The sequence below is a fragment of the Ancylomarina sp. 16SWW S1-10-2 genome, assembly GCF_009669305.1.
GTDB lineage: Bacteria > Bacteroidota > Bacteroidia > Bacteroidales > Marinifilaceae > Ancylomarina.
Genome location: NZ_SADB01000002.1, coordinates 115,343 through 283,357, shown reverse-complemented (window position 1 = coordinate 283,357; position 168,015 = coordinate 115,343). Strand labels below are relative to the sequence as shown.

Genomic DNA, 168,015 nt, shown 5'->3' with positions numbered 1-168,015 from the left:
GTCCAAGTACCTTCTCCAACTGCTGCTGTATTGCCGCCCAAACTAGAACTGATTAATGTTCCGCATTGGTTTTGATCGCTTCCAACGATAGCTGTTGTAGGTGTCTCATAATAATTAACGGTCAGCTCTGCGTTTGTTGACGCACATGTCCCATTGGCAATGGTCCATCGATAAACGTAAGTTCCATAAGCACTTGCTGTAGCGGTAGAACTTCCAGAATTAACAGCACTAAATGTTGTTGTACCTGGTCCTGAAAATTGTGTCCAAGTACCTTCTCCTACCGTTGCTTCATTTCCGTTCAAACTAGAACTGATTAATGTTCCGCATTGGTCTTGATCGCTTCCAACGATAGCTGTTGTAGGTTGCAATGAAACTATGATCTCAAGTTTATCCGATTTTAGTGTACATATATCGGTACTTACAGATGCTCGGTAATCCATATCAACTAGTGGAGAAACGGAAAGCGTAGAGCTGGTCTCGCCACTAATAACGGTCCAAACATTGTCACCAGATATTGAGGATTCCCATGCAATCACTCCCGTGGAACCCGTTAATGTGATAAGTGATGAATTACCCAAGCAAATCGTCGGATCACTGGCACTGATTGAGCCAGCAACTACACCACAATTAACATTTAATAAACCAATATAGGAATCAGTACTACCAACGTGTGTATAAGTAATATCATTAAAAATGAGGTCATCATCCATTGTTCCTGCAACATAAATGTTCCCAGTCGAATTTGCATCTACAGCAACTGCAGATACATTATCACCACTACCTCCAAGTGTAGACCAAACATAATTGCTGCTTGTATCAAAAGAGGCAACAAAAATAGCTTCATGGTCTGACCAAGTTTCAGATCCTGAAGAAACAGGAACTGTTTCTTCGAAAGTAAGGGTTTTCTTAAATGTTCCTACAATAATCAAATTTTCTAGTGCATCGAATGATATTCCCTGTGCTAATTGATCTCCATCATTAGTGCAATCAAAGGTTTTCACCCAATTGGTTGTACCACCTGATATTTGAATAGATGATACAAAAGGATCCATTTTTTTTGTAGACCCATTTGTATAATGTCCAGGAAAGCTAGCTTCAGAATTAATACCGCCAGTAAGGTATATATTAGCATCGTCAACAACCATCCCAGTCACTAAATCATCTTCTTCACTTGATATTGATTCACTCCAATCATAAAATCCATAAGTTCCATTTGTATTAAAACTTGCAAGAAAAATATCTAGAGATCCATCATTTTCGTTTGTTAAATACGATTTAAAGTCTTTATATTTATCATAAATATAAAAATATTCACCTTTAAAGTTACCTGCAATAAAAAGTTTAGAATCTTTTTCGTAAATGGCTGTAGGTATATCAATTTCATCACTACCCCAATCCAAAAGCCATTGCTTCGTACCTAACTCGTCATATTTAACAATGAATATATCTTCATCTCCCTTTCCAAATGCGCTAGATTCCCCAGAAAAAGAAGTTTCGCCTTTAGTCGTTCCTGCAAAATAGATTCCATCAGTCCCCGCATGAACGACCATTCCTTTTGCATCTGTTAATCCCATAGAACTCTGCAGCCATACGAACTCACCATCAGAATTATACTTGACAATAAAAGCATTTGTACTTGTTGGATTATCAAATTGTTTATCAACTCCATTTTCACCTGTCCCCACAAAATAGGATGTACCTTCTCCTATGAATCCTGCGATATAAATATTACCATCAGAATCAATACTAATGGCATTGATTTCATCCTCAGAATCACCTCCTACTTTAAAAGCCCAATCGAGAGTATTATCTGAATTATATTTAGCAACAAAGCCATCATAATTACCTCGAGTATTTGTAAAGTTAGTACTAAACCCAGTTCCCGTGAAGATGCTTGAAAGATTGCCTTTCCATTTTCCAACAACGTAAAAATCACCATTAGAAGGATCTGAAACAATGTCCTTGACAATTTGTTTGTCGTTTGCTTTTATTGCTTCTACCCATTGCCAATCTGGGGTTTGACAATACACATTGACAGAAAAGAATAACAGGAAAATAATATAAACAATTCTTTTTGCCATAGGGATGATATATAAAAACTTATCGTGTTGAATATTTTTTTACAACGCTACCTCTAAAGTTAATATTATATATTAGGTTTCAAACAATTACCTATTAACATAATATGATTCTGCAAATATTTTTTCTATCTGCCTTATTCCCTTTTTCAATAAGACCTTTAAAACTTGCCTATAAACACCAATACTGACGAAGTATCAAAAAATTAGTTGCAACAGACTAAAAACACTGACTAACAACACATTAAAAATATGTATTAAAATCAATAAGATTTAATCTTATAGTTAGAACAATCAAATTAAAGCCTAACATTTCTCTTACCCAAAGCTTATTATTTAAAATGAATAAACGAAAATAAAACCTCTAAATAAGGGGTTTGCTATTGGTCATACGATCAAAATTAGATTTGTTTGGTGAAATTGTAAAAACAAAACCCGCTTAAACCAAAAGGTCTAAGCGGGTTTGCTGCTATTTCATGAACATTGAGTTCATTTGAGTGGAGCTGCAGGGGATCGAGAATAGCATTATAGTCACTTATTATCAACACATTACACACTGTTGGTATCCGCACAGGTATCCACAATTAAAAATAGAAAACTAATTAATTCGAAATCATTTCTAAGGAATTATTCAAATTCACTTTGCTAAATTAACCAAAAAGCCTTTTCAATTCAAACTGAAATAGATTGAAGATCGTATTTAATCAGCATCTGATATCAGTCTTATTTCTTTTTTATCCATAAATTACGAATCACTTATTGTAGATTATTTCTTAGGCACAAAAAAAGCAGTAAGACCACGCCTCACTGCTTCAATTTATTTTATCATATGAATCTCTACTTGTATGTCTAGGCTTTACTAAAAAGCCTGGCAAAGCCATTCTTTATCTTAGGCTGATCACCTTGTCCTCCATTGGAATCAAGACCAACAATATCAGCATATATTTCACCCCAATCAAAAAAGCCACCGTAATTTAGATCATCAATGTATAGGTCAGATTTAATTTTCTAGCTAATACTGTCGTTCCTAACGGAACTAAAAAAAATATAAAATAATCAAACCTACCATACTAATGCTCCTATGGAGCTTTAAGAAAATATAAAATAAATAAACTTAGGCACAAAAAAAGCAATAAGACCATGCCTCACTGCTTCAATTTATTTTATTATACAAATTATACAACGGTATGTCTAATCTTTACTAAAAAGCCTGGCAAAGCCATTCTTTCTCTTTATTTGACTGACTTGAACACCATTGGAATCAAGACCAACAATATCAGCATAAATTTCACCCCAATCGGGTAAACCACCATAGTTCATATCGTCAATGTACATGTCGGCTTTAATCTTGCGGCTGATACTTTCATCGAAGATTTCTTCGGGATAGTTTTTGTTGATGGCATAAAACTCCACCCCACGAGATTTACAAAATTCAACAGCTTCATCAAGCTTATCTCCCGCTCGGTATGTCCATAGGATTAGTCGATGTTGTTTTGCCTGTAACATCTTAAGTGTTTCAATGGCAAAAGGAATCTCCTTGCCCACTTTAGGATATTTTTGCTCAACTAAGGTTCCGTCGAAATCTACTGCTATAATCATATATTAAAGTCTTGAAAGGTCAAAAAAGTGAAAGAGTGAACAGATTGCCACGTCGTACCTCCTCGCAATGACAGCGTAGTATTTCATTGTCGCATGTCATGACCTTCGGAGATCTCGCAATCCCGATGGCTATCGGGACGGTACTGAGGGAAGCGAAGCGACGAAGGATCTCTTATAGAAAAGTCTTAAAAATCGAAAGTCAAAAAGGATAAAGTAAAAACGCCCCAAATCAATCGTAATTCATAATTCCTAATTCATAATTAACAAGCACCGTCAGGGTGAAAACCTCTGACGGGGTGAATTCCCTAATTTTTAAAAAAGCGCCCCATTAGCTTCTTTTTCCATCCTTTACTTCCATTGTCTTCTTCGTAGTAACCATTACCGTAGCCATAGCTACCATAATTACCCGTATTGCTTTGTTTGGCATCATTCAGAATCAAACCAATATGCTTGATACTTTCTTTCTCAGACAACTGATTAATGAATTTCACCTGATCTTTATGAGAATACCCTTGACGTAAGACAAACAGATTGGCATCAGCATACTTCGATGTCAGAATACCATCCGTTACAAGGGTAACAGGCGCATTATCGAGAATAATGTAATCGAATTCTTTTTTAGCTTCGTCAATAAAACGTTCAAACTCGCCATTTCCCAACAATTCAGCAGGATTAGGAGGAATAGGACCTGAATTCACGATACTCATATTTTGAACTTTAGTAGACGTCACAATTTCCTTTAGGCTGTGATTTTTTATCAGGAAGGTCGATAAACCTTTTGTATTACCAATACCAAAAATCTCATGCAAACGGGGTTTACGAAGGTCACAACCGACCAACAAAACCTTTTTATTATCCATGGCAATAATGGTACCCAAATTTAAAGCCGTAAAGGTTTTACCTTCTCCAGGTATCATAGAATGCACACACACAAGCTTGGAACCTTTTTCGGTGAATAAGTACTGCAAATTTGTTCGCAGCCCCCTAAAAGATTCGGCTATTCCCGAACGGGGATGCTCAAGTATAGGCATCTCTTTTTTGTAGGCGTTGTGAGCTATTTCACCAAATATCGGCAATTTACACTCCTTTTCAATATCCTCTTTCGATTTAATGGTATCGTCAAAATAATCGCCTATTACAATAACTAAAAAGGGCAGCGCCAAGCCTAAAATTAAACCAACCAATAAATTAATCGCTGTTTTAGGCCCTGTTTTTATGGCCGTATCTACACGAGCAGGATCCAACACTTGAGCATCAGACACATTGGAGGCGGTGGTAATGGCTGCCTCGGCACGTTTCTGCAACATAAAGGTGTACAGTTCGTTGTTCAGGTCGAAACTACGCTTAATGTTGATCAGCTTCTGTTCTGTTTTTGGCAGACCAGCCAATTCCAGGTTGATCTTATCCATACGGCTGGACAAACTTCTTAATTCAACTTCAGCATTACTGAGTAAATTTTTAAGATTTTCATCCAAAGAAGCCAGTGTATTGGTAATCTCATTGTTTACCATCAGCAGACTTGGGTTTTTCTCTTTGGCAATGAAAGAAAGCGATGATTTTCGAGAATACAATTCGGCCAGTTTAACGACCTGAGCATTTAAGCCTGCATCTATAATTCCGATTACCGAAGGAGAAACCATCAACTTCATTTGATCCGAATTGCCCATATAAGCTTTCAGATTACGGAAATATTCCAAGCGACGTTCTGCCAAGGCTTTTTCCGATTCTAATTTTTCTAATTTTTCTACAACAAGGCCAGATTCCTGACCTAAATCAATAATGCCATTTTTTGATCGAAAATCTGTGAAATTTTGACCAGCCAAACTCAAGGAATCCACAATTTGGCCCAACTGTATATCAATAAAGCGAACTGTATTTTCAGATGTTCTGTTCTTTTCCAACAAGCCATAATTCATGTACACACGAACCAATTCGTTCATATAATCTACCTCGCGAGCCGGATTGCTTCCCTCCAAACTTAAGGTAATTCCATCGGCCTTCTTACTTGCTAAGCTAACATCCAATCGTTCCAAATAAGATTGTGTCAAATCACTTAAACAATTGAATTCAAAATAGTATTCGGCATCTTCTGCAGCTTTAAAATCAGCTTTCTTACGAAGGGTAAAGGCAAAATATTCATTTTCAAAAGGCACATCATAATGTCCTTTCTGAGAAAAATCAAGATCCAATTCCACACCATCTTTTACCAATTCACCTTCCACCTGAATTTGATACGTATCACCCTTAAGTGGCGTAACATGCAAGGCGATACCTGTTAAATTACAATCCGGACTTTTCGCTTCTATAATATAAGGCGACTGCTTATACAAACTCGCATCCACAAAAACACCTTTTCGAAACCAGTTAACTTGACGATCAAGATTTTCCAATGCCTGACGATTCAAGGTATAAGACTTTAACATTAGAAGATGATTCTCGATATTGGTCTTTCCACCCAAATCTAAACCATCAAACATCTGATCTAAACCCATACTTTGTGATTCCTCATTCACAATAACAGTACTCGTCATCTTGTAGGTCGGTTGAGAAAACTTACTCATCAGGTAACCTCCCGAAAACCCAAAAATTCCAAAAAGGACAAACCAGTACCATTTCGAAAGCAAACGAAAGATGAACTCTTTTACGTTAGTTCCTTCTTCCATCTCGAAATAGTCCATCATTTCATTCATATTTTGCATGATCGTCGCGTCTTTTTTTTTGTCAGTTGCCTGACGATAATTTTATATTTCTAATTAGCCACAAACCCATTGAAGTTTGACTATTTTTTCTTGTTGTTTCCCCTCCAGATCTTAACCACCTCACCCTTCGGGCACTCCTCCTTAAAAAAAGAGGAGAAAGGGTGGATTATTTTTGAGGAACGAAAAAGATAAGACGGGGTGGTATTAATTACAAACAAACAAACCACCTCCCCCTTTCTCCCGATAAATCGGGACGGGTACTCCTCCTTAATCAAGGAGGAGAAATTAATTACTCTCTCGTCTGCATTAACACTTCGACTGCCGCAGGCTCTTTATAATATATTAAGAACAAGTATCAACGTCGATAACGTCGATAAAAACAAAGAATAAATCGGAGAATTCAGTTTAAAGTTTTTGTATTTATCAGGTTCAACATAAACCACATCGTTGGGCTGTAGAAAGAAGGCTTCTGATGATAAGAATTTTTTGTTACTCAAGTCTAAGCGATACGTTTTGCTGCCCGTGTCGGTTGGTCGAAGAACCAAAACCTTTTGAATGCGACCATAATCAGTCACACCACTTGCCATGCTGATGCCATCCAATACGGTCATGTTGCTGTTGTAATTATAATACACTCCAGCATTTTTCACTTCTCCCAATACAGTAATCTTAAAACTTAACAATTTCACTTTTACCGTTGCATCCTTTATATATTCGTCTGCTTTAAGCTGAATAGTTTCTTGGGCCTGCTTTAAACTTTGACCAGCAAGAGCCACTTTTCCTATAATGGGTAAGCTAACATTTCCAGAAAGATCAACCTGAAAGCCATTCAAATACTGAGAAGATGGCTGTCCATAGTTTTGAGAAGTTCCTCCTGTAGAATTCATTCCCTTAGTCGGATTAAACATGGCATTCACCTCAGGACTCATAGATTGAATATCAACATACAAATTGTCGTTGGTTTTTATAATATATTCTGATGTTTTAGCAGGAATGCCCTCTAAAATCTCATTATCGGCCGTATTATTAAGATATACCATATCCTTACTGGTTTTACAGGAAGTAAAAAAGACAGCTGTTAGGCAGACTATAATGAGTAGTAATTGTTTTTGCATTTGTGATACTATAATTTTAAAAAATAATGTGTGCAAAGATAGGGAAAAGAGACAATATAATTACGAATTATAAATTACGAATTAATAATTAAAAAATTAACACTTGCTACTCCTGGTAAGGGAAAGGATAAAGTGAATAAGGCTGAGTGAAACGAAGTCCGCCTTAGGCGTGAATAAAGTGAATAAGGCTGAGTGTAACATTTCCGATAGCTATCGGAACGCCTCAGGCGTGAATAAAGTGAAGACAGTCTTAACAGTCGAACAGTCGAATTTTAAAATTCCCCTCTCGAGAGGGGACTAAGGGGAGTGTTTTTTCAAATTGAATCATGATGTTGTTCAATCCAACTTATAATATCATTAATTATCACATCCTTATTTTGCTTTACTTCCAAAGCTTCAATTTTTTGAGACTCTATTTAAAAGACACCCCCTGTTTCCCCCCCTCAATGGGGGACTTAAAAAAAAGATGATATTTTAGACCTTTAGACTCTTTGATCTTGAATTTTACTGTCCATCTCCAGTTAGCATCACCTTAAAGGTTTTTATGAAAAGGATTAAATCGAGTTTTAATGACCAAGAATCGATATACTGCATATCCATTTTCATCCATTGATCGAAAGGAATATTGTTACGACCTGAGACTTGCCAAATGCAAGTAATACCAGGTTTCATGCTCAAACGGCGACGTTGCCAGCGTTCATATTCTTTCACCTCTTGAGGTACTGGCGGACGGGGACCTACAATAGACATTTCGCCACGAAGCACATTGAGGAATTGTGGCAATTCATCCAAAGATGTTTTTCTCAGAAAATTACCAATCTTAGTAACACGTGGATCCTTCTTTATTTTAAATACAGGTCCCTCCTGCTCGTTCTGATCCATTAGACTGGCTTTTAAGGCTTCAGCATTAATTACCATGGTTCTGAACTTTAAGCAGGGAAAACGTCTTCCATTTTGGCCTACTCGTTTCTGTGCAAAAAAGACAGGTCCCCCATCACCTAATTTTATCAGCAAAGCAATAATCAGCATTACGGGAGAAATGGCCAACAAAATGAGAGAGGCCGTCAAATAATCGATAAACGATTTGATTTTTAAAGCCAAATAATTGCCAGGCGTGTTCTGTACCGTAAGAAAAGGAATCTGATTAAAATACGAAAGCTTCGACCGCAAACTTAGCACAGACAAAAATGCCGATTGCATACGAAAAACCACGCCTACTTCGGCACAGGTATAAATCATTTTTTTGATTTCTTCTTGAATCAAAACCCCCTTGCAATACATCACTTCATCTAAGGATTTTCCATCTATAATATCTTCCATATCAGAGGATTCTGGAATCACCGTATATTTATGCCCATATTTGGACCTAATCTCGTCGCTATCCGACATGATAGCCCAAATTTTATAACCCCAATCTGCTGTTTCAATCAAGCGATCGATCAAATAGTAGGAATCCTTATCGGCAATAATCAAGACAGTACGCGTATTGTAACCTTTACCCCTGAACAATTTCATAATCCGGTAAACAACTAGTTTATATACGGCCAACACAATAAAGTTAACACCTGCAAAAAGGGCTAAATTTAGACGAGAAATGGAATTAAAATCAAGAGCCATAATACAGGCCATAAGTAAGGCAATACCGATACCCACCACGCTCATATACTCGAGCAATATGGCAGAATACATCTTAACACGAGCCAATCGGCCGAGACCAAAATAACCGAGCAAAATGAACCAAATAGGCACAATTAAAATAAAAACAACCTTGTATTCCTTTAGATTTGCATCAAGGGGTTTAATAAAATGATGAGTGAACTGCCAAGCCAAGATAAAACAAGCAAGGGTAATCATAACTTGTAAGAGTTCACTGCCTTTTTCAAGGGCACTCTCTCTTTGTTTAAGCATATTGTTAGGTTTGTAGGTTAGATGTAATAGATTGCGCTAATTCAAACGAATTTCACGAATAGGCGAGTAAAATTTTATTGTTTGCTGCTCTACTCAGAGCCGAACGAAATATATTTTAGTTGTCTGTTATCAAAAAAACAGTTGTCAGTTTTCCACATCCATCCCATGCCGATTAAAAAAGATAAAGAAATTAGACGCTGATGAAATATGATTTTTAAAATGATATAGGAAAAAACTGATAAAGACAATCCAATGCTGACATGACCTCCGGAGATCTCGCAAAAGCTCGGTAGCGAAAGAGCCTAAGCGACTGACGCAATCTGTTCACTCTTTCACTTTTGCAGACCTTTCGATCACGCCTAAGGTGTCCCGATTGAAAAATAATTAGACGCTGATTAAATATGATTTTTAAAATGATATAGAAAAAAACTAATCAAGACTCTTTGACTCTTTGACTTTTGCAGACTTTTCGACCTTTCGATCACGCCTAAGGTGTCCCGATTGAAAAATAATTAGACGCTGATTAAATATGATTTTTAAAATGATATAGAAAAAAACTAATCAAGACTCTTCGACTCTTTCACTTTTTAACTCTAATACCTTTCTTTATACTTTATCCTTTGACCTTTAAACTCTTAGACTTTTAAAACTTTTTCACTTTTGTACTTTTTTTAACCTTTTCCTTAAACACATCAATAAAAAAAACTGGCGTAGATAACAAGTACCTTCTCCACATGCGCTTGGGTTCTTTTAGCAGGCGGCCCAACCATTCCAGTTTTAGTTTGATCACCCAATTGGCAGGACGCTGGGTTGTGCCAGCGTAAAAATCGAAGACTGCACCAATGGAGCAAATCACTCCTGCATTTAAACGCTCTTTATTATCGTGTACCCATTTTTCCTGCTTAGGCGCAGTCATGCCTACAAACAAAACATCGGGTAGAAAATCATTGACCTGCTCACACATCATTTTATTTTCTTGCTCAGAAAATTGTGCCCGGTAAGGAGGCGAAAAAGAGCCAAAGGTTACATTCGGATAATCTTTTTGTAAGCGTTCACCAATCAATTGCAAAGTTTGCATGCTCGCACCCAAAAAGAAACAAGAACCATTTTCCTTGTTCAGCTTTACCAATAAATGCGTAAAAATATCGTAACCGGCGATCTTCTGAATTTTTTTACCACTCAATACCCGGGCTCCAAAAACCACTGACACCCCATCTGGCAACAAAACATCCGACTGGCGCAAAGCTTCCTGAAAATCAGGATCAGCTTTGGCAACATTGTAGGAATGACCATTTAAAGTATTGATGACCAAATGATTTCCCATTTCGATTTTGGACAGTTCAGATCCAAAGACCTGATAACCCAAGACTTCTGCCTTTGAGGTATTCATGAGTTAAATTGATTAGAATAATTGGTTTTTTTTCTTAGTTTGATAGTACCTGCCGATAAAGATCTTGCAGATTGTGAGAGTATTGTTTTGGGGTATAATTTGCTTGTAATTTTTGATAGACAGCTTCACTAAATCATTTATATATTGAAGATGAAAAGGCTATAAAAACTTTATATCTTTTCATGCAAATACAGAATCGTAAATTTCATTAAGCTTGATTACGTAATTTGAAACATCATAATGTTCGGCGACCGTTTTTGCAGCATTAAATGAAAGTGTCTCGCATAACTTTGGGGCTTGCAAAACAGATATTAATTTTTCATACAAATCATCTGAATTTTGCTTCTCAACATGTAATCCATTAGTTCCATGCTCAATGATATATTGCATTGATCCAACATTTGTTACAATCGGAACCACTCCTGCTGCCATTGTTTCAAGAAGCGCCATTGGCAAACCTTCAAAATAAGATGGTAATAGAAATATATTCGACTCTTTAATGATGTTAATTTTTGCCTCTCCTGAAACAATCCCCTTGTATTCAAAATCATGGCCTAGAAAAGAACTACATTCTCTTGTTACATGTTCTACTAATGGACCAGTTCCACATAAAACAAAACGAAAAACAAAAGCTTGTTTCAGTTTTTTTAAAGCCTCAATTAATTCATTAATCCCTTTATTTTTTTCAATGCGCCCTAAATATAAAAGATTTGGTTTGTCTTTTTTTTGTATTGATCGATCTGATTTATAAACTGAACTATCTATACTATTGGGAAGAACTGTTGCATTTAAATAAGAAAACTTTTCCTTTAACACCTCCCGTTCAATTTCACTCAAAACAATTACACAGCTAGCCTTTTGAAACAATGTTCGGGACAACTTTTGAAAAAAAGTACTTTTAGTTCCTTGCGTCATAAATACTCCACCATGTACATGCAAAACAACCGGAATATCTAACAAACGACACCAAAAATTGATAATTGATTCACGCAACACACCTTTAGGATCGAAAGGTAAGTTTTGATGTACCATATCAATCTTATTCAACTTAAGCAAAAAAGGAAAAAACACCAACTGTTTTACCAATTGCACTAGCCAAAAAACCTTATTCATTGCTTTATCTGGTCTCCCTAATAAATAATGGTAATAACAATGGTTTTTATTTTCTTGAATAATTGTCTTTACAACAGATGCAACACCACTTACGTTTAGAGAAGGATTTAAACTTGGTGCGGTTATTAATATGTTCATTTTAGTTAGATATAAACTCTTTGAATTGTTCTAAACACTGAAACCTTTATAGTCCAATTTTTACAAAATTGATTTATACAATTCTATATACTCCTCAGTCATCGCATTTAGAGAAAATTTGTTTTTAACAGTTACTATTGCTCCTTGCGATAATTTGTTTTGAAGAGAAACATCATTAATAATTTGCAATATTTTTAGAGTTAATTGCTTACTACTAAATGCATCAATAGTAAAGCCATTATATCCAGATTCAATTATCTCTGGAGTACCACCATCATTAGTCGCGACAACAGGAACTCCAAAAGCCATAGATTCTAAAATTGAATTAGATACACCTTCTTTATGTAATTTTGGATTCGTACATAAAACGGTCACATTAGTTATCCTTAAAATCTCTTCAATATCTGAACGGAAACCTAAAAAACGAATAAACTTACTCTCCTTTTCAGTTACCATCTTTTGCAATGACAATAAATTAGGTCCGTCCCCTACAACTAAAAACACTATGTTTCTCTTTTCAGTCAGAATTCTTTTCGCAGTTTGAATAAATGTATTATAATCTTTATCATTATCCAGCCTTGCAATCATAGAAACTATAAAATCATTATTAACCTTAAGTTCATTTTTAAATGCTTCTTTATTCTTACAACTATTTTTATATCGTTCTTCATTGAATCCATTATAGATAACCTTTGACTTTTGCTTAGGTATGCCATAAGCTTCAATACCAGCATTAGAATTCCCAATTATACAATCGGCCAATAAGGTATTTAAGAATACAACAAGTCTATTTATTGAAAAAAATGCAGGCTTGTTGCAATCAGCAACATAAGCTCCAATATATTTAAACCCAATAAAACAACGAATTATGTTCAGATGAAAAACTGATAAAAATCCCCATCCTTGAACAATATCTGGATTGAAATTTTTCAACAAACGGTAAATCGATAGATATGTTTGTAAGACATTCAAACCTTTATTTTTCCTATCAATAATATGAAGGCTTATATCAGCTTCATAAAGCTCTCTATAAGCGACATTATTATTAACAATAATGATCTGAATATCTTTATAACCCCTCCTATTTAAACCCTGTATAAGTTGAAGACATCTGCGCTCTTTACCCCCACCCCCAAATGTGTCTAGTACAAATGTAATTTTCATTGCTTAATTTTCAGGTTTTCCATAAAATCTTCAACCATAGAAAATTGAGGACTCACCACTACTGAATGCCACTTATAAGTCTTATCCCAAAAACCAGGAAATTGAGTTGACACAAAACAATAGCTTATTTCTATAATTTGATAGTTATTACCATTCTTAATAAAGTCAAAAGCGACAGATTGTAAATTGAGCTTTTGTGCTACCTCAAAAGCTATTTTTACACATTCAGTTCCGATTATACTTGGATCGAAAGACTTGAGTCCACTCCCTGACGCCTTAAAATCACCATCTCTACAATAGCGACGCATACCAAAACAACGTTCACCAACGACAACTAAGCGAATATCCGAGTCGTTATCAGGAATAAAATCCTGAAAATAGATGTACCCCTTTTCGTTATGAGAATATCTTTCAACCTCAGTAGGTATAAAAATGCGAGCGAGTCCTGTCAATACTTTTTTAAAAGCAGCAAAATCCTTATCTCGTTTCAGCTCCCAAACCCTATCTTTAAGGCGATTAAGTCGATTAATATGAGAAAAACCTTTACCAAAAGCTTTATTTATTAATTGTCTTCCTTTAGCTTTATTTTTAACAAGACTAACATTAACAGCACCTGCACCTCCTCTTAGCTTAAATACCTTTGGAAAAGTAACCTGATTCAACCATTTTAGCGCATCTAGCTTTGTATAAAAGACATGAGATTTTACTAAGGGTGCATTTACAGCCTCTAACAAATACTTCTGTCCCACTTTATCATCAAAATGCCAAGCCGTATTAACATCAGGAAATACTTTAACACCACTTTTCTCAAGTGAAAGTGTTAATTGACGCGCACATAAAGCAGCTCTATAATCGTTGTGATTCCAATGCCACAACAAACCTTCACAATCATTAAGCTGCGAAATAATATCAGAATCGTAACAATTAACAATTTTATATGAAATATGTTTGTTTTCACAATAGTCAACCCAATGGTCACTAAAACTGCCTTCTTCTTTATGTATAGCTAATCTCATTTATCACTAATTTTAGAAAAAAATTTAATTAAATTCTCTCCATGCCTATTGAAATCATAATTCTCTTTGGCAAAAACTTTACCATTACCCCCAACTTTATCTGCCAATACAGAATCGTTTAATATATATTCTAAATTGGAAGCAATGTCTTTTACTGAAAATGGGGTAAAGAAAACATTTTTTTTATGTGTCAACAATTCTCCAATAATACCAACTTTAGTTGTCAATACAGGCCTACCTGATATTAAATATTCACCCATTTTTGTGGGGTAATTATACCTATTTTGTCTATTTTGAGGTTTTGCCAAAACAAGAACTCTAGCATGAATTAACTCCTTTTCTAAATCTCTTTGAGATAAATAGCCAACAAAATCAATATTATCCCTAAGTTCATATAAATTAATAATTTTCTCAATTTCTTTATAATCTTTTGACGAACTAGGATTTCCAGTCAAAATTAGCCGAAAAGTTGGATGCTTTTTTATTAAAATATTAAATGCATGCAATATGCTTAAGATTCCATCCTTCCTCTCCAAATATGTTCCAGTATACATGATAGTATCATTTAATTTACCGGTAAACTCTTCATTAAATGGTTGAACCAAAATGGGTACAACTAAACAATCTTTCTTAAGTTTTAAATCATTCTTTATATAATCTTCTAAATATTTATTTATCACTATAAAGCCTGAAACCAAGTTATTAGTAAGCTTTATCAAAACTCTATCGAAAAATCCTAAATCATCTTTAACAAAACTATCTATTTCATTTTTTTCTCGAACTAGTTTACAATTAATTATCAAACAACAAATTTTTAAAAAAACTAGAAGAACAAAAGGAAAAGAACTAGTAATAATAATATCAGGAGGATTCTTCAATATAAGGAAACAAGAATTGACATACCCATAAAAATCGTCAATCCGCCTATTGACAAATTTTGTGCTTCTTAAGGTTTTCCTAGATGTATATAAAAAAGGAACACTATCAAATATACCCGAGGTTTGCACATTTTTAGTTTCCTTATTTTGTTCTGTTGGTTTAGGTATTATTATCTTGACTTCATGGCCATTATTAATTATACCCTTTGCATATAAATGAAACCTTTTTGTTAATGCATAACCATAAGGATAGGATCCATTATTAAATATAAATATCTTCATTGGTGATAATTCAAAATTAAAGATTATTTTTTGCTAAATCCGGGTTAATACTTTTCACTTATTACTTTACAAGGATTACCCAATACAACAACAACATGTATCTAATTTCTAGATAAACAATACCTTTCAACTTCTCAATAGTTTGTTTTAAAGACACATACTAGCATATGTATGTACAAAAATTGCATCTGCAACGAAACATTCATTATTCTCTATTTCAATCAGTAAGACTCCCAGTTAAAGTTTTTTTATAGAAATGAACACCCAGTAACAATGGATTTCTCATGTTTCTTTGGAGAACTAAAGACATATATTATTTCACTGTTTTCTTAAACAATTCTATTGGTGAAATAAAAAACAGCACGGCTTTTACAAAATTTTTAATCCTATTTTGTTTGGGAATAACGTAGCAAAATGCTTGCTTTCTATAGAGAATCACATTCATGTCATAAAAATCCCTGTAGTTAGATGTTTCCCATATATTTTTAGCATAATATATTGACAATAATAAAATATTAAATTTTTTATAATTGAATTGCTTTTTATCTTCCTTTAATACATCCGTAAGCTGAAATGAATTTAATGAATGATAAATTTGAATTAAATGTTCACAATTCCGAACCGATATATTTGACATGATAGAACCATTCTCTCTTAATAGATAATTATAGACAGGTGTTTTTAACATTACCAAGCTCTTTGCTAAATACAACATTCTAGGTCCAAATTCGGCATCCTCATGAAGTACTTTTGGCATAAACCTCAAGTTATGATTCATTATGAAATTCCTCCTAATAATAAATCTTTGAGATGCTCCAGACTCTCCTCCTTGAAAAAGATAGTCTTTCCCACTAATTACACCATCAAAAGTTTTAAAATTTTCAGATAATATATTCCCTGTATTTTCTTTAATTCGATTTAATAATGTTACTAATACATCAACCTTACTTCTCTTTATTTCTTCGAAAACAATTGCTAGGCTATTTTCAGTTAAAAAATCATCACTATCTACAAACCACAAGTAGTCTCCACTTGCATTTTCAATTCCCTTGTTACGTGCTCCGCTTAACCCTTCATTTGATTGATTTATAACTCTAATATTGTTATAACTCTTTTCAAATTGCGAAACAATAGACATACTACCATCAGGAGTTCCATCATTAACGATAATTACTTCAATTTCTTCTAAATTATTTTTTTGCTTTACAATGCTATCAAGGCATTTGTAAATATACTTTTCCACGTTATAAACCGGAATGATAATACTTAATAACATATTAATTTTTAGTATTTAGTCTATTTACTATCTTATCAAAAGTTCGAATAAGAAAGTATTCAACTGGTGGAGTGTTTCTTAATAAAAAGATATGTTTTTTTATTCTTTGCATAAAATCTTTTAGAAATTTAAGTCTAAAAGTCGTATTGCTTTTTTCATTCAATGGGTGCAAAAGTGTATCATCAGCAATAGAAGTGCTCAATAATTTTTCCCATTTTAAAACAATAACATCAAAAGAAAAATTTGATTTAATAAATTTATATACATCACTAAAATCATCTGATTGATGATTTAATAATTTTATAATATTTGAAGCTAACGAATCGACCCGTTTATATAAATACTTTTTGTTATAAACAGTATCTAAATATCCAGGACATTTTATCGTGGTAATATTACACCCCATTGATTGAATTTCAATCGCTGTAAACCCAAAAGTTTCTGATTTTCCAGAAGGATTAGGAACACCGACCTTACACTTTAAGAGCAAGTCATTCTTCTCTTCTCCCATAACCCCCATAAAATGAACTGATGATAGTATTTCACCCTCCTTAGTTAAATACTTCATGAATTTTGCTTCATAATTGGATTCTGCTATTCCCCATTTTCCAAGTTCTAAACCCCTATCATATAATTTCCCTGATCCGATAACATATAATTGGGCATCTGGCACTTTTTTCAATACCTTAGGCCAAGTTCTTGCTAATATATCGAATCCCTTTGAGGGTACTATACTACCAATGTACACTACATTATTATTGCGTTTTTTGAATGGATATAAAGAGATATCGTATTTGTCAATTGGGAATAATGATAGGCCATTATATATATAATCCAACTTATTAAAAATCTTGTGATCTCGGTATAAATCTCTTTGTTCCCGACCTACATTAACTATTCGAACCACATTTTTTGACTCTGAATAAAAATCAAAATCTTCTTCTTTAATAAAGTTATGTGCCCAGATAATAAATTTTAGATTTGGATTTTTAGTAATTAAAAGATGAGGCAATCTTTTATAATCAACAACCAGATATTCTATCTCGCATTTATTTGCACAAGAAATTGTTTCATCTATTGACTCGACAAACTTACAATTGATTTCTTTAGGTAAAACCCCCTTCTTTTCAGCAAATAAAGTAATATCTAGATTATTCTTTCTTTTTGCTAACAAATAAGCCATAGATATTATGGCATATTCTGAGCCACCAATACCAGGGTTACCATTTTCAATATTTAAACAATTAACATTCTCAATACCATTATTGTCTAAATGAAAGCCTATTTTTTTCATTCCTAATTTTATAAAATAAATATAACACAAATGCTTGTACAACCATACTATTGTGCTGATATACCTCTGGGTGAGTTAATGAGATGATAAGTAGAAAACAAAACCAAGCATTGATATAATGATACTTTCTTGGCAACTTCGTTTTTATACATTTCACCATATACCTGATAATAAAAAACACTAAAGGAATACCGCCTAACCAACTTAAACCAAGCAAACCCCAATCAACCCAATTAATTGCTCTTTGAGGTAACTCTGTACTTATATATTCTCCATAAGCACTATTTCCAGGCAGGCCTGAACCGAAAAAATATTCAACAAAACTATGGAAATGTTCTGTGGTATAATAAACAAATTGAATTGTGCGCGCATAATCATCATTATCGAGAGTTTGACCAGAACTTTGCCTGCTAATCATATTGGTTATCGCATCATTTACAACTGGTATCAGAAGAGAAACAAATACCAAACCTATTATCAATACAAAATACATTGCATATTTTGCACTAAATACTCTTTTTTTATATCGAAATATCAACCAACAACTTGAAATTATAGATGCTAGCAACATAATACGAAACCCTCGTATCAATAAACAACTAAAACATAAAATTATTAATAAAATATATTCTGTCTTCCGAGTTTCTAACAAACGATTTAACCCAAAAAACAAACCCAACGATATTAATGATTGACCATGTATTTGAATAAATCTATGTGGTGTTAAACTTTTATGAACCCATTCATATGATGCTCCTATAAAATAAACTGATGGGAAAGTTATTTGCTGAAATACATAACATGCACAAGCCCCAATAATAAGAACAACTATAATACGTTCCATCTTTCGTACGGAAAGATTATAATGAACCAAAAAATAATAAAAAAATAAATCTAGTATGACGAATGAAGCTTGTAATGACTGGAAATATGTCTGACCTCTATAATAATATGAAGAAACAGCACAGAATACTAATGAAATAATTATCATTAATAAGGTCGATCTAAATTTGCGTTCCTTACTAAATCCCAAGAAAGTACCCCAAAGTAGAATTGAAAGATGAAAAGTATTCAGTAACGGCAATCCTTTAAATCCAATATAACCAAAAAAATACGTTACTAATAAAAATAGTAATATGACTTTTGAAGATTTATTCATGACCAATTGAGAAGTATTTATAGTGCATTTATTAAATTATTGATAGATTTTACTCTAGCATTTTTAAGTAGCTTATTAACTTCTCTATAGTCGATTGCTTTTGAAAGTTGTATAGGGTCTTCAATATTAACTAATCTATCTTTTATATTTAATAAAGACAGCAAACTTTCGAATCTGGCACTCCCTCTTTCTTTATTATTAATGCAAATAAATTCCTTATTAAATAAAATTGAAAACACTACTCCATGAAATGAATCTGTTATTATCAAATCGGCATTATGTATTCCCTTTAACCATTCCCCAATAGAAGGTAATCTATATTTAGAGTGGAAAATGCCTTTCCATTTATTGAGTACATGAGGGTAAATATTTACTATTTTTAATTGCTTATTAAGCGATATATTATTAACAAAATCTTCCTTTTCTAAACTTGAGTCAAGAAAAAATTTACATAAATATGGTTTATGCTTTTGTTTTAATTTTGTGATTAACCCATATTCTTTTGCTTCAAGCAATAAAGTTGGATCTAAGTCTTGTTGTGCATTAACAGAAAACAACTCATTACAAATATTTACTCCTGAGTTTTCTCGTACAGAAACATATGAAAATAAACTCAATAGCTCTTTTACCCTTTTTATCTTCTCCTCAGAAACATCAAATTTATCTTTACCAAAGCTTGCCGCATAACTAATTTTTTTAGTTTTTTCACTAACCCAGTCTAAATAAAAGTAGTAACCCATTATATTTATACAATCACAATTCCATACTTGATCGCTACCTGCAAGAATTACATCATATCTCTCTTCTACTGCATCTAAATCTTCTTTGCAAGCTATATGTTTAGTTAAGTGTAAATATTTTAACCGAAATTTATTAAAGTAATTTGGGAACAATATTTTCTTAATTCGAGAAAAACGATATTTAGGAAAATCATAATTTCCATATTTCCGATTAATTATACTTACATCATGCCCTTGCTTTATAAGAACCTGTTGCAGTGCATAACACTGTAATACAGCTCCAAAATTTGCTGAAGCATAAAATGTCACAATTCCTATTTTCATTTTTCTCCTATAATTCTATTAATAACTCTTTCAATTTTCATTTCAACACGATCACGAAAAGTTGCTACTAATAAGTTGGATAATGGTTTATGACTCTTATTTATTTTTTTAAAAAATAATTTTCTATACTGCGGACTAGAAGGACTAGATATAATTGCTTTATTACCATTTAAAGCATGCTCCATACTTACTGAAATTTTCTTTATATTATCGTTATGGAATACTAATTCAGGTTTAATGTTGTTTAAAAAAATCAAACTTGTTCCTTTATCATCATCAAAATCGGGGTAATAATTTTCTACCCCCCAAAAATCAGCCATTGTAATATTGCTACCACTTGTAAATGATTTGAACTTACAATCATAACAAGCTGGACGTAAATATATATTTGACAAAAAACCTTTCATGAAAGTATTTTGTTTAAAATTGGAACAAATATGAATAACCTTGCCTTCACTGTTTGGCTGAAGGGTTAAGGAAAGACTATATTTTTTCCAGCCAGTTTGTTTAGATCTGAAATTAATGCGTTGTATTGTGCTTCTTATTCTATGTTTGGTTTGTGAAACTGTTTTTTGCTCTTTATTGCCTGCAATAACTTCATTCAAATATTTTCGCCAAACCTTTGGACTTGGTACTCCATGACAAATAAAGTCAATCGTCAATAAATTATCATAGTTCTTTTTAAGAGCGAATTTCAATCCGGCTATTTGGCATGGTGTTCCTGTAAATAAAACTTTTCTGCCCTGTTTTAAAAATATCTCAGCTTGTAAATAAGTTTCACATATTTTACTTTGTACATATTTGCTCCTTCTAAACTCATCTAATCCTTCTAAACAGTCGGTATAACTGTGAATAACATCCCAATTTTCATCAAACTTTGCACCAAAGACAATTCCATTATCTTTTATAGTTTTTTCAGCCATATAAGTAAAAAAGCCACCAGAAGAACTATTTAGACGTATTGATTCATTACTGTTCTTTATTGCAAAAATATTAGTGGGTTTTATTTTTTCTTTTGGTGATATCATAGGACATACATTGTTACAAATGGAACAATCTATACATTCTTCAATAGAAACGGATGGATAAAGAAACCCTTCCTCGTCTTCATTTAAAGTAATACATTGCATAGGGCATTTTGAGACACATGCACCACAACCACAACAATCAACCTTATCCTTAATGTCTATCATTTATTTTCTAAAGATTTGAATTACTTTTGTATCAATAAATTCTTTTTCACTTTTAGACAAACCAATAAAATAAATAGCAGTTCCTACCGAAAACACACAGCTAAAACCTACAATAATAAAAGAAAACAACTCATTAGGTAAGTTTAATACCAATATTATTGGCAAAATAATGCCAACAAGAGTTACTTCGGCACCTTTTAATACAACCTCTTTAAAATAATTATACAATGAAAATTCAATCATATTTTTAATTAATAATAACCTAGCAATTTGAGCTATTATTGAAATAATAATTTGTACTATAAATACATATTCAGGTATAGCAAATTGTTTTAAAACAAAATAAGAAATTGGCACTACCATTATATTTATTCCACCTACAATTAATTGAAAATTACGAATTTTACCATGAGCACCAGCTGCTGTTGAAATAGGATTAGCTAAAGCAGTTAACATTCCTATAATAATCATCAATTGTACAAATCTCACAGTATGATCTGGCACTTGTTTTAGCCATATAGACAGAATAAATTCAGTTTCTAGAAGAACTGGAAGTGATAAAAAAAACAAAAGATAAAATGAATACTTTGAACTAGAAAGAACTAATTGGTGCATGTACTTTATATCCCCAGAAGCGTAAGATATATTTATCTGAGGACTCATGGCTTGTTGAAAACTAGAAGAAAATTTTTGAATAGCCATTCGAATTTGTACAGCAATTCCCCTCGCAGCATTAACTGCAGGATTAAAGAAAAAATTTAAAAGAATATTTAGCCCCTCTTGTGTAAATAAATTTGCAATACTACCACTTAAACTCCAAAAGGCGTAAGTAGACATATCGACAAGGAGTTCTCTCTCTATTTTAAAACTAAACTTTATTTCAGTAAAAATTCTATTACAATAAATTTGATATATTACTCTAATTGTCAGATTGGTAACCAACATAAGAAAAGCATATAAAATAAGTTTATCACCCGAATACCGACCTAACATAAGGATTAAAACTAATTTCAAAACTGATTCTATAATTGATACATATGCATAAATATTCATTTTCTCATGAGCAATTATAAGTGCATTATACGGGACGCTTAAAACCATTATAATAGTTGAAACAACCGATAAATGAAAAACCCAACCTGCAGCTATAATTCTATCATTTGGTATTGTCATTTTATTATTTAAAAACCATAATCCTATAGTTTCTGCAAAAACAAATATAAATATCGCAATACAAAAATGAATCAAAATACTTGCACTAAAAACGACACTTAATTTAGATTTTTTTCCACCACCCAAATTAAAAGCCATAAACCTATTCGTAGCGCAACTCATTGCATAATTGACAAATGCAAACATTACTACAACGCCACCGATAACATTATATATACCATAATTAATCTCACCTAATTCTTCAAGTACTATACGAGAAGTATATAAACTAACACCCATTGTGAACAACATACGCAAATACAATAGACCTGTATTTTTTGCTATTTTCTTGTTGTTTTTGGATATTTGGTTTTCGGCTTGTTTTGCTTCTTGCATTATAAACTTATCGGATAAGTGATTCTATTATTGGTGTAAAAACAACTATCTACAGTGCATTACAAAAACTAAACTCTTTGTACCAACTTACAAATTCATCTACTCCTTCATTTAAAGTAGTACTGGGTTTATAATTCACTTTAGTTTCCAAAGCACTGGTATCAGCCCAAGTTCTTTTCACATCACCATCTTGCATTGGCAAAAATATCTTTTCTGCTTTCTCTCCCAATTGTTCCTCTAGACAAGCAATAAAATCCATAAGCTTTATTGGTTGTGAGTTTCCAATATTACAAACATCAGCTAGTGGCGTTTTTGTAGGTAAAACCTTAAGACATCTGTAAACCCCTTCCACAATATCATCTACATAGGTAAAATCCCGTTCCATATCGCCATTATTGAAAACCTTAATGGCTTCTCCTTTTGTAATGGCATTGGCAAAAAGCATTGGAGCCATATCGGGTCTTCCCCAAGGTCCGTAAACAGTAAAGAATCGCAAACCAGTTGTTGGCAAATTATAGAGATGGCTATAAGTGTAAGCCATCAACTCGTTACTCTTTTTGGTCGCAGCATACAAAGAAACAGGATAATCTACACGATCTTCTTCGGAGAAAGGTATTTTAGAATTCCCTCCATACACAGAAGAACTTGAAGCATATACCAAGTGCTCAATTTTGTTGTGTCGGCAACATTCTAAAATATTTACAAAACCAACGATATTCGATTGAACGTAAGCATGCGGGTTTTCTATGGAATAACGAACACCAGGCTGTGCAGCTAGGTTCATAACGTGAGTAAAATGCTCTTGTTGGAAAAGTTGTTCTAATTTTGGCAAATCGGTAAGATCAATTTTCGCAAAACGATAATTACTGTGCTTCTCGCTTGCAATAAGTTGTCCGTTATCTGTTATCAGTTCACGTTTAATCCCTGACTCTGCCAATCGTGCATATTTCAAATTCACATCGTAGTAATCGTTGATATTATCAATTCCAACGACTTCGTGTCCTTCTTTTGCCAAGCGTTCCGCCAAATGGAATCCTATAAATCCGGCAGTACCAGTTACTAATATTTTCATTTCAATGCGTTTTTACGCTAGTTATAATGCTATATGATGACTCGGATGCTTTCCAAAGACAATTATTTCTTTGTCCTTGTGAACTGGCTGCACTTCCCTCAGTACAGAGCTTTTGCGAGATCTCCGCAGGTCATGACAATTTGTAATTCTCATACACCTTTTCAATTCCTTCTTCAAGAGCGATAGTCTCTTTCCAGCCTAGTTCATTCAATTTACTTACATCAAGTAACTTTTTAAAAGTACCATCGGGTTTTGTATCATCCCAAACGAGTTCACCTTGAAAACCTATAATCTCTTTCACTTTTTCGGCAAGGGCTTTAATGGTGAGGTCTTTTCCTGTGCCTACGTTTAAAAAAGAAGTCCACGAATTTTCACAAATTGATTTTGCACCTACGGTGCTTGTTACGCCTGCGGCGTTTACTTTTGCGATTTCTTTAGCGGATATATTTTCGAGTAGGTAAGTGCAGGCATCGGCCATATCGTCGGCATGGAGAAATTCGCGAAAAGGTGAGCCTGTTCCCCAAAGAGTAACAGCTACGCTGTTTTCAGTTGTCGGTTGTTGGTTATCAGTTAAAGAAATGCCGTATTTATTTAGCTTGGCTAAAATTTCTTCTTCGGTAGCTTCGCCTGAAATTCCTTCTATGGGTAATTTATTAAGATCGCTGCGAAGAGCATCCCAATCATTATTTTGTAGGCATTTGCCTAGGTGCATTTTACGAATAAGAGCTGGTAAAACGTGAGATTTCTCCAAGTCGTAATTGTCATTTTCACCATACAAGTTGGTTGGCATCACCGCAATATAGTCGGTACCGTATTGTTGGTTGTAAGCCTCACACATCTTCAAGCCTGCAATTTTTGAGATGGCATAGGGTTCGTTGGTTGGCTCCAAAGCAGATGACAACAAACAATCTTCGGTCATTGGCTGTGGCGCATTCTTTGGGTAAATGCACGAGCTACCTAAAAACAAGAGTTTCTTCACCCCTTGCACATAGGCTTGGTGAATCACATTGTTTTGTATTTGCAGGTTCTCGTAAATAAACTGTCCTCGGTATATCGAGTTGGCAATAATACCACCCACTTTCGCTGCTGCAAGTACCACATAATCGGGATTTTCATCAGCAAAGAAATTGATTACTGCTTGTTGGTTGAGCAAATCGAGCTCAGCATGAGTTCGTGTAATAATATTGTTATAACCCTTGGCTTGTAGGTTGCGCATAATGGCAGAACCAACTAGTCCGCGGTGTCCCGCTATAAATATCTTAGAATCTTTCTTCATTTTATGTCATTGCGAGGACGAGGTACCAGGACGAAGCAATCTGTCCGCATACCTAATAATCCTCAATATTAATGGGTACAAAGACAAAACAATCTGCCCATATACCTTTATTCTATGTTAATAGCACTACTTGAATAATTAAAAGTCCACAAATAAATCTAGCCACTCAGGATTAAATGCATCAATTAATTTTTGTTTTTTCTGTCTTGAACCCGTCTTAAATTGGAAGTAATTCCCGTATACAAAACCGTATGGTTCTTATTGGTAAGAATGTATACTTGGTATGTGCGGTATTCTGTCATTGTCAATTTCTAAACAGATTACTTCGTCGTTCCTCCTCGTAATGACAGCCTTGTGGGGACATTTATTCATCACTCTTTTATTTTAATCTGCGAAAATCAATCTAATCAGCGGGCAGCCTATTCGTTTATTCGAATTCGTTAAGGACAGGAAAACCTGCCTTTTCTAGCACGATCTCTTTACGCATTAACTCTAAATCGGATGTAACCATGTCTTTTAAAAGGGCAGGCAAATAGTATTCTGGTGTCCAGCCCAATAGTTTGTTGCATTTTGTGGCATCACCAATCAATAGTTCGACTTCGGTAGGTCGGAAGTAACGAGCATCAACACCTAAAACTTCTTTGCCTATTTCAACTTGATATTTAGGATTGGTACAAGCTGTCACAGTCGCTTTTTCATCTTTACCTTCTCCAGTAAATGAAAGCTCTATGCCAACTTCAGCAAAAGCCATTTTTACAAAATCACGCACTGTTGTTGTAATACCTGTTGCAATCACAAAATCCTCTGGCTTTTCTTGTTGCAGAATCATCCACATGGCACGCACGTAGTCTTTGGCATGTCCCCAGTCGCGTTTCGAGTCCATATTCCCAAGGAATAATTTATCCTGTAAGCCCATGGCAATTTTAGCAACAGCACGGGTAATTTTTCGTGTCACAAATGTTTCACCTCTATTGGGTGATTCATGGTTAAAAAGGATACCATTACAAGCATACATATTGTAAGCCTCACGGTAATTTATGGTTATCCAGTAGGCATACATCTTAGCTACTGCATAGGGCGAGCGTGGATAAAATGGTGTGCTTTCTTTTTGAGGTATTTCCTGCACTTTTCCGAATAATTCGGAAGTAGATGCTTGATACACCTTCGTCTTTTCTGTTAATTTAAGAAAGCGTACAGCTTCTAATATTCTTAGTGTTCCCAATCCGTCAGCATTAGCGACATACTCAGGCGTTTCAAAACTCACTTGAACATGACTCATGGCCGCCAAATTGTAAATTTCGTCGGGCTGTACTTCTTGAATAATCCTTGTGATATTCATCGAGTCAGTCATGTCACCATAATGAAGTATAAAATTACGATTCTCAACCTGTGGGTCTTGATAAAGATGATCAATTCGGCTTGTGTTAAATGACGACGAACGACGCTTAATACCGTGAACGATATAGTCTTTCTTCAACAATAACTCAGCTAGATAAGCGCCATCCTGTCCCGTGATACCTGTAATTAATGCTACTTTTCTCATGTTTTATTTAATGTATGCCTTTAGTAAGCTAAGGGCATTGTTTGAATTTTATGTTTTTGTGTTTTTTTTTGATGCGTAAAGGCAGATTCTTATTTTTAGATTTCACTCTACTTCCGTCGCATAGAATCTATTCAGCTTTAAATAACATTTGCTCGTGCGACGATTTCCGAGACGCTTAATTATTAACCCAGGGTGACTTTACTAATTATTAATTCATAATTAGTAATTGATAATTAATTTGCCCTTCAGGCAAAATTTGACTTTTTTACTCCCAATCCCAGGGTGACATTCGCTTCGCTCATTTGCCCTAGACTATAATATGTTTGTCCTTCAGGCAAAAACAATTCGTAATTCATAATTCATAATTCATAATTATTTTAAAGATCTTTCGTATGCTCCACCTCGTCTGCTGAGATTTCGGCATGCACACAGCAGCCTAGACTTTCGAAACGGAGAACCAAGCGTTGTTGTCCACGAATTTGAATGAGTTCGCCAAGCACACCTTGTAAAGGCCCCGAAGTCACTTCGAGCTGATCGCCTTTTTTAAAATGGCGAGTAGTTACCTCTACTTCTCGTTCCTTATCGGCTAAGAAAGTCTTAAGTCCCTCAATTTGCGATTCAGGAATAATCACCGCTTTTCCACCAAAAGAGACGTAACGCACAGCCCATGTAGACTGAATAGCTTGATGGTACTCGAGCTCGCTTACACGAACAAACACATAAGAGGTAAAAAGAGGTGTTTCGACCCATTTTTTTCGATCGCTCCATACTCGAAGTTGTTTTTGCATGGGCAAATAACAGTCCACACCATTTTCTACGAGCTCCTCTAACAATTTCCTTTCCGAACGTGAACGGGTATATATGGCATGCCACTTATAATGGCGTTTAATTGTCTGCAATACTTTCGTTTTTTTTAACGTTTAATCTTCGGTAAAATTGTCTATTTTAGTGTCGACTAGATACAGCTTCGCCCCTTCAGTCCCATATAAGTTTTGAGATCCTACAATCATTTTCACTAAATACATAATTAACTATTTAAATAACACGCTGTATACCAGTCAATTAAATTACATTATTTATGTATTACAAATCTGTCATCAATAGACAATTACAGGTTTGCAAAAATAAGGGAATAAAAACGATTGGGACTTGTCAAACCTGTCAAGTTACAAACGTACAATTAAACTTGACTAAAACACAAAAGCTAATGATTAACACACCTAAATTAACGACTAATGACATTTCAAAAACAAGATATTGTCATCTTTTTGTCTGCTATTGTTTTTCTAAATTGAATCGCACATATCACAACATTGAAATTATCAACTCACCAATTCCTTTTATTAAGTAAAACGACCAGTAACTAACATCAGAACAAACAATTAAACATAAAACAGCAACGAAAAAACTTGATGGGAAAATGAAGAATTACTTAGAAACTTATGAAATTTGATATTTGGTTTGGGGAATAAAAAAATCCCCGCGACAAAGCACAGGGATTTTAAAATCATTATTTTAATCGGGTCTATGAGCAAGCCACAAATCATACTTTTTCACTCCCGAACCCTTTCGGGATTTACTTTTCAAACCTATCTCATCATAAATGTCAAGCCAAAGGCAGCACCACTTCCCAGTTCAGCATATACGGCCCAATTAGTCGCAATTCGGTAACGAGCCCCAACATGAGCAGCATATTCTAGCTTATAAAAGTCATCACGTTTTTCTTCAATATTCAAGCCACCAGCCAAGCAAACATAAGGCTCAAGTCGGCTCATCCTAATTAGACCCAATCCCCAAGGAAAATAACTCATTCTAAATCCGGTGAGAATTTGTGTGGTTTTGTTCCAATCAGCATCTTTAAAGGCCACGCCTCCATAAACACCAAGCGTAAATTTAGGATGTATGCGCACATCGTACATACCTTCGAATCCCAGCATACCACCCCATTGGCTTTCGCGATCGACACCCATCGAATAATGATGGCGAGAATCGATGGCATCCATCCATTTTTCGGGCACAACTAGATAAGAAGACTGAGATTTATTATTTTCATTCTGTTTTTTATCAGCAAAGCAATTTAAACTTATCACGACAAAAAAACATACAATTACATACTGTTTTTGTCTAGCGAATCCTTTCAACATTTTGATTGAAATTAGAGATTAACAAATCAAGAAAATTACAGAACAATTAGATAGCAAAACTGACTCCAATAGCATCACTACTCCCTACTTCAGCAAAAATAGCCCAATGTCTTTTAATGAAGTAACGAACACCTGCATAGCAATCGTAAACAACATTATAATCTTCAACCCAAGGATTAACATGCAAACCGCCAGTAAGACCAAGGTAGGGATCCCAATGCGTCGCATTTTCTTTTAGATGATTAAACAAATGAAAATTAAGTCGTCCTCCTAAAATGAGATCGATTTTATCGTCTATAACATTAGGATTAATGTCCAATTCTCCAATTCCCCCCAAAGACAAACACTCACAAATACGAACATCGTAAAACACCTCAAGTCCCATATCGGTACCATGGGGTCCTTCGCCGTAAGTGTTAACCCCTACCGAATAAATATGTCGTTTAAAGGTATCTTGTTGCGCCATCCCATTAAAGGAAATGAGCAACAAGAGCAGAAAAAGGTACTTCTTCATATTTTCTATTTTGAAATTTACAAGCGACTGTCTTTGTCGACTCATATATTTGTCAGTCATTTTTTTTGCAAAAACAAACCTGCTTGAACCAATAAGCTAAGCTGCGATTATGCCTTATCTATTTGTTCTATTTTTTTTATTGATGCCTCGATAAAAGTCTAAAATGAAACAGCTAAACCTAGTGCAGAATTTCTTGTTCCCACTTCGGCAAACACCATCCATTTTTCATCTAAGTCGTAGCGAGCGCCAACATGTACACCTACAAAGGCATCGTATAATTTCACATCTGCCGGGTGAGCTTTAGCTCCAACAGATACACCAAAATAAATATCCAATGGATTTTTTCTGAATTTTTCAAACTTCAGAATATGATAATTCGATCGCAAGGCAAGTGAATATTTATGCTCCCCATTCAAATCAGAATTCATGACATAGATATCCGCTTGACCTCCAACAGAAAATCGTTTCGATAATCGATAATCTAGAGCGACCATACCACCAAAAAGGTGTTTGTATTTATAACCTGTCGTTATGGCTCCAGATAGAACGTACCTATTCAAATCATATTGATTTAAAATATACTTGCTTGTGAGAACAGTTTGAGGAGTTTCAGTCTCTGTTTTGATGTCTTCAGCATGTAAGCTGACACTTGCAGTCATTAAAAAAGCTACAAGTAAAAATTTAAAAGATTTTAAATTCATAATGCGGATAAAAGGTTATTATTAATCTAATTTTAAATACGGATACTAATTATTTCTTGGTTTACATTTCAACGCATTCGGTAAGTGAACTGAAATTTTATTCATCGTTAAAAAAAAACAGAATGCAAGTTGAATAGACTTTAAATTGTTGCTTACGAGTTATTAATTCATTCACCTTTCCAAATAATGATTTCTAAAATTTATAACAGTAAGAATTATACCTTATTCTCTAATGAGAAATATCTCACGCCCAATAAAATTTATGATATAGATTCAGATCTCCAACTTCAGTCTCATTTATCTTCAATTCATTCCAAATACACACTCACAAGATTCTCCACTCAAAAGCTAAATTTGTGTGCTTATAAATGAGTCTTAATTGAACATGCAAAGATATCAGAACCAATACATAATTCATAAACGACCAAGAACTATTGATCAACGAGCATAAAATGATGACCAAAACACCTGGAAATTATGCAAACCCTCATTTATAAATGATCTAAAAATAGTGTTTCCATTACGTTTGAAACAAATAGAAGGTCTTCCATCATTCATAATTTCAGAATTAAATACAAGGCAATCTACGCCAAATAAATCAGAAAGAATAAGATGATAACGATAAGTGACTCTAAACAACAAAAGAAATTCACCTTTACATATTCATAAAATTCAACAATCAAAAAATGAAACATTTACCTTTCATACTATTTAATAGCACTTTAAAGGTTAGGAAATGAAAGAATTGAGTTATTTCCCCAAAAATGGAAAGTTATATGTCATTAGAAACGCTTGTCTTACTTAACAAGCTAGCTCCATCTACTTTTTGCGTTTACCAAAACCCCGTGGGGTCTATTCAACTTAGTCTATTAGCTTATAATGTGACAAATTTCACCTTCAATCCATCCAATGCGCAATTTGTTTGTCTAGCCTGCAACTCACTTAAATAATAAAACAAACCAATGTCACATTACGGTTTCTGACAGTAAAAATAAAAGGAATAGCCATATTGTTCGTCCTTTATTCTACATCTATAAACAGATTAAAAAACGGATATCAGCATTTATACAGGATGTTAAAGTAACATTGAATACTTAATTGGGATGCAAATAAAAAGTGAAAGACAAATGGCAGCACAACTATGCTTAGCATCAATAACTTTACTAGTAAGTATATTAGTTAATGACAATTTAGAAGTTGAAAAAAATAATTGTGCTTAAATGAACAAGTAGAGTTAAACAATTTGAAAAACGAAGCTCATTTTTAGTATTTCAAATTTTGATCATCTGCTCAATCATCCCGAAGAATGCCAAGAGGTTCATAAATAACCACATTGATAAAATCAGCAAACAAGTTTCTCCCTAATATATTACTTTTAAACACTTACAATACTCCCATCAAATTATCTTTGGCGTAGAATATTTATCTTAAAAAAAATATTTTTGCAGTATTTAATGAATATTATGGTTTAATAAATATTATTTTTATTATTTTACAATTATTAAATTGTACTAACTCTAGCTTCTATGAATTCTAAAAACATCATAATTTTATTGATTTTCATCCTATTTTCTTTTTTGGAGACAAGTGGGCAGAATGTACTATCAGTGAAAAAAAGTGATTTTGTAAATAATAGTACGGAATCAGTTGTTGCCTATTCCAAAATTAAAGAAGCACTTGCCTTATATCAAACAGTACCGAATTATGCTGATAAGTGTATTGCATTATTTATGGAGGCTTACAAGTATAACAATTCAAACCCAGAATTGAACTACAATATTGGGATTTGCCATCTTCAAAGCAATTCAAAGGGTAAAGCTTTGGATTATCTGAAAAAGGCAGGTCAATTAAATCCTGATGTAAGCAACGATCTTTATTATTTTATGGGACTAACACTCCAATATCGTTACGAATTTTTGAACGCAATTAAGATGTTTAATAAAAACATTGAATTGGCAATCAAAGAAAGAGTCGATCAAAATAAGACTTTAATTGAGCTGTGCGAGAAACATATTAACGAATGCAAAAGTGGACTGAAACTACAGAATTCACAAACCAACAAAGAAGTCAAGCTATTGGATCATATTATTAATTCAACATACAATGATTTGAACCCCATACTAAAAGATAAGACCTTCTATTTTAGTTCTCAACGGGTAACCACTACCAAAGGCAAACTGCTAGAAAAAGTGTATTCTGCATCGGTGGACAAAGAAAGCTTTAAGAATTTCAAAAAAGAGGATGTCTCTTTTAACAAAGATTTGAATGTGGCAATGGTCTCTTACAACGGAGATAATGAGCTTGCATTTTATTCTGGCATTGATGGCGGAGGTGACATTTTTCTTGCCAAACTAAAACAAGGCAAATGGATTTTAAATGAAAGTATCTATCTTATAAATACACCTTCATCAAGAGAAGCATCGGCTTGTATTGCAGGCAATGAACTTTACTTTGTAAGTGATAGAAGCGGAAGTTACGGAGAATGTGACATTTACTATAGCACCAAAAATAAAGGTGGGGAATGGTCGAATCCTAAAAATATTGGTCTGGATATAAACACCCATTATGATGAAGCTGATGTATTCGTTACCCCTGATGGAAAAGAATTGTACTTTACCTCAAATGGACATAACACAATGGGAGGTTATGATATTTTCAGATGTGATCGTTTGGAAAATGGAAAATGGGATACACCTGTGAATATGGGAACACCTATAAACAGCCCCTATAATGATATTCAGTTTTTTAAATCTGCCGACGGAAAGGAATTCTTTAGTTCGGATCGGAATGGCGGATTTGGCGGTTACGACATCTATAAAATAGAGACAGTTATTGAACCTGAACTGACTGCCATTGAAAAGCAAAAAGCTGAAAACCTTTCTGCAACCCAGGAAAACCCAACCATAAACAAGGAGCTTGAACAAAAATCTATAATAGAAGTGATTCCAGAATTGATTTATAGAGTTCAGATTCTTGCCTGTAAAAACGAAGCGAATAATAAGGAATTAAATAAAACATACCAGGGGCAAGAGCCTATTGCTCATCAATTTAGCGAAGGCTTTAATAAGTATGCAATTGGAACATTCAAAACCTACAGGGAAGCTGCAGCATTCAGAGATTCATGTCACATTAAAGGCGCTTTTATCGTTCTTTTTAAAAATGGTAAACCCTTAAAGATTAAGAGAGCAGCAATAGCTTTAGAGTCCTAAAAGAAAGACCTTGAATATTTCCTCTAAAATCAGACATTAAATTCTAATAATAAGAAACAGAAAGCCATGACAATTGAGTCGTGGCTTTCCGTTTATATAAACTATACAGTCCTGATTACTCATCACTCTCAACTCACTGTCCAGAAGCAAGCGTATCGCTCCTACGGAGCTTAAAATATAACAAACCTACCTTTCTACCATACTGACGTTCCTACGGAACTATTAAAGATACCGTAGCTCCTGCAGATATCTTATCTGCAGGTACAGAGTTGGGGATTTATAATCCCCTCGTTCATAAAACATCTTATTAATCAACGATTTTCAATTTTATAAACCCTTGCTCCTGCAGATATCTTATCTGCAGGTACAGAGTTGGGAATTTATAATTCCCTCGTTCATAAAGCATGTTTTTAATCAACGATTTTCAGCTTTATAAACCACAAGGATAAAACCGAAACGAAGTGAGCCCTTGCTCCTGCAGATATCTTATCTGCAGGTAAGGAGTTGGGGATTTATAATCCCCTCGTTCATGAATATGGTAGAAAATTAAAATACACACAAAATAAAGGCCCTTGCTCCTGCAGATATCTTATCTCCCAACTCACTTAAAATTCTTTTTGCTTTTGGTAGTAATATTATTTTGTTCCGCCCCATAACAACAAATAGTTTTTACGAATACACATCTTTTTGTCAAAACTAATTTACCTTAAAACAAGATAGTATTTAACCAGTTTGCTTCCTTCTTCCTGTTGTTATATCAGCTGGATATAATCCTATTTTTTAAGCATGAGCGCCAAATATGACGTTTTAGCATCATTTCCTGTTTGAAACTACTATCATTTGGAAAAGATATCTTATCATTTTACTACCTATAATCCATCATTTACAATAAAGGGAAAATCATTTACCTCTAAATAATAATCACGTAACAACCTAATTATCATAGTGTTTTTCTTACACGGCTATTTTCATTTTGAAGTTTTCATTTTTAGCTTACTCAAAAATCATCTAATCTTACAATGAACGTTTTGCAATACGAATCATGTAATAATTATCATTTAAAAATTAAGAATATGGCTGAAGTATTTATTCCAACAAAAGATGATTGGAGTGCATTTGAAAATCGCATTCTCAGAAAGATTGAAGACAAAATTGAACAAACTGGAAGAAGTGATGTTCGTATTTATACTGGTAAAGATCTTGAGCGACTTTTACAAAGTAGTCCAAATACGATTAAGAGGTTCAGAACAGAAGGTTTATCCTTTATTAGAATTAGTAGTGGTGAGTATAGATATGATGCTAAGGATCTCCTTAGCTTCTTAAACAAACACAAGTATAATCACTTAGCAGATCTAATTGACAATAATCTATCAAAGTGAAGTGTAACTGGCTATCAATAATAGGATATCGGTTTGGATCTACCTAAAAGAAGAAGGTAATATAAAGACATAAAAAAAAGGTGGAATTACCCTTCCACCTCATTTTCAATAATGCTAAAAAAAACATAATTACATGGACAAATTTAAAGAAAATTTCGTTTCAAACAAAATGGGAAACACCTCTCAAGAACAAGAGAATCAAAACCTCACTAAATTCAGTTTATTCAAAAGACCAATACTAAACACCATCCCCTTTTCAACCACTAATACATTAGACATTTATAATCTCATTAAAGGGTTAAAATATCAAGACATAACGCAAAGATTAAGATCCATAAGTGATAAAAATGAAGCTAGACAGTATAAAGCAGATCATTTTGATTACGCCTGCTTTTCAGGAGAATTTACTAAGAGATCCAACAAATCATTAATCAAACATTCAGAATTAATGGTATTAGATTTTGATCATCTAACAGACTTAGAGCATATTAAAACAAAATTAATTAATGATATTCATCTGGAGACTGAATTACTCTTTATTTCCCCATCAGGAGATGGTTTAAAATGGGTTGTTAAAATTGATTTAAGCAAGGCCAATCATCATGATTATTTCATTGGAATTAAAAATTACCTAAAGTTTACTTATGGAATTGATATAGATGATAGTGGAAAAGACGTAGCTAGAGCTTGTTTCTTACCTCACGATAAAGATGTATTTATTAATTCTAATGCATCTGAATCTCAGAAGGAATTTAATCCGCACATATGGCAAAATGAACAAAAAAACATAATGGCAAGCTTAAAATTTGATTGTTTAGAAGAAGATGTTGACAAATTGATTAATGTAATTGAAACTACAAGAATAGATATTACTCAAGGTTATGAAAATTGGATGAAGATTGGCTTCGCTATAATAGATTTATTTGGAGAAAGTGGTCGATCTAATTTTCATAGAATAAGCCAATTTTACAGTAAGTATGATAGTTATAACTGTAATGAGTTTTTTGATGGCTTATTGAAGTCAAATGGTTCTGGAATTACTATAAACTCATTGTTTTGGTTAGCGAAAGAACACGGTATTGTGATTAATAGTGTAATCGATAAACAAATTCAGTCAAAGATTAAAAAAGCTGTACCAGGTAAACTCAAATCAAAACCATTTCCTGTGGATGCATTTCCCAATACAATTGCTGAATTTGTAAGTAAATCAGCAGAAGCCATTAATTGTCCTGAAGAATTTATTGCAGTTCCTATGCTATCATGTTTTGCCATGGCAATGTCAAATAAGCGTGTTGTCGAGTTAAAAAAGGATTGGAGGGAGTTTGCTATTTTATATGCTGCTATTGTTTCAAGACCAGGAACAAAAAAATCTCCGGCATTAAATAAAGCAATCCTGCCTTTAAAGCAACTTCAGAATAAATTTTCAGCATCATACCTAAAAGATAAAGAGAAATATCAAAAGAAATGTGAAGCATTTGAAAGTGAGTTTCAGAGATGGAAATCATTAAGTAAATCAGAACGCTTAAATTCTGAAACACCTATAAAACCAGACACTCCAACCGTAAAACAGCTCATTACTTCTGATGCTACTATGGAAGCTATTACAGAGTTAATGATCAATAATAACTCTGGGGTATTGTGTTATATGGATGAATTGGCAGGTTGGATTAAAGGAATGAATCAGTACAAATCTGGTGGAGGAAATGAACTGGAAATGTGGTTGAAATTGTGGAGTGCAATATTCCAAATTATTAATAGAAAAGGCAAAGAACCTATTTTTTCAGATAATCCATTTGTAAATGTATTGGGTGGAATTCAACCAGAAGTATTGGATATTTTTTCAGGAAAAGACAATGGTTTAATTGATCGGATTCTTTTTGCTTATCCTGATGAAATTGCCCCCATGATCACAGATATAGAAGTATCTGAGATTTTAGATGAGAAATTAACATCTATTTTTAATAGGTTATTTAATGCCCATTTTAAAGAAGGAGTAAAATCTGATCAACCAGAGATAACAAGGTTTTCCTCTGAAGCTTACCAGAAATTTAAAGATTACGTTAATAATACGCTCTACAAAGAAATGGTATCCTATCAAATGCCCTATTATTTAAGAGGAGCATGGGCTAAGTTTCCTGGTTATATAGCTCGGTTTGCCCTAATTATTCAAGGAATGAATTATGGCGAAAATAAAAAAACACTTGAGAAAATAGATTTGGATAGTTTAAATAAGGCCATTGAAATAACTGAGTATTTCATGGAAAATGCAAAGAAAGTTTACGCACGACTTAATGCCAGCAAAGTTGATCGAAAAGTTGAGTTAGCGGAGAGATGGATTAACCGAAATGGTGGTAATGCAAGTTTAAGAGAGATCTATACTCATAAGGTTGCTGGATGTAAAAATACGAAACAAGCCAAATCTTTATTTGAAGAAATGGTTAATCGTGAACTTGGAATTATGAACGAGCATTACCCAGAAGGAGGTGGTAGAGCAACTTTTATTTTTGTACTAGATGATGCAGTCAGCAATCCAAGAGAATTGAACTATAATTTCGATTGAGTCAATTAGTTATAGCATTTTAAGCTTGTCTGCAAACGGGTCGGCAATCGCTCCATAAAAGTAAAAACATAAAAACGATTGCCGACTCGTTTGCAGAATACTAAATTCATTGGTAATGATCACACATTCAATCTGTAATGAGGACAATTATATCATTGCTGACTAATAATCCTATTAAATTAAAAAAAAATGATAAAAACAATATTGATAATAAACCCCAAAAGGTAGTAGAGCAACTTTTATTTTTATACTAGATGATGCAGTCAGCACCCCTTTACAATCTAGCTATAATTCAGACTGAATCAATTAGTTATAGCATTTTAAGCTTGTCTGCAAACGGGTCGGCAATCGCTCCATAAAAGTAAAAACATAAAAACGATTGCCGACTCGTTATCAGAATACTAAATTCATTGGTAACGATTTCATATTCAATCCGTAATGAGGACAATTATATCATTGCTGACTAATAATCCTATTAAAATTAAAAAAAATGATAAAAACAATATTGATAATAAACACCAAAAGGATCTAGAGCAACTTTTATTTTTATATTAAATAAATCAGTCAGCAACCCTATGGAACCCAATTATAACTTCGATTGAATCAATTAGTTATCGCGTTTAAAATTAGTCAGCAATCCAGTCAGCAAACAGCTTCATAAAATGAACGGGTAAGCACGTTTGCTGACTGGATTGCTGAGTATTAAAAAAGCCCATAACAAACACCTAATCAGTCCGTAATGATGATTATTTATTGATTGCTGACTAAAAATCTTTATAAACTAAAAAAAAAATGACAAAACAATATTGATAATAAACCCCAAAAGGTAGTAGAGCAATTTTTATTTTTATACTAGATGATGCAGTCAGCACCCCTTTACAATCTAGCTATAATTCAGACTGAGTCAATTAGTTATAGCATTTTAAGCTTGTCTGCAAACGGGTCGGCAATCGCTCCATAAAAGTAAAAACATAAAAACGATTGCCGACTCGTTTGCAGAATACTAAATTCATTGGTAACGATCACACATTCAATCTGTAATGAGGACAATTATATCATTGCTGACTAATAATCCTATTAAATTAAAAAAAAATGATAAAAACAATATTGATAATAAAACCCAAAAGGTAGTGTGGGAAAAACGACTACCGCATGCTCACTAGCATCAGCATTGAGCTTAAAAAGTAAAAGAATTTTACTTATTGATTTAGATCCTCAGTGCAATTTATCTCAATCATTAGGTGTTGGTGCTTGTGAGAATAACATTTATCAATGCTTAAAGGAGGAAAGTGAATTTTCTCCAATGCAGATCATGGTGAATTTGGATATTGTGCCTTCAACAATTGATTTGAATGCATTTGAGTTAGAAATGTCGGGTGAACCTGGCAGAGAATATCTCCTTAGAGAACTTCTATATCAAGTTAAAAATGATTACGACTATATTATTATAGACTGTTCACCATCATTAGGATTGGTTGCTTTAAATGCTCTTACAGCTTCCGATTCCTATTTAGTCCCCTTACTCCCCCATCATTTGAGTATTCAAGGTTTAAGTAAACTATTAGAAGTAACTCAAAAGATCAAAGCTAGAATAAATCCAAAGCTAGAGTTAGAAGGTGTACTCTTAACTCAGTTTAGTCATCGAAAGGTTATGCATAAAGATATCTCAGAGGTGATTAGAGGGCATTTTAATGGCAAGCTGTATGAGACTTGCATTCGGGAAAATATTGCTCTTGCGGAAGCTCCTTCAGCAGGCATAGACATTTTTAGATATGCTCCAAAGAGTAATGGTGCTGAAGATTATTTTAACCTCTGTGAAGAATTTTTAAGTAAACAACATTAGATTTTTTCTAATATACACCATAACAAACATAAGTAACTCTAAAACCATAAGGTATGGCAAAGAAAGATTTTAAAAAGGGAATCGATGGCTTATTGCAATCGAGTATTTCTGAAAAAAAAGAACCTAATAAAGAGACTAAAGCATTGGACTTAGGATCAATAAAGGCTACTTATTATCTCAATATTCAATTATTAAATCAGATAAAAGCAATTGCGTTTTATGAACGAAAAACAATTGGCTCTGTAATCAATGAAGCTCTCAAAAAATATGCGTCCAAATATAAAAACATGGATGAAGCTCTAAAGCTGTTTAAGTAGCTATCTAGGATATAAAAACCAGACTATCAATGCAGCCAAATTTATAGATTTTGTTTTCATTTTCCATATCACTTTTTAATGAAATATGGCAAAAGACAACTCTAAAAATAAGTAAAATTGATAATTGTCTATTTCTGAAAATGGCATACAATTATTGTACAGTTGGTGTAAGTTTAGTGCACATTTAGTGTACTAAACTGAAGATTTTATGCTAGGAGTGATACATAAACCATAAAAACAGGTCGAATTTCATAACTATTGGGATAAAAATGGTGCTTACTTAGTGCTTAGTTTGTGCTTAATCTGTGCTTAATTTGTGCTTAATCTGTGCTTAATCTGTGCTCAAAGTTAGTTTTCCGCCCTATATTAGTGTTTAAAGGGTCATTTACAAGAGCCAATTTATTACGAATATTGAAAAAGCAAGATGTGTTTTGTGGGTCTTAGAAACTCCGTTTCACCCACAAGCATTCGCAAGCTCATTAACTCTTGCTCTTCTTTACCAAGAAAAGAGATATCTACTCGCTTTTAGCTTGCAGATAGAATATTTATTAAAAAATTAGGAATACCTATTAATATAGAAAAAAAGTAAGGTGATAGTGAGCACAAGAATCTAGTGTTTTTGAGTAAAATAGAAATCAAAATAAACGCACCAAACTTCTAAATTTGGTGCGTTTATTTTTTTTAGATTAGTATGTTTTGTCTCTGATAAACACTCTTCCCTCCACCATAATAATTTGAATAGATATGCTGATATATACTCGTGCTTTTTGATTCGACTTCTTCATCGGAATAGCTAGTCATGGGTAAGTACAAAAGAGTATCGTGAATAATGTTTTTCACTTGCGCTTTAATCTCTCTTTTTTCTCTCCATTTGTCAATTTTCAGCTTTTCAGTTTGGAGTTTTTCCAATGTTTCGATAGCGATTTTTTTAACCGCTTTTAGTTCTTTAGGTTCTAACTTTTTACCTTCTTTTAATAAATCGAAAATGGCTAAAGCTTCTTGACCATTTAAATTTTCTCGAACTGCTCTTTGTTCTTCAATACTTAAATCTTGTATGAACTCATTTAGTTTATCGAATGCTTTAAGGGTATCTTCAAGGCTTTTTCCACGATTGTATTCTTCAATGATTTTTTTATATCGTTCGTAAAAATCTATCCTAAGAGGATTCTCTTTTAGCATTTGTTGCAACTTTTGATTAATTGCTTGTTTTAAATCGTAGACCACAGTATTCTTTCGAGCGATTTTGGAAAAGGCTGCTTTTAACTTGTCAAAATCTAAAGAGCCTAAGTCTATATAAACTTCTTCTTTTTCTGATGCTTCAATTTTTTTTAGGGAAACACTATCACTTACGATAGATTGTAATTCCATCATTATTTCGGTAACATCGGCAGTTTTAACTTTTTGATTAATTAAGCTGTAAATGGCCTCTATCGCATTATGTCGTTTTATGTAAGCTCTTACCTCTGCTTCTGGAAATAAGGCTTTATACTTTCTAAAAACATTACGAGCCATGATTTCAAAAGTAGCTCTGGTTTTGTCATTTAAACAAACACAATCTGCAGCATCTTTAAGCTTACCAATTTTAGCCATTGGTTTAGCTTCAATTAATTCGGTAAGATCAAATTTAAGTGATTTTAAATACTGCTTTGTTTCTTGTATCGCCTTTTTTAGCTCTAACTCCAGTTCAATTAGTTTCTCTACAGGTTTTCCTGGTTTCGTCTTTCCACCAGAACCACCATTCCCTCTACCACCTTCTCCATATACAGAATAAGCTTTTTCCAATTGTTTGTACACATTTCCATAATCAACGATAAGTCCATTTTCTTTTTCATCATCGTATACCCGATTTGCACGAGCAATGGTCTGCATTAAAGTATGACCTTTAATTGGCTTGTCAAGGTAAACCGTTGAAACACACTGAGCATCGAAACCTTCAGCCCCAAGACCAAACAATGGCCCAAGTACAACAGAAAAACCTTCGGGTGGCGGAAGAGGGAATAATTCTCCAAAACCAAGTGGTAAATAGTATCAGTTAAGATGAAAAATAGCATCCAAGCAACATGATTATTGTTTGTATGCTTTTTTTTGTCTAGTCACTCCCTTTTGTTGCAAAACGATTGCCGACACGATTGCAGATTCTAAATTTACCAGTTATTAAATTTACTATTAGTTGTTTAGGGTGTATTTGTAGTCGATTGCAGACTTTTTTTCTTATTGAAAAATAAAAAATCAATTGTTTTTGGAATTAAGCTAGAAAAACTGGTACGTATGGGATAGCAAGTAAGTATGGCTATTCTGGCATATATGGTAATGCTGGTATGTATGGCATCATAGAACCATTAAATATAAGAAATATCATCTTGTTGAATTGAGGGATTTATCTATCTTTATGATTAGAAAATATTAAAGAAAAATATTGCGTTACTGAAGTTTCTCTATAGATAAAACGACCAAATTTATAGAACTAGAGAAACGGACGAGTGAACGCACCTTAAATTGGTGTGTTCCCTTGCTTCGTTGTGCTAGTTCGGGGTGCTTGGTCGTACCTTTCTGTGGTATAATGGAGTAAGGGGCATGCCTCTTATTGTTTTGGAACTTTCGTGATCCTAAAACAAAATTCCATGGAACAACAATTACCTCCCATTTCAGAAAAACTAGCCCATCTATCATCTGAGCAAATCGAAGAACTTTGTCAGAAATATAATGATGGAGAAAAGATAAAAATTCTAATACGAGATTATAATATTGATATTCATGCAAGTGGCTTTTATAATTTACTACCACCTATCCTATCAGAGGATGAATTATGTCCCTATTGCAATGTGCAAATGTTGCAAAATAGACCAAGAAGAACAAGTTCTGTAAACAAAGCATATTGTCCCATTTGTGGACATGATAATTCAGATAGATGCTGTTGTTCATCATGTGAGTTGGAGAGGCAGAATCAACAAAGAATTATAATAGAAAAATCAGTGGAGATCTTAAACAACCATTATAATGTCGATACAAATAAACAAACTGTAGTCGTTCAGGATCTTCCTTTATACGATAAGCTTTACCTTTCTGCATTTTTACGATATGCAAATGAGGATGATTCAAAAACACTTGATTGTAGAAAGTTGAATCAGAAATTATCTCCTACTAAAAGTTTTGATCATGAAATAATCTCTTCACTTTTAAAGAAATCTTATATCAGAATTTGTGGTATAGATGTTCCAAAATCACAGTCCCAAAATGAAGAACAGTTTGCAGAATCTACTGAATTAAATAAATTGTGTTATCAGCTGAATTTGCAAATTGATGGACAAACTGACGATGAAATTTATAATCAGTTATTTTATCCTAATCTTAGTAATGCAGAAGAAGTAGAATTGAGAGATTTGTGGAAAAGGATAGCTACCGAAGAATGCGTTGAATACGTCAAATTTAATTTTAAAAGACTGAGGCTGAAATGGGATATTTTAGATATACACAAAAAACATATCGACAATATTCTGATGAATTTTTCAGTGGGGCAATTCTTCTTGTTCTTCCACAATAGTTTGAAAGGAGCTGTTTTGGAACTTCAGGTAGGGAAAATAACAAGAATTCAATGTATTCATTATTCTATAAAAGGTGCTGTATTTAGTGCCGAAAGAGTGAACGCTAGCAGGAGAACGATAAAACCTTTTCATCGCTTTGATTTAAAACAATCTATAATTAGTCACCTGTTTTATTCCGTATTTTTAGGAATAGATAAGAAAGGATTTTATGAATGTCCAAATACTTATCGTTTTATGAATACTGGAATTAGTTTGAAAATAGTCAATGAAAAAGGACTCTTAGTATTTGGATCAACCAAAAAATATACGAAATGGTTAGATGAAGAATGTATTCGCTTAGGCAATATTAAACCATCTGAATTATTAAATAATACAGAAGGATTAGAAGAAGTCTTTATAATGCTACTCAGACTTGACACAGGACTTTATTGTTGATTGATTATTGTTATGTTTTTGTTTTAAGTGATGCCAATATAATTGAATTACTGGATGCCGTTACAGAGGATTAAAATCATTCCGGGATTGATAGGAGAATCTTCTTACTAAAATTCAATTTATGTAAATTTCTTAAATGAGTTAGTTCTGAATTGTTTAATCTAACAAGATCACAATCCCCACTAAAAACTTTATGACAAAACACTTTAACAAGAACCTCTAATTGTTCGAATGGTATCTGAAATTCTAAGGAGCTATTTTTTAGGTGATAGAATAAACGATTTGCATTCTCGTCTGGTACAGCTTCTTCTATTGGTTTTATTTTAATACTTTCTTGGATAGTTTCAACTATGTCCTTATATAATTTCATAGCCTCTTCATTTCTGTCTGAAAAGAAATGTATCAGAGTTCTTTCTTTAAATTTAGTTCCTTTTTTTGAAGATATAAAAGTATCTAAGGCGAAACTCTCGAAGTTTTTTGGCGAAATTTTCTCTATGAGATTCTTTTCATTAAGAATATTATATAAGGCACCTAATGTTTTTGAATCTGCTGATATAGGCACTTTAAGAGCAATATCTTCTTTCTTTTTCGCTTTTGAAATCTTCTCTATTTCAGAACTTAAATGCATTCTATATTTGGTAAGTCTCTTTCGTACATCATCTTCAAAGAAACTGTGTAGCCTTACTAATGGGATGGAGAATATTAAGCTAACAAGACATCCTAAAAGCATAAGAAAACTAAAATAAAGGTATTCCTTCCCTATAAAATAAAGTGCTGTTGAAGCGACGAAAACTTTAAACCAAATAATTGATCTTCTCCTAAGTCTACTAAGCTTCTCAATTCGATCCATCTTTCGGTCGACAAAACTGATTCTGTTCTCGAGGATTTCTTGCTTTGTGCATGAATAGTAGACTTTCTCATTGAAACTGAAGATCTTATTTCCCTTTGATATTAATGAGGCTAAGCTTTGAGTGTAAAAGAATAAAAAATCATATAAGATGATGATATTCTGTTTTGGTGAAAAGGCGATTATCCCAATCCTGTTTAATGGTTTTGCTGATTCCATTGCAAGTTTATTTATTTAATTTTTCTTTAAGTTTATTCATCTCCTTAGATACTTTTTCTTCAACAACCTTAGCATAAATTTGAGTTGTTCGAATAGATTTATGACCTAGCATGGCAGAAACCGTTTCAATTGAAACATCATTACTCAAGGTTATAGTTGTAGCGAAAGTATGACGAGCTACATGTGTTGTTAAATTCTTGTCTATTTCGCACACGTCTGCTATTTCCTTGAGGTAAGCATTATATTTTACGTTAGAGGGTATTGGAAACAACTTTCCTCTCATTATTGAATCAGGATGATTCTTATATTTTTCAATTATTTCTTCAGCCTTAGCTAACAAGGGAACATTAGATTGAATATCATTTTTTGTTCTCGAAGTAATTATCCATTTACTCCCATCAAAATGAGTTTGAACATCCCTAGGAATTAATTTTTCGATCTCACTATATGGATAACCCGTATAGCACGAAAAAATAAAAAAATCTCTAATCTGCTCAAGTCTAGCAATTTTAAACACCTTACTCTCTACTCTTTCTAATTCTTCTCTAGATAGGTAAACTCTTTTCGTTTCTTCTAGTTTCACACTGAATTGGATAAAAGGATCCTTACCTAACCATTCTCGCTTAATGGCCAAGAAAATAACCTTCTTTAAGTTCTTAATGTATTTAACCGAAGTATTGTGATTGCATTTTCGAACCGTTTTAAAATAATGAGATAGATCTTCAATAAACTGATAATTTAGATCACTTAGATAAATGTCATCTTTGGCATACTTATATTTAATGAAATTCTTAACGTGATCCAGAGTTGTTTCATATCTACGATAAGTTGAAGAAGAATAATCAATTCCTACTCGTTCTTTGACTGTCTGATTATGAATTTTAAACACATCCAACAATGACCTACTAGGCTTTTGCATATCAAAAAAAACTTCTTTGATTTTTGCAGAAGTAACAGCATCATTCTCTAAAATCAGGTCTTGATAGATTTTATGAGCTTTACTTTTAAGTCTAAGTAAAAATTGATTTTTAACTTTAATCTCTTCCTTATTCCCCTTTATTTCGCCAGCATCACTATTCCATTTATCTGGATCAACATATTGCTTCGTTGAAATTTCAGCTCGTTTTCCATTAACAGTTACTCTTAAGAATATAGGAGCTTCCTTTTTCTTATTAAGTTTGTCTTTTCGGATATGTAATAAAATGCCAAGCGTATTTCTTGAATTCATATTCAAAGATTGATTATATTTCGGATACCTATTTTTAGAAAATCAAAAATGGTATCTGTTAGGTATCCACTTATTTGATTAAATCTGACAGAATCTGAATACGAAGGTAAAAAAAATCCGCTTAAACCAATAGGTTTGAGCGGATTTAATAAAATTTGATAATCATTTCGTGGAGCTGCAGGGGATCGAACCCTGGTCCAAACATGCGATTAATAAGCTTTCTACATGTTTATTCCTTCATTAATTTTCGAATCTAGCTAGAGAAAGGACACCCGATGCTAAACCTTATCTTTTTTATTTCGCCAACTCCCCAAAGCGTGAAGCCAACTAACCCTGAATTGATAGCATCCAATTACTTACCGGAACAAGGTGGAACCATAAGCTGGATGTCTCGTCTCTACTCCTAGAGTAGTGATGAAGCATTAATCTACTATAATTCGATTAAGCAGCAAGAGCGTAGTTATTTTCGCCAATTACAAAGTTTGAGACCTGATATTTACGAGCCAGATACACAATGCTCGACATGCTTACATACAAATTCTTCATGCTGTCAAAAGCCACGTCAGCCCCAGAATTGGTACAAAGTTAAAAAAATTCAACTGGAATAAGCTTATTCTCTCATCGAAAACTTATCAATCATCGCTAAACTGGTGATAATGAACGTAATTAATTACCAATAATTAATTTTATTAAGCTCAGATTAAGAAAAAATGCCCAATCTTTACAGACTGGGCATTTCAATATCATTGATAAATGTTGTTCTTACAACTTTTTTAGATCAGCAATTGTATTTGTTGGATTCTCTGCATTAAAAACAAAACTACCTGCAACAAGAGCATCTGCTCCTGCTTCTATTAGTTTTTTCCCTGTTTCAAGATTAACTCCTCCATCAATTTCTATAATCACATTGGCATTTTTATCAGTAATTAATGCTTTAAGTTTCTCAACCTTAGTATATGTGTTTTCAATAAAACTTTGTCCTCCAAAACCTGGATTAACACTCATTAAAAGAACTAAATCGATATCAGAAATTATATCTTCTAAAACTGAAACAGGCGTGTGAGGATTTAACGATACACCAGCTTTCATACCATGACTATGAATATTTTGAATGGTACGATGAAGATGAGTACAAGCTTCATAGTGAACTGTAAGGATATCTGCACCTACTTTTTTAAAAACTTCAATATAGCGATCTGGATCAATAATCATTAGATGAACATCCAATGGCTTTTTAGCAATTTTATTTATTTGTTCAACAACTGGAGGTCCATAAGATATATTTGGTACGAATACGCCATCCATAATGTCTAGGTGAAACCAATCGGCATCACTATTGTTTACCATATCAATATCGGCTTTTAAATTCATAAAATCTGCCGCAAGTAATGAAGGTGATATTAATGTTTGCATCTGTTTAAGGGGCTTTTATTTAAGTATTCGGCAAAGATAAAAGATTTCCACAACTTATCTTTCAAAATGAATTTTAAACCCGATGAATATTAAAACGAAAAAAGGTACACTTCAGATTTTACTGCAGTGTACCTTTATGTATTTTAGAACTTAAGCTCTTAACAAATCAACCTAAATATGTTTTTAGAATCTTAGACCTAAATGTAGATTTCATCTTTTTTATCGCTTTTTCCTTAATTTGACGCACTCTTTCTCTTGTTAAATCGAATTCAGTTCCTATTTCTTCTAAAGAACAAGGAGGGTTTCCTTTTAAACCAAAGTACATCCGAATTATGGTTGCTTCTCTATTCGATAAGGTTGATAAAGAACGCTCTATTTCAACAACTAAAGAATCACGTAATAATCTTTGATCAGGATTTATTTCATCTGAACTCAACAAAATATCGTACAAGGTATTGTCCTCTTCCGAATTGATTGGCGCATCCATAGAAACCTGACGCCCAGAAACTTTAATAGCTTCCTTTACATCCTTCGGACTTATATCAAGCACATTAGCAATTTCATCAGGCGATGGTTCGCGTTGATACTCCTGCTCCAACTGAGCTAATGTTTTACTGATTTTATTTATCGATCCAATTTTATTTAAAGGCAGCCTTACAATCCGCGATTGTTCTGCCAATGCTTGCAATAAAGATTGACGAATCCACCAAACGGCGTAAGAAATAAATTTAAATCCTCGAGTCTCATCAAAACGTTGTGCTGCTTTAATTAAACCTAAGTTACCTTCATTAATTAAATCTGAAAGGCTTAATCCCTGATTTTGGTATTGTTTCGATACAGAAACAACAAACCTCAAATTTGCCTTAATCAATCTATCCAATGCAGTTTGACTTCCTTTTTTTATTTGGCGAGCGAGTATTACCTCCTCTTCTGCAGTAACAAGATCGACCTTGCCAATTTCTTGCAAATAACGATCCAAAGATGGTGTTTCTCGGTTAGTAACTTGCTTTGTAATTTTTAATTGTCTCATATTAGGTTAGGGAATTTAGATCATCTTTAAAATTAGCTAATAATATTAACTAAACAACTTAAAGAAATAAATTTTATTGCGAATATCAAAATCATAAACCTATAATTTTCAACTTTTTACGCAATTTAGACTTAAATAAAAATAAATTTCGTCATAATTTCTTATGTAATGAACTACTTTTACAACGAACAACAATAAAAATCTAAACGACAAGTAAATACAACAACACTTTAAAGCCCAATGGTATAATTGGGCAAAATTACTAAAGCATAATCAATGTAGATTACTCAATAATAACATTATGAGCGACTTTTTTTTGTGTTTTAATAAGTTATTGTGTAATATTGCAATTGAATTCCAATGTATCTCCATTTGCTGAGATCAAATACTCAAATTCCTGAAAGATAATATTTCTATCAAATAATAAAATCCAAAATATTTAACAATTGTTTATGTACGACATTCTTGAATTAAACAAGAAGCTTGTGCCTGAATTGAAAGAGATTGCAAAAGAACTTAATATTAAAAAAATCGAGTCCTTTAAAAAGCAAGACTTAATCTACAAAATTCTTGACCAACAAGCTATTGTAGCTTCAGAAATAAAAAGTTCTGATAAAAAAGCTACACACAAACGCAGTAATAAAAAAGATGATGACCAGGCAACTAAAGAAGCGCCTAGAAAATCAATATTGCGTAAAAAAAGAAAACCAATAGAGAAAGTAGAACCTGAAAAAGTAGAAGAAACAGCCAAAGTTTCAGAAGCACCAGCGCCTACCGAAAAAAAAGAAGCTAGAGAAATTCGCAAACCAAATCCTCGCAGAAGGCGTGAAGACAATCGTCCTGCAGAGAAACCACTTGCAAAAAAAGAAGCTGTAGCAAAAGAGCAAATAAAATCGGAACCTGTTTCGGAGCGAACAAAAAAAGAAGTTGTTGCTCCTGTTAAAAATGAAACAGCAAAAGAGGCTACTGCTAAAGAAGTTACTATTGACGAAAATTCATCTCAAGAAAAAGCATCTCAAGAAAGAGCTCCTAGAGAAGAAAATAACGATAAACACCAAGACAGACCGACCCAAGGCAAAAAACGCTTTGAACGTCGTGAAAAAGAAAGACCATTTGAATTTGATGGAATAATCAGTAACTCTGGTGTTCTTGAAATCATGCAAGATGGTTATGGTTTTCTTCGTTCTTCAGATTTCAACTACTTAAATTCTCCTGACGATATTTATGTATCTCAATCTCAAATCAAATTATTTGGTTTAAAGACTGGTGATACAGTTCAAGGAACTATCCGTCCTCCAAAAGAAGGCGAAAAATATTTTCCTCTTATAAAGGTTGAAAAAATTAATGGTCGTTTACCAGAAGTCATTCGTGACCGTGTACCATTCGATCACTTGACTCCTTTATTTCCAGATGAAAAATTTAACCTAACCGGAAAAGGAAAAAGCAGTATCTCAACACGTATTGTTGATATGTTTGCTCCTATCGGAAAAGGTCAGCGTGGCTTAATTGTAGCACAACCAAAAACAGGTAAAACAGTATTATTAAAAGAAATAGCAAATGCTATTGCTGCAAATAATCCTGAAGCTTACATGATTATCTTATTAATCGATGAACGTCCTGAAGAAGTTACAGATATGGCACGATCAGTAAATGCAGAAGTTGTTTCTTCTACATTTGATGAGCCTGCAGAACGTCACGTTCGTGTAGCTAACATCGTTTTAGAAAAAGCGAAACGTATGGTTGAGTGTGGACACGATGTTGTAATCCTATTGGATTCTATTACACGTCTTGCTCGTGCTTACAATACAGTTTCACCTGCTTCAGGAAAAGTTCTTTCTGGTGGTGTTGATGCCAATGCTCTTCACAAACCTAAACGTTTCTTTGGTGCTGCTCGTAATATCGAGAATGGCGGATCGCTTACAATTTTAGCAACAGCATTAATTGATACGGGATCCAAAATGGATGAAGTTATCTTTGAAGAATTCAAAGGAACTGGTAATATGGAACTTCAATTGGATCGTAAATTATCTAATAAACGTATCTACCCTGCAGTCGATCTTACAGCTTCGAGTACACGTCGTGAAGATTTATTGCTTGACGAAGCTCAACTGAACCGTATTTGGGTACTAAGAAACTTCTTAACAGACATGAACTCTGTGGAGGCTATGCAGTTTATTAGTGACAGAATACGTAAAACTCGTTCTAATGAAGAATTCTTAGTTTCGATGAACGATGGCTAAATAAAAATCTATTTTCTTTAACTTTTAAAGAGGTTTCTGAAAATTAAAATAAGCTTTTACAGCTGTCAATGCTTAATAATGAGGCATTAGCTTATACATAAAAAAAGGAACAATGCTAACTAGCATTGTTCCTTTTTTATTTTTATCAAATATAAATTCCAATACAAAGTCAAAATTGCAATCTCAACATAGCAATTTAAAACTTTATTTTTTTAAGTTTGTGCAGCAAATTTAAGAAAGATGAACACGTTATTACAAACTCATTGTAGTTTACTCAAAAATAAAAAAAGTACAATTAAACGCGAACTCAGCAACAAGATTGACTGGAGCCAACGCTTAATTGCAATTAAAGGTTCGAGAGGCGTAGGTAAAACAACGTTCTTATTGGACTACGTTACCGAAAACGATCGCGAGGACGACAAGACTTGTTTGTATATTAACTTAAATAACTTATTTTTCACAGCACAAGGCTTAGTACCATTTGTAGATGAATTCTACAAAAAAGGTGGCAAAACCTTACTTTTAGATCAAATACATAAATACCCTAATTGGGCCGAAGATCTTCGTACATGTCACGATAGCTATCCTGATCTTCAAATTGTTTTTACAGCTTCATCTATACTTAGAGTAAAAACAAACGAACATATTAAAGAATGTGTTTCAACTTATTATTTAAACGGTCTTTCTTTTCGTGAATTTTTAAACCATGAAACGGGTTGTCATTTTAAGAGTTATACATTACAAGAAGTTATTGATAATCATGAGGAAATAGTTGAAAAAATACTTTCAAAAGTTCGTCCTCTTGCATTTTTCAATGATTACCTTCAATTTGGATACTATCCATGCTACTTAGAAGAAAGAAGTTTCATAGATAATATTCTTAAAATTATAAATTTAATGCTTGAGTTTGATATTACATATTTGAATCAAATTGAGTTGAAATATCTAACCAAACTAAAAAAATTACTCTATATAATCGCTTGCACAGTACCACTTCAACCCAATGTGAGCAAACTTGCTAACGATGTTGAAACATCAAGAGCAACTATTATGAATTATCTGAAATATTTAAAAAACGCTCAATTAATACACCTATTAAATAGCGATAAGGACAAAACAAAAAAAATTAAGAAACCAAACAAGATTTATCTGCATAACCCCAATTTACTTTATGCAATTTCTCCTGATAACGTTTCTAAAGAAAGCTTATACGAAACTTTTTTTTATAATCAAGTTAGCGTAGGAAGTTCATTAACTAGTACAGATAGAGGCCATTTTAAGGTTGATGACAAATTCAATTTTGAAATTCAAGGAAGCTCTATCGAGATAGAACCAAAATATAGAACAGAAGATTATTTTGTTGCTGCAGACATGATTGAACGTGGAAAAGGCAACACAATTCCACTGTGGTTATTTGGATTCTTATATTAAAAACCGACACGACAAAGTGTCCCAATAAATTGAGATTTATTAAAAAGAATATATAAAATCTAGCATAAATAAATTTTAATCGGAGAAGAAAAATGGCAAAAGAGAAAAAATTCATTACCTGCGATGGTAATGCTGCTGCTGCACATATTGCATATATGTTTAGCGAAGTATCGTGCATCTACCCTATCACACCATCTTCACCTATGGCTGAAAATGTTGACGAATGGGCTGCTCAAGGACGTAAAAATCTATTTGGCGAAACAGTACAGTTAGTAGAGCTTCAATCAGAAGCTGGTGCTGCTGGTGCTCTTCACGGAGCAATGCAAGCTGGTACTTTAGGTACAACTTACACTGCATCTCAGGGATTATTATTGATGATTCCTAACATGTATAAAATTGCAGGTGAATTATTACCTTGTGTTTTCCATGTAACTGCTCGTGCTCTTGCTGCTCAAGCATTAAATATCTTTGGAGATCACTCTGATATTTATTCAACTCGTATGACTGGATTTGCTATGTTAGCATCTGATTCAGTTCAAGAGGTTATGGATCTTTCTGCTGTATCTCACTTAACAGCAATTAAATCAAGAGTTCCTTTCATGAACTTCTTCGATGGTTTCCGTACTTCTCACGAAATTCAAAAGATTGAAGCTATGGATATGGAAGACCTAAGAGGTCTTGTTGACCAAGAAGCTCTTCAAGCATTCCGTAATCGTGCTTTGAATCCAGAAACTCCTGTAACTAGAGGTACTGCTCAAAACCCTGATATTTATTTCCAATCTCGCGAAGCTGCAAACCCATTTTACAATGCGGTTCCAGATATCGTTGCTGATTACATGAAAGAAATGACCAAAATTACAGGAAGAGACTACAAACCTTTCATGTATTATGGTTCTGAAGATGCTGAAAACATCATCATCGCAATGGGTTCTATTAACGAAACTATTAAAGAAACAATTGATTACAAAATAGCAAATGGCGAAAAAGTAGGACTTGTTTCTGTTCACTTGTATCGTCCATTCTCTGCTAAACACTTCAAAGCTGTAATTCCTACAACTGTTAAGCGTATTTGTGTTCTTGATCGTACAAAAGAACCAGGTGCTAACGGAGATCCATTGTATCTTGACGTAAGAGACATTTTCTACGGTGAAGAAAACGCGCCTATTATTGTTGGTGGTCGTTACGGTTTAGGTTCTAAAGATGTAACTCCATCTCAAATTGTTGCTGTTTACAATAACTTAGCAATGAATGAGCCTAAGAATCAATTCACAATGGGTATTGTTGATGATGTGACTTTTACTTCACTTCCTCTATTACCAGAAGTAAAAATGAATTCTAAGTCTCTTTACGAAGCTAAATTTTATGGTTTGGGTTCTGATGGTACTGTAGGTGCTAACAAAAACTCAATTAAAATTATTGGTGGTTCAACTGATAAATATTGTCAAGCTTATTTTGCTTACGATTCTAAAAAATCAGGTGGATTTACTGCTTCTCACCTACGTTTTGGTGACGAACCAATTCGTTCAACATATTTAGTAACTACTCCTGACTTCGTTGCATGTCACGTTCCTGCTTACGTTTATTTATATGACGTATTAAAAGGATTGAAAAAAGGTGGTTCTTTCTTATTGAACTCTATCTATGATGCTGAAGATACTGTCAAGAATCTTCCTGATCATATGAAAAAATATATGGCTGATAATGAGATTAAATTCTACATTATTAACGGTACTAAATTAGGTGAAGAACTTGGTCTTGGTAGTCGTACTAATGCAATTATGCAAGCTGCTTTCTTTAAAATCACTGGTGTAATTCCATTCGAACAAGCTGCTGAAGAAATGAAGAAAGCGATTGTTAAATCGTATGGTAAAAAAGGTGAGAAAGTTGTAAACATGAACTTCGCTGCTGTTGATGCTGGTGGAAAAAATGTTGTTGAAGTTAAAGTTTCTGCTGACTGGAAAAATCTTTCTGATGTTCAAGAACAAACTGCTGTTTCTAATGACCGTCCAGAATTTATTACTGACATATGTGATCCAATAAATGCTCAAAAAGGGGATGATCTTCCTGTTTCTACATTTAATGGTCGTGAAGATGGTACTTTCCAAAATGGAACGACTAAATTCGAAAAACGTGGTGTTGCTGTAAGTGTTCCTGAATGGAATGACGAAACTTGTATTCAGTGTAACCAATGTGCTTACGTTTGTCCTCACGCTGCAATTCGTCCTTTCTTATTAACTGACGAAGAATTAGCTGCTGCTCCTGAAGGAACTGCTGTTAAGCCTGCTACAGGTAAAGATCTTAAAGGTCTTAACTTCCGTATTCAAGTTGCTGTTGAAGATTGTACAGGTTGTGGTAACTGTGCTGATGTTTGTCCTGCTCCTAAAGCTAAAGCTTTAGTAATGAAACACCTTGAAACTCAAAGTGCTGAGAGAGAAAGATGGCATTATATGGACGAAAAAGTAGGTTACAAAGAATTGTTACCTAAAAACAATGTGAAAAATTCACAATTTGCTCAACCATTATTCGAGTTCTCTGGAGCTTGTGCAGGTTGTGGTGAAACGCCATATATCAAATTAATCACTCAATTATTTGGTGAGAGAATGATGGTTGCTAATGCAACTGGTTGTTCTTCTATCTATGGTGGATCAGCTCCATCAACTCCATATTGTAAAAACGATAAGAGCGGTAAAGGTCCAGCTTGGGCTAACTCATTATTCGAAGACAATGCTGAGTTTGGTTTTGGAATGAACGAAGGTGTACGTAAAATGCGTAACCGTATCGAACTTCGTATGACTGCTGCTATCGATGCTGTAAATGCTGAAACAAAAGCTGCATTTACTGAGTGGTTAGAGAATAAAAACAATGGTGAAGCTTCAGTTATTGCTTCTGCTAAAGTTGAAAAAGCTCTTGCTAACGAAACTCACGAAGTAGCCAAAGAGATTTTAGATATCAAACAATATCTAATCAAAAAATCTCAATGGATCTTTGGTGGTGACGGTTGGGCTTACGATATAGGATTCGGTGGCGTAGATCACGTATTGGCTTCTGGTGAAGATGTAAATATTTTAGTAATGGATACTGAGATTTACTCTAACACTGGTGGACAAGCTTCTAAAGCAACTCCAATTGGAGCTGTAGCTAAATTTGCTGCTACTGGTAAACGTATCAGAAAGAAAGACCTTGGAATGATTGCAATGTCTTACGGATATGTATATGTAGCTCAAGTAGCTATGGGCGCAAGTCAAGCTCAATACTTAAAAGCTGTTAAAGAAGCTGAAGCTTATCCAGGACCATCTTTGATTATCGCTTATGCTCCATGTATTTCTCACGGACTGAAAGCATCTATGGGAAAATCTCAAACTGAAGAGAAAAAAGCTGTTGAAGCTGGATACTGGCACTTGTATCGTAACAATCCTCAACTAGAAAACGAAGGAAAAAATCCATTTACACTTGATTCAAAAGATCCTAAGTGGGAAAATTTCCAAGATTTCTTAATGGGTGAAGTTCGTTACACTTCATTACAAAAATCATTCCCTGAGGAAGCTGCTGAATTATTTGTAGCTGCTGAAGAGAATGCAAAATGGAGATATAAAACTTACAAGCGTCAAGCTGCTTTAGATTATACTGAAGTTTAAGAATTAATCTTCTATATTATTACACTAAAGGGGTTCCAAATTGGAACCCTTTTTTTTATGCCCAATTATCTGCATTATGAAATTAAAAACATTTGAATTTCGTATTTTTTCTAAAGAAAATTGCTTTCTAAAATTAGTTTTACAAATACAATCTAGCTACTCAAATAGTTAACAATCGTGCTGACAGATTAAATAATAGTGGATATATTAATTTAACAGTTTTAAAAGATAAATAAGACACAAAAGTCCTTTATTCGTCAGCCATTGGGGATTTGTATTGATTTTCAGATATTTAAATTTTGTTTTTTGGTTGAATATATCAAGTTCATTTATTAAATTTAATGAGAAAAAGAAATTAAAACCAAAATAACATGGCAAATTTAAATGTAGAATTCATGGGGTTAAGTCTTAAAAATCCCATTGTAGTAGGAGCTTGTACCCTTTCGGCCACAGCAGAAGGAGCCAAAGAATTAGAACGCGCAGGTGCTGCGGCAATTGTTTATAAATCTCTATTCGAGGAACAAATTCAGATGGAACAAGCACAACTTACCGACGAACTTGACGAATATGCAGATCGAAATGCAGAAATGACTTCTATTTTCCCTACAATTAAACATGCCGGACCTAGGGCTCATCTTATGAGACTGTCTGAAGTGAAAAAAGCTGTTAATATTCCTGTAATTGCTAGTTTGAATTGCGTTTACGATGTAACCTGGTTCGATTACGCTAAGAAATTGGAAGAAGTTGGCGTTGATGCTTTGGAGTTAAATTTCTATCAAATGCCTGCAAGCGTAGATAAAACAGCGGAGCAAATGGAAGATGAAAAAGTGGAAATTGTAAAAACTCTTAAAGAGAGATTATCAATTCCTTTTTGCATTAAATTGAGTCCCTATTATACAAATACACTAAATTTTGTAAATCGTTTAGATCAAGCTGGTGCTTCTGCATTTGTTCTATTTAATCGATTATTTCAACCAACAATTGATATTAATACCGAAAGTCATGTGACTAAATTTAATCTAAGTCATCAAGGAGACTTTAATTTAGGATTACGCTATGTTGGTTTATTGCATAAGAAGATTAAAGCTAGTTTATGTGGATCAAATGGCATTTATACCTACGAAGATGTTTTACAAATGTTACTGAGTGGAGCCGATATAGTTCAAATGGTGAGTACATTATATAAAAACAAGCCTTCGTACATTGCTCAAGTTCTTTCTGAACTAGAAAAATGGATGGATGATAAAGGCTACAAAAACATTGATGAGTTCAAAGGTAAATTATCAGATAATGCTTTAAAAGCTTCTGATGTTTATTATAGAGCACAATATTTGGATTTTATTCTTCATCCTGAAGAAATAATCAACAAGTACCCAATGAGATAAATAATAGGAAAGTTGATAAAGTAGCCAATCAAAAGATTGGCTATTTTTATTGAATATCTTGCAGTTAAAATTTATGATAACGACACGCAAACGTTTGAAAAATAAAAGTCTAATTCATTTTAAAGAAGACAGTTAGATTGTGAGTTCTTTCCTTCCTTTTTAGAAAAAAGAACACTACTTTTGTGTACAATTTTCAGGGCGTATTTAAAGATTACACCTTGTAAATTTAAATTTTTGAAAGATTATAAGTTAATATATAATTGTTATTGAATGGCTAATTTTATAGCAACGAATAACATTTAAAACTAAAAAGCGATAATTATGAGTACTAAGTACGTTTATACTTTTGGTGACGGTAAAGCTGAAGGTAAAGCAGAGATGAAGAATTTGCTTGGAGGTAAGGGTGCTAACCTTGCTGAAATGAACCTAATTGGTGTTCCAGTTCCTGCTGGTTTCACTATCACCACTGACGTTTGTACTGATTACAACAAACTTGGTAGAGAGGCTGTTGTAGCAATGATCAAAGATCAAGTTGAAGCTGCTGTTAAAGATACAGAAGTTGCAATGGGCGCTAAATTTGATGCTAAAGATGGTTCTTTCCCATTATTAGTTTCAGTTCGTTCAGGAGCTCGTGCTTCTATGCCAGGTATGATGGACACAGTTCTTAACCTAGGTATGAATGATGAAACAGTAAAAGTTGTTGCTGAAAAATCAGGAAACGAAAAATTTGCTTACGATTCATATCGTCGTTTCATTCACATGTACGGTGATGTAGTTATGGGTGTTGAAGCTGAAGAAGGTCAACACAATCCATTCGAAGTTGTTCTTGATGAATTAAAAGCAGCTAAAGGTTACAAAGTTGATACTGAATTAACTGTAGCAGATCTTAAAGTTCTTGTTGAAGGTTATAAAGGAGTTATTCGTAAGCATGCTGGTGTTGATTTTCCAACAAATCCTTGGGATCAACTTTGGGGTTCTGTTTGTGCTGTATTCGATTCTTGGAATACTGAAAGAGCTATCCTTTACCGTCGTATGGAAAACATTCCAGGTGAATGGGGTACTGCTGTAAACATTCAAGCTATGGTTTATGGTAACATGGGTGATACTTCTGCTACAGGAGTTTGTTTCTCTCGTGATGCTGCTACTGGTGAAGACCAATTCAACGGTGAGTATTTGATTAATGCACAGGGTGAAGATGTTGTGTCTGGTGTTCGTACGCCTCTTGAAATTACTACTATTGGTTCACATCGTTGGGCTGAACGTAACGGTACTTCTGAAGAAGCTCGTAAAGCTGAATTCCTTTCTATGGAAGAAGCTATGCCAAAATTATATAATGAGTTGAATACAATTCAACAAAAACTAGAAGACCACTACTCAGATATGCAAGATATGGAGTTCACCGTTCAAGATGGTAAACTTTGGATGTTGCAAACTCGTGTTGGTAAACGTACTGGTGCAGCTATGGTAAAAATGGCTGTTGATATGTTGGCTCAAGGTATGATTGATGAAAAAACAGCAATCTTACGTCAAGAGCCTAACAAATTGGATGAATTACTTCACCCAGTATTTGAGCAATCTGCTATTGATGCTGCTAAAGAACTTTCAAAAGGTCTTCCAGCTTCTCCAGGTGCTGCCGCTGGTCAAATCGTATTTTCTGCTGATGCTGCTGAAGCATGGGCTGCTGAAGGTAAAAAAGTTGTTTTAGTACGTCGCGAAACTTCTCCAGAAGATTTGAAAGGTATGTACGCTGCTGAAGGTATTCTTACTGAGCGTGGTGGTATGACTTCTCACGCTGCTGTAGTTGCTCGTGGTATGGGTAAATGTTGTATTTCTTCTGCTGCTGGTGTTAGAGTAACAGGAAAATCAATGACTATCAACGGTGTTGATTTCAAAGAAGGTGATTTCATCTCATTGAACGGTACTACTGGTAAAGTATACGAAGGTACAGTTGCTACTATCACTCCTTCTTTGGATGGTGATTTTGGTAAATTGATGGACATTGCAGAGAAAAATACTCGCATGTACGTTCGTACCAATGCTGATACGCCAGCTGATGCTCAAACTGCTCGTGATTTTGGTGCTAAAGGTATTGGTCTATGTCGTACAGAACACATGTTCTTCGAAGGTGATAAAATCTGGAAGATGCGTGAAATGATTCTTGCTGAAGATGTTGAAGGTCGTAAAGCAGCTCTTGCTAAATTACTTCCTGTTCAAAGACAAGATTTCTCTGGAATTCTTGAAGCTATGGACGGTTTTGGTGTAACTATCCGTCTACTGGATCCACCATTGCACGAGTTTACTCCTAATGATGAAGCTTCTCAAATTGAAATGGCTGAAAAATTAGGTCTTGATGTATCTGTTGTTAAAGCTAAAGTTGATTCTCTTCACGAATTTAACCCAATGTTGGGTCACCGTGGTTGTCGTTTAGGAAATACATATCCTGAAATCACAGAAATGCAAGCTCGTGCTATTATCGAAGCTGCTTGTGATTTGAAAGCTAAAGGAAAAGATCCTAAACCAGAGATTATGGTTCCATTGATCGGAACTTTAAAAGAATTCCAACTTCAGGAAACTATCATCAGAGAAACTGCAGCTGCTGTTTTCGCTGAAAAAGGTGTTAAAGTTGATTTCTTAGTAGGTACAATGATCGAGATTCCTCGTGCTGCATTGACTGCTGATAAAATTGCTGAATATGCTGAATTCTTCTCATTCGGAACAAATGACTTGACTCAAATGGGATTCGGTTATTCTCGTGATGATGCTGGTAAATTCTTACCTATCTATATTGAAAAAGGTATCTTGAAAAACGATCCTTTCCAAGTATTAGATCAAGAAGGTATCGGACAATTAGTTCGTATGGGTTGTGAAAAAGGTAGATCAACACGTAAAGATATCAAATTAGGTATCTGTGGTGAGCACGGTGGTGAGCCATCTTCAGTTGAGTTCTGTAACTCAGTTGGTATGGATTACGTTTCATGTTCTCCTTTCCGTGTGCCTATTGCACGTTTAGCTGCTGCTCAAGCAAACTTGAAGCAAAACTAAGAGAATTTAACTTCTCAATATATAGAAAGGCTGTCCATATGGGCAGCCTTTCGTATTTTATATCAACTTAAGATATTGATTTTTGATCAATAAAGATTTGGTTTCAGATTTCAACACAATAGTAAACCATCTTCATTTAAAAGACAAAACAAGTTTATATAAACACTTGCCATAATTAGAAACAATAATATAAGCGAAACAATTATTCTAAAAAATTCATGTAATTTAATAGAATAATGTAATTTTATACCAAAGAGACGAATCAAACGTCCTTATCTAAAAAATAGCAATTAAATTTAAAATATACAGTTATGGCTAAGTCGCAAGATTCAAAAAAAAATGTAAAAAAAGAACCAACTAAAACAGCTAAAGAAAAAAAAGCTGAAAAAAGAGAAAAGAAAGCGAAAAAAGCTTAGAACTTTCCGAACAATAATTCAAAACTATTGTGCTAAATACTTTGTAATAAAGAAATAAAAAAACTGTCCTATAGACAGTTTTTTTTTATAATATGACTTACCTCCTCGTTTTTCTAAGTTTTTTTATCAAACTTGCCATTGATTAACAACTTATTCGCATAAAATGAAACTCAATCAACGCTTTAGAAATTGGCATAGAGATTTTTCTTATTTCTACGCAGGTTTGTTAATGGCTTTTGCAATATCAGGTATCGCTTTAAATCACCGTGCATCGTGGGATCCTCACGATTATGTGTACAATACAATTGAGCTAAAATTTGATATGCCAGAAAATAGAAATGCTATTACTGACAACTTCTTTAAACAAAGCCTTAAAGAAAAAAATATTGACTTAGAACTGAGAGGTTCTTCGTGGCGAAGAGGTGGCTATAATCTTTATTTTGACGGTGCCTATGCTTATATAAATCCTTCAACAGGGGAAGGAGAAATTGAACAGTTTATAACAAGACCTATTTTAGGTCAAATGATTGATTTACACAGATCAAACAAAAATATATGGCTATGGTATTCCGATATTTTTGCAATTAGCGTGCTACTCATATGCATTACAGGTTTACTAATAGCTAAAGGCAAATACGGATTTACAAAGAGAGGTTGGAAATTAGCTCTTGCTGGAATATTAATTCCGACGATTTTGTGGTTTTTCATATAAAAATCGGTTCTAAAATAAATACAACCTGCAATCAGGTTGCAAATGCAACTTTTTAATCATTTACAAGATGCCACCTAACTATAATATCTTTTTATAATCTGGAATTTCGGGAATAAAATGAAAACTATTGGTTTCATAATTGATTTCACAGCAATAATGTTTCAAACCATTAGTAACAACGAGATATGGAACTTGAAGTTTCATATTATAACGAGCAATTTGATTAAACGTATCTTGTGATATTTTCACACAAGAAGCTTTACACTCAACAATCATAACAGGAATAGCCTTGTTATTATACAAAACAATATCGCTACGCTGGGGCATTCTATTCACATCAACTTTCTTTTCTACAGCAATAAGACCTTTGGGATAATTCTTATTTTCAACCAAATAAGAAATAAAATTTTGTCTTACCCACTCTTCTGGTGTTAATACAACGTACTTCTTTCTTATACTGTCAAAAATTAGCTTCCTTTGCTCTTCTAATTTTATATTAAAATTATAGCTAGGTAGATTTAGCTTTTCCATATTTTAGTTATATTGATAAGGCAAAGATAAACAGATTTAATTAGCAGAACACTCTAGCTAAAAAGCAAATTAATTGACCCATGAAGACTAAAGACGAAATTGTAAAAAATTGGTTAACTAGATATACAGGAAGAGAACTAAAAGATTTTGATCAGTATATACTTCTGACCAACTTTAACAACTACCTTGAAATTTTTGCTGAAATAAATCACGTAAAAATTATTGGAGAAGATAGAGCAATGCCCAACGTATCTGCAGGTGGTATTACAATGATTAATTTTGGAATGGGAAGTCCTAATGCGGCTACAATTATGGATCTGCTTAGCGCTATAAAACCCAAAGGCGTTCTGTTTTTAGGAAAATGTGGCGGACTTAAAAAGAAAAATAAACTTGGTGACCTTATATTACCAATAGCTGCCATCCGAAGCGAAGGAACATCGAATGACTACTTACCACCAGAAGTTCCAGCCCTACCCGCTTTTGGTTTACAAAGAGCGGTTTCTCAAGTTATAGCAGACAAAGAAATAGAATACTGGACGGGAACTGTTTTTACAACCAATAAACGTGTTTGGGAATACGACGAACGTTTTAAAAAATACTTAGCTAAAACAAGAGCAATGGCCATTGATATGGAAACAGCAACTATTTTCACAGTCGGTTTCATAAACGAAATTCCTTCAGGCGCAGTTCTCTTAGTATCTGATCAACCTATGATTTCGACAGGTGTTAAAACAGATGATAGCGATGCTATTGTGACTACAAATTTTGTAACTCGTCATGTTCAAACAGGTATTGACGCCCTACATGAAGTAATGAACAATAAGGAATCAATAAAACACCTAAGATTCTAGAAGAACCTATTCAAAACATTCATATGACATTCGAAGAAATATATAGTAATATTAAGAAACAAAAATATGCTCCCATCTATTTTTTAATGGGAGAAGAAAGTTTCTATATCGACAAGATTACAGATTATATATTGGCAAATGCACTTCCCGAAGCAGAACGAGATTTTAATCAGACAATCTTTTATGGAAAAGATGCAAATATAGCTAACATTCTAGATACAGCTCGTCGTTTCCCAATGATGGCTACTAGGCAACTTGTTGTTGTAAAAGAGGCTCAACTATTAAAAGATATTGAGTTTCTAGATTCCTATATCAAAAACCCTTTAAAGTCGACTATTCTTGTTATTAATTACAAATATAAATCTCTGGACAAAAGAAAAGTATTTACTAAGAATATAGCTAAATATGGTATTTTATTTGAATCAAAAAAAATATATGAAAACCAATTACCTGATTGGATTGCCAAATACGCAAGCAATTTAAAACTCAAAATTGACACTAAAGCAGGTATCCTACTTTCAGAATTTCTAGGTAACGATTTAAGCAAAATTTCAAACGAACTTGATAAGTTAAGTATTAATATTCCTAAAGGGAGTACAATTACTGCTGAAGAAATCGAAAAGAATATTGGCATATCAAAAGACTTTAACAATTTTGAATTGCAAAATGCACTAGGTAAAAAAGACGTTGTTAAAGCAAATCAAATCATAAATTATTTCTCAACTAACGAAAAAAACAAGCCTATTTTCGTTACCATAGCTTTACTTTATTCATATTTTTCAAAAATTTTAAAATTCCATTTTTTGAAAAATAAAACGAATGATAAACTAATAGCCTCTGCTCTTGGCGTAAACCCATATTTCGTAAAAGACTACAAATCAGCCGCAAGACTATATAATCCTAGAAAGGTTGTATCAATAATTAAGCTTTTAAGAGAATACGATTTAAAATCAAAAGGCATTGGAAACGTTAGTTCGAAGAATGGTGATCTTCTAAAAGAGTTAATATTCAAAACCCTTCATTAGTAATTTCCCTACAAAACTATTATCTTTAAAATAATATTTTGTTTATTTTATGAAATGAAGTTGCTATCTGCAAAACATAACATTACGGTTTGGTGTATGAAAATCATTCACCCATCATCAAAGAACTTGTATTTAACTATGAAATCAATTTTTACTCTTTCTTTTATATTAGTTTTGTTACTTGGCCCAAATGTAAGTTTTGGTCAGGAAGATGTAGCTCCAGTTGCGAAGGATGATTACGTCACAATGAATAATATAACCGTAGCTGACGAGATTAATTCTATCGAAATTATTTTTCTAGAAAATGATGTCTATTCATCTTCCACACTAGATTTTTCTCAAACCAAAATGCTTAGCCAAAACGATCAAGTAGGTAAAGCATATCTTATCGAAGATAATTCAATAATAATTTACTACCCATACGAAGATAGTTTTGGTGTTGATACAATAGTCTATCAAATTTGTGATAATAAAAGTAGATGTAGCCAAGCTAAAATTCTAGTAGATGTTAAGAATCCTAACGAAGTAAATTTAACAATTCCAACCGCTTTTTCACCTAATGGAGATAATATAAACGATAAATTCTACATTAAGGGTATTGAAAACTACCCTGTTAATCAATTTATTGTATTCTCTAGATGGGGTTCTAAAGTGTATGACAAAAATAACTACACCAATAACGAAGATGATGTTTGGGACGGTAGTTATAGTAAAACGGGTGTTAAATTAGGACCTGGAGATAAATTACCTGCTGGGACATACTTCTTTAAACTCATAATTAAGGATAAAAAATACCTTAAAAGTGGCTATATCGTCATAAAAAAATAGATTATTCCGTTTCTTAGGAATGGTATTCTTTTATAAATGCAATAGCCCTAATCCCTCTAAAATCTTCTCAATAAATAATTTAAATAAAATTACTCTTGGATGAATAAACAACGACACACTATCATTTATTTTGTTTTAACAAGTATAATGTGTCTTTCCTTGACTTATTCAAAACTTTCTGCTCAAGAAAATATTCTATTTACCAATTACAACAACAATAAAGTTTTTATTAACCCTGCATTCTCAGGGAGCACGCCTTATATGGAGGTGGCTATGGGTTACCATAAACAATGGACAGGTGTTGATGGAGCTCCAAAGTCTGCAATACTATCAGCACACACCCCATTAAACAATAGACCTATAGGCATAGGTACTATGATTTACAGCAACGAGATTGGTATTTTAAACGAAACAGGTTTTTTTGCAAACTACGCCTACAAAATAAAAATGTCTAAAAGGAGAGTACTCTCTTTAGGTTTGCAAGCAGGAGTTGTTAGCAAAGAAGTCCGATGGTCTGAAGTTGTAACCTATGATCCAAATTTCACAGGAGATGATCCGAGCATTCCAAATATGGACATAAGTAACATTTCGCCAAACTTTGGTTTAGGAGCTTATTATACAACACCTAAATTTCATTTAGGCTTTTCAGCTCCTCGTTTATTACAAAATGCTTACCCAAATGAAAAAGATTTTAGTAAAAGTATCAATTTTGAATTCAAAGAAATCTATTTCTATATAAACTCTGGTGTTATCCTAAATATTAACTCAACAATACAAGCTACGCCTTCTATTCTTCTCTTTTCTTCGTTAAATTCAACAACCAACTATAATTTCAATATTAACTTTACTCACACAAAAGGTGTATCGGTTGGAACAAGTTTCCGTTCGGGGAAATATTGGTCAATAAATACTGGTTACGAATTTAATTCCAAACTAGGCATATCATACGCCTACGAAAACAGTTTTGATAAACTAAAACGTGGTGATCATACTAGCCATGAAATCTTTCTAAATTATAAGGTATCTTTAAAGAAAAGTAGCTATACATCACCTAGATTTTTCTAAAGTTATCTATCTTGTATATTTAAGGAACTTTTCACAATTAAGATTATAATTTAAACCGTCAATTATATTGACTAGATATTTAAACTATGTATAAAAAATTGCTAACAACAATTTTTGTTGCCTCCATATTCATATTAACACAAGCATCCGTTTTTGCACAGAATAAAGACCTCGAAAAAGGTCTCAAACACTTTGCCAAAAACGAATATAATCTTGCTATTCCTATACTTAAGGAATACACACTAAGCCATAAAGACAAAGAAGCCAAAAGAATTCTATTCAAATGTTATATTGAGACAAAACAGAATAAAGATGCTCTTGCTATTGGAAAAAGAATGGCTGAAAATACTGACGCAGATCCTATAGATATTCTCAACTATGCAGACTTGTTAAAAGGACTCCATAAATACGAGGAAGCCGAAAAATGGTATATTCAATATAGTAAGCTTAGACCATCTAACAAAATTGTATTTGAACATATTAAAGCCTGCAAGCTTATTAAAGAAATAAATAATGATAGTTTATATATCACTAAATCAATTAATATTAATACGCCTCAAACTGATTATGCAACGTCCTTATATAAAGATGGTATCATATTAGTTTCGGGACGTTCGAATAAATACTCGAAACAAATTAATCGAAAAACTAAAGATCATTATTTCAACCTCTATTTTTCAAAAAAAGCAGGGACTAAGTATACCATTCCACAACCCTTATCTAGTGATTTAAATTCTAAATACCACGAAGGTTCTGCGTCCTTTTCATCCAACGAAAAATTTATATATTTCTCTCGTAATAGAGGTATTGTAGATTTAAATGGTCAAGCTCAGTTGCAAATCTACATGTCAAGGCATAATAACAACGAATGGGATAAACCTGAACTATTCCAATATGCAAGCGATAAGTACTCCACTGGTCATCCTTCCATTTCGAAAGATGGGAAAACACTTTATTTTATTTCGAATATGCCAGGAGGTTATGGAGGAACTGATATTTATTATTGTAAAAAACGTGGTTTCTCTTGGGGACCACCGATTAACTTAGGTCCAAGTATTAACACTTTAGGAAACGAAATGTTTCCATATATCGACAAGAACAACACGCTATATTTTGCATCAAGTGGACATGTTGGTTTTGGCGGTTTAGATATTTTCAAATCAATATTTGTAAAAAACCATTGGTCGTATCCTGTAAACATAGGATACCCTTTCAATTCAGACAAGGATGACTTTGCATACCTATATAATGAAAAGAAAAAAATAGGTTATTTTTCATCAAATAGAGATCTGAGCGACGATATTTTTGAATTTCAAAGCAATCCAAAACAACAGGAAACTCTAAAAGGAAGAATCGCTAAACTTAGCCCCAATAAACCTATTGATAGCGTAGCGGTTTTTCTTGTTGACAACAATATTGTTTTAGATAAAACCTACACAAATTCTTCGGGTAATTTCAGTTTTAATATTTTTAAGAATAAGAAATATAGCTTAATTATTAAAAAGGAAGACTATAAGATGAAACGCATTTTATATTTTCCACAAAACTCAGAAAAAGAAATAAATATTAAGATTAGACTTGAAGATTTTCCTTGGGCCGAAGTTAAAGCCTTTGTTAAAAATCAATTCTCTTCTAACCCAATTGAAGGTGCTAAAATTGAAGTCGTAAATAAAACCTACAATCTTTCAAATTACTGTGAAACAGATATTAATGGTAATTTTTCTTTAGGTGTTGACAAGGGTAACTTTTATGATCTAATCATTTCTAAACCAGGTTATTTTACAACAGTTTTAACGAATTATACGTATGATGAGATTCAATCTATCGATATGATAGAGACAAAAGAAAATCAAACGGTTGAATTACAAACATCAACTTTTCCTAATCATGGTTGGCGTTTATCTGAGATCACCAAAGGTGAACTAAATAATGTTATTGAAATTTTGACTAATAATCCAGATATTCTAATCGAAGTTACAGCAAGCACAAACACAAATAAGGGAACAAAAGATAACGACGCTTTGTGCTTGAAAAGAGCTACAGAAGCAATGAACTACATGATTTCAAAAGGAATTTCTTCAAATCGTATCAAAATAGAATCTATAGGGTTCAATACGAAAAGGACTTCAATTGTAGTTAAATTAGTTGAAACATTCTAAGAATAAGACATTATACACATTAAAGAATATTATGACCACAATAATAATAGTCATCACAGTAATTATTTCGATGACTGCCTTCAACAAAACAGAGTTACTTTATCGCTATCAATTTAATGCTTACCAAATAATAAAACGTAATCAGTGGTACCGAATCATAACGCATGCCTTTCTTCATGCCAACTGGAACCACTTGATTGTAAACATGATTGTTCTATTTTTCTTTGGTGAAGCACTCGAGAATTATTTCCAACATTATTTGGGATCAAGTACATTTTATTTTATCGCACTTTACCTTTGTAGCATTGTTTTCTCAAGTCTTTACGATTTAAAGAAATATGCAAATGACTTCAATTATAATGCACTAGGTGCTTCGGGAGCAACTTCTGCTGTTGTATTTGCAACAATTTTTTTTAATCCATGGCAAATGCTGTATTTCTTCTTTGTTATTCCAATTCCAGGAATTGTTTTTGGTGTTCTATATCTGGCTTATTCTTACTATATGAACAAAAAACAAGCAGATAATATTGGACACAGCAGTCATTTTTATGGTGCCCTTTTTGGATTTCTATTTCCTATTCTTATAAAACCTGAATTATTCTCCATATTTTTGCAAAAGTTATTTTAAACTCTCAATATGCAAAAAGCAATTTTTCTTGATCGCGATGGTGTTATAAACTCCGATATAGGGCATTACTATATTTACAGAGTAGAAGATTTCATCATTAACAAGGGAATAATTCATTCACTTAAACGATTTCAAGAATCAGAATATAAACTTTTCATTATCAGCAATCAAGGAGGTGTGGCTAAGGGTGTTTATTCCTGCGAAGATGTTGATAAAGTTCACGCATATCTAGAAGCTAAATTGAAAGAGAACCATGTTTTTTTACAAGAGATATATTACTGCCCACACCACGATAGTGTGGCGGCTTGTAAATGTCGAAAGCCAAGCCCCTACATGATCAACCAAGCTGTTGAAAAATATGATATAGATATTCATAAATCGTATATGATTGGTGATAGTAAACGTGATATTGAAGCTGCTAATGCTGCTGGGATAAAAGGAATAAAAATTGAAGCAAACGAAGATATTTCTATCTATTGTGATCAAATTTTAAAAGGAGAAATTTAGTTATGAACTCACATCAACTTTTTTACAAGGGCGAATTTTACTCAGACGATACAGTTTTATTTTCTGCTAAAAATAGAGCTTTTCGTTATGGAGACTCATTATTCGAAACTATTCATACAAATGGAACTCAAATTCAATTCTTCCAAGAACATATTGAGCGCTTAACGATAGGAATGGAGAAATTGAAAATGGAAATACCAATTAACTTCCATAATACAATTGAGAAAAATATTAAGAAATTAATAACCAAGAATAAATCCTTTCTAGGAACAAGAATACGTTTGTCTGTATTCAGAAATTCAGGTGGCTTATATACCCCCACAGACAATAGTATTTCCTATTTAATTGAAAGTTCCAAGCTAGACGAACCAAAGTATTTCTTAAACAAAAAAGGAATAAAAATTGGCCTTTTCGATAGCTATAGGAAAAACGCAAATTCACTATCAGCTTTTAAAACAGGCAATTCATTACCTTTTATTTTGGCTGGTTTATACAAAGAGGAAATGAAGTGGGATGATTGTCTTCTTATAAACGAAAGGCAAAACCTTGTAGAAAGTGTTAGTTCGAATTTATTTGTAGTGAAAGATGGCATTTTATTTACCCCATCGGTAGAAAGTGGTGCTGTAAATGGCATAATGAGAGAACAAATAATTCAAATTGCACTAGACTTAGGGATGACAGTTTATGATGATTGCATTATGAAACCAGAGGAATTGAACGAAGCAGATGAAATTTTTTTGACTAATGCTATTGTTGGAATTCGCTGGGTAGTTGCCTACGGAGAAAGACGATATTTTAACAAAAAGGCTAAAATTCTAATGGAAGAATTAAACAAAAGGACTTTCCCTGAAAACTAATTCAGATTCTGATCTTTAGGGAAGTTAGCCCAATGTTTAAAATTTCCGCCAAGTTGAATTAAAGACTTTCCCCATATATCACCATTATCAACGGACATTAAATCATTGGAGTCAAGGGTGCTTACCAACCATGAGTTCTCCTTAATTTCTGCTTCAAGTTGTCCTGCGCTCCATCCTGAATAACCAGCAAAAAAACGGATTTGATCATTATTAATCTTCTTTAAGCGGATTAACTCTTTCAGTATTTCGAAATCACCTCCCCAAAAAAGATTATCTAAAATTTGAAATGAGTTTGGTATTAATTCAGGAACTGTATGCAAATAGTAAATTTGGTTATTTTGCACAGGTCCACCTATAAAGACCTTACTATTGAAAGTTTCCAAATCAGTTAAAACGTCGTTTAAATTTAAACGAGAAGGCTTATTTAAAACAAAACCGACTGCACCCTTATCCGAAAATTCAGTCAATAAAATAACTGATCGATTAAACTGTTGCCCTTCTAAAAATGGTTCAGCTATCAATACCCTACCCTTTTCAGGCTTTATATCATTCGCTTCAATGCGAAATATGTCATATGATTCGTCCACAACTATCAAGTTTTAAAGAATTAAAATAATCAAATTCATCAAGGAATCAAAAAAGATTTACAACCAAAAAATATAAAATTTCATGGGTCCTAAATTGTTGCTAATAATAATTCATATATTTAAAGCGCAAATATAAATCCTAAATTACCCTATGAATTCGATTCTTAAAAAAACTTTTCTTCCCCTCATCATTCTAATATTAAGTTTCAATTTGAATACTTATGCTGATGATACAGATCATTTCTCAGTTGAATATCCATCTATAATCGTCACAAATATAAACTCGTCTATAAAAATAAAACCAAGCCTTAGTTTACTCCAACAAATAAAAACGGATTCACTTAAGCTCTATATCAGCAATATTGAAACGAAGTACGAATTTGAGGATTCCTATTTAGCCTTTAAACATCAATTCAATAAAAAGGAAATAGTTGAAGTCCGAATAGGTAACAAAACTCAATCAGAATTAATCACTCCTATCCCATTATGGCTATCGATAATACCACCACTCGTTGCCATCATTATGGCATTACTTTTTAAAGAAGTATTTTCTGCTCTTTTTATCGGCATATTTACGGGAACATTTATCATCTACTCTTACAAAGGCACATCCATATTTATAGCCTTTTTTAAAGCTATATTTGCCATTGCAGATACTTATATTATCAATTCAGTTCACAGTACAGGACATATTTCCATTATTGTATTCTCCATGCTTATAGGTGGCATGGTTACGCTAATTTCCCGTAATGGTGGCATGCAAGGTATAGTGAATATTCTATCCAGATATGCCAATACGGCAAAATCGGGTCAATTTATTACTTGGCTATTGGGAGTTTTAATCTTCTTCGACGATTACGCCAATACACTTGTGGTTGGTAATACCATGCGTCCCGTTACTGATAGACTTAAAATTTCTCGTGAGAAATTAGCCTATATTGTCGATTCTACAGCTGCCCCCGTTGCTTCTGTTGCCATGATAACAACTTGGATTGGTATCGAATTGAGTTACATTCAATCGGCAACAGTTCAGATTGGTGTTACTGAAAATCCTTACAGCATTTTCCTAAACTCATTACCTAGCCGATTCTATCCTTTCTTTATGCTAATCTTTATGCTTTTCATTATCTATAAAGGTAAAGATTTTGGACCCATGTATAAAGCTGAAAAGGATGCGAGAAATCAACAGCAAGAACAAGATATTGAGCTTGACTCAGAAGATAAAGCAGAGAATGAACTAGAAATGGCAAAGCATATCAGTCCTAGATGGTATAACGCCGGAATTCCAATTTTCATTGTGATATTTGGCACAATGGCAGGTTTATTTTATACGGGTTGGGACAGCACTGTTTGGAATGATACGACAATAGCTTTCAGTAAAAAATTATCACATATTATAGGTGCTTCCGATTCTTACTTGGCACTACTTTGGTCGTCGCTAACAGCCGTACTTGTAGCTGCAGGGCTTACAATGAGTCAAAAAATTCTGACTATACACGAAGTGAGTGATAGCCTCCTTAAGGGATTTAAAACCATGCTTACGGCAATTCTTATTTTGATTCTTGCTTGGGCGTTGGCCGATATCACTAAAGACTTACACACGGCTGATTTTATTTCGAATATCTTGATTTCGGTGAATGTGGCACCACAACTCTTACCTGCATTAACTTTTATTCTATCGGCAATCATTGCTTTCTCAACCGGATCCTCTTGGGGAACAATGGCTATACTTTACCCACTTATTTTGCCAGCCTCGTGGTATTTAAGTCATAGTGTCGGATTAAGCGACCAAGAATCAATGGACATCTTCTATATTACTGTCTCAGCTATTCTTGCAGGCTCTGTTCTTGGCGATCATTGCTCACCCATATCAGACACAACGATTTTAAGCTCTCTAGCAAGCTCGTGTAATCACATAGAACATGTTCGTACTCAAATGCCTTATGCACTCTCTGTTGGTGCTGTATCCATTCTTGTTGGTCTTATTCCAGCGGCTTATGGTGTTTCAAATTGGATTATATTCCCAACAGGTATGATTAGTCTTTATTCCGTTGTTCATTTCTTTGGGAAAAAGGTTGAGGATTAGGTAATACATTATCCTGAGCAGAGCTACATATTGGCCTTATCGAAATATTAAATCAATATATTATTTTGAGCACTAATTATGGTCGATAGTTCCTCCGAAATATTATCCAAAAGCCTTCTTTCTTCGTTAAAGAAAGGCCCTTCATCTAGATTAGGACATTTTTCAGTATATATAACTTCTATGAAACCACACTTTTTATTATTCACAATAATATCGGACACTAATTTATGTTCGCATTCGTTTATGGGACCATCTGAGTAATTTACACCATTTACAGAAACTCTGGCTCTAGTTAACTCAGGGTATTGCCAAGCTGGAGGTATCAATTTAATAATGTCTTGGATAATATTCTCAAATGAAATCGATTTTTGCTTTGTAATATTTGACATCTTATACATTAGAGCAAGTTCTTTTACACGTTCTTGTAAAAGAGCCTGGGTGTATTGATTAGTCAATATAACACTAAGAGTTTGCGCAAAATCTTCAAACTGATTAGTTCCTAAATTTGAAAATAGTTTGGGATCCAAATTTTTAATTTGTATTAATCCAACTCTCTGAGAATTATAAATAAAGGGTATGATTAATAACGAATAATTACTTTGTTCCCCGTCCTCATTTTGAGATGCTGTTGTATCTAGTTGCACCTGATAAGGAATGGAAATATTGTTAAAATTGATTGTCCAAAAAGATCCATTCTCTGAAAAATAAGTTGATGAAGAGTCAAATTTATCTTCTAATATTGATTTCCATAAACTTGCACAGCCCTCATTTCCTAAATGCTGCGATAATTCAACTCCATTTATAATATTATAATCAAAAAGATTGGTTGTGCAATTTACTAACTCATATTGCGATTCTGACTTTGGAATTTTTTGTAATATTTTCAGCTCTGAAAATATCAATGTATCAATGAGTAAATTCGACACCTCTTTCAAAAAAACTGATCTAGGTAACTCACGATTAGCAATCTTTAAAATCTCGTAAGCTAGTTTTGGTAAGGTGTTTTTCATTTTTTCTTTATTAATCTATATTTAGTTATCACGCAAAGATATTAAAATGGACAGATACATTTGCTTAGTTTAATTTAAAATACACCTTGAAGTTGAGTGATTTTTTGTGTTTCTATTACGATTTATTTTACTGAACATGTATATATGTTGTTATGCCCCGTTATTATTCCAGTTTTGTTAATTCTGTAAGATACTTCTTAGTATACTTTACACCAAAATTGTAAATGGTGATGGCAAAAGCAAGGTGTAAAATTAAGGCTTTAAATATTCCAAAAAGAATTGAGTTGTATGATAATCTTGACAATATTACTGTCAGGACAACTATCAAAACACTATAAACGAGCAAGAAGAAGGAATTTAACTCCTTTTTGATATTTGCAGATTCATCTTCTTTAAATGCTTTTCTGCAGTTGTTTTGACAAGTTAAAATAATTGTTCTGAATATTTTTAAACTTTAAAACTTTCTCCGTCAATTAAAACGATTTTTGGTCTTATTCCAGCGGCCTATGGAGTTTTAAATTCTTAGATTATATTCCCAGTAGGCATTATCAGTCTTTATACCATTGTGCATTTTTTTGGAAGAAAAGTCGAGGATTAAATCCTATGTCCTATACCTAGTTAATAATTTATCGACTTAGGCTTCGCAAGTGGTTCGTGCCTTATGCTTTTAATCTGACTACTCGTTTAGAAGGTTTTGATATCCGACTTCTCATAAATTTAGGCACAAAACAGACCAAAAGCTGTGCACGTTTCCAACGGTAACATTTCAGGAAAAACACCATTGCCATAAACAGGAAAAGCGCAGCACCTCCAGCTACCTGAAGAGGATACAAAAGGACATTCTGTTGTGGAATAATCATTGGAACAAGGGCAATAGCACATGCTGGTGCAAAAGGTTCACCAACGACTTCGATAAACAGAAAAAGACAGGCAAAAAGTAACAACACCGTACTTAATTCCGAAAAGCCAAGCACCTCATGCAAAATACATTGACAGAATGCCCCAAGGATTGCAGAAACGACTAGTACAAAGAAAATCTGAACAGGACGATTACGAAAACCTGCCGACGAAGAACTGAATTCTACAAAAGTAACTACAAGTGGCGGTACAATAAAATACATATTACCTGTGTACACAGGAATTACCGCTATGAATAGGATGCCCACAAGCAATTTTATCCAATGCCCTAAACCATGCCGATAAGGACTTTTGTTTGAATTAATATTCACAAACTGACGCAATCCTTTTTTCTCAAAAACCCACTGTACACAAACCAATATAAGGCTCATTGAGAAAACAGAGAGAGGATAAACCCACGAATGTGTACTCAACAGTACCGGCAACATGGAAGCCGAGATGATCGGAATTAAGCTAGTACGGGTAACAAAGAGACAAAGAGAGGTAAAGATAAATGAAAGAGCAATGTTTGCTAGCATTGGGAAAGGTGAATAGCCCACAAGGAAAACACCAAAAAGAGCACTCACTGTCATCAATATCACAATCAGAGGTCTGCTTATGGTCCAAACTTTCTTATCGATAACCCACAAGCCAAGTATCAGTGCTGCAACTTCTGGAAATATAATTTCTTTCTCACCGAGCCATTCCGAAACGCCTACCATTAAGCCAATCAGGATTAAGCCAAATAGGTAACGGATTAATTTAGATTTGTTCATTTTTGGAACACCATATTTTTTTATTCGTCTGCAAAGATATTAAAATGGACAAATACATTTGCCTAGTTTATTTTAAAATACGCCTCGAAGTTGAGTGATTTTTTGATTTCCCATTACGATTTATTTTTATTAAACAAGTATCTATGTTGTTATGCCACGTTATTATTCCAGTTTTGTTAATTCTGTAAGATACTTCTTAGTATACCTTGCACCAAAATTGTCAATAGTGATGGCAAAAGCAAGGTGCAAAATTAAGGCTGTAAATATTCCAAAAAGAATTGAGTTGTATGATAATCTTGACAATATTACTGTCAGGACAACTATCAAAACACTATAAACGAGCATGAGCAAGAAGAAGGAATTTAGCTCCTTTTTGATATTTGCAGATTCGAGTTCCTCAAAATCATTTATGTTATTTTCATAGAATGAAATTTTAGAATCAATTTTATTCTGATAGTTATGATAGCTTGGAAACATAACCACCATTTCCAAAACACCAATAATTAACATGGTTAGCGCAAAACTCTTATGATTTGAAAACAGAAGAAAAAGCAAACCAACTACCATAGAAACGACACCGATAATTCCAGCAAATAGATACAATGATTTTTCACTCTTTAAAAATTCATTTAATATATTTTCCATATTACTTATAGTGCTACTTGTTGTTATAAAAAATATTCCTTTACTTGATTCACTATTTTTTTCCCATCAGGATCTGCCTGTGTTTTTAAATTGCACAAATTTTCAGCCCAATCTGAGGTCCGCACTCGCAAAGGAGGATTGTCGTTTTGTGCTACAGTAAGAATTACCTCTGCTACTTGTAGTCCGGTTTGGTGAAGTGGCACACGACTTTCATCTGTACGTTTTTGAATCTTGCTTAAGTATTTATTGAATATTGGAAGATATTCTCCTTTAGCTAATTGTCCATCAGTAATAGTTTTTTCAACTGCCGAATTCATAAATTCTGTGATAATACCACCAGGCTCTACATTCGAAATTTTTATATTGAAAGCATCACTTACATAAGTTGCCAGTGCTTCCATATAGCCTTCAACAGCAAATTTAGCGCCGCAATACAGTTCATTAAAAGGTTGGCCCACTAAACCACCCACAGAAGTAACGTTAATAATCTGACCGGATTTTTGCTTTCTCATAAATGGTAAAACCACTTGTGTACAATATACCACACCATGATAATTGACCTCGGTTACCCATTTAATCTCTTCTACTGTTGACTGCTCAGTTGTTTTTGCAAAACCAGCTCCTGCATTGTTTATCAATACATCTATCTTTCCATCTTTTTCAACGACCGAATTAACTGCTGCTTGAATGGATTTAATATCCGTTACATCAAGAGGAAGCAATTCAATGTTTAAATTTTCCTCTTCAATTCTCTTTTTCAGTTCATCGGCTTTATTTAAATTTCGCATCGTAGCATAAACCTTGTAACCATTTTGTGCAAATAGAACTGCACTTTCAAATCCTACACCTGTTGAAGTTCCGGTAATTAATACGTTTTTAGTCATAATTACAAATTAATAATGGAGCGAACGTTCATTCCATAATTGATGTAAATTTTTTATTCTTTAATTGCGTCCCAAACCATTTGCTTTTGATTATAAAGGGACTTCTTATTTACTTCTGTCTGATTAAAATACCATCTCAAATACGATAGTACTGCACCACCAATGAATAAGAGTAATTCGTCTATTTCAACCCCCTTAATGATTCTATCTTGTTGACCTTTCTCTAAAAGTTTTAACACTGAATCTACAGCCTTTAGTCCCTCCATTTTACTATCTTCCGTTATAATTGGAGAAGCTTGAAGTTGCTCCATAAAACTAAAAGACATTGGATTATTGATGTAGAAATCAATAATTTCAGTATAATAAACCTCAAACTGTGTTTTTATAGGTTGAGTAGAATCAAAGGCTTGAAATACAGATCTCTCATTTTCTTTTATATTTATATAAATCTCATTGATCAATATTTCTTTGTTAGGAAAATAGTTATAGATAGTCCCCATTCCTGTACCTGCAGCTTTTGCAATAGCAGACATAGGTGTATTATGTACTCCTTTTTCTGTAAGTAGTTTAAGGGCTGATAATAATATGGTGTCTTTTTTATTCACACTACAAATATATAAATAATGGAATGATTATTCCAAGTGTTATTAATTATTTTTACAAATATTCAGATTTCTAATGCGAAATAACGGTCTTGCTTTTCTATTTAAGAAACTATTGTTATGGATTATTGCTTTCTTGATGATACGAAACAAAATAATTAATAGCCGTGCCTGTTACTCATAATATACAAATTCCATAATGAGCGGGTACCGTTATCTTATCAGAACCTTGACCATGACTTCCAAGTATATAACTAACTGCAGAAGCTAAACGTGGGCGTTTGTAAATAAAAAAACATCACTAGCTTTCGCTTGAGATGCTTAGCACTAATTATATACCCTTATAACAAAAACATGATTTCCATTGGTAAATTGTTATTTCTGTGGTCTATGGTATTTTAACGCTCTAAAATTTGAATTAATCGTCATGGCTATCATTAAACACATCCAACAATATCAAAACTATAGTCCACATACATTATATCATTTTGATATCCATCTAAATTCAATATTAGGCTAATTTTATATTATTTTACTTAGGAAAAGTGATGATAAATTGGCTCCCTTTTCCTACTTCACTTTTAACTGAAATTTCCCCGCCATTTTTGTTAATAAATTCTTTACAAAGTATAAGTCCTAATCCTGTACCTTTTTCATTATTAGTTCCTCGGGTTGATATATTCTCATCTATCTTGAATAATTTCCCAATAACTTCTGAACTCATACCAACACCAGTGTCAATAATGTGCAGTTCAATATTATCTCCCTGTTCGCAATAGTTAATAGTAATAGTTCCCCCCTCAGGAGTAAACTTAATGGCATTATTTACCAGATTGCCAATAATTGTGATAGAGGTATTTTTATCAATCGAAATCATGGTTTCTGAAGAAATATGAATTGCTATTTTAATATCTTTTCCATAAGCATTAATCACATAGGGAGCAATACTAGTTTCAACCAGATCCTTTAAGTTAAGCAGTTCTTTATTAATTTCTATTCGGCCCCTTTGTGCTCGAGCCCATGTAAGCAAGTTAAGCAACAAATTATAAGCATGTTTGGATGATTTATTTAGTTCTCTTATCATATCTATTTTCTCTGCATCGTCAAACGAATCATATTCATTATTTAATAAGTCAGAAAAGCCCAAGATACTATTAAATGGACTTCTGAGATCGTGAGATATAATACTAAAAAACTTATCCTTAGTTGCATTTGTTTCTACAAGTTTATCATTCGTGACTTGTAGTTTCTCCTTTTGCTCTTGAATTTCTGTCTTTTGTTGTAATATATCAGCTGTTCGATCTTCTACAGTTTCTTTTAGTCGCCTATTAAGTCTTTTTAGTCGTGCTGAGTTTATTCGTATTATTAGCCATACAAAAACTATGGCTAAAATTCCATATAATGTATAAGCAAAACCTGTTCGCTGCCATGGCGGACGAATCGTAAATTGAAAAACATCCTCATCACTAATTCTTCCATAAATATTTTTAGAGCGAACATGAAATTTGTAATCTCCTTCTGTTAAATTTAAATAGTCAATTTTTGTATCCCTAGACCAAACTGACCACTCGTTTTCAAATCCTTCGAGCCAAGTTTGATATTGAGTCAAATCTTCGCTAAAGAAAAATGGTGATGCAAATTGAAATGAGATAAGATTTAGGTTATAATCAATAATTGGTTTGTTTTGTCTAAAATCACCATCTGTAAATGACTTCTCGCCAAAATAAATTACACTATCTTTCTTAAGTTGAACCTTTCTTATATAACAAGGATATGATTCCGGTCCTTGAGGAATTTCCCCCTTAAATTTGTACAATCCTTCAGGACTCCCAAACCAAACTGTACTATCTGGTTCAACATAAAGCAAGTTTACTGCGGCATCATTAATCCCAGCAAAAGGGACATTAACAACAGTATAGAAACCTTCAGTATTGGGTGTAGCAACACTTAAAAATGCGTTTCCATTTTCCTTCCCTCCTATCCACACACGGCTTACAGAATCGACTCCTAACGAGTTTATTGTTCTACTCCCGTTGCAATACGCTATTCCTAATAGTGAATCAGGGATAAACCGGTCTTGTTTTTCAGAAAAACGGTATAAACCTTTACTCGTTCCAAAAACTAATTGCCCATTTAAATCGAATGGAATGTTTTCTTTAAGGGATGGCAAATTATTATTCAATCCGAGATGTGTTATTTTATAAGGCTTCAGTAGATTTTTCGAAAGTTCTATTTTAAAGATCCCTTTTAATAGACTTCCCAACCAAATAACGCCATTATCATCCTCAAAAATGTTTCGAATGTCTGCATTAATCCCTGGAATTTTTCCAACTGAATGCCATTTCGAATCCTTAAATTCCAAGATGTGTAAGCCATCCTCTGCTCCAACATACACTAGAGAAGGTTTTCTTTTAGACTGCAGCATTTTCCATGCATTGATATGCAACAGATTAGTACTTTTATTTTTGTTAAGCTCAATAATACCCTCATCATATAAACTAATAAGATATTTAGGGCGAAGTATATTTTCGGGATTCTTAAACTTGAGAAAAGCCACACATTGATCAGTAACCAGTTCGGAATTAACAACTTGATTATTTCTCACATATTGCAAGCCACTTAAAGACGCAACAAATAAGGTTTTATTTATACGTAATACATCAGTTGGATAACTACTAACACCCTGTGATTTACCCCAATAATAAAGTTGCGAATTAATATCTATTTTACTAATTCCATTATCCGTACTAAGCCATAAAACATCTAGGCTATCTTGATAAATATTCCAAATAATCTCACTTAATAACCCAGATTTAGAATTTATATTTTGAATAAGTTTTCCACTTTCACTAAAGTGATAGAATCCCGAAAAGGTTGCAAAGCCGAATGACCCATCATTAAATATCGTAAAAGTATATACTTCTAAATTTTCCAGTTGCTTACTTATTTCAAAATGGGACTGATATATAAAATCTGACGCAGATGATACATTTTTAATAGAGAGATCGATTGTATAAAACTTATTTTTACTATCAAATCCAAGTATTTTATGGTCCTTCGTTTCTTTAAAACTCCAGATATCTTTATCCTTAAAAAAATCTCCAAATGGAATATCAACAAGAGAATCGTTCTGAATTTTTTTCAATCCCTCATGCCCAGAATGAACATACATTTGATGATTATATGAAAAACATCCCGCAAAAAAATCTACAGCCTTAATTATCTTAATATAATTATTTTCTAAAATAAATATATAATTATAAGAACTGAAATAAACATGATCATCAAGTACTTTAATATTCCAAATATTACTAAATATGCTGGGAGCTTTTGAAATCTTATCCAATAAGGAAACATAAGTCAATTCACCTTTATTATTTGCGGAAAGATAACCGAATTCATTGTTCCCTCCCACATAAATCCTTCCGCTACTGTCTTTTGCAAATGAACGTACAACCGACTTATTAGAGAGTTCTATAAGTCTCCAGGTAAATCCATCATATTCCAAAACACCATCACTATTGGCACAATATAAAATTCCATTATCACCTTCAATCGTAGCCCAGTTTTGTTCGTTTGCATGATAATCTTTATAACTGTAATTAACAACATGGATTGCACCTTGTTCTTGTGCTAGAGATAAAGAAATAGAACATATCAATGCAAGTGTAAAGCATAGTATATTTTTGAATTTTATGTGTTTAATTAAATAATGCATGTTTTTAATATATCAAGATTTAAAGTAGCCAAATACATACCACACAAGTTAGTATTGTGCACTTTTAAATATGGATTTCTTTTTATATATTTTACAGAAACCAGATTAATTGGAATACTGAATTTACCAATTCAAACTAAACATATAATATAAATCCTGCAAAATATTATTCGTAATTACTATAAATCGCTGTAATAAGTAGGCATCAGATATTTGTGAATAAAAAATACTCCCATTTTCACTTAAAACGCACAATTATAAGTCATCATTACAAAACATGATTATAATTAATTGGATTAATATTCCTTCGGACTACATTCCAACATATTGTGAGATATATCGGCTATTATTTGTATATATTGTTGTGTACTGGTCTTTATTTATTCAAAAAATAAATCAATATTTATAACCCAATTTCTGGAATATATTTTTTTAGTAGACTTATTAATTTCTCCTTAATTATTGGTTTCGAAATATAGTCATCACAACCAGATTCTTTTGCATCATTTTTATCGACCTCCATTGCATAAGCTGTTTGTGCAATAATAGGTAAATGGGGTCTTATTTGTTTTATTTGTCTAGTTGCGTCATAACCATCAAGAATTGGCATTTTAATATCCATCAGCACCATATCAATATCACTTCTCGACTTACATAGTTCAACGGCATCTTGTCCATTTTTAGCACGAAGAATATTCATATTATAGGCTTCTAATATTCTTTCCAAAAGAAAGGAACTGGATTCATTATCTTCTGCTATTAAAATGGTAATATCGGTTTTCTTAATATTTTTTTCAATCATACTCGGTTTATCCTTTACTTTAAGCTCGCCTTGTTTTTGAATTAAAGATGGTATTTTAAAATAAAAGCAGGAGCCTTTTCCTGGCTCAGACTCTAACCAAATTTCTCCATTCATTAACTCAACAATATTTTTCACAATCGATAAGCCTAAGCCTGTTCCTTGAGAAAATGCATCAAGCTTGGTAAATCTTTCGAAAATTTCATTTTGTTTATCAATTGGCACGCCTATTCCTGTGTCTCTAACAAAACATCGTATTTCAGAATTATCAACGACTTCATAACCAAAAGAAATATTCCCTTTACGAGTAAACTTAATGGCATTGGAAATAAGGTTGGAGAAGATTTGCCTTACTCGTAATTCATCAGATGAAACAATAAATGAATCAAAAGAACTTTTAGCAATTAACTCAACATCTTTGTGGCATTTTGTATTAAAAATTAAGGATAGCTCAATAATAATTTTATTTATATCGAAGAGCTTATTGTCGAAATCTAAAATACCTGCTTCAACTTTCGAAAAATCTATTAAATCGTCAATTAATTGTAAGAGTAAATCATTTTGATTGTGAATAGTATCTGATAAGTCTAATAATTTTAGATCCTCAGATTCCTCAGCAATAAGCGTAGAGAATCCAACAATTGCATTTAACGGCGTTCTTATTTCATGACTCATAGAAGCCAAGAATGCTGTTTTTAATCGGTCCGATTCTTGTGCTTTTTCCAATGCAATTTTTAAATCTTCAAGGGTTGTTTTCCTTTCAATAGCCAAACTAATTTGTGGTGCTATATATTCCAACACTTTTAAATCTTCATTATCAAGCATTTTTTCACCTTCATAATTTTGAATAACAATAGCTCCAATCACCTTACCTTTAATTAATAAAGGAACTCCTATCCATACTTGGCAAAGTGGGCCTACTAATTCGAAATGACCTTCTTTAATATGTTTTGAAAATTCATCTTCATTTATTAATAATGATTTTTTGGTTTGAATAACATAACCGGTAAGTGTCTTTTCAGCTGGGAAACTTATAATTTCTTCATCTAATTTATCTGCAATAAAAGGAGATGAAATCAACTGAGTCTCTTCATCGTACAAAGCAATAAAAAAGTTACTGGTGTCGATGATTTTTTTAAACTCCTTAAAAATGAATTGAGAAAAGGACTCAAAATTATCCGTTGTAAGTACAGCATTGGATATATTAACTAGAATATCTTTCGTGTTTTCTAGTTTTTTTCGCTCAGTAATATCAGTTTGTGATCCCCATAAATGCAATAAATAACTATTTTCGACATAGCCAATCACATTATTCGAAAACCATACTTTATTTCCATTTTTGTCAAGATCCGAAGATTCTCTTCCAGTAATGCGATACCCTGATTTAATCCATGATTTAAGAATTTTAATATCCTCTAATTCATTCTTACCTCTACGAAATTCGGCAAGTGTAATTCCCTTTATATCATCTGCCTTTAAATACCCAGACATTTTTGCTTGTGAATCGTTTGCTTCAACAATAAATCCTTCATAAATATGTTTAATTTGCTCTTCAACAGGCATGCTAACAGGTATTGGTTTTCTCATTTTAAGAAAGTAAACACCTTCTGAAGTCTGCTCCACAAAAGAGCTAAATTTCTCGTCGCTTTGAGCTAAAGATTGTTCCCTTTCCTTCAAATTAAGGCTCATCAAATTAAATGCATGAGCCAATTGGCCAATTTCGTCATTTGTTTTAATATCGATAATATCTTCAGGCGATCCCAAAGCTATTTTTTCGGCTGCTTTACTAAGTTGAAGAATGGGTACAGTTAACTTTCTTGATATGAAGTATATGATAACCATTAACAGCATTATCATTAGCAACATCATAATGAATCTATTTATTAATTCACTAATGAGACCTTCAAACGCTTTTGATTCGGGAATTCCTAAGTATACTTTCCAAGGCGCATTAGCGATAGGTACATAATAATACCAATAATTAGAATTGTAGTAGACATTTGTAGAATTAAATTTACCCGTTAAATTATTGGTGAAAACGCTATACAAATCTTCAATATTCTCAGAAGTATAGTTTTTCTTATAATACGTTGAATGAAAATGCTTCCCTGTTTGATCTTTATCATATGAATTATAAATATAGTAACCCGAAGTTGAAACGATATAATAATCAAAGTCGTTTGAGACAATCAAACCTATTTCTTTTGCCAAATCGCGTAAAAGGACATCTACAGTAATAACAGCCCATAATTCTTTGTCTTTGAATATAGGAACACAATAAGTACACATTAATGCATCTCCGGCACCATCATCGTAAAAAGGTTCAGTCCATACTGATTTTCGATCTGCTTGGGGTTTAGTAAACCATTCCTTTTCAGCATAATCATATGCATCTGCGACGTTTTTATGACACAAACCCGTATCTGTTTTATAAACATAGGGTGCAAAAAGGCGTCTATTCTCTTTGTATTTATATTGACCAAATGCAATCGCAGAACCATAAATGAGGTTATTTGAACGAACATTCTCTTCAAGTATCTCATAAAGTATTTTTTCATCAATATCGTTTTCATTGATAAGCCTCATTTTTAATTCATTGAGAACGCCTTCTACCTTAAACAGTTCTTGGTCAATTATATTGGCAGACTGGTAATTTAACATACTCAATTCCGCATCTGTTTTGGCAACTGTTATGTTTTTTAAATTCATCATATTAAAATATGATGCAGAAATAAAAATCAAGACTACTGGTATAATGATTGAAATAATCAATCGGGATTGAATTGAAGATGAAAAAAGATATTTGTTGATTTTATTAAACCAAAGCCAACTTAAAATTCCAAATCCTAATAACATAAATCCAATGGAAGTATGAATGGCCATTTCGTTACATTTAGACCAATCAAAAGAAGATGCTAAACCTAGAGAATAACTCGCGGTTGATATTAAGCCAATTATAAATATCAATAAACCCAGTGGAATTAGCAGCTTGTTAATATGATTTTTAAATAGACCTAATGAATAAACGATGTAGACTATGCCTGTAAGCAAAAAACAAAAAGCAGTGTTGGGAGCCATTTGTCCTTTATATGCAGCTCCTCTGGTAATATAATTGTCAATAAACACCTCATCAATTCCCAGATTTATTGGATATATATATTGTACCAGTGTTAATACGCCTAGTATTATTAAAATTGCAGCAAATAATATAGACCAATTCTTTTTATTCATCAGAATAAACAACAAGCCCATTCCACTGATTAAAAAGCCTATAGCTGTATTAAACACCATAGGAACAAAAGATTCATTTACCTGAATTAAGGTGAGTTCGTGAGTAAACCAGCCGAATATTACAGTTACCCCTAAAATTATTAGTAGTAAGCTTATTAAGTAGGTCAAATAAAGGCTGTAATTATACTTCAAAAACAACTTATTCATATTTCTAGATGTTTATTTAATCTTTCATCAATATTATCAAATACTTACTGTAATGATTTTCTCCAATTTATTGTAAAAGTAGCTAATTATTAGAATAGCAACAACCAAGCGCATTTACCATGGTCAAATTTAGATAAGATGCTTACATACATGTTATACTTTTAAAATAAGCACTTTTCTTCACAAAAAATGCTTCCAATTAAGACATTAAAGTTTATTGAATTAATTATCAACAGTTCTTTTATCGTTACAACATCATTATCAATGTAATTTTTTGTAATAACAACAGTTTTCTACTTTACAAGAACTTGATTATTAGGACTCCTAAATTTAATAATTCAGGCTAAATATTAGGTGTAAATACGGTAGAATGTTTTCCATAATAATTATAAATAGTTGCATAAAATAAGCATCGGTGTTTAGTTCTAAAACATCTCCATTCATTGAATTGTTTTGCCCTTAGATGAAGAGGGTCAGCTAAATGAAATTCATCGAATTAGCTTCCCCTATTCCGAGAGCTTTCGGAACCACTGAAGGGAACTTCGATATGACAAATCAAAAGTCGTTTAAGATTTCCAAAACTCTCGGAATGGAATAGGGAAAAAACCACCTCGTCTTCGTACCGCAGCCACTCCTCCTTAAAATCAAGGAGGAGAAAAATGAAAGCGCGTCATCAATTCAATAAAACAAAAAACGATCGAAGCAGAAGCTCCGATCGTTTTTAATTTAATAATTATTTTAATCCTAATCTTCTAAGAAGTTTGGATACATATAGTCTTGAGCGGGTATAAAAGTTTCCTTAATTGTACGTGGAGAAACCCAACGCAATAAGTTAATCATAGAACCTGCTTTATCGTTGGTTCCAGAACCTCTACCGCCACCAAATGGTTGCTGTCCAACTACTGCACCAGTTGGCTTATCGTTAATATAGAAGTTACCTGCTGTATGCGTTAAACGCTTAACTAATTTTTCTATAGCATAACGATCGTCAGCAAAAATAGCACCTGTTAAAGCATACATTGAACCTTTATCCAAAATATCAAGTGTCTCATCTACCTTATCGTCATCATATACAAAAATGGTCATAACAGGACCGAATAGCTCTTCTCTCATACTAACGTAATCAGACTTAAGAGCTCTAATAATAGTTGGAGCAATAAAGTAACCTACAGATTTGTCGTAAGTACCACCAGCTACAATCTCAGCATCTGGTGACGCTTTAGCCGCATCGATAGCAGCGGCTAACTTATCGAAAGAAGTTTCGTCGATTACTGCATTCACGAAATTGGTGAAATCTTCAGTTCCACCCATCTTAATTGTCTTCAAATCTTCCTTAACAAATGCCATTACCTCATCGTACTTACTTGCTGGAATAAAAGCACGAGAAGCAGCAGAACATTTTTGGCCTTGGTATTCGAAAGAGCCACGTGTAATTGCTGTAGCTACATCTTTAGTAGGAGCAGATGGGTGCATAAAGATATAATCCTTACCACCTGTTTCACCTACGATACGAGGATACGATTTGAATTTATGAATATTTTCACCAATATTTTTCCAAATGTTCTGGAAAACTGCAGTTGAACCTGTAAAGTGAATACCTGCAAAATCAGGAGAACTGAACAATACCTCAGCAGCATCAGGACCCGATACATATACCAAGTTAATAACACCATCAGGAACACCAGCTTTCTGGAATATTTCCATAAGAACTCGAGCTGAATAAACAGCTGTTTTAGATGGTTTCCAAACAACACAGTTACCCATCATAGCAGGCGCCGTAGGTAAATTACCAGCAATTGCAGTAAAGTTGAAAGGCGTTAATGCAAATACAAATCCTTCTAATGGACGTTGCTCAACACGATTCCAAATTCCTTTTGAAGATACAGGCTGTTGCTTGTAAATATCAGACATATATTGTACGTTGAAACGCAAGAAATCAGCAATCTCACAAGCAGAATCAATCTCAGCTTGGAATGCATTTTTCGACTGTCCCAACATAGTAGCAGCATTTAATTTCTGACGATATGGTCCTGAAATTAACTCAGCAGCTTTCAAGAAAATAGAAGCACGATGCTCCCAAGCCATAGCTTCCCAAGCAGGTTTAGCAGCCAAAGCAGCATCAATTGCCATTTGGATATGCTTTTTCTCACCTAGGTGATAATGCCCCAATACATGCTTATGATCGTGAGGAGGTGTCATTGTAAATAACTTACCTGTACGAACCTCTTTGCCGCCGATATACATAGGTACATCGATTTCTTCGGAACGCATTTTTTTGATCATTGTTTGTAATTCTGCTCTTTCTGGAGATCCTGGAGCATAGGATAAAATTGGCTCGTTAGTAACAGCCGGAACGTTGTATATACCTTTGGGCATAGTAATTTATTTTTAGGGTTATTTTGTGTTTTTTTTCTGTCTAAACAAATATAAAAAAATTGACCTTCGATTAATATGAGTTATGTCATGAAATATTTTTGTTCGATAAACCTAAGACCTAAAATATAACTTAGAGATCAAACCATAGATCTAATAATTTAAAAAAATAATAAGCCTTCTCGATTTCGCTCTTGAAGTTAATTTTTTTTCATGAAAGCAAGAAATATTTTTAAAGTGAAAAACCTCTAGCAAAACTTCATTTTATGATTACTTTACAATATCAACTTATAAATCGTTAAATTTGATACTTAAGTTACAATCATAATATTATTTTATCGAAATCTATACTTACATGATTTCCATCGAAAAACAGCTTCTTTCCATCGAAAGAATTTTATAATAAAAGGAGAATTCCCTTATTTTGAAAACAAATAAAGATGATCTCTGCAGATTTCAAAATCTATTTTCACTAAAACTAATTATCATGAAACCAATTAAGATATTCAAATTAAGCTGTCTGTTTCTTTTTGTACTGATCACAGCACAATCTTGTGTTGTGAGCTCATTACATCCTTTATATACCGATAGTGATAGAGTCCATTTGAATGAATTGGACGGCATGTGGATGGAAGATAACAAAACCAAATATGAGATTACCACTATTGTTGATTCATTAGAGGATGAAAAATTAGTGATTAACTCAAACGATAAATTTGGAGCAGATAAAATCGATTTAGAAGAAATTAAATATGCAATTAAGCATAACTCGAAATTAAAAGAAGAAGCTTTTTTTGAAGAAAACGATAAGAGTAGTAGTCAGGACAAGAAACAATTAAGCAAAGAAGAGCGTTACTTCTTTAATCCTCAATTAAAAAAACATTATCAGATTAAAATGATTACCGAGAGGGACACCTTCACTTTAGATGGGAGATTATCAAAACTGGAAGGTTGCTATTTTTTAGATGTAATTCCTAACGAGGAAGCACTAGAAAAACGTTTGAAAGTTTTTATGGGAGGATTAACTATTCGTGCCCATGGTTTTTTTAAGATAGATTTAAGTGGCGATGAATTAATAATTAACACTATCGAGTATGATGACTTTGATGATTTAATTAAAAATAAAAAAATTAGAATTGAACATATCGAAAGAGATGGTGAAATTATTATTACTGCTAAAACTAAAGATATTCAGAAATTTCTGATCAAATTTGCCAATGAAAAAATGTTTAATGATCCCAAAGAAGCATTAATTTTAAATCGAGTTAAGAAGTAAGATCGCAGTTTAATATTGCATTCTTAATGAAAAAGAAATAAATGATCGATAGAATTAAAAATATTCTAAATAAGTTAATCCAGAACAGAATATTACAACACCTTCTGTTTTGGATGGCTTCTTTTTATGTTTTAGTACAATTTTTTACTTTAGAAAATGAAATTTCGAAAATAGATGAGGTTTATACTTCGTTATTTCATTTGAGTCTGTTGTTTGGGGTATATATTAATACGCTAGTTTTAATTCCATTTTTTCTAAAAAAAGAGAAGTATCTGTTTTATTTATTGGGATTTGCGATTTTATGGTATGTTGTTGCTCTATTCAATCAATTTACCTTCGAGACGCTTAGCGATTTAATTGTTCCCGATTATTTGTTTATATCTGCTTATGATATCGAGGATTTATTGAAATTTAGTTTTGTATATCTCGCTATCACCACACTTTTAAAATTATCCAAGTCGTGGTTTACAGTTCTTGAAACTCAAAAAGAGTTAGAAATCGTAAAACGAGAGCAAGTGGAAAGCGAGTTGATTGCTTTAAAATCGAATATCAATCCTCACTTTCTATTCAATAATCTAAACTCACTTTATGCACTATCCCTAAAGAATGCCAAGGAAACACCAGACTATATTCTCAAGTTATCAGAACTGATGCGTTATATGATTTACGAAACAAAAGACAAATTCGTTCTCCTAGAAAAAGAGATCAACTACATTACAAACTATCTTGATCTACAGAAACTCAGATGTCAATCTGATACATCCATTCATTATTCTATAAACGGGGAAATTAATTCACAGCGAATTGCACCTTTTTTACTTATTCCCTTTATAGAAAACTGTTTTAAACATGGAGGAATGAATCAGTCTGATTCAAATTTTATTGATTTAAACATTCAAATTGAATCCGATCATATCAATATGAAGTTGAAAAATAGCATTCAAGCAAATGAACAAACAAATAAAGTAGGTGGTTTCGGAATTGAAAATGTGAAGAAACGTCTTAACTCACTCTACGGTGATCAATATAAATTGAATCTAAGCTCTGATCATGGTGAATTCATTGTTGAACTTAAACTAAATCTCAAACATGACTCCTAATCCCCAAGAATATATCCATTGCCTTATCGTTGAAGATGAACCTTTGTCTCAGGAGATTCTTGAATCGTATATTGGTAATTGCCCTGAGCTTAAATTGATGGGCACTTGCAAGAATGCTATGGAAGGTAACACCTTACTGCATCAGAAAAGAATAGACCTCATATTTCTTGATATTAATATGCCAATAATAAATGGTCTCGACTGGTTAAAAACATTAGATAAAGCACCACAAGTTATTTTCACAACGGCTTACCCAGAACATGCAGTTGAAGGCTTTGATTTAAATATACTCGACTACCTTCTAAAACCCTTTTCTTTCGATCGCTTTTTAAAGGCCATCAATAAATTTACATCGATAAGAAAGAACGAAAAACAAGACCTACCTGCTGATAAGGATAAAACACTCTTAGTTAAATCGAATAAAAAGACTTATCCCATAAAACTATCTGAACTTTGTTATATTGAATCTGATGGTGATTATCTAAAATTATATCGAGACACGGATCATATTATCATTCATGAAACCCTAAAGCGTTTTATAGAGAAACTTCCAACGGATAGTTTTTTGAAGGTACACCGATCTTTTGTTATTAATATCAACAAAATTAAATATATCGAAGGCAATCAAGTTAATATTTCTTCCAAGTTCATTCCTATTGCAAGCTCTTACCGTGATAAATTCTATGAGGCTATAGATAAAAACAAACAAGTTTAATCGCTGACGAATTTGAGATGTTAGTTGTTTTAATTAATTTCGTTTTAGTTAAAAATCAATTTAGTAAATAACAATATGGAAGACGTAAAATCACCTTGTATACAAATATGTCGTGCCGACTCTAATGGCGTTTGTTTTGGATGTAGAAGAACAAATGAAGAAATAGGAGATTGGTCGCTATATACAAACGAACAGAAAAAAGAAGTTATCGAAAAAGCAAGTAAAAGAAGGAATGCTCCAGATACACAATCAGGTGGGTTTTTCAGATAAAACACTGCTTGATTAAAATACAAAAGGCTGCGAATCTCATATTCGCAGCCTTTATCCTTTATCCTTTATCCTTTATCCTTTATCCTTTATCCTTTATCCTTTATCCTTCAATCGTCGTCAATTCATGAAAACGAGTTGGAATCATTCCAATCGTATTCAATAAATGTTGATCTTCATTTATAGTCATATTCTTCACAGTAAGAAGCTTATCTCCGAAGAAAATTGAGTTTGCTCCGGCAAGAAAACAAAGAGCTTGTCCTTCCTTACTATAGCTTCTACGCCCTGCTGCAAATGCAATAACGGCTTTTGGCATTAGAATTCGAGCTGTTGCAATGGCACGAACCATCTCAAAAATATCGATAATCTCTTTTCCATAAAATGGCGTTCCCTCAACAGGTACCAACGAATTCAATGGAACATTATAAGGATGTTTTGCTTGATTAGCTAGAATTCGTAACATTTCAATACGATCTTCATCCTCTTCTCCCATTCCAAGGATACCGCCAGAACAATAAGATATACCAGCTTCTTGAAGATTAGCTAAAGTTTCCAATCGATCAGCATAGGTTCTAGTCGTTACAATAGATGGGTAATAACGTTCCGAAGTATCTAGGTTGTGATTAACAGCAGTGACACCTAAACCAGCAAGTTTTTTTGCTTTCTCTTTGTTAACCATTCCCATGGTACAACATACTTCCAAACCAAGTTTCTTTACCTCAGTTATCATTTCAGCCATTTCATTGAAACGATCATCACTATTACCATCACGTCCCGATGAGCTTAAACAAACACGTTTAACACCATTCTCCTTAGCCACCTTAGCATCCTCAAGAACTTGCTCTAAACTTAATTTTTCAGGTTTTACGTGGGTATCATAACGAGCCGATTGTGCACAATACTTACAGTCCTGAGAACAGGCTCCTGTACGAACAGAAATCAGCGTGTTCATATTCATTTTAGTAGAATCGTGGTACTTGCGGTGGATGTTAGAGGCACGGTTGACCAAATCTAACAAGGGTAGATTATAAATTTCTTTGACCTCATCGTGGGCCCAATTGTTTCTAATATCAGTCATGATTCAATTCTTTTTTCGGTTAATTATTAATTTTTGGGTAGGATTCACAGACGAATAAAAGAACTGAACAGCTTGTTGCTGATATTTCTTTCGTTCACCTACAGATTGACTTACAGTGCTACAGATTATATTCTGCAACAGCATAAAAGCTTCTCCATCAGGATCATCTTCGTCACATTTATCTCTACCATTCTGTGGCTCGTACACAAAACCAGAAACACCTGCTTCTTGACTTGGAACCATCATATTATAGCTTGCAGATAAACAAGAGATCTTAAGCTCCTGATTCATACTTGCAAATGCTGCATACGACTGTCTGCTCCAATGTCTAAAAACTTGTAGTTCCCGATGACGACCTCTTTGGTTATCAGTAAACATGCTTACAATTAATTTAGATTAAAACTCTGATTTAGGCTAGATTCACAACATATAATGCCCGAATCTATCCTCATCACTTCCTGCTCTTTTGAGCCTGCCAAAGATATTCATTTCTAAATGTTTTTCCCAGCTCTTAATAGCAGATAGGTTGTAAAGCAGGCTTCAATGACGACTCAATTCACTATTTGTTATTTTTTGAACGCAGATATTACTATTTTTGCCAACTAAACACATAAGCCTTTGGCTAAACTGTCCTTCGCTTATTTTATTATATCTGAGAGCTATGAAAAAGTTAAAATCAATCATGTTTGTTGGAACAGGTTCCGATGTTGGAAAAAGCATGGTGAACACTGGTTTCTGTCGTATTTTCAAACAAGATGGTTACACGCCAGCACCTTTTAAAGCACAAAACATGTCTTTAAATAGCTTCGCAACGCCTGAAGGTTTAGAAATAGGACGAGCTCAAGCAGTACAAGCCGAAGCCTGCAAGCTGCCTTGCCATACAGATATGAATCCGATTTTACTTAAGCCAACTAATGATAAGAGCTCACAAGTTGTTTTAAATGGGAAACCTGTAGGCACTCAAACAGCTCAAGAATATTTCATGGGCAACAATAAGGCTGCTCTTTTTTCTGAAGCCATTAAAGCATTTAATCGTTTAGAAAAAAAATACAATCCTATCGTATTGGAAGGTGCAGGAAGTATTTCAGAACTTAATTTAAAGTCGAGAGATATTACCAATATGCGCATGGCTGTTGAAACAGATGCCGTAACCTATTTGGTATCGGATATTGATAGAGGTGGTGTATTTGCAAGTGTGTTTGGGAGTATTCATTTGCTTGATGATGTAGAAAGAAAACAAATAAAAGGAATTCTAATTAACAAGTTTAGAGGCGACGCTAAACTCTTTGAAGAAGGCAGAACCATACTTGAAGACCTTACTGGTGTTCCCGTAATTGGCGTATTGCCTTACTTTAAAGATATTCATATTGAAGAAGAAGATTCTGTTAGCTTGGAAGATAAGTTTAAAGAATCCCAATCAAATACAATCAATATTGCTGTTGTTCGTTTGCCACGCATGGCAAACTTCACTGACTTTAGCGTTCTAGAACACGATCCTCGTGTTCACCTTTATTATACCAATCGTCCAACGGAAATTGAAAAAGCAGATATTATTATTATCCCTGGAAGCAAGAATACCATTTCGGACTTGGCTCACCTTCGTCAAATTGGCATTGCCAGTTCAATAGTGAAAGCACAAAAAGAAGGCAAAAAAGTAATAGGCATTTGTGGTGGTTACCAAATGATGGGTGAAAGTATTAGCGACCCCAATGGCATTGAAGGCGACTTACCTTTAATCTCTGGACTTGGCTTACTACCTGTCAATACAATTATTGAAGACAACAAGGTAACCGAGCAATGTCAATTTAAATTCAAGGATTACGCAGATGTTTGTACTGGGTACGAAATTCATATGGGGCAAACAACATTAAAACATCCTGAAAATCATCTTAACAAATTAAGTAATGATAAGGAAGATGGTTATTCCTTGAATGAAAATTGTTGGGGATCATACATACATGGCATACTAGATAATCCAGTCGTTATTCAAGATTTACTTGAAGGATTTGAAACAGAAGACATCAACTTTAATTACAATCAGTTTAAGGAAGAACAATACGATAAATTAGCCGATGCCATAAGAGAACATGTTAATATGGATTTGGTTTATCAGCACTTGAACGCATAAAAAAAGAGAACTATATTTCGCAAGTTTAAATACAAGATAATCAATACAATGCCAACTCATTCTAATCGCTATATCATAACTGGTGGTCCAGGTTCGGGAAAATCGAGCTTACTTTCGGCTCTTGTCGAGCAAAACTATCAAGGGTTCGAAGAAATATCTCGTGTTATCATTCGTGAACAACATGAAAAAGGTGGTGATATGGTGCCTTGGCAAAATTTAGCTGCTTTTGCAGACTTGTGTTATGAAAGAATGAATACTCAATTGAACCAATGCGATTTGGATTGTATTTGTTTTTACGATCGTGGACTTCCAGATATTATTGCCTATGTTCGAAAAGGTGGATTGGAAGTTCCTGAAAAGTACTTCGAAAAAGCTAAAGCTTACAATAAAACAGTTTTCTTAGCACCAGCTTGGGAAGATATATTCGTAAACGACAACGAAAGACCTGAGTCTTTTAAAGATGCAGTTGAAATCAACAAGTTTCTAAGGACAACTTATTCTGAATTGGGATTTAATATTATTGAATTACCAAAAGTCTCTATTGAGGAAAGAGTTACTTTTATTGAGAATATTTTAAAAATTTGAGGATGTGTTGTCTTGAACCACGTGATTGCTAGATTGCTAAATTAAAAAATCAGCGTGGATCAGCGAAATCTGCGGGAAATATTCGTAAACGTTGCTTTTGAGTGAAAACTTAAGGACGCATTGTCCTGGAAGAAATTAAGGTTGTTAGACTGTTAAATTAAAAAATCAGCGTGGTTCTGCGGAATCTGTGGGATATGTTTTTTTTAGATACCACTTTAGATCTCCAAAGAATCTTTCAAAGCTTGATAAACAGCTTTAGCAAGTAATTCTCCAAACAAAACATGTTTACCACAGTATTCAACTTCAGGACCTGAGCCTGAAGCTACAGCACATGAATCTGTTCCTGTTCCTGTAGCTATTTCTCCACTAACAGAACTGTTTACATTCAAATCTTGCAAACAAGCAGCCTTCGCTTCAGTTGCCATCATAATGCACTCTATCATGCTATTCTGAGAAAGACTAGCATTGGTTAGAATGATCATATTGATGGTTCCAATTTTCTCGCAAGCTTCGTTCATAAACTGATAATCGGCCTTGTCTCCTGCCCTACGAGCGTTTGATACTCCCGATGTAAGAAAAACTTCAATCCATATACCTTGCTCTTCAAGCTTAACACGTCTAAAAGATGCCATTAGAGCGGCTGTCATCATTCCAACAGCTACACCCTTCCACTTATTAGCCTTAACAATATTTGCAAGCGTAACAGCTGGTTTTTCAAACACCGTTTTTTTTCCTAAAAAATTAGCATCAACTTTGGTATTAAAGAAATGTGAAGCCTTACAAAACCCACCATTCAGAACAGACGAACTTATCAAATTAACAGGTTCATCAAATTCCAAATGAAAGAATTCATCGTTTATATCAAACTTGAAATTCATAAAATCTCTATATCTTTTGCACCCTGTTGAAAAGCGAATGCAACTGCTGCATTGTACTTATTAATACTTCCAGCTTTCTTAATACCTTTATAAACCTTCTTTTCATTATTAAAATTGGAAGAAAAATATTCCCAGATAGGCTTAAGCTTCGACAATATCTGCGTATCACCACTTAAGTAAGAACTATAGGAATTAAAAATCTCACCATGAACTTTTTCCAACAAATCGTAACGTTCACTGGCAGTAAGCGTATCTTCTCCCTTAATTCTTCTAGCTAAAAAAAGATCTTTTAAAAGTCCTCTTCCAATCATCATTTGCTTCAAATTTGGAAATCGCTCCAATAATTGTTGATAATCTTCTAAACTACAAATATCACCATTGTAAACAACAGGATGTTTCGATAATGAGACTACTTTGTCAAATGCGTCAAGATCGACTTCGCCTTTATATTGCTGTATCCCTAGGCGTGGATGAACTATAATCTCAGAGATCTTAAACTTATTAAGAACTGTCAATACGGGTTCTAATTCATCAATTGAATCATGTCCAATACGCATCTTAACCGATAAATTGATTCTATCGTCTAATCCTTCTGAAAGGACTTCTTCAATTAAATTTGGGAAAGGTAATAAGCCTGAGCCTTTTTTCTTTTTTACAAGCATAGGAAAAGGACAACCTAAGTTCCAATTCATTTTGGTGTAACCCAAATCAATTAGATGATCGCGAAAAAAAACAAATTCCTTTAGACTATTTCCAATGAATTGAGGAACAAGATTCTCTTCAACTCGAGGATCAATTTCTCTTCGATGTGAAGACTTTAAGTCACCACCATTCTGAAGGACAAGAAAAGGGGTATAGAATTGATCTATGCCCCCAATATATTTTGCAAATGCTCTACGAAATACCAAATCGGTAAAACCTTGTAGAGGTGCTAATGATAATTTCATATTGATATACTAAAATTTAACCTAACGCCCGAAACTTAATACACTAAGTAGTTGCTTACGATGACGATAATAAACCAATCCATCCTCTGTGGCAATGCTCTTCACAAAGCTATCTATCATGGTATCATAAATAGTTCCAAATTTAAAACGCTCAGGCGGATAAAGTTCTGGGTTATGCATATCCTCAAGTCGAGATAAATACATTCTACCCACAATCTCAGAACTAAGGTCTTCTCGATACATACCTTGAGCAATACCTTTTTCAACATTAATCTGAATCTTATCGAAGATAAACTCCATCCTCTGATCCATATGTTTCTTATAAATCTCAGGGAATTGTGTTTCGAACTCCATGGTTACTGATGGAGATAAGTCTTCAAATCTATCATTAATCTCCTGACTAACAATAAAAAGAATATCAATTGCATTCTGTCCTTCGAAATTATATTCTAAAAATATTTCGGCAAAACTTGTTCTTTCAAATTCTAATATCTTCTCAACAAATTCTTCTTTAGAATGGACAAATTTCGTAATCTCTTCCTTTAAAATACCAATTGATTCAAGCTTTTCAAAAGAAAGATCCCCATTACCTTCCTGTAAAAGCAACTTTCTCACCTTCTCAATAATCAGAATAAAAGCCTTATCCATAAATCTACAAAATTTAAAAGTTAATATTTAAATTACAGTTTAACCTCTTCACAATCTATTCTACTCTTAAAACTTTAGAATACTCTAAAAATACTTCTTTTTTCATCAAGAAATATCAAAACAAACTAATATTTAGTCTCAAAATAAACTGTTGAATCTAAAACTCATTTGCTTCAAATAAAAAGGCACAATTGAAATCCAAGTATATCTTTAATGATTTATGTTTCTATATTTTAACCTACTTCTTCAATTCTTCTTCAATCACTTTTTTCATTGCTGCAAACTCCTCGTGATTAAACAATCTAGTTAAAAAAATAATTTTTCCTTCTCGATTTAATATTACATTACGAGTTATACCACTATTTTTCTCGGCATATTTCTCAAAAAGAACCCCTCCATCATCTAATGCTATTGGATAGGTAATACCAGTTGCATCAATTAATTTCTGAGCTTTTTCAATTGGTTCATCACGATCAAGTCCATAAAGAGCAAAATCTTTATTCTTATTGATCTGCCAAATTTCTTTTTCGATAAAAGGCATTTCTTTTCGACAAACACCACACCAACTTGCAGTAAACTGGAGCATTACAACCTTACCCTTAAGATCAGAAAGCTTTACTTTCGTACCATCCATCAAGCTCATTGCAAAATCAGGAGCGATGTCACCTACTTTAACTTTATATCCTCTATCGTCAATTTCTTGAGCCATTCCACTTATTACAATTCCCATAAACAATATTATTACTGATGCTAGTTTTCGCATGATTATTAATTATTCAATTAGTTAGTCGGTTTATTTGACATGCAAAATAACAAGATTATTCGTTGAAAAAGTTTTCTTTTAAAATTTTAACAAGATTTTAAGCTAGTAGAGGGTATAAAAAAAGAGAGAAGTAAATTACTTCTCTCTTCTTTGTCGGGGTGGCAGGATTCGAACCTGCGACCTCCTCGTCCCAAACGAGGCGCGATGACCGGGCTACGCTACACCCCGAAAACTTAATTCCGGTACTCTATTTAACATTTATTCTCGAAAGAATAAAAAAAAGAAAGTCGAATAACTTCTTTCTTCTTTGTCGGGGTGGCAGGATTCGAACCTGCGACCTCCTCGTCCCAAACGAGGCGCGATGACCGGGCTACGCTACACCCCGAAATAAATTTCGGTCTTTTCAATAAAAATTGAAGTTTTTCAACTTCATGTAATTTCTCGGTGTCGGGGTGGCAGGATTCGAACCTGCGACCTCCTCGTCCCAAACGAGGCGCGATGACCGGGCTACGCTACACCCCGAGAATTTAATTTCAATACAAGTGACAAAAAAAGAGAAGTTCTTAAACTTCTCTGTAATTTTCGGTGTCGGGGTGGCAGGATTCGAACCTGCGACCTCCTCGTCCCAAACGAGGCGCGATGACCGGGCTACGCTACACCCCGAAAATTAAAGTGAAAAGTTTTAGCTTTTCACTTCTACCTTTCAATTAAGAAAAGAAAGCGGAGAGAGGGGGATTCGAACCCCCGGTACCGTTACACAGTACGTCAGTTTAGCAAACTGGTGGATTAAGCCACTCTCCCACCTCTCCTGATTGCGGAAGCAAAAGTAGGTAAAATATTGATCTGTGCAAATTTTCTATTCACACATTTTCAAATATTTCACCAGCTATGATTATAGTAAATTATGAATCAATGAGATTGGTGTAAAAAAAAAGTTTATTTTTTTTGAAAAAAAAAAGTTGGGCATGCTCAAAGAACACGCCCAACCCTAATTCTATCAGTACTTTTATTATTTCTTTTTACCCTTTGATGAAGGTTTAGCAATATTTTCACGCATTGATGTATCCGCTTCAATATTCTTCATGCGATAATAATCCATCACACCTAAATGACCATTACGAAAAGCTTCAGCCATAGCCAATGGGACTTCAACTTCAGCTTCGATAACCTTAGCACGCATTGCCTGTGCAAGCGCCTTATTTTCCTGTTCAGTTGCAACAGCCATTGCACGACGTTCCTCTGCCTTAGCTTGTGCAATTTTTAAATCGGCATCAGCTTGATCAGTTTGTAATACAGCACCAATATTTTTTCCTATATCGATATCTGCTATATCAATTGATAAAATTTCAAAAGCTGTTCCAGCATCCAATCCTTTTTCAAGTACAACACGAGAAATAAAATCTGGATTCTCAAGCACTGTTTTGTGCGATTCAGAAGAACCAATAGACGAAACGATACCTTCACCTACACGAGCCAATACAGTTTCCTCTCCTGCACCACCAACTAATTGGCGAATGTTTGCACGAAGCGTAACCCTTGCCTTAGCAATTAACTGAATACCATCTTTAGATACAGCTGTTACTGGAGGCGTGTTAATTACTTTAGGAATAACGCTCATCTGAACAGCTTCGTAAACATCACGACCAGCAAGATCGATAGCTGTAGCCATCTTAAATGGTAATTCTATATTCGCTTTTGAAGCTGAAACTAAAGCATGAGTAACTTGCTCTACATGACCACCAGCTAAATGGTGAGCCTCTAGATCATCTCTTGTAATGCTCAAGCCTGCCTTTTGAGCCTCAATCATCGAACGAACGATAACATTAGGTGGCACACGACGCCAACGCATAAAGACAAGTTGAATTAATGAAATCCGCACGCCTGAAAGCAAAGCGGAAAACCAGAGTCCAACCGGAATAAAAACAAAAAGGATATAAATACCTACCCCTATTGCAACAATCAAAAATATTAATGCTCCAATTTCCATTTAATTTATTTTAAAGGTTTTACAACAATAACTTTATCTACTATTTTAATGACTTTAACTTTTGTTTTTTCATCAACATACACTCCTGTTGATTTAGCTTCGACGATGTGTTTATTAATTCGAACTTGACCCATGGGTGCAAGTCGTGATAAACAAACGCCTTCATCACCTATTGCTATCAGATTTTCATCAATTTTATCAACCTTTGAATCAATCTCAGTTTTCAACATGAGTCGCTCCCAAGTACCAGACTTTAGAGCTAACCAAAGTGCCAACAAGCTGAATATCACAGATCCCAAAACAGTTAGATGACCTATCATATTCCCATAATGATTATAAGATAGATAAATGCCACAGAGCATCATCGCTACTCCTGCTATACCTGCAACCGTAATTCCAGGAAGCACAAAAAGTTCAAGTAAAATAAGAACAATTCCTAAAACTAATAGAAGAACAATAATAAAGATCGTCATACTAATATGCTGTTTTGTTTATTTCAACGCTAACAATAAGGCCTTTGTTTTCCAATTTTTCTCTCATATCCAATAAAACCTCAATGCTTCCTACCTTAAGTTCACATTTACCTTTGTAATGCGTAAGATAAGCACATTGTTCAGCCTGATCTGAAGTATGTTTACAAACTTCCATTAGTGCATCAACAACGTAATCAAAGCTATGCATACTATCATTGTGCAAACAAAGTACATGTTCAGAACTCATAGTTTCTTTATTTTATCAAACGTATCGCATCTTGAATAGAAATCCTCTTATTTCCAGTATAAGCTACTGTAAATATGTCATTAAATCCAGAATTGTACAATTTTTTCTTTAAAACTCCAGCATCAGCAATTGAATCAAAATGGCCAATTGTACAAACCGTTTTACCATTAGATTTTTGTACAGCCGATGTACCAAAAGCCTTATATTTAAGCATTAAAGAATTAACTTCATCAGGAACACCATTGGCAAATACACCAATTTGAACTCGAAAATTAATATCACCAACTAAGTCATCCTCAGTCATTATTTTTTTCTCAACAATTACTTCTGGCTTAAGCTGATTTTTTGGCTGTTCTGTTTTTTTAATACTAGCTTGGAGAGACACTCTTTGCTGGCCACTATAAGCAACAGTAAATGCATCTTTATATCCAGCATCTTGTAATTTCGTTTTTAAACTTGCCACTTCAGGAAGAGACTTAAAACGTCCAATTGTACAAACAATCTTACCATCCGATCTTTTTTCATAAAATGAACCAAAAGCCTGATATTTTTCCATCGTCGAATTTAACTCCTCAGGAATTTCACCTGCAAAAACACCAATTTGAACACGATAGGTAATATCTCCTGAAACCTCAGTTGATAATTGAAGTGTGGAATTAGATGATTTATTTGAAGTCGCTTTATCAGTTACAGCAATAGCATCTTTCAGGTTTGTTCTAATTCCATTTTTATAAACAACGATGAAAGACGCTGGAAAAGCTTTCTTAATTCTATCTTTATAAACAACTGCCTTAGCGTAAGTTCGATATGAACCGGTCAAATATCTAAATGATTTACCACCATCAACAATTTCTTCTTTTATAAAACCCATTCCCTTATAAAAATCATTAGTCGGTCTTTTATCGAAAACTGCAACTTGATAACAATATTCATATTCGTAATCTAAATAGCCACCCTCATCCTCCTGAGGACTAATATCTAACTGAGCCTTAGGTTCATTTTTTTTCTCTACAAGCTCTTCTGCTGCATCAAACTCTTGCTTCTCTTCGCTAGTTGCCTCATAACTTTTAGTCGTATTCAGACTTCCTTCGTAAGCAGGAGTGACTTCTTCTTGTGTTGCGGCTAAAATAAGTGTAGGAGCTTTGTCTGATGTTTGCTCTAACACCTTGGCATGTTTTGCTTTTTGGGCTGCATTATTTTTTAACTCCTCTGATCGTATCTCTAAATCATGAACTCTACGCTTAAAAAGATCTTTATCAATTTCAGCATAAACGCCTTGTTTGGTATACAACAGACTTATTTCACGGGTCAAACTATCGCTATTAAATTGATCGTTTTTAGCTAAAACAAATAATTCCTTAGCTTGCTCTGAATTAAATTCAGAAAGCTTATGATAGACTGTTTTCTTGTTAATTCTAAAATTGAAGAAAGGAAAATCTTTGTAGGTGTACTTATTAGTGTAACGTATTCCTGTTGAATCCTTCTCTTGAGAATGACGACGAATAAGAGCAGGTGATTGCCTTAACGTGTCTGAAACAAAAATATATTCATTTTCAAATGAAGTCATATTTTGCTCAGAATTTTGGATATAAAATTCATTACTAATTGATATCGAATGAACTGAATATGAAAAAAACATCGTCAAAATCAACAAACAGATACGAGCTCGATTCATAGTATTTACTTAAATATATTATAATCAATAAAATACCTCCTAAATTTAGGTATAAGAAGGTCTAAATTACTATCACGTAAGATAACAATAATTTTTAAAAGAAAAATAAATATACTTATGATGATAAACTGCCAATTTCGTGCGTAAAAAGATATTTACCCAACATCCCTTTTAAATACTGATCATACAGCATAAAAAAGCTTGTCATAAGGATTGTGTCGAATCACAAAACTTACAACAAGCTAATTTAACATCTCGCTTTATTTCAATATTATTTTTTTACCCACTTATCTAACCAACTGGCAAATTCTCGTTGCCATAAAATTCCATTTTGAACACCAAGTACCCAATGATTTTCTTCTGGAAAGTAAAGATATTTAGCAGGAATACCTCTCAAACGCGCAGCATTAAAAGCTTGCATTCCTTGTGAAGCAACAATACGATAATCTTTCTCGCCATGAACAACCATGATTGGTGTATCCCACTTATCAACAAATTTGTGAGGAGAGTTAGCATAAGAACGTTGAGCAATCTTATTATTCTTGTCCCAGAATGAACCACCAAGATCCCAATTTACAAACCACATTTCTTCAGTTTCTAAATATTGAGCTTCTAAGTTAAACATACCATCGTGAGCAATAAATGCTTTAAAACGTTTTTGGTGATGTCCTGCCAACCAGTATACGGAGAAACCACCATAAGATGCACCTACGCAACCCAAACGATCTTCATCCACATATTTTTCTTCTTTTACATTATCAATAGCAGAAAGGTAATCTTTCATATTTTGCCCGCCATAATCGCCAGAAATTTGCTCACACCATTCTTTACCAAAACCTGGTAAACCTCTACGGTTAGGCGCTACAATTACATAGTCGTTTGAAGCCATCATTTGGAAATTCCAACGGTAACTCCAAAACTGAGAAACAGTTCCTTGAGGTCCACCTTGACAATAAAGTATAGCAGGATATTTCTTGTTCTTATCAAAATGAGGAGGTTTAATTATCCATACCAACATTTGCTTACCATCAGTCGTTTCTACCCATTTCTTTTCAACTGTACCCATACTCAACTGATCGAGGATGTGCTTATTTATGAATGAAATTTCACTAGCATCACCTGTTTTAGCATCAACGCTATATAATTCAGCAGGCTTACTCATAGACACACGCTTAGCAATCAACTTATCGCCAACAGGATGTATCGATTGGTAATTGTGAACCCCTTCAGTAATTTTATTGATCTTGCCATCTGCCATATCCATACGGTATATTTCGTCAGTAGCATGCCAATCGGAAATAAAGTAGATCGATTTACTATCCTTAGTCCATGTTAAATGCTCCGCATTTTGATCGAAACCTTTAGTCATGTATTTTTTATCACCAGTCTTCAAATCCATCACAAATAAACGAATTTGATCTGCCTCATAGCCTTCACGCTCCATGCTTTCCCAAGCCATATATTTTCCATCAGGCGAAAAAGACAAGTTATTATCGTAACCCATCATACCTTTGGTTACATTCTTAGTTTCTCCACTTTCTAAATTGTAAAAATAGATATCAGTATTCGTTGAGAGAGCGTAATCAACACCATATTTCTTACGAGAAGAATAAGCAATATTCTCACCATCAACGGTCCAGCTTACTTGTTCTATTCCACCCCAAGGTCGAACAGGAGCTTCCCATTTTTCACCTTCCATAATATCTTTACCAGCTTTCAACATAGTTCCTTTGTTGAAATCGGCAACAAAAATATGAGTATAAGCCTCTACCCAATGATCCCAATGACGATAAAATTCGTCACCAATAACACGAGCATTAGCCTTGTCTAAATCAGGATGTTTATCCTGTACATTTTTTTCAAGTTTTACCTCTTTCGAGAATAAAATTTTTGTCTCGTCTGGCGAAAATTTAAAATCATTAATTCCACCATCAATATCAGTCAACTGCTTACGACCTGTACCATCCGCATTCATTTCCCACACTTGAACCGATCCACTTTCAGCATAAAGGAATGCTATATGACCATCTTTTGTCCAACGCTCGCCCCATTCTTTAGCCTTAGTATTGGTAATTTGGTTCGCCTCACCACCAGCTACAGGAAGTGTGTAAAGGTCTCTATATGATTTATCTTCTTCCTTATTAAAATAAGTCACACCATAAAGAACAGTCTTTCCATCAGGTGAAACACTTTCTCCACCCATACGTCCAAACGACCACAAAACTTCTGGAGTCATACGATCTGATGCCAATTTTGTTTCAGGTGTACGATAAGATTGATTATCTGCTTCGCTTTTATCATCAGCAGTAGTAGTCGCATTCTGACATGAGGACATACCTGTGATTAAAGCCAAACCAATTAATAAATGTTTATTCTTCATTATTAATGTTGTTAGTTAGTGAATTGTAAATTGCCTCGTAAAATTAGAATAAAAAATACGATTAAATTAATTTGTCTCATTATTTTGATTTAAAATCAAAACATAAATCAATAAAAAAAGGTTCTCAATTTAAATTGAGAACCTTTATATCTTAATAAAGACAATGCTTTATAAATGCTTGCTTATTATTATTTTTCCTTAGGAGCATGCATCGCTTCAATAATTTTAGCTTCTAACTCTTCAGCTAACTCTACATTATCGGCAATTAAACGCTTAACAGCCTCACGACCTTGACCAAGCTTAACTTCACCATAAGAAAACCATGAACCACTTTTCTTGATCACATTGAAATCAACACCAAGATCAACAATTTCGCCAGTTTTAGAAACGCCTTTACCATACATGATATCGAATTCAGCCTTACGGAATGGAGGTGCAACCTTATTTTTCACGACTTTAACACGTGTATGATTACCTAGAACCTCATCACCATCTTTAATTTGACCAATACGACGAATATCTAAACGAACCGAAGCGTAAAATTTAAGTGCATTACCACCAGTAGTTGTTTCAGGATTTCCGAACATAACACCAATTTTTTCACGTAATTGGTTAATAAACATACAAGTTGTTTTCGTCTTACTAATATTACCAGTAAGCTTACGAAGAGCCTGAGACATTAAACGAGCTTGTAAACCCATTTTAGATTCACCCATTTCACCTTCAATCTCAGCTTTAGGAGTCAAAGCAGCTACCGAGTCAATAACAACTAAGTCAACAGCAGATGAACGAATTAATTGATCAGCAATCTCAAGGGCTTGCTCACCATTATCTGGTTGAGAAATTAATAGATTCTCAATATCTACACCTAAATTTTCAGCATAAAAACGATCAAAAGCGTGTTCTGCATCGATAAAAGCAGCAATACCACCAGCTTTTTGTACTTCAGCCATAGCATGAATTGCAAGCGTTGTTTTACCAGACGATTCAGGACCATAAATTTCAATAACACGTCCCTTAGGATAACCACCTACACCCAAAGCTATATTCAACGAAAGTGAACCTGACGAAATAGCTGGCAAATCGACAACAACCTCGTCTCCCATTCTCATGATAGCACCTTTTCCGTAGGTTTTATCAATTTTATCCATGGTTAACTGGAGTGCTTTCAGTTTTTCTTTATTAATATCTGCAATATCTTTCGTTGCCATATTTATATATATTATTAATTTTTAAAATTGAATATTCAGTTCTGTCAAAATTTGATTGGTATGATCTTTCGTTTTTACTTTCCTAAAGACTTTTTCAATCACACCTTCCTCAGAGATTATAAATGTTGAGCGCAAAACCCCATCGTAAACTTTACCATAGAGTTTTTTCTCTCCCCAAGCGCCATAGGCCTGAAGTATTTTCTTTTCAGTATCCGCAATCAAATTAAAAGCCAAGTTATATTTGGCAATAAATTTCTGATGTTTTCCAGGCTCATCGGGACTCACCCCCACAATCTCAAAACCATGTTTGGTTAATTCATCGTAATTTTCATTCAAATTACACGATTCAGCCGTACATCCTGGCGTATTGTCTTTAGGGTAAAAATAAAGTATCAATCGTTTTCCTTTAAAATCAGACAATTTCAAAATCTTACCATCTTGATTTATACCAGAAAAGTCAGGCGCTTTATCACCTTCTTTAAATTCTATCATTTTGAAAGTTTGAATTACAAATATACCACTTTAAATAGATTAGTCTTTACAAATTGAAAACAAGAAACCTAAAATACCAACTCTTTTATACAAGTTAATCTGATTCCCTTTTGATTCTGTAAGAATAAAAATATCATGAAGATAAAAAAATCATTAGAAATCATCAAATAATCAGCAACAAAATTACATTAAACCACTTATTTTCAGACAAAAAGAATAACGAAAAACAGAATAGTTATTTCTCCAAATGCAATCGATGTAATCCTAAATCTTTTGCTACATTTACGCTTGCAAATTAAGGTAAACATTTTTTTACACAAACACTAAAATCATACAAGGATATGGCAACTGAAAAGTTTGTTTCCCGTCACATTGGACCTCGCAACAGCGATATTAAAACAATGTTGGAAACTGTTGGTACATCATCATTAGATGCCCTAATCGAAGAAACAATTCCTTCTAACATTCGTATAACTCAGCCTTTAAGTCTTCCTGAAGCTTTAACTGAGAATGAGTATTTATCGAAAATTAAAGGTATTGCTGCTAAAAATAAATTATTCAGAACATTTATTGGTCAAGGTTATTATGACACAATTACGCCTGCTGTTATTCTTCGAAACGTACTCGAAAATCCAGGATGGTACACACCATACACACCATACCAAGCTGAAGTTTCTCAAGGTAGATTAGAAGCACTTTTGAACTTTCAGACAGCTATTTTAGATCTAACTAAAATGGAATTAACCAATAGCTCTCTTCTTGATGAAGCAACAGCTGCTGGTGAGTCTATGCATATGATGCATAGTTTACGTTCAAGAGCAAAGAAAAAGGCTCAAGCCAATACACTTTTTGTTGACAAGAATATTTTCACTCAAACGCTTGATGTACTTGTTACTCGTTCAAAACCACTAGGCATTGAATTAGTTATTGGAGATTACAAAACGTTTGAATTTACTGATGCCGTATTCGGAGCTATTATTCAATATCCTGCCGCTAATGGTAGTATTGAAGATTACACTGAATTTGTAGAAAAAGCACATGGCGTTGAAGCATTAGTTACTGTTGCTGCCGACCTTATGAGTTTAGCATTACTAACTGCTCCTGGTGAGTGGGGTGCTGATATTGCAGTTGGTTCTACACAACGATTTGGTATTCCAATGGGATACGGCGGACCTCATGCAGCCTACATGGCTTGTCGTGAAGCTTACAAACGTTCAATTCCCGGACGTATTATTGGTGTAACTAAGGATGCACAAGGCAACAGAGCAGTTCGTTTAGCTCTTCAAACTCGCGAACAACATATTAAACGTGAAAAAGCAACTTCAAACATTTGTACAGCTCAGGCTCTTTTAGCTACAATGGCTGGCTTTTATGCTACTTATCACGGTCAAGAAGGTATTAAACGTATTGCCACACATATTCACTCTGCTGCTGGTTTCCTTTCAGAAGGATTAAAAGCATTAGGTTACACTCAAAACATCGAGAATTTTTTCGATACTTTAGAGATTGTACTTCCTACTGGTGTTTCAATGGAAGCAATTCGTACTGCAGCCCTTGAAAAAGAGTTCAACTTCCGTTATATTAACGATACAACAATTGGTATTTCTACCGATGAAAAAATTAGCGATGCAGAATTAAATAGCATCCTAAATATTTTCGCAAAAGCCGCTGGCAAAGCTGAAGTTGCTGAAACAGCAATGGAAGAAAAGTTATATTTCGATAAGAAATTGGCTCGTACAAGCGCATACCTAACATTAGATGTCTTTAACCGTTATCATTCTGAAACAGCAATGATGCGTTACATCAAAAACCTTGAGAAAAAAGATATCGGACTAAACACCTCGATGATCTCTTTAGGTTCTTGCACCATGAAATTGAATGCTGCTGCAGAAATGCTACCTCTTAGTTGGCCTGAATTTGGTGGTCTTCACCCTTTTATTCCAACTAATCAAGCTAAAGGTTATACTCAAATCATAACTGAACTTGAACAATGGTTATCTACAATTACAGGTTTTTCAGGATGTACTCTTCAGCCAAACTCAGGTGCAGCTGGTGAATACACAGGCTTATTAGTTATTCGTGAATACCATATTTCACGTGGCGATAGTCATCGAAATGTTGTATTGATTCCAGCTTCGGCTCACGGTACAAACCCTGCTTCAGTTTCTATGGCAGGCATGCAAGTTGTTGTTGTAAAATGCAACGAAAAAGGAAATGTTGATTTCGAAGACTTTAAAGCTAAAGTTGAAAAATATAAGGATAATTTATGTGCTTACATGATCACTTACCCATCAACACATGGTGTATTTGAAACAGGTATTAAAGAAATGATGAACTTGATTCACGAAAACGGTGGACAAGTTTATATGGATGGTGCAAACATGAATGCTCAAGTTGGCCTAACAAATCCAGGTACAATTGGCGCTGACGTTTGTCACTTAAACCTACATAAAACATTTGCTATTCCTCATGGTGGAGGAGGTCCTGGAGTTGGTCCTATTTGTGTAGCTAAACACTTGGTTCAATTCTTACCTACACACAAAGTTGTGAAAACGGGTGGTGAAAATGGAATTACAGCTGTTTCTGCTGCTCCTTACGGATCGGCTTCTGTTTTACCTATTACTTACGGCTACATCGCCATGTTGGGTACTGATGGATTAGAACAAGTAACTAAAATGGCTATCTTAAATGCCAACTATCTTGCTTCTTCATTCGAAAAACTTGGTTTCAAAATTCTTTACAAAGGAGATAAAGGTCGTGTAGGTCACGAAATGATTTTTGACTGTAGAGAGTTTAATAAAACTGTTGGTATTACCGATGGGGATATTGCTAAGCGTTTAATGGATTACGGATTTCACGCACCAACGCTTTCTTTCCCAGTTCATGGAACACTTATGGTAGAACCTACTGAAAGTGAGCCACTAGAAGAACTTGATCGTTTTGTTGAAGCATTGGCAAGAATCAATGGCGAGATGAAAGAGATTGAAGATGGTGTAGCTGATGCTCAAGACAACGTTCTTAAGCACGCACCACACACACATATGGTATTAACTGCCGATGAGTGGAATCATTCATATTCTCGTAAGAAAGCTGCTTATCCATTAGATTGGGTTGCTGAAAACAAATTTTGGCCAGCAGTATCGCGTGTTGACGATGCTCATGGAGACAGAAACTTAATGTGTAGTTGTGCTCCTATTGAAGAATATATTGATGAACACGTTGAGGTAAAATAAATTCGGACTCAATGCAATTAGCTAGTCCTAGCTAAAACCATTTATTCAAGACTAGACAATATTCAAATACAAAAGAGGCTGTCAACAAACATTGACAGCCTCTTTAATTATATTTTAAAATATTAATTTTTAATACATCGCACTGAACTTGCCATATCTTTCTTTTGAGCAGATCTAGTTATCTTGTCATTAAAGAAAATTAAACCTCGTGAATATGCATTTTTAGAATCTAATTCTGTTGACGACCAAACTCTTGTTTCGATTTCAAGGGAGGCATAATTTCCTTTAGAACCTCTTATTCCAGCAGGTAAAAAATTCAACCCATATTTATTTAGACCATTACCGCCACTTTTCCAACCATCTTCAGATTTCAATGCTGCTCCTGAGCCTGTACCTCTCTCACCTGTCAAATCTAATTCGCTATCTGTCATACCAATAGCTTTCTCAAGAATTTTCCATTCAAGATCAGAAGGAACATGCCATCCCGCAGGGCAAGCCTCCTCAATAGTTTCCCAAGAGTATAAACGTCCATATTTTTCAACATTAGATTCATCTTTACCATAAGGATATGATTTTTTCTTTGTTTCATAAGCTAGGTTCTCAGCCATCCATATTTGACTTTCAACTTTTACAATTCTATATTGTTTATTATCTCTTGGATCAATTAATTCAAATTTTGTAAGAATATATTGATTGTCACCAACAATAGCGACACTATTGTATGGGTGTGAATATATTTTTATCGTATCAAAAGCTGTTTTAAACAACCTAGCTTCTTTTCTAGGAACACTCGCAAGTAAACTTGCACTTCCTTTCCTAGAAAGGACAAAAAACTCACCATCAGCATCGTATCGAGATAATACATAAATGTAAGGAACTTCAATTATCTTATCTTGAGCAAATCTTGCCATATCTGTAGTACAGTTAGAGGCTTTCACTTTCATATCAGATAAATCGTCTGATAACTTTAACATGACTTGCATCAACTGTTCAATTTTTCTATTGAGAGAGTCTATTTTCTGAGTATCATCATCAATACTCATTTGACTACTAATTTGTTTTTTAAACTTCTCTATAACTGAATCGATATTAAGAATTCGTTCGCTATACTCTGCCTGAGTCTCAAACTCATCTTTCTTTTTATAATCCGAAATCTTTTTTTCTACAATTCCTTCATAAGATTTATCCAATCCAGATAATTGCAAGACCAATTCGTTTTTCTCAACATTTAATTTGTGAACATTTTGTTCTAAAGATTTTATTTTAAAATTCTGCTTAGTTATTTCTCCTCTAACTGAAATAAGTTTATCAGATGCTTTTTTATGGTTTTTCACAAAATCAGCTACAGTATAATACTCCTGTGAAAGAACAAGTCCTTGTAAAGAAAAACAAAACAGGATTAAAAGTAATAAATGTTTCATAATTAAATTTTATAGAATAAGATTTACGACATGAGGTAATGTTATGCTTCCTTTAATAAGTTTAAATATATTTACCCATAAAAAGGGACACAAGTTATTAAACTTTACAATATCAAAGTAGTTCTTGCACCAATCCAATTACCAAAATAACATGCAAATATATTAAAAATTGAACAATAACTATACATAAAACATCACTTAAGATAAATTGGACTCATTCTAAGCAGTTTCTTTATCAATACAAACCAAGGAGTTAAACCACCAACTTAATAAATCAAGCATCTAATCTACCAAAGTAACGAGTCATTAAACATCCAGAAGAACTTACTGTATTGGTCTTTTACATCAAGCGTCTCGCTCATTCACAACTGGCATATATATAAAACATAAACTAACATTGATTGCATGATTAATGTGCCAACCATAATGTACCTATGTATACTTATCAGTATTTATCATAACAAATAAATCCTAGGTTGGATGCAACATTTAATGCAGAATAGTTATCAGCTAATAACATCTACATCTCTCCTATTTCTTTAAGTTTTAGAATTTTTGTTGAGTTCTCAAGAAACTCTTCCTCCCATTAAGATACTTTGAGTTATTTTTAAGCACTTGCTAAGATTAAAGAAGAAATCAAGAAAATTAAAGATGGTGTGGCTGATGCTCAAGACAACGTTCTTAATCACGCACCTCACACGCATATGGTATTAACTGCTGATGAGTGGAATCATTCATATTCTCGTAAGAAAGCTGCTTATCCATTGGATTGGGTTGCTGAAAACAAATTTTGGCCAGCAGTATCGCGTGTTGACGATGCTCATGGAGACAGAAACTTGATGTGTAGCTGTGCTCCTATTGAAGAATATATTGATGAACATGTTGAGGTAAAATAAATTTATCTCACATATAATAATGCAAAAAAAGATGCTCAAATGAGCATCTTTTTTTTTTAGTATTAAATTAAAGGACCTCCAAGTCTTATATTCAGTAGCAAGTCAAAAAAAACTATACAATTTTGGATATTATGTAATTTCAATCAGGTAAAGAAACTAAGAATATAAATTTGGTTATATCAATAAGTATATTTAATTTTATATATAATACGATTACTAATAAGACAATAATATCATAGGAACCACACAGTTACAACCAATGATATATAAATACTATTTTTCTAAAATAAAATTAATTAAAATTAAAAAAAACAATTATGAAAATTAAATGTATTTTACTTCTAACTGTTATACTAGGTATAGCATTTACCAGTAGCGCACAAACCAAAGATAAAAAATGGGGCCTAGGGCTTAATTTTGGTTCAGAACAATATAAAGGAGAGTTGGGAAATGGACTCTATGATTTCGATCAGGCATTTAATGGCTTTGGAGGTATAACAGTATCCAGATACTTGACACCTCATTTGGATTTATCATTACAAACTACTTTTGGTGAATTAACACACAGAGACAATAGTGGAGCTGATTATAATTTCAAATACAATATGTTTCAATTTAATTTGAACTTAAAGTATAGTTTCTTTAAATATGAAACAGCAAAATTGAGACCTTTTGTTTTTGCAGGTATAGGTCATATGATTTTTACAGATAAAAAATCGGATAACGACATAAACAACACGGAATTACCAGACTTTGGTTTAGGTCTAACATTTAAAGTTTCACCTACAGTAAACATTGTTCTTCAAGAAACATTTATTTATAGTGATTCCGATTTCTTAGATAACACAACTAAAGTTCGTAAAAATCACAACGACTGGTTAGCACAACACACTATCGGTGTCGTATTCAACTTAGGTAAAAAGAAAGATTCAGACAACGATGGTATTCCAAATAGAAAAGATAAATGTCCAGAGATTGCTGGTTTAGAACTTTTCGGTGGTTGCCCCGACACTGACGGTGATGGCATTGCTGATTCAGAAGATGAATGTCCTAACGAAAAAGGGTTAGCCATATTTAATGGTTGTCCTGATACGGATACTGATGGTATTCCTGATAAAGATGACGAATGCCCTAATGTAAAAGGAACTGCAGCTTTTAACGGATGTCCTGATACTGATGGAGACGGTATTGCCGATAAAAATGATGAATGTCCTAGTGTAAAAGGGTTAAAAGAATTTAATGGTTGTCCTGACACAGATGGAGATGGTGTTGCTGACAAAGATGACCAATGTCCTGATGTAGCTGGAACTCTTAATGGTTGTCCTGACACAGACGGTGATGGTATAGCTGACAAAGATGATAAATGTCCTGATGTAGCCGGAATTGCTGCAAATAAAGGCTGTCCTGAAATTAAAGTTTCAGAAATTAAAGCTTTAGAAAAGGCTATCGAAGGTGTAAAATTCAAAACAAGTCAAGCAATTATTACAAGTCCTTCATATCCAATACTAAATAATGTCGTATCAATTCTTAAAGCAAATCAAGCTTACAAGTTAAGAATCGAAGGTCATAGTGACTCACAAGGTGATGATACCTTAAACTTACTATTATCAGAAAAACGTGCTAGAGCAGTAAAAACTTACTTCGAAAATAGCGGGATAGAATCTAATAGATTATCATCAACTGGGTATGGAGAAGAAAGACCAATTGCAGATAACTCAACTGCTGCTGGTAGAGCAAAAAATAGAAGAGTAGAATTAACAATCGAATTCTAGTTTTGAATTTTACTTGGTAATAGAAGCTCGATGTGTGTTTATGCACATCTTGAAAACTATTTCTATAAACCTTTTAAAATCGACTAATTTCGATTACAAAACAAATCCTATAATATTAGAAGCCTCGAAACACAATTTCGGGGCTTCTTTTTTATTAAAATTGAACTTAATTTTCCTCTTTACTACGGTCTACAAGTAACACAAGGAAAACAACAAAGTAAGCCTATTGATATATGAAAATAAATACTTACTTTTGCCAAATTAATAGTTCAAACAAAACAAATTTAATTTTAAGTACTATGTATTTATCAGCAGAAAAAAAACAAGAGCTTTTCGAACAATACGGAAAGTCTAATAAAGACACTGGGGCTGCAGAATCTCAGATCGCTTTATTTTCTTACCGTATTGCTCACTTAACAGAGCACCTTAAAAGAAATAGAAAAGATTACAGTACCCAACGTGCGCTGCAATTACTAGTAGGTAAAAGAAGAAGCCTATTGGATTACTTAAAAGCAAAAGATATTGAAAGATACCGTGCTATTATTAAGGCATTAAACATGCGTAAGTAATATCTATAATATTAGCAATCCTAAGCAATTAGGATTGCTTTTTTTATTTTAGTACGGCAACATTTCGCCTTATCCAAATACAAGTTTGAATAAAACTACAAATGATGAATGTAATCGAAAAAACAATTGAATTAGGTGATGGAAGGTCCATCACAATTGAAACAGGTAAATTAGCAAAACAAGCTGATGGAGCTGTTGTAGTAAAAATGGGTAAGACCATGTTGTTAGCTACTGTAGTATCAGCCCCAAATGCAAAAAGTGATGTAGACTTCTTGCCTTTGTCTGTTGACTACAAAGAAAAATATGCAGCACTAGGTCGTTTCCCTGGTGGATTTATGAAAAGAGAAGGTCGTCCTTCTGACTATGAAATTTTAGTTTGTCGTCTTGTGGATCGTGCCCTACGTCCATTATTCCCATCAAATTATCACGCTGATACTTTCGTATCAATTAGCTTGATATCTGTTGATGCAAACGACATGCCTGATGCTCTTGCTGGTCTTGCAGCTTCTGCAGCTATTGCAGTATCTGACATTCCATTCTTGGAACCAATTTCTGAGGTTCGTGTGGCTAGAGTCGAAGGTGAATTCGTAATTAATCCAAATCGTGAGCAATTAAATGCTGCCGACTTGGAGATTATGGTTGCTGCTACCATGGATAATATCATGATGGTAGAAGGTGAGATGAAAGAAGTTTCAGAAGCAGAAATGCTTGAAGCTATCAAAGTGGCTCACGAAGCAATTAAAAAACAATGTCAACTTCAGGTTGAATTAGCTGAAGCAGTTGGCAGCACTAAAAAAAGAGAATATTGTCACGAAGAAACTGATGAAGAACTTAAGCAGTTAATCATTGACAAAACATATGCTAAAGTATTAGCAGTTGCAAGACTTCAAAACCCTAACAAACACGAACGTTCAGCTTCATTTGCAGCTGTAAAAGACGAATTTGTTGCTGAATACTCAGAAGGTAAAGAAGCTTCAGAAGTTAACATGAGCTTAATTGGACGCTACTACCACGATGTGGAAAAAGATGCTGTTCGCGAAATGGTTCTTGAAGATAGAGTTCGTTTAGATGGTCGTAAGACTGACGAAATTCGTCCTATCTGGTCTGAGATTGATTACCTTCCAGGAGCTCACGGTTCTGCCATTTTTACTCGTGGTGAAACTCAATCTTTAACTACAGTAACATTAGGTACTAAGTTAGATGAGAAGATGGTTGATGATGTTCTTTTCCGTGGAAAAGAAAAATTCTCTCTTCACTATAACTTTCCTCCTTTCTGTACTGGTGAGGCTCGTCCTTCTAGAGGAATTTCTCGTCGTGAGATTGGTCATGGTAACCTAGCGCATCGTGCACTTAAAAATATGCTTCCTGACGAATGTCCATATACTGTTCGTGTTGTTTCTGATATTTTAGAATCAAACGGTTCATCTTCTATGGCTACTGTTTGTGCAGGTACATTAGCACTTATGGATTCAGGTCTTCAAATGAAGAAACCAGTATCAGGTATCGCAATGGGATTAATTTCTACTGAAGGTGCTAAAAAATATGCGATTCTTTCGGATATTTTAGGTGATGAAGATCACTTGGGTGATATGGACTTTAAAGTAACAGGTACTAGAGATGGTATTACTGCTACTCAAATGGATATTAAAGTTGACGGACTTCCTTATGAAGTATTAGAGCAAGCCTTAATGCAAGCTCATGCTGGTCGTCTTCATATTTTAGATAAAATTGCAGAAACTATCGCTGAACCTCGTGTTGATCTTAAAGATCACGCTCCAAGAATTGTATCTCTTGTTATTCCTAAGGAAATGATTGGTGCAGTAATAGGACCCGGTGGAAAAATTATTCAAGAAATTCAAGAAACTTCAGGTGCGGTTATCGTTATCGAAGAAGTTGACGGAAAAGGTCACGTTGATATTTCAGCTAGTGATAAAGAAGCAATTGATATTGCATTAGGTCGTATCAAAGGTATCACTGCAGTTCCTGAAGTTGGAACTATTTACAAAGGAAAAGTAAAATCGATTGTTGCCTTTGGTGCTTTCGTTGAAGTTCTTCCTGGAAAAGATGGTTTACTTCACATTTCTGAAATTGAACACCGTAGACTAAATACAGTTGACGAAGTGTTGAAAGAAGGAGATATCGTTGAAGTTAAATTAATTGGTATCGATCCTAAAACAGGTAAATTAAAACTTTCTAGAAAAGCTTTATTACCAAAACCAGAAAGAAACTAGAACTAAACTCTAGTCTATTATACAGAAAAGCCCGATTTAACATCGGGCTTTTTTTATATCTTATTTTTTTAAATTCTATGAATTGATTTTACCTATTCCCCATAATGACATTCCCATTTAGTTATCGGGATTTCAGAATAAACAGATTAAAATTACTTGTGAATTATGGAAATTTTGTAATTCTGTGAATCATTTTTCTACTGTGAAACGTTTCTTAACCTATTCTCCATAATGACATTCACGTATAACTATCTGGATTTTCAGAAACAATATTTTATGAATTTTGGATTTTTAAAAGCTCATTAAAGACATTTCCTCTAAAATAAATATGTGAATTATGGAAATTTTGTAATTCTGTGAATATTATCTCTTGCTCCAATACTATTTTTTAGGCTCTCAATAAATATTCCTGCATGGATTAATCATACCCTGACACTTACAGCTTTTTTATAGTCAGAGCATGATAGTGCTTAAACTAAAAACTACTCCCCTTTTTCAAGGATTAAAGTTTCCAGCTCTTCATTCTTGTTTTCCCAATTAGTCATCTCATTTTCAAGATTCTTTTTCGCCTCATCATAGGTTTTAAAAGTATCCTGATCTTGATTTTTGGGATCTGTTAAAAGAGCTTCGATTTCTTCAATTTTCTCTTCATATTTAGCAATCATCTCTTCACTTTTAGACACAGCTCTTTCTAGCTTAGAGATTTGCTTACTCATTTCCTTACGTTCAAGGTAGTTCAACTTATTCTCAGATAAAACGACATCTTCTTTCGTTTCATCTGCAACTTGTTTTTTTCTATCAAGCTCGCGCATATTAGCCATCTTCTTATTCTGAAGAAAGCCATAAATACCACCCAAATGCTCTTTGATACCTTTATTGGTAAATTCATAAACCTTAGACGATAAACCATCAAGGAATTCTCTATCGTGAGAAACGACAATAACCGTTCCATCGAAATTAAGTAATGCCTCTTTCAACACATCCTTCGATTTCATGTCGAGATGATTGGTTGGCTCATCGAGAACAAGTAAGTTAACTGGTTCAAGCAACAGACGAATCATGGCTAAACGTGAACGTTCTCCACCTGACAATACTTTTACCTTTTTGTCAATATCCTCTCCACCAAACATGAATCCACCAAGAATATCACGAATTTTAGTTCTTACATCGCCTACAGCAACATCATCAATGGTATCGAAAACAGTTTTTTCCTCATCGAGCAACATGGCCTGATTTTGAGCAAAATAACCAATTTTCACATTATGACCGAGTTTACATACACCAGTATAATCGATCTCACCCATCAACACTTTCACTAGAGTCGATTTTCCTTCACCATTTTTACCAACAAAAGCTAGCTTTTCGCCACGTTCAATTATAAATTCAAGATTCTCTAAAACCAAATGATCACCATAGGCTTTACTCAAACCTTTTACCTGACAAACTAAATCGCCAGAACGAGGAGCTGGTGGGAATTTTAGGCTTAGTTTAGAATTATCAACCTGATCAATCTCAATACGATCAACTTTTTCTAATTGTTTTACTCGTGATTGAACCTGTACAGATTTAGTTGCTTTATATCTAAAACGCTCAATAAAATCCTCTGTTTCTTTAATCATTTTTTGCTGATTAACGTAGGCTTTCATTTGTTGCTCACGTCGTTCGGCATGCAACTGCACATATTCGGTATATGAAACTTTATAATCGTATATTTTTCCAACAGAAATTTCAACAGTTCTATTGGTAATATTATCAAGGAATGCTCTATCGTGAGAAACTAAAACAACAGCTCCAGCGTAGGTTTTCAAGAAATCTTCTAACCATTGAATCGATTCAATATCGAGGTGGTTAGTTGGTTCATCGAGAAGAAAAACATTGGGCCGTCGCAAAAGAATTTTCACTAACTCAATACGCATACGCCACCCACCACTAAACTCATTGGTTTGACGTGTAAAATCGCTGCGCATAAAACCAAGACCTAGAAGCGTTCTTTCTGCTTCAGCTTGAACATTACCGCCTCCCATCATATGAAATCTATCGCTTTTTTCAGTCAAACGATTAATCAATTCCATATAAGATTCAGATTCGTAGTCGGTACGTTCTGCAATCTCCGTATTAATACGAGCAATCTCTTCTTCCAACTGAATAACCTCTTTAAAGGCTGTTAAAGCTTCATCTATAACAGTTCGTCCATCTTCATGAGTCATCTGCTGAGGTAGATAACCAATCTTAATCTCATTGGGAATATTTATGGTTCCTTTAGTCGCTTCTTGCTTACCAGCAAAAATTTTCAAGAGTGTCGATTTTCCTGCACCATTTTTTCCTACTAAACCAATACGGTCGCGTGAATTAACGATAAAAGTAACGTCTTTAAATAATGTAAAGCCACCAAATTCTACTATGAGGTTATTAATTGATATCATGGACAACGAATTGTTTATATGTTAGGCCTGCAAAGATAGTAAAATAGTGTCTAAAGTATTTAAAGTGCCTAGAGTACTTATGAATACTTAAAATTACAACTCCTGAAAGTGATTTTTAACTTTAAGTACTTATAACTTACAAACTCTAAGTACTATTTGTCTTATATTTGCAGCCAAATCTTTAAAGAAATACAAAGTGGGAAGAAATAGAAAGAAAAAACCCTTACTGGAAAACGTTGAAATTATAAAGTTAGCAGCCGAAGGAAAGGCCATTGCCAAGGTAGATGATAAAGTTGTGTTTGTAACCAACGTTATACCAGGCGATGTTGTGGATGTACAGGTGACAAAAAAACGTAAAAGTTATATGGAAGGTCATCCTGTTGTATTTCATAAATATTCTGATTTACGAGTAGATCCTTTTTGTGAGCATTTTGGTGTTTGTGGTGGTTGTAAGTGGCAAAACTTACCTTACGAGGAACAACTAAAATTCAAACAACAAGAAGTGATTGACAATTTAAGTCGAATTGGAAAAATAGATTTACCTGAATCAAATCCTATTTTGCCTTCAGCTAAAACAAAATTTTACCGTAACAAACTTGAATTCACTTTCTCGAACAAGCGTTACCTAACGTTGGAAGAAATTGGCAGTGACGATGATTTTGGGCATACACCTGCACTTGGTTTTCACGTTCCTCGTTTATACGATAAAATTGTAGATATCAAAAAATGTCACTTGCAAGCTGAGCCTTCAAATGCTGTTCGTTTAGCAATTAAAGAATATGCTTTAGCCAATGATTTGAGCTTTTTCGATATTCGTGCTCAAGTCGGGTTTCTACGTACTTTAATTATTAGAACATCTACAACTGGCGATGTTATGGTTGTTGTTGTTTTCTATTACGAAGATGTAGAAAAACGTGAAGGTCTTATGGCGCACTTGGCTGAAAAATTTCCAGAGATTTCTTCATTAATGTACGTTATAAACGAAAAAGGTAACGATACGATTGGAGATCAGGATGTGATTTTATACAAAGGTGTGGATCATATTTTCGAACAAATGGAAGATTTGAAGTTTAAGATTGGACCAAAATCATTCTATCAAACCAACTCGGAACAAGCTTACCAACTATATAGCAAAACGCGTGAGTTTGCTAACATTCAAAAAGACGAAGTTGTTTACGATTTATATACAGGAACAGGAACTATTGCCAACTTTGTAGCTCGACAAGCTAAAAAGGTAATTGGTATAGAATACGTACCAGAGGCAATTGAAGATGCTAAGTTGAATTCTGAGATTAACGGAATTGACAACACAGCTTTCTTTGCTGGTGATATGAAGGATGTCTTAAATGCAGAATTCATTGCTGAACATGGTCATCCTGATATGTTGATTTTAGATCCTCCAAGAGCAGGTATACATTCTGATGTAATTGCAACTATTCTACAGGCAGACCCTAATAGAATCGTATATGTGAGTTGTAATTCAGCAACACAAGCTCGCGATTTAGAGATGATGGATCATGCTTATAAAGTCACTAAAGTTCAAGCCGTCGACATGTTTCCACACACACATCATGTGGAGAATATTGTACTAATGGAAAAACGATAAAGAACACGACCCAATAAAAGAATAAAAGCCGAAACAATTTAAGTTTCGGCTTTTATTATATTTGGATCTAACTCAAGCTCAACTTACATCTTCAGGCACATTAGGTATTGTAAAAATAAATTTAGATCCTTTCCCAATTTCTGATTCTACCCATATTTCACCACCTAATAAAATAACAATTTCTTTCGAGATTGCCAATCCCAAACCGGAACCATCAAATTGACGTGTTGAAAAATTATCGCCCTGCATAAAACGGTCAAACACTTTGTTATGATCTTGCGCTGCAATTCCCATACCTGTGTCTTCAACTAATACAGACAGCATTTTATGATTACATTCTCCCTTTATTGTAATTTGTCCGTGAGAAGTAAATTTTATAGCATTTTGAATTAAACAATCTAAAACCTGACGAATTCTTTTTTTATCATTTCTAATCATAGATTTACAACTACAATCGAGTTTAAATTCTAGTCCTTTATCATGAACTTCGCTTGAATAGTATATTTCTATATCCGAGAATAAACTATTAATATCAAAATTAGAATATTTAACACTCATCTCACCGATCTCTATCATCGATAACTTAAGAATATTATCCATCGTAGCCATCAATTGCCGCCCTGATGACTCCACATAAGATCCGAACTCCTTACGCTCTTCTTCTGAGATTCCATCTGAAATCATCATATTTGTAAATCCCATTATGCCATTTAAAGGTGTCCTTACCTCATGACTTAAATTTGCCAAGAAAGAAGACTTTAACTTATCACTTTCTTCAGCCTTCAAAATAGAATGCTCTAATTTATTTTCTAAACGTTTACGCTCAGAGATATCTTCCCCAATCTTAATATAATTTACAATTTCACCTTCATCATTCTTTATGGGAGCAATAAAAGCTAATTCCCAATAGAAACTTCCATCTTTCTTTTTATTAAAAAATTCACCTTGCCATTTATTGCCTGTCGTAATGGTTTTCCATAAGTCTACATAAACATCCTTCGAAAATTTACCTGATTTTAATAGCCTTGAATTATGTCCTATCAACTCCTTTTCTTTATAACCAGTTATTTCACAATGCTTTGGATTACAATAAAGCATATCCCCATTTAGATCTGTAATAACAATTGCCACAGGACTTTGCTCAACCGCCATCGACAATCTATTAACTTTTTCCAAGGCTTCTCTACTCTTTGTCACATCGTGAAGAACAGAGTACAACATAGTTTGTCCATTGCTCTTAACAGTTCCTGAATAGACTTCAACATCGCGAATTTCGCCTGATGCAATGCGATGCTTAAATAAAAGGTGTTTTTTCTTTTTCTGCGCTACCAAATCAATCTCCCTTTGTACATCTTCTGATGACATGGTATTAATATCAGACATATTCATCCTAAGAAGTTTCGTTTTAGAGAAACCATAAAATTTTATAGCTGTAGAGTTAGCATCAATAATAGCTCCATTGTCAGGATCAATAATTAACATTATTGAACTACTTTCATGAAAAATAGTTTTATATCTTCTCTCACTTTCATCTAATTTTTGTTTAAGAATTTCTTGATCAGAAACATCATTATACGAAATTGCAAAAGCATAATCATCAAGAGGAAATACCTTAAGCAACAAATACTTACCTAGTTCTGTGTGAAAATATTTAAAACGAATACTTTTTCTAGTCTTCACAACAGAATCAAAATTTTCAAACAAAAAATCTTCTATCTTTGGAAAAACCTCGAGTATGGTTCTACCAATAAGATCCATTTTCTTATATCCAATAATCTCTTCATTATTGGCATTCATATCTATATATTTAGCATCAATAACATTACCTTCAGAATTAAAAACAGGTTCAAAAACGACTAATGCTGTACTTGTTGAGGAAAAAAGATTTTTATATTTATTCTCTTGATCCAATAATTCTTTTTTAAATTAATTTAATCCTTGACACAAAGAATCATAATTAGGTTTATAATTTTCAATTTCAGATTGCGTCTTATCATCCAAACCTAATTGACTAAACTGACGAAGCATATTCTGCTCCATTTCTTTACTCGCTTTTTCGTATGAATGATAAGTGTAAATATCTAACTCAATAATATCTCTAACTTGCAAAAGAAAATTATCTATGGTTTTACCAAAGGGATTTTCTTTATTATCTAACACGCAAATTGTTCCAAAAATTTCACCAGAAGCGTATTTTATGGGATAGCCTAAATAGGCAACCATTCCAAACTTGAGATCTGGATTCTTATCCCAATCCTTATCAGAAAGCGCATTCGTGACTAGTAATTTTTCTTTAGACTTAATTACAGCCTCACAATATAAACCATCAATTTTCTCCGTATCACCAAGTAAATAAGGATTTTCTTCAGTTGAACATTTAGCAAATATTTTCATAGAGTCTTCATCAACCTGCATAATTAGAGTAGCAGGTAAACTAAAAGTTGAACTAAGCAGATCAATTAATTTTTGCCACTTAGTAAGAATAAACTCTGGAAAATCACAATCTTTTATCATAATTTATACTATATACATTACCATATTTTCCCAATATAATAAAAATTAAACACTTTCTACTTAAGATATGTTCTTCTATAAATCATCCATTTTATCAAAAAGCATTAACTTTTTTCAAGTAAAACAACATCTAAAACATAAAAATAATCAGCTTGCATAAAGTCCTTTTTTAAGGTCAGTTAAATTCGTAGTTTTAACTTTTCAAATCAGCTTAAATAACAAATATAAACATGACAAGAATTCTATCCATTCTTGGCTTAATACTCATATTCAATATGAGTACTATGGCTAAAAATAAAACCGACAAAGAATCAATTAAATTAACTAATTGGTTACAATCAGAAGCTGCTTCAGTTTCATTACCAGCCTTTCATAATTCTTTAGATATTGAAAGTAGAAGTTTTCAATTGCAGAACCTTCTTAGTGAAAACTATATTAATCTTGAAAAATTAAGACCTGAAGAAAATGACATTCTAGAATGGAACAACGAAAGTTTAAAATGGAATATAGCAAGCTTATCTAAAAAAGGCTATCTGAATGCCAACAGCTCTACTAAGCATTTAAATTACTTTGTAAGCTATATTAATGTTGAAAATTGGTGCAAAGCTAAACTAATTGTACAAACTTTTCCCATGCTCGAAATATACTTGGATGGGAAAAAGATTGCTTCGAATTACGAACAAAAAAAGGAAGAAGCCAAAGAACTCAGCTCAAATCTCACTTTAGAACCAGGCAAACATTGTTTACTTATAAAAGTTCTAAGTTTGAATACAAACAACAAATTCAAAGCTGAACTAAAACCTGAGACAGGTTGGAACAATGATAATTTCGAGATATCAACAAACGCAAATCAATTTATCACTATAAATAAAGTTCTTGATGGTAAAAAAGTAAATTCATCAGCTCTTTCGGCCAATGGGAAACTTGTATTAATCTCCTATTCACAAACCCTACCTCCATCAGATGAAACGGAATCTTGGAAAGAAGTTCAATCTGTCGAAAATGGTAAAATTATTCATACTTTTCGTGGCAGTAGTCTTTCTCAAATAGAATGGTTACCAATAGGAAACAGACTTTCTTACACAAAGAATTATAATGGGAAAACTTCAATATTCATTTTTGATTTAGACAAAGGTCAAGAAAAAGAGATTGCAAGTGGCATTTCCAATTTTGAAAATTACACTTGGACTCCTGATGCTAAAACACTTATTTACTCTGAGGCCAAAGATCACTCTAAAGAATGGAAAATTAGAAAAATTCAAGGCATGGAAGATCGTTTGCCAGGTTTTAGATATCGTAGTTTTCTTTATAAATTAGATATTAAAAGTGGTGTAAAACAACGCTTAACATACGGAAGCCTTTCAACTCAATTGAATGATATCAGTTCAGATAGTAAACACATTCTTTTCTCTCAGTCGAGACCAGATTATAATGAATATCCATATAGCAAGCAAAATCTTTATCAGATGGATATTGAAACATTCGAGGTAGATACCATCTGGAAAGATAAACTATTTGGGGGTTCTGCTCAATATTCACCAAACAATTCAAAATTGTTAGTTGCAGGAGGACCGTCATGTTTTGGTAAATTGGGAGAAAATATTGGAAAACAAAAAATAGCAAACAACTACGATGGTCAGCTATATATTCTAGATTTGAATACGAAAAAAGTGGATCCAATTTCTTATGATTTTGATCCTGCTATTGGAAACTCGGTTTGGAATAAAAAAGATGGTCACATCTATTTCAAAGCCAATGATAAAGACTACATCAAGCTGTTTAAGTATGATTTATCGAGTAAAACTTTCTCAGAATTAAACATCAAGGATGATGTCGTTAAAAATTTTAATATCTCATCAAATGGTTCTACACTATCCTATATTTCATGCAATATTTCAAGTCCATATCGATTATATGTTTACGATTTAAATAAACAAGAATCAACAACCGTATGTAATCCTGAAAAAGAAGCCTTCGATAAGGTCACATTGGGGAAAACTGAAGATTGGAATTTCACTAAAAAAGATGGTAAAACAATTATTGGTCGTGTTTATTATCCTCCAAATTTTGATGCCAACAAGAAATATCCAATGATTGTAAACTATTACGCAGGAACTGTTCCTGTAGAACGTAGTTTTGGTGGTCGTTACCCTCTAAATTTATATGCTGCAATGGGATATGTGGTTTATCTATTACAACCAAGTGGAGCAACTGGATTTGGGCAAGAATTCTCGGCAGAGCACCAAAACAATTGGGGAATTACGACTGCCGATGAGATTATAGAAGGTACTAAGAAATTTACGGCATCTCATTCCTTTATCAATGCTGACAAGATAGGTTGCATAGGCGCTTCATATGGCGGATTCATGACCATGTTGCTTCAGACAAGAACTAACATTTTTGCTGCAGCTATTGCTCATGCAGGAATTAGTGATATTACTTCGTACTGGGGCGAAGGCTATTGGGGGTATACATACAGTGTAAACGCATCTGCACTATCATTTCCTTGGAGTCATAGAAAACTATATGTAGACCAAAGTCCGCTGTTTAGTGCTGATAAAATAACAACACCAATGCTTCTTATTCATGGTACTGTTGATACGAATGTTCCTATTGGAGAGAGTATTCAATTGTATCAAGCCCTTAAGCTTTTAGGCAAAGAAGTTGATTTCGTAGAAGTTAAAAACCAGAATCATCATATCGTAAATTACACACAACGTATTTTATGGAACAATACGATATTTGCCTATTTTGCAAAACAACTAAAAGATAAAGATGAATGGTGGAACTCATTATACCCTGATGAAAACCTTTAAAAATAGACAATTCTAATTTTAAAAAGCAGATGCTAGTCATCTGCTTTTTTTATGTCGATTAAAACTAGCAACATAAATACAAACAATAAGGACATCAAAAAACTCAATTAGCTTATCTGTCTCAAATCTTATATCTTAGATTAATAATATTAAATTTAAAACACATGTTAATTCTCATATCCCCTGCTAAATCTTTAGATTTTGAAACACAAAGTAAAAGTCAAAACAACTCTGAAGCTTGTTTCTTAAAAGAATCACAGTCTCTAATTAAACAGCTTAGAAAGTTGTCTATTGATGAGATTGCTGAATTTATGAGCATTAGTCCCAACTTGGCTCAACTCAACTTCGAACGTTTCTTAAGTTGGCAATTACCATTCAATATGGATAATGCCAAACAAGCTATTTTAGCTTTCAAGGGTGAGGTTTATACTAGTTTTGATGTAAATACACTTAAGAAAAGCGAACTTGACACAACACAAGCAAATTTAAGAATTCTATCGGGCTTATATGGTCTTTTAAAACCCTTTGATTTAATTCAAGCCTATCGGTTAGAAATGGGGAAAAAGCTTCAAACGACAAAAGGTAAAAACCTGTATGAGTTTTGGGGAGATAAGATTACCAACGAAATAAACAAAACCTTAAAAGAAAAGAACGATAAATACCTTATAAATCTGGCTTCAAACGAATACTTTAAATCTGTAAATAAAAAGAAACTAGAAGCTGAAATTATTACGCCTGTTTTTAAGGATCTAAAAAATGGAAAATACAAAGTAGTCAGTTTCTTTGCCAAAAAAGCAAGAGGATTAATGACTCGTTTTATTATTCAAAATGAGATTACAGATCATGAACATCTAAAAGCATTCAATTCCGATGGCTACATATTTAATCCTCATCTTTCAAATAATCAGGAACTAGTCTTCACTAGAGATCAATAAAAAGGCTTTAAATTCTTGTTTTATATTTCATTTTTTGTTAAGTTTAAATAGCTTATATAAATTAAAAAATACTTATTTTTCAATAAACAAGCACCACTAAACCCCTCTTATATATGAAAAAAGATACACAAATAAAATATGGAAGCCTTATAAAAGAAGAAGAATTTGAACTAATTGAAAGCGCTATACTTCCCAATACTTTTGTTCTAGAATCTAAAAATCCTTTTCCTGGATTTTATGAATATTACGACAACTTACAAAAGGATGTCACTCCTCATTACATTTACTTGGTAACAGATAAAAAATACAACTTAGAAACCTTCACTCGTGTTACTCAGAAAATTATGGATGATACAAATAAAAAGTATCATGCAGCTATAGGAACAATAACAATATTCAACACAGTTTATAACATCATAAGAGTTAGACGTATAGAACATTATACTGATATAAAAGAACTTCAAACGAGTTATATATCTTCGGGAATTAACTTTATGCATAAGCCAGCTAACTTCAATTATGATAGAGGTATAACTAGATTAAACAAATTTTTCTCTTTGAAGGAAGTTGAAGATGGTTTCTATTTTGACAGTGTAGAGGCTAATCATGGCTACTTTACTATTACCAAAAACATACCTTGGAGAGAGTTTGATGAACTTACCAAACAGGTACGATACAATATGGACATGTTGCATTTTGATGCTTCTATCGGCTTTATTTACATTAATTTTAGAGCCGTAGATATTATTCGTGTTTATGCTGAAAATTTAGATCTTGAAACTCTTAAACAAATTAGATCAAAATATATTGAACGTATTAAATAACCACTAATCATTTAATAAAAAATAGCTTATTCGTATGAATAAGCTATTTTTTTTGTCTTAAAATTGAGGATGTCTTACCCTATTAGGTCTTCGCCTTCTCTTATGCTTTTCAAATTCAAGCGGGAAAGAAAAAGACAACTCGTGAGCACCTGTATTATAGTTTACCAATTTAGTTATTGTATAATCATAGCTATAGGCTAATTTAAATCGTTCAGTAACAACACCTGCCATTAAAATTACAGCATCGTAATTCAACTGGAAATTTTGATTAAACCAAAAACCAAAAACTAACGAACTTTTACTCAGGTACATTCCATAATTCATTTGGGTAAATTCACCTTGTTTTTGAAATAATAAAGCAGGTGCCAAAATTAAACCATTCGCTTGAAGGCCTCCCGTCAGATTAAATTCGGCTCCAGCATGAAAAGTATACTTTGCAGGTAGATTCCCATCTTCATAATCATCGAAACTAAGAGTCGGTTGATTAAGGTGGCTGGCTACTGCTCCTGCGTAGAAATTTTTATAATAAGCCATTAAACCTACAGTAAAATCGGCTCCATTCCAACTTCTATCATTCGGATCACCAATTGCATTATGACTAAATACATTCCCATATATTGGATCAATCTGATCAGGAAAAACTAAATTGCTTAAATCAAGCTTCTTTTGAATTATAGCTGCTTGTATTGCAGGGCGGAATACTAAATCCTCACTTATACGTAAATAGAATGAGTAAGCTCCCGAAAATGTAGTTGTTTTTATAGCACCATCACCTTGATCATCCTGCATAACTAACAAACCTAAACCACCATTGATCGAAGGAAAGAAATTATCGTATGAAAAACTGTATGAAACAAAAGGTAAATCTAAATTGGGCCACTGATTACGATAATTCAAATTCACATTTCCATGATCGCTAGATCCGGCTAATGCAGGATTTAAATAGAGTTTATTGGCATAAAACTGAGAGAAACGGATATCTTGGGCACGACCAATTAAGCTTATCCCAAAAACAAAAAATATTAAACTAAATATAAGCTTATTCATGTAATTATTACCTTTTATAATTAACTCTCTGAAAGAAACTACTATTGACTATAAAAAAAAGCATAATTTATGTGTTAAACTAATTTTAAGAAACTATTTTCATCTTTCAAAAAAATTAAAAAAAACACAATAAAATTACAAACCTAATTCAGAATATAATTAGGCTTGTAATTTTAAATTTAACTCTCAAAAATCATTTTTTTTAGTTGAACTAGATCCTTTATCGAAGTAAGGTAACAGTCCCTTTTTCTTTTTCTTTTCCATCTAAAAAGACAATCCATACATAGGTTCCAACTGGACAATCTTCACCTCTATAAGTACCATCCCAACCACCGGCATATCCTGGTTCTGAAGCTTCATATATAAGCTCTCCCCAACGGTCATACACATACATCTTGAAATCATCAGTCACGTTTATATCTTTTAAATAGAAACGATCATTTTCATTATCCGATAATGGTGTGAAGGCATCAGGTGATTCAATTCCAATTGGTTTCACAAGTACTTCTACGGTATCTGTTGCAACACAACCAAACTTATCTTGAACCTTAAGTTTATAAACACCCGATTCACTAACAACGAGTTGAGATAGTATACTACCATCATTCCAATCGTATACATAAGGACTAAAATCAGGGTTTAAATCTGGTTCAAGCGTCACTGTTTGCCCTTGGAAAATAACGATACCAGGCTGTACTGTATGATCAAGTTCAAACTTAGGAGTTGGATTCATCACAATTTTCTGAGATAACTTGCAACCATTCTGCTCAACACTTAACATATACTCTCCTGGCTCATCAATTGTTCTTTCCCAATCAGAAAAACCATCAGTCCAAACTGGATTAGAAAGGTCTCTAGTATCTATAACGAGACTTTCACCTTGACATAGATTTTGACTTTCTCCAACTTCTGGATTAGGAAGCACCTCTACTTTTACCGATCCTGAAGCAATACAACCGTACTTATCGGTTACATTAATTTGATAATCAGTCACACCAACTTGTCGATTAATCAACTTAGGGTTTGAATTATCAGGTTCATCTAAATCACCAGGATTAGACCAAGAAATCTCATCTATATCACCCGAGATAACTGTTTTCAACTCAATTTCCTTACACTCACCAATAATCGTATCATTAATCGTTGTAATGGTAGGTAATGGAGCCACTGTAACATTTATAATATCATTCCCCCAACACTTATGCTCATCTTGCACTTCAGCAACATAAAGTGTTGATTCTCCTGCTGTAAATGTTGGCGTCTTAGAATATTTATCATCTAAATACAAACTTGGAGACCATCTAATATTATCCTCATCGGTAGTCGCACTTAACTGTTTTGTTTCACAAGTACCAACAACAACATCATCCATAATCTTAACGATAGGTAAGGAATCGACTGTCAAAACAAACTCTTTCGACGTATTTGAACAACCATATTTATCGGTATAGGAATATCTCACATTATATTGGCCATTGCCTCTTTCACTTGGTATAAATTCATTTTCGGCAACACCATTTATCCAGTAAATCCCTCCTTCTTCTGCTTCTCCATTTACAATTCCTTTATTTAAATGAATATCATCTTTTTTACATACCCCATAAGTTTGAAAAGGAGCTAAATCTACTTTAGGAAGAGGACGAAGAGTTACTGCAGAGTCTAGTTTAAAAGAGCAACCTGTTTCTTCATTAAGTATCTCTAAGCCAATTTTACTGCCTTCTACCACTTCACCCCAAGTAATCTTAGTTCTATCCCCTTGGGCAGGCATAGTAAACTCACCTCCATCAACTAACCAACCATAATTATTGTAAGGTGTGACTTCAGTATTATAGGCTACCCTATCTTCCAATACACAAAGCGTCATACGACCAATAATTTTTGAGTTTGGTAGTGGATTAACCGTTAGTTTTTTAGGATTAGAATAGCGTTCAGATGTCGAACACTTATCGGTTACTCCACAATAATAATACCCTTCTTCACTTAAACTTACAGAGTCAATTGACAACTGTGAAGTATTTATACCAGTAGCACCTTTAATAGGATCACCCTCTTTACCAAGCTTATACCACTGATACTTAACATCATTTCCATCAACCTCGATCTCAAATTGAGCATCTTCTTCTGCACAAACATCCATACCCGGCGTTTCACTTAAAATCTCCAGTTGTGGCGTAACAATAAGTTTCATTATGCCACTAGTAGCGTCTCCACAGGTAGGACTAATTGCAATACAAGTGTAATCACCAGCATCTTCAACTCGTACATCCAGAATTTTCAACTCAGTACCATTGGCGTCTTCAATATCAACACCATCTTTTTGCCATTGGTATTGTAAATCATCACCTGTAAAAGTCGCCATAAATATGGCCTCAGGATAATTCTCACACAAATCTAAATCATCGCTATTGCTAACCAATAGAGGTAACATTTTAACAGTTAAATTAGCGTCAGTGCTTACAACACCACATTTACCTTCTACATCTACAGTATAAAGACCTGCATCATCGAGCTGTTGTACACCTTCAATAAGTAAATTACTAGTGGTAATCGTAGTAATTACTTCCGCTTCATGTTTCCAAGTATAAGTTAAACCAGCACCTGAAACATCAGCGCTCCAAGAGAGATCTTCACCTTCACAAAGAGTTTGATCTTTTAAAGTTGAATTAAGAACCGTATTAGGATAAACAATAACATTTACTTCTTCTGTAACTGTTAAACCTTCACCTATAATTACACAAGAATAAGTTCCAGCATTTTCAGTACTTAAAGCAGGTATTGAATAATTCAACTCTTTTTGACCTACTATTAGCGTTTTTTCTTCGCCTATAGCTGCATAGTACCACTGAATATCGAAAACTTCTCCCTCTACACTAATGTTTAAGTTTAGTGGCTCTCCTTCACATCTTTCAATATCATCTGAACTAAGACTTGTTATAACCTTTAATGGATCTTTTACACTTAAATATCCCGATGTAAATCTAGTTCCACAATCACCTTTTATTTTACAATAATATTCTCCTGCATCCTCTAAGGATAGACTTCCTATAGTTAATGTTTTTGTAGCCTCAGTTAAAGTTTCATCTGTACCATCAACTTTACTATGATGCCATTCAAACTTCAATCCACTTCCTGTAACATTAAAGTCAAAAACATGTTCATTTCCAACATATACAACTTCACCTTTAAGAGATGATTTTAATATTGTAGTTGGATTAACAGTAACCATAGCTGTTTCACTCATATCGGGACTACAAGAAGAACTAACGATACATTCTACTTTGTAAACCTTAGCATTAAATGCATCCTCAGGTTGAATGTCTGAAATAATGAATTCTTTAGTATAAGCTACAACTTCATCGTCAACAAACCAACGGTAAGTTAAATCTTCTCCAGTTGTTACGGCATTAAATACAACATTCTCACCTTGACATGCTGTTTGATCGTCAATAGGCTCAAGTGTAGGTCTTGGATATATATCTTGATATCCTATACTATAATCAGCACCACAAACATTAGAAACTTCTACTCTGTAGTTACCTTTCTCAGAAGGATCAAGCTCAGCTTTTCCTAAATCTAAACTAAGACCATTTTCCCCAGGTAGCACATCATCATTAAATTTCCAAACAATAGTCTCGTCAATAGTCGTATTAGTAGTAAGATCATAAGCAATTGGTCCAAGTTCTAGATCATCTCCTACACAAATTGGATTTAGAGCAAGATCGGCTGTAATATTTGGAGCATGGTCTACAACAACTTTAGCTGAATAAACTACAGCTTCGCCACAAGTTCCTTTAACAGAACATTCATATAATCCCTCATTGGCTTCTGTTACAGCATCAATTTTATATGTAGAAACATTTCCTGGATTAGTAACACCAGTTGGAACTTTCCATGTATATACAGGACTATCACCACTTACTGTAGCTTCGAACAATAAACCATCACCAGCACAAAGTGTTTTATCTGTCCAAATATCCGTTTTGGCAACAACATCTAAAACATCAATACGTATCGATTTAGATTGAGTCATACAGTGATCTTCAACCGTAACCTTATACAGGCCAGCATCAACATCAGTAACATTTAATTTTTCATATGATGCTGTCGATGCTCCTAAAATGTCAGATCCATCTTTAGACCAAGCATAAGTTTCAGGAACAGATGATCCTATTTCTGTTTCAACTGTTAAATCAATTTTTCCTTCAGGACAAAGCGTATTATCATGTACCAAATCTTTTAATACTAAATCATCATAATGAGAGATAACAAAAGGATCAGTAACAGCTGGACAAACACCAGCAGTAACACCAACTGTATAAGTTCCATCAGTAGCTTCAGCTGCTGTTAGACTTAAACTTGAATTAGGATCAAAAACTCTTGCTCCTTCAGTCCAAGTATAGGTATGAGGAGTTGAACCTGATAAACCATTTATACTAAAACTAGCTCCAGTACCATTACAAATCACTTTATCGTCAATATCTGCAAAAGTAGCTGGTATATCTACTCTTACTCCAACTTCATTTGATACATTATCGTCGTAACCAGTTCTTTCAACAAAAGCTTTAAACTTCCAAGAATCCTTCTCCATCTCTTTTGTAGCTTTTGTCACTGTCAAAGTTGAAGTTAAAGTTGTTGCATCATTATCAATTGTTCCAATACTACTTGCATCTACATAACCAGATCCGTCATTATATTTCCAAATACAATTAGTCGTTGTATTTTTATACTGCACCACAAATTCGAAAGGATTTCCTTCACAAACGACAGCATTTTCTGCTTGTACTAGAATTCTATTCTCTTTTATAACCGTAAGAATTGCTTCTGTACTTGTTGCATTAACACATGTTCCAGTTACAACACATTTATATTTGTGTCCATTACTTGAAAATAGAACAGAACTCAAGCTTAAAGTATTCGTTTGAGCTGAAGCTGGAGTACTTCCCATACTCGAACCATTCTCATACCACTGATAAGATAAACCAGTACCCGTTGCATCGACTGTAAAAGTAGCCGATCCCATTTCATTTATAGTTTGATTACCAGATTGGCTAGTAATAGTCACATTCTCATTGACTGTAAACAAGGCTTTATTAGACTCTGCCGACTTACATGTTCCACCAACAATACAATAGTAATTTTGACCATTATTTGCCAATACGTTATTTACAGATACGCTTGAGCCAGTTTCGCCTGACATTTCGCCAGCATTATTATACCATTGGTAAGTAAATGGTTCTTCTCCCGAAGCAGTCACACTAAAACTAGATGTCGATCCATCTTCACATATCTTTATTGCAGCAGGATCACTAACTGATACATTCTCTTGAACATTAACTGTAAAATTAAGTTCATCTGGAGTACAACCATATGTTGTACTTAAAACACATCGATAATAATTTGCTCCAGTTGTTGATAAACCAGCAACATGATAATTTTTATCTGTAGATAAACTAGCACCTAAAGTTCCACTCGGTCCATCAAGTTTATACCAATTATAAACCAAAGCATCACCTGTACCTTGAACTTGCAAGTCAAATGGTTCGCCTTCACAAACATTTTGACTTTCTGGTGATACACGAGCCAAACTAATTGCATCTAGAACATCTATAGAAACTGATGATGTTTTTGATGTACACTTATCTTTAACGATAACTTTATAGATTCCTCTATCACCTATTTCCACAGGTAGTTTACCATATGTTGGATCAGAACCTATTGAAGTTCCATCCTGTGTCCAAGCGTAAGTCAAATCTGGTGCAGAACTTGTTGCTGTTGCATCTAAACTGATTTCGTCACCTAAACAAAGTGGACTTGCATGTGTTAGATCGGTAAATACTAAATCTGGATGATGCTTAATTTCAAAGCTTTTTGTTACAGTTGGACACAAAGCATTCGTTACACTAACAGAATAAGTTCCATCAATTGCAGAAGCTGCATCTAAGTTCAAATTTGAAGCTGTGCCTAATCCGGTTGCTCCTTTTTTCCACTCGTAAGTATAAGGGCTTGTACCTGCCGTAACGTTCACTATAAAATTCTTTCCAGTTCCTAGACATAAAGTCTCATCTGAAATATCAGAAACAACAACTTTCTGATAAACAGCTACTTTAGCAACACTTGAATATTCAACTCCATTGATAAAAGCTCTAAACTGATAACCATTCATAGCAAAAGTAGATGGATCTATAGTCAAAACACTTGATTCATCACCACTACTAAATACTAAAGGGTTTGTCTTCATTTTCGAATTGGAACTAGCTGGTTTAAAACCAGAACCCTCCCCATCGTCATATTGCCATACACAAGAAGTTACAGTGTTCTTAAATTTCACCTCAAAAGAGAAGGGACTTCCCTCACATATTTGAGTATTTTTAGGATTTTCTGTAATCTTAATACTTGTATTAACTGTTAATTTTGCAGGTTCACTAGTAGCAGGATCACAAGTTCCACTCACTTCACATCGATAAAGATTTCCATCAGAAGCTGAAGGTACATTAGTTAACACTAACTCACTTGTCTGTGCTGAAGCTGGAGTATTCCCCATATTAACAAAACCTGAACCAGTATTCTCAAACCATTGATATGTTAAAGATCCTGTTCCGTAAGCCACAACAGAAAATGAAGTCGTTCCTAAATCAACTACACTTACATCAACCGGTTGAGTCGTAATAGTCACATTTTCATTGACTGTAAACAAGGCTTTATTAGACTTAACAGAATTACAAGCTCCAACAACAACAACATGATAATTATGACCGTTATTTGTTAATACATTATCAACAAATAAGTTCGCATTTGTTTCTCCTGATATCTCTGTATCATTATCATACCATTGGTAAGATAATGGAGTACCCTTACTTGTAGTTACCGCAAATTCAGAAGATCCTAAATCTTCACAAATCGTAATAGCTGCAAGAGGATTTAGTCCAAGTTTTTCCTGAACATTAACAGTAAAATCAAGTTCAGGTTGTGTACAATCAGGTATCGAACTTAAAACACAACGGTAATAATTCGCTCCAGTAGTTGATAAACCAGTAACATGGTAATTTTTATCTGTAGATAAACTAGCACCAACAATTGAACCACCTAGGGCATCTATTTTATACCAATTATAAACCAAAGCATCACCTGTACCTTTAACTTGTAAATCGAATGGTTCACCTTCACAAACATCTTGACTTACTGATGATACAGCAACCAAACTAATAGCATCTAAAACATCTATAGAAACTGATGATGTTTTTGATGTACACTCATCAGTTACAACAACTTTATAAATACCTTTTTCACCTGTCGTCACATTTAGCTTAGAATATGAATTACTTGGTTCTGATAAATCAGAACCATCCTTGGTCCATACATAAGTAGCTGCCGATGCAGGTCCTTCAGTTAAAACTGCACTTAAATTAATATCATCATCTATACAAAGAGGACTTGTATGTGCAAGATCAGTTAATACTAAATCTGGATAACGTGAAATAGTAAATTTCTTGTTTACATCTGGACAGACTGTATTCGAAACTTTCACATTATATTCTTCACTTACTGCTTCTGAAACAGATAAAGATAAATTAGACGACGAACCTAAAACGTCACCCGTCGACACTCTAGTCCACTCATAAGTATAAGGTTCTGTTCCAGCAGTTGTATTAACATTGAAACTTCCACCCAAATTAGGACACAAGACCGTGTTCGAAATATCAGAAATAACAACTTGTTCATAAACTGTTACAGTAGCTTCATTTGATAAATTATCATCATAACCCGATCTTAAAACACGAGCTCTAAATTTCCAAGAATCTGTCTCCATTGCTGTTGTAGCAGTAGTTACTGTCAAAGTAGAAGATGTTGTACCATTTACAACTGATCCTAAACCACTTGCATCAGCATAACCCGATCCATCATCATATTCCCAAGTACAGTCATCTGTTGTATTATTATATCCTACTGTAAACATAAATGAACTTCCTTCACAGGCTTTTGCATTCGAAACAGTACTCGTAATTCTATTATCAACTGATACCGAAAGTATTGCAGGATCACTTGTTGCTGGTTCACAAGATCCAGTAACAACACAATGATAGATGTAACCATCTGAAGATAAAGGCACATCAGTTAAAATAAGCGTCTTTAACTGTGCTGAGGTTGGCGTATTTCCCATGCTAGTGAAACCTGACCCAGTATTTACAAACCATTGATATGTTAATTCAGTTTCAGATGCAGAAGGTGTACCCGTTGCATCAACAGAAAAAGAAGCTGTTCCTTTTTCTTGAATAGAAATACTACCAGGTTGGTGAGTAATGTCTACATTCTTACCTACTGACAGTTTTGCAGATCTTGATTGTGCCGAAGTACAATAATCACCACTAACAACACAATAAAAAGATTTATTTTCATGATTTAACACATTAACAATTTTTAGTGTTGATGTCGTTACACCTGAAAAATCACCTGCATTGCTAAGCGCTGTATTATCACTATTATACCATTGGTATGATGGTGAATCTTCGGCGGTTCCTGTTACTGAAAATTCTGCAAATGTATCGTCTTCACAAACAGTAACATCATTTAATAATGAAACAGTTGCATTCTCACGTACATCAACTACAAAATCAACATCAACATTTTCACATGTCGAAACAAGTTGACAACGGTAATTTCCTTCGTCACTTATTTTGGCAGAAGTAATATCTAAAGTATTCTCTGTTGAAGATAACAATGTTGCACCCTTATACCATTTGTATGATAAAGCATCACCTTTGCCCTCAACTTTTAAACTAAGAGATTTACCCAAACACACGTGTGGATTCAATTCTGAATTTGAAACAAGAGATACCGGTTCAAGTACATTTACTTTAGCTGTTGTTGAAAATTCACCACAAAAGTCAGTACTAATTTTAGCTGTATAATTACCTGATGAAGTTAAGTACTTCGCATCAACAATTGTAGCAGTTAAACCACTAGCCAAATCAGAATTATCTGGATTCAACCATAATGGATCACTATAATCAGTTCCAGTCACGGTCATAATTAAAGGAATATCCCCTTCACAACCCGTTACATCACTAACAGTAATACTTGGTTTTTTATGAACATGCACTACGAAACTACCAGTAGGATTATTACAATCACCAGTTAATTCATATCGGTATGTATAAGTTCCTGATGCTAATTTTCCTGTCGATAATCTTAACTGATCTCTAGAAGCTGTAACTTCTGCATTACTATTATCAAACCACTTAATTGAATTTGGGGTACCAGTAACATTAATTTTGAGTTCTGTCTGCGTACCTTCACAAATATCCAATTTAACAGATGCATCATTAGTTACGGTAACTTGTTTTAGAACATTTAATGTTTGTTCAAACAATTCATCACCACATGCTGAATTTATAACACAATAGTATAAACCAGCCTTATCAGTAGTAACTGTTGGAATTTCATAAAACGAATCAGTTCTACCTAAATCAATCTCTACATCATCTGCTCCTTTATAATACCAGGTAAATGTTGGCGTTCCTTCATAAGAAATATCAAAACGATAATTTTCGGTACCTTCACATACATTTACTGTTCCTTGCTTCAATGTACTGGTAATATCATCAACACTTAAAGTCCCTTTGGCTTCTTTATTAGTACAAACACCATCACGTACAACGCAAGTATATTCACCAGCATCGGCCAATTTTACAGGTTTAAATTCTAGTGTTGAACTGGTAGCTCCAACAATTTCATTTCCTAATTGATCTTTCCACTGATATTTTAAACTTACACCTACAGGAGGTGTTGTAACAACAGTTTCTAATGTCTTATTTTCACCAACACAAGCTTCTGTATCAGTAATATATGGGTCAGAAAAAGCATCCAATATATTTACAGTAACTAATTTCTCATATTTAGCTCCACAATTACCAACAGCGGTAATTCTCCAAACGCCCTCATTATCGGCATTAACTGTCAACACAAAAGGACTTGAAATTGGATTGATTGTTTGTTTTTGCCCCTCTGTAATATTTTCAGCCATATAATAATCAGCATTCAAGGCATCAATCGTAATTGTTACAACATCTCCATCGCAATAAGGACCTTTCTTATCTATAGTAATATCAGTAACATCCAATTTTGGTGTTATAGTCAATTCACCTGTATCAGAAAAAGTCGTTTCGCATCGATCTGTAACCGTTAGCTTATAATTACCTGCCATGCCTGGCGTAATTTCCTTTAAACTAAGACTAGCATTGGTTTTGTCTACATCAACAGATGCAGGTGTTTCCCATAAATAGGTATAATCATCACCCGTAACTTTTAAGTCAGACTTATAATCAAAATCTAATCCTTCACATATAGTAACATCTGGCAAATTAAATTTTAATTCAGGATAAATATCTCCAGCAACTAAAATTTTGGATTTTTCATTTCCAGTACAAACAAGGTCATCTGCTCCATCAATTTTGTATCGAGCAGCTACTCCCACCTTATACTTAGTATCCGATAAATTTGGCTCGATATTGTAAATATTTGAATTAGTGGTTTCAATTAAAGTATTATCTCTATACCATGAGTATTCCATAATAGCTCCAGAAGGTACAGAACCATTAGCAGTTAAATCTACAGGTTTCGAATCACATAAATTAGTTGGAACATCTAAACTAGTTAAACTAGGTCTTCCAAATATCTCTATATTAATATCTTCATATAAATCCGTTGAACAACCATTAACGACTTCACAACGAACTTTATATTTTCCTGTGGCATAATTTCTGTCCTTATTAAAGTCGTAAGAACTTGAATTATTCTCTAAAGTTCCAAATGGAGTCGTCTCACCATCTTTATACACAGTCCACCTTATCAAACTAAAATCTCCTGATACAACAGTCGATATTTCACTAGAAACGCCATAACACAACTTTGTTTTTCCCTTAAGAGGCTCTAAAGTCGCAGGGTCGTCAACAGTAACTTCAACTAAAACAGATGTTGGATCTGCTCCTATTCCACACTCTTCATAATCAGTTCTAAAACCGATGGTACATCTATAGGTACCAGCATAACCATTAACAACATTATTAAAAACTAACTTATAAGTATCTTGACCAGTAATATTTGGATCTGTTATAGGTTCATAAATACCATCGAGTTCCTGCTTTTCCCACAAGAAAGTAAACCATCCCATATCACCATACGAAATATCTGCAATTCCTTGAGCTTCACCTTTACACAAATGTAAGCCTTTATCATAAGGATTATAAGTATAACTAGGAACAACCGCAGGGTTAAACTCTTTAGTTGCCTCAATAGCAGGGACAAAAGAGATACTATCAATTGCAAAAACAGCATCACTCCCACTAGCATTTGCATCTACAATTTTTAAATTAGCACTTTCTGAGCTACCAGCTCTCCAATATGCTTTTATAGATTTCCACTTAGTAACATCATCAAGATTGAATTTCTCATATACCAGCTCATCATTTACATAGATATTTAAATACTGATTAGTTCCTGCTTCAGCCAAACGGCCATAAACTTTTAAAACAAACAAATTATCAGGAATATCGGTACTACTATTAATTGTTTGTTCCCATATAACATCATTATGTCCACCTCTAGAATGAGCCAATAACATTCTACCAACACCATCTAGATCTGTAAAATTCTCAAATTTTGAATTGATTGATTCTGGGTTAGCTGTTAGCGTCACTTTCCCCAGATCCTCGAGATTTGAAGGTTTAAATGGATCTAAACTGGTAGCAGAACTTCCCCAACCAATAGCAAAATCTCCATTATAAAGAATATCCATATTAGGATCACGGAAATAGGCCTTTAAAATATATTTAGTCGCTGCATCTGGAATTGGGATATTTAAATTCTGATTCTTAAATTTTATGGAATCAGGATGTACAATATCATGATACCATTCGTACCAATCGGGAATTGGCTTACTATTAATTGCTAAATCAAGATTACCTTCCTGACTAGAACAGATATAACCCAAATCATAGTTAAAAACAAGGGTGGTATCAATAGGCGAAATAGATTTTGTAAAACCAGAAAAATATCCTGCTGCACCAACAGGAATATCTTCAACAGACATAGCCACATAAATAGCCTTATCAGATTCAACAGTTACATTAGTAGCTGAAGTACTATAACTATAAACGACCCACTCATTATTACCATTTACATCTAACGGATTATTTAAAGGTGAGCCGGATCCATTCACATAAACTTTTGCCCCTTTTTGAGCATATATAGCGATAACACCTGTTCCTAACTCATTTACAAAAGGAATATCAACTTGTCGAAAGCCTAATGCACTTAATGGCGGAATAAAATTCATTCCTACAGTAGCATATTGTTGTGTCGACGATACTGATGATGCAGAGGTTGTTTGATACAAATAAGCATTTTCAGTTGTTTTTATCAACATAACACCATTCGCTTTGTAATATGTTGATGGAATAGCATAATAATCACCTGCCTTTGATAAAGTATGAATTACCGCAGAGGAGCTATTTACTCGAATTTGAGTATTATCCTTAGTAGCCACAACTATGGGACGTTCGGTCTCCGAATTTCCTTTTCCTTTTAATAGGATATATTCCTGACCTACTAATTTTTCTGGAACAATTTGATCGACACCAATATCTTGCGAGGCAGCTTTTGCAGAACCACCACACCAAGAACCTGTATTAACAGCAATAGGTTTATCTGAAGTAATATGCGTTCCATTCAAAGCATTGGCTTCATCCTTAAACGTATTCAAAGGTTTAAAATTAGCACCAATAACATAACTTTGTCCAGCATTTAAATTTACCGTAATAGGACCTGTAACAGGCAAAGCATTTTTCGTATTAGAAGTTAAGTTAGCAACCTTAATATCAGAAAATGTAACTTGAGTATTGTCCTCCGTTGCCATCACAGAAATAAAATGGCTCCTATGGTCATAAACATATTTATACCCACCATCACTCCAACCCATACTTTGATTTGACCACTTACTATAAAGGTGTCCAGACCTAAAATTTTTACCAAGAGCAGCCTGTCCTTTAGCAGTAAGGGATAAACCATGAATTTCTGACTTATGCCTTATATTAACATAAAAAGCTTGCGTGGAAGTGAAGATTAAACCTTGATCGGAGATTATTGTATTTAATTTCTTATAATTTATAACACCAAAAGGAGGATTGGTTGGTGATCCATTTCCAAATACATATTTTTTAGGCGTGGTTTTAGAAACACCGCTTACAGAAGCAAGCAAAACGCCGTTACCTTTTCGTATCTCGACAGTAATTTTTTCTTCAGATGGCGTAGTTAAAACAACCCAATGTTTACCAACTTCCTTCGAATGATATGTACCTTCATACAATGGCGGCACATAATGAATTAGATCCAACTGAGCAAAAGCTTTTGGAGCGAACAAACTAAATATTAGAATAGTAAATAGTTTTATTAATAGCGAAGGGTATAATACGGTCCGCCTGTTATTCAGGGTAGAATTATCCATATCTAGGTAAAGATGAGGTTAAAATAATTATTATTTATAATAGGAGATTGTAACAATAAATTATCGAACAATCAACTTATGTTAATCCAATGCATTTTAAAAAATCTACAACGACCCAATTCCTTACACAAAGCACATCCTAAACCTGACTAAAGAGTCGTTTCCATACACTAATACTCATCGGTAAATATACACATTTTTTAACTTAATTAACTATAAAAAAAGAGGTATCCCACTTTAGGACACCTCTTTAATTTGTATTTAAATAATGATTTCTTACGAAAGCACAGTATTTTCAACCTCTTCAACAGTAATAGGAATTCTCTTTCCAATTAGCTGACAACCAGTTTCTGTAACTAATAAATCGTCTTCAAGACGAATTCCACCAAAATCACGATACTCATTTACCTTATCGTAATTGACAAAATCTAAGAATTTATTCTCTTTGTGGAATTTATCGATCAAAGCTGGAATAAAATAGATTCCTGGTTCGTTAGTAATCACAAAACCTGGTTTTAATTCCTTACCCAATCTTAAATTGGCAGTTCCAAATTGAATAGAACGTTGAATCTTATCATCGTAGCCTACGTAATCCTCACCCAAATCTTCCATATCATGCACATCTAAGCCCATCATATGTCCTAAACCGTGAGGCATAAATAAAGCATGTGCTCCAGCTGTTACAGCTGCATTTACATCACCCTTCATTAAACCAAGTTCTTTTAATCCTGAGACAATAACTTTACACACTTCAAGATGAATAGAACGATAATCAACACCTGGGCGAGTTAATGCTGTTCCTTTATTATTAGCTGCTAAAACAATCTCATAAACATCCTTTTGCTTTTTAGTAAATCGACCTCCTACTGGAATAGTACGCGTATTATCAGATGCATAATGTGTATCGGTCTCAGCACCACAGTCTACAAGTAGTAAATCTCCATTTTTAAGCAAGTTTCCATGTGCATGGTTATGAAGCGTTTCGCCACGCTTCGAAATAATAGCAGGAAAAGAGAACATACCGCCTTCACGAAGACTTATAGCTTCTAATTCACCAGCTATTTCTCTTTCATAAACACCTTCATGAGCCATTTTCATTGCTTTAACATGAATTTTGTACCCAGCCTCAGCAGCTCGTTCAAGTTCTTTTATTTCACAAGGTTCTTTTATTTCACGAAGCGCAACAATTGCTTTAATCAACTCTTCGGAAACATGAGCTTTAATATCAGCTGGTTTAACTCCAACTAAATCTTCTAATAATATTTTATTTTCGGCACGATACACAGGTAAAAAGTGAATTTTACGACCTGCAGCCATGGCATCAGCAATAAATTTATTCAAGTCAGAAAAAGGAGACGTTGCTTGTACACCAACCTCGGCTGATTGATCTTTTACAGATTCTTGTGGTCCCATCCAAATAATGTCATCGATATCAACATCATTTCCAAAAATGTAATCCTTATTATTATCAATATCGCAAACACCTGCAAACCCAGGGTGATCTAAACCGAAAAAATACAAGAAATTACTATCCTGACGATAATGATAAATATTATCAGGACAATTCATTGGAGCATCTGGGTTACCAAGGAATAAAGCAATCCCATCTTTAATGGAATGACGCAATTTTTCGCGTCGGTTAATGTAAACGTCTTTTGAAAACATAATATGTTGTTTTATGATATAATAATTAAAGTCTCAACAGGTTCCACATCTCATTAATCACAAAATGCTTTTCTGTGAAAACACACGAAAGTTAAAAATTTACTTGGAATATTCCTTATTAATAAAGCTTAATAGAAAGCTTATAACAAAAAAAAGACCTTCTCTTTGAGAAAGTCTTTTGAATATATTTTTAACTGTTTTTTTTACAATTCCACTTCTCTATCAATAAGCTGATCTAAAGAAATAAAAGTTTCTGTCTTAGAAACGCCAGGTACATTTTGAAGTGTATTAATCAAAACATCCATAAGATGTTGATTATCTCGGCAAAGCATTTTCACTAAGAAAGTAAAATTGCCTGTTGTAAAATGACATTCAATAATTTCAGGGACAGCCTCAATTCGTTCTACAACCTGTTTGTATTGATGAGCATGATCTAGAAAAATGCCAACATAAGCACAAACCTCATAGCCCAAAGCTCTTGGTTTCACAATAAATCTGGATCCATCAATTACACCAGCATCTTCGAGTTTTTTTACTCTTTGATGAATAGCAGCACCCGAAATTCCACATTCCCTAGCAATTTCTAAAAAAGGAATACGCGCATTCTTTATCAAGTATGATAATATTTTCTGATCAACCTCATCTATTTGAAACTTCATTCTATAATTTTTATAGCTATAAACAAGCCTAACAATACCCGTTACCAATTACAATTCATTACTATAAACACAAATTTAGTAATAATTCATAAGCAATACCTCTTAAATTTGTGTTTTTTACAAATTTAGAACGAATACAAGGAAGCTATAAAACATATCACTTATTTAAAAATCTTTTGTTGAATTCAAAGTCTTAAACCCAATCAAGCGGTCATAGTTTTTTCCAATATCATGGTAATATACATAAATTGTGTAATCATTTTCGGTTTGCCAATGGCTGCCCTCTATATAATTTATATTAGGATGATCCTTTCCATTCTCAAGCAAAGCATACATGTAGTTATAATAACCCTGTTTCAAATAAATACTTTTCTGATACACTCCTAAATCGTAATTGTAAGTCATTTTATTTCCATCGTTACATTCCCAATTATTAAAAGCGCCATAAACATACATCACGCCATGTTTCAATTCATTTTCGAAGGGAAGCGTAAAAATTACATGTGCATAATCGGCTTCTGTGTTCGGATCTCTTCTCTCGTCAACAGCTATTGTAGATATACCATTATTATCTCTCCTATAAATATAAGGTGCAAATTGCTGAATCTTACCAGGACTTAATGTCACAAAGGTTTCTTCATTTACATTTTCAACAGAACGAATATAAATAGACTGATACCTAAAACTTTTCAAATCAAAATAATGAAATTCATTATTCCCAGGAAAAACATATGCCTGATTATCATCGAAAACCAACTCATCTTTTCGAATAAAAACAGGCTTTACTTTCATCTGACTTCCATCACACCTATCATTCTGACGTAAAATAACAGTTAAGTCCGAGTATGGATTATCAATCGTAAAATTGGGATGAAAAATACTAAATAGAACCTCTTGATGGGTTTTTCTTCTTGCCATATCAATAGGATCCTTCACTTTCCCTATTAGTTCAACCTTGGAATCTAAAATCATAAAGCGCTGTCTTAAAACAACATTTTCAGCATCAAAGTCCTGAAAAACCTCCAATATGTAATTTCCTGACAATTTGAGCTTTACATCCTCGTTTGGTAACTTTAAAGAATAATGCACATAATCAACATTCGTATTAAAAGAGAACTCATAATCTTGAATTTGATTTTCAGAAAAACCATCCAAAAAATCAAATTCACTTAATTCTGAAGATTTCCAATCGGAGTCACAATGAATTATTCGATATGAATAATCCTGAATATCTTTATCAATTTCATCAAATGAAAATTGAAGCTGATTTTGACTATTCAATTCAATAATAGCAGGAGACAACTCCCACCCCACGGGAAAACACTGAACAGTATGAATGCTTTCTTTTAATATTTCACTTTTGTACACACCTGCCACTTCAGAACCTAAAAGACTTGAACAACAGGAGATACAGAAGACTAAAATTAAAAATACCCTTGAAATAAACTTGATCATTGGCTTATCTATATGTGATGTTTATAAATATGTAAGATTACTACAAATATATGAAATTGCTTTATATCTTTGTTTTCGATTTTCCAAGACAATCTATTTGTTTCTATAAGTTGCTTATTCAGCATTAGAAACAAACTTGGATCAAATTAATTTTCAAACAAATTAACCAAATCAAATAGTTTAACATGTCTGAAGTTATAAAGATCAAAAAAGGCTTAGATATTAAGCTGGTAGGAAAGGCTGAAAAAGGACTTGAAAAGGCTGATCGTTCTGAGACATTTGCAATTAAACCTACTGACTTCCCTGGACTTACTCCAAAATTAAAAGTAAAGGTTGACACTCGAGTTAAAGCAGGTTCTGCTTTATTTTTCGACAAGTATCGCCCTGAGATTAATTTTGCATCTCCAGTTAGTGGTAAGGTTGTTGCCGTGAATCGTGGCGAAAGAAGAAAAATTCTTGAAGTCATTGTCCAATCTGACGACGAATTGCAATACGAGGAATTCAAAAAAGCTAATCCTATTAACTTATCTCGCGATGAAGTTAAAGAGGAATTGTTAAAATCAGGTTTATGGGCTTTCCTTCGTCAACGTCCTTACGACGTTATTGCAAACCCTACTGATACACCAAAAGCAATTTTCATATCTGCTTTCGATTCAGCACCTTTGGCTGCTGATTTCGATTACTTAGTTGAGGGTGAAGCTGAAGCTTTCCAAAAAGGGCTTGATGCTTTAACTAAACTTACCGATGGAAAAGTTCATTTGAATATCGATGCGAAGAAAACACAATCTAAGGTTTTCACCGAAGCAAAAAATGTTCAAATCAACAAATTCACAGGTGTTCATCCAGCTGGTAATGTAGGTATACAAATACACAAACTTGATCCTATTAACAAAGGTGATGTTGTTTGGGTTATTCGACCACAAGAAATTCTGTTTATAGGTCGTTTATTCGACAAAGGAATTTACGATGTGAGTTGCAAAATTGCACTTACCGGTTCCGAAATCAAAAAACCAACATACTACGCTACCCTTTTAGGTGGTTCTGTTCGTAATATTCTTAAAGGTCAACTTAAAGATGACGATAAGATTCGTGTTATTTCGGGTAATGCTCTTACAGGAACTCAAATTCCTGAAGATGGTTTTCTTGGGTTCTACGATTCTCAAATCACAGTTATTCCTGAAGGTGACAATTATGAGTTCTTAGGTTGGGCACTTCCTGGCTTAAAGAAATTCTCTATGTCTAAAACATTCTTCTCTTGGTTAAGTCCAAACAAAGAATATCGCTTAGATGCAAACCTACATGGCGAGCACCGTGCTTTCGTTATGACTGGAGAATACGGTAAAGTGTTACCTATGGACGTTCTTCCGTTACAACTGATTAAATCCATCATAATTGAAGATATCGATCAAATGGAGCAATTAGGAATCTACGAAGTAGCTCCTGAAGATCTTGCTTTGTGCGAATTTGTTTGTACTTCTAAAATTAATGTACAAGATATCCTTCGTCAGGGAATTGATCTGATGATTAAAGAAATGAGCTAAGAATAAAACGGAAAACTATTTATAATGAAAGCACTAAGAAAATTTCTTGATAAAAAGAAACCCTTATTTCAAGAGGGTGGGAAGTTTGCAAAGTTGCAGTCCTCATTTGAGGCTTTTGAAACTTTCCTATACGTCCCTAATATAACGTCACATAGTGGTACCCACATAAAAGATGCTATCGATTTGAAGCGTACCATGTCGGTTGTTGTATTAGCTTTAATTCCAGCTTTATTGTTCGGAATTTATAACACAGGTTACCAGCATTTTCTTTCACTTGGACAACTTGCAAATACTGAATTTTTAGATATTTGTATTTATGGTTTAATTCAAATACTACCTATTATCGTTGTTTCATACGTAGTTGGTTTGGGTATTGAATTTGCCTTTGCTCAAATGCGTGGTCACCAAGTAAACGAAGGCTTCCTGGTTTCAGGTATGCTTATTCCTCTAATTATGCCAGTAGGAGCTCCTCTTTGGATGGTAGCTGTATCAACTGCATTTGCAGTAGTTATTGGTAAAGAGGTATTTGGTGGAACAGGAATGAACATTTGGAATCCAGCTCTTGTAGCTCGTGCCTTTTTCTTCTTTGCCTATCCATCAAAAATGTCTGGAGAATCTGTATGGATTGCTGAAAAAGCAGATAGCTTTTCAGGGGCAACGCCTTTAGCACATGCTGCTAGTTTAGTAGATGCAACAAAACCTGCTGCTGATCTTATTTACAATACACATCTTTCAAATACATGGGATATGTTTGTAGGTTTAATTCCAGGATCAATTGGAGAAACGTCTACAATTGCCATTTTAATTGGAGCAGTTATTTTATTGGCTACAGGCATTGCAAGCTGGAAAATCATGACTTCTGTATTTGTAGGTGGTTTTGTAATGGGAACAATCTTCCATTTAGTAGGAGGTAATCCTTATATGGAAATGATTCTTCCATGGCAACACCTAGTTATGGGTGGTTTTGCTTTTGGAGCTGTATTTATGGCAACCGATCCAGTATCGGGTGCTCAAACAAATACAGGTAAATATATCTATGGTTTCCTTATTGGTTTCCTTGCTATTTTAATTCGAGTATTAAATGCAGGTTTCCCTGAAGCCATGATGCTAGCTATTCTTTTCATGAATACTTTCGCTCCACTTATCGATCATTATGTGGTTCAAAGCAATATCAAAAAAAGATTAAAACGAGTTAAGGTAAGTGCTTAATCAAATAATCAAATTGAAGATGAAACGAGCCATAAACGAAAAAATATCAGATAAAACACTGATAAAATATGGTCAGTTCCATGTGGCAATTAAAAATATAAATTATTAATCACATGAATACTCAAAGCAATACATATACATTTCTCTATGCCTCCATTTTGGTAGTGCTAGTTGCTGCGGTTCTTTCTTTTACAGCATTGCAACTAAAACCACGTCAGGCAAAGAATAAAGAAATTGAAAAGAAACAAGACATTTTAAAAGCAGTAAATGTTGCTTCTACTCCAGAAAATGCTGAAGAGCTATACAATCAATACATTGTAAAAGCTATTATAGTAAACTCTGATGGTGGAATTACTTCTGAAGATAAAAATGCAACCTTTGATGTTGACCTAAAAATAGAGAACAGCAAAAAAAATGTAGCTGAAAGAAAACTACCTATTTTTACATTTAACAAAGAAGGTTTAGGTGAAAAATTAATTATTCCTATTCGTGGTAGAGGAATGTGGGGACCTATTTGGGGATACATCTCTATGGAACCAGATGGAAAAACTATTTATGGTGCTACCTTCGGAAATAAAGGTGAAACACCAGGTTTGGGTGCCGAAATTTCAAAAGCTGAATTTCAAAAACCATTTACAGGTAAGCAGATTTTCGACGAAAGTGGAAAATTCACCTCTTTGAAATTGGTAAAAGGTACTGCACAAGGTCACCCTCATCAATTTGATGCGGTTTCTGGTGGTACGGTTACCTCAAAAGGTTTAGAAGCTATGCTTCAAGATAACCTAAGTAGTTATGAAAAGTTTTTAAAATCTTCTAAATAAGCACGATATGAGCGATAAAGAACCTTTATTCTCCGCTAAAAATAGGAAATTGCTGAAAAACCCTTTGGGAAGCGACAACCCAATTACCGTTCAGGTATTAGGAATTTGTTCAGCTTTAGCGGTAACAGCAAAATTGGAACCCGCAATAGTGATGAGCCTCTCGGTTATGGCCGTATTGGCACTTGCTAATGTCATTATTTCGTTAATTCGAAACACAATCCCTTCACGTATACGTATCATTGTTCAACTTGTAATTGTTGCAGCATTGGTAATTGTAGTGGATCAAATATTAAAAGCTTTTGCTTACGAAGTAAGTAAACAATTATCTGTATTTGTTGGTTTGATTATCACCAACTGTATTATTATGGGACGTTTAGAAGCATTTGCCCTTGGAAATAAACCTTGGCCAGCTTTTCTTGACGGTATTGGTAATGCAGCAGGATATGGTTTAATCTTAATTATCATTGCTTTCTTCAGAGAATTATTAGGATCTGGAACACTTTATGGTTTCAAAATAATTCCTCAAGCATTTTATGATATGGGATATCAAAACAACGGTCTAATGATTCTTCCTCCAATGGCATTAATCACTGTAGGAATTATTATTTGGGTACAGAGATCTCGTAACAAATCTCTTATTGAATCCTAACCTTAAAGAAAAATCGAAACATGGAAAATCTGATTAATATATTTATCAAGTCGATTTTTATCGACAACATGGTGTTCGCATTCTTCTTAGGAATGTGTTCCTACTTGGCAGTTTCAAAAACAGTAAAAACATCAGTTGGTTTAGGTATCGCTGTCATTTTTGTTCTTGGAATTACCGTTCCTTTAAATTACTTATTAAATAAATACGTTTTAGTTAGTGGAGCTCTTACTTGGATAGATCCTTCATTTAAAGATGTTGATTTAAGCTTTTTAAGCTTTATCATGTTTATTGCAGTAATTGCGTCACTCGTTCAGTTGGTTGAAATGATAGTTGAAAAATTTGCTCCGGCACTTTATTCATCTTTAGGTATCTTTCTTCCTTTAATTGCTGTTAACTGTGCGATATTAGGTGGATCTCTTTTTATGCAAGAAAGAGACTATGGTACATTAGCTGAAGCAACTACATTTGGTATTGGATCAGGTATTGGTTGGTTTCTTGCCATTATAGGTATCGCTGCAATTCGCGAAAAAATTCGTTACTCAAATGTTCCTGCTCCTCTTAGAGGTCTTGGAATTACATTTATTGTAACAGGATTAATGGGAATTGCTTTTATGAGCTTCATGGGTATTAAACTTTAAGTTCAAGTTAATCAAGAATTATAAATTACGAATTAGAAATTTAAAAAAGTCTAAAAATTTTAGAATGATACTTAATCTAAGTACTTATAAATACTTTAGTCACTTTCAACTTTTTTCATAATTCTAAATTAAAATAGAGATGATATTATTAACTACACAGGCAACTGTTATTACCATAAGCATACTAGTATTCTTATTGGTAGTCCTGATTTTAGTTTCTATTCTTTTGTTTGCAAAGCAGAAACTAACTCCATCAGGTGAAGTAACAGTTGATATCAATAACGGTGATCAAAAATTGGTCGTAGAACCAGGTAATACCCTTCTAAACACTTTAGGTGCTGCTAAAATCTTTTTACCATCAGCATGTGGTGGTGGCGGAACATGCGGAATGTGTAGATGCCAGGTTACTTCAGGAGCAGGTAGTATTTTACCTACTGAGACAGGATTTTTCACCAGAAAAGAAGCATTGTCCGATTGGCGTTTAGCTTGTCAGGTAAAAGTGAAAGAAGACATGAGCATGATAATTCCTCAAGAAATTTTAGGAATTAAGAAATGGGATTGTGAAGTGGTTTCAAATGGTAATGTGGCAACCTTTATTAAAGAATTTAAGGTTAAACTTCCAGAAGGTGAAATTATTGATTTCAAATCAGGAGGATACATTCAAATTGATGTCCCTAAAATCGAGGTTGATTTTAAGGACATGGATATCGAAGAAGAATATCTTGAAGATTGGAAGAAATTCAAGATGTTTGATCTTAAAATGACGAATCCAGAACCTACTTATCGTGCTTATTCAATGGCTAACCATCCTGCTGAAGGAAATATAGTCATGTTGAACATTCGTATTGCTACACCTCCATTCGATCGTGTAAACGGTGGTTGGATGAAAGTGAATCCAGGAATCTGTTCTTCTTTCATCTTCTCGCGTAAACCAGGTGATAAAGTAACTATTTCGGGTCCTTACGGTGAATTCTTCATTAAAGAAACGAATAATGAAATGATGTTTATTGGTGGTGGTGCTGGTATGGCTCCAATGCGTTCTCACATCTTTCACATGTTTCATACTGTGAAAACAGGTCGTAAGGCTACTTTCTGGTATGGTGCACGTTCTTTAAAAGAAGTATTCTATGCAGATCAATTTGATGATATTGCAGCTAAATTTCCAAATTTCGAATGGCACTTAGCTCTTTCTGAGCCTCAGCCAGAAGATAACTGGAAAGGGCTAACTGGATTTATTCACCAAGTTATTTACGATAACTATTTGGTAAATCACGATGAACCAGAAGATATCGAATACTACTTATGTGGACCTCCTATGATGAATTCAGCTCTTACAAGCATGCTGTACGAATTGGGTGTACCAGATGAGATGGTTGAGTATGACGATTTTGGAGCATAAATATGATAAAGCCTCGATTTTTTTCGAGGCTTTTTTATGTCCTATAGCAAGCAAGTTTTTTTTACCTTTATATTCTATTATTATTCAAATATAATTTGAACTTCAATTGTCATGTTTAAAAAAATTCAAATACTCCTATTAGTCTCTCTATTTTTAGTTAGCTGTCAAAGCTCTAAAAAGGAATATCAGTTTAATGAGGGATATATATGGGGCACCATCTATCATATTATATACGATAATCCTACGGGTAAAGACTTAAACGATGGGATTAAAATAGTAATGAATGAATTCGACCATTCTTTGTCAACATACAAATCCAACTCTATTATATCACGTGTTAATAACAACGATTCAACAGTTGTTCTCGATCATTATTTCAAAACAGTTTTCAAGCGTGGTTCAGAAATATCTGAGGCAACCGATGGTGCTTTTGATATGACTATTGCTCCTTTGGTAAATGCATGGGGATTTGGATTTAAGAACAAACTAGATCCTAAAGATATCCCTGTTGACAGCTTGCTACAGATGGTTGGCTATAATAAAGTCAAACTCATCAATAATTGTATTGTTAAAAATGATAATAGAATCATGTTCGACGCCAGTGCCATTGCAAAAGGTTACGGTGTAGATATTGTTGCTAAATTTCTTGAAAGCAAAGGAATATCTAATTATATGGTTGAAATTGGTGGCGAAATTAGAGTTAAAGGCCTAAGCAACAAAGATAGATTATGGCGAGTAGGCATAGACCGACCAATTGATGATCCTCAAGTTAAAAATAGGGAAATTCAAGATATCTTAAGCTTACCCAATGGTGCTATGGCAACTTCCGGAAATTATAGACAATTCTATATTAAAGATGGGAAGAAATATGCACACACGATTGATCCTAAATCAGGTTATCCTGTGCAACACAGCTTACTTTCAGCTTCAGTTATAGCTCCAGATTGTATGACTGCCGATGCTTATGCTACTGCTTTTATGGTGTTAGGATTAGAAAAGAGTAAAACAATTGTAGAAAACAATTCCAATTTAGAAGCTTATTTCATTTACACTGATGCAAAGGGTGTTTATCAAACCTACTCAAGCAAAAAGATAAAAGAAATGATTATGAAGTAGAGGTAAAAATAATATCAAATTCAAATAACAAATCCCCACTTTAACGAGTGGGGATTTCTTAATTTAAACCGAAATATTTTTTATTTATATAAGCAAATTTCTTTCAATTATTAGAAAAACAAAGCCTTGTGTTTTATAAATTGCTAAATACTTTTTCTAGAATTGTATCCTTCTTATACCTTCCTTTTTTAAAGGCTTTAGCTTGTTCTAACTTATCTTGAGAAGTAGCACAACTGACACCTTCTTTCTTTAAAAATTCCGTATTTCCAATATGTGTTTCTGGAAATTGCCCGTTTTTCTTGACAAGAATCGAAATTGCAAAACCAATAAAACCTATTCCCAATAAAACGACACTAATAATAATGAGCTTTAAAATCATGATTTCTTATATTAATATTTAATGCAAAAATACCATTTCATTTATACATTCCAAACTATAAAAGACAAAGAAGTCTTAAATATTCATATAAAGCCTTCTCATTTAGAATAAATCTAACTAAATTTGTGAGACTTAACAAAATACGCAACAAAAATCTAATAGAATACAAGCGTGTACAACTTATGTTTCTATTAATCATTATCTAAAGTGAATATGTCAGAAATATATAAAACAAATTCAAAAAAAGAAATTTCATTCGATGATTTTAAAAACGAAGTCTTAGAAGATTACCGAATTGCAAATATAAGTCGGCAACTAAGTCTTTTGGGTCGAAAGGAAGTTCTCACTGGGAAAGCGAAATTTGGAATTTTTGGAGATGGCAAAGAGTTAGCTCAAATAGCTATGGCCAAAAACTTTAAAAATGGCGATTGGCGATCGGGTTACTATCGTGATCAAACTTTTATGCTTGCAGCTGGGATGTTAACGCCTGAAGAATTTTTCGCACAACTTTATGGTGAAACTCAGCTAGATAAAAATCCAGGTAATGGTGGTCGTTTAATGAATAACCATTATGCTTCAAGAAGTTTAAATGCTGATGGAACTTGGAAAAACTTAACAGAACAAAAAAACTCATCTGCTGATATATCTCCTACTGCAGGACAAATGCCACGTCTTCTGGGTTTAGCTTATGCTTCTAAACTTTTCAGACAAAACAAAGATCTACACAAGTATCCAGAATTTTCGAATAAAGGTAACGAAGTTGCTTTTGGAACAATTGGAGACTCTAGTACATCTGAAGGTCATTTTTGGGAAACAATAAATGCCGCAGGGGTTTTAAAAGTGCCTATGGCAATAAGTGTATGGGATGATGCTTGGGGAATTTCAGTTCCAAACAAATACCAAACAACCAAATCAAATATATCAGAAGTTCTTAAGGGATTTGAAATTGATGAAAATGGTGATGGTTACCATATTTATAAAGCTAAAGGGTGGAATTATCCAGAACTTTGTAAAATGTATGCCGAAGGTATTCCCCAATGTCGTGAAAACCATATTCCAACATTATTCCACGTTGTGGAAATGACGCAACCTCAAGGACACTCAACTTCTGGATCGCACGAACGTTACAAAACAGAAGAACGTCTTAAATTTGAAGTTGAATATGATCCTATCAAAAAAATGCGTGAGTGGATTCTTGATATGGAAATTGCTAACGAAGAGCAGTTAAATTCTATTGAAGAAGATAGTATCAATATCGTAAAAGAAGCTAAAAAGAAAGCTTGGAAAACCTATATCACACCGATTAAAGAGGAACGAGACAAACTCGTTGAACTCATAAAAGCATCTGCTTGTAATTGTAATAAAACAGAGCGCATCGATTCGATTGTAGACAACTTAAAAAAAATTATTCATCCCAATAGAAAAGACAATCTTAGTTCTGCAAAAAAGATATTACGCCAAATTTGCAAATCGTGTGCAAAATCCAAACCCCTAAAATCTCAACTACAACAGTGGTTAAAAGATACTCTTGAAGAAAATAATGAACGCTACAGTTCGCACTTATACAGTGAAACAGATAAACAGGTTTCAAAAATTCCTGAGGTTAAACCCATATATTCTGATACGTCTAAAATAGTAAATGGTCGAGAAATTCTTCGCGAAAATTTTGATCAGCTATTTAGCAAATACCCTTTATTATTAACTTTTGGTGAAGATACTGGCTTTATAGGCGGTGTTAACCAGAGTTTAGAAGGTATGCAAGCCAAATATGGTGCGTTGAGAGTTACTGATACGGGTATTCGAGAAGCTACAATTCTAGGACAAGGTATTGGCTTAGCCATGAGAGGTTTGAGACCAATTGCTGAAATTCAATATTTCGATTACTTATTGTATGCTTTACAAACAATGAGTGACGATTTGGCAACACTACAATACAGAACTAAAGGTGGACAAAAAGCACCTGTTATTATTCGTACTCGAGGACATCGTCTTGAAGGTATTTGGCATTCGGGTTCTCCTCTAAGTATGATAATTAATTCTATTCGAGGTATTCACGTTTGTGTTCCACGCAACATGACTAAAGCTGCAGGCTTATATAATACCCTTATGGAAGCAGACGAGCCTGCTTTGGTTATTGAACCTCTAAATGGTTACAGACTTAAAGAGAAGATGCCTGATAACCTTACAGCATTTAAAACGCCACTTGGAATTCCTGAGATTTTAGAAGAAGGAACAGATTTAACTTTGGTAACCTATGGAGCTTGTGTTAAAATTGCAGAAGACGCAGTTAAACAACTTAAAGAATTTGATATATCAGTTGAGCTTATTGATGTACAAACCCTTCTCCCTTTCGATATAAACCATATGATTGTTGAATCGGTTAAAAAAACGAATCGAGTTGTTTTCTTCGATGAAGATGTGCCTGGTGGAGCAACAGCTTTTATGATGCAAAAAGTGCTAGAAGAACAGAAAGCCTATTTTCATTTAGACTCTGAGCCAATAACAATAACAGCTAAAGATCATCGTCCGGCTTATGGCACAGATGGAGATTATTTTTCGAATCCTAATGCAGAAGATGTCTTTGAAATTATTTACGATATAATAAGAGAAAGTGAGCCAGACAAACATTTTTCTATCTATAAAGTCTAAACATTTTCTTAATTAATATCATAGGGGCGTTGATAATAATTATCAACGCCTTTTTTTGTCAGAAAACTTAGACACATCACTTTATATGACAAAAATGAAAATCAATATCATAACAAAAAAATATTTTCGCTAATTTTAGGCAATAGAACTAATAGAGAATCTTAAAATGGATAAATCGAAAATCAAATCACAACTAATTAAGTTTTTTAGCAATAAATTTGTGATTACCTCACTAGTCTTCTTTGTATGGCTGTACTTTTTCGACCAACATTCAATTTGGGAACGAAAAGAATACAAACATAATATAGAAGCACTTAGTATAGAAAAAGCTTACTATTTGACGAAAATAAAAAAAGATAAAGAAAGAATACATGAGCTAAAAACGAATCGTGGAAATTTAGAGAAATTTGCTCGCGAACAATATCTCATGAAAAAGAAAGACGAAGACATTTTTATAATAATTGAAAAGTAATAATTTTCAATATTGCTCTTTTTTTTGTACTTTACAGTATCAAGCTAAGTGACCGTACGAATACGTAACTAAAAATTTATCGTATCGTATAACAACGAAAGGGTTCTTTATGAATTGAACCAACCTTAACCTCTGAATTGCGATTTATTTGAGATTATATTATAAACTTAAAAGATCCTAGCCATGTTACCTAAAAAAGGACAAAGTGCAGATTTAGAAAAGAAAAAAAGCTTATTCTTCGAAATAGGACTAGCCATAGCTCTATTATTAGTTTTAATTGCCTTTAAATGGCAAGTTCCGTATGAAGAAACTGAAGAAATTATAAATTATCAGGAACTTAGCGATGTGGACGAGATTGTTCCAATAACTAGGCAAGAGCCTGAAAAACCAGATATAAAACCTCCAGTACAAGTCAGACTTCAGGATGTAATTACCATTGTAGAAAATGATTCAGAAGATACGCCTAATATAGAAATTAAAGATGATCAAATTTCTGAAGATTCTGAAATTGAAATTAAGACAGCGGAAGTAGCTTATGAAGAGGAAGAGATTGACGAAACAGAAGTTTTTGTTGTCGTTGAAGAAATGCCAATTTTCCGACCTGATATTTGCAAGACAATGACAGAAGGCAATATCGAACTTAATAAATATATACATAATAACATTAAGTATCCTGTTATAGCACAAGAAAATGGAATTACGGGTCGTGTTTTCGTTAGCTTTGTTGTTGGACGAAAAGGCGAGATAAAAGACATAAAAATTTTAAGAGGAATTGATCCTTCACTTGACAGAGAAGCTATTAGAGTAATTAAAAATCTGCCAGCTTTTTCGCCAGGGAAACAAAGAGGTGTACCCGTTCAGGTAACCTATTCAACAGCTATTAATTTTATTCTACAATAAATTTATATCATTATCTAAAATAAAGGTTGACAAAATTGTCAACCTTTATTTATTGTGTCATTTAAGCAAAAATCTTTTTATCATACCTGTATGAAATAATCAGAAGTACAATAGCAACAATTGCAGGTAAAAACGCACCATCATTAATAAGCAAATGAGCAGACAGAGCTAGTACAAAATCAAAAAAGAAACCTGCATAAGCCCATTCCTTTAGAAACTTAGATTTTTTTGTGAGAATAGCAATTAGCCCCAATATTTTAGCTGCTGCTAGCGGGTAAATAATATAAACAGGAAAGCCTAGCTTGACAAAGGTTTGACTAACCATTTCGTAATTAAAGATATACATTGAAGCAGACATCAACATTAAAGCAGATAGCAAGCCTGTTGCAATCCAATAAATAATCTTATTCCTCTTTTCCATCACCAATTTATATTTATTAATACTAATTCTAAATAAATATATTCATTTTATTCTGATACACAATGAAGTATAGTCACCAAATAAAAGTTCTAGATGATAAGTTGGTCATTAAAAAAAAAAGAAAAGGGCAAGAGAAATTAACTTCACTTACCCTTATTCATTATTAAATTATCCTGATTTACCTTAACATAGCTTAAAATGTTAAAGTAAAAGTTGTTTTCTCATTGGGTACTGAATTAGCAGTAATAGTTCCGCCATGTAAACGCAAAATTTGTTTAGAAAGCGCCAAACCAATTCCCGATCCTTTAGGTTTAGTTGTAAAGAAGGGAATAAAAACTTTATCTAAAACCTCTTGAATAATACCTTGTCCATTATCGATTAACTGAATGGAAATACGACCTCGTTTGTTTAGATAAGCTCGTAATTTCATCTCAGGATTTTCTGTAAACTCTAACGCATGAATTGAATTCTTTATGAGATTAATCAAAACTTGTTCAATGAGTAACTCATCAGCCGAAAGTTCAATAGACTCAGGTTCAACCTCAATAACACACTTAATATTTCGACTATTTATTTCTTCTTTCATCAACAAATGAATACTATCGAAAAGTTGTTTAACGGGAAAAATACTAAAATTTGGATTGGGGATCTTAGTTAAATTTCTGTAAGTATCAACAAAATGTAATAAACCTGAGCTTCGTTTTTGTATGGTTAAGAGAGCCATTTTTACTTCAGAAATTGTTTCCTGATCATTTTCATCAAACTTACTCGCATTGCTCATACCAAAATCATCGAGAATTGTTGTGAGAGTATTCGACAATGAAGAAATGGGTGTAATTGAATTCATGATTTCATGAGTTAAAACCCGAATTAGCTTCTGCCAAGATTCTATTTCCTGTTCTTCAAGTTCGTACTGAATATTCTTGATTGAAACCAAGATAACGTGTCTATCATTTATCTTAAACTCTGTTGCATAGATTGCCAACTGAAGAATATCGTCATTATCGTTAACCTTAATCAGCGTATTCTCCCCATGTCGAAGTTTCAAGAGAGCCTCAACAAACTCGGGACTAAAATTCTCTAGATCTTTTATATTATTAAGATTACTTACCTGAAAGAGTTTCTTAGATGCATTATTTATCATCTCGACGGAACCATCTCTATGGAAAGCAATCAAAGAAATTCCAATGTGTTGAATGACTGTTTGTAAATAGAAATAATGTTCCTCCTTCTCTGCCCTTATTTTCTGAAAATCAGAAATAACAGCATTGAAAGATTCTTGTAATTTATCAAAAGAATTACCCAAACCTTGCACCTTAAAATTTCGGGTAAAATCAGAATAACGAATAGACTCCAAGAAGTTCTTAAGTAGTCTATTTGTCTTTTCGACATACTTAATCATATCGTATATCTGATATACAATGACGAGAAAAATAAGGCTTGCGGTCGTATAATAATTATTCTTTGTTAATATGAAAGCAAACAAAAAAATAGTCGCAGTTAGGGCTACTATTCTTAAAATAAAATTGAGCCTGAAACTTTTATAAACCATATTTTTCTAATCTTCGATACAAGGATGTTCTAGTTAAACCAAGTTCTCCGGCTGCTTTCGATATATTTCCCTGATTGGTTTTTAATACTTTCTGAATAATATTTTTCTCTACTTCTTCCAAGTTATAACTATCAAGCTCCATATCAGTTTGTTGCGAATAACCTGTATTAATTTGAAAATCGTTTGGCTGCAAGTTATTATCATCAGCCATAATAACAGCACGCTCCATTAAATGCTGAAGTTCACGCACATTACCTGGCCACGAATAATCGTACAATTTATTGATACATGCCTTAGAAAGCTGTCCAAAATGCTTCTTATATTTTTTAGCATAAATTTGCAGAAAATGATCAGCAAGTAATGGAATATCCTCATATCTTTCATTCAATGCTGGTAAATTAATCTCTACTGTATTAATACGATACAATAAATCTTGTCTGTAATTTTCTTCTGCTACCATTTGAAGAATAGGCATATTTGTCGCACAAATCAATCGAATATCAATAGGAACTGGCTTATTTGAACCAACACGTATAACTTCTCTCCTTTCTATAACAGTAAGTAATTTGGCTTGCATTGGTAAAGATAAGTTACCAATCTCATCAAGGAAAAGTGTTCCTCCAGATGCAATTTCAAAACGCCCTGGACGATCTGTTCTAGCATCGGTAAAAGCGCCTTTTACATGACCAAACAGTTCGCTCTCAAATAGATTCTCATTAATTGAACCTAGATCGACACTTACAAACACCTCATCTTTTCGTGAGGAATTACGATGAAGTGCTCTAGCTACTAACTCCTTACCTGTACCATTCTCACCTAAAATTAGAACATTTGCATCGGTAACCGCCACTTTTTGAATCGTACCAAAAACTTGTTGCATTTCTGATGACACACCAATAAAATCGTTAAATGGCTGATCGAGAACAGCATTTAGTTCTTTCTGCTTGGTTTTCAATTGAGTAACTTCCTCTTTTGATTGTCTAAGCTTAATAGCCGAAGAAATTGTTGCAATCAACTTTTCATTTTGCCAAGGTTTAAGAATAAAATCAGTAGCTCCAGCTTTGATTGCTTTTACAGATTTCTCAATATCTCCATAAGCAGTAATAAATAAAACAACAGCTCTAGGATCAATTTCAATAATCCTATTCAGCCAATGATAACCCTCTTGCCCACTAATAGCATCCTTTGTGAAATTCATATCCAAAAGAATTACATCATAGTTTTCCTGCTTCATCAACTTAGGAATCAACTCAGGATCCGATTCGGTATGAATAAACTCGACATGCTGTTTTAAAAGCAACTTCAAGGAAAATAAGATATCCTCATTATCATCAATTGCTAAAATTCTCCCAATTTTACTCATTGCTTTTCTATTAAATATATCGTTTACAACAAAACTCAACAATCTTTAAATTAGAGCATTGAATTAACATCTTCAACTTATATGTTCGTATTCGTACATCAAGATAAAACTAAAAATTCAAAATCGAAACTTAATTGTACGATTTCGTACAACTATTGTTACAAAACCGTTCATTATCAATCAACTAAAGGGTACCGCCAAAGACATTATCTTCTGATATACAACAAATAAGATGCTTTGGCATAAAAATAGCTATTATAGCAGTTCGTACAGAGCTAAGTCGCAATAGTAAGCTGGATTATTTTTCATTTTGAATTCAATCCCTAAATTTTGAAATTAATAAATCAAAATAGAAGCAACCCAACTTCAATTAAACACATGCTCAAACAACATTTATAACTAAAATTAATGTTATTTTAAAGCCGCCAAAACCGCTGTTTAAGTTAAAAAAATAGCGGAATTAAAATCTAAAAAAAACGAAACGATCTTCAACAACCAATATACCAAACGAATTAATTAATGCTCAAAATATTCTTAAATACAATTTTCAGAAAGCTATATCTCCAAAAAGGATATTCACTTATCAATATTTTGGGTTTAGCTACAGGAATAACTTGCAGCATACTTATTTTACTTTGGGTTCAGTACGAACTAAGCTTTGACTCATTTCACGAAAACAAGGACAAGCTATATGCCGTTTACGAAAATCAATCCTATGCAGATGGAGAAACATTTACAGTTTATTCTACGCCTGCACCACTTGCAGAGAAACTAAAAAAGGATATTACTGAGATTGACAAAGCAACAAGGATTTCAAAACCATGGGGTAAATTAATGCTTAGCTCTGGCGGAGCAACATATATGGATGGCTCTGGTTTATGTGTAGATCCTGATTTCTTTAAAATGTTCAGTTTTCCCGTTCTTCTTGGCGACCCCAATTTACTTATGCCAAATGAAAGATCAATTGTTATAAGTGAGAAAATGTCGAAGAAATACTTTGGTGAGACTAATCCTTTGGGAAAAATTATAAGTATAAATTCAAATTTTGAATATCGTATTAGTGCTGTTCTTAAAGATTCACCTAAGAATTCATCCTTCTATTTCGAATACTTATTGCCCTTTAATTTTATTAAAGAAAACTGGGAGTTCGATCTAAACAATTGGGATTCCCATGCGTTCCTAACGATAATACAAGTTAAAAACAACTCATACATTCCTAATCTGGAGACTAAGGTTAAACCTTACATTAAACAAAATATTGAATATTCTAACACCGATTTAGCTCTTCAGCCATTTTCGGACTACCATCTGCATTCAATAAGTGGTAAAAAGCTAAGTCCGATTCTTTATGTACATATTTTTGCATTAGTAGCCTTTATTATTCTTTTAATTGCTTGTTTCAATTACATGAATTTATCAACAGCTCGTTCTGAACGCAGAGGAAAAGAAGTGGCTGTAAGAAAAGTTGTAGGTGCTCAAAAAAGAGGTTTATTTGCTCTTTTCATGGCAGAATCGGTACTCATTAGTTTATTAGCTTTCGGCTTGGCACTTGTTTTAGTCGAACTACTTCTACCCTTTTTCAAAGAATTAACACAGAGAGATTTATCTTTAAACTTATCAGATCCTAATTTATTATTATCCTTTATAGGTATTGTATTGTTTACGGGATTTATATCAGGTAGTTACCCAGCACTTTTCTTATCTTCTTTCAAACCGATTAGAATATTAAAGGGCAAATTATATAGCGATTCCAACCTGTTTCGTAGACTTATGGTGATTACTCAATTCACAATTTCAGTTGGCCTAATAATTTGTACAAGTGTTATTTACAGACAGCTAGACTACTTACAAGACAAAGATATTGGCTATCAAAAAGATAATATCATTTACATTGAGATGATGGACAATTTTCAGGACCAGTATTCCAAATTAAAAGAAAGCCTAATAAAAATACCTGGTGTCGTAAAAGTAACGGCTGCCAATCAAATGCCAATTAACTTTTCAAATGCAACATCTGATGTCAGTTGGAAAAATAAACCCAAAGATGACGAAAGTGTCTTATTCCAATTAAGCTTCGTAGACTATGATTTTATTGAAACCTTCGAGATGGAAGTGATTGATGGAAGAGGTTTTTCATCAGAACAAGGCGTTGACAGTTTAAAACTCATTATTAATGAAACAGCTGCTGCAGCGATGAAAATGAGTGATACAATTGGTGAAAAAGTAAAAATATGGAATTACGATGGAGAAGTAATCGGCATCGTTAAAGATTTTAACTTTAACAGTTTACAAGTTGGTGTTAAACCATTAATCATGCTTATTAGTTCTGATGAATTTAAATATATTGCAATTAAAACAGATGGAAACGAACAACCAATCATCAATAAAATTGGCGAAACCTGGAAAACATATTATCCTAGTATTCCTTTTAAATATCGCCTTTTAAGAGATGATTTTTCATATCTATACAAAGCTGAATCGCGGATGAGTTCTATATTTATTTCTTTCACTCTAATTGCGCTAATTATATCTTCACTAGGATTGTTTGGCTTATCATCTTACATTATAGAAAAGAAATACAAGGAAATGGGTATTCGAAAAGTTTTTGGAGCTGAATTTCAAGATCTATTCAAATCTTTCCTTATTCGCTTTTTAAAATGGATTCTATTAGCCAACTTAATTGCTTGGCCAATCTCTTATTTTCTAATGCAATGGTGGCTAGCTGGCTTTGCATATAGAATTCACATTTCTTGGCTAGAATTTATAGGAGCTGGTGCTCTTTCAACTCTTATTGCATTTTTTACTGTGTTCTATCAGAGTTATAAAATATCATCTATTACACCTATAAAGGCTATTAGACACGAGTAAGTCTTAGAAAAACTTCAATATATCATGATAAAAACAAATAACTTAGTGAAAAAGTTTAGAACTGACGACGTAGAGACGACAGCTCTAAATAATGTGAACCTAGAAATAAACGAAGGTGAGTTTGTTGCTATTATGGGACCATCGGGATGCGGAAAATCGACACTTTTAAATATACTAGGTTTATTAGACACCCCAACAAGTGGAGAACTATTCTTTAACCAAGAACAGGTTGAACATTATAGTGAACGTCAGCAAACCAAGCTACGTAAAAACAATATTGGTTTTGTGTTCCAAAGTTTTAATTTGATTGAAGAGTTGACCGTTTATGAAAACATTGAACTTCCATTACTCTACATGAAAGTATCTAGTTCTGAACGAAAAAGAAGAGTTAATGAAGCATTAGAGAGAATGAAAATTACACATAGAGCTAAACATTTTCCACAGCAATTATCGGGAGGTCAACAACAAAGAACGGCAATAGCTCGAGCAGTAATTACCAATCCCAAATTAATTTTAGCTGACGAACCTACGGGCAACCTAGATTCAGCTAATGGAGAAGAAGTTATGAATCTGCTAACTCAGCTCAACGAAAATGGAACAACGATTGTTATGGTAACACATTCCCCTTCTGATGCCGATAGTTCTAACCGCATAATTCAACTATTCGATGGGCATATTATTACTGAAAATATGAGACAAAAACTCTAAGCTTAAAACAAATCAGAACATAACTACAAAAGAATTTTTCTGAGAAAAGCTTTATTGAATTAATTCGTCTCAATTTCTCTAGAAAAAGCCAAGCATTTAAACTCAAATCTTCAAACTAACTTAAATTTCGAGTAAGCATTCTTCTTCATTTTATAAAGATTTTTTTATTTCAATTAACCTGTAACTTTTGAGCAAACTAATCGTTTTATAAACAACATGAATTATAATGCTTGCTTACAATGAAAACTAATCAACAAATTCAATCTTGGCGTAATCACTTTGTTTTAATAATTATGATTACTGCTTTAACGGCAATAACTAAGCCTCTTTTAGCTCAAAATGAGTGTATGTTATACGGAAGTATTACCACAATAGATGGTAACACTTTTGAAGGTCCTATAAGATGGGGAAAAGAAGAAGTTTTTCTGTCCGATATTTTCAACTCTGAAAAAACATCAAATCCGTATCTTAAATATTTAAACAAATCGAATTTCAAAACAAACTACAAATCTTCTACCCGTTCTAACAGAGACAGTCATGTTAATATTTCTATTAAATATCGAAATAATAAATCCGATAATCTAGACAGAAAATTTCAGTGCCGTTTCGGCGATATAAAATCAATAAGCATAATAGGAGAAACAAGTGTTGACTTAGAACTTAGATCAGAAAAACACATTACTTTAGTTGGTGGCTCAAATGATATAAATACGAGAATCTCCATTTTAGATAATGAGTTAGGTCTTCTTACTTTGAATTGGAATAAAATTGATATGATCAAATTTTTTCGTCCAATAAAGAAAATTGCTGACTCTTTTGGTCAAGGTATTTATGGAAAACTGACAACAACTCAGGGTGTATTTACAGGTTTCGTTCAGTGGGATCACGATGAACGCCTGTTAGACGATAAACTGGATGGGAAATCTACTGATGGAAATCTCAAAATCCCATTTAAAAAAATTAGAACCATTACTAAATTAGAAAATAGCTGCTTGGTCAAACTTATTTCAGACAGAGAACTGGAACTTTACGGAACAAATGATGTAAACTCTAGCAATAAAGGCATCATTATGAATCTGCCAAATATTGGTCAAGCCGATTTCAATTGGAAACACTTTATTTCTTTTGAAATTATTGACGCATTAGCTCCCGAATCTCTGTGCGACACATCATTCCCTGATAGCGAGAGATTGTATGGAAAAATAATAACTAAATCAGGAAAAGAACTTGAAGGCGTTATTGTTTATGATCTCGATGAAGCAATGGATTCCGAATTACTTAACGGCTATAACGATGATATCAAGTTTTCGATTCCATTCAGAAATATAAGAAGTATAAAACCTATGGCAGATGATTATGCTCAAATCACGCTTAAAAGTGGAGAACAATTATTTTTAGGCGATCAAACTGATGTTTCATACAAAAATGCAGGAATTCTTATCTTCACTTCCTCTGAAAACTTCAATATTTTCAAATGGGATGAGATCAAAAAAATTATTTTTATCGATTAACAAATCGTTTCAATTAAAAAAACAACAAATTAAAAGTTCAACCACATGATACTCACAACATCGAGTATCATGTGGTTTTTTATTTCTCTATAGTAAGGAAAATCTCACGAAACGCTAGTAAACGTAATACTCTCAAAATGAACTATAAAAGTAAAAGAAATGAAATTTATTTAAATTATATTAAATAATTTAAATAAAACTTATCGTTTATGCTCACAATCAGAACTTAAAAAAAATGTATATGTTAATAACAAAAACATTATAAATAACACCCTTATTTTTCCATTAGTCATGATTTTCATGCTTTTTACAATTAATTAACTTATTTTTACGTCACATACTATTATTCCTTTTTCTATTTTTTAAAGATTAGGAATTTACTCTTGATTTTATATGATTAATTAATATCCATTTTATTAATTTTCGCTATGAATACGAAAGCAATCAGCTTACTTTATATTATAGTCCTACTATCTTTTTCTAATACACTAAGTGCTAAGGATTTTTATTGGATTGGAGGTTCCGGAAATTGGAATGAAATTTCACATTGGAGCGATCAGCCTGGTGGGCAAGTCAATCCTGGTGCAGTAGTACCAAATTCCAACGATAATGTTTTTTTCGACGAAAACTCATTCCCAACAACTGGCGCAGTGTTAGTCATAAATGATGTAGCCAACTGTGCTAATATGGATTGGACTGGCGTAACTAACTTCCCTAAACTAGAGGCTGATACCGAACCGGCTCACTTCTTAACCATTTCTGGTAGGCTAAAACTAGTAACTAATATGTATTTTGATTTATTAAAACCATTATATTTTAGTTCTACTAAATTAGGTAACGAAATAGACTTTGCTGGACATATCTACAACGAAGATATACACTTTTCGAAAAATGGTGGTTGGATTATTAAAACAGAATTAGTTGTTGCAAACCACAAAAACATCTACTTTGAACAAGGAAACCTTAGTTTTGAAGCAGACGTGACTTGTGACCAAATCATTTCAGATAATTCTAATTCTAGAACTTGGAATCTCAACAATTCAACAATAGCATTAACGGGATCAGAAACTTCCGTTTTAAATATCAATACCAACAACCTTACTTTAAATGCTGGAGAATCTTCTATTATTACCACTAAAAAAGAAGCAAGTATTCAAACGTCAGGAAACACATCAATAAGCTTATATAATGTTGAGTTCCAAAATAGCGGAACAATTATAACAAACTCATCTTTAAACCTCAGTTTTAATGATGTAGAGTTTAAAGCAGGTGGTAGTTTACAAGGTCCAAACACATTTCACAACTTGATTTTTACCCAAGGGAATAGTTATCAAATTTATGGTGGATCAATCCAAACTATTAATGGTCAATTAACTGCAATTGGAACTTGTAGTCAGCACATCTACATTTCAGGTTTTGGAGGTAGTGGAACACTTAATGCAAGTACAACTTCATTGGAGTATCTAAAAGTTAATAATATTACAGCAACTGGTGCCGCAACTTTCGATGCTCCCAATTCATTTGATCTTGGTGTTAATTCAGGTTGGAATTTCACAGCTCCAGCCCCTCAAAGTTATAGTTGGACTGGGGTTACTGACAATAAATGGAGTACACCAACAAACTGGTCTCCTAATTGTGTCCCATCGCGTATTGACGTTGCAAGTATTAATGGAGTAAGTGTTGTAATAGATGTAGATGCCGAATGTAAAGATCTCGTTCTTACAGGTGTGGTTAATTTATCAGGCTCATCTAATCTTAGTATTTACGGATTATTAAATGCAGGAAGTACAAATTGGGATTTAACGGGAACTACACATTTTGAAGGTGATGGAACTCATAGTATTTCGATTGATGACTCTTTTAAAGGGGATGTGTATTTTTCGGGAAATGGAATTTGGAATTTAGGTACTGAACTTAAGATATCAGACAACACCTTATACTTTGAATCAGGAACCTTAAATTCGAACAGTAACAATATAGAATTGAATCAATTTGTTTCCACAGGTGATAATACTCGAACTTTAAACCTTGGTACTTCAACAGTAAAATTAAATGGTAATATCCTTAAAACATGGGATGTAGAAGGAAATGC

114 protein-coding genes, 5 tRNA genes, 1 other RNA gene and 1 pseudogene (1 of these 121 running past the window's edge) are annotated in these 168,015 nt (G+C 33.6%); 50 read left to right on the top strand and 71 right to left on the bottom strand.

The genetic code is table 11. From position 1 onward, the window contains the following. From EMN46_RS03145 to EMN46_RS03030, 24 genes are all read right to left on the bottom strand, one after another. The coding region (locus EMN46_RS03145; RefSeq protein WP_154199218.1) for a hypothetical protein at positions 1-2,081 on the bottom strand (2,081 nt) is incomplete at its 3' end. A gap of 1,188 nt (positions 2,082-3,269) precedes the next feature. Beyond that, positions 3,270-3,677 (bottom strand): BT0820 family HAD-type phosphatase, encoded by a 408-nt coding sequence (locus EMN46_RS03140; RefSeq protein ID WP_154199217.1) that lies wholly within the window; start codon positions 3,675-3,677, stop codon positions 3,270-3,272. Between the two features lie 305 nt (positions 3,678-3,982). Then, positions 3,983-6,376 (bottom strand): tyrosine-protein kinase, encoded by a 2,394-nt coding sequence (locus tag EMN46_RS03135; RefSeq protein ID WP_154199216.1) that lies wholly within the window; start codon positions 6,374-6,376, stop codon positions 3,983-3,985. 332 nt (positions 6,377-6,708) lie between these two features. After that, the gene (locus EMN46_RS03130; RefSeq protein ID WP_154199215.1) at positions 6,709-7,491 is read right to left on the bottom strand and encodes a polysaccharide biosynthesis/export family protein; all 783 of its coding nucleotides are present in this window, start codon (positions 7,489-7,491) and stop codon (positions 6,709-6,711) included. Positions 7,492-7,995: 504 nt separating this feature from the next. Continuing rightward, positions 7,996-9,399 carry a sugar transferase gene (locus EMN46_RS03125; protein ID WP_154199214.1) on the bottom strand — a complete coding sequence of 468 codons (1,404 nt, stop codon included), beginning with the start codon at positions 9,397-9,399 and terminating at the stop codon, positions 7,996-7,998. A gap of 643 nt (positions 9,400-10,042) precedes the next feature. After that, complete coding sequence (locus EMN46_RS03120; RefSeq protein ID WP_154199213.1) at positions 10,043-10,789, bottom strand: WecB/TagA/CpsF family glycosyltransferase; 747 nt, start codon at positions 10,787-10,789, stop codon at positions 10,043-10,045. A gap of 180 nt (positions 10,790-10,969) precedes the next feature. Beyond that, complete coding sequence (locus tag EMN46_RS03115) at positions 10,970-12,040, bottom strand: glycosyltransferase family 4 protein (protein ID WP_154199212.1); 1,071 nt, start codon at positions 12,038-12,040, stop codon at positions 10,970-10,972. 60 nt (positions 12,041-12,100) lie between these two features. Continuing rightward, positions 12,101-13,204, bottom strand: a complete 1,104-nt coding sequence (locus EMN46_RS03110) for a glycosyltransferase family 4 protein (RefSeq protein WP_154199211.1) — start codon at positions 13,202-13,204, stop codon at positions 12,101-12,103. Further along, positions 13,201-14,220 carry a RimK family alpha-L-glutamate ligase gene (locus EMN46_RS03105; protein WP_154199210.1) on the bottom strand — a complete coding sequence of 340 codons (1,020 nt, stop codon included), beginning with the start codon at positions 14,218-14,220 and terminating at the stop codon, positions 13,201-13,203. The genes EMN46_RS03110 and EMN46_RS03105 overlap by 4 nt, the downstream gene beginning before the upstream one ends. Further along, positions 14,217-15,380 (bottom strand): glycosyltransferase family 4 protein, encoded by a 1,164-nt coding sequence (locus tag EMN46_RS03100; protein ID WP_154199209.1) that lies wholly within the window; start codon positions 15,378-15,380, stop codon positions 14,217-14,219. Before EMN46_RS03100 ends, EMN46_RS03105 begins: the two co-directional genes overlap by 4 nt. Before the next feature lie 313 nt (positions 15,381-15,693). Further along, complete coding sequence (locus EMN46_RS03095) at positions 15,694-16,656, bottom strand: glycosyltransferase (RefSeq protein ID WP_154199208.1); 963 nt, start codon at positions 16,654-16,656, stop codon at positions 15,694-15,696. Between the two features lies 1 nt (position 16,657). Beyond that, the gene (locus tag EMN46_RS03090) at positions 16,658-17,950 is read right to left on the bottom strand and encodes a glycosyltransferase family 4 protein (RefSeq protein WP_154199207.1); all 1,293 of its coding nucleotides are present in this window, start codon (positions 17,948-17,950) and stop codon (positions 16,658-16,660) included. Then, positions 17,919-19,109: a hypothetical protein gene (locus tag EMN46_RS03085; RefSeq protein ID WP_154199206.1), complete on the bottom strand. Its 1,191-nt coding sequence runs from the start codon at positions 19,107-19,109 to the stop codon at positions 17,919-17,921. Before EMN46_RS03085 ends, EMN46_RS03090 begins: the two co-directional genes overlap by 32 nt. A gap of 17 nt (positions 19,110-19,126) precedes the next feature. Beyond that, the gene (locus EMN46_RS03080) at positions 19,127-20,173 is read right to left on the bottom strand and encodes a polysaccharide pyruvyl transferase family protein (RefSeq protein WP_154199205.1); all 1,047 of its coding nucleotides are present in this window, start codon (positions 20,171-20,173) and stop codon (positions 19,127-19,129) included. After that, positions 20,170-21,366 carry a Coenzyme F420 hydrogenase/dehydrogenase, beta subunit C-terminal domain gene (locus tag EMN46_RS03075; RefSeq protein ID WP_154199204.1) on the bottom strand — a complete coding sequence of 399 codons (1,197 nt, stop codon included), beginning with the start codon at positions 21,364-21,366 and terminating at the stop codon, positions 20,170-20,172. Before EMN46_RS03075 ends, EMN46_RS03080 begins: the two co-directional genes overlap by 4 nt. Then, entirely contained in the window at positions 21,367-22,914 is a 1,548-nt protein-coding gene (locus EMN46_RS03070; protein ID WP_154199203.1) for an oligosaccharide flippase family protein, read from the bottom strand. 49 nt (positions 22,915-22,963) lie between these two features. Further along, complete coding sequence (locus EMN46_RS03065; RefSeq protein ID WP_154199202.1) at positions 22,964-23,986, bottom strand: NAD-dependent epimerase; 1,023 nt, start codon at positions 23,984-23,986, stop codon at positions 22,964-22,966. 130 nt (positions 23,987-24,116) lie between these two features. After that, a complete protein-coding gene (locus EMN46_RS03060; protein WP_154199201.1) occupies positions 24,117-25,262 on the bottom strand; it encodes a GDP-L-fucose synthase in 1,146 nt (381 codons plus the stop codon). Positions 25,263-25,447: 185 nt separating this feature from the next. After that, a complete protein-coding gene (locus EMN46_RS20360; RefSeq protein WP_368667489.1) occupies positions 25,448-25,564 on the bottom strand; it encodes a GIY-YIG nuclease family protein in 117 nt (38 codons plus the stop codon). Positions 25,565-25,689: 125 nt separating this feature from the next. Beyond that, positions 25,690-26,805, bottom strand: coding sequence for a GDP-mannose 4,6-dehydratase (gene gmd / locus EMN46_RS03050; protein WP_154199200.1), 1,116 nt, complete (start codon positions 26,803-26,805; stop codon positions 25,690-25,692). A 377-nt stretch (positions 26,806-27,182) separates the two neighbouring features. Continuing rightward, on the bottom strand, positions 27,183-27,704 hold the full coding sequence (locus EMN46_RS03045) for a UpxY family transcription antiterminator (protein ID WP_154199199.1): 522 nt from the start codon (positions 27,702-27,704) through the stop codon (positions 27,183-27,185). Between the two features lie 690 nt (positions 27,705-28,394). Then, positions 28,395-28,949 (bottom strand): hypothetical protein, encoded by a 555-nt coding sequence (locus EMN46_RS03040; protein ID WP_154199198.1) that lies wholly within the window; start codon positions 28,947-28,949, stop codon positions 28,395-28,397. Between the two features lie 46 nt (positions 28,950-28,995). Then, positions 28,996-29,463 carry a hypothetical protein gene (locus EMN46_RS03035; RefSeq protein ID WP_154199197.1) on the bottom strand — a complete coding sequence of 156 codons (468 nt, stop codon included), beginning with the start codon at positions 29,461-29,463 and terminating at the stop codon, positions 28,996-28,998. A 158-nt stretch (positions 29,464-29,621) separates the two neighbouring features. Further along, positions 29,622-30,164 (bottom strand): hypothetical protein, encoded by a 543-nt coding sequence (locus EMN46_RS03030; RefSeq protein ID WP_154199196.1) that lies wholly within the window; start codon positions 30,162-30,164, stop codon positions 29,622-29,624. A 1,526-nt stretch (positions 30,165-31,690) separates the two neighbouring features. Here EMN46_RS03030 and EMN46_RS03025 point away from each other — a divergent pair. From EMN46_RS03025 to EMN46_RS03005, 5 genes and pseudogenes are all read left to right on the top strand, one after another. Further along, positions 31,691-33,373 (top strand): PD40 domain-containing protein, encoded by a 1,683-nt coding sequence (locus tag EMN46_RS03025; RefSeq protein ID WP_154199195.1) that lies wholly within the window; start codon positions 31,691-31,693, stop codon positions 33,371-33,373. Between the two features lie 1,073 nt (positions 33,374-34,446). Then, entirely contained in the window at positions 34,447-34,752 is a 306-nt protein-coding gene (locus tag EMN46_RS03020; RefSeq protein WP_154199194.1) for a hypothetical protein, read from the top strand. Between the two features lie 133 nt (positions 34,753-34,885). Then, positions 34,886-37,312 carry a DUF3987 domain-containing protein gene (locus EMN46_RS03015; RefSeq protein WP_154199193.1) on the top strand — a complete coding sequence of 809 codons (2,427 nt, stop codon included), beginning with the start codon at positions 34,886-34,888 and terminating at the stop codon, positions 37,310-37,312. 1,129 nt (positions 37,313-38,441) lie between these two features. Further along, a pseudogene (locus EMN46_RS03010) lies at positions 38,442-39,155 on the top strand (ParA family protein); the annotation flags it as partial. 53 nt (positions 39,156-39,208) lie between these two features. Beyond that, positions 39,209-39,472, top strand: a complete 264-nt coding sequence (locus EMN46_RS03005; RefSeq protein WP_154199192.1) for a hypothetical protein — start codon at positions 39,209-39,211, stop codon at positions 39,470-39,472. Positions 39,473-40,153: 681 nt separating this feature from the next. On the opposite strand, the gene EMN46_RS03000 is transcribed toward EMN46_RS03005, so the two are convergent. After that, the gene (locus EMN46_RS03000) at positions 40,154-41,425 is read right to left on the bottom strand and encodes a type I restriction endonuclease subunit R (protein ID WP_154199191.1); all 1,272 of its coding nucleotides are present in this window, start codon (positions 41,423-41,425) and stop codon (positions 40,154-40,156) included. Positions 41,426-42,093: 668 nt separating this feature from the next. On the opposite strand from EMN46_RS03000, the gene EMN46_RS02995 reads away from it, so the two are divergent. Continuing rightward, positions 42,094-43,449: an MbcA/ParS/Xre antitoxin family protein gene (locus EMN46_RS02995; protein WP_154199190.1), complete on the top strand. Its 1,356-nt coding sequence runs from the start codon at positions 42,094-42,096 to the stop codon at positions 43,447-43,449. 76 nt (positions 43,450-43,525) lie between these two features. On the opposite strand, the gene EMN46_RS02990 is transcribed toward EMN46_RS02995, so the two are convergent. From EMN46_RS02990 to EMN46_RS02970, 5 genes are all read right to left on the bottom strand, one after another. Continuing rightward, positions 43,526-44,515 carry a hypothetical protein gene (locus EMN46_RS02990; RefSeq protein ID WP_154199189.1) on the bottom strand — a complete coding sequence of 330 codons (990 nt, stop codon included), beginning with the start codon at positions 44,513-44,515 and terminating at the stop codon, positions 43,526-43,528. A 7-nt stretch (positions 44,516-44,522) separates the two neighbouring features. Further along, entirely contained in the window at positions 44,523-45,743 is a 1,221-nt protein-coding gene (locus EMN46_RS02985) for a site-specific integrase (protein WP_154199188.1), read from the bottom strand. A gap of 167 nt (positions 45,744-45,910) precedes the next feature. Then, positions 45,911-46,313, bottom strand: a transfer-messenger RNA (tmRNA) gene (gene ssrA / locus EMN46_RS02980). Between the two features lie 192 nt (positions 46,314-46,505). Then, complete coding sequence (rpe, locus tag EMN46_RS02975; RefSeq protein WP_154199187.1) at positions 46,506-47,156, bottom strand: ribulose-phosphate 3-epimerase; 651 nt, start codon at positions 47,154-47,156, stop codon at positions 46,506-46,508. Positions 47,157-47,322: 166 nt separating this feature from the next. Next, a complete protein-coding gene (locus EMN46_RS02970) occupies positions 47,323-48,186 on the bottom strand; it encodes an RNA polymerase sigma factor RpoD/SigA (protein WP_154199186.1) in 864 nt (287 codons plus the stop codon). A gap of 452 nt (positions 48,187-48,638) precedes the next feature. Here EMN46_RS02970 and rho point away from each other — a divergent pair, with 452 nt between their 5' ends. The 6 genes from rho (at position 48,639) to EMN46_RS02935 (ending at position 61,047) form a co-directional block, all read left to right on the top strand. Continuing rightward, positions 48,639-50,426: a transcription termination factor Rho gene (gene rho / locus EMN46_RS02965; RefSeq protein ID WP_195715165.1), complete on the top strand. Its 1,788-nt coding sequence runs from the start codon at positions 48,639-48,641 to the stop codon at positions 50,424-50,426. Positions 50,427-50,666: 240 nt separating this feature from the next. Then, positions 50,667-51,857, top strand: coding sequence for an AAA family ATPase (locus tag EMN46_RS02960; RefSeq protein ID WP_154199184.1), 1,191 nt, complete (start codon positions 50,667-50,669; stop codon positions 51,855-51,857). 92 nt (positions 51,858-51,949) lie between these two features. Continuing rightward, positions 51,950-55,492 (top strand): pyruvate:ferredoxin (flavodoxin) oxidoreductase, encoded by a 3,543-nt coding sequence (nifJ, locus tag EMN46_RS02955; RefSeq protein ID WP_154199183.1) that lies wholly within the window; start codon positions 51,950-51,952, stop codon positions 55,490-55,492. 371 nt (positions 55,493-55,863) lie between these two features. Beyond that, positions 55,864-56,877 (top strand): dihydroorotate dehydrogenase-like protein, encoded by a 1,014-nt coding sequence (locus EMN46_RS02950; RefSeq protein WP_154199182.1) that lies wholly within the window; start codon positions 55,864-55,866, stop codon positions 56,875-56,877. A 321-nt stretch (positions 56,878-57,198) separates the two neighbouring features. Next, a complete protein-coding gene (gene ppdK, locus EMN46_RS02945; protein WP_154199181.1) occupies positions 57,199-59,919 on the top strand; it encodes a pyruvate, phosphate dikinase in 2,721 nt (906 codons plus the stop codon). A gap of 579 nt (positions 59,920-60,498) precedes the next feature. Next, positions 60,499-61,047 (top strand): PepSY-associated TM helix domain-containing protein, encoded by a 549-nt coding sequence (locus tag EMN46_RS02935; protein ID WP_154199179.1) that lies wholly within the window; start codon positions 60,499-60,501, stop codon positions 61,045-61,047. Positions 61,048-61,125: 78 nt separating this feature from the next. Here EMN46_RS02935 and EMN46_RS02930 read toward each other — a convergent pair whose 3' ends face one another. Then, positions 61,126-61,578 (bottom strand): type I restriction enzyme HsdR N-terminal domain-containing protein, encoded by a 453-nt coding sequence (locus tag EMN46_RS02930; RefSeq protein ID WP_154199178.1) that lies wholly within the window; start codon positions 61,576-61,578, stop codon positions 61,126-61,128. A gap of 80 nt (positions 61,579-61,658) precedes the next feature. On the opposite strand from EMN46_RS02930, the gene EMN46_RS02925 reads away from it, so the two are divergent. The 8 genes from EMN46_RS02925 (at position 61,659) to EMN46_RS02890 (ending at position 69,498) form a co-directional block, all read left to right on the top strand. Beyond that, positions 61,659-62,429 carry an AMP nucleosidase gene (locus EMN46_RS02925; RefSeq protein ID WP_154199177.1) on the top strand — a complete coding sequence of 257 codons (771 nt, stop codon included), beginning with the start codon at positions 61,659-61,661 and terminating at the stop codon, positions 62,427-62,429. Between the two features lie 23 nt (positions 62,430-62,452). Beyond that, positions 62,453-63,454: a DNA polymerase III subunit delta gene (holA, locus tag EMN46_RS02920; protein ID WP_154199176.1), complete on the top strand. Its 1,002-nt coding sequence runs from the start codon at positions 62,453-62,455 to the stop codon at positions 63,452-63,454. A gap of 138 nt (positions 63,455-63,592) precedes the next feature. Beyond that, complete coding sequence (locus EMN46_RS02915) at positions 63,593-64,282, top strand: gliding motility-associated C-terminal domain-containing protein (protein ID WP_195715164.1); 690 nt, start codon at positions 63,593-63,595, stop codon at positions 64,280-64,282. A 99-nt stretch (positions 64,283-64,381) separates the two neighbouring features. Next, a complete protein-coding gene (locus EMN46_RS02910) occupies positions 64,382-65,347 on the top strand; it encodes a type IX secretion system membrane protein PorP/SprF (protein ID WP_154199174.1) in 966 nt (321 codons plus the stop codon). Between the two features lie 86 nt (positions 65,348-65,433). Further along, positions 65,434-67,506: an OmpA family protein gene (locus EMN46_RS02905; RefSeq protein ID WP_154199173.1), complete on the top strand. Its 2,073-nt coding sequence runs from the start codon at positions 65,434-65,436 to the stop codon at positions 67,504-67,506. Between the two features lie 31 nt (positions 67,507-67,537). Beyond that, positions 67,538-68,134: a rhomboid family intramembrane serine protease gene (locus EMN46_RS02900; RefSeq protein WP_154199172.1), complete on the top strand. Its 597-nt coding sequence runs from the start codon at positions 67,538-67,540 to the stop codon at positions 68,132-68,134. A 9-nt stretch (positions 68,135-68,143) separates the two neighbouring features. Next, a complete protein-coding gene (locus EMN46_RS02895) occupies positions 68,144-68,641 on the top strand; it encodes an HAD-IIIA family hydrolase (protein ID WP_154199171.1) in 498 nt (165 codons plus the stop codon). Positions 68,642-68,643: 2 nt separating this feature from the next. Next, complete coding sequence (locus tag EMN46_RS02890; RefSeq protein WP_154199170.1) at positions 68,644-69,498, top strand: aminotransferase class IV; 855 nt, start codon at positions 68,644-68,646, stop codon at positions 69,496-69,498. On the opposite strand, the gene EMN46_RS02885 is transcribed toward EMN46_RS02890, so the two are convergent. After that, positions 69,495-70,085: a YqgE/AlgH family protein gene (locus tag EMN46_RS02885; RefSeq protein WP_195715163.1), complete on the bottom strand. Its 591-nt coding sequence runs from the start codon at positions 70,083-70,085 to the stop codon at positions 69,495-69,497. The genes EMN46_RS02890 and EMN46_RS02885 overlap by 4 nt on opposite strands. A 151-nt stretch (positions 70,086-70,236) precedes the next feature. On the opposite strand from EMN46_RS02885, the gene EMN46_RS02880 reads away from it, so the two are divergent. Next, positions 70,237-72,171 (top strand): Na+/H+ antiporter NhaC family protein, encoded by a 1,935-nt coding sequence (locus EMN46_RS02880; protein WP_154199168.1) that lies wholly within the window; start codon positions 70,237-70,239, stop codon positions 72,169-72,171. 47 nt (positions 72,172-72,218) lie between these two features. Here the strand turns inward: EMN46_RS02880 and EMN46_RS02875 are convergent, their stop codons facing one another. From EMN46_RS02875 to pruA, 8 genes are all read right to left on the bottom strand, one after another. After that, a complete protein-coding gene (locus tag EMN46_RS02875) occupies positions 72,219-73,181 on the bottom strand; it encodes a hypothetical protein (RefSeq protein WP_154199167.1) in 963 nt (320 codons plus the stop codon). Between the two features lie 659 nt (positions 73,182-73,840). Continuing rightward, positions 73,841-74,854, bottom strand: coding sequence for an HPP family protein (locus EMN46_RS02870; RefSeq protein ID WP_154199166.1), 1,014 nt, complete (start codon positions 74,852-74,854; stop codon positions 73,841-73,843). Positions 74,855-75,016: 162 nt separating this feature from the next. Then, the gene (locus EMN46_RS02865) at positions 75,017-75,499 is read right to left on the bottom strand and encodes a hypothetical protein (protein WP_154199165.1); all 483 of its coding nucleotides are present in this window, start codon (positions 75,497-75,499) and stop codon (positions 75,017-75,019) included. 23 nt (positions 75,500-75,522) lie between these two features. Then, entirely contained in the window at positions 75,523-76,383 is an 861-nt protein-coding gene (locus tag EMN46_RS02860; protein ID WP_154199164.1) for an SDR family oxidoreductase, read from the bottom strand. 53 nt (positions 76,384-76,436) lie between these two features. Further along, entirely contained in the window at positions 76,437-76,988 is a 552-nt protein-coding gene (locus EMN46_RS02855; protein WP_368667488.1) for a TetR/AcrR family transcriptional regulator, read from the bottom strand. A 529-nt stretch (positions 76,989-77,517) separates the two neighbouring features. Further along, positions 77,518-80,703 (bottom strand): ATP-binding protein, encoded by a 3,186-nt coding sequence (locus tag EMN46_RS02850; protein ID WP_154199163.1) that lies wholly within the window; start codon positions 80,701-80,703, stop codon positions 77,518-77,520. A gap of 403 nt (positions 80,704-81,106) precedes the next feature. Next, positions 81,107-84,940 carry an ATP-binding protein gene (locus EMN46_RS02845; protein WP_154199162.1) on the bottom strand — a complete coding sequence of 1,278 codons (3,834 nt, stop codon included), beginning with the start codon at positions 84,938-84,940 and terminating at the stop codon, positions 81,107-81,109. Positions 84,941-85,684: 744 nt separating this feature from the next. Further along, positions 85,685-87,316, bottom strand: a complete 1,632-nt coding sequence (gene pruA / locus EMN46_RS02840) for an L-glutamate gamma-semialdehyde dehydrogenase (RefSeq protein WP_154199161.1) — start codon at positions 87,314-87,316, stop codon at positions 85,685-85,687. 484 nt (positions 87,317-87,800) lie between these two features. Here pruA and EMN46_RS02835 point away from each other — a divergent pair, with 484 nt between their 5' ends. From EMN46_RS02835 to EMN46_RS02820, 4 genes are all read left to right on the top strand, one after another. After that, the gene (locus EMN46_RS02835; RefSeq protein WP_154199160.1) at positions 87,801-88,589 is read left to right on the top strand and encodes a hypothetical protein; all 789 of its coding nucleotides are present in this window, start codon (positions 87,801-87,803) and stop codon (positions 88,587-88,589) included. A gap of 41 nt (positions 88,590-88,630) precedes the next feature. Continuing rightward, a complete protein-coding gene (locus EMN46_RS02830) occupies positions 88,631-89,689 on the top strand; it encodes a sensor histidine kinase (protein WP_154199159.1) in 1,059 nt (352 codons plus the stop codon). Further along, positions 89,679-90,404 (top strand): LytTR family DNA-binding domain-containing protein, encoded by a 726-nt coding sequence (locus tag EMN46_RS02825; RefSeq protein ID WP_154199158.1) that lies wholly within the window; start codon positions 89,679-89,681, stop codon positions 90,402-90,404. Before EMN46_RS02830 ends, EMN46_RS02825 begins: the two co-directional genes overlap by 11 nt. 75 nt (positions 90,405-90,479) lie before the next feature. Next, positions 90,480-90,674: a DUF1289 domain-containing protein gene (locus EMN46_RS02820; protein WP_154199157.1), complete on the top strand. Its 195-nt coding sequence runs from the start codon at positions 90,480-90,482 to the stop codon at positions 90,672-90,674. Between the two features lie 100 nt (positions 90,675-90,774). Here EMN46_RS02820 and bioB read toward each other — a convergent pair whose 3' ends face one another. After that, the gene (gene bioB, locus EMN46_RS02815; RefSeq protein WP_154199156.1) at positions 90,775-91,749 is read right to left on the bottom strand and encodes a biotin synthase BioB; all 975 of its coding nucleotides are present in this window, start codon (positions 91,747-91,749) and stop codon (positions 90,775-90,777) included. 3 nt (positions 91,750-91,752) lie between these two features. After that, entirely contained in the window at positions 91,753-92,127 is a 375-nt protein-coding gene (locus EMN46_RS02810) for a hypothetical protein (protein WP_154199155.1), read from the bottom strand. Between the two features lie 283 nt (positions 92,128-92,410). Between EMN46_RS02810 and EMN46_RS02805 the strand changes: the two genes are divergently transcribed. Next, positions 92,411-93,877 (top strand): cobyric acid synthase, encoded by a 1,467-nt coding sequence (locus EMN46_RS02805; RefSeq protein WP_154199154.1) that lies wholly within the window; start codon positions 92,411-92,413, stop codon positions 93,875-93,877. Positions 93,878-93,925: 48 nt separating this feature from the next. Continuing rightward, on the top strand, positions 93,926-94,462 hold the full coding sequence (locus tag EMN46_RS02800) for an AAA family ATPase (protein WP_154199153.1): 537 nt from the start codon (positions 93,926-93,928) through the stop codon (positions 94,460-94,462). A gap of 215 nt (positions 94,463-94,677) precedes the next feature. Here the strand turns inward: EMN46_RS02800 and EMN46_RS02795 are convergent, their stop codons facing one another. From EMN46_RS02795 to bcp, 16 genes are all read right to left on the bottom strand, one after another. After that, a complete protein-coding gene (locus tag EMN46_RS02795; RefSeq protein ID WP_154199152.1) occupies positions 94,678-95,340 on the bottom strand; it encodes an adenosylcobinamide amidohydrolase in 663 nt (220 codons plus the stop codon). After that, positions 95,337-96,287, bottom strand: a complete 951-nt coding sequence (locus tag EMN46_RS02790) for a tRNA-dihydrouridine synthase family protein (protein ID WP_154199151.1) — start codon at positions 96,285-96,287, stop codon at positions 95,337-95,339. Before EMN46_RS02790 ends, EMN46_RS02795 begins: the two co-directional genes overlap by 4 nt. Before the next feature lie 21 nt (positions 96,288-96,308). Next, positions 96,309-96,935, bottom strand: coding sequence for a hypothetical protein (locus EMN46_RS02785; protein WP_154199150.1), 627 nt, complete (start codon positions 96,933-96,935; stop codon positions 96,309-96,311). Between the two features lie 238 nt (positions 96,936-97,173). After that, positions 97,174-97,698 (bottom strand): TlpA disulfide reductase family protein, encoded by a 525-nt coding sequence (locus EMN46_RS02780; RefSeq protein ID WP_154199149.1) that lies wholly within the window; start codon positions 97,696-97,698, stop codon positions 97,174-97,176. A 153-nt stretch (positions 97,699-97,851) separates the two neighbouring features. Beyond that, positions 97,852-97,926, bottom strand: a tRNA-Pro gene (locus tag EMN46_RS02775). Positions 97,927-98,008: 82 nt separating this feature from the next. After that, a tRNA-Pro gene (locus EMN46_RS02770) sits at positions 98,009-98,083 on the bottom strand. A 62-nt stretch (positions 98,084-98,145) separates the two neighbouring features. Continuing rightward, positions 98,146-98,220 (bottom strand) — tRNA-Pro (locus tag EMN46_RS02765). A gap of 66 nt (positions 98,221-98,286) precedes the next feature. Then, a tRNA-Pro gene (locus tag EMN46_RS02760) sits at positions 98,287-98,361 on the bottom strand. Between the two features lie 58 nt (positions 98,362-98,419). After that, a tRNA-Ser gene (locus EMN46_RS02755) sits at positions 98,420-98,507 on the bottom strand. A gap of 200 nt (positions 98,508-98,707) precedes the next feature. Then, positions 98,708-99,685 carry a flotillin-like protein FloA gene (floA, locus tag EMN46_RS02750; RefSeq protein ID WP_154199148.1) on the bottom strand — a complete coding sequence of 326 codons (978 nt, stop codon included), beginning with the start codon at positions 99,683-99,685 and terminating at the stop codon, positions 98,708-98,710. A gap of 5 nt (positions 99,686-99,690) precedes the next feature. Beyond that, the gene (locus EMN46_RS02745) at positions 99,691-100,158 is read right to left on the bottom strand and encodes an NfeD family protein (RefSeq protein WP_154199147.1); all 468 of its coding nucleotides are present in this window, start codon (positions 100,156-100,158) and stop codon (positions 99,691-99,693) included. Between the two features lies 1 nt (position 100,159). Next, entirely contained in the window at positions 100,160-100,405 is a 246-nt protein-coding gene (locus tag EMN46_RS02740; protein ID WP_154199146.1) for an ATP-dependent Clp protease adaptor ClpS, read from the bottom strand. 7 nt (positions 100,406-100,412) lie between these two features. Further along, positions 100,413-101,972: an SPOR domain-containing protein gene (locus tag EMN46_RS02735; protein WP_154199145.1), complete on the bottom strand. Its 1,560-nt coding sequence runs from the start codon at positions 101,970-101,972 to the stop codon at positions 100,413-100,415. 379 nt (positions 101,973-102,351) lie between these two features. Then, positions 102,352-104,460, bottom strand: coding sequence for a S9 family peptidase (locus tag EMN46_RS02730; protein ID WP_154199144.1), 2,109 nt, complete (start codon positions 104,458-104,460; stop codon positions 102,352-102,354). 188 nt (positions 104,461-104,648) lie between these two features. Beyond that, positions 104,649-105,671 (bottom strand): recombinase RecA, encoded by a 1,023-nt coding sequence (gene recA / locus EMN46_RS02725; protein WP_154199143.1) that lies wholly within the window; start codon positions 105,669-105,671, stop codon positions 104,649-104,651. A gap of 21 nt (positions 105,672-105,692) precedes the next feature. Beyond that, the gene (gene bcp, locus EMN46_RS02720; RefSeq protein ID WP_154199142.1) at positions 105,693-106,163 is read right to left on the bottom strand and encodes a thioredoxin-dependent thiol peroxidase; all 471 of its coding nucleotides are present in this window, start codon (positions 106,161-106,163) and stop codon (positions 105,693-105,695) included. A 341-nt stretch (positions 106,164-106,504) separates the two neighbouring features. Here bcp and gcvP point away from each other — a divergent pair, with 341 nt between their 5' ends. Then, positions 106,505-109,396 carry an aminomethyl-transferring glycine dehydrogenase gene (gene gcvP, locus EMN46_RS02715; RefSeq protein WP_154199141.1) on the top strand — a complete coding sequence of 964 codons (2,892 nt, stop codon included), beginning with the start codon at positions 106,505-106,507 and terminating at the stop codon, positions 109,394-109,396. Between the two features lie 122 nt (positions 109,397-109,518). On the opposite strand, the gene EMN46_RS02710 is transcribed toward gcvP, so the two are convergent. After that, the gene (locus tag EMN46_RS02710; protein WP_154199140.1) at positions 109,519-110,817 is read right to left on the bottom strand and encodes a fibrobacter succinogenes major paralogous domain-containing protein; all 1,299 of its coding nucleotides are present in this window, start codon (positions 110,815-110,817) and stop codon (positions 109,519-109,521) included. Positions 110,818-111,473: 656 nt separating this feature from the next. Here EMN46_RS02710 and EMN46_RS02705 point away from each other — a divergent pair. From EMN46_RS02705 to pnp, 4 genes are all read left to right on the top strand, one after another. Next, positions 111,474-111,713 (top strand): hypothetical protein, encoded by a 240-nt coding sequence (locus tag EMN46_RS02705; protein WP_154199139.1) that lies wholly within the window; start codon positions 111,474-111,476, stop codon positions 111,711-111,713. Between the two features lie 317 nt (positions 111,714-112,030). Beyond that, positions 112,031-113,485 (top strand): OmpA family protein, encoded by a 1,455-nt coding sequence (locus EMN46_RS02700; protein ID WP_154199138.1) that lies wholly within the window; start codon positions 112,031-112,033, stop codon positions 113,483-113,485. A gap of 233 nt (positions 113,486-113,718) precedes the next feature. Further along, complete coding sequence (gene rpsO / locus EMN46_RS02695) at positions 113,719-114,054, top strand: 30S ribosomal protein S15 (protein ID WP_255447665.1); 336 nt, start codon at positions 113,719-113,721, stop codon at positions 114,052-114,054. Between the two features lie 104 nt (positions 114,055-114,158). Further along, entirely contained in the window at positions 114,159-116,285 is a 2,127-nt protein-coding gene (gene pnp, locus EMN46_RS02690; RefSeq protein ID WP_229130245.1) for a polyribonucleotide nucleotidyltransferase, read from the top strand. Positions 116,286-116,767: 482 nt separating this feature from the next. Here the strand turns inward: pnp and EMN46_RS02685 are convergent, their stop codons facing one another. Then, the gene (locus tag EMN46_RS02685; RefSeq protein ID WP_154199136.1) at positions 116,768-118,708 is read right to left on the bottom strand and encodes an ABC-F family ATP-binding cassette domain-containing protein; all 1,941 of its coding nucleotides are present in this window, start codon (positions 118,706-118,708) and stop codon (positions 116,768-116,770) included. A gap of 196 nt (positions 118,709-118,904) precedes the next feature. Between EMN46_RS02685 and rlmD the strand changes: the two genes are divergently transcribed. Further along, the gene (rlmD, locus tag EMN46_RS02680; protein WP_368667487.1) at positions 118,905-120,314 is read left to right on the top strand and encodes a 23S rRNA (uracil(1939)-C(5))-methyltransferase RlmD; all 1,410 of its coding nucleotides are present in this window, start codon (positions 118,905-118,907) and stop codon (positions 120,312-120,314) included. Positions 120,315-120,392: 78 nt separating this feature from the next. On the opposite strand, the gene EMN46_RS02675 is transcribed toward rlmD, so the two are convergent. Together EMN46_RS02675 and EMN46_RS02670 are read right to left on the bottom strand one after the other, a co-directional pair. Continuing rightward, positions 120,393-122,225, bottom strand: coding sequence for a PAS domain S-box protein (locus EMN46_RS02675; RefSeq protein WP_154199135.1), 1,833 nt, complete (start codon positions 122,223-122,225; stop codon positions 120,393-120,395). A 15-nt stretch (positions 122,226-122,240) separates the two neighbouring features. After that, complete coding sequence (locus EMN46_RS02670; protein ID WP_154199134.1) at positions 122,241-122,828, bottom strand: GAF domain-containing protein; 588 nt, start codon at positions 122,826-122,828, stop codon at positions 122,241-122,243. Between the two features lie 230 nt (positions 122,829-123,058). On the opposite strand from EMN46_RS02670, the gene EMN46_RS02665 reads away from it, so the two are divergent. The 3 genes from EMN46_RS02665 to EMN46_RS02655 all read left to right on the top strand — a co-directional run bounded on the left by EMN46_RS02665 (position 123,059) and on the right by EMN46_RS02655 (position 127,403). Then, entirely contained in the window at positions 123,059-125,644 is a 2,586-nt protein-coding gene (locus tag EMN46_RS02665; protein WP_154199133.1) for a S9 family peptidase, read from the top strand. 164 nt (positions 125,645-125,808) lie between these two features. Then, positions 125,809-126,579, top strand: coding sequence for a peroxide stress protein YaaA (gene yaaA / locus EMN46_RS02660; RefSeq protein WP_154199132.1), 771 nt, complete (start codon positions 125,809-125,811; stop codon positions 126,577-126,579). Between the two features lie 113 nt (positions 126,580-126,692). Continuing rightward, positions 126,693-127,403 (top strand): hypothetical protein, encoded by a 711-nt coding sequence (locus tag EMN46_RS02655; protein WP_154199131.1) that lies wholly within the window; start codon positions 126,693-126,695, stop codon positions 127,401-127,403. A gap of 57 nt (positions 127,404-127,460) precedes the next feature. Here the strand turns inward: EMN46_RS02655 and EMN46_RS02650 are convergent, their stop codons facing one another. The 5 genes from EMN46_RS02650 to EMN46_RS02630 form a co-directional block, all read right to left on the bottom strand. After that, positions 127,461-128,450 carry a PorP/SprF family type IX secretion system membrane protein gene (locus EMN46_RS02650; RefSeq protein ID WP_154199130.1) on the bottom strand — a complete coding sequence of 330 codons (990 nt, stop codon included), beginning with the start codon at positions 128,448-128,450 and terminating at the stop codon, positions 127,461-127,463. Between the two features lie 220 nt (positions 128,451-128,670). Beyond that, the gene (locus EMN46_RS02645; RefSeq protein ID WP_154199129.1) at positions 128,671-141,948 is read right to left on the bottom strand and encodes a gliding motility-associated C-terminal domain-containing protein; all 13,278 of its coding nucleotides are present in this window, start codon (positions 141,946-141,948) and stop codon (positions 128,671-128,673) included. Between the two features lie 276 nt (positions 141,949-142,224). Further along, on the bottom strand, positions 142,225-143,613 hold the full coding sequence (locus tag EMN46_RS02640) for an aminopeptidase P family protein (RefSeq protein WP_154199128.1): 1,389 nt from the start codon (positions 143,611-143,613) through the stop codon (positions 142,225-142,227). A gap of 203 nt (positions 143,614-143,816) precedes the next feature. Then, positions 143,817-144,272, bottom strand: a complete 456-nt coding sequence (locus EMN46_RS02635; RefSeq protein WP_154199127.1) for an Lrp/AsnC ligand binding domain-containing protein — start codon at positions 144,270-144,272, stop codon at positions 143,817-143,819. 165 nt (positions 144,273-144,437) lie between these two features. Next, positions 144,438-145,727 carry a DUF5103 domain-containing protein gene (locus EMN46_RS02630; protein ID WP_154199126.1) on the bottom strand — a complete coding sequence of 430 codons (1,290 nt, stop codon included), beginning with the start codon at positions 145,725-145,727 and terminating at the stop codon, positions 144,438-144,440. 185 nt (positions 145,728-145,912) lie between these two features. On the opposite strand from EMN46_RS02630, the gene EMN46_RS02625 reads away from it, so the two are divergent. The 7 genes from EMN46_RS02625 to EMN46_RS02595 all read left to right on the top strand — a co-directional run bounded on the left by EMN46_RS02625 (position 145,913) and on the right by EMN46_RS02595 (position 153,100). Then, positions 145,913-147,268, top strand: a complete 1,356-nt coding sequence (locus tag EMN46_RS02625; protein WP_154199125.1) for a Na(+)-translocating NADH-quinone reductase subunit A — start codon at positions 145,913-145,915, stop codon at positions 147,266-147,268. Between the two features lie 24 nt (positions 147,269-147,292). After that, complete coding sequence (locus tag EMN46_RS02620) at positions 147,293-148,477, top strand: NADH:ubiquinone reductase (Na(+)-transporting) subunit B (RefSeq protein ID WP_154199124.1); 1,185 nt, start codon at positions 147,293-147,295, stop codon at positions 148,475-148,477. Positions 148,478-148,590: 113 nt separating this feature from the next. Next, entirely contained in the window at positions 148,591-149,298 is a 708-nt protein-coding gene (gene nqrC, locus EMN46_RS02615) for an NADH:ubiquinone reductase (Na(+)-transporting) subunit C (protein WP_154199123.1), read from the top strand. Between the two features lie 7 nt (positions 149,299-149,305). Beyond that, on the top strand, positions 149,306-149,947 hold the full coding sequence (locus EMN46_RS02610; protein ID WP_154199122.1) for an NADH:ubiquinone reductase (Na(+)-transporting) subunit D: 642 nt from the start codon (positions 149,306-149,308) through the stop codon (positions 149,945-149,947). A gap of 20 nt (positions 149,948-149,967) precedes the next feature. Continuing rightward, the gene (gene nqrE, locus EMN46_RS02605) at positions 149,968-150,585 is read left to right on the top strand and encodes an NADH:ubiquinone reductase (Na(+)-transporting) subunit E (RefSeq protein WP_154199121.1); all 618 of its coding nucleotides are present in this window, start codon (positions 149,968-149,970) and stop codon (positions 150,583-150,585) included. 139 nt (positions 150,586-150,724) lie between these two features. Next, positions 150,725-151,984 carry an NADH:ubiquinone reductase (Na(+)-transporting) subunit F gene (nqrF, locus tag EMN46_RS02600; protein WP_154199120.1) on the top strand — a complete coding sequence of 420 codons (1,260 nt, stop codon included), beginning with the start codon at positions 150,725-150,727 and terminating at the stop codon, positions 151,982-151,984. Between the two features lie 111 nt (positions 151,985-152,095). Further along, positions 152,096-153,100, top strand: coding sequence for an FAD:protein FMN transferase (locus EMN46_RS02595; RefSeq protein WP_154199119.1), 1,005 nt, complete (start codon positions 152,096-152,098; stop codon positions 153,098-153,100). Between the two features lie 133 nt (positions 153,101-153,233). On the opposite strand, the gene EMN46_RS02590 is transcribed toward EMN46_RS02595, so the two are convergent. Next, the gene (locus EMN46_RS02590; protein WP_154199118.1) at positions 153,234-153,479 is read right to left on the bottom strand and encodes a hypothetical protein; all 246 of its coding nucleotides are present in this window, start codon (positions 153,477-153,479) and stop codon (positions 153,234-153,236) included. A gap of 213 nt (positions 153,480-153,692) precedes the next feature. Here EMN46_RS02590 and EMN46_RS02585 point away from each other — a divergent pair, with 213 nt between their 5' ends. From EMN46_RS02585 to EMN46_RS02575, 3 genes are all read left to right on the top strand, one after another. After that, positions 153,693-156,128, top strand: a complete 2,436-nt coding sequence (locus tag EMN46_RS02585; RefSeq protein ID WP_154199117.1) for a thiamine pyrophosphate-dependent enzyme — start codon at positions 153,693-153,695, stop codon at positions 156,126-156,128. Between the two features lie 166 nt (positions 156,129-156,294). Beyond that, the gene (locus tag EMN46_RS02580) at positions 156,295-156,600 is read left to right on the top strand and encodes a septum formation initiator family protein (protein WP_154199116.1); all 306 of its coding nucleotides are present in this window, start codon (positions 156,295-156,297) and stop codon (positions 156,598-156,600) included. Positions 156,601-156,783: 183 nt separating this feature from the next. After that, entirely contained in the window at positions 156,784-157,500 is a 717-nt protein-coding gene (locus EMN46_RS02575) for an energy transducer TonB (protein ID WP_154199115.1), read from the top strand. Between the two features lie 61 nt (positions 157,501-157,561). Here EMN46_RS02575 and EMN46_RS02570 read toward each other — a convergent pair whose 3' ends face one another. The 3 genes from EMN46_RS02570 to EMN46_RS02560 form a co-directional block, all read right to left on the bottom strand. Then, positions 157,562-157,921, bottom strand: a complete 360-nt coding sequence (locus EMN46_RS02570) for a DoxX family protein (protein ID WP_154199114.1) — start codon at positions 157,919-157,921, stop codon at positions 157,562-157,564. A gap of 193 nt (positions 157,922-158,114) precedes the next feature. Continuing rightward, positions 158,115-159,323 (bottom strand): PAS domain-containing sensor histidine kinase, encoded by a 1,209-nt coding sequence (locus tag EMN46_RS02565; RefSeq protein ID WP_229130244.1) that lies wholly within the window; start codon positions 159,321-159,323, stop codon positions 158,115-158,117. Positions 159,324-159,462: 139 nt separating this feature from the next. Then, positions 159,463-160,836, bottom strand: a complete 1,374-nt coding sequence (locus EMN46_RS02560) for a sigma-54 dependent transcriptional regulator (RefSeq protein ID WP_154199112.1) — start codon at positions 160,834-160,836, stop codon at positions 159,463-159,465. A gap of 519 nt (positions 160,837-161,355) precedes the next feature. Between EMN46_RS02560 and EMN46_RS02555 the strand changes: the two genes are divergently transcribed. The 4 genes from EMN46_RS02555 to EMN46_RS02540 all read left to right on the top strand — a co-directional run. Next, positions 161,356-163,704, top strand: a complete 2,349-nt coding sequence (locus EMN46_RS02555; RefSeq protein ID WP_154199111.1) for an ABC transporter permease — start codon at positions 161,356-161,358, stop codon at positions 163,702-163,704. A 24-nt stretch (positions 163,705-163,728) separates the two neighbouring features. Next, positions 163,729-164,412 (top strand): ABC transporter ATP-binding protein, encoded by a 684-nt coding sequence (locus EMN46_RS02550; RefSeq protein ID WP_154199110.1) that lies wholly within the window; start codon positions 163,729-163,731, stop codon positions 164,410-164,412. Positions 164,413-164,651: 239 nt separating this feature from the next. Next, positions 164,652-165,923 carry a hypothetical protein gene (locus EMN46_RS02545; RefSeq protein WP_154199109.1) on the top strand — a complete coding sequence of 424 codons (1,272 nt, stop codon included), beginning with the start codon at positions 164,652-164,654 and terminating at the stop codon, positions 165,921-165,923. Positions 165,924-166,351: 428 nt separating this feature from the next. Beyond that, positions 166,352-168,015, top strand: the start of a protein-coding gene (locus EMN46_RS02540) for a gliding motility-associated C-terminal domain-containing protein (RefSeq protein ID WP_154199108.1). It continues 7,852 nt past the right edge of the window; only the first 1,664 of its 9,516 coding nucleotides appear in the window; the start codon lies at positions 166,352-166,354; its stop codon lies off the right edge, out of view.

What these genes read in the sequence shown, in the direction of transcription:
- EMN46_RS03140 (WP_154199217.1), bottom strand. Translation starts at nt 3,677, where the DNA reads ATGATTATAGCAGTAGATTTCGACGGAACCTTAGTTGAGCAAAAATAT.
- EMN46_RS03135 (WP_154199216.1), bottom strand. Translation starts at nt 6,376, where the DNA reads ATGCAAAATATGAATGAAATGATGGACTATTTCGAGATGGAAGAAGGA.
- EMN46_RS03130 (WP_154199215.1), bottom strand. Translation starts at nt 7,491, where the DNA reads ATGCAAAAACAATTACTACTCATTATAGTCTGCCTAACAGCTGTCTTT.
- EMN46_RS03125 (WP_154199214.1), bottom strand. Translation starts at nt 9,399, where the DNA reads ATGCTTAAACAAAGAGAGAGTGCCCTTGAAAAAGGCAGTGAACTCTTA.
- EMN46_RS03120 (WP_154199213.1), bottom strand. Translation starts at nt 10,789, where the DNA reads ATGAATACCTCAAAGGCAGAAGTCTTGGGTTATCAGGTCTTTGGATCT.
- EMN46_RS03115 (WP_154199212.1), bottom strand. Translation starts at nt 12,040, where the DNA reads ATGAACATATTAATAACCGCACCAAGTTTAAATCCTTCTCTAAACGTA.
- EMN46_RS03110 (WP_154199211.1), bottom strand. Translation starts at nt 13,204, where the DNA reads ATGAAAATTACATTTGTACTAGACACATTTGGGGGTGGGGGTAAAGAG.
- EMN46_RS03105 (WP_154199210.1), bottom strand. Translation starts at nt 14,220, where the DNA reads ATGAGATTAGCTATACATAAAGAAGAAGGCAGTTTTAGTGACCATTGG.
- EMN46_RS03100 (WP_154199209.1), bottom strand. Translation starts at nt 15,380, where the DNA reads ATGAAGATATTTATATTTAATAATGGATCCTATCCTTATGGTTATGCA.
- EMN46_RS03095 (WP_154199208.1), bottom strand. Translation starts at nt 16,656, where the DNA reads ATGTTATTAAGTATTATCATTCCGGTTTATAACGTGGAAAAGTATATT.
- EMN46_RS03090 (WP_154199207.1), bottom strand. Translation starts at nt 17,950, where the DNA reads ATGAAAAAAATAGGCTTTCATTTAGACAATAATGGTATTGAGAATGTT.
- EMN46_RS03085 (WP_154199206.1), bottom strand. Translation starts at nt 19,109, where the DNA reads ATGAATAAATCTTCAAAAGTCATATTACTATTTTTATTAGTAACGTAT.
- EMN46_RS03080 (WP_154199205.1), bottom strand. Translation starts at nt 20,173, where the DNA reads ATGAAAATAGGAATTGTGACATTTTATGCTTCAGCAAATTTTGGAGCT.
- EMN46_RS03075 (WP_154199204.1), bottom strand. Translation starts at nt 21,366, where the DNA reads ATGATAGACATTAAGGATAAGGTTGATTGTTGTGGTTGTGGTGCATGT.
- EMN46_RS03070 (WP_154199203.1), bottom strand. Translation starts at nt 22,914, where the DNA reads ATGCAAGAAGCAAAACAAGCCGAAAACCAAATATCCAAAAACAACAAG.
- EMN46_RS03065 (WP_154199202.1), bottom strand. Translation starts at nt 23,986, where the DNA reads ATGAAAATATTAGTAACTGGTACTGCCGGATTTATAGGATTCCATTTG.
- EMN46_RS03060 (WP_154199201.1), bottom strand. Translation starts at nt 25,262, where the DNA reads ATGAAGAAAGATTCTAAGATATTTATAGCGGGACACCGCGGACTAGTT.
- EMN46_RS20360 (WP_368667489.1), bottom strand. Translation starts at nt 25,564, where the DNA reads ATGACAGAATACCGCACATACCAAGTATACATTCTTACCAATAAGAAC.
- gmd (WP_154199200.1), bottom strand. Translation starts at nt 26,805, where the DNA reads ATGAGAAAAGTAGCATTAATTACAGGTATCACGGGACAGGATGGCGCT.
- EMN46_RS03040 (WP_154199198.1), bottom strand. Translation starts at nt 28,949, where the DNA reads ATGTTGAAAGGATTCGCTAGACAAAAACAGTATGTAATTGTATGTTTT.
- EMN46_RS03035 (WP_154199197.1), bottom strand. Translation starts at nt 29,463, where the DNA reads ATGAAGAAGTACCTTTTTCTGCTCTTGTTGCTCATTTCCTTTAATGGG.
- EMN46_RS03030 (WP_154199196.1), bottom strand. Translation starts at nt 30,164, where the DNA reads ATGAATTTAAAATCTTTTAAATTTTTACTTGTAGCTTTTTTAATGACT.
- EMN46_RS03025 (WP_154199195.1), top strand. Translation starts at nt 31,691, where the DNA reads ATGAATTCTAAAAACATCATAATTTTATTGATTTTCATCCTATTTTCT.
- EMN46_RS03020 (WP_154199194.1), top strand. Translation starts at nt 34,447, where the DNA reads ATGGCTGAAGTATTTATTCCAACAAAAGATGATTGGAGTGCATTTGAA.
- EMN46_RS03015 (WP_154199193.1), top strand. Translation starts at nt 34,886, where the DNA reads ATGGACAAATTTAAAGAAAATTTCGTTTCAAACAAAATGGGAAACACC.
- EMN46_RS03005 (WP_154199192.1), top strand. Translation starts at nt 39,209, where the DNA reads ATGGCAAAGAAAGATTTTAAAAAGGGAATCGATGGCTTATTGCAATCG.
- EMN46_RS02995 (WP_154199190.1), top strand. Translation starts at nt 42,094, where the DNA reads ATGGAACAACAATTACCTCCCATTTCAGAAAAACTAGCCCATCTATCA.
- EMN46_RS02990 (WP_154199189.1), bottom strand. Translation starts at nt 44,515, where the DNA reads ATGGAATCAGCAAAACCATTAAACAGGATTGGGATAATCGCCTTTTCA.
- EMN46_RS02985 (WP_154199188.1), bottom strand. Translation starts at nt 45,743, where the DNA reads ATGAATTCAAGAAATACGCTTGGCATTTTATTACATATCCGAAAAGAC.
- rpe (WP_154199187.1), bottom strand. Translation starts at nt 47,156, where the DNA reads ATGCAAACATTAATATCACCTTCATTACTTGCGGCAGATTTTATGAAT.
- EMN46_RS02970 (WP_154199186.1), bottom strand. Translation starts at nt 48,186, where the DNA reads ATGAGACAATTAAAAATTACAAAGCAAGTTACTAACCGAGAAACACCA.
- rho (WP_195715165.1), top strand. Translation starts at nt 48,639, where the DNA reads ATGTACGACATTCTTGAATTAAACAAGAAGCTTGTGCCTGAATTGAAA.
- EMN46_RS02960 (WP_154199184.1), top strand. Translation starts at nt 50,667, where the DNA reads ATGAACACGTTATTACAAACTCATTGTAGTTTACTCAAAAATAAAAAA.
- nifJ (WP_154199183.1), top strand. Translation starts at nt 51,950, where the DNA reads ATGGCAAAAGAGAAAAAATTCATTACCTGCGATGGTAATGCTGCTGCT.
- EMN46_RS02950 (WP_154199182.1), top strand. Translation starts at nt 55,864, where the DNA reads ATGGCAAATTTAAATGTAGAATTCATGGGGTTAAGTCTTAAAAATCCC.
- ppdK (WP_154199181.1), top strand. Translation starts at nt 57,199, where the DNA reads ATGAGTACTAAGTACGTTTATACTTTTGGTGACGGTAAAGCTGAAGGT.
- EMN46_RS02935 (WP_154199179.1), top strand. Translation starts at nt 60,499, where the DNA reads ATGAAACTCAATCAACGCTTTAGAAATTGGCATAGAGATTTTTCTTAT.
- EMN46_RS02930 (WP_154199178.1), bottom strand. Translation starts at nt 61,578, where the DNA reads ATGGAAAAGCTAAATCTACCTAGCTATAATTTTAATATAAAATTAGAA.
- EMN46_RS02925 (WP_154199177.1), top strand. Translation starts at nt 61,659, where the DNA reads ATGAAGACTAAAGACGAAATTGTAAAAAATTGGTTAACTAGATATACA.
- holA (WP_154199176.1), top strand. Translation starts at nt 62,453, where the DNA reads ATGACATTCGAAGAAATATATAGTAATATTAAGAAACAAAAATATGCT.
- EMN46_RS02915 (WP_195715164.1), top strand. Translation starts at nt 63,593, where the DNA reads ATGAAATCAATTTTTACTCTTTCTTTTATATTAGTTTTGTTACTTGGC.
- EMN46_RS02910 (WP_154199174.1), top strand. Translation starts at nt 64,382, where the DNA reads ATGAATAAACAACGACACACTATCATTTATTTTGTTTTAACAAGTATA.
- EMN46_RS02905 (WP_154199173.1), top strand. Translation starts at nt 65,434, where the DNA reads ATGTATAAAAAATTGCTAACAACAATTTTTGTTGCCTCCATATTCATA.
- EMN46_RS02900 (WP_154199172.1), top strand. Translation starts at nt 67,538, where the DNA reads ATGACCACAATAATAATAGTCATCACAGTAATTATTTCGATGACTGCC.
- EMN46_RS02895 (WP_154199171.1), top strand. Translation starts at nt 68,144, where the DNA reads ATGCAAAAAGCAATTTTTCTTGATCGCGATGGTGTTATAAACTCCGAT.
- EMN46_RS02890 (WP_154199170.1), top strand. Translation starts at nt 68,644, where the DNA reads ATGAACTCACATCAACTTTTTTACAAGGGCGAATTTTACTCAGACGAT.
- EMN46_RS02880 (WP_154199168.1), top strand. Translation starts at nt 70,237, where the DNA reads ATGAATTCGATTCTTAAAAAAACTTTTCTTCCCCTCATCATTCTAATA.
- EMN46_RS02875 (WP_154199167.1), bottom strand. Translation starts at nt 73,181, where the DNA reads ATGAAAAACACCTTACCAAAACTAGCTTACGAGATTTTAAAGATTGCT.
- EMN46_RS02870 (WP_154199166.1), bottom strand. Translation starts at nt 74,854, where the DNA reads ATGAACAAATCTAAATTAATCCGTTACCTATTTGGCTTAATCCTGATT.
- EMN46_RS02865 (WP_154199165.1), bottom strand. Translation starts at nt 75,499, where the DNA reads ATGGAAAATATATTAAATGAATTTTTAAAGAGTGAAAAATCATTGTAT.
- EMN46_RS02860 (WP_154199164.1), bottom strand. Translation starts at nt 76,383, where the DNA reads ATGACTAAAAACGTATTAATTACCGGAACTTCAACAGGTGTAGGATTT.
- EMN46_RS02850 (WP_154199163.1), bottom strand. Translation starts at nt 80,703, where the DNA reads ATGCATTATTTAATTAAACACATAAAATTCAAAAATATACTATGCTTT.
- EMN46_RS02845 (WP_154199162.1), bottom strand. Translation starts at nt 84,940, where the DNA reads ATGAATAAGTTGTTTTTGAAGTATAATTACAGCCTTTATTTGACCTAC.
- pruA (WP_154199161.1), bottom strand. Translation starts at nt 87,316, where the DNA reads ATGCCCAAAGGTATATACAACGTTCCGGCTGTTACTAACGAGCCAATT.
- EMN46_RS02835 (WP_154199160.1), top strand. Translation starts at nt 87,801, where the DNA reads ATGAAACCAATTAAGATATTCAAATTAAGCTGTCTGTTTCTTTTTGTA.
- EMN46_RS02830 (WP_154199159.1), top strand. Translation starts at nt 88,631, where the DNA reads ATGATCGATAGAATTAAAAATATTCTAAATAAGTTAATCCAGAACAGA.
- EMN46_RS02825 (WP_154199158.1), top strand. Translation starts at nt 89,679, where the DNA reads ATGACTCCTAATCCCCAAGAATATATCCATTGCCTTATCGTTGAAGAT.
- EMN46_RS02820 (WP_154199157.1), top strand. Translation starts at nt 90,480, where the DNA reads ATGGAAGACGTAAAATCACCTTGTATACAAATATGTCGTGCCGACTCT.
- bioB (WP_154199156.1), bottom strand. Translation starts at nt 91,749, where the DNA reads ATGACTGATATTAGAAACAATTGGGCCCACGATGAGGTCAAAGAAATT.
- EMN46_RS02810 (WP_154199155.1), bottom strand. Translation starts at nt 92,127, where the DNA reads ATGTTTACTGATAACCAAAGAGGTCGTCATCGGGAACTACAAGTTTTT.
- EMN46_RS02805 (WP_154199154.1), top strand. Translation starts at nt 92,411, where the DNA reads ATGAAAAAGTTAAAATCAATCATGTTTGTTGGAACAGGTTCCGATGTT.
- EMN46_RS02800 (WP_154199153.1), top strand. Translation starts at nt 93,926, where the DNA reads ATGCCAACTCATTCTAATCGCTATATCATAACTGGTGGTCCAGGTTCG.
- EMN46_RS02795 (WP_154199152.1), bottom strand. Translation starts at nt 95,340, where the DNA reads ATGAATTTCAAGTTTGATATAAACGATGAATTCTTTCATTTGGAATTT.
- EMN46_RS02790 (WP_154199151.1), bottom strand. Translation starts at nt 96,287, where the DNA reads ATGAAATTATCATTAGCACCTCTACAAGGTTTTACCGATTTGGTATTT.
- EMN46_RS02785 (WP_154199150.1), bottom strand. Translation starts at nt 96,935, where the DNA reads ATGGATAAGGCTTTTATTCTGATTATTGAGAAGGTGAGAAAGTTGCTT.
- EMN46_RS02780 (WP_154199149.1), bottom strand. Translation starts at nt 97,698, where the DNA reads ATGCGAAAACTAGCATCAGTAATAATATTGTTTATGGGAATTGTAATA.
- floA (WP_154199148.1), bottom strand. Translation starts at nt 99,685, where the DNA reads ATGGAAATTGGAGCATTAATATTTTTGATTGTTGCAATAGGGGTAGGT.
- EMN46_RS02745 (WP_154199147.1), bottom strand. Translation starts at nt 100,158, where the DNA reads ATGACGATCTTTATTATTGTTCTTCTATTAGTTTTAGGAATTGTTCTT.
- EMN46_RS02740 (WP_154199146.1), bottom strand. Translation starts at nt 100,405, where the DNA reads ATGAGTTCTGAACATGTACTTTGTTTGCACAATGATAGTATGCATAGC.
- EMN46_RS02735 (WP_154199145.1), bottom strand. Translation starts at nt 101,972, where the DNA reads ATGACTTCATTTGAAAATGAATATATTTTTGTTTCAGACACGTTAAGG.
- EMN46_RS02730 (WP_154199144.1), bottom strand. Translation starts at nt 104,460, where the DNA reads ATGAAGAATAAACATTTATTAATTGGTTTGGCTTTAATCACAGGTATG.
- recA (WP_154199143.1), bottom strand. Translation starts at nt 105,671, where the DNA reads ATGGCAACGAAAGATATTGCAGATATTAATAAAGAAAAACTGAAAGCA.
- bcp (WP_154199142.1), bottom strand. Translation starts at nt 106,163, where the DNA reads ATGATAGAATTTAAAGAAGGTGATAAAGCGCCTGACTTTTCTGGTATA.
- gcvP (WP_154199141.1), top strand. Translation starts at nt 106,505, where the DNA reads ATGGCAACTGAAAAGTTTGTTTCCCGTCACATTGGACCTCGCAACAGC.
- EMN46_RS02710 (WP_154199140.1), bottom strand. Translation starts at nt 110,817, where the DNA reads ATGAAACATTTATTACTTTTAATCCTGTTTTGTTTTTCTTTACAAGGA.
- EMN46_RS02700 (WP_154199138.1), top strand. Translation starts at nt 112,031, where the DNA reads ATGAAAATTAAATGTATTTTACTTCTAACTGTTATACTAGGTATAGCA.
- rpsO (WP_255447665.1), top strand. Translation starts at nt 113,719, where the DNA reads ATGAAAATAAATACTTACTTTTGCCAAATTAATAGTTCAAACAAAACA.
- pnp (WP_229130245.1), top strand. Translation starts at nt 114,159, where the DNA reads ATGAATGTAATCGAAAAAACAATTGAATTAGGTGATGGAAGGTCCATC.
- EMN46_RS02685 (WP_154199136.1), bottom strand. Translation starts at nt 118,708, where the DNA reads ATGATATCAATTAATAACCTCATAGTAGAATTTGGTGGCTTTACATTA.
- EMN46_RS02670 (WP_154199134.1), bottom strand. Translation starts at nt 122,828, where the DNA reads ATGATAAAAGATTGTGATTTTCCAGAGTTTATTCTTACTAAGTGGCAA.
- EMN46_RS02665 (WP_154199133.1), top strand. Translation starts at nt 123,059, where the DNA reads ATGACAAGAATTCTATCCATTCTTGGCTTAATACTCATATTCAATATG.
- yaaA (WP_154199132.1), top strand. Translation starts at nt 125,809, where the DNA reads ATGTTAATTCTCATATCCCCTGCTAAATCTTTAGATTTTGAAACACAA.
- EMN46_RS02655 (WP_154199131.1), top strand. Translation starts at nt 126,693, where the DNA reads ATGAAAAAAGATACACAAATAAAATATGGAAGCCTTATAAAAGAAGAA.
- EMN46_RS02650 (WP_154199130.1), bottom strand. Translation starts at nt 128,450, where the DNA reads ATGAATAAGCTTATATTTAGTTTAATATTTTTTGTTTTTGGGATAAGC.
- EMN46_RS02645 (WP_154199129.1), bottom strand. Translation starts at nt 141,948, where the DNA reads ATGGATAATTCTACCCTGAATAACAGGCGGACCGTATTATACCCTTCG.
- EMN46_RS02640 (WP_154199128.1), bottom strand. Translation starts at nt 143,613, where the DNA reads ATGTTTTCAAAAGACGTTTACATTAACCGACGCGAAAAATTGCGTCAT.
- EMN46_RS02635 (WP_154199127.1), bottom strand. Translation starts at nt 144,272, where the DNA reads ATGAAGTTTCAAATAGATGAGGTTGATCAGAAAATATTATCATACTTG.
- EMN46_RS02630 (WP_154199126.1), bottom strand. Translation starts at nt 145,727, where the DNA reads ATGATCAAGTTTATTTCAAGGGTATTTTTAATTTTAGTCTTCTGTATC.
- EMN46_RS02625 (WP_154199125.1), top strand. Translation starts at nt 145,913, where the DNA reads ATGTCTGAAGTTATAAAGATCAAAAAAGGCTTAGATATTAAGCTGGTA.
- EMN46_RS02620 (WP_154199124.1), top strand. Translation starts at nt 147,293, where the DNA reads ATGAAAGCACTAAGAAAATTTCTTGATAAAAAGAAACCCTTATTTCAA.
- nqrC (WP_154199123.1), top strand. Translation starts at nt 148,591, where the DNA reads ATGAATACTCAAAGCAATACATATACATTTCTCTATGCCTCCATTTTG.
- EMN46_RS02610 (WP_154199122.1), top strand. Translation starts at nt 149,306, where the DNA reads ATGAGCGATAAAGAACCTTTATTCTCCGCTAAAAATAGGAAATTGCTG.
- nqrE (WP_154199121.1), top strand. Translation starts at nt 149,968, where the DNA reads ATGGAAAATCTGATTAATATATTTATCAAGTCGATTTTTATCGACAAC.
- nqrF (WP_154199120.1), top strand. Translation starts at nt 150,725, where the DNA reads ATGATATTATTAACTACACAGGCAACTGTTATTACCATAAGCATACTA.
- EMN46_RS02595 (WP_154199119.1), top strand. Translation starts at nt 152,096, where the DNA reads ATGTTTAAAAAAATTCAAATACTCCTATTAGTCTCTCTATTTTTAGTT.
- EMN46_RS02590 (WP_154199118.1), bottom strand. Translation starts at nt 153,479, where the DNA reads ATGATTTTAAAGCTCATTATTATTAGTGTCGTTTTATTGGGAATAGGT.
- EMN46_RS02585 (WP_154199117.1), top strand. Translation starts at nt 153,693, where the DNA reads ATGTCAGAAATATATAAAACAAATTCAAAAAAAGAAATTTCATTCGAT.
- EMN46_RS02580 (WP_154199116.1), top strand. Translation starts at nt 156,295, where the DNA reads ATGGATAAATCGAAAATCAAATCACAACTAATTAAGTTTTTTAGCAAT.
- EMN46_RS02575 (WP_154199115.1), top strand. Translation starts at nt 156,784, where the DNA reads ATGTTACCTAAAAAAGGACAAAGTGCAGATTTAGAAAAGAAAAAAAGC.
- EMN46_RS02570 (WP_154199114.1), bottom strand. Translation starts at nt 157,921, where the DNA reads ATGGAAAAGAGGAATAAGATTATTTATTGGATTGCAACAGGCTTGCTA.
- EMN46_RS02565 (WP_229130244.1), bottom strand. Translation starts at nt 159,323, where the DNA reads ATGATTAAGTATGTCGAAAAGACAAATAGACTACTTAAGAACTTCTTG.
- EMN46_RS02560 (WP_154199112.1), bottom strand. Translation starts at nt 160,836, where the DNA reads ATGAGTAAAATTGGGAGAATTTTAGCAATTGATGATAATGAGGATATC.
- EMN46_RS02555 (WP_154199111.1), top strand. Translation starts at nt 161,356, where the DNA reads ATGCTCAAAATATTCTTAAATACAATTTTCAGAAAGCTATATCTCCAA.
- EMN46_RS02550 (WP_154199110.1), top strand. Translation starts at nt 163,729, where the DNA reads ATGATAAAAACAAATAACTTAGTGAAAAAGTTTAGAACTGACGACGTA.
- EMN46_RS02545 (WP_154199109.1), top strand. Translation starts at nt 164,652, where the DNA reads ATGAAAACTAATCAACAAATTCAATCTTGGCGTAATCACTTTGTTTTA.